Below are 198833 nucleotides of genomic sequence, written 5' to 3'. Positions count from 1 at the left end.
CGTTTCAACTTTTTGTCAAGATTGTTATTGATAGCGTTTTTATCAGGCTGAATAGTTACAATAAATCAATCTATATATGCTGTTTTTTCCGGTTAGAAAGTTATATTTGTTCCTGATACTTATTAGATTCTGTTTTGGTATTTATTATCTGAATCAAAGGTCTTATAAAGGTTTATTATCTGTTTTTGATGTGTATTCTTTCTTTTCCAGTAAGTATCCTTTTATTTAAGAATGCTAATGGGGGAATTGTCTGTCAGTAATAATATAATGGCAGACACCACCCCTACTTGGTGGCACCTTATCCCCCCAACCCCCTAATTACATCCAACCAAGGTGCCACCATCGTACCACCAACCCTTCTCGTTTAAGGGATGCCTGCAATAAGTGCATCTCTTGATCGATACAGGTGATCAAATTAAGTATTTTCATATGGACTCATTCTACTTTTAAGCGGTTGGCAATTTAAGCGTATTCAATTTGCAAGTAGTAATCATTAAGTTCATTACCTGCAACAAGAGCATGCATTTAAATATATGTGGAATATATTAAATGAAAGTAGTGCTTAAGATGCTTTGATCTCTGTTTACTGTCCTTGAATAGGATCTGGTAATTTGTTGCTTGTATTCCCAAAGGTGTGATCATCAATGAAAAAGATGCCTCTGATAATATTGATATTCCTCATGCTGCTAGTTGTTATTTCAGGCATGGTGAATTTTGGTGATGTGCAACAATATCCTGATGAAAGACATGAACGGTATTCTCAATTGTTTCCTCCTCCTTTTGATATAAAAGAGCCACAAAAAGGAGAAATGGTCCTTATCTACATGTTTCCGTATTCTTTTAATGCGGATGAAAAAAGTATACTCGAAGACAATATTGAGAAGGCAGAGGCGATGGTGGAACGTCTTGATATTGTAATCATACGTCTGAATGAGAAAGGTAATGATGTTCAGGATCTCGACCAGATGGTGGATGAGTATGATGTTCTTGTGTCTGAGTCCAGGGGTTATCTTGTACAGGCTGAAACCTCCTCCGTAAATTCAGATAAAGAGAAATATATAAAATTATCAAAGGAGAGTATCGTTCGTGCAAATTCAGAACTTAAACACATATTCGACAAGATAAAAACATATCTTCCTGGTCCCGTGATATTATCTGGTAATAGTAGTCTGGTAGCTGAAGGTAGCGGTGTTGTAATATTGTCCGGTGACCTTGATACAAGTTTCTTCTTGTCCGAAGGTAAGTTCTCAGTAGTTGATTTTGCAGGAGATATATCAATTGATATGGAAAAAGACTACAAGCAGGAAGTTCTCCAAGAAAAGGACGGAACACCTGATCACAATAAACCATATATTATGATTTCATATGTAGAGGTAGAAGGGAATACATCCTTGTCTGGTTCTGATTTTTCCGTTGCGATAATGGCTGATAGAATGAGTCTTCTTGTAATTGGTACAGGTGAAGTCGAGCTGATTGGCAACGGAACCTATTATTTTGATGATGGTACATCCAGTAGAATAGGAACTGTCTGGGCAAAACCAATATTTGAGAGTGACTGACATAAAAACCAGGTTGTATGACATGAGAGTATTATCCTGCATAGTTTGTATTGCCATGATTTTGCTGTTATCAGGCGTTACTGCAGCTTCAAGTATTGCAACTGTACATGGTGTGGCTTATGAATGGAGCACATTCGAACCTCTTGACAATGCAATAATAGAGGTAAATTCAACTCCTTCGCAGTCGATGGTGGCTAAGTATGGTGTTTACTCCTTTGAATTACCAAACGGTAGTTATCACATCACTGCAAGTTATTACGAAGATGATCAACTTACCTACTCTGCTGAAGATACGATCGTAGTTTCAGACGAGGGGAGTTATGTTTTAGATCTTCTGCTTTTGCCATCATATTCCAGCACTGGTGAGGAAACTGTAAGTAGTGCAGAAACGACATTACGAAACAATTCTATTCTTATTGGGGCTATATTTGTTGTAGTTATTCTTATGTTTATTCTGGTAGTCCAGATCAAACGGAAACCACAAAAGTCTCTTCCATCAAAGAAAGTAAAAATTGAAGAATTTTTACATGTATCGCCAGTGCTTATAGAAACAGCAACTGATAAAAGTGTAGAAGAAGAGCAGGAAGTGGTGCCGGAAGAAGACACTTCCACAACAGCAAGTGAAACAATTGATGAAGTTGTGAATATCCCCTTAGCAGAATCAAAAAAAGAACCTTTTCCCATTCATTCTGATGAACCGGTGCCTGCCGATCTTCAGGAAATCCTTGACATACTCAAGTCCCAGGGTGGCAGGATGACCCAGAAAGATATGCGTAAGCGTTTGAAATATTCAGAAGGCAAGGTCAGTCTCATGCTCCTTGACCTTGAAAAGAGGGGAAAGATACAGAAGTTCAAGAAAGGGCGTGGAAATGTACTTTTCCTGGTAGAATCTGAAGAGTAATTGTCTCTCTGCAAATTACAATATGATTTTTTCATGGTACAGATATTCTATATCAAAATGTCATTATTTAATCTTTTATGTGTTATTATGTATATTACCCGTTCGAATCAATATCAAAATTCTTAATAATTCTTAATAAGCTTTTTATTGTTTTATATGTTCTATAATTTCTATTGTAATCTCTATAAAGCTTTATTTTTTAAATATTGTTCTTTTTTTGCCTTTTTGAAGTAAGTATGCTTTTATTCAAAACTGGTTAATTGATGATTGCCTACCGATTAAAAATCCTGGTGGGTACCACCAAAACTAGGTGCCACCAAACCCCCAACCACATCTGGTCCGGTGTCACCGACATACCAACAACCAACCATCCCTTCGTTTAAGGGATGTCTGCCCCTATCCGGCAGATGTCTCTTATCCGAAATTGGAGGATGAATGAAGAACAATAATAATACACAGCAAAAATTCAATGGATGGAACGCTGATCGTTCAAGCCAGAATTGGACAAATGTTTCTGAACATGTCATTTCCTCTCTGTACAGGAAACTGGATATTGGGCAAATTGATCGTTTGCTGCAAATATCTCCGATAAGGGAAGATTGATTAATATATTCTCTGTGTATTAGTTGCACAGGTATATGTATTAAATACTAATTATATATTTTATATTTAAATTAAAGTGCCACGCATTGAGGTAAATTATGGACGGGAATTTTACGAATGTGAAAAACAAGTCTTCAGACGATTATATTGAGACTGCTAAGAATCTCATTGATAGAGCTAATTTGGAAAACAGGTTTTATGGTGATTATACTGAGACTGTTAAGAATGTCATCGATGAAACGAATGTGGTAAACAAGTCTTCAGGCAACAATCCCGATACTCTCATGCGTCTTACTGATGTCTGGAAAATATACAGGATGGGTGAGGTCGAATTTGCGGCTTTGAAAAATGTTGATCTGGAGATTCTCCATGGTGAATTTGTCGTTATACTCGGCCCCAGTGGAAGCGGGAAAAGTACAATGATGAACCTCCTGGGCTGCCTGGACCTTCCAAGCAAAGGCATTGTGGAATTGAATAACAGGGATATTTCCAGAATGCAAGAATCAGAACTAGCCCAGATCAGAGGTCAGCTTATAGGTTTTATTTTCCAGCAATTCAACCTGATTCCTACATTGAATACAATCGAAAATGTGATGCTTCCTCTTGAATTCCAGGAAGCTGATCCGGATTTGTCCTGGAAAAGGGCGGAAGAGTTGCTTAATGTCGTTAGTCTCTCTGATAAAAAGTACAACCTCCCCTCCCAGTTGTCCGGTGGGCAGAGGCAGAGAGTTGCAATTGCAAGGTCTCTGGCAGTTGATCCCAAGGTCATCCTCGCTGATGAACCAACGGGGAACCTGGATAGCGAAACCGGAAATTACATTCTTGAATTCTTGAGTGATCTCCATCAAAAAGAGGGTAAAACTATCATTATGATTACCCACGACCCGGATCTTACACGGTATGCAGATCGTGTGGTCCACATCAAAGACGGAATGGTAGACAGTATAGAGATAAAAAACCGTGAAGCAATGTGATAAAAATGAAAAAAATTTTGTTATTGACACTAATATTAATCCTCTCATTAAGCACAGCATCAGCAGCCATGTCTGCCAGCGCATCAGGTGTAGAGCTGGATCTGATGACCCAGAGCCCAAACCCGGCAAGACCCGGTGAAACAGTTGAACTTACTTTCAGTGTGAGGAATATAGGAAACGAGGACCTGGCAGATGTGGCAATTGAGATAGAACCTGAGTATCCTTTCTCTCAGCTATCGGGAGAATCCCTGACAAAAACCATATCTTTCCTTGAAGCCCGTCAGGACGAGGAAGATGCAACTCTTGTCAAATTCAAACTGAAGGTTGATGCAGACGTTGCGGAAGACATCTATGAAATAGATGTACTTGTCAGTGACAGTGAAAGTGACTCAACTATGTCTACAACAGTTGATGTGGATATACAGGGTAAGGAGTATGCCCAGATTGTCACTATAAGTGAATCCTATATCGATGTTGCAACCGTTGAACCCATGGAATTCGTTATTACGAACACAGGCAGTTCTCCGCTAAAGAATATGGCTGTTTCATGGGATGAATCTACAGGTACTATTCTGCCCGTATACTCATCCAATACCAAATACATAAGTTACCTTGATGTCGGTGAATCAGTGTCAGTGGAATATTCCTTAATGTCTGATGTGAATGCTGTCCCGGGATTGTATCAGCTTGATATCACTCTTGAATTTGAGGACTATGATTCCAACACCAACACCATAGAAACCAGGGCAGGTTTGTTTGTAGGAGGCAATACGGATTTCGACCTCAGTTATTCTGAGAGCGATGTGGGTGAAGTGTCCCTTTCCCTTGCAAATGTAGGTAACAACGAAGCTTATTCTGTCAAGGTTTCAATACCGGAGCAGGACAATTTCCTGGCTACAGGGAGTACTTCAACAATAGTCGGTAACCTTGAAAAGGGAGACTATACCATCACATCATTCGCCATATCCCAGGCAGGCTCAACGACTTCCGCAGAAAAAGATTCTTCCGGTATCGCACAGGCACGCTCCGACTTTTCAGAGATGACAGATGAGGAGAAGGCAGCGATGAAAGAGGGAATGTCTTCCAGAAACGAACTTCTTGTTCTTATCGAGTATACTGATTCTACAGGCCAGAGACTTTCAGTTGAAAAGTCGGTTCAGGTAGAAGAGCTGACCGGTGGGACCACAGCAGCAGGCGTGGGTCCGGGAAGAAAACAACAATCATCCGGAAACAATTACCTGTTGTATGGTGCTGTGCTTCTGGTAGCCCTGGTTGTGGCTTTCAATTACAGAAAGAGGAAGATGCTCAAAGAAGGTAATTACGAGCCTCTCAGTGTCCAGTTCAGAAACCTGAAAAGGAATGTATTGAAACAGGAGAAGCAATGAGGCGAAGTACCTATCTTAAGCTTGCTACAAATATCCTGGTTCACAGTAAGATCAGAAGCTGGCTCACCATAATAGGTATTGTCATAGGTGTAGGTTCAGTTGTTACTATCATGGCACTTAGTGACAGTATGGAAGCAGATATGGAAGAGAGATTTGCCGATATGGACCTTACATCAATAACGATCACCCCGGGTTACACCAAGGCCCAGTCAGGTTTTGGTAAATTTGGTCCCGGAGGAGGGGGAGGAGGTGGTTCATCTTCTTCCGACGCGGAACTGACCGATAAGGATATCATGGCCATAAAACTGGTCGAGAATGTGGATTACATTTATGGTAAGATATCCGACAGCGGTATGGAAGTCTATTTCATGGGTGAAACTGCGGATCTTTCAGTGACAGGTGTTGATCCCCAGGTATGGCAGTACACTGTGACATATGATCTGGATTCCGGCAGATTGCTGGATACCACTGATAACAATGCAGTGGTCATAGGTTACAGGATAGCCCATGAAATGTTCGATGAGGAAGTCGGTTTGAACCGTGTGCTTACAATCGAAGGCAAATCTTACAGAGTAGTAGGTATACTGGCAGATGGTGAAAGCGATAATTCTATCATCATGCCGATAGATTCGGCTGTGGAGATCATCGAAGATGCGGAGGATGATGTCTATGATTCCATAGTCGTAAAAGCGGATGATGTCGATAATGTAGAGACAGTGGTGGGTGCTGTCGAAGAGAAACTCATGATCTCCAGGCATGTTATTAATGACGATGACAGGGATTTCACGGTATCTGATTCTCTTTCATCGGCCGAATCCGCAAGTGAGATGATGGATTCAATGACCCTTTTCCTGGGAGCCATAGCAGGTGTATCCCTTGTGGTCGGTTCTGTAGGAATTGCAAACACAATGTTTACATCTGTACTGGAAAAGACAAGAGAGATCGGTACCATGAAGGCCATAGGAGCTAAGAACAGGGATATTCTCATGATTTTCCTTGTAAATTCCGCACTTGTGGGCTTTGTGGGAGGTGTTCTCGGTATAATACTGAGTCTCGGATTATCCTCCATGCTGCCGTACCTTGGAATTTCAATGATGCGCTCATCCATGGGTTCCACTATTGCCCCCGAGCTTATGCTGCTGGGTATTTCCATAGCCGTTGGCATAGGAGTTCTTTCGGGTGTGATTCCGGCATACAATGCTTCCAAGATGAAGCCGGTGGATGCACTGAGATACGAGTGAAGTTCCTCTCCACAAAAGAGGATATTGGTTTGGTCTATGTGAGGCTACAACGCTTCATATAGCCAAATTTCATCATAAAATCAGAATTTATTATGGTTTCAGATAAAATTAAATGAAATGAAGTAACATACAGGTAGTATATCATACAGAAATAATGTGATAAAATAGGGCGAAATACTATGGAAAAATCGATACTTTCTATTTTTCTAGTAATGATATTGATGTTTTCGGCCTATACTGTGTCTGATGAGAACGATGATGCAACTACATCTTCTTCTTCTGTTTCTTTTGAAGAAAATGTTTCAGATAATATAAGGTCTGAAGTTCAGAAAATAACCTTTATGAGTAGTTGTCAGTTCCCAGGATTCAACATGCTTCAACTTCTTGGATCTGACTCAAATTCGATGGGTGAGTCAAAAAACATACAAAGTATGCAGAATAGTTCACAAGACCCTAAAAATATTGATTCTTCAACCATTCCTTCTCAAAATATCCGCATAGCTCCGGTTCCATGGATGCTGCCAGAGATGGTTGACAAAGAGGAACTCAGCTCTTTCCTTCAGGCTAATACTCCTGAAACGAGAGGTGTTTCACAGGTCCAGGAATATGTAACTCCATATGCTGATGCTGTTCAAGATTATCTTGGGGATGAGAACCTTGATGATGCAGAGGATATATACGAGGCTGCAGTTTCATGGATATGGGTGTCTGACACTATATTGAATGGACAGCAGGATGCATGGTTGCCTCCTGCAGAGTTTCTGGAAGATACTCCATATTTCGATTCGAATCCCATGCCAGGCGAGATTGTCAGTGACTGTTCAGAACAGGCCAATACTCTGGCATCTTTGCTTATAGGCTCTGGTAAGTATGATGAAAGCACTGTGAGGGTTGCCATAGGTGAAAGGGAGTTCAGTACCAGTACCGGTGGCCATGCATGGGTGGAGGTCTATGAGGATGGGGGATGGTTTCCAGTAGATGCTGTTGTGGGTCCATACTATGATGATGATACTTCAGAAATAGTGTATCCTGATAATTATGAAGATATCGACTTCTATTATTATCTGGATGAAAACTATTCTGCGATAGAGGTATGGTACTATTACAACAATGAATACTTCATTGATGTAGATTCAGGAACGGTAGATGCACCAGACAACTGGAATTCCATTCCTTCCAGTTATTCTTGATTTTTACTGTTGATGTCCTTTTAGTTTCAACGTTACACAATAGTGTTGTTGTTACTTACAATCAAAAGTAGACAATACCTCGTCTTGATATGTTTATTATTGTTTCACGACAATTATTTATATTTTTGAATCCCTGCTTAATATGGGAGGTTATCAGATGCCCGAGAAATCCTGGTTCTTTGCAATGAACGAAAAAGATCTGAGTGAAGGAAAAATAGAGTTTTCCAGAGTAAAGGGAACTCCCGTACTTCTTACAAAGAAGGAAGGAACTATATACTCTCTCTACGGGAAATGTCTTCACAAGGGTTGTCGTCTTTCCAAGGGCACTTTCAGCGATGCATATATCCTGAAATGTGGCTGTCACGGCTGGGAATACGATATAAGGACCGGTAAGCATCTCGGAGATGATAGCACAACTCTCGAAACTTATGAGAACAAGGTCGAAGACGGGGAAATATTTGTCCTGCTTTGAACTGTTCGTTACATAAGGAGGTCTGAAATGACTTCGTGGGTAATAGTCGCAAATGATGTTGAAGTGAAAGAAGGTGAAATGAAACCCATGGATGTTGGGGACAAACAATTACTCCTTATCCGTAAAGGTGGGGAAGTGTTTGCTCTTGAGAACCGATGTCCACATATGAACTGTCATCTTGAGGGTGGTACCCTGCAGGACTATTCCCTAAAATGTCCGTGTCACAGTTGGATATTTGATATTCGCACCGGGGCATACGTAGCATCCGATAAGATAAAAGTGAACGTGTACGATACACAGGTGAAGGATGGCAAGATAGCCGTTCTAACATGATATGCAACAGGAATGTATCTATGAATCAGGAAAGTAAATGGATATTTGCAATAAAGGAAGATGAACTTGCTGATGATGAAAAAAAGGCATTATTACTTGAAGATGATAAAGTGCTCCTTATCAGAAAAGATGGTCTGTTTTTTGCAATATCCAATAAGTGTCCTCATATGGAATGTCCACTGTCAAAAGGTACTCTGGAACAGTATATATTAAAATGTCCCTGCCATGACTGGAGATTTGATATTCGAAGTGGTGAGTTCCTTGATGCAAAAGAGATCAGGGTATCTGTCTATGAAACAAAGCTCATGGATGGCGGTGTTTTTGTAAATATGGGAGGTGCAAGCAAGTGAAGAAAGTGGTACTGTATACTCTTAGTACCTGTCCCTGGTGCATGCGTGCAAAGAAATATTTCAGGGAACGGGATATTCCCTATGAGTACACTGATTACGATAAAGCAGATGATGATACAAAAAAGGCTATCAAGGATGATTGTCTTGCCCATGGTTCTGAAATGTCTTTTCCATTTGTGAAGGTCGATGAGGATGTCGTAGTGGGATACAATCCGGCCAAGTACTCAAAATTACTCAAGTTGTGATCAAAGATGGATACTGAGAAGCGTAAAGAAAAGTTAAGGACAATGTTCCAGAGGGTGATCGATCCTCTGGGTTACAAATATAGTCCTGATGAGGAACTTGTTGATTTCCTTCTGGAACAGGAAGTGATGCTGGAAAAGGAGAAAGGTCATCCATTTTGCCCGTGCCAGGGATTGACAGGTGAGCGGGAACATGACATGCAACTGGTATGCCCTTGCATACCTTTTCACAGGGAACACTTTGATGCAATGAAACGTTGCTGGTGTGGCCTGTATGTTCATAAGGACGTTGAGGACCCGGACAGTCTTATGCAGATATCTCTGCAAGAGTTCCTTGAATCAAAAAAATAGGAGTTGTTCTAATGGGTGTGGAGAAAAATAGCGTAATTGAAAATATAAAGACACGAAGGAGTATCAGTGAATATACTGATAAGGAGGTAAGTGACGAAGACATCAAGAAGATAATTGATGCCGGTGTTCATGCACCTTCCGGTTTCGACAGCCAGCCCTGGTTCTTTGTTGTAATTCAGAACAGGGAAATGATGAAGCGGATGTCCGATTATTGCAAACCGCGCCTTCTTACTCAATTAGGCGAGGCTACAAATGATGCAGCTATAGCGTTCAAGAAAGAACTTGCAAAAGAAGATTTTGACATCTTCTACAATGCTCCTTTGCTTGTAATTGTACTCGGAAGCAATGCAGGTTTCACCACGGATTATGATTGTTCCATGTGCGCACAGAATATGATGCTTGCAGCCCATTCAATGGGTATCGGCAGCTGCTGGGTGGGTACGGCATGTTTCATCCAGGACAATCTTGAATTACTCGAAGAACTGGGGATTACACCTGATTACAGAGTAATTGCACCAATCGTATTTGGTTATCCTCTAGCAGAACCTGGAGAGATCCCTAAAAAAGAACCTGAAATTGTGTGGGTGAACTAAGTATTTTATCTTTTAATTAACCTTTTCATTCATTTTATTTTGAGCCAACAGCAACTATATATTGCATCTGCCACCAACATTATATGGTGATACGGTGGGCATTAATCAATCTATTTTATGCAAGTTACTTATTGTTATCATATTATTAGGAGCTCAGTTTTATCCGGCAGTAGCTGCAAGTAATGAAGATCTGTTTTACAATGAAGATGATTCCTATATTCCTCAGGATACCCTTATGAGCTTATCGATGGTGTCCCAGATAAAAACCCAGACTCCATCTGATAATGGACTGGATGTTTTGGAACTCATAAATCTTACAACTGATCCCAGTGACAGTGATGGAGACGGCTTACCTGATTCCGTAGAACTTGTTCTTGGAACTGATTTTAATAATACTGATTCTGATTTTGACCAACTTGACGATTATAATGAATCAGTGGTTTACCTCTCCGATCCACTGGAGCTGGATTCTAATTATGATGGTCTTGCTGATAACTTTGAGGTGATTGATGTACCATCCCTTGATGTTGATGGAGACGGACTGTCTAACATATGGGATTTCGACAATGATGATGATGGTGTAGAGGACAATGTGGACCCTTCACCTTTTGCACGTTCAATAGATTATGAAACTTTTAATTTTGATCTCAAGACAAACGGTAATCCTGTCTACATGGATTTCCAGCTTCTTCCCGAGGAGCCTGATCATGTAAGACTTGCCTATCAGAAGTGGGACTGGCCTTATGATAATAAAAGCACGATGCAGGATCTTGATAATTCCACAGATGACTTGCATCTGATCCCTCTGCTTGAGCTTACAATGGATTCTGTTCCGAAACAGTCGGAAGTAGAAGACTATGGTATAGGTATTTCCGGAAACAGGGCATATGTTCCGCTTTTCCAGGTCAACGGCATAGGAGGGGAAACTGCCCTTGCAGGAAAGATGTTCTATCCCCAGTCCAACACTACTGATGTTCATGTAAATGCAAGTCTTCTGTGGCTTGTGCAGGCGAAGACAGACAGCCTGGATGAAACCAATGTTACGATAATTACAGATACCACCACTATTGTATCATACAGGGAAAAATTCACCCTGACTGGTTTCAGTGTTGAGGAAAGTTATGGCAGTGATGTTGGTATTTTCTACACCGGTGACCTGAATCAGAGTGTAGCCAGTAATTTCATGCTTGCATATTCATTCCTGAGAAATAACCAGTCCACTGTTCAGGATATGCCACAGGAACTTTCCAGTCACAATATTGCTATTTCATCTAATATAGAGAGTTTTGAGCACCGTGATCTCGGACTACAGGGTCTTACTACCAGAATGACACCCAATGCCCTTGATTCTCTTCCGGATAACCGTGTTCTTCCGATAATCACAGCATTGCAGAATGATTTTGCAAAGAAAGACCTCTCTGAGATTGATTCAGGTTCTCATATAGTTGGTAACGATATTTCAATTGATATCAGCGGTGACCCCATCATTTCCTTAAAAACCCTGAAGACAAACTGGTATAATACGGCGGATAACTCTCCAGCAGATTCTGATTCCATATTAAGTGAATTACAGGATTGGGGTAATGTGGTTAATGTAGATGAGGATGCACTGTCATCTTTAATGACTCTGGCAGTCGTCTGGAGTGCAGGTGAGTCAAAGGTTACAAAGATTGGTGATTCACTGATTAGTTTCAATGACCAGCACGCAATAGACGTTGTCAGTGATGTCCAGTTATGGACCAGTACTGCTTTCCTTGCTACTACTACTTTAATAGATATAATTGCCAATACGGCGGAAGTAACATACAGGGTGTATGTCCTTGCGAATATTATCAGTAAAGGCTGGGATGGAGCTATGAAAATAGCTAATGGTATTACAAAGGGTGCATCCAGTCTGGGTAAAGTCCTTTCTGTAATCGGTGTGGTTATGCTGGTAATAGGATTTGCACTGGAAGTTGGTTTTGCCATATGGGGTTTCTTTAAGATCGCCATGAGCGAGGGCTGGTCGAATACCGGTACTTTCCAGGGTGCGGTCTATGCTGCTATTATGATAACATACGCTGCTGTGATGCTTGCTATTGGTGTCATCCTCCTTGCATGTGGGTTCATACCTTACGTAGGATGGATAATCGCACTGGTAGGAGGCATTATTCTTGGGCTTATAGGCCTTGTTGACTTCATACTCGGCTTCTTCGGGCTAGGTTTCTCTGACTTTGCGGCATGGGTCGTGAGCAAATTCCATCAGACCTATCCTAACACGGAGTATTCCCTGGACATAATTGATACTTCACTTGATATGGAAGATCATGACAGCAACGGATTGAGTGCAGGTGACAGGATCACTTTCAAGAGCCGTATAAACGGGACTATCACAAAGACAGCGGACGGAACCTGGAAGGATGTCCAGGATAGTTATGTTGTTCCGCACTACAATATCAGGCGATGGATGACAGGAGATACACCGGTTTCCTACTGGAAGTCAGATTATGGTGAGTTCACCAACACCGTGGCAACTGTCGAATCATATCCGAATTACAGGAATACCACCTATGAGGTGGGTGCATGGATAGAGCCTGTTGAAGGTACCGTCAACTTCCCTGTCCCGATTGTATTCAATGCTGACTATAAGGTAATATATACTGACCGCAGGATAGAGTGGGACTTCTGGAATGGATATAAATACACAACTATGAATGACACCGGTACTGTGACAAGTGAAATCGATATGCTTTACTTCGATGTCCTTCCTGGTAATGTTGGTGATCTTGCAGATTGGTACCACATTTCTTCAGAAGATCACGATTACGATGGTCTTGATAATGATATTGATCCATATCCATGGGGCTGGGATGCTGATGGAGACGGATTAAGTGATAAGTTTGAGGTAAACACTTTGGGTTCAGATCCTTCCAGTTCAGACAGGGATGGCGACGGTCTCAATGATAAAATGGAACTTATCTACGGCACGAATCTCACAGACCCCGATACCGACGGGGACAACATGTCCGATTTCAAGGAAATCAATGGCTGGGATATCAGTTTCAACTACAGCAATCATACTTTCAATATGACTGTCCACTCCGATCCACTTTTGCCTGACAGCGATGGAGATGGTATTGGTGACCAGATGGAATACTGGAGTTACCTGAATCCAATGTCAAAAGATACGAACGGAGACGGAATCACAGATGAACCCGACCCGCAACATATGACCTATGTGAATTTCGAAACAAAATGGGGTAGTGAAGGTTCCGATGATGGGGAATTCAACAGTCCTGTGGCAGTGACAGTGGATTCTGAAAGATATGTCTACGTTGCAGATTCAGGTAATCATCGCATTCAGAAATTTGATTCAAGCGGGAATTTCATTACCAAATGGACACCAATAACTGGTGAAAATTCCAGTCTGCATATGATTGATATTGCTGTGGATCAGGATGATAATATCTATGCATTTGGAAGTATGTCCGTAGAGAACAACTTTTATTCAGAAATCATACAGAAATTCGATTCAAATGGTAGTTTCCTCTCTTCATGGAATGTAAGCTCGGATCGTGGCTTTGGAATTACCAGTGACGGACACATCTACATCTATAATGGTGTACCATATGTTGGACTCCGTAGCGGATTATTTGATATTTTCAATTCAAGCGGAACATTAGTCGGGAACATGACATTTACAGGTGGAAACAAGGTATTTGAAAGCTTTTCAACAATGGCCGTTTCTCAGGATGGTTATTTCTATCTGACGGACGGGTATGACTGGCATAACAACGGTATATTCAAGTTCGATCCTAACGGAACGTTTGTTAAGAGATGGGGAAGCGAAGGAGGTTCGGATCACAATTTCTCATGGCCTGAAGCACTTGCAGTTGATGAAAAGGGATATGTTTACATTGCTGACACAGGTAATCATCACATTCAGAAATTCAGCTCGGATGGATTTTTCGTTACCAGATGGGGCCAGTTCGGTGTAAACGATAGTGAATTCACTAATCCCACAGGTATCGCAATTGATGCTGATGAGAATGTCTATATCAGCGAAGGATCTCGTTATTGGGGAACTGCTGGAAACCGCATACAGAAATTCTCTCAAATAACGGATATTCCACCACGCAACGTATCCGACACTATAGATACCGACGGTGATGGTCTCTTTGACAATAATGAAACCGCAGGATGGGATGTGACTTTCACCAGTTCAAAAGGTACGTACACTGTTCATGTTGAAAGTGAGCCTCTTGTAAAGGATACGGACTTCGAAGGTCTGAACGATCTGCAGGAATTCAACAGTTCTTCCAACCCGAATGACGTTGATACCGATGATGATGGTCTGAGTGACTATGTAGAATTCACCATTGGAACAAATATTACTCACTACGATACCGATGGTGATGGCCTTAATGACATGACCGAGATTATTTTTGGAAGTGATCCGAAAGTGGTTGATACTGATGGTGATGGTCTCTTTGATGATGAAGAGTTTGACTTTGGCTCCGACCCTACAAAAGAGGATACCGATGAAGATGACCTTACGGATAAGGAAGAAAAAGACTTCGGTTCCAATCCGCGCAATCCTGATACAGATGGAGATTTGATGTTTGATAAGACAGAGGTCAATGAAACTGGCTCTGCTAACAATTCCGACACCGATGGCGACGGCCTACTTGACGGTCTTGAACTGCTGTACAATACCAGTGCAAGGAACAATGACACTGATAAGGATGGCATACCTGATGGTAAGGAAGTCGACAACAGGATGAATCCGAAGAGTAATGATACCGATGGTGACGGACTAACGGATCTGTTCGAGTTCAACAACGGTACCGATCCTACTAACAGGGATACTGACGGAAACGGCCTGAACGATTCCGAAGATCCGTACTCATTCGCGACCAATGCCGAAAGAATATGGGTCAGTTACGATGAGACTGATAATTCTCTGCAGTTGGTCGATGACCTTGAAAGGTACACCAATGTGACAGTTTTCCAGCCTGAAGATATCGGCAATTATAGCGATAAAGAAAATATCCTGTTTGTCGGAAGGCTGGGAACGGACAGCAGCACGGCAGGCAATATCACTATGAACATACTTGCATCCGTTACGCCGGAGAAACTCCTTGAAATGAAGGCATCCGATTACGAAAGGTTTGCTGTCGAGTATGATGTATGGGCCGATAACCAGACTGTTGTTATGCTCTCACATCCGTATCCGAATGATCATTACAGGGTGCTTGAACTGTTCAAGACTGATTCCGGTGAAATGGGATATCCGGATGTTGTAAGTGAGTTCAGGGCAGATGCAATAGATAAGATGGGACTTTATGTTATGGTTGAGCTCAGGAATCCTGTAAAACCTTCTATAGAACTCACACATTACAACAAGGACGAACTTCCTGAAAACATGACATATGGCCTGGCTTCAGGCGGATCAGGTGTGAAGTACCTTGACATCAATGTCAGCGAGAATGTCATAAACGGAACTTTCAACAATATCCAGAGGGCTATGATAGTCATTTATTATACTGCCCGTGACCTTGACAGGACCGGCGATCTTGACGGCAATGATGCAGGGGATATTGATGAATCCTCCCTGTCAATGATCTGGTTCAATGAGACCAGTGGCAACTGGGAAAAGCTTACAACTGACATGGACTGGGTGAGTGGTGTTGGAATAAATACGGACAATGAGATAATCGATGGCGTGGAATACGAGGGCTATATGTGGGCCAATGTATCCCATTTCAGTATGTACGGACTTGCCGGTGCCGAAAGGATTGAAGCTACTGCAGATGGAAAGAAAGATGACGATCATCCCCTCGATTCTGATCGTGATGGCCTCTACGATTTCATTGAGCGCAGGATGGGGACAGACCCATTCAACCAGGACACTGATAATGACGGCATTATTGATTCGGAAGATGATGACCCACTAGTTTCTTACATGTCTGTCGTTGATGAGGATAGAGACCAGTCAGTATCAGATCATATGGAAGACACACAGGATGACACTCAGGCAATGTCAACAGAAGATGGAGGTGCACCTGCTGAAAGTACATCTATGCTGTTCTGGATTCTTGCGTTCATAGTTATTGCATTGCTGGCTGGTTTTGTAGCGTTGCGGAAAAAGGAGTAAGGTAAATTCTTAGAAGTATCAGGAGTAGGCTGATAAATCAGCCTATACTTGTTTATTTTTTCAAAAATACAGCGTGGCATACAGTAACATGCAGCAAATTACTTATACGGGACTTCCTTTTTATATTGAGAAGGTGGCACCATTACCAAAAATATTCTATTTCAGATACTTATAGTTGTAACGCTGTTAGGAGCTCAATTCTACCCTGCTGTCGCAGCCAGCAATGAAGATATATTTAGCAATGAAGACAATCCTTATATTCCACAGGACACGGTCACAGCATTATCGATGTTTTCCCAGATAAAAATGCAAACTCCTGCAGCTAGCGGAGTAAATGTTCTGGAACTTATAGATGTTACAACAGATCCGGTTGATACTGATGGTGACGGATTGCCGGATTCTGTGGAATCTATTCTTGGGACCGATATTAACAATGCTGATTCTGATTTTGACCAACTTGACGATTATAATGAATCAGTGGTTTACCTCTCCGATCCACTGGAGCTGGATTCTAATTATGATGGTCTTGCTGATAACTTTGAGGTGATTGATGTACCATCCCTTGATGTTGATGGAGACGGACTGTCTAACATATGGGATTTCGACAATGATGATGATGGTGTAGAGGACAATGTGGACCCTTCACCTTTTGCACGTTCAATAGATTATGAAACTTTTAATTTTGATCTCAAGACAAACGGTAATCCTGTCTACATGGATTTCCAGCTTCTTCCCGAGGAGCCTGATCATGTAAGACTTGCCTATCAGAAGTGGGACTGGCCTTATGATAATAAAAGCACGATGCAGGATCTTGATAATTCCACAGATGACTTGCATCTGATCCCTCTGCTTGAGCTTACAATGGATTCTGTTCCGAAACAGTCGGAAGTAGAAGACTATGGTATAGGTATTTCCGGGGACAGAGTATATGTTCCACTATTCCAGGTAAATGGTATAGGTGGAGAAACTGCTCTTGCTGGAAAAATGTTCTATCCCCAGTCCAACACTACTGATGTTCATGTAAATGCAAGTCTTCTGTGGCTTGTGCAGGCGAAGACAGACAGCCTGGATGAGAATACTGGAGCAATAAGCACATCCACTACAACCCTTATAACCTACAGGGAAAAATTCACCCTGACTGGTTTCAGTGTTGAGGAAAGTTATGGCAGTGATGTTGGTATTTTCTATACTGACAACATTAACCAGAGCATTGGCAGTAATTTCATGCTTGCATATTCATTCCTGAGAAATAACCAGTCCACTGTTCAGGATATGCCACAGGAACTTTCCAGTCACAATATTGCTATTTCATCTAATATAGAGAGTTTTGAGCACCGTGATCTCGGACTACAGGGTCTTACTACCAGAATGACACCCAATGCCCTTGATTCTCTTCCGGATGGTCACATACTTCCTGTTATTTCTGCAATCCAGAATAATTTCACAATATCTGATCTGTCTGATATGGGCTCAGGTTCTCATATAGTTGGTAACGATATTTCAATTGATATCAGCGGTGACCCCATCATTTCCTTAAAAACCCTGAAGACAAACTGGTACAATACCACAGATAATTCCCGTGTAGATTCTGAATCCATGTTTGGCGAACTCGAGGATTGGGGTAATGCAGTAAATATGAATGCAGACTCTCTCCAATCGGTTATGGCTCTGTCACTTGTATGGGCAGTGGGTGAATCAAAGGTCGTAAAGATTGGTGGAACACTTCTATCCTTTGAATATCCGCTGGAAATGGATATTCTCAATGATATCCAATCATGGGCAGGAAATGTTATTTTTGTAAGCTTTGCATTTATGGATCTTGTTTCAAATGCAACGGAAGTGGCTTACAGGGCGTTCTTTGCCACCAAATATGTTCTGGAAACAGTAAAAGGATTCTTAGGGATTCTTCTGACCACGAGTCAGTCTCTCAACAAAACCCTCGGGGTGGTTGGTAGTATTGCTAAAGGCCTGAATGGGTTTGGTAAGGTACTAGGTGTTATCGGCATAATCACCATGATCGCGGGTTTTGTCTTTGACGTTGGCTTTGCCTTGTGGGGATTCTTTAATATCGCCATGAGCGAGGGCTGGTCAAATACTGGAACTTTCCAGGGTGCTATTTATGCTACGCTAATGGTTGCATATGCGGCTGTGATGCTTAGTATTGGTGTTCTCCTTCTGGTATGTGCAGCAATACCTACAGTAGGATGGATAATTGCGCTTGTGGGTGGTATTATTCTGGGACTTGTTGGTTTGACCGATTTTATCCTGGGAATATTTGGAATAGGTTTCTCAGACTTTGTCTCATGGATTGTTGATAAATTCCATCAAACATATCCGAATACGGAGTGTTCACTGGGTATGATCAATACATCACTTGACATGAGGGATAACGAAAGCAATGGACTGGATTATGGGGACCGGATAATTTTCAGGAGTTATATTAATGGAACGATCACAAAAACATCAGATGGTACCTGGCAGAATGTCCAGGATAGTTATATAGTTCCTCACTACAAGAACAGTCGCTGGGGGGATTCACAAACCCCATGGGCTTACTGGCTAGCAGACTATGGTGATTATACCAATACGGTAGCTATACAAAATTTATATCCTAATCAGCAGAACACTACCTATGAGACCGTTGCATGGATCGAACCAGACTCTCCTAATATTAATTTCCCTCTTAGACTTGAATTCGAAGCAGATTATAAAATAATATATACGGATCGCAAGATCGAATGGGACTTCTGGAATGGTTATAAGTATACTACAGTGGAAGAAATAGATTCAACCCGCAGTTTAATGGACACTCTCTACTTTGATATACTTCCTAATAATTTAGATGGTCTTGTGCGATGGAGCGAGCTCTCCTCACTGGACAATGATCACGATGGTCTTGCCAACGGTGATGATCCATACCCCTGGTCATGGGATGCAGACGGTGATGGCTTGAGTGACACTTTTGAGTTCAATTCCATAAACTCAGATCCTTCAAATTCCGATAAGGACGGAGATGGACTTAATGACAGGATGGAATTCATATATGGCACGAACATGTCAAATAATGACACTGACAACGATAACATGTCTGATTATCTGGAGATAAGTGGATGGCAGATAAGTTTCAACTATTGCAATGAGACTTTTAATATGACTGTCTATTCCGATCCTTTGTCACCGGATAGTGACAGGGATGGTCTTGGAGATGAGGCGGAATATCTGAGTAATCTTAACCCGATGTCACCGACCAACACTACCGATACTGACGGTGAAGGCCTGATGGATGTAATTGAAACTGCCGGATGGGATGTGACGTTTACTAATGGGACAGGAACACATACTGTTCGTGTTGACAGTGAACCTCTTAACAAAGACACTGACTATGATGGTCTGAGCGATTTTGCAGAGTACAGTAATTCATCCAATCCACGGGACACAGATTCGGATGATGACGGCCTGAGTGATCTGATGGAGATCAATCTGGGAACAGATATTCTTGACTGTGATACTGACGGAGATCGTCTGGATGACAACACTGAGATAATATTTGGCTCTGATCCATTAATGGGAGATACCGATGGTGATTTTTTATCCGATATGGATGAATTTAATTATGGTACAGACCCAAACAACAACGATACCGATGGTGACGGGCTCACTGATGAGGAGGAAGAGGAAACTTGTACAAGTATGACAGATGCGGATACAGATGACGACCTGATACCAGATGGCGAGGAAGATTATTGGGGTGATGGTGAAGATTATTGGAGTTGTGATGCATGTAATCCTGATATTGATGGTGATGGATTGCTTGATGGTTATGAAGTGTACTATAATACCAGCATGTACCTCAATGATACTGATGGTGATGGTTTACTCGATGGTCAGGAAATAGATAACATGACCGATCCAAGGAGTAACGATACTGATGGTGACGGATTATCTGATATGTTCGAACTCAATAACGGTACTGATCCGACAAACGGGGACACAGATGGGAACGGCTTGAATGACTCTGTTGATCCATATTCATTCGCATCCAATGTCGAGAGAATCTGGGTGAGCTTCGATGAAAATGAAGATACTCTTCAGCTTATAGAGGAACTTGGAGAATATACCAATGTAACTATTTTCCAGCCGGAAAACATCGGGAATTATTCTGATAAAGAAAATATACTGTTTGTAGGAAGGCCTGGAATTGATAATACCACTACAGGTAATATGACTATGAACATATTGGCTTCCGTGGCACCTGATACCCTGGATTCGATGAAGGCATCCGATTACGAAAGGTTTGCTGTCGAGTATGATGTATGGGCCGATAACCAGACTGTTGTTATGCTCTCACATCCGTATCCGAATGATCATTACAGGGTGCTTGAACTGTTCAAGACTGATTCCGGTGAAATGGGATATCCGGATGTTGTAAGTGAGTTCAGGGCAGATGCAATAGATAAGATGGGACTTTATGTTATGGTTGAGCTTAAAGATCCGGTCAGGCCTTCAATAGAACTGAACCAATACGATGAAGATGAACTTCCTCATAATCTGAGTTTCGGATTATCCTCAGATGATCTTGGTGTCAGGTATGTGGACATCAATGTCAGCGAGAATGTCATAAACGGAACTTTCAACAATATCCAGAGGGCTATGATAGTCATTTATTATACTGCCCGTGACCTTGACAGGACCGGCGATCTTGACGGCAATGATGCAGGGGATATTGATGAATCCTCCCTGTCAATGATCTGGTTCAATGAGACCAGTGGCAACTGGGAAAAGCTTACAACTGACATGGACTGGGTGAGTGGTGTTGGAATAAATACGGACAATGAGATAATCGATGGCGTGGAATACGAGGGCTATATGTGGGCCAATGTATCCCATTTCAGTATGTACGGACTCTCAGGAGGAGCAAGAACTGAAGTTGTTGCATCAGCTGATAGCAGTGATGATGACGGTCCACTAGATTCCGACCGTGATGGATTGTTTGATTTTGTAGAACGAAGAATGGGTACTGATCCATATGATCAGGACACCGATGATGATGGTATCATTGATTCGGAAGATGACACTCCACTGGGATATATGTCAGATGAAGATGATATTGATATTGTGTCATCTGAAGACCCGGTAGATACTCCGGCATATCCTGTTGACGATGAAGGTGTACCTGATGATGGTGATACATCCAATACATTCTGGATGCCTGTTATTGGAATAGTAGCACTGCTGGCTGGTATTGTAGTTCTGCGGAGAAAGGGATAAAGTGGAAGGTGGTAATTTATGTGCAATAAGGTGATCTGATTGTCAACAGCAGAAAAAGGAACTGGTAACAAGCAACTATATGTTGTTCTTGTTATTATTTCCATTTTGATTTTGTCCGGTATCTACTATTACGCGGAGTACAGGGAGATCAATGATCCATACGATCTTGCAGGAAGAGTTATACATGTATCTGAGGATATCACATCCTATCAATTCAACATGAGCAGTGATATTACAGTTCTTGGGGAAACAATCTCTCCTTTAAATGGAAGTGGCTATGTTGGTTATGTTGATCGGGAAATGGATATCACTTTTTTCTCACCTGACAGATCCATTGATATGATGGTAGTTGATGAGAAGGCATACATGAGAGAAAATGCTGGAACGTGGCAATCCAGAAATCTGGATGAGCAAACCTGGGATAGTAATGACCAGTTATCTCAGAACGAATTCCTTCTGGCAGATTCTACCAATCTCAGTATGGAAAGGATTGATTCAGGCATAGTGCTCACAGCAATTCCCGATCAGGCAACATTGATACAGGAAGCTGAAAAAGTTGGTCTGGACCTTCAGGGAGACGAGCAGTTAAGGGATTATTATGTAAGATACCTGATCGATGATGAAACTTATCATATCATTTCCATTGAAACTCATATTGAGTTCCTGATGAAGGTGCAGGGTTTGATGTCGCCGGTTATCATAAACAACAGGGTAGATATTTCCAGCTATGATGAAGAAATCGAGATTGAAGCACCGTTCATAATATAAATTTGAAATCTAAAAAAAGAATTGAATTTGGCATTTCATAATTAGAAAATTGCCAAATTCAAATCAAACGTTTTTAGTATTTTCTTCACGCTTCTGCGGAGTGAAATGAATCCTCGCCGAGCGGAACATAGCTTTCCGGTTCGGACCATTTCGCAGCGAGCTTCTCCTCTTGCGCTTCCAGAATTGTATTCGTGATCCTGTCAAGTATTTCCATTGCGCCGCGATATCCCATAGCAAGTACTCTTTGGGCTCCTACGCGATCATGTATGGGGAAACCAACCCTTACAAGAGGTATTCCCATCTCCTTTGCAATGTACTTGCCATTGGAGTTCCCTATTAGCATTTCAGGTTTTGCCTTTCTTACAGCATCATTGAATGAGTCAAAGTCCACATCCTCAAGTATTGTAACATCGCAGTCCGGCTTAACCTGTTTTACCCTTTCCATTGCATATTCTGCAAATTTTGGAGATTTGCTGGAAGCTACGACCAGTATCGGATGCATACCATTTTCAAGTACAAGGGAAAGCATTCCCAAAATATTGTTCGGATCTCCGTAAATAGCTACCTTGATGCCATAGACGTACTTATGTGAATCCACCATGGCATCTATCAGACGCCCCCTTTCCTTCTGGTAGTCTTCAGGTATGTCCGTTCCTGCTATCTTGGACAGTGCAGCCAGTAACCTGTCAGTGTATTCCAATCCTATGGGTAGTGGCAGATTCCATGAAGGGATATCGAATGTCTGTTCCAGATAACTGACTGCTCTGTTATCGTTAGTGATTCCCAGGCCAATGGTAGCAGCACTGTTCTTCATATCCACTATATCGGCATGGGTAGTTCCTCCGGGGAATATCTTCTGAAGCTCTCCTGTCATGGGTGCGTCAAAAGTTTCCGAGATATCCGGGAGGAAAATGAAGGAATTAGAGCCAATGGTGTCGGATAATATGCCCTTGAGTTTGCGTGTGTCTTCGGGAGAAATATTCTCTGAAAGTACTACATTGAGCTTATTATTGAAAATGTCACTTGCATCTTCTCCGATAGTGAATTCCTTAACAATAGCTTCTACAGCCTTAATATAACCACTATTGTGGCTATCTTCATAGCTGGGTGTTGGTACGGGAATAATTATCAGGTCATTTGAAAGCTCCGTTTCTTCTTCCCTGAACTCGTCGATGATACGTCCGATGTCATCTCCTATGGTTTCGGCAAGACAGGTTGTAGATACGCCTATGACCTTTGGATTGTAACGCAGGATGAGGTTTTTAAGACCCTTCTTAAGGTTCTCGCTGCCCCCGTATACGGCTCCCTTCTCACTCAGAGAACTCGATCCGATATCTACGGGTTCCCTGAAGTGATGTGCAAGATGCAGTCTCATGTAGGTGCTGCATCCCTGTGAACCGTGTAACAGTACCATGGAGTTCTCTATCCCCTTGAATGCCATTACACTGCCTATGGGCTGACACATGATGCAGGGATTAACAGTAGTATGATTTCTCTCAGTCATGCCATTGACCCCTGTAGTGTATTGGTATTGAGATCTTGCATATTATTTCTCTCCCCTACGTCCTTATTTGATTCTGCTGTGTTTTGCTCTGCAGACTTGATAGTATTCTTTGTTTCCGTACTTCCTGAACTTGAATCTCCGAGCTTGCTTCCAACATATTTCCATACAGGACTGTTTATGGAAGCATCCAGCTCTCTTGCAAAGTTCAGAAAACCGTCGTAACCCTCAAACTCAATGACTCTGTCATGATTGAAATCACAGAAAGCTACACCAAGCTTGTAGGCAAGGAACCTTTCCTTGACACCTGCAACCATCAGGTCTGCCTTCTGTTTTACAAGGAGGTCGGCAAGTTCCAACGGATTTGCATCGTCTACGATTACCGTGCCATCCTTTACCTGGTAGCTAATTTGCTTATAGTCATCTCGCTTTCCCGTTTGTGTACCTATTATAACGACTTCCATTCCAAGCTCGCGGAAACCTTTGATAAGTGTTAATGCCTTGGCAGCACCGCCCATGTAAATAGCAGCGGTCTTTCCCTGAAGCCTGTTTCTGATTGCTTCTATCTCAGGCATAATCCTCTTTGTTTCATGCTCGATTAGTTCTTCAGCAGTCTTCATCATCTCTTCAGAATCAAAGAACTCAGCTACTGTCCTGAGGGCAATTGCAAGATCCTCTATTCCAAAGTAGCTTACCTTGCGGAAAGGAATTCCGAATTCCTTCTTCATCCATTTTGCAAGGAATGTCATGGAACCTGAGCACTGTACCAGGTTCAACTGGGCTCCGTGTGCTTTTGAGATACTATCTGCTGTTGCATCTCCTGTCATCGAAGTAATAACCTGTACTCCCATCTTCTCAAAAAGAGGTTTTACCAGCCAGACATCTCCTGCCACATTGTAGTCGCCAAGTATGTTGATCCTGTACTCAGATGTGATTTCAGGTTCTTTTGTTCCGACAAGATGCATGAGTGCATTACATGCTGCTTTGTATCCGTCGGACTTTGTTCCCTTGAATCCTTCTGACTTTACAGGTAATACCGGTATACCAACTCTTTCGGTTGCTTCCTTACAAACCGCTTCAAGATCATCGCCGATTATACCGACAATACAGGTTGAATAGACAAAGATGACCGGAGGATTGTATAGCTCGACAAGTTCGTCGATGCACTTGGAGAGTTTTTTCTCACCACCGAATACTACGTCAAGTTCTTTCATGTCGGTTGAGAAGCTGGTACGGAACGTTTCCTTATTGCTTGACAGGCTACCTCTGATATCCCAGGTGTAGCTTGCACACCCGATGGGACCGTGTACAAGGTGTATTGCATCGGTTACGGGATTTAATGCCACACGTGCTCCTGAATATACACAGGCTCTCTGGCTCATTGAACCGGCGATGGATGTATTATCACAGGCAAGCTGACTGCTCTTCTTTGCCTGCTTCAGGGCGATGTATGGTTGTCTTTCATCCAGCGTGTTTATCACACTTGTAATGTCTGGCATGTTCTCACTCCTAAATTTATGAGGTCGTTACTGTACGACCTCAAGCTCTTCCTCAGGGACTGTCTTGTCCTTAATGTCAAGGAAAGTGTTTCCGATCCACTCAACCATGCGGGCTGCTCCTGCATATCCCATAACAGGGAAGTGGTGGAGATTTGCCCTGTCCATGATCGGGAATCCAACCCTGATCAGTGGTATGTCTTCTGCAAGTGCTATGTGTTTGCCGTAGGTGTTACCTATCAGCATGTCCACAGGTTCGTTCTTGATAATCTGGTGGAGGGTGAACAGGTCTGCTCCGGTAAGGATCTGTGAGTCAGGGTACAATGGGTGTACCATTTCTGACATTTCCTCTTCGAATTTCTTGCTCACAGTACCTGAAAGGACTACTGTTGGTTCCATTCCCATCTCAAGCACCAGGCTTGTCAGCCCCTGGAGTATGTCAGGATCACCGAAGATAGCTACCTTCTTCCCATAGTAGTGTGGATGGGCATCTGTCATCATGTCAACAATCCTTGCTCTTTCCTGTTCCAGTTCCGGTGGGATCGGGACATTTGCCAGCTCAGCCGCCTTCATGATGAATCTGTCAGTGTAGCGTACACCGATTGGTGCAGGTCCTATTTGGACAGGCATCTTGAACTTGTTTCTAAAGATGTTTGCTGCTGCGCCTCCTGCCATGCTGCAAAGTGCTATGGTTCCCATGGAGTTTGCACTGTCTTCCATATCTCCTATTGGCGTTCCGCCCTTTGCATAGAGTGCTCCTTCCCCGGAAAGCCCGGAATCGAATACATCTGTCTGGTCAGGAAATACGATTGCAGGGATATTCATGACAGAGAGTATCCTCTTTATCTCACGAATATCTCCCGGGTCCACAAAACCCGGTATGATGTTGAGCTTTCCATTTGGTTTTGTTTTTGTGGCAAAGGTTGTAACAAATGACTTTACCATGTTGTCGTAACCTGTTACGTGTGAACCTACATAACTCGGAGTTGATGCAGCACAGAGCTTGATTGAAGGATCAATAAGCTCTTCCATCTCAACATCTTCTATTATCTGGTTAACGTCATCACCTATGGTTTCTGCAACACATGTTGTGTGAATTGCAACAACTTCCGGAGTATAAACCGCTTCAATATTGGCAAGCGCCTGCTTGAGGTTTGATGCACCGCCGAAAACTGCTGTTCCTTCATAGAAACTACTGGTAGTACCTACGTTTTGCTCCCTGTAATGTCTTGTAAGGCACATTCTCAGGTATGAGAGGCATCCCTGTGAACCATGACTGTGGGGCATACAGTTGTGTATACCCATTGCAGCATATACTGCGCCAATAGGCTGGCATATCTTGGCAGGGTTGATAACCAGTGCATCTCTTTGAATTGCTTCCTTTGGAGTATAATCTAACATCTTTTCTCCTCCCTTACTCTGCCTTCCACGGGGTTTTCATGAGCTTCCAGGTTGGGTTGTTAACTGCCATGTCTACGTCTCTTGCGAAGTTAAGCACACCAGAGAATCCGGTGTAACGGCCACTGTAATCATAGGAGTGTATCTGCCTGGATGGAACTCCGCATTTCTGTGCCATGTACTTGTCCTTAATACCTGAACAGAACAAATCCGGTTTGAGTTCCTTGATGAGGAATTCTGTCTCGTAGTGGTTCAAGTCGTCTACCACTATTGCGCCGTCAATCATTTCAGGCATCATTCCTTCGTAGTCCATAAGTCCAAGCTTTTCCTTAAGCTCCTTCATGCGTTCTTCACTGATTGCTGGCTCAAATCCTTCTTCCTTTTCATAGTGAAGATCTTCAAGGATTCCACTCGAAGCTTTTTCCTTCATGCCTTCAAGGATTTGTCTGCCTTCGTAGTCATCACGATGAGCAAACTGGTATCCTGCAACAACTACTTTCATTCCAAGATCTTCGAAGAGGTTCTGGTAGTGATGTGACCTGGACCCGCCAGAGTAAATAAAGACTTTCTTGCCTTCGAGTCTGTTTCTGTACTTCTCAAGTTCCGGCTGGATCTTTGCCATTTCTTCTTCTATCACTTCTTCTGTCTTCTTTTTAAGTTCAGGATTATCGAAGAACTGGGCCATCTTTCTGAGTGACTTCTTTGTGCCTTCGACACCAACATAGTTGACTTTTAACCATGGAACGCCGTACTTTTCTTCCATCATACGGTTAGTGTAGTTAACTGATCTGTGACAGAGTAGTATACTGAGCTTTGCATGATGCGCTTTAGCAAGATTGTGATACGATCCGTCTCCTGTGAAACTTGAAACCATGCGGTATCCTATCTTCTCAAAGAGTGGTCTGATCTCCCAGAGATCACCACCGATGTTGTATTCACCAAAGATGTTGATGTCAAATGGTGTTGGGTTCTCCAGTTCTTCTGTGCCGATCAGGTGCTCCATAAGGACATTACTTGCGATGTGGTGTCCAGCTGACTGGCTGACGCCTCTGTAACCTTCGCAGCGAAGGGACATTACTTTTACACCATGTTCAGCTTCTGCTTCTGTTGCGACTGCCTCGATGTCGTCGCCAATGAGTCCTACCGGACATGTTGCACAGACCGATATTGCACCGGGCTTGAAGATTCTCACTGCATCGTCAATGGCTGCTTTTAGCTTTTTTTCACCACCGAAAACAATATCTGTTTCTACCATGTCGGTGCAGAAACTGTATTGTATGAAGTTGTCACCGCCGTCTTCAGCTTTTGCCATGTTACGCCTGGTTCCCCAGGTGTAATATGCACAGCCGATTGGTCCGTGGACAATGTGTACCATATCCTTGATCGGTCCCATGACTACACCCTTACCACCGGCAAAAGCACAACCCCGGTTTGTCATGATACCGGGCACTACCTTGCTGTTGGCTTCGATATGCTGTTCGGAGCAGGAGTTCTTTACAGCAAAATGCTTTCTCCTGTCCTTTGCCACTTTTTCAGGATATATCTTCATCATTTCGTCAATGACTTTTTGAGAGGATTCTATTTCAGAACTCATTGTCCTTCCCTCCCCACAGTGATCTCTCCTTCTTCTCCGGTCCTTATCCTGAATGCTTCAGGTATGTCTGTTACGAAGATTTTCCCATCCCCTGCATGTCCGGTCCTGTTGATGTTAATGATGCGCTGGATTACCTTCTCAGCTGCCCTGTCATCGACAATAATGGTGAACATACGCTTTGGGATAAACGGGATGCAGTTCTTTGCTGTAACACCTTCCTGTTCTGGAAGTGGTGGGTCGAATTCATAGCATAATCCCTTTTGCTTTCCTCTTCCCATCACCTTTTCCACTGTAAAGGAAGGGTATCCGCATTCTGAAAGTGCATCAAGTGTCTTGTGCACCTTGTTCATGCGAATGATTGCTGTAATTTCCTTCATTGAAATCCCCTTCTTATTTACAGTCCGCATTCACCGCTACGTATTGTGTAAGCGCTTTCAACCGGGTTTACGAATATCTTCCCGTCTCCGTATTTTCCAGTATGGGCTGAACTCTTGATAATGTCTACAACCTTTGGCTTGTCTTCGTCTTCCACAACCATCATGAGCATTGTTTTTGGAAGCTCATCGAACTGCACTTCAGCAGTGTGAATGCCTCTTTGCTTTCCTCTTCCGAAGACATCTGTCTTTGTAAGTGATACGAAACCTTCCTTCTCAAGTCCTTCAACAATGTCGCTTACCTTGTTGGGCCTGACTATTGCACGGATCATTTGCATTTGTTTCACCTCACAATTCGATGATACCGAACTCTACCATCATTGCTTCAAGATCGTCCATTTCAAGAGGCTTCGGAATGACGAACTTGTCATTGCTCTGGATGTTCTCAGCCAGTGTCAGGTATTCCTGTGCCTGGTCACAATCTTCATCGAAGTCGATGACAGTCTTCTTGTTGATCTCGGCACGCTGGACAATATTGTCTCTTGGAACAAAGTGGATTAGCTTGCTTCCAAGCCTTTCCGCAAATGCTTCGAGAAGTTCGCGTTCGCCGTCTACCTTTCTGCTGTTACAGATGATCCCTCCAAGACGTGCACCGCCCTTTGCGTACTTCTGGATACCCTTGCAGATGTTGTTTGCTGCGTAGATAGCCATGAGTTCCCCACTGGCTACGATGTAGATCTCCTGTGCCTTTCCTTCTCTGATTGGCATTGCGAAACCTCCGCATACGACATCACCGAGTACGTCATAGAATACGTAGTCCAGTTCATCCTCGTATGCACCAAGATTCTCAAGGAGACCAATTGAAGTTATGATGCCCCTGCCTGCACAACCAACACCGGGCTCAGGCCCGCCGGATTCCACACACTTGATTCCGCCAAATCCCGGTTGAATGAGATTGTCGAGTTCGATGGATTCGTCGCCTTCTGATCTTAATGTATCGAGTACTGTCCTTTGGTTAAGACCTCCAAGAAGCATTCTTGTAGAGTCAGCCTTAGGGTCACATCCTACCAACAGTATCTTTTTTCCCATGGTGGCGAGTGCTGCAGTCAAATTCTGTGTTGTTGTCGACTTTCCGATTCCGCCTTTTCCGTATATTGCTACTTGTCGCATGGTCTTTTCCTTCTGTACTTTGTAAATTTTTATGTTGTACTGTTTTGGAGCTGACGTGCTTTATAGTACAACGGAATCCTATGTTCTATGTTATATTATAAAAAACTTTGTGTTACTTGATTCTGTTAAGTTAAGGAGTATGAAAATATGAACGAAAATCAAAATTTTAATATACACCCTGATAATTTAATTAAGTTAATGTCAAATGAAAAATATGATAAATCTATTCATGAAAATTTCACACTTAAATATAATGGGGGTGCGGTAGAATCACATGAAATGAATGCAAATGATCTTGCTAAATCATTAATGGCTTTATCAAATGTACTTGAACGAGTTACATACATTACAAACGGATCAAATTCTAATATATTTGTCAAAGTAAAAGGTTCATTTAAACCGGGGTCATTTGATGTTGATCTTGTAACTCTTTTGACGTGTGCTGGTGTACAAACAGTTGTAAATTCGGTTGCTATTATAGGATTTATAAAAGATAATTTTAAATCATTGATATGGTTTTTCAAAAAAACGAAAGGAGAAAAAATTGAATCAATAAACCATCTTGATAGTAACAATATTGAATTGATTTTGAATAACTGTGAGAAAATCACAGTTAATAACTATGTGTTAGCCGCATATCAAGATAAAGTTGTAAGAAAGGAAATTGAAAATTTTGTATCTCCATTAGAAGATATGGACATGTCAGATATTACATTATTACATAATGGCATTGAACAAACAAAAATCACACGTGATGAACGAAAATATTTTTACGCACCTGGTGAAGATGTGATTGTTAATAAAAGTACTGATTATTTGTAACTATTCAGCCTGACTGTTTTAATGATGCAAAAAACAATATACTATGGCTTCATTCTATGTGTTAAAAAATATTCAGTAAAATATCATAAAAAACGTCTATCAATCTGAGGGGATTTGTATAGACCGCGAAGAAATACTTGCAGTTTATGAAGCTGGTCCAGAAGCAGTAGTAGAACTTGTAACTCGATTACTTGGGATAATTGAACATCAATCTCTCCAAATTGCACAACTTGAAGAGCGTGTCAGGCATTTGGAAGAAATGCTTGAAAAGAATAGTCGCAACAGTAGCAAACCACCTTCTACTGATTCTTATGCACGGAATAAACCAACCGTTAAAAGTCAAAGAAAAAAGACCAATAAGCATGTAGGTGGTCAAAACGGTCATCCTGGTACTACATTAAGAATAAATGATGATCCGGATGAAGTTATTGTTCATCCTGTTAATCAATGCGTCAATTGTGGGAGATCGTTAGCTTCTGTTCCCTCTGACTATGAAAGAAGACAGGTCTTTGACATTCCTCCTATAACTATCAATTGCATTGAACATCGTTGCGAGATTAAAACATGTCCCAAATGTTCTCATGTAAACAAAGCTCTTTTTCCAGATGGTGTAACTCAGCCGACTCAATACGGTCATCGAGTTAAGTCATTTGCAGTTTATTTGCACACTTACCAATTACTTCCTTATCAGCGTGTTACCAAGTTGTTCTCTGATATTTTGGGATGCAAGATAAGTCCTGCTACTTTGGTGAACACGGAACGTAGTTGTTTTGAGAAGCTTGGAGCTTTTGAAAATACAGTGAAACATCTCCTGAAAGAATCTCCTGTCATCAATCTGGATGAAACAGGAATGAGAATAAATGCAGTTCGTAATTGGCTTCATGTGGCAGGTACAGACAAACTGACCTATTATTTTGCACATCGCAAAAGGGGCTCAGAAGCAATGGATGCTATGGGCATATTACCAGGTTACACTGGTGTTGCAACACATGATTTTTGGAAACCGTACAACAAATATGAATGTCAACATTCATTATGTAATGCACATTTATTACGAGAGTTAACTGGAGCTTCCGAAAACAGGGATCAACAGTGGCCAAAGATAATGAGTGATCTCTTGATATGCATTAAACATCATGTTGATAATGATCTTTTAGATACTGAGCTAATTCAAAGGTTCAGTGAGGATTATGATCACATAACTTGTTTAGGAGTGAATGAAAATCCTCCTGATCCGGAATCAAATGTGCGGTCTAAAAAACGAGGACGTAAGAAGCAGACCACGGTAAAGAATTTGCTGGATAGGTTTATTGGCCATAAAGAGGATATCTTGCGATTTATGTACGACCAAAACGTTCCGTTTGATAACAATCAGGCTGAAAGAGATATCAGAATGACGAAAGTACAGCAGAAGATATCAGGTACTTTCCGCAGTGAACAGGGTGCAAAAAATTTCTGCCGTATAAGAGGATACGTGTCTACTGTTAATAAGAATTCTGAATCTGTTATCGATGCAATTAGTGCAATATTTTATGGCAATTCATTTGTTCCAAAGTTGCAGAATTGATCGTGGATGAAGAAATCAGCTTGGTGGAAGTGAGCTAGGCTGAATAGTTACCATTTTACAATACTAAAAAGGTGAACAACTATGGAATATGATGAAAGAGACACAATATATTCTCGATTACAATTAAAGAAAGGTTCTAAGGAATCTGATGATTATTATTCCCTAAATCCTGACAACAAAGAATCAGATATGAAACTTAAGATGAAACTTTGTAACTATTCAGCCTGATAAAAACACTATCAATAGCAATCTTGACAAAAAGTTGAGACCTACATTTTATTAGGATCATTAATTTTGATTGTTGCCATTGATTGCTTTTTTGATTCTTAGGTTGTTAGTGAGCAAACATCTCCGTTTTGATTAAATCAGTATCAATAGGCTAATTGTGGTAGGCTGAATAGTTACGAAACTTTTTAGTAAAAAATCAATTGGAAAGGGAATGCCAGATAAAGATAAATCGGAAGGGAAACCTTCGAATCCATTTATGGGAATGGGAGAAGATGTATCTGATCATGAATATGCTAGTATTCAATTAATGCAGGAATACCAAAGAATTGCAGCCGAAATAGATGACCAGGCTTACAATATGCCAGTAAATTCCAAAAAAAGGAAAATTCCTGCTAAAACGATGTCAATCCTGCTAAAAGAATTTGTGAAATTATCAGGTATAGATGTAGTTGGTATTACTAAGGTGGAACCTGGTGATTTATACACACATAGAGGTTCTAATAAAAAATCATATGAGTATGGAGAAAAAGTTGAGCACATATTCGAGTATGCAATCGTATTTGCAGCACCATTAGAATTGGACTACATTAACCGTGGACCCAATAAGGAACTATTAATGTCTACAATGTTGGGATACGCTAAGAGTTCCGAAGTTGCAGCAAGACTTGTTATGTATATCAAAGATATGGGATACGATGCAATAACAGACAGTTCCACTTCTTATGAATCCCCCCTCTCCTTTTTAGGCGAAAAGGCAGGACTCGGTCAAATGGGTAGATGTAATGCAGTTGTAAATCCTAAATATGGAAACCGTACAAAATTTGCTGCCGTCCATACAAATCTTCCTTTAATTGAAGATGAAATGATTGATTTTGGCTTACATGAATTTTGTGAAATATGCAGATGCTGTGAAGACAACTGTCCGTCAAAAGCAATCTCCCATGAAAGTTCTGTGAGCGAAGATGGACGAAAATATTGGAAACATGATGTTTCATCTTGTATGGAAATGTGGGTCAGAATGGGAACTAGTTGCGGAGTATGTATGTCTGCATGCCCTTTTTCACAGGGTGTTGATGAACAACTTGTTTTAAGAATGAAAGGTAATAAAAATGTAATGGAGGAAATTCTTGAAACCCACCGTGAGAAATATGGGAAAAGAAACTATGAAAAACAACCTCTTGCTTTCATGCCTACAAAATAATTTTAGGTTTTGTAGAATTCCTCATTTAGATAACAAATATTGACAAATATTATGAATCCGAATTCACACAATGCTAAGTGGAAGACTTGGTTCGAAGCGTTCCAGCTATTTTTGTATGGCAAGACGCTTCAATCGTGTCTACCAGTGGCACTTATTGTCGGCTTACTTTTGTCAACTATCAATCAAAGTGATGTTATTTTAAATGGAGCTGCAACCACCATTACATGGCTAAAAGTCGGAATGAACTTTGTTATACCATTTTGTGTTTCCAGCTATGGAATACTTAAAGGGTGTCGTTTAGAATCCCCAATAGTCATTTGATGTGCATCTTTTCTTAATTCAAAGCTATAATTCAAGTTTTTATTTCTGGGCTTTCTTTAATGTGAACCAGAAAATACTTCCTTTTCCTTCCGGATTATCGTTCACTCCTACACTTTCGCCATGCAAGTCCGTGATTCTTTTTACAATAGCAAGCCCGATTCCATTTCCTTTTATATTATCTTTATGCAATCTATTAAAACGATCGAAAACAGCTGCTTTGTCTTTATCTGGTATGCCATCTCCCTGATCGGTAATATTCACCTTCCATTTGTCACCAACATCATCAACTTTTATTCGAATAATTGTACTGTCAGGGCTGTATTTTATTGCGTTTGAAAGCAGGTTAGAAAAAACACCTTGTATCATTGGATTGGCCAGTACAGGATAAGAAATACCTGATAACATGTCCACTTTAATCCCTTTATGCTCGATTTCCGGTGTAAAACTTTCAATTGTATCTCGTATTATTGGTCCAAGCTCTGTTCTTACAAAAACCATCTCTTCCATTGATTCCAGTTTTGCAAGATGTGCTGCATCCTCGATAAGTTCAATAAGTTTTAAATTTGATTTCTTGATATTATCGATTATACGTTTTTGTTCATCACTGGGGTTTTTTTCTTCAAGTATCTCAGTAAATGACTTTATTAGTCCTGCAGGATTTAGCAGATCGTGGCGTAATACATCGGTGAAAAGATCCTTCAGATCATTGGAATGCTTGAGCTTGTTTGCATATTCCATCAACTTGATCTCGTCTTTTCTTTTCTCTGTGATGTCTTCTCCTGATATCAGGATGCTTGTAATGTTATGTTCTTCATCAGTCCGGACTGAATCATACCACCTGAACAGTCTTTCTTTTCTGGTGAGGGTCATTATGGGATATTCATGGTATTCAGGGCTATTGGATTTTCCTTTTTTCAGAAGTTTGTCATATTTGCTTTTTACATGCTCTACATAAGTTTCTGCAACAAAAAGGTCCAACCAGTCTCTATTAATGATATTCTCTCGTTTATAACCAAGAATATCAGCACCTTTTTTGTTTATGTGGATAAGTTTGTAATTTTTGTCAAGAACAGCTATCAATACTCCGACACAATCTAGGTATTCGTATGCTTTGTTGCGGTCAGTGAGTAGTGAATCATGCTGCTCTTTGATGCGCAAAAGGGCTCTTATCTTTTCGTTAAGTTCAAATTTATCAGCAGGTTTTTTCAGGAAGTCATCCGCACCAACTTCAATTCCTTTCTGATGATCATTCCTGGATGTCAAGGCAGTGAGCATTATAATGGGTATAAAATCAAGTTTGTAGTCCTGCTTGATTATTTTGCATACTTCAAACCCGTCCATTCCGGGCATAACTACATCAAGCAGTATGAGGTCTGGACTTTCTGTTTTCACGATTTTAAGCGCGTCCTCACCATTTGAGGCTGCAATTATATCGTAAGTCTCAGAAAGATATGATGTAATAAGTGCTACGTTGATCCTCTCATCATCAACGATCAATATTTTATTTTGGTGCTTCAAGTATATCGTGTATATTTATATTAAATATACTATATTAAGTGTGTGCTATTTTGTGTTGGGACGAATGTCTTTGTAATATGCCTGATCGCTGCTTGCGTTCCCATTCACAATGTCCATTACTTCCCTGAAACTCTCAAGTGAGGCTTCGATGTTCTCTATTATCTCGTTTGCAAGAACATCAGGGTCAGGAAGATTGTCAAGGTCTGCAAGGCTTTTGTCCTTGAGCCAGAAGATATCAAGGTTTGTCTTATCCCTGGCTATGATATCATCGTAGCTAAATCTGCGGAAATACCCTTCTGGATTTCCTCGCTCCAGTTCTCTTTGCGATTGTGACGGTCTTTCGGGTTGTAGCACTGGATGAATTCTTCAAAATTTCTTTTTTCAGACAAGATTCAAATAAGAATCCACAAGTAACCAGAAAAGCCATCAATTCAAAATAGAAAAGCACAATGTAAAAGTGAATTAGGGAAGAGCCCCAGAAAACTATGGAAATACTATACATTGTGACAACTGGACTTGCAGAATCCTGTGGAATAGGTATATTGAATTCCCGGGGCTCACTGTGATTGTTCTGTAATGTAAGTAAGTATGTTTTTAAAAATAAAAGAAGAAGAAGAAAGCGCTTAAAGCGCATCTCCGTCGGTTTCGCCTGTACGAATTCTGAGTATCTTCTCCACCGGATAGATGAAAATCTTACCATCGCCGATTGAACCGGTTGCAGCGTTCTTCATGATGATATCGACAACTTTGTCCATGTCATCGTCGCTGACAACCACTTCCATCTTGATTTTTGGAAGCAGGTCTACGCAGTATTTCCTGCCTCTCCACTGCTGCATGATGCCCTTCTGCTTTCCGCGTCCCTTTACGTCGGTTACGGTCACACTTTCAAAGCCTGCATCTTCCAGTGCGTCCTTTACTTCGTGAATCTTCGTAGGCCTTATGATTGCTTCTATTTTCCTCATTTAAATCACTCCTTTGCGATAAGGAATTCCGGATATGCAGTGATACCGTGTTCAACAACATCCAGTCCTGCAATTTCATGTTCTTCTGATACACGGAGTCCTATTACCAGATCGATCAGCTTGAAGACTATGAGTGAAATACCAAATGCCCATACTATGCTGAGTACTATTCCAACTATTTGAATAAGGAATTGTTCGTAGCCACCATAGATAAGTCCCACTCCTTCTGCAGCATACACTGCATCTGCAAGTATTCCATTGCCCATTCCTATTGAAAAGATACCTACTGAAAGAAGCCCCCAGCTGCCAGCATAACCATGTACTGCAATAGCACCTACGGGATCATCTACCTTGAGTACGTTTTCGTTGAACATTACACCCATGTAAACTATAATTCCACCTACAAGGCCTATGACAATTGCTGCCCAGTTAGCAACTGAACCACATGGCGCCGTGATTGCCACAAGACCTGCAAGAAGTCCGTTTGCGGTAAGGGATGGATCAGGCTTCCCTGTTTTTATCCAGGTGATGATCATGACTATGATTGCCCCTGCACCTGCTGCAAGGAATGTGTTGACAATTACAAGATTTGCGTATGGGTCGTTTGCATCGAGTGTACTGCCGCCGTTGAATCCTACCCATCCGAATGCCAAAATAAGTGTACCGAGGAATGCAAGTGGAAGGCTGTGACCTGGAATTGCCATTGGCTTTCCGTTCTTGAACTTTCCGATTCTTGCGCCTACCAGCAGTACGCCTGCAAGAGCTGAGTATCCACCGATTGAGTGCACTACTCCTGATCCTGCAAAGTCGTGGATTGGAACACCAATTGCGTCAACGATGAAACCAGTTGTGAGTATTCCCGAACCACTCCATACCCAGTGTCCGTATACAGGGTAAATAAGTGCTACCATAAGTATTGTGTAAATGAGATATGCCCTGAAATCAGTCCTCTCAGCCATCGCACCGGAAACGATTGTTGCACCGGTTGCTGCAAAGACCATCTGGAACCACCAGCTGTTCCATAGTCCGTTGTCTGCACCCATAAGGAAGAACTGGTCAATACCAATCAGTCCTGCAAAATCAGCCCCGTACATTATTCCCCAGCCTACTGCCCAGTATACGATGATGCCAAGGGAGATTGTCATAAAATTTTTCATGAGAATGTTAGCAGTATTCTTTGTCCTGGTAAGACCTATCTCTACCAGGGAAAAGCCCGCATGCATCAGGAAGACAATTGCGCCGGCTAGCAGGAGCCACATGAAAGTAAGTGCAATCTGAAGGTTTTCGATTGCTACGCTGTTCTCTTCTATTGAACCGGCAGATGCCGGGACAATAAATGCCATAAATATTACGCTGACCAGCAGCAGGAACTGCCAGATCTTCTTTGAATTATATTTCTTTGATGTTTCGTTCATAAATGCACACCTTTATTTGTCAAAACTATCGGAATACGGATGCTATGTGTAGACTTTATTATATTTAAAAATTTTGGTTTGCGCACATTACTTAATATTTTTATTTTGTTCATTACTTAATTTTAATGGAATGTTGTGCACATTTAGAGCCCAAACTGAGCAAAAAATCATAAATCCCACACATTAGATATTTTTCATTTCAAGCAATATAATAGAAGTCCCTTTTTTTCACACATATTCTTCATATTCTTGTGGTGTGCTGGGGTAAGAGCTTAATATCAGTTGAATTATGAAAAAAGTTTACAAGCAATAAATTGGTTTTTATATGTGTATTATTTTTGTGGGGAGTATGTCTGCTGTTTTTACAAAAATTATGATTGGACAGTTCAAAATTGAAAGGTCAATAGAGAAAATCCTCGCTCTTGGTACAATAGGGATTAAAAAAGCAATTTTCAGATACTATACCTATGAAAAGTTCAGGGTCAATGGACTTGATTTCATATAGTATCTTCTTCATTGAATTTGGAAGGGGCATTATCAATGCTAAGTAAATAAATACGGTAAAAAATAATACGTATCTGGTTGAAGGTATTGAGCAATCCCATCAAAGTCTCTTCATCTTGCTATATTCCATAACAGTTGACACCGGATGTGTATCTACATTGATCCCGGCTTCTTCAACAGCAGCAACAGAATTTATTCCTACCATTACGGGGATGCCGACCTTCCCTCTTTCTATAGGTGCATAAAAAACATCTTCTCCTTGGTCACCTATTGTAATATGGCCGCTGATGTCATCTTTTTTTGCCATTTCCATAATCTCTGCTGCCCTCTGGGCTGCAGATGCAGGTATCTGGCGCACGTTTGCAAGCATCTTTCCATTGCCTGTATCAATGGCTTCAAGTATGGACGTTGATTTACGCCTGAGGAATATCTTAATTGGGTCAATGGATGTACCGCTATATGATATGAGGTCCAGAAAACCAGTTGGATTATAGTCTTCCATTTGCATAAGACCGCCATAAATGGGGACTACAGGGACACCGTTATTCAAAAGTAAGCCGTCAAAAGTGATACTACACACAGTGGCGATGGCAACTTTTCCATCAGGCACATAGATATCAAGGTCTGTATCCTCTTCAATAATTCCTACTCTTGGGCTGATGGTTGCACCATGATCCATTGCATATCTTATAATGTCTGTGGCATTATCGTAATCATTTTTGTCAATGTTTGTTATATTGACAATAACATTGCCTTTGCCGGATTCCATGTCATAGTTTGCTTTATACATCAGCTCTTCGATCTTGGTAATAACAAAACCAAACCTGTCACTTATAAGCGCATCACTGAGTTCCTTCTTGCCACGTTCGGTTATAGTGCGTCCGATGTATCCGTGTTTCTTAGTGAATCCTCTTTCATCCAGTATGCGTAAATGATATCTTACGGCTCTTTCTCCTATCGCATAACCACGATTGTGGAGCTCGTCAGCTATAAGGCGCGCACCTACTGGCTTGTCACTTTCACTGATAATGCGCATAATTTCGACAAGCTTTCTCTCAACGTTTGGGTCAGTCATTTTTTCACCGAAGATGGTTGTTGATGGCTATTGTCAACGAAGTCGAAGTATTAGTTATATTCTATGTCTATTTAAGATGTACTGTTAAATTCATATCCTTCCTGTTCGAAGAATATACACTACCAACCACATTCCCAAAAATCCTGCCATCAAAAACCCGATGACCCCAAGCAGTGGAACTCCCCAGATATGTGGCGCCATTCCTGTTTGAATTACCAGGGATGATCCTACGATTATGGCTGAAATGATAAGACTAAAGGCAAGACGATTGCTTGCCGCATCGATCTCAGCAACTACCCTGTCAAAACCCTGGGGTTCAAAGCGCAGTTTGAGGTAACCCCGCTCAGCGATATCCAGTACATGGGATATCTTCATAGGTGCCCGGTGAAGAACACGGGACCAGTTGCTAATGTCCCTATAAGCGCTGCCTGCAATATTAGTAAGCCGAATACGGTCCTTAATTGCCTTCTTTGCAAAAGGTTCTGCTACAATTGTCAGATTTATCTGCGGGTCCATTATGCTACTAAAACCTTCTATGGTCATAGCACCCTTTGATAGCAGTGCAACATTGGCAGGAACTCTGACCTGGTATTTTCTCAGGACATTTATCATTTCTTCCAGTATCAGTGCAGTATTAAGCTGGCTTAAGGACCTTCCATAGTATTTGTACAACAGGTTATCAATGTCGATCTTAAGCAATGCTATATCCACTTTATCTCCTATGGAACCAAGATCCCTTAAAAGTTCAATGTATAATGCTGTGTCTCCTTTGGTGATTGCAATAAGTTCGTCAATGAGTAGATTGCGCATATCATGAGAAAGAAAACCAGCCATTCCAAAATCAAGGAGAGCTATCCTGCCATCGCTCATTATGAACACGTTTCCTGAGTGCAGGTCCGCATGGAAGAAACCGTCCTCATAGACCTGCTTCATAAAGGCTTCGATAACAATATTAGCTATCTGTTTTCTATCGAGTCCCGATTCGGCAAAGTCATCGAACAAAGTGCTTTTTGTACCATCAATGTACTCCAGTGTCAGGACTTTCATACTGGTGTAGTCCCAGTAGACTTCAGGAATGTATATGTGCGGATCATCCTTGAAATTGTGCGCAAACCGCTCAGCGTTCCTGCCTTCCTGTGTGTAGTCCATCTCATTATGGATGGAATGCTCAAACTCTTCTACGATTTCAAGAGGTTTGTAAAGCCGGGCTTCAGGAATATGCTCTTCTGCAAAGCCGGCGATACTGTACATTATGTCCAGGTCTGCATCGATGGTTTTCTTGATTCCCGGACGCTGGACCTTTACAACTACATCGTCACCGCCTTTTAGTTTTGCACGATGGACCTGGCCGATAGAAGCAGCAGCAATAGGTTCTTTTTCAAAAGACTCATAAAGGTCCTTGATATCAGAGCCCAATTCTTCTCTGATGAGCCTTTCAACTTTTTCAATTCCAAAGGGCTGTATGTCATCCTGAAGTTTGGAAAACTCCTTTATGTAGTCAGGAGGTATAAGGTCATGACGCATGCTGAGTATCTGGCCAAGCTTTACATATGTGGGTCCGAGTTCTTCCAGCATCAATCTGGCATTTTTGGGTCTGGAATCGGTGTCTTTTATTACCTTTTCCTGTTTTTTGATCCTTGATCTTAAAGGTCTGATATTACCTATTCCCATCCTGTCAGCGATGTGCCCGAACTCGTATTTTATCAGCGTATCAACGATCTTTCCATATCTTTTTATCATTGAATACCTGTGTAATTTGCGGTTTCTCATTATCTTCCTTTGACTTCGATTTTTTTGTTTGGGTGTATTATTATTTATGGTAGGCTTTATTATTAAATTATCGTCGATACCTGTGTTTTAAAATTTAGAGGGACAGTTATATAATTCCTTCTTCCAAGTTAATATTGTCAGAAATTATCTGGCGATTTGTTCTAAAAGAAATAATAAGGAGTGGTAAGATGTTATTTTTAGATATAAGTACATGGGAACCTGAAAACAGTGAAAAGATAATTGAGCATTTCAAGCAGTTAAGACCACCGGCCGGCGTGAACATAATCAATCAGTGGGTAGATATTTCCGGTGGCAGGTATTTCATATTATATGAAGCGGATGATGCAAAAGCATTTGCTGAATTCAACCTTCCATGGTCTGACATATGCTTTATTGAGAGCTGTCCGGTGATGGAGTCTACGGAATTCATAAAATTAATGGCTGCAAAGGGAGTATAATCTCCTCTTTTTTATTTTTTGTCTTTAATTAGCAGGCATCAACGTGATTATTTTTTCACTGTCTCCTATCTTCACAGTGAATTCTCCATCAGGCAGTGCACTGGTGTCATATTTATGACTAAAGTTGCCTGCAATATCAGCTTTGATAGTCTGGGTGGCTACAAAATCTATCTTTACTTCCTTTTCGCCATCCATTGCGTTTCCTTCTACGGCAATTTCATAGTTCCCGGCTGGCACATTCTTTTCAAAGAATTCAGCAATTCCGTTCTCAGCATCAAAGCTACGTTTAAAATCTACGAACATATGGACGATAAAATTCAAGTCCGCTACTTTTTGTGACCTTACTTGAAAACTGTTACTACCGCCAGGAATTCTAATATTCTCAAATACATATCTATATTCATTGTCAATGACCGGAGTGTATATCGTGAATGAAACTGTCATTCCTATGTTTTCTCCAGGGCTTGTTTTTCCTACTATGTCCAGTATATCTCCGGTGTAGGGTTTGGTGGGAGAAATGCTCCATTCATCTAATGGTGCATTCGGGTTCTCCTCCGTTTGGTCATAGATCAAAGAATAAAGTATCTTTGAAAAAATTAAAAAGAGGTTATCGCTTTTGCTAAAGATTACTCCTCCTTTTTAATGTTAAACATCCTTCTCTTCGTCGTCTGAACCTGTGAGCTTGTCAAGTTTTGCATCAAGTTTTTGAATGATATCTTTGAGTTCCCTGACTTCATCTTTTGTTGCAATGTCAGCCTTGTTCATGGTTTCCTGAACCTTGGATGATATTTTGTTTTCCATCTCTTCTTTTTGTTTTTTGTGCTCATCTTTGAGATCGCGTATGAACTTCTTTCCTTCTTCTTTCTTCATCTCGCCGTTTTCTATGAGCTCATCGGTAATGTCCTGGAATTTTTCTTCAGTTAGCGCCCACATTCCAATTCCTAAAAGGCCAGCCTTTTTCCAGATATCTGTTATTTCTGAAAAGTCTTTCATTTAAAACCTCCACTAATTAATTATCGTGTGTTACAATAAAAATCTTATTCTGAAAGCTATTAGTATTGATACAGGGTTTAACCTGGATGTTATATTTCAAATCCTTGTAAGTAAAAATAAAAGACAAAAAAAGAAAATAGAACCTTCAGTTCTTCATCAATTCACTGATGTCATGCTCAAGGTAGCTCGCATTGCTCATTTCGATGAGTCTGCTACATACTTCTTCAGGTTTGCTATCCATTATTATCTTGCCATTGTCGACGAGTACTGCCCTATGTGCAACTTCTTTTACAAAATCCATGTGATGACTTACAAGGATCACAGTAGTTCCAAAAGTGTCATTGATTCTTTTCAGGGAATTGGTGACATCCCTGAGAGTTACCGGATCAAGGTCCCCGAAAGGCTCGTCAAGAATCAGTATTTCCGGGTTTGTTGCAAGGGCGAGTGCGATGTATGCACGCACATGCTCCCCTCCACTTATCTGGTAAGGTGTCTTGTCAAGGACTGAAAGTGGAAGATCAAGAGCTTCGAATACGCCTACTGCATGTTTGTCAACATCTTCTTTTGTGACCAGGGGGAAAAGTTTGGAGTATATGTCGATAGACATATTCAGTTCCCTAAGAACCTTGTCTTTCTCGTCTTCATTGACTTCAGTGATTCTGTAAAGCATGTCAAGAGCTTCATCTGATATGCCTAGCTCTGCAGCTCTCTTTCGGGCATATAAAAGTGATCTTTCACCTTTAAGACGCAGTTTGAAAGCCATCTGTTCCCTGACAGTTGAGTGAGGTGAAAGTGTGAATTCCTGGTGCATTATGCTGATCTTCTTGCGCAGATCCAGGCGCTGTCTTGTGAATTCAAGGATGTTCAGCCATTCCCCTTCATGAAGGTAGCTGATGTTTCCTTCTTTCGGAGTTCTCAACCCTTCTATCATTTTCAGGATTGTTGTTTTACCTGCACCTGACTGGCCTATAAGTGCTGTTATCTCTCCACGGTTTATATCAAGGGAGATATCTTCAAATTTAAGCACTTCTCCGACTCTTAAAATAAAAAAACGGTTTGATAGTCCTGTTACTTTTATTATTGGGCCTTCATCATCTCTTTTTGGTAGTGGGACTTGCTCTTCAATATCCTTGAGGAAATGCTTCAAAACCTTTTCAGTTTCTCCTATCTCCAGAAGTTTTCCATCTTCCAGATATGCTACCCTGTCCGAAAGGTAAAGGTGTACTTCCGGAAGGTGAGAAACAACAACAATAGGGATGTTTAGCCTGCCTTTCATATTCTTTATGACATCTAGTATCTCCTGTTTCGTACCAGGTCCTGTCATGGTTACCGGTTCGTCAAGAAGTAGCATTTTTGGTTTTGCGGCGAGCTGGCGGGCTATAATAAGCCTCTGTTTTTCCCCGCCACTCAGGAGATTTGAAGAATGCAATGCCTTATCATCAAGACCAACGAGCCTCATGTATTCCATGGCTTCTTTTTGTACCTCATCATAGTTGTGCGCATCAAGTTCAGGTACGCCTTCGTGTCCTTCTGTAAGAGCATTCAGTCTGCGAATAATATTTTCAATGGCAGGTCCGTTCCATAGCCCGAAATTACGTTGAAGGTGTATTGCGCTGTTATTTGTAAGGAATTTAAGTTTTTGTTTGTCTGCATTTGGCTCGATCCTTTGTTCATCGAGTTCAAAATAACCTGAATCAAAATCTTCTGTCCCACGGAGTATCTTCAAAAGGGTAGTTTTTCCGCTTCCGCTCTTGCCTGTTACTCCAAGTATCTCCCCGTCGGCAACGCTGAAACTTATGTTGTCCAGAACACGCTTTTTATCGTTTTTGAAGTCATACTCTTTTGAGATATTGCATACTTCAAGCATCGTTAAAACTCCTTGGATGGTTCAGGTCTGAAAAATATATAAGAAAAAGGAAAGCCCTTTAATTAGTTTTTGATAGCTGATACTAGTTCTTCAATCTTGGCAGTAACATTGGAGTTCTTCTCTACAACGGTACCTGTGACTATCATGTCAGCTCCGGCAAGAGCGCATTTCTTTGCGGAAGCTCCGTCACGTATACCTCCGCCGACTATCAGTTTATTGTCGCCGAGGACGTGTTTGACAGCACCTATCATCTCCGGCCTTACAGGTTCATCAGCCCCTGATCCGGCTTCCAGATAGGTATAGTGCATTCCAAGGTACTTGCCTGCAAGTGCATAGGCAACTGCAATATCAGCCTTATTTTTTGGGATGAGCTTTGCATCCCCTACCCAACCAACAGTGCCTCCTGGCTCGACTATAAGGTATGCCATGGAGATGGGTTCTATGCCACTCCTGTATACCACCGGGGCACCCATTGCCTGGTTGGTTGTTATGAAACTAATGTCCCGGGAGTTTAGCAGGCTCATGAAAAAGATAGCGTCAGCATAACGGCTGACTCCTGCTGCATTTCCGGGAAAAAGAACTGTAGGTTTGTCAGTCTGTTCTTTTATTTTAAGAAGTGTCTGGTCAAGCAGTACACCTCCGGCTCCTGTGGAACCACCGACCATAATAGCATCCGTGCCACCCTGGGCAGCGGCAAAAGCAATTTCTGCAGCTTCATCGGGAGACTGGGATGCAGGGTCGATAAGTGTCAAGTGAACTGTACCTTCGCTTTCTGCGATATCATTGAGGTACTTTTCCACTTGCATGAAAAGATCAGCCGCCTCTGGATTCCTTGGATTTTGGACGCAGGCTTTTGTTGTTGCATTTTCTACATCTTGTTGCACGAATAGCATTGCGTGCATTGCATTTCATACAGATCTTCTTATTGAGTATTCTATCTTCAGCTTCTGGAAATCTTCCCATGATTTTCACCTGATCATTGTAATGTGATTAATTAGAATAATGATAGGCTGCTTACATGAAGTTCAAAACATATAATTGTTTTGGCAAATCCATGTTCTATTTCGTATCCTATTGAGTTATTCTGTCACTGTCTTCTATGGTATAAATACTCATGCTAATTATCGTTTCTACAGGACAAACTATTTAATAAGTATCATCATTAATAATTAACGATTGATATGACAAATGATGATCTGGAGCAAAGAAGACAGGAATGGTATGATAGGATGAAGAAAGAGGGTAAGCTCAATAAGAGTCCTACTGATGATCATAATGCAAAACTGAAGACCCTGCAGAACCCGGTTCGAAGAGATATCATCAAACACCTGAATGATAAGAAGATGACCTTCGATGAACTAAAGGCCGAGTTCAAGCTGCAGGATATGCCGATGAAACTGCATCTGAACATGCTGGAAGCTAACCTTTACATTGAAAAAGAGGATGAAACAACCTACGTCATCACACCACGCGCAGAGGTCTATCTTGAGAGTATTGAACCAACAGATGACCTAAAACAAAGAAGTGATGAATGGTACGAGAAAGCAAAAAAAGAGGGAAAGCTCAAGGCAAATCCTACCGAAGACCATAAGGCGGGATTGAATGCACTTCAGCATCCTGTACGCAGGCACATTGTTGAAAGTCTGGGTGAAGGGAAAATGAGCTTTGATGAGGTCAAGGCCAAGTTTGACCTTAATAATGTACAGGCAAAGCTGAATCTTGATATGCTTGAAGATACTCTCTATATTGAAAAAGAGGATGATACGACTTACGTTATCACACCACGTGGTGAGGCATTCCTTGAGAACGTTGAACCAAAGCACCTGTAATAATTAACAAATTAAAAAAGAAATAGATATGGGGTTTCAGCCCCATCTTATTCATTCAGTTTTGCAATGAGTTTTTCTCTTGCTTCACGGGCATCTGCACGCCCTTTTGTCTTCTGCATGACTTTGCCTACGATGAAGTTCAGGGATTTTTCCTTACCTGCGAGGTAATCAGCTACAGCTTCTGGATTTTCGGTAACTGCTTCTTCCACAGCTTTTGCCACGATATCGTCCTCAACCTTGAGCAGGCCTTTTTCTTCTACAATATCCTGTGGCTTTCCACCCTGGTCAAGGATAGTGCGTATAATCTCAACACCGCTTTGCTCTGTGATCTTGTTATTTATTACAAGTTCTATTACTTCGACAATGTCCTCCACAGTGAAAGCATCTATTCCAAGGTCACGGTAATTGAGCTCTCCTTTGAGGATATCGGCAACCCAGACTGCTGCATCTTTGGGATCAACTTTTGCTGCAACCTCTTCGTAGAAGTTGGCGACCTTTATCTGTGAGGTCAGTGCCTTTGCATGCATGTTGGACATCTCGTACTGCTTCAGGAAACGCTCGCGTTTCGCATCCGGCAATTCCGGCAGTGTCTCCAGGATTGCAGGTACCCTGTCGGCAACTCTCATAGGCACAAGGTCAGGTTCCGGGAAGTAGCGGTAGTCGTGTTCCTCTTCTTTGGTACGCATGGACAGCGTGACACCTCTTGCCTCATCGAAGTGCCTTGTTTCCATAACAATCTCTCCACCACGGCGGACTTGGTTTTTCTGTCTCATTATTTCGTAGAGCAGTGCCCTTTCGGCTCCCTTGAAGGATGAGATGTTCTTGACCTCAACACGTTCTCCCCAGAATACGGAAACGTTTGCATCAACTCTCATGGCACCCTCCAGGTCACCATCGAAAACATCAAGGTAATCAAGGATGCTCCTGAGCTTGTCCAGATATCGCCTTGCCTCCTTCGGGCTTCTCATGTCAGGCTCGCTGACGATCTCGATAAGTGTCATTCCGGAACGATTGTAATTGATGAGTGTTCCTTTGGACTTCTCGATGGTTCCTATGTGCTGGAGTCTTCCCGGGTCTTCTTCCATGTGGGCACGGGTGATGCCGACAACGTGTTCTCCATCTTCTCCTTCGATGACAATTTTTCCATTGCCTGCAATAGGGAAATCATACTGGGTTGTCTGGAAGCCCTTTGGAAGGTCCGGATAATAGTAGTTTTTCCTGTGGAACTGGGTCTGCCCTACGATTTCGCAGTTAAGTGCGAGCCCTATTTTGATGGCAAATTCAACTGCCTTTTCATTGATAACAGGTAGTGATCCCGGAAGTCCCAGGCATACGGGACAGACATGGGTGTTTGGCTCGTCGTTGTGGTAGTCGGTGGAACAGCCACAGAACAGCTTTGTGTTGAGCTTGTTCAGCTGGACGTGGACCTCAAGTCCTATCCTGACACCGTCGGGGTTTTCGTAAACCATTATGCCACCTCCCCTGGTCTCTTTGTATGATGATCTGTATTCTGCTCGAAGCTGTAAGCAGCCCTGAGGATATTATTCTCATCAAAGTGCTTTCCTATTATCTGTAATCCTACAGGCATTCCATCTGAGAATCCGCATGGAACGGATATGGATGGTACGCCTGCAAGGTTGATTGGAACGGTGTTGACATCAGCAAGGTATAATGAAAGTGGGTCATCGATCTTCTCACCGATCTTGAAAGCAGGTGTTGGCATGGTTGGTGCCATGAGTACATCAACTTCAGATAGTGCTTTATCAAAGTCCTGTTTCACAAGGGTTCTGACCTTGAGGGCTTTGAGATAGTATTTGTCATGATAACCTGCTGATAATGCATAGGTTCCCAGAAGTATTCTGCGCTTGACCTCGTCACCGAATCCTTCAGCACGGGTTTTTGAGGCCATCACATGCCAGTTGTCACCATCTGCACGGAATCCATATCTTGTGCCGTCAAAACGTGCAAGGTTGGATGATGCTTCGCTCATAGCTATAATATAGTAAGATGCAAGTGCGTACTTGGTATGTGGCATTGATACTTTTTCCCAGGATGCTCCCATGTCTTCGTATTTTGCAATGGCATCCCAGACTGCCTTTTCTACACCTTCGTCAATTCCTTCTCCGAAATACTCATCAGGAACACCGATCTTCAGCCCGTTGACATCATCTTTCAGTGCTTCACTGTAGTTGTTCTCCCTGTTGATTGATGTGCTGTCCCTGTTATCATAGCCTGCAACAATGTCCATGAGTGTTGCAATGTCAGTCACATTGGTTGCAAGAGGCCCTATTTGCTCCAAGGAGTTTGCATAAGAAATAAGTCCGTACCTTGAGATGCATCCGTATGTTGGTTTCAGTCCGACTACACCACAGAAGGCTGCAGGACATCTTACTGAGCCGCCAGTGTCCGAACCCAGGGAAATTGGTGCCTCGCCTGCTGCAACGACTGCTGCACTTCCGCCTGATGAGCCTCCGGGGACCCTGTCGTTATCCCAGGGGTTGAGGGTTGCTCCGTAGTAGCTGGACTCTGTGGATGTGCCCATGGCGAATTCGTCCATATTGGTCTTGCCGAGTATCACAGCACCGGCAGCCTTGAGTTTCTCAATTACATGTGCATCGTAAGGAGGAACATATCCCTGCAGTATCTTAGATGAACATGTGGTTGAAAGTCCTGTTGTGGAAATATTATCCTTGATGGCAATAGGCACACCTGCAAGTGGTCCCTCGTGGCCGTTTGAGTCTATTTCACGAGCAACATTTATTGCCTCGTCCCATACAGTTGTGAATCCATTTATCTTACTCTTGCCGATGGCCTCGATGTAGGTTGCTGTAACCTCTTCTGCGGAACTTTCCGCAATTTTCTGTTTTATTCCAGAGATGTCTGTCCATGCTGCCATACTTCTCACCTCATATAATCTTGGGGACCTTGAAGTTGCCTTCCTTCTTGTTCTCGGTGTTGGAGAGAACTTCATCCTGTGGCATGGATTCTGTCACTTCGTCTTCTCTGAATACGTTTACAACGTCCATAACGTGATATGTGGGAGCTACATCTTCGGTATCAACTTCGTCAAGCTGTCCGAAATAGTCCAGTACGGAGTTGAGCTTCTCTGCATAGGCATCGGATTCACTCTCTGCAATCTCAATGCGTGCGAGCCAGCCTACGTGTTCTACTTCTTCTTTAGTGATCATCGTAAGTTCCTCGAATGTGAAAGGATATAATATGTAGATATTTAAGTGTTAGAAAAGCAAACGATAATATTAAAAATGTTGGTTTAAGAAACTGATTTTAGATTTCTTTAACCTGTCAATGCACGTAACTATTGAAACCATGAAATGGTTAATATTCATGCACAATCCTGACAGGTATATTAGATTATATATTTTAATTGTTTGAGTAGTTCTACAGAACGGATTTTTGTTAAGTTGATGTTTTTCTTATTTCACCGTCAGCTATACAAAGATGGTTGTATCTACAACTATTGTAAGTTGCACATACAACTATTAGAGTTTAAAAAATCTATTAAAGGGGAGCATAAGACTGTGTATACTAAATTCGTTGGAAAACACATTTCATATCTCCACAGATATGCTCGTAGATATTATGACAAAGAATTGGAGCCCTACGGTTTTGGAGGTGCACAACTCCGTATTTTGATGCCCCTCTACAAAATGGATGGTATTAATCAGGGATCACTTGCTCAGATAATAAAGGTAGATAAGACCACAATTGCAAGAACTATAAAAAAATTAATTGATGGTGGTTATATTTTAAGGCAGGTCGACGAAAATGATAGACGCTCATATCGTATTTTTCTGACGGAGAAAGGAAAATCAATAGAACCTGAAATGATGAAGATATTCACGAAATGGGAGGAGAATCTCTTATTCAAATTTGACGTTGATCAAAGAAAAGAGATTCTAAAATTAATTGAAATTATGCATATGAATGCATCCGATATTGTGGATGATGCTAGTTGAATTTTAACTTTAAAAATACATATCATATAAATTTAAAAGGTGACGGATATGCCTCATGTAATGGAACTTTTAGGAAAGACGAGAGTTGTTGTAAAAGATGGTAAAGTGGTAGAAGTAGGGGAACCTATGGTCGATTGGTGTCCTTTATTTGATAAAATGCGTGGAATAAAAAAAATCACTAAAGATGCGGTCAGGGAAAATATGGAATTCCGCATAAAGGATTTCGGCATGTTCACAGATGATAGGATACTGGAGCATGAGGTCTTTGTTGGATTTGGGGCATCAGAAGTTATGATGACCGGTCTTCGAAGAGACTTTCTTGATACGACAGTAACCGTTTGTGAGGGTGCAGGAACCGTTATCACCAATAACCCAACCCTTGTTCAGGGAATGAGTGCCAGGATGTCAGGACTTGTCGAAACAGAGCCTATTGATGGTATCATCAATGGAATCGGAGAGATGGGAGGAGTTATCCTTGATCCATCTTCTGCAATTATCGACCCGGTAGCTGGTGTGGAGAAGGCAGCACAACTTGGTTATAAGAGAATTGCAGTTTCTGCCGTTGACCCAAATACTGCAAAGAAACTTCGTGAAGTTGAAGCTGAACTTGATCTGGAGCTTATAATAATCGGTGCACATACCACAGGTCTTAGCAGGGAGGATGCACTTGAACTCATTAATTATGTTGATATCATCACAGGTTGTGCATCAAAGGCTATAAGGGATGTTATCAAGCCTCTTGCACAGGTTGGAACCGCTGTTCCCTTGTTTGCAGTAACTCAAAAAGGCAAAGAACTTCTGCTTGAACGTGCAAAGGAAGTAGAGAGTCCAATTCTTATTAATACAATGGCATTACCTGCACTTCCTGAGCACAAACAACCAAGAGGAATGATTTGACCATTTCTTCATTTTATTTTTCATTTTTCTCTGTGGTTCCTTCATAATTGCTTACTGGAAGGCAGAAACCTGATGGCAGAAATAGATATTTCGGTCTGTTTTTTTTTTTTTTCGTAACTATTCAGCCTACCACAATTAGCCTATTGATACTGATTTAATCAAAACGGAGATGTTTGCTCACTAACAACCTAAGAATCAAAAAAGCAATCAATGGCAACAATCAAAATTAATGATCCTAATAAAATGTAGGTCTCAACTTTTTGTCAAGATTGCTATTGATAGTGTTTTTATCAGGCTGAATAGTTACTTTTTTTCTTTCATTATTTTATTTGGTTTTTCTGGCATCAGGATTTACTTATAAGGTCATATATACCGTCTTTCATACCAGTTTTGGTTCCAAACATTTCCTATTTCTAATTTTATTTGCCTTTTTATCAGCATAGTAACAAATAGTCAATAATCCATTCTGCAAGCAAGCATGCATTATTTGATCTCTAAATAACATTATTCTTGCTAATGGTTTGAGTTTCCGGAAGCTCTCATTATTTATTTTAATAAATACTACTTGCTGCAATTACTCAAGTATATATCTTGTTAGTATTGTCTTACTAACAGTTATCATGTCTGCAAAAATAATATTTGAAAAAATAGGGGCTTTTATAGAAAAATGGCCCAAGGGTATAATTCTCGTAGCTATACTCCTGATGTTCGTATCATTGCAGGGTGCAGGCCTGATAGAGCATAAGAGTGGAACTGACACTTTTGTTGAAAAAGATTCAGAGCTCTACCAGAATTATGATCACATCTATAAGACTAATTTTGGAAGCGAAGTTGTAATGGTACTTGTAGATTCTGATGATGTAAGAGAATCTGAAGTTCTGGAAGCAATTGATGATTTTGACGGTATTATCGAGCAGGATAAGGGCGTTGAGAATGTTGTCAGCCTTGCCTCACTGGTCAAAGATACAGCTTATTACGTGACCGGGCGTACTGAAATACCAAACAACGATGACAAAATACTGACAATTATCGATCAATTACCATCTGCTTACGTTGACCAGTTCATGCCTGACACAACACATACCATTATCATGGTTCAGATGCCTGGAAATATTGATGAGAGCAATAAACAAAGAGTTCTTTCTCAGGTTGAAAGAGCAATTGAAGTAGTTGATTTCCCGTCAGGTACTACTGCTGTTGCCACAGGTGATCCGGCATTCATGATAGCAATGTCAGAGGAAATGAGCTCAAGCCTCCAGATCATGTTACTCCTTGCTTTCATTCTGATGATATTTGCTCTGCTGGTGGTGTTCCGGCACGTCAGATGGTGTCTGATGCCAATTCCTGTGGTTCTGGTAGGTCTTGTATGGACCTTTGGAGCAATGGGTTATCTCAATATACCTATGACAATGGCATCCATGGCAGTATTCCCTATCCTTATAGGTCTTGGTGCAGACTATGCGATCCAGTTCCATAACCGTGTGGAAGAAGAACTTGCAAAAGGTGAATGTGTCGAAGACGCCATAATCGACACAATAAAACACACCGGTCCTGCAGTGGGTGTTGCTGTTGTAGCTACGTGCCTGGGTTTCATTGCTCTTCTCATATCCTCTGTTCCGATGATACAGGACTTTGGAAAAATGAGCCTTGTAGGGGTAATCCTTTGTTATCTTGCTGCTATGTTCGTTCTTGTTTCTGTATTGTACATACTTGACAGACGGGCTGAAAAAAAGCAGAACAGCTGCTCGGTCAAATCTACTCCTGTAAAGCAGGTAGAACCAACAGAGACTGTAATTGGAAGAACGATCTCAAGTGTTGCGATGTTCACGGCAAAACGACCTTTGATCATCATTGCCCTGGCATCTATCCTTGCAGTTGCAGGACTGTATGCTGATGAGCACGTAGGGGTACAGACCGAGACTAAGGATTTTGTACCGCAGGATATGCAGGCCTTGCAGGACCTGAACAAACTGACCAGTGTTATGAATGGTATAGATAATATTAACATCATTGTCAAAGCCAATAATGTTCTGGACCCGGATGTGTTGCAATGGATGGTAGATTTTTCGGAACGGGAAGAAGAGGGCAATAGTCATATTACAGGATCAAGTAGTATCGGTTCTTTGATCGATTCAAGTTATGGTTCAATACCTTCTGATAAGGATACGATCACTTCAGTTACTGATAGTATATCCACAGTTGTCACTGATCAGTACCTGGAAGGTAGAAATCTTGCCGTAATGAACCTCCAGCTTGAGAGTGACCTTACTACAGAGCAGCTTACAACCACAATTGATCTGGTCGAGAATGACCTTGAGTGGTACACTCCACCGGCAGGGGTTTCAGTCACAATCACCGGTTCAAAGGTGATGTCAACTTCCATTATAGATGCTCTTACATCAGGAAGGACTCAGATGGGTTATCTTGGAATGGCTATCATTTTCCTTGGTATGCTTGTCATCTACAGGGACTGGTTGAAAGCCGTATCCACAATATTACCAATTGTAATGGTCACAGGATGGATAGGCGGTGTGATGTATCTCCTTGATATGGCATATAATCCCCTGACTGCTACGCTTGGGGCTCTTGCAATAGGTATTGGAGCCGAATTTACAATACTTATGCTTGAACGTTACTTCGAGGAACGTGATCGAGGAATGGAACCATATGATGCTATGGAAAGAGCTGCATCCTCAGTAGGACCGGCAATTATTGCATCAGGTTCTACCGTAATATTCGGTTTTTCAGCCCTCATAGTATCTTCGTTCCCAATGTTAAGCGATTTTGGAAAAGTTACGGTGATAGCTGTGGCTTTTTCATTGTTCAGTACAGTCGTTGTCCTGCCACCTATCATGGTGAATCTGGATTTGTGGAGATCAGGACGTAAAGTATCAGATAAATATTCAGATAAAAATGTAGAAATTAACAAGGTGAGTATATGATTTCACTTAAAAATGCAAAGTTGCTTACGATTGCACTCCTGTTACTTAGCTGTATGCAGGTTGTGTCTGCAAGCATAGATGAGGATGTTGTTTCAGAAATTGCAAGCGATTATTATGATGTTTACGGTTCTCCTCATTTGAAAGCTAACCTCGCCTGCGATGAAGTATTTGAGAGAGGAGAAGAAGCAGTTCTGTATGTGAACCTGATGAATGATGGTCAGGTCACAGGATACGAGGCCGACGATGATGAGATAGAAGATGATTTCAGGGATGGTCAGATCGGTGAGGCTCTCACCAGATCGTTCATGGCAAGCGAACTTGCTTCCGACAGGGCGATTACAAAGGCTGAATCCATAACTGCAACACTTTCACTTGTTGACCAGGACACTCCTATAGATATTCAGTTAGACACATTGCTCCTGGGTTCTATAAGTTCAGGAAAATCACTTGAAGAACCTGCTGGGTTTCCAATAGAAGTATATGACAGCGCAAAGGCTGGAACCTATACTTTGAAGCTGGATGTCTCTTACAGATACCAAAAGGATTCTGCTGTCACTCCTCCATACGGTGACACATACTACTGGTACGAGGAAATGAACCAGACAATGTACATTGATGTTGTCGTTGAGGATGAACCTTATTTCAAGGTTATAAAGACCGAGTCCGATCTCCAGGCAGGTGACAAGGAAACCATTAACATTACATATGCCAACACAGGAGACGATATCGCATATGATTGTATCGCAAGGGTAAGTGTTGTCGATCCGTTCACTACCACAGATGATGAAGCATATCTTGGTGACATGTATCCGGGGGATTCAAAGACTGCAACTTTCGAGGTAAATGTGGCAGAGGATGCTACTATTAAGCCCTACGCTATAAGCACGGAAGTAAAATATACGGATAAGCACGATGAGAGCCAGTATTCAGAAGGCCTAAAGGCAACAGTGAACGTTGGTGCTTCCGAATCAAAGTTGAATGGAACCACTATGTTCGGTGGTGTTGTTGTTCTTGGTCTTGTCAGTACACCTCTGTATATGAGGTCTAAGAAAAAGAACAAGAAAGAAGAAAATGACAAATAAAATGTAATTACGCAATTAGTATTATGAATTCACTAATAGAATCTCTCCAGCAACTGGGTCTGACATCCTATGAGGCAAAGGTTTTGGTCACACTTACGCAGTACGGGAGCAGGAATGCAGCGGATATCCATGCTCTTTCGGGTATCCCACGCTCTGCTGTGTATGGCGTTATAGACCGGCTTAAGGACAGGGGATTGGTTAAAGTCCAGAATACCAAACCAATGCGATATAGGGCATATGCTCCTGATGTTATCATTGACAAATTAAAGGCGAGTTATGAGGACGCTGTGAAGTTCTCTAATGAGCAGCTTGAGACTATCTATCAGGCACAGGAAGGTAGTGTGGAAGAGGATTCTGTGTGGAATATAAGTGGTGTGAAGAATGTCAATGATAAGATTCTCCAGATGATGGAATCCGCCGATGAAGAAATCATATTTGCGTCCTCATATTCTTCTCTGAAAAAGGTGATAGAGGTCTATCCTATCATGGATTCCATAAGACAGATGATTCAGGTGAAGCTCGGTGAAGGAGTTAAGATAAAGATAACCGGCAGGGACAAGGCCCACGTTATAGATATTGCAAAGGAGTTTTCCGGTGCTGAAATAAGGGTATATAAGGAAAAAAGCAACGTAAACCCTTTAAAGGGTGGTATACTTGTTATTGATAATGAGGAACTCCTTGTAATAACTATTAAGGATGATATAGCTCCGTTGACGCTTAATGCCACATGGTACAATGGGAAAGAGCATGTTTGCATCTTCAGACATTTCATTGAGGCTGAATGGGATACATCGCGTCCTGTTGACGTTTGATGTGTAATTTTGTTCAGTGCGCATAACACGGATCATGTGACTATATTTTCTGAGGTTTATCCGATGGGTATAGTAAAAATAGCTCTTAAAGCTTTGTTGAAGGAAAAGTTCTACAAGGTGCAGCTACACACAAAAACACTCTCCCTTGCAAGCAAAAGGCCAGATCTGCCTCTGTACACAAGGGTGCTTGCAGGTGGTGTTGCCATTTATGTTCTAAGCCCTATCGATCTGATTCCTGATTTTATTCCTGTCATAGGAACTATTGATGATATAATCCTGATTCCTCTAGGGTTCCTATTGGTCAGGAAACTGATTCCTGAGTCTGTTATGATGGAATGCAGGTGTGAGGCCGAGCGGACTCTGGGTCATAAGAACATGTCAACCAGTACTTCGGAAAACTGACTTTCGTCATTAAGCTATTGATAATAATCTATATCTCATAACGGATAGTATCTTTTCTGAAGCAAGTTTCAAGGAGTTTTGAGAAAGAATGGGCGAGCAAACAAATCCGTGGGAATGTATTAATGGCAAAAACATCCCGACAACAATTGAGCTTGACCCGATAATCTACAAATACACATCTCCTGCCTGCCGTATTCTTGATATCGGTTGTGGCAGTGGAAAAGCGAGTAATCTTCTGGCATCTCTTGGTTTTTCAGTAACAGGTGTTGACATTAACACCGAAGCACTGAGAATGGCTAAATCTTCTTCAGAATCACAGAACTGCTTGCAGATTCCTTTATTTATTCGGACCGATGCCAGGGCTCTACCTTTCCCCGATGCCGCCTTCAACGTAGTCATCATGCAGGCTTTCCTGACAACTATAGTTTCAAAGGATGACCGTGCCAGAATAATCAGGGAAGCATGCAGGGTGCTGGAGCCTGGTGGTTATCTCTACCTTGCGGATTTCGGACAGACCTGGCATTCGAAGGTCTATCGCGAACGTTACATCAATGACCTGCCGGTGACAAAGGAGGAGGGCTCGATTGTTGCTTATGATGAGGGGACCGAGGAGATTGCTTATGTTGCTCATCATTTTACAGAAAAAGAACTGGTTTTTTTATTAATTGATAACGGTTTTGAGATCGAGTTCTTCAAGAGGGATGAGTTTGTAACGAGGACGGGGAATCGGGTGAATGGGTTTATTATAGTAGCCACAAAATTATGAGCTTCTTGTTATCTTTACTATTTCCTCCCCACACCTTTAAAAAACATGTAATTGAATGTCCCGTATTCTCCAGCAGTCCTGTGGATATCCTCAATCCCACGGTCAAAGGTCTCTGCATCGATAATTCCCATCTCAACTGCATTCTCACGCACACCTTTCACCATTGGGATAATGGTTTTTCTCACAAAGCCTTCCTCCATATGTGGAAGGCTTGAATCGCTGTAAACCATGCGAGGTGAAGCTACAATATCAGAAAAACCTGCCTGTTTCAGAAGTGGGTAGACCTGTCTGCCGATGAGCGAATCGCCACCAAGTCTTGCCTGCACTTCAATCAGGCTGTTCCAGGCTTTAACTCCTGCTTCGGTCTCGGGGTGGAAGAAGCATGAGCCGTGGTCGCCTTCGATAACTGTGATTGTGCCACCTTTTTTTAACACTCTGCGCAGGCTTGCCAATGCTTTTACCGGTTCCTTGAGATGCTCGAGAACGAAGCAGACAAAAATGTGGTCGAAACTCTCATCTTCAAAAGACAGGTTGAAAATGTTTTCCAAACTGAACTCTACATTGGTAACTCCCTCTTTCCTAGCACATTCTTTTGCCAGATTCAGGGAGTCTTCTGATATGTCTATGGACGTGATCTGCGCTTGCGGGCTATTCTTTGAGAGTATCACTGTCTGTGCGCCGATACCGCACCCGGCCTCAAGCACGATACTATCCGGTGGGTACTTTGTATCGCTGTGCAGGAGTTCTTCCAGTGTATTTGCCTGGTCGCTGAGGCGGACAGATTCCCTTTCGGAGTAACCGTGGACGTAATCATGAGAGGTCATGGTGGAATATTGGATGTTGATGCTTAAAAAAGTAGGTTTTTTGTGTCACTACTCTCAGATATTTCCCTTCAGCATCCCTGTCAGAAATACAATTACAAGGCAGGTAAAAGTAACTGTAAGTGCCAGAATTGTTCTATCTTTATTCTTTTTATCAAGCACAGGGGTAATGATAAAATTAATGTAACTATTCAGCCTGATAAAAACGCTATCAATAACAATCTTGACAAAAAGTTGAAACGTAAATTTCATTAGAATCATTTATTTTGATTGTTGCTATTGATTGCTTTTTTGATTGTTAGATTGTTAGTGAGCAGACATCTCTATTTCGATGAAATCAGTACCAATAGGCAAATCGTGCCAGGCTGAATAGTTACAAATTAATGTTCTATTTTGAAAAGAAGGAATCTACGAAACTGCTATCTCATTCGTACAGCAGTATTTTACAATTAATAAAAATAGATTGGCAGTATCAGGACTGCCATAAAAGCTCAAATATTCTGCCTGCGGTTAAGTGAATACATCTGTATCTTCTTCATCTTCGCAAGGTTAAGAGCACCCTTTATCTCTTTTTCCTCAAGCAGTTTTGAGTCTATATAACCGTTATCAACAGCTTCATTATACAATTCATATCCCAGACCTGAGCGGGCAATGACCGTGGTCCGTCCCTGTGGTGTACCGACACCGCCAAAAGATATATCGGCATTCTCAGCTGCCATATCCGTACAGAATTTGCATGAGCTGCTCCTGTACACGTCCAGTTCATGTAGAGGATAGACCTTTAGCTCTTCAGGGGTGTGGAATTCAAACTGACCCTTACGAATCTTCATGGATTCGATATCTTCCAGACGTATGTTCTTGCTTTCCACGAATTCCTTAATTCCTTCGTAATAGAAAGTATCCATACAGAACAGTCCCATTTTCAGTATATTCGCTCTCATGAATAGATTCAAAAATCCGTATGGGCTTTTTTGCATCTTGGTGACAGCATCGATATTACAACTCGGACCTACAAAAGCGATACTTCTCCAGCCCTGTTTTATGGCACTCATCAATGCATTCATTGTCATGCTGTGACTGTACATACTGCCGGAAGAGTCCAACAATTCTTCGCATGTCCGTGCGATCATGGGTACGGGTTTCCACGGTTCCTCTTCTGATCTTTTGGTGACGATGGCACAGTCGATGAGTCCTTCATCAAGTGCATATGCAAGCATTGCAGTCACAACTCCACCATCCTGTCCCTTGATATCGGGAAGTGCTGAACGTGCACTGTAAGCATTGCGTAGCTTTCCGATGAGTCCCTCTTCAGTTGTTATGGTTCGAGGACACTGATTGTAGCAAACACCACATGCAGTGCATTTGCTCACAAGTGTGGGCTGATCGTTTTTGATAGCTATGGATTCACATGCTGCTGAGCAGGCTCCGCACAAGGTGCAGATTCCCGGCTTGATTATATCCTTCCTTAGTTTCCCAAAAGATATGCGCTCTTTTTCAGGGATGGATCTCTTCATTCGTATAACGCTTTTTTCGAGGTGCTCGAATTTAACCTGGCACCAGTCGGAACAAAAATGGTACGTTTTTCCTCCGTATTCTGTATTACACGGAGACCCCTCAGGGACAATTTTTTTACATATAGGATCGATCGGCATCTTAATCTCCCAGGATCACGGATGTCCTTTTAGGATGCGTTATATTGTTCTTATTGTATAAAACAAAATTTGAATTATATAATCATTAAGGTTCGCAGCATCATGATTATTAGTGATATTTCCTGTGTTTGAGGGATGTTCCAAAATGTTTTTATGCCAGCTATTTATTACTAAACCAGTTATCTATTCCTTCACTATTAACAGGTGTTTCAAATAACTTCCATATAAATGGAACAGAAAGTGACCTAAATGGTAAAAAGAAATTCAGACAAAGACCTGCTAAAGGAAAAAGGTTTTCTTTCCCAAAGGCAGGATGATTACTTCTCCATGCGCTTGCACGCTGCAGGTGGCAAACTGACATCCGATTATCTCAGGGCAGCAGCTGATGCTGCCGACAGGTACGGTAAGGGCTATGTACATGTGACCTCCCGTCAGGGCATGGAGATACCGTTCGTTCATCTTAACAATACAGATGATGCCAGTGAGCAAATGATTTCAGCGGGAATTGGTCCGGGAGCCACCGGAAAAAAGATAAGAGCTGTCGTGGCATGCCAGGGAGACAGTGTTTGCAAACGTGGTCTTATTGACTGTCAGGGAATATGCGAAAAAATAGATGGGTTATACTTTGCAAAACCAGTTCCTTACAAGTTCAAGATAGCAGTAACTGGCTGCCCCGCATCCTGCCTGAAAGTTCAGGAAAACGATTTCGGTATCATGGGTTTTGAAGAACCTGTTTTTATTGAAGACAATTGTGTCATGTGCAGGCAATGCGAAAAAGCCTGTGGTATGTTGGCCATAAATATTGAGAGTAGCAGCCTTTACCTTGATATGCATAAATGTGTATCCTGTGGTTTGTGCATTGCAGCATGCCGTAAAGATGCCATGCAAACAAAGGCACAAGGGTTTGCTATCTTCGTTGGTGGTAAAGTCGGTAAAAGACCACGCATGGGCGACCAGTTGCTCAGGACGAACAAAGAGGAAGTTGTGTTTGATATCCTCGAAAAGACCATTGAATATTATCGTCAGAATGCTTTTGAAGGAGAACGGCTGGGCGATGTCATTGACCGGAATGGTATGGATCATTTTGGGGAAACAATAAAGTATCCCAGGCAAAAATAGGTTATGTAACTATACTACTAAAAAAGGTCATATTTTCGCGAACGGAGAATTCATGAAAGCAGAAACCAAAACACAACTCATTTCGGTAGGCTCCGTGAATATGGACCCTTCCCTTATCCATTGGCTAACTATCCCCACAGCAGGTCCGGGCGCAGGAAATGTTGCCTTCTTTTTCAGTTCTGGAGGTCATCGTGTTCGTCTTGCCGTTAAAAAGGAATCTCCTTTGCAGGCAGAAATGGAAAATGGAGAGCTTGTAATAAGAAAAGACGGTGTTGAGATCGCAAGGGGGGACATTGAAGAGGAACTCATCCATTGTCCTGAACAGGCTTTCATAACCATGTGCGAGAAATGCGTCTTCGACTGCAAGTTCTGTCCGGTTCCCAAACTTGAAGGCAAGATTAAGACAATGGATGAGATGCTTGGGATGATAGGGAAGGCCAATGAAACAGGAAAGATGCATGCCATTTCCATAACATCGGGGGTTGAGATATCTCCGGAATCCGAAGTTGACAGGGCCGAGGAACTAATCCGCAGGCTTAGGAACATATATAATGTTCCAATCGGTGTTTCCGTATACCCGACTGAAGGCAGCACACGCAGGCTTAAGGACGCCGGTGCTGACGAACTCAAATACAACGTTGAGACCATGGACAGGGATATCTACGCGGTTGTCTGTCCCGATCAGGACCTTGAGCACTTACTTGATGCATTAAGAGAAGGTGTTGAGATATTCGGAAGGAATAAGGTCTGCTCCAATTTCATAATCGGTCTTGGTGAATCTGACAAGTCCGCAAAAGAAGGTATTGAAGAACTGGTTTCTATTGGTGTTGTTCCAATCCTCAGGGCTGCTGCAAAACATCCTTTACGAGAAGGGGAGCTCACTGTCGAACGTCCGTCAGCCGAAAGGCTGCTGATGCTTAACCGTTTCCTCCGGGAAAAACTGGACGAATACGGTCTGCGCGCGGATATTTTCAAGACCATGTGTCTTCCGTGTACTGGATGTGACATTAATCCGCATTCTGATCTTTAAGCGATTTTTCTCACGTAGCTCTTATCAGCTATTTTATAATACTCGATAGAACATTGTAATGTGATTAAAAAATTTCAACAGCACATTTCTCAATGCTGTTCAAAAAAGAAAAATGGAAAGGGTAATTAATCTTTATCAGATCAATTACTTCCTTCTCATAAACACAAATGCTAGGCCCATTATTGCAGCCATTGGCAGTATAACCGTTGGGAATTCTGGTATATCTGCAGCTGGTGATGATTCACCAGGCACTGTGATTTTAACATCCTGTGAAGCCAGAATAGCTCCGTCTGCTACAAGGTGTATCTTAAAATTGTACTCTCCAGAGGCAGTTCCAGCAGGTACTGTAATTGTCACGTCGAACTGCTTTGTTTCGCTTCCTTTGACATCAGTGTATGACTCTGGGGTCCATGATACCCAGCTCTCATAACCTGGTTCTACTTCAAGGGTAAGCGCATCGATGTTTGATACTACATCACTTACAAGAGAAAGAATAGCATTCTTTACTTCAGCTGAGTCGTCGATTTGATAAACATTTCCACCGGTAATACCTGTCCAGTGAGTCCAGTACTCCAACTTGCTTGAACTACTTTGTACTTCCAGAAGGGTAATGTCGTTGTTCTTCATTTCCTGCAGGACAGTTTGAAGGTCGAGGTCATCATTTCCTACGCCGATCTTGCTGGAGTCTGATGTTTCATCCATTACTCCATTCCTTCCTGGGTTTCCACCGGTAGTATAAATCCCGGTTTTACCAGGTACGTCTTCGTTCAGGTTGTTGTCATGAGGGATATCATCAGCGAAATTGATGAATATCTTCTTTGCTCCCGTGCGATAGCCTATTGTTGTATCAGCATAGCTTTCATAGAATACACGAGTATATCCTTCAGGTCCATCGCTTCCGTAGCCAAGTGATAGGCCGTTTATTGCACTGGATATTGCCGCCTTATTATTTGTTATTGCATTGTCCATGTTGTATGGGTAATCGCCGCGTGAAGCTACGCCGTATGTGTTAGAATAGCCAAATGAATTGTATTGATCTACATCATCCATGTATGATACCACACCGAACTGTGCATCAGGAACCTCGGAATCTACCGCAGTCATAATGTCAACAGCATTGGATTTTGCTGTACTGAGGACATCGCCCATACTTCCGGTAAGATCAAAGCTGAAAACTATATCAGCTCTTCCTATGGGGGTCGCGTCAGTTATCACTGTTTTCGTTTCCTCTACGGATTCCCCTGGATTCAGAGTGGTCTCTATAGAGACTGGCGTAAAGACTGTTGCTCAGGCTGTTGAAAATAACAGCAGGGTCGCAACAATCATTATTGTAATTATATTAATTTTTCTCATTTTTCGTACCAACATTTCTATCGTAAAGTGATAGTAATTCCAATTCCGTGAATAGTTATGGGTGTATTTATCTTTTTCGAAAAAATGTGTAGTTGCCATCTACTTAGATTTATTCATATATCCTTCCCTATGATAGATGAAATAGTTTAAAATACGAGATCAATTGACATGTTTTTATTTTCATGTTCAATGACGCTGATTCGAAGTGCTTAAATATATTTGAACTAGATATTTGATTCGGGAACTACATATTCTTACTCAAACTCATGTTTAAGGATTGATATATGCAACCATCTTCACAATATTGTTTTTAATAATACTGATTAAGAATGTTCCCATGTCTAAAACTGACACTCTTAAGAACGTTTCTTGAGCCAATTTTCTTGACAAATGACTATGCATAGATCTCGATGATATCAAATTTATCAAACAGGTATTGTAGCATACATCGGATAGTCGTTGTCAATCTTCTTTTTTCTCAATGATCGCCGGCCAGACAGAAGCTGAGACTATCATGCTGAGTACGAAAACAAAAACCATACCTGCAATGATATCCACCTGGCTGTAAAGTGGCACGGTTCTGGAACCATTGACCAAAAAGGAAAGCCCTGCAAAAATGATGACAAGCAAAAGTCAAGAAACTACGCTTGCTATAAGTGCGTATTTTCCTGCATTCTTGTCTGATACTTTATCCATTTGGACGCCTCCTTACTTTATACTCTTCCTTTTCATCAAAAGAGAGTTTGTCGTAACCGATATGGAGCTCATTGCCATGAAGGCTGCAGCAAGTGCGGGTGTTATTAGTATGGTACTGACGAAGGGGTAAAGTATACCGGCTGCAAGCGGGATGCCTATGCTGTTATAGCCGAAGGCCCAGAAGAGATTCTGTTTTATCTTGCTCATGGTCAGCCTGCTCAGCCTGATAGCTGCAAGCACATCTCTCAGGTCATTCTTAATAAGCACTATCTGTGCAGATTCCATAGCAATGTCAGTCCCTGCTCCCATGGCAATGCCGATATCCGCCTGTGTAAGTGCCGGTGCATCGTTTATTCCGTCACCGACCATTGCAACTATGCGTCCTTCATCCTGAAGTTTTGTTATTTCGACAGCCTTGTCTTCGGGAAGTACCTCGGAAAGCACCTTTTTTATGCCGATGCTGCCGGCAATTGCATCTGCTGTTCTGCAGTTGTCACCTGTGATCATCACAACTTCAATACCCATGTTGCGTATCTTCTCCACAGCCTCTTCGGAGTTTTCCTTCAGGGTATCTGCGACCGCAACAATTCCAATCGTTTGTCCTTCTTTTGCAACTATCATTGCAGTCTTGCCTTCAGCTTCAAGGCTTTCCATGTTCTCAGTGAGCGATGAGGTGTCAATATCATTGTCTTCCATGAGCTTGCGGGTTCCAAGTAGCACCATGTTGCCATCGATAGTGGCTTCAACACCATGTCCTGCGATAGAGCTGAACTGCTCCACAGTCCTTATATCCAGTTTCTTTTCCTCGGCAGCCCGAACAATGGCTTCTCCAAGGGGATGCTCGGAGCCTTTCTCTGCACTTGCTGCAAGTGTAAGAATCTCATCTTTATCATGGCCAGCAGTCAGCACAATATCAGTAAGTTCAGGCTCACCTTTTGTCAGTGTCCCCGTCTTGTCGAAAACAATCGTATTTATTTCCAGGGTTTTCTCAAGTGCTTCCCCACCTTTGATAAGTATTCCATTCTCAGCACCTTTGCCCGTACCTACCATGATGGCTGCAGGGGTTGCAAGACCCACAGCACAGGGACAGGATATTACCAGTACGGTGATGGATATGAGCAGTGCGAACAGGAATGGACTGAGTATTTCGGAATTAATCGGAACATTATATCTCTCGAATCCGATGAAATACCAGAAGAAGAAGGCAAGCAGTGCCAGTACGTGCACGACAAGGATAAACTGGCCAGCTACTACGTCGGCAATCCTCTGTATAGGCGCCTTGGAGTTCTGGGCGTTTTCCACAAGCTCGATTATCCTTGCAAGTGCGGTATCCGCACCAACGTTGGTGGCCTTGAATTTCAGTGCACCTGATTTATTGAGCGTGGAGCCGATAACCATGTCATCAACGTTCTTTTCCACAGGGATACTCTCGCCTGTGATCATTGACTCGTCCATGGCAGACGAACCCTCTACAATAACCCCATCAACAGGTGCTTTTTCTCCGGGTCTAACAAAGACGATGTCATCTACCTGTACATCTTCCACAGGTATTTCTTTCTCTTCACCGGCAACGATGATACGCGCAGTCTTTGCCTGCAGGCCAATGAGCTTTTTGATGGATTCCGATGTTCTGCCTTTTGCACGGGCTTCCAGGTATCTCCCCAGTGTTATGAAAGTAATAAGCATTACAGCGGTATCGTAATAGAGGTGCTCGTAACCGGGTCCAAGGTCAAGGTAGCTGGATGCGACACTGATAATATAAGCTGCTCCCGTTCCGGTTGCAATGAGCAGGTTCATGTCTGTAACGCCGTGCTTGAGTCCCCGGTAAGTTCCAACGAAGAATTGTCTGCCGGGGAAAACAATGACAATTGTTGTCAGCAGGAACAGCAGATTCCTGTCAGAGAGTAGGGCTGGCACAAAACCAAAAGGACCCGGAAACATCATTTTCATATTCCCAAGCATTATTGGAATTAAAATTGCAACGGAAATAAGCAGGTTGTTCCTCTGCTGTCTGATTTCATGTTTCCTTTCCTTTCTTTCCCTGTCTTCTGATTCCTTTCTATCGGCCGGAAGGGAAGCTGAATATCCTATACCATCCACGGCTTTCTTTATTTCATCTATCGAGACAAGGGATGAATTATATTCTACCTGTGCTCTTCCTGTGGTAATATTCACACTTGCAGAACTAACGCCTTGCAGTCTCTTGAGGACTTTTTCAACGTTCTGGGAACAGGCCGCACATTTCATTCCGCCTACTTCAAGCACGATCCTGTCTTTAACAACATGATAACCTATATCCTCAATTGCATTTTCCATCTCCTCCGGGGAGATGAGTGCAGGATCATAACTGATAGATGCTCTTTCCATTGGCAAATTCACAGAAGCAGATATCACAGCATCCCGTTTATTCAGGGCCTTTTCGATGTTCTGTGCGCATGCAGAGCATTGCATACCTGAGACCTTGAAGGCAATTTCCTTAACAGTTCCTGGCTCCGCTTTGCTTTCTTCCGGCTCTTCATCATCAATTATTATTGGACACGCTGCCTCTTCTTCATCGGGAACCTGACAGGCATCTTCACCAACTTCATAGCCTGCGTCAGTAACGGCTTTTTTAATATCCTCAAGGGCAATGGTCTCTGTATCGAAATCAACAGATGCCATCTCGTTTTCAAGGCTGACCTCAACAGAATTCACACCTTCGAGATTTGATATTGCATCATTCACACGCTTGTGGCAATGCATGCATGTCATGCCGTATACTTTGATATCTGCTTTCATATTGCTGGAAAAAGTAATAAAATTAGTTTATTTTTGATACTTCAGACTACAATAGTATAACCTGCGTCTGCTACTGCTGCCTTAATGGCATCAAGGTTTGCAACAGAATCATCAAAGGTAACTGTTGCCTTTTTTGTTGTAAGGTCGACTTTTACTTCACTGACCCCGGCAATTGCACCAATGGACTTTTCCACGTTTGCCTGGCAGTGTCCGCACATCATACCTTCGATCTTAATTGTTTCTGTAACCATTGTTTTCTCTCTCCTGGTTAGTAGTCATTTGATGTATCAGTTATATAGGTTTCACGCTTGTGAAGTATTGTTAGAAATTCAATATGTTCTGACGCATTGTTCTATCATTTCTTTCCATTTCCCAGGTTCATTAACATCAAAATAATGTTTTACTACAACACCGGAATCTTCCAACACAAGCAACTGGTCTTTTTTGAGGAAACCACTTTTTAGTTCAACGCCAACGATTTTCTTGTTGGAAATCTCCTTCTGTCTCTCCCCGGAAATCTCGGAAACAATTAGACGTTTGTTTGTGAGTATTATTAGTTGTGTTCCATTTCTTGATGAGAGCTTCAGGTGTTCGCCCCTCAGGTATTCCGGGCGAAGGGTTTCGAATATATTTGCTAGCTCAGGAAGTTTTCTGGAGGTAATAGGATACATTTTGAGTTTTTTATTTCCTGTTATTATTACGGATCTGTTTGGTTCGTTATGCAATCCTAAAATGTCCTTTATTTCGATGCGTTCTTCAATGTTTGAACTTTTTGAAAAGAAGCTGGAACTTTCCTTTTTGAGGAACACATTCTTATTTGTCAGGATGATGGTGAACTTTTCATTTCCCATCGTTACTACTTCATTTGCAAGAACTTTCTCTCCTCTTTTCAGAATAGCTCCATTGCCTATTTTCTCTGGCAGTTTATCAGTATTTTTCCCAGAATTGTTCGCAATTTCTGAGTACTGGTTAGGTAAATAGTGGTTGAGCATTTCCACAAGCAGATTTCCATCTATGAGTTTGAGGTTATGCTCTGCTGCTTCTTCCATTGCTTCTTTAGTGAACGAAGAGGTTGCAGCAATTATCACGCCATCAACATGGTCACGATATCTGAGACTGCTATATTCTCTTACTTCCTTTACACCTACGGATTCTGAATATCTCTTCGCCTGGACCAGCCATTTGTGCGTGAGTCCGAAGTTCTCTATCATAATAACAATGTCAATTCCTCTGTCTCTGGAGTATTGGGTAAGTTCTGTCTTGTATCCTATACTCGAAAAAAGTCTTGAGAGAAGTACTTCAAACTCCTGCGGGTCGATTCTAAGTATATTCTCAAGTGTCCATTTTGCCATTTTTATCCCTGTTAGTCTATTGTTTTGATGTTTATTCCTTTTTCCCAGATTTTCCCGGAGGGCATGGTATTGCGTAGTAATTGCACAACCATACAAACAATTAAATGTGTTAATAACAGATACTAAAGAGAAATCCAACGTCTATATCAAATCATGTTCACAGTTAAATATCTGTAAACAATAATACTTATCAAAAAGGTGTATTTCATGGATGAATTAGAATCTATCAGGCAAAAAAGGATGCAGGACTTACAAAGATCTCTGGAGAAAAACCAGTATCCTTCAGGTCCGGTGACAATTGCAGATGCAACATTTGATGAATTCGTATCAAAGTATCCTTTGGTACTGGTGGATTGCTGGGCGCCGTGGTGCGGTCCTTGCCGTACGATATCTCCTGTTCTCGATGAATTGGCAACCGAAATGCAGGGAAAATTAGTCATTGGCAAGTTGAACGTAGATGAGGACAAAATGACAGCTGTAAAATTTGGAATAACTAGTATTCCTGCTATGCTTATCTTCAAAGAAGGAAAATATGTTGATAAGTTAATTGGTGCTGTACCTAAACAGAATATCACCCAGAAACTTCAACCCTATATGTGAGGGAAACAAATGGCATATAAACCCAGAATTGTAGAAAGTCCTTCCGTACGCCTGATAGATCTTAAGTCCAAGGCTTATTTTATAGTAGCTTCAGTGGAAGTGGGCAATACAACTACCAAATGCATTCTGACCGCTACAAACCTTGAGGATGGTAAAACAAGACTTGTAACAAAAACAGTTAGTATGACAAGGGATGTCCGACCCCCAAAGGCAGATGAAGAAGTATTTGGCAGGACACTTACAGGTGTGGAGCTTACAAGACAGTCAGTGGGAGAACTCGTTCGGGATACATTGGTCGGTGCTGTGAAAAAAGCGAACCTCGATATCAAGGAAGACATACACTTTGTTGTGAGGTCCACAGGAGTTGTTGCAGGTTTCGATACGCCTGATGAAGTAGGAGAGTTCATAAAAGCCCTGGCAGATGGATGTCTTATGGCAGGTGTTCCGCCAAACCGTATGACTCCTCCGATGGCCTTATCCAATATTCCTGAAAAATTCCGTAAACACAGTAAGCTCGAACAGGTTGTCTTTGACGGTGCAGTGGCAAGTGTAACACCACCTACAGGTGCAACAGGTGTGGAAATCGTTGCCAACGAGATGGAAGGTGAACTGGCAACTGCAGGTATCAAGGAAGGTGCCAAGTGGGTTGATGTTGATTTCCGTAATCCCTGCATCTCCATAGACTTTGGTACAACCCTTGACGGCAGGATAATCAGTCCTGATCTTCCTTATGCAAAGACCATCGGAAATTTCTGTGGTTATGCCGGAGCCATCCCCGATGCCATTATTCAGGGAACCAGCCTGGTCGACTCAAAAAAGGGTACTGCTCTTGATGTTTCTGATAACGTATCACTAGGTAGGCTTGCTCATAAGCTCAAGGAGAAGGCTATAAAGGGATATGCAGAACGGATAAATGAATATATAATTATCGAAAAGGTTCCCAGTGGTCGTAAAAGATATGGCAGTGTGCCAGTAAACTCTGAGGCTGCAGATGAGATTGGAGTTGTTCTCATAGGTTGTGATGTAGGACACAATGGCACTGATATGGAAAAACTTTCAGAGATTGGGGCTGAGGTCTATGAAAAACATGATCTTAAGGTGCTCTTTGCAGTGATTGACGAGGTCATGGCACGAGTAGTACAGCGTCTTGTGAAAGTAGCACAGGAAGAAGGTCTTGTGTTCGAGGACACAGCCATCGGTGTCACCGGCAGGGCCGGAATTACTGGAGATAAACCAAAGCTGATATTGAAATACCTGCAAGAACTTGGTATCAATAACAAGATTGAAGAAAATGTTATTTTTGTAGATGACGGCCTTGCACGCGGCGCTGCTGTCATGGCAAGATGCATGAATTCCCTTGGCACCACATTCAATCCACTGGGTGGTCACAGGGGTGGAAAATGCATACTGGGACAACGTATGAAGTTGCAGAACAAATAATAATAGGAATTGGCAGGATAATCCTGCCAGTTAATATTTTCATTAAAGCGTAACCCAAAAAAGCTATATTATCATGTTCTTCTTTTTTGCTGCCTTTTCATCTCTTTCTGAAACTCGATTTCATGTTTTTTCACGGATCTGTCATGCCTGTTAGCTTTCATATTTTTCAAAATAGCACCTCATAATTTTCCATTTATGATGTGTTTAACTACCAGCTAAGCGTAAATGCCTACAAACTGTATTACACTGTTGATTCTTCAGTAATTCTACTCCTTTCTTGTATTTATCAAAATTAAATTTACAGAAGAGGAATTTATATTTTTTGTTTTTTTCCTGAAAGGAAGCAACAAGAATATCAATTATTTCCTTATGGTGCAATATATCTATAATATTAAGTTTTGGAATCTTATTTTATTATCATTTTTTTGGAATGCCAAGTCTGACGCACAGTTGCTTCAGGCTCATGGTATTGATAACATCTTCCTGTTCTATCCATCCCCTTCTTGCAACATCTATCCCAAATGATATATTGTCAAAATGGTCAATTGCATGTGTGTCTGTGTTGATGGCAATCTTAACACCATATTCCTTTGCTTTTCTTGCATTGGTGTCATTCAGGTCAAGTCTCCATGGCGAAGAATTGATTTCCAAGGCTTTGTCGTTGTCTTTTGCCACGGTTAGTATTTTATCCATATCCACGTCATATGCAGGTCGTTTGCCGAATTTTCTGCCGGTGGGATGAGCAAGTATATCCACATGTTCATTCTCAAGGGCTGCAAATATCCTCCTGGTCATCTTGTTCATGTCCTGTTCAAGTCCAGCATGTACCGCCACAATTACAATGTCCAGTTTCTCAAGGATGTCATTACTGTAATCCAGCTTTCCGTCTGCTTTAATATCGCATTCTGTACCTGAAAGTATCCTTATGTCGTCGAATTTCTCATTGAGAACCTCTATCTCTTCGATATGCTCAAGCAACCTTTTTTCAGATAATCCGTTGGCAATACCTGTGGAATGTGAGTGGTCTGTGATTGCAATGTACTCATATCCGCGCTGAATGGCCGCCTGTGCAAGTTCTTCTATTGTGTTTACACCGTCACTCCAATTGGAATGGACATGAAGATCGCCTTTAATATCTTCTTTCTCAATCAGGTGAGGAAGCTTTCCTGTGAGGCTTGCTTCTATCTCTCCCCGGTTCTCTCTGAGTTCGGGGGTCAGGTATTCCAGTCCCAGAAATTCATACAGGTCTTTTTCCTTGCTGCATGGTGTGAGTTTGCCACTGCTTTCATTTGTAATGCCATACTCGTTCAGGCTGTAACCTTTTGAGAGTGCAATTTTTCGAAGGTGAATATTATGTTCTTTTGAACCCGTGAAATGCTGCAACATTGAACCAAATGAAATCTTTTCAACAACTCTCAGGTCCACACGCAGGTTTCCAGGATACATGACAGCACTTTTAGAAGTTCCTGATTCCAGTACCTCTTCAACCTTACTCAGATTTACAAAGGTTCGAAGTGTCTTTTCCGGATCATCTGAAACTGCTATAAGGTCAATATCTCCCACAGTATCCTTCTTTCTTCGCAAGCTGCCTGCTATGACTACCTTTTCGATATATGGGCTGGAGGACAACTCCTCAGTTATCTCTTTTGCGATGTATGTGGCAAGAGCTATTTGGTGTCTTCCCTGATCCTTGTCCTGTTGAAGTCGGATAATCGACCTGAGGATCTTATCTTCCTGTTTCTCACCCATTCTTGGAAGTCTCCGTATCCTGTGCTCCCTGGCAGCCTTGCTTAGTTCATCAATAGATGTGATACCAAGTTTTTCGTAGAATTGCCTTGCCATTTTCGGACCGATGCCGGGAATATTCATTATATCCATGATGCCATGTGGTACTTCTTTCACTGTCTTCTCATAGGCGTTGAATGAACCGGTTTCCAGCATTTCTACTATTTTGCCTTTAAGTGCTTCACCGACTCCTGGTAAGGTGTCGATTTTTCCATTCTTGTATAATAACACCAGTTCTTCATCAAGTCCTTTTATCGTCTTTGCGGCAGTTGTATATGCTCTGGTCTTGAACGGATTCTCTCCCTTGAATTCCAGAAGTTTTGCTATCTGGTTGAACCTTTCAGCTATCTGGATATTGTCCATATTTCCCCATTTATAAGCTCAGTCTTCTTTTTTCTTCTGAATCGCATCTTCGACGGCTTTTTTATGAATCTCCCCGGATTCATGGATGCCGCCCATATTTCCCCTGATGGCCCTGCATGGATATTGTTGTATGAGCAGTCCGGCTCTGGCAGGTGCTTCTTCTACCTTCATTCCTACAAGTTCCTTTGCCATGTGCCACGTGCTTCCACATGGTGCCCCACATAATACTTCTACGGATTCTATTATACCTTTATCGACATCAATATCAAGGACAGGGCTTGATAGGTGCGAACAAAGTTCTTTTGTTTCCGGCTTTTCCTGAAGGGTGCAGCATATATCCTCAACTTCAATGAGCATGTCATACTGTTTTGCTATATCTTCAAGTTCCACAACAGGTGCTTTTGATGCTCCTCCAGGTACTATCAGGGCTTTTACACCGGCTTTTCCTGCCATATGGGCTATTGCCGCGGTAAGGTCCGGATGAAGTGAATAGGTGATAACAATGTCCGAATCGAACACGGAGTTGTCTATATTGAGTCCTTCCAGGAATTCATTTGGCTCATCGATGAAGTCAGGCAGCATCTGCGGCACGGAAGTCTGAACTACTTCCATTTCAGTTTTTGAGCTAATGGTATCTATCAGGCGGTTCCCATACTTTCCCCTGGTAATTACTCCAATTGTTGTCATTTAGTATCCTTTTCAGGGTTCTTTTCCTTTGCATATAGTTTTGCCGGATGCATATACGTTATATTTATACAACCGATTACTATATTTATCATTGTGAGTCATATTTATTTGAGGAATAATTATGGACAACTATGACCCTAATAAAGTATACTTCAGATGCAATACATGTGAATTCGTTTTTATGGAAAATCCTGATATGTTTCCGGTGAAATGCCCACAGTGCGTCAGTGAAGACGTCTTAAGGACATAAAAGGGAATCAGAGTTTTTGTGGAACAAATACTCTAAATAGTATTCCTTTGCTTTCATTGTTGATGCTCATGAAAGGTAAACTCATCACTCTGGAAGGTATAGATGGTTCTGGTAAATCGACGATAACAAGTCTGTTGAATTCAAATTCCAGATTCTCAGAGTTTGTTTTCACAAGAGAACCCACAACTGGTTGGATAGGTGAGGCTGTGAACCGTGCCATCCATTCTGATACGGATAACCTTGCAGAGCTTTTGCTTTTCACCGCAGACCATGCAGAGCATATCTCTAAGCTCCTGCTCCCTGCTCTGGAAGGTGGAAAGAATGTGATTTCAGATCGTTATTCAGGAAGCCGTTATGCTTACCAGGGTATGACATTAAAAAGCCGGTTCGCTGATCCTGTGAAATGGATCCAGGACATTCACAGGGGCTGGACTGTGGACCCCGATCTGACAATCCTCTTTGACATAGAACCGGACATTGCTGTGGAGCGATGCGGCAATCGCGGGGACAAAACCAAATTTGAGAAGATAAGTTTCCTTGAAGGTGTGAGAGAGAACTACCTGCGGCTTGCCAGGGAAAACCCAGAAAGATTTGTGATAATTGATACTGACCGTAGTATCGGCGAGATTGAATCTGAAGTTCTGGATGCAATTTTTTCATTTTTACGATAAGGATTGTATCACATTGATTTTTATGTCATGCTAATATTTCATTTATCAATTTTATACAATTGGTAAAATGAATCATCATGTTTAATATATTGATATATAGCTAGAGGTCATACTTTACTTATGTAGTATTTATGTTCACAATTATTCTGCAAAAATCAGGTCTGGTTAGACAATGCTTGATTCGATAATTGTTCGGAACGCACCAATTGGAATATGTGCTTTTGACAGAAATGATGACTTCATTCTTTTTAATAATGCAATGGAATCTATTCTGGGTGTGTCTGCAGAGGATGTGATTGGAAAGAACCTCTTTCGTGATATTCCTAATCACACGCTCGATGGCAATCCAGGTTTAAGGCAATTGTATATTAATACTAAGAGTTCCCTTAAGGAATCCTTCAAGCAGCGGATGCATGTAATCACTCCCTTGGGTAAACATATTTTTCTTTCCGTACGTATGGTGCCTTTTTTCAGTGAAAGTGGGGATTATGAAGGCATTGTTATCTATTTGGAAGAAGTGAGTGAGAATTACTACAAGGAAAAGGTTCTCATCGATGAGATATATAATGTCAGGAACCTTGAATCGATCTATAAATGTATACCTATCATTACTTTTAGCTGGTCATGCCAAGAGGGGTGGCCTGTCAAATATGTGTCCGATAACATTTCTCAGCTTGGATATAGTAAAGAGGATTTTGAGTCGGGTGGCATGAGGTACATTGATATTGTTCATCCTGATGATATTGAAAAACTGGCATCAGATGTGGCTGCATTTGAGAGTACCGATCAGGTATACCTTTCTGAAGATTATCGCCTGGTAAGTAAAGCAGGTGATGTCATTTGGGTAAATGAAATATCCCTGCTCAGTGAGAATGGCGGTGACCATCCTTTCCGCTATAATGGTATAATTATTGATATCACTGAGAGAAAAATGAAGGAAAAGGAACTTAAGCAAAGTAAGGCACGTATTGAGAGTATATTCAGGGCAGTACCTACCGGAATAGGCGTTGTGTCTGACAGGGCATTTGTAGAGGTTAATGATAATTTATGTGAAATGCTTGGTTATTCAAGGGGAGAATTCGTTGGCCAAAATTCCAGAATGATATATCCTGATGATGAAACATATGAACATGTGGGTCTGGAGAAATATTCCCTGATAAATGAGAGGGGGACAGGAATAGTAGAGACTAGGATGGCTCGCAAAGATGGTGTGATAATCGATGTTATTCTGAGTTCATGTCCTATTTACCCTGAATCATTTTCAAAAGGTGTTACTTTTGCAGTACTTGACATAACTAATATGAAAAATGCAGAAAGAGAACTGCAAAAACACACTAAAGAGCTTGAACAACTAAATCATTTGAAAGATCTTTTTTCTGACATCATACGTCATGACCTGCTTAGTCCTGCCAGTACTATAAGTGGTTATACGGAAACTCTTGAGGAACTTGAAGTAGATGAGAAAAAGCTTCGCTTCTTACGTATGATCTCAGAAAGTAACAAAAAACTGATAAACCTGCTTGAAAGTGCTTGCAGATATGAGAAACTCAATTCCATCGAAGAAATAGACTATCATAAATATAGATATTGCCGGCGTTTTCAAAAATATAATATTCGACTTTTCTCGACAGATCAAAAACAAAGGAATCATTTTAAAATTATCTTCCGATAATCCCTGTTATTCCAGTGTGAATCCTCTTGTAAGTGAAGTTTTTATGAATCTGTTATCCAATGCTATAAAATACGGACCTGAAAACAATGTCATCAGCATTGATTTCATTGATGAAGGTAAATTCTGGAAAGTCACGGTCACTGACCGTGGGGATGGAATTCCAGATTCATATAAGCCTTTTTTATTCGACCGTTTCAAACGTGCTGATAAAAAAGGTGTTAGGGGCACAGGCCTTGGACTTGCCATTGTCAAACGTATCATGGAGCTACATGATGGCTACTATGGCGTAGAGGACAATCTGGAAGGAAAAGGCAGTGTTTTCTGGGTAACCTTCAAAAAAGTAAGTTAGTGACCCCACAGGTCACTCAAGTCCGTTCTCATCAGCGAATTTGATAAGAGCTTCTCCAAGTGTGCGAGTGTATTTAGGATTCAGGTTAAAACGTGCTTTCTTCTGTCCGCTTCTTTCCTTTGCGATCTCTATGTATTCGTTTTCGAATCTTTCACTTGATGCGAGGGTAATGGTCAGGAACCAGCCGGCTCCCATCTTAATTTCTCCATAGTTCTCGCCTATTTCTACATTGTCTTCCTTGTCTGCCATGATTACACCGATAAATGATAATTTTGTTATATAATGTTACTTCTGAATTTCATGAAGGGGGATGGAACCGTTGTGTAGTGCGGTTGCAACAAGTGCGCCCTTTATTCCTATCTCTTCCAATGCCTTAATGTCTTCCACGTTGCGGACACCGCCGCCAAGAAGTACATTATGTTCAGAGATAGAGACAATCTTACTTAAAAATTGTGAATCCACGCCACTTGATGTTCCAACTCTGTCAAGGTCCAGGATTATTATGTTATCCAGATCATAGTCATTCAGTAGTTCTACTATTCTGAACGGGTCATCAGGCATAGATGGGTCGCTTGTGAGTATCTTACCATTCTTTTTGTCAATGCTGACATTAACTCTTCCAGGATATAGTGAAATAACCGTCTTTATTGTATCAAGGGATGCGGTCTCGGTTCCCAGTATAATGGATTGTACTATTTCCATAACATCCTCTGTTTCAGAAACGGATGTGATTCCAGGATCCAGCATTACCTTTGTATTCTCAGATATGGCTTTTATGATATCAAAGTTCTTTTCCCTCTTGCCAATCTTCTCAAGCAGGTTGAGGTCTGCTATGTATACTTCTGCTGGTTTTACGGCATCGACTATCTTAACGGCATTGGATGTGTTGCATATGCAGCTGGAGAAATGTATGGGTTTATATTCACTACGATTCCCGCCCTGCGCATGGACTACGGTCCGGTTGAATATATCAAGAACGAAAATGATACGAAACATATATAATTGATACACCTGTCATGCTATAAAAAAAGAGGTTATAATATGAAATTACTAATAAGTCCTATCAATCCTGAAGAGGCAATCGCATCACACGAAGGCGGTGCTGACATTGTTGACGTAAAGAATCCAAAAGAAGGTTCACTTGGCGCAAATTTCCCATGGATCATAAGTTCGGTAAAGGAAGCGATCAAGTCTGAAAAGCCAATCAGCGCAACAATCGGCGACTTTAATTTCAAACCGGGCACAGCATCTCTTGCAGCACTTGGTGCCGCAGTTGCAGGTGCAGATTACATCAAAGTCGGTCTTTATGATGTGCAAACCGAGGGTCAAGCTCTCGAAATGCTTACCAACATCACAAAAGCTGTAAAGGACTTTGACCCTGAGAAAAAGGTAGTTGCATCAGGTTATTCTGACTATGAGCGTATCAATTCCATCAATCCACAACTGCTTCCTGCCGTCGGCGCAAAAGCAGGTGTTGATGTGGTAATGGTAGATACAGGTATCAAGGACGGTCGCTCCACATTCGAATTCATGGATGAGGAAGCACTCACTGTTTTCACAGCTGCTATTCGTGAAGTAGGTCTGCTCTCAGCTATTGCCGGTTCACTCATTTTCGACGATATCCCGGTGCTCAAGCGCATTCAGCCTGACATAATAGGTGTTCGTGGCATGGTATGTGGCGGAGACCGTGATGACTGTATCAGGGCTGAGCTTGTTGAGAAATTGAAGAATGAGATGTAACTTCGGTTACATCTTCTATTTTTGACAGCTTTTTACGATTCAGCCTTGCTATTGTTCTTGGACAAGTGGTTGATGGGTTGTAATTGCATGGACTGCAATTTATGGCTGAAGCATAACAGGGGCGTTTTACAAATGTCCAGCAAATCTTTCCGAGTAACTATTCAGCCTGGCACGATTTGCCTATTGGTACTGATTTCATCGAAATAGAGATGTCTGCTCACTAACAATCTAACAATCAAAAAAGCAATCAATAGCAACAATCAAAATAAATGATCCTAATGAAATTTACGTTTCAACTTTTTGTCAAGATTGTTATTGATAGCGTTTTTATCAGGCTGAATAGTTACAAATCAGTATCAATAGGCTAATTGTGGTAGGCTGAATAGTTACTATTTTTTAACACATAGAATGAAGCCATAGTATATTGTTTTTTGCATCATTAAAACAGTCAGGCTGAATAGTTACAATTATTATACGTGGGGCAAACTTTCGATGGAAATGTTAACCTTACAAAAAGAAATACTTGATAAATATGCATCATGGTATGGAAATAGTAAACCATTAATAGAAAAATATAATCCCGGCTGGCGTAACACTTTCAAGGTACACAATAAAATAATCAATCGCCACATAAATTTATCTGACCAAACAGTCGAGGTCAATCATGAAAAAATGTACCAAGTATTCATGGAGTCTTTTAGATATCAAAAGAGTATGGTTGATCCCATAGCAAACATAATTGAAAGCCAATACATTTTTTTTATAAACAAACACAAAATAAACCAAGCATTTAGAATAGCTTCTAATGTAGCTAAAAAGCAATGGCAATACATTCTTGCTTTATTAGCTTTTATTGTTTTACTCGCAGGTGCTATTAATGGTTGGCCTGTAATAACTGAATTTATTAACACAACTTTAACTTAGACCCCCTACTCCTCATATTCCTATTCTTAAAAATTAAATCTTCTTCCTTTATTATGGGCTATAAATCGGGATATAACCTGCCTTTAAAAATGTTCATTTCCTTTGACCTGATACATTTTCAGAAAATCCCGGATTATTGAACTCCTGCAAATTTCAAATCATCCCCACCCAACACCCCAAACCCCAGAAGCGTTAAATCATAGTTCTACTGAATATATTATTAATGACGACCATCGATACCGTATTTAAGACTGGACTTGTGGTGATAGGTTTTGACCGAAGAGATTACCGTAAGTGTGGGGCAGGCATACCCCCGTGATGTCGGAAGAGGCATTGCACGGCTTGATAAGGACCTGATGCAAAAAATAGGGGTTATCAGCGGTGATATCGTTGAGATTGGGAACCGTGAAAAATGTTACGCGATAGTCTGGCCCGGATACCTGGACGATGCTGGCAAGGACATCATCAGGATTGATGGGAATCTCAGGAGTAATGCCAAGGTCAGCATAGATGATAGGGTCACTGTCCGAAAGGTCGCTGTAACGGAGGCCGAAAGAGTTGTTCTTGCACCGACAAAGGAGACCCGTCTTGTGGGTGGTGCACGTTTCATACTAAGGATACTGGAAGGCCGGCCAATTTCAAAAGGACAGAACATCCGGGTCGAAACAGTTAACAATCCTATCTCTTTTGTGGTACTTTCCAGCAAGCCATCGGGGCCTGTGGTTGTGACAAGGAGTACCCAGATACAACTCAGGGAGAAGGCCGCAATTGCAGAGAGCACAACCGGTCAGGTGACATATGAGGACATCGGAGGTCTCCAGAGGGAACTGGGACTTGTGCGTGAGATGATAGAGCTTCCACTCAAGCATCCGGAATTGTTCAACAAACTGGGTATCGACCCCTCCAAAGGGTGTTCTGCTTTTCGGCCCACCCGGAACCGGGAAGACCATGATAGCAAGAGCGGTTGCAAGTGAGACTGACGCCAATTTCACCTCAGTGAGTGGTCCTGAGATCGTGTCAAAGTACTACGGGGAAAGCGAGCAGAAATTGCGTGAGATATTTGAGGAAGCAGAAAAGAATTCTCCTTCCATTGTTTTTATTGATGAGATTGATTCCATAGCCCCAAAACGTGACGAAGTTGTAGGAGAGATGGAACGCAGGGTAGTAGCACAATTGCTGTCCCTTATGGACGGTCTTGCTTCAAGGGGCAAGGTTATTGTTATAGCTGCAACCAATCGTCCTAATTCAATTGATGAGGCCCTGCGACGCGGAGGACGTTTCGACAGGGAGATCGAGGTAGGTATTCCCGATGCTGAAGGCAGGTTACAGATTCTTTTTGTTCACACCCGTGGAATGCCGCTTGAGGAAGGTCTGAACCTTGAAGAAATTGCCGGAGTTACGCATGGCTTTGTGGGTGCGGACATTTCATCTTTGTGCAAGGAGGCCGCAATGCATGCTCTCAGGCGGATGCTGCCTGAGCTGAAAATGGATGATGTGGAGGATGAAATTCCTCCGGAATTCATGGAAAAGCTCATAGTTACCAGAAAGGACTTCGATGATGCACTGAAGAATATTGAACCATCCGCCATGCGTGAAGTATTCGTAGAAGTTCCATCGGTGAAATGGGACGATATTGGGGGGCTGGATAATGCAAAGCAGGAACTGGCTGAGGCTGTGGAATGGCCTTTGAAGTTCCCGGAGCTTTTCGATGTCGTAGGCACAAGACCTCCAAGGGGTATTATGCTCTTTGGACCTCCCGGCACTGGCAAGACTTTGCTTGCAAAAGCCGTTGCCACGGAAAGTGAGGCAAATTTTATCAGTATCAAGGGTCCTGAGCTGTTAAGTAAGTATATCGGTGAATCCGAACGTGCGGTGCGCGAGACTTTCCGTAAAGCAAAGCAGGCTGCTCCCACTGTTATATTCTTTGATGAGATTGACTCAATGGCTTCAGAGCGCGGTTCGAGCACTGATGCCCACGAAAGTGAACGTGTGGTGAGTCAGATTCTCACCGAGATCGATGGTGTGGAAGAATTAAAGGATGTTGTCATAGTTGCAGCTACCAACAGGCCGGATATCGTGGACCCTGCCCTGTTGCGTCCCGGTCGCTTTGATAGGCTCATCTACGTGCGTCCTCCTGATAAAAAAAGCAGGGAAAAAATATTCAGTATACATCTGAACAATAAGCCTCTCTCGGACGATGTGGATGTCCATGAACTTTCAGAGATGACAGAAGGCTATGTAGGTTCTGATATTGAGGCTATCTGCCGTGAAGCTTCAATGCTGGCTCTGCGTGAGGTGGTCACGCCTGGTATCACAAGGCAGGATGCTATTGAAAAGGCTGCGGGTATTAAAGTAAAATCCGATCATTTCCGCAAGGCTATACGTAGAGTAAAGCCGACAACTTCACGCAGTGCCATGAGTTTCTATGAACAGGCTGCGGAGACTTTTGCAAGGTATGCTGCAAATGAAGAAGAGAAAAGTACAGGTGAAGACGAAAGGGCGTATCAGTGAATATGTGATGCTCTACTTATCCATCATTTAATTGGATAAGCAGCATCAACAAAATGGATTCAACCTGATTTTAATTCAAAAAAGAAAACAAGAAAAAGTAAAGGGACTATTATAGCCCCTTTCCCTTAACTTAATTATCCTTGTTCTTTTGTTTACTATTGCTATCTAAAAACTATTTTTATTCAGAAAGTGGCATTTGTTTGAAAAGCAGGGCTCTAAAATATGTTTTTGCAATTATCAATATAGGCTCAAAATGACAATAATCCCAATGAATGGCATACATAATATTCAGAAACGAGTGCACTCTTAATTGAAAATGGAGTCACTATTAAAATATGAGGTAAGTACAGGAAACTACATCCATCTATTTTGGACTACCAAAAATACTTTAAGCCAACTCTACCCATCTATATATGCAGGGCAGGTAATCGAATCTGCCTCTACAGGAAGATAATCACATGCTAAGACAGCGTTTTGTTCTTGATACCACTGCATTGACAGATCTGCATGCCAGACAGAAGATGGGCATCGAAGACATGTGTGACGGGATGAGCAGAATTCTGGAGCTGATAGCTTCCTCAAGGCTGCAGCTTGGAATCAGTTGCTATGTACCTTTTCCTTCGGTGTACAATGAGCTGCGGGAGTTTGCACAGAATAACGGATGTGATCAGGATGCAATTGCAAAGATTGACACATGGCTTGTTAAGAAGGCTCCTGACAGGTATAATGTGCAAATACCTTCCAAGGTATTTCATGAGTATGTTTCTTACATGCGAGAGCGCATAAATAAAGGGATGGGAATTGCAGAAGAGACAATATGGGATTCTTCTACCGACTGTCTTTTTATCACTACCAAGGCCAGTGACAAGAAAGATATTGATGCTGATATTGAGAGGAGAGTTATAGGTGGATATATCGGCAAATTCAGGAATAAGTATCGCTCAGCAATGCGTTATGGAATACTTGATAGTGCTCCTGATATTGATGTACTCATACTTGCAAAGGAGCTGGATGCCGCGGTAGTTGCAAGTGATTTCGGGATACAGAAGTGGGCTGAAGAGCTGGGAGTGCGTTTTGTTCCTGCGAGTACGTTCCCTATGATACTGCAGGAATATCTGGAACATGTAGAATCATCTGGAATAATTCCTTCTGAAAATGAGTAGTTATTAATTCAATGCCATTCTAATTAAAATTACATATACTAACTGCCGATAGTGGTCAGTAATCTTTGGGAGGGGTTAAACTGAGAAACATAACAGTAGAAGAATTCAGAGCATCCTGTGCGACAGCACAGCAGCTTGAGATTGTTGAAAGAAAAGGACTGGGGCATCCTGACAGTATCTGCGATGCAATAATGGATCAGATATCTGTAAATCTATGTAATGAATACCTTGAGAAGTTCGATACGATCTTACATCATAATACGGATAAATGCCTGCTTGTCGCCGGGGAAACTGCTGGAATCTTTGGTGGGGGTATTGTAGTTGAACCCATGCGTCTTGTTATTGGTGACCGTGCAACTTTCAAGGTAGAAGACACAGAGATCGATGTTGCCAATATAGCGGTGGATACTGCAAAAAGGTGGTTCGATGAGAAGCTACGTTTTGTGCAGCCGGACTTTATGGAATACCAAGTGGAGCTTAAGCCGGGTTCTGCGGAACTGACCGACATCTTCAGAAGAAAAGGGGAGGTCTTAGGTGCCAATGATACGTCTGCTGCAGTGGGATATGCTCCTCTGTCTTTCACTGAACAGGCAGTACTGGATATGGAAAAGCACCTGAACTCTGCCCAGTTCAAAGAAGAATATCCGGAATCAGGTGAAGATGTCAAGGTCATGGGCATAAGGCGGGATACAAAATTAGACATAACAGTTGCAATGCCACTGATCGACTCTTTTGTTGATTCCGAGCAACATTATTTCAATATGAAGAATGACCTTTTTGGAGCTATGAACGGATATCTGGTGTCTTACATGGAAGAGAAAGGTGTGCAGATGAACACATCTGTCTCGTTCAACAATCTTGACATGCCGGGTCGTGGAATGAAAGGAATATACACCACTGTCACAGGCACTTCGGCTGAAGATGCGGATTGTGGGCAGGTTGGTCGTGGAAACAGGGTAAACGGCATAATCCCGCTGAACCGGCCTGTAAGTAGTGAGGCTGCTGCCGGGAAAAATCCTGTGAGTCATGTGGGGAAGATATACAACATACTCTCGCACCGGATAGCTGACAGGATATATGCCAATGTGCCTGATGTGGAAGAGGCATATGTGTGGCTTCTGAGCGATATCGGTGCCCCGATTGATCAACCAAAGGTGGCTGCGGCACAACTCGTAATGAAAAAGGGATCAGTGGATTCAGTGGCAAAAGAAATAGAAGGTGTAATTGATTTCGAACTCGAACATATCCAGGATTTTTGTATGCAGCTTGCCAGGGGTATGATAACCGTTTATTGATATCAGACACCGGCTATGAAAGATATGAGTGCGAAGGCCATTGCCATCTTAAACATTTTTGATGACTTTGCCGGATCATTCTTCCCGAGTATCTGATAAACAGCAACGATAAAGAGCATGTCAGCTAAAGCAACTATGAACAGGTAGCGTATACCCATGAGTGATTGCAGATAAGGCAATGGGCTTGCAAGCACGGCAATAAGACCTATAGCAGATGCAAGATAGGCAGCCTTCTTTGGCCCGATGACTATGGGAAGGGTACGAGCACCGTCTTTAGTATCACCTTCGATGTCCTCTATGTCCTTTACGATTTCTCTGGCAACAGTTGCAAGAGTGGCAAGCAGGAATAGTACGAAAACGCTTTCAAGTCCACCTTTATCATAGAAAACGGCTCCTCCGAAGAGAAATGTAGAGCCTGTGAGATAGCCTACAGCAATATTTCCTAAGAGAGGCGTGCGTTTCAGGCTACTTGCATAATATATGAGTAAAAGAGAGTTGACAAGGGCAATAAAACCACATATCAGGTTTATAGATGCTGCTATAAGAGTGCCAATTGCAAAGAGTGCCAGTGAGAAATATAAGGCGGTCTTAAGACCTATCTTTCCGGAAGGTATGGGTCTGTCTGGTTTGTTGACACGATCTATCTCCACATCAAAATAATCATTGATGGCATTCCCTGCTCCGGTTACCATAAAAACAGTCAGGAATACCTTTGTTGCATCAAATATCGGAAACTGGGTGGAAAGCGGATTATTAGCTGCAACGATGTTGTAGGCTATAAACACTCCAATTATTGCGGCAATGGCTGCCATAAGGCAATTGCCCGAACGCATCAGTTTTAGGTACGCTTGCATACTATAGATTACCTGTTTCGTTTCACTTCAAGCATCCTGTCCAGTGTGTATTTTGCTTTCACTCTTACATCTTCGGGAACAGATATTATATGTTGCATCTTCTCAAGTGAGAGCAACAGGGCATTAAGGTCAATAGCCTTCATCTCGGGACAGATTGCGAACTCAGATGCATAGTAGAATTTCTTTTCGGGATTTTCCTTCTCCAGCCTGTGCAGGATACCTTTCTCGGTAGCTATGATAAATTCCTCTGTGGTGGATTTTTTGGCATAATCCAGCATCCCTGTGGTACTGAATATTCTGTCGGAGATGTCCAGAACATCCCTGCGACACTCGGGATGAGCAAGTACTTCGGCATCAGGATATTTTTCTCTCACACGTACGATATCACTGGCCAGTATCTGGTTGTGAGTAGGACAGTAACCTTCCCAGGGAATGATTTTCTTCGTGCTGTTTTGGGCCACATAGTCGGCAAGATTCTTGTCAGGTACAAAGAGTATTTCTTCTTCCTCGAGAGAGTTGACAACTTCAACGGCATTTGCAGAAGTACAGCAGATATCACTCTCTGCTTTGACCTCTGCAGTCGAGTTCACATAACAGACGACAGCTGCTTCCGGGTATTTTTTCTTTTCAGCCCTCAATGCTTCTGCTGTGACCATTGATGCCATGGGGCAACCGGCATGTATCTCAGGCAACAGCACTGTTTTCTGAGGACTCAGTATGGCTGCACTCTCCGCCATGAAATGTACTCCGCAGAATACTATTATATCTGCATCCTGCTGAACAGCCTGCTGGCTGAGTCCCAGGGAATCGCCGGTAAAATCAGCTATGTCCTGTATCTCTCCCCGTTCATAGTTATGAGCCAGAATCACAGCATTACGTTCTTTTTTTAACTCCTGTATCTTTTCAATGATATGTTGAGTGTCTTGCATTAGATCATAACCTTTTGTAAGTGACAATTCTGTCCATAAATCAATTTTATGAATATGTTGGAGATAGATTACTGTAATTTCCAGTTCATGTCCCAGTCTGGAACGGATTGGATATCTTTTTAAGGGTAGCTATGGCAGAAAGGGATGCAAGATAGCTGCTCTTTGGATTTGTAGGCGACGGAACATTCTCGACCCGTGTTGTAAACTCTCCGAATGCACCTTCAACGGATATTTCATGAATGTTACGTGTCAGTGCAGGATTTGCAACTATCCGTACTTTAGTTTTCTCAAAACCAAGACCTGCAAGGCTTAACGTTGCTGCAACGTTCACGTTGGCCGGGAAAGCTTTGACTGCTTCGCTTGCAGATCCTTCAAACAGGATGGTCTTGCTGGTAATTTTGTCAAGTTCGATTTTGTTCCTGATAATAAAAGGTGCACCTGCAAGTCCCCTGGGAGGTTTTTGTGTTGTCAGTGTAACTGAATATATATCCTCAACTGATGCCGACTTGATCCCGTCAAGACCCACAATTGCACCGGATGGCAGGTATACCTTGCAGTTGTTATCTATTGCCAGGTTCTCTATGGTCTTGCGAAGTTTTTCATCCGCAAAAGCCCCGACACTCATGACCATTACATCACAATGTGCCAGAAGTGCAGCGGGTATCACTTCATAGACTGCTTTCTGAGAGGCACACTCTACCAGGAGGTCTATTTGCTTGATCATTGTAGCAGGTTCTATTATCTGAGGGTTGGAGATTTTGAGGGTGGATAACAGTCTATCCACATCATCCTTATTCCTGTCATAGATGGCGACCAGTTCTGCCTTGATGATCCCGTCATCTATAGCTTTGCATATGCTTGTTCCAATAGTTCCGCAGCCGATTACTCCTATCCTAAGCATTCTGTTCTCCCGGAATTGCACAATCGATTGTCATTTTCATTACTGCTTATATTGATTGCTTAAGTAGATTTTCCTTAATACATTAAAAGCATATAAATCTCTTTACTGCACATACCCATAGGTAATATGATGTTCACACATGAAATAGAGAGTTTCCTTGAAGAGGATCTGGGATATAATGATATTTCCTGCAAGCTTGTTCCAGAAAGGCACGTAGAGGCTGTTATTTTCACGAAAGAGGACTGCACATTGGCAGGACTTGATGTTGCACGATCGTTCTTCGATTATTTAGGGGTAGTTTATACCACAAACTATCTGGATGGTGACAGTCTCTCAAAAAGTGATACAATATTTTCCTTAAGTGGGAGTTCTCTTTCTATTCTTAGGGCAGAAAGACTTGTCCTTAACTTCCTTGGTCATCTTTGTGGAGTAGCAACGAACACAAGAAGATGCGTAGACATAGCACGTAAATATTCGGATGTAAAGATAGCATGCACAAGGAAGACGACACCGGGACTTCGCAAATATGAGAAAATGGCAGTGATTGCAGGTGGTGGTGACTCTCACAGATTCAACCTTTCAGATACTATAATGATAAAGGACAACCACGTGAAAATGATGGGTGTGGAAGGTGCTCTGTTATCTGCTAAGGAAAAGGCAGGTTTCACACAGAAAATAGAGGTTGAGGTTGAATCTGCTGCAGATGCCCTGACGGCTGCAAGAGCAGGTGCTGATATTATCATGCTTGACAATATGGGTCCGGGTGCGGTCATTGACACTGTGGAAACGTTGAAAAGATCATCGATACCTGAGCACATTATAATAGAGGTCTCTGGTGGTATCAATACAGATAATCTGGAAGAATACGCAAAGACCGGGGTCGATGTAATATCCATGGGTTCTCTTGTTCATCAGGCTCGATGGATAGATGTCAGTCTTGAACTAATTATATGACCGATTTGCGAAACATATATCGATAAATGTTTGTTCTCACACAAATTTTAAAAACGATTATAATCATAAGATTTATATCAAAAACAGCGTATTTTACTGAAAAACAAAATCAAATTCTGATTACCTGAGGAAAATATGGTTCAACCCACTCGATTCTTTGTCATTTCTCTGTGTATGGTTATTTTCTGTCTGGCAACGGCTGGAAATGCCTCCGCAGCGGTAGAGTTGTACAATGGTACCATTACAATGGGTGATGGGTACCAGATAAACAATTTTGTCATCGATGTTACAGACGCCTTTCCCAGTGCAGAGTCCGCCTCATTCTATGTGTATAACAATGGAAATAAGGTTGATGATTTTCTTGTAAATGAGGATAGTTCTTATGAATTTGATTTTGAAGATGATGCTACAATAGATATCACTCTCATATCAGTTAGTAGCGGAACTCTTCCTGTGGTCAGGGTTTCCATAGTCCTTAACAACTATAATGTTGGCGATGTCTATGAAAGTGGAACTATTGATGGTGGTTATAAGTATGCTATATATTCAGGTACTCCTGAACTTAAGATCACAAAGACAGTTGATACATCTCAACTCAATGTAGGTGATCTTGTACGTGTAACCGTAAATGTTGAAAATATTGGTGACGATGAGGCAACAGACGTTATCTTCCAGGATCCTCAGCAGGCAAAATTCTTGTTATATGAATCTTTTGTAAGCCAGACCGGAATCACGTCAGTTGAAGTGGGCGAATCCAAAACTATATTTGTTTATCAATTGAAAGCAACTGAATCAGGCACTTATACTCTTGCACCCACAACTGCCAGTTTTTCGAACACTGCCGGATTGGATTTCCCGCAGGCTTCATCAAATTCCCCTGTGATCACAGTGGGGGCAACTGAGGATATTGTGAATGCTGAGCTTGAATTCACAACAACCCTCGATAAATACACAGTTAATAGGAATGATGGCATCCATGGCACCATCAAGATCAAAAATACAGGGGATACTTCGGCAACAGGTGTGACAGTGAATATTCAGGTTCCTGAAGGTCTGGAACTTGAAGGTGGTCCTGGAATAGAAACTATCTCAGGTGTGCCAACAGTATATATGGAATCTTTCGGTGTTCAGCAGGAAAAAGAATTCTCTTTTACTTTAAAGGCTGCAGAAGTAGGCACCTATACTATCACTACCCAGAACAGTTACCTTTTCAGCAATGGTGTTGATGCTCAACTGCAGCAGGTCAGTTCGGACTCAGTGACAAACAAGATATTTGTTACAAAGGGAGAGTACGATCATCTTTTCGAGCAGCCTATCTATGTTTACCTGATTCCTTTGATTATAATCGGAGCCATAGCGGGTTGGATCTATCATAGGCACAAACAATATAAGTTCTAATCTATAGATTTATAACTAAAGGAAGCTATCATAAGATTTATCTGATTATAATTATATTATCATTTGGAGGACTTAGTTGCTCAACGTACTTATCATCGGAAACGGGCAGTGTGGAAACCGTATACTTGATGCTATCAACAGGGATGCTTTTGGAAAACAAAGCCGGTTTGCCAAGTTCTATTCCCAACAAAAATACAAAAGCAATGTTCAGACCATTGCTATAAACACTGCTATTAACGACCTTAAAGAAATGAAATTTACAAAGGCGAAGGATAGGATCCATATCCCGCACCTGCATGGTGTAGGTGCCAACAGGAATGTGGGAAAACATGTTTTTGAGGATAACAAAGCTCACATCATGAAGCAGATTGAGGAAAGAGGGAATTTTGATATTGCCTTCATTCTTACTTCTGCATCAGGTGGAACCGGCTCATCCTTCACCCCTATGCTTGTGAAAGAGTTAAAACAGAGGTTCGATTTCCCTGTTTATTCCCTGGTAGTTCTGCCTTTCAGGGAAGAAGGAACTCTTTATCTCCAGAATGCCGCTTTCTGTCTCAGGGACATACGCGAAAGTGGTGCGGACGGTATTATCCTTGCCGATAACCAATTCCTTAAACAGATGGGAGGAAATGTCGAATCCGCCTATAATGGTATTAATGACATGATTGCAAAGCGTCTTCTTTTCCTGCTGGATGCTCTTGACAGTGAAATGATGATGGTCACCGATCTTGGTGATTTCAAGACTGTCATGAGTGGTGGTGCAGGACTTGCAACAATAGGCTTCTTTGAAGCGGATTCCGATATGCCTATCCGGAGTGCTATAAGACAATCACTTTCTCCTTCCGGCCTGCTGTTCTCAACGGACGTTTATGAGGAAGCAAGCAGATCTATGGTCATCATTAAAGGTGACAGAAAATACCTGAGCATTGACGATATCTCATCCGAGGTTGAAAAGTTATCCAGTTCCGTAGGTCATGTTTTCAAGGGTATTATCGTGAGAAATGAGGAACTTCCCCAGGTGCTCACTGTGCTGACACTTGAATCTGCATCGGAGCTTGAGAACCTGTATTCCATAGCAGTGGATGCTATAAACTATGAGAAACAGAAAAAGGAACGTGTAAACAACGACAAGGAAGTTGACCGTGCATTTTCACAGATAGATGGCATGGATCCTTCTTATTGAAGTCCCCTTTCCGTTATTTTTTTTATTGTGATACATTTCTGTTTTTGATTATTCGTGCAGTTGTTGCGGCTTGTATGCCTTTACCACTCGCTATGAAATCAAATACATTGAAATAGTCTAAACCTCAATAAAGGTATCAGAGGTTTTTATTTTGGCTGATGATAACAGGTCAGATATTATTCAGATACGTGGACTTTCCAAGGTATACATGAATGGAGTTGAAGTTCATGCTCTTGATGACGTAGATCTTGATATCAAAAGAGGTGAGTTCCTTTCTATTATTGGTCCATCAGGGTCTGGAAAAAGTACTCTTTTGCACATGATAGGTATTCTTGATACGCCGACTTCCGGTATGATTTCCATAGATGGGAGGGTAATTACCGAGATGTCAGAAAAAGAGAGATCCAAAGTGCGCAACGAAGTATTGGGTTTTATTTTCCAGTATCATCATCTTATGCCTGATTTCAATGCTCTTGAGAATGTTATGATGCCTCTTTTGATAGGTGGTATGAAAAACAAAGATGCAAAAAGGAAAGCTTCTGCTTTACTTGAAGAGGTTGGCTTGAGTGATCGTATGGAACACCTTCCTAGTCAGCTATCAGGTGGCCAGGCCCAGAGAGTTGCCATTGCCCGGGCTCTTGCCAATGATCCGGGTATAGTTATAGGTGATGAGCCCACAGGCAATCTCGATACGAAGGCAAGCGACATGATCTATGACCTGCTGCGAAAACTTAATCGTGATAGGGGACAGACCTTTATTCTTGTTACTCATGATGAGGAAATGTCCAAAAAGACCGATCGCATCATCAGGATCGTTGATGGTCGGATATCAGGAGATTCAATAGAAGGGTGAATTCATGGAATATTCAAAAGGAAATATCGGAAGGGTATTTACAGTTCGTCTGGACCAGGGAGATGATATTCTCTCAGAACTTGAAGGTCTGGCTGTCACAGAAGATATCAGGTCTGCGATGTTCATGATGCTCGGAGCTGTAAAAGAAGCAAGTCTTGTTGTAGGTCCGAAGACAAATGATGTTCCTCCTGATCCACAATGGGCAAAATTCAGCGATGCTCATGAGCTTATAGGTATTGGCAATATATTCCGGGAGGATGGTAAGCCAAAGATACACCTTCATGTAGCTGCAGGAAGGGGTGAATCTGTTAAAACAGGTTGCTTGCGCAGAGAAAGTGAGGTATTCATGGTTGTAGAGATATTTATCATGGAAATATCAGGAATCTCAGCTAATAGGGTATTTGATCCGAAAAGAGGTTTTGCCCCTGTAACATTTTCGGATTAAGAATAAACCCAATTAACCATTATTACTAAGTCCCTTGAGTTGCTCAAGGGCATCAACCATTTCCAGATTCTTCTTTAGGGCTTTAGACTCGAATGTCTTCACAATCTCTTCAAAAGGAACTATAAGCTTGTAATATTTTAAAGGCCTGCCTTTATCACTGTTCTTTTTCTCATTGCGTTCCTCTATCCACTTCCTGTCTCTGAGTGGACGCATCGCAATGCTAACCTCAGGTTGCCTGAGACCCGATGTTTTTTCTATATCCTGTGACGTTAATTCTTCTCCGCAGACCAGACAGGCTATGCATATGGATTCTGTTCGGGGTACGTTCAGTCCCTGTAGTAATTCCACGATTTCGTATCCTTTGCCGTCTAAAATATTAAGTTCCGGAGTTTTCATTTAACTACTATAATACTTTTAAGTTTATATAATTTGTGTGAATATAAATGGCATATTTTACTCAATACTATGCTCGGGTAGGAACGGTAACAATATATACGGTAATTGCAAAGTAGGTGTATAAATTAAAAAGGTGGATCAGGATGGCGTATATCAGCGAAGATTCTAAATATAAAATTCAAAAGATTCGTGCAAGGGAAATCTTGGACTCAAGAGGCAATCCGACGGTAGAAGTGGATGTTTATACACCGAGTGGTTTTGGCAGGGCAAGTGTTCCTTCCGGTGCTTCAACCGGGAGTAATGAAGCTCTTGAGTTGCGCGACAAGGAAGACCGCTACGGCGGAAAAGGTGTACTCGACGCAGTCGACAATGTAACCACAACCATTGAGAGTGAACTGCTGGGCATGGATGTCAGAAACCAGCGTGAGATCGATGGGCTGATGATTGCTCTTGATGGGACTGAAAACAAGATGGAGCTTGGTGCCAATGCAATACTCGGAGTTTCGATGGCTGTTGCAAAAGCGGCAGCTGATTCCCTGAATCTGCCTCTTTACAGGTACCTTGGCAGTGTTAATTCTTACACACTCCCTGTTCCAACGATGAATGTGCTCAATGGTGGTAAGCACGCAGGTAATGCGTTGTCCATTCAGGAATTCATGATACAGCCAAAAGGTGCTGATTCTTTTTCCGAAGCCCTGCGCATAGGTACTGAAACCTACCATGCCCTTGGCAAGGTCCTGGAATCCAAGTACGGTGCATCAGCCACGAATGTGGGTTATGAAGGCGGATATGCTCCTCCAATTGAAATGACCCATGATGCCCTTGATTCTCTTATTACCGCAATAGAAGAAGCAGGATATAGTGAGTCTGAGATATCTTTGGGTCTTGATGCTGCAGCATCAGAGTTCTTTGACGGCCAGAACTATTCCATAGATGGAAAAATGCTTCAGCCTGCTGAACTTATTGATTACTACCTGGATCTTATAGAGACATATCCTATAATCCTCATTGAAGATCCGTTCCATGAGGAATCTTTCGAGGACTTTGCAGCCCTCACGGCTGAGGCATGGGAAACTATCATCGTAGGTGATGATCTGTTCGTGACCAATGTTACACGCCTTGCAAAGGGTATAGAAATGTGTTCAGGCAATGCCCTTCTTCTTAAGGTCAATCAGATTGGTTCTATTTCCGAAGCTCTTGATGCAGCTCAAATGGCAATGCGTAATAGCTACAGTGTGGTTGTAAGCCACCGCTCGGCAGAAACGGAAGATTCTACCATCGCCGACATATCCGTAGCCATTGCTGCTGATCTTATCAAGACCGGAGCACCTGCAAGAGGTGAAAGAACTGCAAAGTACAACCAACTCCTCAGGATCGAAGAAGATCTTGGGGAAGTTGCACGTTACATGCAGCTCTAATTTCTTTTTTTATCTTTTTATTTTATTCCAGAAGAGGGACTGTCAGGCTACCCTGTGGCAGAATTACTGCATAGGGTTCTTTTCCCTGGCTTTTTATTTCCTCAACGGCCCTGTCAAAGGTTTCCTGTATGTTTTTGTAGGGTTCAAGCTTTGCTCTTCTGAGAGTATCTTCATCAAGGTCCGAAACTGCCCACATTTCGGCATAGATACCTATCTGTGCCATTTTAGCAGCTTTGTGATATCCAAGCTTGTAGCCTTCTTCTATCCTGCTCATTACATCTTTGCAGGTATTTGAGGAACAGAGCAGGTCGAGGAATGCATCGTCACCCACACCTTCCCTGCATTTGGATACCAGGATAATTATTCCTCCTTCTTCCAGTGCCAGCTTCCCGTTTTCAAGTGCCTTCTGGGACTGGTAAAGGTCAATGTCCATAGGATATGGCGCTGCTGTCAGTACAATATTTCCCTTTCTTTTGCACTTGGCACCAAACACTTCGTTAGCTTTCTCAACTGCAATATCAAAAGTCCTGAATAGGTCACCTGCGACCATTGCATACAGTCCGTGGTCTGCTGTCAGGACTGTCTGAATAGAGAAAATGTGCAAATCCTTCAGCACTTCCATAGCATCATCCATATCTTCGGCAACAGGATTATCTTTGATGGCCAGTGGCTTTGCAGCATCTGACAGTGCATGCTTGTGGTTCATCTCTATGGTCTTATACGCAGCAACCCCGGGAAGGAAAGATTTTCTTCCTCCGGTATAACCTGCGAAATAGTGAGGCTCCACACTACTGATGGCAATGATATTTTTACTTTCGTTTACCATCTTGTTGATATACATCTCCGTTCCATTGCTGGAGATTCCAAGATATTCCATGTCCTCGTCCCTGCGAGCATCATGGACGAATATTTTGTCCTTGAATTCCTCGTACATTTCCCCGAAAATATACATGAATTCATCTTCTGTCGGTCCCCTGTGTGCGCCCGTGGCCACCAGGAACCTGACATCATTGTGGTCCCTGAGGGCATCACGCATCTCAGCAAGCACCTTTGCTGTGGGTGTCGGTCTGGTTGCATCGTTAACCAGTATCAGTATCTTGTCACTTTTCTTTACAAAATCCCCAAGAGACTTCATTCCAACAGGATTGTTCAAAGACTCAGTGATAATGTCAGATTCATCTCCAACTTCTACATGGTTAGGTGCAATGACCTCATGAGGAATTTCCACATCAAGGTCTACGAATTCTTTTCCATAAGGTATCTGTATTTTGATAAAAACTCCTCCGCGGATATTGTTGTATCTGGATAGTTCATAATAGGAAGATTTATTTATAGAATTCTGTCTTCATATATGCAGGCATCAGAAATTTAATGTTCTATTCCTGATTTCCCGGAAATAGGTGAGTAATTGATAGAACCCACACAGCTCCTGTACTTTCTTGCAGCATCAATAGCTCTGACTTTGTTACCTGGTCCTGATATCATCTTTGTTCTCACAATGAGCATATCTCAGGGAAAGGCAGCCGGCATTGCAACGGCATCAGGCTTGTGTACAGGACTACTGTTCCACACTACAGCTGCAGCACTGGGTGTATCTGCCATTCTCTATAATTCAGCCCTGGCTTTCAGCATTCTGAAATATGCAGGAGCAATCTATCTTCTTTATCTTGCTTACAAAGCAATTCGCGAAGAAGGCGGTTTTGCATCCATGGAGAGCGTAAAAAAGACCGATCATTCCCTCCTTTACAGGAGAGGCATCTTCATGAATCTGCTGAATCCCAAAGTTTCTCTTTTCTTCCTTGCGTTCCTGCCTCAATTCGTAAATACAAATGCCGGAAGTGTTCCAACACAGATGATCTTCCTTGGGGCTGTATTCCTTGTCCAGGCTTTAGTTGTCTTTTTCATTGTATCTTTCTTTGCAGGTTTTATTGGCATCAAAATTATGGAAAGGCCGAATATGGGTAAACATATCAACAGGGCTAAAGCAGGAATATACTCATTCATCGCTGTGGAGCTTGCGCTTTCAAATCAGTAAATGAAATTCGGGTTATTCTTTTGTATATTCACGGAATAGTTATATTGTAACAGTCAAATCTCTTCCTAGGTAGCTGGTCCATGTATGAGTTGAGAATAGCCCTCAGGCACATAAGTGCACGCAAAAGACTCACATTCTTTGCTGTTTTTGCTGTAGCTCTGGCCATAGGGGTCATTGTTGTCCTGATGTCCATGATGTCTGGGTTCACTGAAGAGCTGATCTCCACCACAGTGGAGAATTCTCCGCATATTGTTGTGAGCTCAGCAGATCAGAAAGAGGATTATGTTCATTTCTACAATTATTACTCTGGGCAGATAGCTGCTATGGATGGAGTCGAGGCTGTGTCTCCTGTATTCATTGGGCAGGCGGCTATAAGCCATAAGGATAATGCAGAGGGCATTAATCTCAATGGAATTGACCCAATTGCAGAAGATGCTGTTATGCGCATATCTGATGACATTGTTTCAGGTGATCTCTTTGCTCTTGGTAGGAGTAATAACGGTATAGTGATTGGTGACAGGCTTGCAGAAGATCTTGATGTTGTCACAGGACAAAATGTTGACATTGTCATGCCGGGGTTTGGAGCTTCATCCTACAAAATAATAGGCATATTCAGCAGCGGAACTCCGAACGATGAAAGCATTGCTTACATTCGGTTTGACTCTGCCCTGGATTTCTTTGATGAGAATGGTGTTGCAAGCAAGATCAATATAAGGGTTGTCGATCCTTTCCAGGCTGATACAATTGCAAGTTCTATAGAATCGGAGACTGGTCTTGATGCGGTAAGCTGGATCGAGGCTAACAGTGAGATACTCGAACTGCTTAATACTCAGCAGGTGATCGTATGGCTGTTCTACGGGCTTATCTATGCGATAGCTGGTTTTGGGGTTGCCAATACTCTTATCACCGTGGTAATGGACAAGAAAATGGAAATTGGAATGCTAATGGCGATGGGTGCTTCGAAAAAGCATATAACCAGAATCTTCCTGCTGGAATCGCTGATAATGGGGACTATGGGTGTTTTAGTTGGTTGTGTTCTCGGTTATTTAGGTTCAACTGCGCTGTCCTCATATCAAATAGACCTTCCTCAGGAGATGTACTTCGGTCTGACAACTCTTCCGCTTAAAACTGATATCATGAACTATGCTTATGCAATCATCTTCTCATTCCTGATTAATATCGTTGCAGCCGTCTATCCTGCAAGGCGTGCTTCAAGACTTGATCCTGTTGAAGCGATTGAAAGTGCATGATCGTTCTTGTCTTTCTAACTAAAGCATAAAAGTTTGTTCGTATATGGACGAAAGGTATATATATACAAAAGACGTTTGTGTAATTGCGAACGGGTTTATTTTTAGGTCTATTTATTAGTACCTCTCCAATACACTCCAACCACCATACCTGTACATTCAACCCCCCCTTTGCCCGTTCGCATCCCTATGTTTTTTTATAAAGCGTACCAATAACGTTTCATGAAGATTGTGATCGAGACGCCGAAATACAGTTTTTTTAAATATAATAAAAAAGGATCACAGTTCGTCAAAGAATTCCTGTCACCTATACCGACAATATTCAATTATGGTTTTATTGAAGGGAGCATTGCCGATGATGGCATGGAAAAAGATGTGATGGTGATAGGTCCCCGAATGCCACAAGGTGCAGTTTTCGAAGTGATGAAAACAGATGGTCTTGTCCGTTTCATTGATGATTCTCTTGTGGATAACAAAGAGATAGTCTATTTAGAAGGTTCCTTCTCAAAACCAGTCTTTTACTTTTACTTTCATCTCTATGCAACATTCAAGATAATGTACTATCTTATTCTCAAAAAAAAGATGTCAGTTTGCAGATTCGAGGGAATTGTCTGGTACAACGGGGAGCCGGAAAAATAACATTAAGCTGGGACAGTGTTTGTTCTATTTATCTTGTAGATATAGCTTCAACCGGGTCAAGACTGGCCGCCCTTTGTGCAGGATAAATGCCTGCGATGAGGTTCAGTAAAAATACAATTGTGATTATTGTCAGTACATCTTTGATCCTTACAACCACCGGTATGGAGTCCAGGCCGTATACGCCTTCAGGAAGCGGGTAACTTCCGATCGATAGTGCCAGTGCAACTCCTGCCAGTGTTCCAAAAACTGCACCTGCAAGGCCAAGTATTCCGCTTTCAATCAGGAATATGAATCTGATATTTGATTTCGTGGCACCCATTGCCAGCAGTATTCCAATCTCTTTCACTTTTCCCATTACTACCATATTCAGTGTGCTTACAACCCCGAAGGAGGCTATAAGGAGAATGAATCCAAGTGTCACATTGTTCGATACGGTCTCAATGGCAATGGTTCTCAATATTTCCGGGTTGTTCACAGTCCATCCTGCAGCATTGTAACCATTATCTTCGATTATCTGTGCTATCTCCCTGTCCCGGTTGAAATCCTCTAACCTCAGGGATATGCCGTTTATGACATCCTGAATATCGTAAAAATCCTGTGCTGCTTTAAGTGAAATATATGTCAGGCTTTCATCCAGTGACGTTCCGGTATCGTAGATTGCTATAACTCTCAGTGAAACCGGGTTTGAATTGGGGAATGATACTTCCACGCTGTCTCCAATGTCCAGCTCCATATCCTCTGCAAAGGTGTCTCCTATAACGATACTCGTATCGGAATATGTAAGTTCATCGAAGTTCCCTTTTATAATATCTTTTTTTGTATGGGCAACCGCATCTTCCTGCGATGGAATTATTCCCTTCATGGCAGCGTTTTTGGTATTGTCCTTGAATTTGAAAGAAGCCTCACCTATGAGGTAGGGTGATGAGGCAACAACACCATCGATACCATTGATCTTTTCGACAATGTTCTTGTAGAGATGGATGTAGTCTTCTCCATCCTGGGGTGAAACCACAACGTGGGGAAGGTTATTAACAGTCTTACTGTAAAGTTCCTGTGTAAATCCTGCCATGAATGACTGGGATACCATCAGGATCATAACAGCTATTCCGATGGCTGCAACTGAGAGAATTGTCTGTCTTTTTCTTGCTTTTATATGGCGCAGCGCAATGAATAATTCATATCGCATCGGTCACAACCTTCGATGTTATTCTCGCCTGAATACTGCTGCAGTAATTACAATGATGGCCAGGGTGGCAGGAATCATGAACCCGGGAGATTGCTCTGCATCTTCAGTAGTTGTGTTAGTCGGTTCAGCTGAAGGTTCATAGTCCGATTCGATGATGCTTTCTTCAACATCAAGTGTGTCCCCGTCATTGCCGATAACTTCAATCACAAGTGCATATACCCCGCTGGTGAGACGCTCGTCCCATATTGTTTCAACAGTTTCATCGTCTCCATTGAGAAGGACGGGTGACTTCTTTATAACGGATTCAATTACAGTTTCACTATTGTCTTCCTGCTTTGATACTGTAAATCTAACTGTGCCAGTAAAAGGGACCTGCGATATACCGTCAATGGTTGCACTGGCTCCAATATCATCTTCATATGTGTCACTGATAAAGACATCATCTGTTGCCATGAAATCCTCGGTAAGGGCAATATAATTCACAGAAGGTGAGTACATTTTGACTTTGACCCTTCCGATGTACTCCTTATTGTTCTCAAGCAGCACGTTCCAGTCCTTACTTACTTCCATTGGCTGCGTGTGTACAGATATCTTTTTCTCAGTACCCGAATAGATCACATCAGAACCGTCCATAAGCATGTATTCTACATCAACGAGCACAGCTTTCTGCGGTGTTATCATTACACTGAAACCCTGCGAGTTGGGTACCAGATCATCAACTGTGATCCTTGGTATGGTCTGCCTTCCGTTAACAAAATGATGTATATTCTCATGGATGGTGCATCCATCTTTTGAGATAATGCTCTTTACAGTGTATTTTCCATCACCTTTGTTGTCGGTGTTCCACTCAAATGCTTTAATTATATCTGAGCCGGGTGAGATACTGTCTATGGTAAAAGATTTCCTGTCCAGCATGCTGCCTTCATGTTCAATGTAGACCTCAAGTTCCATCCCGCTGACCTGTTCAGAGCTGTGCAATGTTATGTCACATGTCTCAAGATCCGAGTAGATGTCGATGATGCCAATATCGTAGGTATCTGATGCACAATCTATTGCAAAAGAAGGGCTTGTAAGGGTTATTATCAGTAGGATAGCTGTCAGGGACAAAAAAGCAGATCTCATATCATGGCTCCTGTATTTAAATAAAGTTATTTTTGATACTATTTATAGCAATCTGTGAACTCAATTGATATCTTTTTCGAACTTGCTTTTTTGAGGCTGGAAAATGACAGTATTATCAGGACGTGAAATGATGAATGCACACCTGCATATGTGCATCATTCATATCTCAATGCGTCCAGTGGCTTCATTCTTGAAGCCTTCAATGCAGGGTACATGCCGCCTACAAGGCTTGTTGCAATACCGAAGAAGAAACCTTCCATTACGTATAGCATGCTGGAAAATGTGAACAGGTATGAAGTGTCCTTCACTACCAGTAGCATTACCAGATAGCTGCCGCCAACTGTGAGCATTGCTCCTGCTGTGCTGGCGATTACTCCAAGGAACAGTGCTTCCAGAAGGAACATCTTGAGTATGTCTTTCCTGGATGCACCCACTGCTTTCATGACTCCTATCTCTTTGGTACGCTCCATGGTTGACATGAGCATCACGTTGAGGATACTTACGCCTGCCACCAGCAGGGATATTGAGCCGATTCCCATGAGAAAGAGGGAGATTGCATCAAAAACACCATCAATACTTTCTGTTATCATATTGGTGGCAAAGATCATGATAAGTTCATCTTTCTTATTTATCCTGTCTTCAATTTCATCTGAAACAGCATCGATCTCGTCTATATCTTTTACAATTACAATGGCCTGATCATAACCTTCATCGGCATTAGGATATAATTTATCATACATCGCCGAGGAAGTGAATATACCGCTGTCCGTATCGATATCAAATCCAAGTCCTCTTTCCTTGAGTATTCCGACAACTCTTAACTTCGAGTCGTCTATCTCTATTTTCTGCCCGGGGCTAAGTTCCAGGTTACTGGCCACACTTGAGCCGACAACACAATCTGTTGACCCTGATTTGAAATAACGTCCTTCTTCCAGCTCAACAAGTTTTTCAAGATCATCTCTTTCAATATTGTAAACTGCAACGAACGACTGTACAGTGCTTCCACCGTTTCTATACTCGACCAGCTCTCCACTGGATGCCACGGGGATTATACTTTCAATGTTCCCTACCTTTTGCATCTGGTCGATCTGCTTGTCAGTGATAGAATCCTCTCCCGGAGCAGGGGAAACTACGAGTTTGTCTCCGATATCTGCAAATGAATCAGTGACCGAGAGTTTCAGGCTGTTACCAAGGATTCCCATTGAAGATATTGCAATAACCCCTATTATGATGCCGATAGCTGCGAGTATTGTACGTACTGACTGCCGTTTGAGGTTCCTTTTTGCCAGTTCGGCATACATGTTGTTTTTGAGCACGTTGGGATGCTTTATTTTCATTCCAAAACCTCCCCATCCTGTATATTTATGGTTGTGTGGGAATATTCTTCCAGTTTAGGGTCGTGCGTGACTACGATAACAGTCGTTCCTGTACCATTGAGTTCCTTTAACAATTCCATTATGTTGTGTCCGGTCTTAGTATCCAGGTTTCCTGTAGGCTCGTCTGCAAGCAGTATTGGTGGGTCGTTTGCCAGTGCCCTTGCAATTGCGACCCTCTGCTGTTGTCCACCGGACATCTCATTTGGTTTGTGATCTGCAAATTCCAGTGGAAGATCTGCTTTTTTTAGTGCCTCAAGAGCTTTTTTCCTTCTTTTCTCAGTGGATGCTCCATTGAATATCATAGGAATCTCAACATTCTCCAAGGCTGTAAGGGTCGGTATGAGGTTGAATTGCTGGAAAATAAAACCTATATTGTTTCTACGGATGGCTGTAAGGCCATCATCATCCAGTTTAGACAGGTCTACATTATTGACCTTCACTTTACCGGATGTGGGAAGATCAAGGCAGCCGATCATATTCAAAAGAGTACTTTTACCAGAGCCGGATGATCCCATAATTGTGACAAAGTCACCTTTTTCAATTGAAAAGCTGACTCCGTTAAGGGCATATATCTTGTTCTTTCCGAGAGTGTATATGCGGGCTACATCTTGCAGTTGTACTATGGGATGTTGCATGTAAGCACCGCTTATTCAAGGGAGGAATCCTCGTCGGGAATTTCGTTGTTTTCTTCCCCATCCTCTTCTTCATTTTCTTCATCCCTGCGTTTTTTCCATGAGTATCCTATAACAGCTACAATACCAATAGCAATTAGTCCTGCAATTAACCAGGTCCCCAGTGAGCTTCCTTCATCCTCGCTGTTTGAATAGGTGTTTCCTGCTTCCATTGATATTTCCTGGGAAATAGCAGTGTAAGCATTGTCCGGGTCACGGAATTCGATGAGTACTGGTATAGCAGAAATGTTCCCTGACGTTACCTGAGCACTGAGGTCAAAGCTGCTGAAGTCATCTGCTTCCAGAGTACCGATGAAATAATTGGCATAGGGCTGCATGGGTTCCACACCATCGACATCATCTATTGATACCATCACATTCTTTGCATCCGTAATGCCAAAGTTGTTCAGGTCACCTGAGATGGTGTATTTGTTACCTGCCTTTTCGATCTCAATACCGGTGAACACAAGTGGTGATTGTTTTATTATTCTTACATCCTTAGCTGCCGTATCGGAGTTATGTAGATTGTCCCCGTTGAAATAGGAGGCTGAGAATGAGACTTCACTGTATCCTTCTTCGCTGGTCATTGTGTTCAGGGTGAATGTGGCAGTTGACTTGTTTCCTTCCCGGATGCTGCCAACAAAATAATCTGACGGACTGAATGTCATACCTTCTGCATATGGTGTTACAATGACACTTGTGATGTCGTTTGGTCTTCTGTTAACTACATCAACGCTTACTGTGGAAACCTCGTTCATCAGGGTTGAAGGGAAATTGGACAATATTACCTTGACATTCCTGTCGTCCACTTTTACAGGTATGCGGTAGTTAAGGTCATACATGTTGCTGCCACCAACTATTATAAGGTCCATGAAATGCACACCGTTTGTAGCATTCTCCTTGACTTTGATATTGAATGTGAGTTTCAGAGTATCTCCCGGACCAAGTAGTCCGACATCGGTATAACTCTTATCAAGTATCTCCAGACCACTGTTGCCATCAAGACTTGCACTGGCAATATATGCATTCATATCCAGTGTCTCTTCATCCTCTTCAACATATATCTCTCCGGTTGCCATGTTCTCAAGGGTGACTGTGATAGTTCCCATGTCACCAGGCATGAATACCTCAGGTTCGATATCGTAATCAAGGGTTAGTGTAGGTCTGATCTCTGTAGTTGCAGACCCGCTAAATGAAAAAGTGGCCAGAAGTATCATAGCCAGAACGAATATTTTGATCATATTTTTCACTATCATACACCAAGGAGTTTTAGGTTTAACAATGTGTAAACTACATATATTAATACCGGAATTCCCACGGTCATTGCTGCATTCTTAAGGCTGAGATTTCTTGAGTACAGGAGTCCGAATACCCAGATATTAGCACTCCATAGCAAAAAGATGACTCCGAGTATCCCCGCAATTCTCATGGAGGGGTCTGATAATATCGCTTCCTGCAACAACTCAGGGTCTGTCATACTAAAATCAATATTTGAAAAGACCTTGTTCGTGAAATAGAGGTTTATTATGCCACCAGCTATACTTGGAATCAGTCCATAGGAAACGAATTCCATCACTCTTTTGAAATCACCTTCACCGTGGAAGATCAACGAGACAATATAGAACACTGCACTGTATAATATCCATGTGATGATAGTACCAATTATGGCTCCTATTACTGCAACTACCGCTCCAATACCTGCAAAAGCTGCCGCTTCATTCGGGAGGAATTCCATTACTTTCATCACTGCTACATAAGCACTAATGGCTCCTACCACTGCCAATAAGCCTACTATAATTAGTGGATTCTTCCACTCGATATCCTGATTGATCTTTCTATTGAAAAACCTGTTTGGGTTAGTTAATACTTCCAACATCCTTTCCACATCCTATGAAGTCGTAAATCTGCAAGTCGTTTTGTAAATAATCGAATCTGTCGATATTTAGTCAAGTACATTATGCATTCTGGAATATTTATAGTTTATTCTAATTGATTTTATTCAGCACATTCCAGGCGTGTTTGTAAGATATGTCCATCTTCGCACAGGCTTTTCGAAGTGCAACCTTGTCTTCGTCGATGATAGGTTTCCCATCTTCTGCAAGCCATATTTTTGTTTTTGCTTCCATCATTGTCTCCCGCTTACTCAAGATCCGATTCGTCAAAGATGAACAACTCATCAATTGTTGTTTCAAGGACTTCTGAAACCTTATATGCCAGTTTTAGTGAGGGATTGTATTTCCCTTTTTCCAGAAAACCAATGGTTTCGCGCCTGACACCAACTTTGTTAGCAAGGTCCTCCTGGGTCAGGTCATATCTGGCTCTGAGTTCCTTGATCCTCGTTTTCATTCAATCAGCCCTGCATATTGTTATTTATTCAATGTATCCTTTCCTGAAGAGGTACCACTGGATGCCCTTTGCGGTGACAATCATTGTGAACATAAGTATTGCCAGTATCTGCTTGACCGTCATTTGGGCTATCCCAAATTCCTCTACCCAGAAAAGCAGAGTTATTAAAATAAATGTTATCAACCATGAGTATGACAGTCCGTAAGCTCCGATTTTGATTGTTCTTTCATCTTTTACAGGTCCATTACGATATCGTTTTGCTCCAATGAACGTGACAAAGAGGATGATAGCTCCGATATTTATCAGGCTGATACCACCCTGCTGGTAGTCCGCAAACATTGCAACTAGTATGATTCCGGCCATGATGAGTACAAAGGCTAGTGTGTAACTGAGTTTGATGTATTTTTCCATAAAATCACTCCAAATTTAATTCTAACATTATATTAGATATTAAGCTTATTATGTGATGTATATCTAACATCAAGTATTTAAAATTATGTTTCATCCGGACAACTGGGAAATTATTTAGTCTGTAGTTTCCTCATATAACAGGTTGTTAGTTTTCTCAGCATAGACATTCAAACAAGTGGGGATTATGAAAATAAATGTTATTTTTTACAGTTTGTAAGGTCACAACTACAAGATGGCTAAAGCAGTGTTTGAAGTTGCAAGGGAAGTGGACGGTGCAGATGTAGGCTTATACCAAATACAGGAAACCTTTACTTCTGACGTCCTTGAAAAGATGGGAGCAACAGAATCCAAAAAGAGTTTTGAGCATATTCCTGTTGCAACTGTCGAGAATCTCAGCGAAGCAGATGCCATTATTTTTGGCACACCAACAAGGTTCGGAATGATGGCTGCACAAATGCGTGCTTTTCTTGACAGGGCCGGAGGCATCTGGTCAAAGAGCGAAGTTGCAGTGGATGGTGTTTTCTTTGCAGGTGGGGTGGTGAATCATTTTATAAAAAACAAACATTTCTGAATTAAGAACCCGGCAAATGTAATGAAAACATCAGTCTGTAAATAACCTTTTTATAAGTTCAGCCTAAAGTTAGTTTGAATTGATAAATCCGCTATTGCTATCAATATTATGTGCTGGTTGTTTAAGAACGCTTAAACTCGGGGAATGAATTATGGTTGGGAATAATGACAATAGTCCACCGATACGGGATGCTGTCCCCGTAATTGAACTCGTTGATCTTTGTAAGAGTTATCTTCTTGGGGAAATAGAAGTTCCCATTCTCCACGGGATAGACCTCAATGTGAAAAAGGGGGAATTTGTTGCCATCATGGGCCCTTCCGGTTCAGGCAAAAGTACCTTGATGAACATGATAGGCTGCCTTGACAGACCGACCAGTGGCAGTGTCCGGCTGATGGGAAAAGACACCGCTACCATATCCGATAATGAACTTGCGGAACTTCGTGGTTTTGAGATAGGTTTTGTTTTCCAGAATTTCAACCTTGTTCCACGACTTACAACTCTCCAGAATGTCGAACTTCCAACTTACGCTAACAAAAAAGCAGGCATTGATGCCAGAAAAAAGGCAAAGGAGCTTGTTGAACTAGTAGGGCTTACTGATCGCATTAACTATAAACCATCTGAAATGTCCGGTGGACAACAGCAGAGGATTGCAATAGCAAGGGCATTAATAAATGCTCCTTCTCTCATTCTTGCGGATGAGCCTACAGGTAACCTGGATTCAAAGACCAGTGAAGATATCATGGGAATTTTCTCGGAACTCCATGGAAAGGGCAGTACAATAGTAATGATTACCCATGATCCTGACCTGGCAGAATATGCAGACAGGGTCGTCTATCTGAAAGACGGAGTTATTGGTAATAATTGAGGAAAACGGAGGATAGGTTATGTTTGGGAAAAAGAAACCGCTTTTAATTATGTTAATATTATTAATTGTATCATTTATGATGCCATTGAATGCATCTGCCGCAGATGGTGCAGACCTTAGAGTGAGCATTCTTAAGTACGACCCGATTCCTGCAGAGATTGGGGAATATGTGAGTGTATGGGTCAAAGTGGAGAACTTGGGATATGCAAAAGCCGAAGGTCTCTCCGTAAGAATGGTTCCTGATTATCCGTTTTCCATAGACAGTAGCACAAATTCACAGGTCAATATAGGGATACTGACTCCTGACAATGCTGCTGTTGAAGAATTCAGGCTCTTTACTGACACAGCAGCAAAACAGGGCATCGGTACTTTTGAAGTATGGTATCAGGAAGATAACAGTGGTACCTGGTTCAAGAAGGAATTTGAGATAAGGGTCGGTTCTGACAGTTTCGACAGTAAGGGTACCATACAGCTATCAGGAGATCCTGTGAAAGAACCTGAGGTTTTCATGCCTGGTGATACCGGTACAATTTCATTCACACTTCAGAACAGTGCCACTGATTACTCCATAACTATTGACGGAGAGCAGTATGACACCAATGCAAGAATACAATCTGCATCTCTTGATGGTGTTGAAGGAATCAAAGTTACTACAAGTACTTATTATGGAAATGGTGTCATCGGTCCGGGTGAATCAGTGGACCTGACATACAACGTGGAAGTCGATGAAGGCACTCCGGATGGAACGTACTATCTCGATTTTTCCATTGTAGGCAGTTCCCATTCATACAATAACAACTGGAGAATTCCCGTAAAGGTCGATTCGTCATCTGTCAGGGTCATCCCTTCAAAGCCACTGGTACTTGAGAATGGTGAAGGAGTACTCGAATTCGATGTTGCTAACATCCATCCGAATATGCTCTCATCTGTGAGTGTTCAACTGGAAGCGGAAGGTATTGAATTTTCTCCGGCAGAGTATTTTATTGGTTCCATGGACCCTGATGAACTCTTTACTATTGAGCTCAACGCAAAAGCTGTGGCAGAAGACTTGTCGTTCCCTGCTGACCTTGTCATTTATGCAGAGTTCAGGAATGGTCTGAATGAACATACTCAACAGATCGATACTCGGCAATTGAAACACAACGTAGTTGAAAACGACAGTGGTTCCGGTATCTACATAGTAGTGCTCCTACTGATCGTTGTGGGCGCAGGTGCTTACATCCTTTACAAGCGCAGGATGAAAAAAGAGTAACTGGATGCACTTTATATGTTAAGTCTGGCTCAGGCTATAAGGATATCTCTTGGAAGCATTGGCAGTTCTAAGTTAAGGTCAGGTCTCACGACTCTTGGTATAATCATAGGGGTTGCTGCAGTAATTGCTAATGTGTCTCTCGGAGCCAGTTTCAACCAGTTCTTCAATGATGAAATAGGAGCAGTTGGCTCCAACTTTATTGTCATATATAGCCAGAATGACAATGTATTCTTTGATAGCCAGCTTGAACTTATACGTAATACGCCGGGTGTTGTCGGTGTGTCTCCGATAAACCAGCAAATGGCCCAGGTGACATATCTTTCAACTTCACGGCAGATTGATATCCAAGGGGTTAATTCGGATTATGCCGAAGTTGCCAATTTCAAAATGGATTCGGGAAGTTTCCTTGATGACAATGATCAGTATGTGGCAGTGCTCGGCTCAGAAGTAGCCTATGAAAAGTTTGACAAGAAAATATCCCTAAAAAATCCTATCGAGATAACTTTCAGGCTCGAGGATGGCGGGGTTGTGACCCAGAAGTTTATTGTTAAAGGTATAGTGCAGGATCCAAACACAACCTTTGCCCAGACCGGAGTTGAACCGGAGGTCCGTATATTCATTCCAATAGATACAATGAACGAGATTCTTGGGATAGACTACTACGGTGGTTTTTTCATAAAAGCCGAAAGTCTTGAAGCAGTTGGTCCAACCGGGGAAGAGATTGACAAGCGACTTGCACGCAGCCTGGGGGTTCCGAACAGGGACCTTGAGAATCCTGATGCAAAACCCTATGTTCTCTTCGACCAGATTGAGATTCTCGAACAGACTAACCAACTCTCAGCTGCGCTTACGGCTTTGCTGACATCGGTTGCATTAATTTCACTGATCGTCGGCTCCATTGGTATTATGAATATTATGCTGGTGACAGTTGCGGAAAGGACGCGGGAGATTGGCCTGTTGAAATCTCTTGGATTCAGTGAAAAGGATGTTCTTTCTCTCTTTATAATTGAATCAATGATAGTAGGTCTCATAGGTGGAATCTTCGGTACTGCTCTTGGGATGGGTACAGCTACGATAGCAAATAGTTTTCTTGACCTTCCAAACATATTTCCTCTAAGTCTTATATTCCTTGGTTTTTTTGTTTCTCTTCTCGTAGGACTCGTAGCAGGTGTTTATCCTGCGAGGAAGGCTGCACGTATGGATCCGGTTGAAGCTTTGAGGAAGGAGTGATCATGATCGATCTAAGGCATGCATTCACAATTGCTCTTGGCAGTATAAGCAGTGCGAAACTGCGTTCAACCCTTACAGCCCTTGGTATCATAATAGGTGTCGCTGCAGTTGTGGCTAATGTTTCCCTTGGTGCAAGTTTCAACCAGTATTTTACAGATGAGCTGGGTTCTCTTGGTTCTAATTTTATAATCATATACAGTCAGGATGTTAATATTTTCTATGATAGTGAACTGGAACTTATCCGAAATACTCCTGGAATAGATGGAGTTTCTCCATTCAACCAACAAACAGCAGCCGTTACATACCGATCAGCTACGAGGCAGGTTGATGTACAGGGTGTGTCTGAGGATGCACAGTATATATCCAATCTGCTGGTGGAAGAGGGTAATTTCTTCACAGATAAAGACAAATTTGTAGCGATTCTTGGCAAAGATGTTGCAGAGGATAAATTTGAAAAGGATATCTCCATCAAAAATTATGTGGATATAACTATCAAACGGCAGGATGGAACAAGTGTGACCCGCAAATTCCGGGTAAAAGGCATACTTGAAAGTGAGGATAATACCTTTGTAACGGGTGGTCCTGATCGTGATGCCACTATATTCATCCCTATAGCTACATTGAACGAAATGCTCAATGTCACTGATTATGGTGGTTTTTCTGCGAATACAGGAAGTGCCGAATCTGTGAGGGAAGTCTCTGATGAGGTTGACAAGCGTCTGGCAAGATCATTGGGTGTATCTTCCAGAGATCTGGATAACGATGATGCAAAACCCTACCGCATTTTCAACCAGGCGGAGATAATTGAGCAACTGGATACTCTTTCAGATTCGCTGACCATATTGATTACACTTGTAGCGGTTGTAGCTCTTATTGTAGGGTCTATAGGCATAATGAACATCATGCTTGTTACTGTTACTGAAAGAACCCGGGAGATCGGTCTGCTGAAATCACTGGGATTTACAAGGTCCGGTATTCTTATGCTTTTCATTGTAGAGTCAATTATAGTCGGGGTGATCGGGGGTATACTTGGAACACTTCTGGGCCTGGTCGGATCTTATGTTGTGGAAGTGTCTTTGAATATTCCTCCAGTATTCCCGTTCTATCTTATATTCCTGGGTTTCTTTGTATCTGTGCTTGTTGGACTGGTGGCTGGTGTGTATCCTGCTAACAAAGCTGCAAACCTAGATCCTGTGGAAGCTCTTCGGCACGGATGAATCGTGTGCTGAATTTTCCGATATCTTTTTTAGTTGTTTATAGTCAGTAAACATTTTTGATATACAAACCAGACTATATATCGAAAGGTTTAAGTATTTGCTTCGCATTGTCTGACTTGACGATAAATAGTCAAGTTGGTACAATTAGAGGTGAGCTCAAGTGGTTGATTACAATAATGGTTCAGATGAGGTTAATGTCATTAATATCTCTGATCTGAAAAAGAGTTATCAGGTAGGTGATATGGAAGTCCCTATACTGAAAAGTATAGACCTTTCCGTGAAAAAAGGTGAATTCGTTGCAATCATGGGTCCTTCAGGCTCAGGTAAAAGCACCCTTATGAACATGATAGGTTGCCTTGACAAGCCCAACTGCGGGCAGGTTATCATTATGGGGAAAGAAATCAACAAGCTTTCAGAGGTCGAACTTGCAAGGTTGCGTGGTTTTGAGATTGGTTTTGTTTTCCAGACCTTTAATCTGATACCACGTTTGAGTGCATATGAAAACGTACTCCTTCCCACTTATTCCAATTCAAAGAATGGAGTGGATACAGTCCAGCGGGGCAAAGACCTGCTAAAACTCGTAGGTCTTGATGATCGTATGGGCCACCGACCGCCGGAATTGTCTGGAGGGCAAAGGCAGAGGGTTGCAATTGCAAGGGCTCTTATAAATGATCCATCCCTGATCCTCGCCGATGAACCAACTGGTAACCTGGATTCAAAAACCGGTATTGAGATTATGAATATTTTCACCGATCTCCATAAAAAAGGGAGAACGATAATCATGATCACTCACGATCCCGATTTGACAGAGTATGCGGACCGGGTGGTGTACATCAAAGATGGCTATATCGGGAATAATTGAGGGTGGTTTTGAATGAAAATTAATAGTGTTGTCCAGAAAAATTTTTACATTTTACTTTGTGTTGCTATGTTGAGTACTTCTTTCATAGCACCTGTTTCAGCAGCATCTGCTGCTACAATGAAGGTTAATATAATTGAGTACGATCCATTCCCGGCACAGATCGGTGAATATGTTGATGTGAGCGTGAAAATAGAGAATGTCGGCTATGGTCGTGCAGATGCAGTTTCCTTAAAGATGGAGCCTGAATACCCATTTTCACTTGATTCGCAGAACAATGCAGTGGAATTTATAGGTATACTCTCTCCTGAGGATGCAGCAGTCCATGAATATCGCCTGTATGTGGATGAGAATTCAAAGGTAGGCACCGGTACGGTTGATGTCTATTATCAGATATACACAGGAGGCTCATGGTACAAGTCCTCCTTTGATCTGAAAGTAGGTTCAAATACATTTGACAGTAAAGGAACTATAGAGCTTAGAGGGATATCCTGTGATCCGGTTGTGTTTATGCCGGGGGATGTTGGCACTGTAAGCTTCACTCTCGCAAACACGGCAACTGAAAGTTCGGTGACCATTGATGATGTGGACTATGATACCAACGCACGTGTTCAGTCCGGTGTTCTCAAAGGTGTCGAAGGTATCGATGTAACAAGTGACAGTTATGTAGGCTCTGGTGTGATCGGTCCGGGTGATTCCATATCCCTGAGTTACAATGTGGATATCAGCGACGATATTGAGGATGGTACTTATTATCTGGAACTTTCTATGGTAGGAAATTCACATGCATATAATAGTAACTGGAGAATTCCTGTAAAGGTCGATTCCTCAGCAATAAAGGTCATTCCTTCAAAACCACTAATACTTACCAATGGTGAGGGTACCTTTGAGTTTGATGTGGCTAACATGCACCCGAACACTCTAAGTTCCGTGAGTGTCAGGCTAGTTTCTGATGAACTTGATTTCTCTCCTGAGGAATACTTTGTCGGTTCAATGGATTCTGATGAACTCTTTACCATAGAGGTGGATGCAAAATCTGACATTCAGGAATCATCAGTTCCGGTAACCATCACGGTCGATTACAGGAATGGTATAAATGAGCACAATACCGAAGTTGCTGTCCGTGAATTGAAACTCGTAAATGAAGCAGAGGGAAATAGTGGAAACCTTGCAACGGTAGGTATCGGACTTGCAGTATTGCTTGGAATTCCTGCAGTTATATTCATGAAGCGCAGGAAGCAGAACAACTAAGGTGAACATTATGCTGAGTCTGAAACATTCCTTCAGGATGGCAATAGCAAGCATTAGCAGCTCAAAAATGAGATCTGCATTGACAACACTTGGTATTGTCATAGGTGTGGCTGCGGTCATTGCCAATGTATCACTGGGTGCCAGTTTCAACCAGTACTTTACCGAAGAGATAGGTTCAGTAGGAAACAATTTCATTATAGTCGAAGGCAAGACCTCTAATTTATTTCATGATGACGAAATGGAGCTTGTGAAAAATACACCGGGTATCGTGGGTGTATCTCCTTTGAGTCAGGAAGTAGCCCAGGTAAAGTATATTTCCACCATGCGGCAAATTACTATCCAGGGTGTTTCAGAGGATTATGAGGAAGTAGGCAATATCCAGATGGAAAGTGGAACATTCATCGACGATAAGGACAAGTATGTGGCAGTTATCGGTCATGATGTTGCTTATGACAAGTTCGACCGCAAGATATCTAACAAGAATACTATTGAACTTACATTTACAAGACCGGATGGCGAGACCATTACAAAGCAGTTCAAAGTGAAGGGTATCGTGGACAGTCCGGAAACATCGTTCGTTCAGAGTGGAATTGAATCTGATGAAAGAATATTCATTCCCATCTCGACTATGAACGAGATAATAGGTGAGGACTACTACTGGGGATTCTTTGCAGCGGCAACAAGTATGGAATCCATAGACGATGTTACTGATGAGCTTGACAAAAGGCTTGCAAGACATCTTGGAGTTCCTTTCAGGGATATTGACAATGAGGATGCAAAGCCCTATGCTCTTATGAATCAGGCTGAAATATTGAAAGAAGTTGATCAGTTGTCGGCTGCTCTTGGATCACTGCTGACTTCCGTTGCATTAATCTCCCTGATCGTTGGCTCCATTGGAATCATGAACATAATGCTGGTTACGGTCACGGAAAGGACCAATGAGATAGGTATCATGAAGTCTCTGGGTTATAAGAATCACGAGGTATTGTCACTTTTCATAGTAGAATCAATGGTAGTGGGTCTTATTGGTGGCATACTTGGAATTGGCCTTGGTGTGGCTGGTGCCTATCTTGCAGACAATGCAATGGGTCTTCCTTATGTATTTCCGGTGGATATGATCCTGATAGGTATGCTGGTGTCGTTGGTGGTTGGTTTGCTTGCAGGTGTATATCCTGCCAATAAAGCTGCAAAGATGAATCCAGTGGATGCACTAAGACATGAATAATTAAAGAGGTATTGGAATAATCAATAGGAATAACAGGATAATGGAGGATAAAATAAGATGTTTGATGAATTTGTATTTGTGATAATTCCATTTTTGATGGTCTTCCTTTTCTTTGGTGTTGGCATAATAGGGACATTGTTCTGGATCTGGATGCTTCTGGATACGGCAATGAAGGAGCCTTCGGAGGGCAATGATAAACTGATATGGATTATCATTATTGTCTTCACTCATCTGTTAGGTGCACTTGTCTACTTCTTTGTAAGAAGGCCAAAACGAATAGAAGAATATGGCAGGTAAATCTCAGTATGCAGTACACATCAGATAATATCAAAGCACTTCAGGGCATATAAGGTATCTACCTATGATAAAAACGAGGCAAACAAATGGCTGAAATAGAGACCGCTCTTAGGGATTTTGTAAGTGTTGCTTTCAGGAAGCAGACATATATGAATATCCTGTATCTTTTGTTCACATTCCCTCTTGGAACTGCTTATTTTGTATTCCTCGTAAGCGGCCTATCACTTGGCTTCAGTCTTATGACTATATGGGTGGGAATTCCCATACTAATTCTGATTTTCCTTGCCTGGTGGGAAATAGCATCCTTTGAGCGCCAGCTTGCAATATGGCTTCTGGGTGTGTATATACCTCCCATGTCGCTGAAACCTGTTAATGAAAAAAGTATTCTTGGCAGAGCTTTATACAGGGTAAAGAGTCCGGTTACCTGGAAGGCTCTCTTATTTCTGTTAGTAAAGTTCCCATTGGGGATATTCTCGCTTGTAGTTATGGCATTTTTGGTATCTTTGACATTAGGGATGTTAATTAATCCAATTCTTTATCTTGTGGGTGAGAGCTTTGCCAGTAGCTTACAGGAAGCCATTCTTGTTTCTATTTCCGGGATATTTGTGGGGCTGGCATCCATGCATGTGCTGAATCTGCTGGCGCATATCTCAGGAAGCTTTGCTAAAAGGATGTTAAGTGGCTATGAAAAACAGGCAGACGTTAGTTTGGTCGAAGAAATGAACTCTTAATCTTTTATCTTGTTGAGTTTTGTATAGAAGTTAAGTATAAGTTGTGTTTTTTTGTTATCAAGATTGAGCCGGAATGTGCGTATTTGTTTTCCAAGAGGTTTTTCTATAACAATACCGCTTTTAATGAGAGGAGAGATCACCCTTGCCACACTGGAATGGGAAAGGCCGGTTTCCTCTGCAATACCCGAAAGATATGTTGACTCGCTCTGATGCAAAATAAGGTTTTTCAGAACTGTCATCTGGGCTGTCTTTCCAAAAATCTCTTCCAGCGCATCCATTTTAATCTTATCTAAGATATTCGGTTATGGATTATAAGGTTTTCTTTTATTTGGATAGTTGGTCTACTCAATATACAAGCTCTTTGATATTTGGAAAGGTTTTAATAATATAATTCTTCTATATTTTATGAGCTTGTTTCAGGTAGAATTATCATGCATTCAGAAAACATTAACGAGAAGATTCTTTCACTTCTGGAAGAGATCCCTGGGATAACTACCGGGGAAATCTCAGACCAATTGTCAGTTTCCATGTCGCTTGTTGAGGATACGTTAAGAACCATGTCGGATATACGGCAAAAGATCCTCATCGTGGATGATGAGATGGATGCACTGTTGGCTCTGAAAGTAGCATTAGAAGCCGAAGGATATAACATTGTAGAGGCAAAAGACGGGTATGAGGCTATAGAGAAGGTACATTCTGAAATACCTGATGTTATATTGCTTGATCTTATGATTCCTGGAATTGATGGTTTTGAAGTCTGCAGACAACTGAAATCCGATGCAACATATAATCACATTCCTGTCATAATGCTCACAGCACGTGGAGAGGTCGATGACAAGGTTGAAGGAATTGAACTTGGTGCAGATGACTATGTGACCAAGCCATTCAACCTTAAAGAATTGAAAGCACGCATAAAAATGATCCTGAGAAGAAATCAGGATATATAATTATTTTTAATTGATCTATGTGGAACGGAAAAAGCAGATGGAATCTAATTCTCTTTGCTGTAGTAGTCTTGCTTTTGATAAGTTCCATAGTCTTCCTCTGGATGAAGACCAATCTGGAGGTAAGATCAGTTGTTGAGGAACAACACCAGAACCAGCAACTGTTGTTAACCCAGCAGATATCTGACAATATAGAAAGATCCCTCAATGAGAAGGTTTTGTTACTAGAGGTTATTGCAAAAAAGGACACTGGTGTGCCGCCTGATAATTTTGCATCAGATCTTAAAAGTGTCTATGATGTTGCAGGAATGTTCTACGTGGTGGAATATGTCTCAGAGAACGGGACAATCGTTTCAGGTTATCCTGAAGAACATGTACCCATTGGTTTCAATCTTTACGAGGATGACCAGGCTCGTGCCTTTGAACGCATAAAGGAAAGCAAAGAGGTCTATATTACAGTCCCCTTAAAGCTTATGGAAGGCAATTATGGTTCTTTTATATGGGTCCCTATTTATGAAGGAGATGATTTCAGAGGAGCTTTCATTGCTATTATACGGGAATCTGACCTTAAGGACCAGTATGTGGTAGAGTCCAATTCATCAAGTTATGCATATCTTCTTGATGACCGGGGAAGGTTGCTCTATGATGAGTCAGGGAAACATGAAAGAGGTACCATCTATGCTGAAATTTTAGGTTCGGATTCTTCGGGATTACTTGATATTATTTCAGAACAGGTGAATGGGACGGATGGAAGTGGTAAGTATCTTGTTTTCGATAATCATAGTGTAGTTGAGGAACGGCTTGTATCCTATTCTCCCATAAACTGGTATAATCAGAAATGGTCACTGGCGCTTACCAGTCCCTCTTCTGAAGTAGACCGGCTAATTGTATCGGTTTACCTGAAATTGTTCATTGTGGTTGCTGTTTCAGTTTTTTTTATCATCTTTGTTAGCTCATTCGTTGTTATCATTTTATTCAACTGGAGTAAGAGTCTTGAAAAGGAGGTTGATGACAAGACCCAGGAACTCAAGGAGTCAAATGATTCACTACGTGGAGCAAACAAAAAGCTCAAGGAGCTTGACAGGTTAAAGACTGAATTCCTATCAATTGTTTCTCATGAGCTTAAAACTCCGCTGACTGCAATGCGAACATCAAGTGAATTCCTGCGAGAGGACGATGTATGTGATGTTTCTCTAAGGCGTCAAATGCTTGATATTATCATAAGGAACATCGATCGTCAATCCCGGATGGTTGATGACCTTCTTGATGTTTCCCGAATTGAATCCAACCGCATGAAATTTCTCAGGGAACCGGTTGATATTGAGGATGCTATAAACGTTTCTCTTGAGGTGCTTGACACTATCATCAGGGAGAAAGACATGAGTATCATAGTAAATGTTCCTGATAATCTTTCTCTAATCAATACTGATAAAGACAAACTTGTTCAGGTATTTGTGAATCTTTTGAACAACGCTGTAAAATTCAGTAATAATAATAGTATAGTCACAATTGATGTTGATGATGCTGATGACGGTGTAAAAATAACCGTAAGTGACAACGGCATTGGAATGGGTCCTGAGGAGCTTGAAAGGATATTCGATAAATTTTACCAGATAGACAGTACGTCCACTCGTAAGGTTGGAGGAACTGGCCTTGGCCTGTCAATTGTCAAAGGAATTATAGAAGGCCAAGGTGGAACGATAACGGTACAGAGTGAATTAGGTAAAGGAAGTGTTTTTGTTTTCACATTGAAAAAACAATAATAATGGTACATGAATAATCGTAGCAACAACCGATTGTATCGGTAAAAAAGAACTTGAGATTATCGATGTGGTGTTCGGTAACACTACACATTCTAAATATATCATAAGTAGGATTGCAACTGGCCTGTAAAAATCGTTGGTGGGGAGTTTAAAGCTTATTCTGCCATGCTCGCAGGCAAGAAAAGAGGCATTTGATCGCGTGATAAAGAACGCAAAGAAAATGGTGCTGATGTAGTTGTCAATGTGAGGTTCACAACTTCCCAGAATAGCCGGTGCAGCTGAGTTACTTGCTTACGGAACTGCAGTTAAGTTCAAGGTTATTTGACCAAAGGATATTTACTGTTCTCCCGGGAACATCGGGATCATTAAAGTAAAATTACTTCCATTGTTAATCTCGCTTTCAACCTGAATGCTTCCACCATGCATTTCCACGAATTCTTTCACAATTATGAGTCCAAGACCCGCTCCTTCAAATTTCCGGGTGAGTGAGGAATCAATTTGTGAGAATGGCTGGAACAATTTATCCATATCATATCTTTCCATGCCAATACCTGTGTCTTTAATAGACGCTTTTAACATTTGCTTATCCTTTGACACACTGACTTTGATATCTCCGGATTCGGGGGTAAACTTTATTGCGTTGCTTATAAGGTTATAAAGAACTGTTTTTATTTTATTTTCATCAGCATTTATGGTCTTTATATCTTCTTCAAGCTTGAATTCCAGGTTTATTTTCTTCTTTTTTGCCATTGGCAATGTTGAGTTCTTTACATCTTCGATTATCGCAGGAATAGAAAACTCTTTTACTTCAAGTTCCTTGTTTCCTTCTTCAACAGCAGATAGCTCTATCATGGAGTTGACTAGAAGGAGTAAGCGGTTACCGCTTTGTTTGATAACATCGATGTATTGTTTCTGCCCTTCATTTGTGGGCCCGGCATACTCTTCGTAAAGAAGGTCAGAATATCCGATTATAAGGTTCAGGGGTGTCCTTAGTTCATGGCTGACATTGGCAAGGAATTGTCTTTTAGTACGATATGCGTTGTCGGATATCAATTTAGCAAAAACAAGTGCTTCTTCGGCATTTCTTCGATCAGTGATGTCTTCCCCAGATGCCAGTACTCCTGCAATGTTCCCATCTTCATCTTTTAGCAGGATGTTATGCCATGCAAAGATTTTCGTTTGGTTTTTGATGTAGCTGGGAGCCTCAAAATAAGGGCGAAGTTTTATTTTTCCGTCCATCATTTTTGAATAGTCACTTTTAGCTTTTTCCTGAAGCTTTTCAGGAACTGACATCTCAAACCAGTTCTTCGAAATAAGATCTAATTCGGAACATCCAAACAGTTCCCCGCCCTTTTTGTTAACTAGTTTGATCTTACCTTCTCTATCCATGGCAAAAATGATAACTCCCACAATGTCAAGATATTTTTGCGCCCTGTCTCTCTCTTCTTTGAGTTTGAATTCTATTTGTTTCAATCTGGCTATATCGACCATAAGTCCGTTAATGCCTATGAACTCTCCATTTTTGATTATGGGGCGGGATGTTGTATGTACGTAACTTATTGAGCCATCTTTTTTGACTATCCTGAACATATAAGGTTTATGCTCTCCAGAAACTGTTTTTTCAATATCTTCAAGCAGTCCGCGGATATCGTCAGGATGAACATGTTTTGTAAAATGAGTCCCAAGGACATCTTCTATTTCATAGCCGGTTATATTTTTGATTACAGGGTTAATATATGTGAAATAGCCATCTGTATCCACAGAAAAAAGTACGTCATTAAGGTTATTGAGTCTTTCAGTGTAAAACTCTTCTATTTCTTTTGCTTTAGATTCGGCTGTTTCTAATCTGGCACATAGCTCTTTTGTTTTTTCTTTAAGTTCCCTTATTTCCTTCTGACATTCGTCATTATAAGGTTCTTTTTTTGAGCTATGGTCTTCTGCTTTCATTTTTTGACTAACCGCCACGCATTATTATATTTATGTGTTATATTATATTCCGTACCTTTGCTTTATTGTTAATGAGATTTGTGGTCGGAATGGTCTAAACAGCGACCAAATATGAGGGTAGATGAACTTCCATGTGTTCTTAATCTCCTGCACATAAAGACAATGAATTATAGTTACTAACTTAACATTTTTAACTTATCATCCAGAAATGTCTCAATCCATTTTCTTGCGAAGCTAATCTTTGATGAACAATCAATAAACGCCTCAGCAATCAGATTTTTCATATGATCCAGATCTTTCACAAAATTGCGAGAAATAATTCTTTTGACACTTTTCCAGATGAATTCGATTGGATTCAAGTCGGGTGAATATGGAGGTAAATAGACCAATTCAATATCATTTGCCTGTGCAAATTCCACTGTATATTTTGCTCGATGTGATCTAAAATTGTCGAGAATAATTACGATTCTCTCTCCCATGTTATTGTTTTTAACAGCTGATAAAAACGAACATACATCCTCCTTGGTTGAATGTTCTTTGAAATCAATAACAGAATTACCATTCAATGCATAAAAACCGAAGGAGTTTGCTTTTATCCTGGTTGTGTTTTTGAAGATGGCAGGTTTATTGAAAGACCATAAACGAACCGTATTTGATGTTGTTTGGGGAGATGATTCATCAAGAAATCCGATAACGCAATCATCATCGATTAACGGTAAGTTTTTTTTAAACAATCTTCTGCATTTTGTGGTCTTCGATAATCATGCGCATATGGTTTGGCATGATGCATGCCAAACTTCTTCAAGATCACTAGTATTTGCTTAATGGTGTATTGAACCTTAAATTCATTATAAATGAGTTCCTGAACTTCTTTTGTAGACCAATCATCTCTTTCATGTAACATGTCCCTTAGTTTTTCTTTTTGATCATCAGTGAGTTTGGAAGGACATCCTCCTGAAAACCTAGGCTTTAATCCTTCATATCCGTCTTGATTCCACCGCTCTTGCCATTGATATGCAACGGGTTTTGATATCCCTACAAGTTTAGCTGCTTCATTAACAGAAGCTCCTTCATAACGATGTTTAACAAAATATAAACGTTGTAGAACTCGTGTGTCTTTCTCTAATGACTTAATATGTTTAAGCAATTCTTCTGATGAAAGATGATGCTTTATCGGAATTTGTTCGGGTTTAGCCATACAGTATTGTTATACTCAATTAGTATTAATAGTTTGGTTAATAACTATAAATATGGGGATGTCTGTAGCCCAATGAAACCAGTCTTTAATTTAGTAAAATTCCCCGTTATAATATTTCGGGGGCTGATATATAAATATTTATGCGGCAGTGAATATTCATGTAATATGTATTTGTTTACATATTTTATTGATATTTGAAAAAAACAGTACGCCGAGGTTGGGAGACGAAAATACAAGTATACGCCTATACATTCACTGCAGTATAATATAGGACAGGTTGAATATCAAGTTTCTGATGATTTACTAGTCAAAGATCAGGCCAAAATCGATGTATCTTTTATTCTGAGAGTGTGATTTGTAAACGCAGTCCAATATTTACCTTCTTCAAGAGCTACATTTTCTAGGTTAATTAGGATACTATTTAATGTTTCCCATATCCCTCTAGAAAAGGATGAAAAAGGCACGTGCATCTCTCTTCAGCAAAATGTGGGGTCGGGGGTGAATCCTGGTCGCTACATGGATGTAGTTGCTGTTTTCAGCCCTTCCCCGAAGAAAAGAATCGATGCAACCAAGGCTTGCACTCCGATTATAAAATGTAACCCGAATTGCAGTTCGTTTCCTGATAGTTTTGTAGAATATCATGCAGCTATTGCAAACTGGGCAATAGCCAGCATCAGGAACATTAACTCCGCAGTCTTGTTATTATTCATCATGCTGCCGTATTCTTCTCTTTTTGAGTAATTTCTTCATGTTCAGATTCTTTTTCTTAATACATATGCAGCTCCTAATCCAGTCATTAAGATCAGTATGGATACTGCCAGATAGAACCATATCGATTCTTTTTCAGGGTTTGTATCTGTTTCTGTTGCCATAGAGGTATTTGGAACACTGGTTTTCGGGTTTTGGAGAGGGGACTGAACTTCTTCATCCGTGATTATCGGGATTCTGCGATGCCCGTCCGGGGGTGTAGGATCGAGCACATGCTGCGTTATTTCATTGCCAGAAAGCCCGTACATGCTGAGATGGGATACATTTGCCCAGATGTATCCCTCGTATTCCTTGTCGTAAATGACATCATTTGTGGTATTTACTCCAACATCGTTTACCCAGTCCACATCATTTGACAGTTTCTCCCATATTCCGGACAATTCATTGAACCAGTAAACACCTATGGATTTTTCATCGATATCTCCGGGATCATTCGCATCACCATCACCGGTTCTGTCAAGGTCTTCAACAGTATAGTAAATAACGATCGTTGCCCAGTCTATATTGTTTACCGTAGCGTTCAGGACATTTTCAGTTACATTTATGTCCAGATATTTCCCAACATCCTTTTCATTCACCTGGGTCAATACGTGAGGAACATCTGTTGAGTTATAGGTAGCCAGTCCGATAGTGGGTTTTCCAGGTTTTCCAAGTTCGATCCAGATAAACACGTCCATCTCTTTGATAGCATCAACAGTTATCGAACTTACAAGTGTCTGATATTCTATAGTCTGATTAAGGGTCTTGAAAGAATCCAATACCGCGTAGTGGTCGAAAACATAGGGATGGGATAGCATCACAACTGTCTGGGGTGAAGTCCAGATATCATAAGCGGTATAGAACCTGTCATAGTCCGATTCCTGCATCTTTGCCAGATCATCCGGTGAGGAGCTATTCAGGATGCCGTAGCTTATATTGCCTGCAGTATTGTTCTCAAGACCTGGTCTTCCAACGATCAGGATGTACGGTTTGCTTGAATAATTGGCTAGTTCTTCAGGCTGGAAAATTGTGACATTGCTGTATTTATTAAGATTTTCTATGAACTTCTCGGTATCTTCATCCGTGTCATAGGTCATCCAGATCTCTTCCACGTTGGGAGCCAGTGAATAGGGGTCTTTTGAATCGTTGATACCATTACCCCTCGTATCGCCGAATACCGGGTTCGTACCGTTCAGAAGTTCGGAATAATCATCGAGACCGTCGCCATCCGTGTCGTTGTTCAGGGGGTCCATCCAGTTTTCAATTTCCTCATTGTCACCAACACCGTCACCATCTGTATCATTAAGCAGCAAATTGGTATTATACAGGCTCTCATTGCCATCGTCCAAGCCGTCCCCGTCGGTATCAGGATTTCGGGGGTCGCTACTCTGGTTATATTCCTCCCCGTCAGGCAGCATATCCCCGTCAGAATCCGGATTAAGCATGCTCGAGTTAAATGCAAGCTCTTCGGAGTCATTGAGCCCGTCGCCATCCGTGTCGTCATCTCTTGGATTGGAGTAATTCAGGTACTCATAATAATCCGAGACTCCATCTCCATCGGTATCATATAGCCAGGGGTCGGTTCCAAATATCATTTCAAGGTTATCATCCAGACCATCGACATCACTATCATAACCTTTAATGTTCGTCCCGAGCACCCATTCAACGTAATCTGTCAGCCCATCATCGTCTGTATCCACATCTCTGGGATTTGTAAAGAAGTTGAACTCCTGATAATCAGTGAGTCCATCATAATCGGTGTCATTGATCAAAGGCTCACTCGTCACGTTTACATAGAAGACACCGGTTGAATTTACAAAGGACACAGCCCAGCCGTTCATCTCCTCAATATTCCTCAGACCTTCCCCATCTGTGTCACTATCGGGATCAAATATATCCGGAGGGTAGTAGACCTGTGTTTCATTGAACTTCTGGATGATATTATTCTCCTCATCTGCAACATAGACACAACCATCCGGACTGACACCAATTCCCCACGGCCTTTCAAATTGCCCATCGGATGAACCTTCACTACCCCATGCCAATTCATGCAAACCATTGGTGTCAAATCTTAAAATCCGATGATTATCACGGTCCGATACAAAAACATTTCCTTCAGAATCCGCATTCATTCCATATGGGGTGGAAAAAGTCCATGGGGGATATCCGGGGATGGACCTGATAAAAGTACCACTGCCACTGAACTTCTGAATGCGATTGTTACCCATGTCGGCAACATATACATATCCATTGGAATCTGTTGCAATCCCACTCGGATGATCGAATTTTCCAGCCACGGTTCCCAAACCTCCCCATTGTGTGCCAGTGTAGACACAGTTAATATTGTACTTTTTCACTAAATGGTTCACACTATCAGTGAGATATAAATAGCCATTTTGATCGGTTGCAACGTCGTATATTGGAGTAGCAAAACTAGCAGTGTTCGATAGTTGGTTACCATTCAGATCGTACACAATAACTCCGTTATATGCGCCATACGGGTCGGCCATGGCAACAGCAACGACGTTATAGATATCATCTGCAATTCCATACCCATAATAAGGTATTGACCAGCTTGTTATAAAGGTTCCACCGGAATCGAATTTTTGAACACGATTTCTGTCAAGGACATACACGTTTCCGTTTTGGTCAACTCCAACGTCACGGCAGTAATCAAATTCTCCATTCCCTGTTCCTTCACTGCCCCATTTTGTAACAAACTCCATGGCAGGAACAAGTTTTGGATTTGCCACATCGTTATTTCCATCACCGTTAGTATCCTTTGACCGTGGGTTTAGATTGCTGTAGTATTCCGTCTGGTCATCCAGGCCATCGCCGTCCGTATCGTTCAAAAGTGGATTTGAGCGCACCGGTATGTTTATCGTCTTGCCATCAAAGTTGAAGGTGATCGCCCATCCGGTTTGTTCCATGTAGTCTGACAGTCCATCGTCATCGGAATCCCAGTTCAAGGTATTGGTGCCGTAGAAAAGCTCCATTTTGTCATTCAATCCGTCCTGGTCAGCATCCCAATTATTTGGATCTGTCCCGATGTCCAGTTCGTATTTATCGCTCAACCCGTCCCCGTCGGTATCCCATTTCATCATGTTGGTGACCGTTTCTTCCGAGTCGTTCAACCCGTCGCCATCACTATCCACAGGATACGGGTTGGGAGGCATATCCATGGTAAAACACCAGTCTTCATTACCAAGTATACAGACCTTATAGATCATATGAGCCCAGTCCTTGAAATCTTCAATATTTTCGGGCAACACGTCAAAATAAACAGTAGGGATATTAAGGATCTGGAAACCTGTTTTTTCCCTGTCGTATGTATGCCATCTCATATCCCATTCTATTTTTTCTTCGATGTAATAGTATTTGTAGTCAACTTTAAAGAAGGCTCCCTGCCCGAAATTGATGGTCGGTCTAACAGGCTCCAGCCATGCCTTGGCAGCGTAGGTTGTATTTGTTGAGTTCGGATACTTCGAATCGTATGCGACAATATCAGTAGACTCATTGTATGAAGCGAAATACGAATTCTTCCACAGTAACGTGTATGACGGGATAACATAACTCTTCTCAACGTGTCTGTACCAGTCGCCATATTCTGTTTTTGTTACCGTGGAATTCACGAGGCTTTCAAATTCCACACGATCCCCCACGTCCAGCCCGTTATCGTCATAATCCAGAATGTTTATTGAGTTCTCCAATATTTGCATATCGACTGTAGTTGCCTGATGTACTTCCATGAACTGCCCCACAAGCCAACCTATCAGATCTGCAAAACCAGATCCAAATATGCTGGCTATAGCATCAGCTATCATTATTATGGCAGCAATTACCTCTCCTATGGGTCCTGATAGCAAAAGAAGTGCAAGGATCACAAGATAGATGGTCATTGCAGTAAGATATACGGTTGCCTGTAAGGTTGAACCACTATCCAGAAATATTATGAAACCAACAACAGCAAAAGCGGCTTCAAGTGCAATTGCTGCAAAAGTAATGACCTTTCCTGCAACTTTCAGGACTTTTATTGCTTTAGTGGCTGCCTGTGCGGCTGCTTTTACACTAATTCCAATTGTAACTTTGATAGCACCCCATAGAGCTTTTCCAAATCCGACCAACTTGATCGAGGTGAACAAATATACGCCAAAAATGGCGAGTTTTATCGTGGGTGTAAGATACCTGAATCCATCTGCTTTAATTTGAGCTTTCACATCCATTGCATTCTGGAAACTAGTGTATACCCCGTTTAGTCTGGTCACCGCTGATTCACCGAAATTCCATAAAAGCGCCATGCTCATCATGGAATTAATTGTGTTTTCATCAAGCCCGTTGATCTGTCCCCAATTATCCACTTCAGTTAAAAAGGACTCCACATCAACACTTTCGTCTGTGGTTGTGTCATACCAGCTCATCTTGATGGTTTTCATGACAATGGCAGGAGATGGGGAGGTAGTCAGGTCGAAATCAAATGCATTTCCGTTGACGCACACGTCGCCAGAAACAAGATCATCGATGCCCTCACTGGTAAAGCTGAATTGATATGCGGCAATTAGTGGAAGTATCTTGTTTTCAGGCAATGATCCGAGTGCTTGCTCTTTCATTTCGGACGTTGTGTTAAACACTGCCATATCCCGATGCGAGACCGATCCGATCTCAGAATTGATGGTCAAATTCGCATCTATAAGCTCGTCAGGCATATCATATAATGTCGTCTGGTTATCCCTGAGATACGAAAAGGCCATTAAAAAACCTGCCAGCAATGTCTGGTTCACACTGTCACCGTAGAACATGCCAACATCAGTACCATAGTTCTCTTCAACGTCAAATCCAGTGAGCATGAACCCTTCTTTATATTTGGCAAGAGTGACGATTTCAGATTCTATTTCCCCGGCGTTCTCATTATCGGTCTTTCCTTGCACCAACCAGACCAGACTTGTGTTAATAGAAATATCCAAAGGACTTGATGCTGGGAAGAACATCCTGCCCCCAAAAGCAACGTTGGTACCATAATCCTTCACGACAGTCAGGGGAATGTACAGCCTGTCAGAGGAAACCACAATACCATATTCCAGCAGGTCAGACTGGTCAGGGATCACGTTTGATTTTAATTCGAGCATGGGAATGAGCTTGATATCATCAGTTGAATTATCTAGGTCCTTCATCTGGCCCTTTTCGTCATACGGCCAATCCCAATTCTGCAATGCTAACCTCAAATTGTCAGGATTCTGAGGCTTTATCTGGAATGTGAGATATGTCGGGTTTCCATTTGTTCTTATATCAAAAAGGAAGTTGTCATTAAGACTGGAATGTGAGTAGGGGGACAGGTCTATTGAATCCATCACTCCATCATCATCGTTGTCAAGGTCCCATATATTTGGAAAACCGTCACCATCAGCATCAAGGGACTCGATGTCTGTCACTTCAAAGTAATCCGACAGCCCGTCATGATTTGAATCCGGTTCAAGCGGGTCCGACTTATAGAAAATCGATTCATTATAGTCGTCCAGCATGTCAAAATCAGAATCTGTGTTATTAAAATCAGTTCCAAGAACCGCCTCAACAGAATCGGGCAGTCCGTCGCTATCCGTATCCGTTATGTTTGTTGAAGCGTCTATAAGTCCGACCACGTCCATATTGGTGTTGATCTGGTTCTGAGAACTGAGTTGAGACATCATTTCCAGAGCAGCAGCAGTACCTGTTGAAATGTAAGAAGGTTCTTGAAGTGATTCCTGTCTGCTTGATGCAGCTGCTGGGTAGAACTGGGCAGCTAATAAGATAACAATAATCATCAACTTACAAGTTCCACTAATTTGCAAAACTATACCACCGAACTCTAATAAATTAGAAAATGTTAATGTATAATAAAGTTGTCATTTGTTCGTAACAAAGTTGTTTTAGAAATCAATATTCTGCGAAGTTTTACACCCTTTGCTCACTGGTGCTGGATTAGAAAATGGCTCAGGACATCGATGAATGAGTACAAGGATATTTATATAAATATCTATGGAAGTCCACATTCATCCCTGCATATATTTTATCAAATAAATTACATTCTAAGTTATCACCATGTGGCATCTAAATTTTGAATGAATGATTCATAAACATGTATGTTTTCCCAAAAAAAAGCGCAGGACTGCCAATCGGTCATAGATGAATAATCTTCAATAAAAACGCTGGAATTTGTATCCATTTTGACTCTCACTATAGTATGCAGACTTTAGTTAACTCTTAACATAAGTTGGATATGCAACTACTAAGTTATAGTATAAATAAAATACTTTTTAATCCCAAATGAAAATTACTTTCACCCTACTCACAATCTCTTTAATACTCAAAAAAGTCAATAAGTCCAAAGTACGTACAATGGGAGATGCGTGCACGGTTTGGAACAAGCACCTAGGATGACGAATCCAGGATGTGAGAAAATCGTACCAAAAGTATGTGTTACAGCACATACTACCGCACCTCATGTCGTTCTTAATCAATATACTATTTAATCTTTCGCTTATTTACAGATTTATCGTGATCAAGTAGAAATTCTTATATAGTATTTGCAATATACAACAAATTTAGCTATGTTACAGCATGGCTAAAAAATAAATGGAACAAGTATCATGACGAGTAAAAGCGACGACAGGATAGCTTCGGCTATTTCCAGAAGCGACCTTGCAATAGTCAAGGTAGCCAGTAAAGACCATGAAAAGATATCTAACGTACTCAACGAGCTGCAATCTGTTTTTATGCAAAAATGTAACTCTTTAGGAGTACCTATAAAACGAGGCAGGTCTAACAACCTGCCCACCATCTCACATGCCGTGAATTTCCTCATAGGTCACGCAAGTTTCAATCCCACAGACGTTGAAGCTTACACCGAGACCCTGGCAAAGGAGGCAACAGCATGACCGAGGTCTCCCTGCAATCCCGACAGAAAGCCCGTGAGATCTACGAGGAGCACAAAGAGCTCATAGAAGCCGACATAGCCTTTGGTGCCCCCCTTCACATGAGAATAGCCCGTACAGTCAAAGAAGTCGCAGGACTCTAAAGGGTGATCTCATTGAATCACAAAATTATCAGCGACAGTTCTAACTCTGCTCAACAGCAGTCTCATCCCATTTCTAAGAACGGACGCTGTCCTTCATACATCCTCTCATCAGATGATGAGTTTACAGCTACAATTGCAGAAATCAATCTGCAGGCTGTAAACCTGAATGCATACTTTTCTATCCTTCAATCTCGCTTAGATGCAGTACTTCACAATGAAACGGCGGACCCTTCTTTAATAACCCCCACTCGTACCACAATCACCACGGGGTCCGCTCTTATACCTCCTCTGATTACTCGTGGAGAGGTCGAGGATTTCAAAAGAACAGAACTTGCAAAACTCGGCCTTGATTACATCCCTCGGGTATTGGCAGAGTTTCAGGAGGGAGAGTAAATGAAACTCACTCCTGACGTGCGTGTTCGCTGGGTAATTGCAGACCCAGACAATGAGACTGGTTCTAATATTATCCCAGGTTTACATCCTGACCAGATATCCAACGCCAACCTTCGCACAGATGATGACTGTGTACATGTTTCCTGGCTGGAGATTGTTCCCGGGTGGAAAGCAGAATTATATGGCTATTCAAAGGCTGCTGTCCGTGGTGGGATAATTATTTTATCTATTTTGTACTTTTGGACATTTGGTGCAGTTGTATTTCAATCACTAGGAGTGATCTGAATGACCTCTGATCAACCCTGTCCTGATTGTGCTGAGATCTTCCCTGATCTTACTCCTGTAATCACAATGGAAGCACGCATTGTAAGCAAGCTTACAGGCATACCTGCAGAGAAGCTGCAGGAGATCAAGGATGCACCAAAGCCAAAAGATGGGCCACTCACTTCTGAGATTGTTAACTATCGTGAAGCTTATCATTTTTTGATTGGTGCTGTTTCCGGATCAGTTCTCGCAATAGGATATGTGTTCTATTTTCCCTTTGGTATGGCCATGCAGATCTACACAGGATTCATGCTGCTGCTCCTATTATTTGCATTGCTGGCAGGATGGAAGGCCACACGTGCCAGGTACATAGAACACTACAGCACATATCTTGCTCCAGAACACTCTGAGGGAGGTGATGAGTAATGTGCTGCTGGCAGAGATTCATAGAGATCTATTCACGTGAGAATTTCAAGGATCCAGATAATAGCCAGGATAAAGAAGCAGACGAGGCGGTGTACTGATGTCTGGCTTCGAGCTTACTCAACAAGAGATGATCAACTGGAAAAGGTTCCAGAAGATCACAAAAAGAAAACCTGCAGAACCACTCAAAAATATACCTGTTAAGCGCAGAGAGGAGGCTGTGGATCTGTACCTTGAAAGCAAGTCTTTAGGACATGTGTGTAGCCAGTTGAAGATGGCCAGAGGAACACTGACCAAAATACTAGACCTTTATGAGGTGGTGTACTGATGGCAGCTCCTAATATTCCTATCTGTGCTCGTTGTGGCTTCACTACAAAGAACGCACGTATGACTGACGAGGGTCTGCTTTGCTCTCGTTGTTATTCTTCTTATTGCGAAGAGCGGGCAGAATACTTAGCATATGATGTGTGGTGTTACTAATGTCTGACATACTAAATCCTGCAGACATTGGGATGAACGTTAAAGAAGACCAATCTTTACACCAAGCTGCTAAAGCTCACCGTAGGAAGATCAGAAGGGTCAAGCATCGAGGATTTAAGAGTCACATTCAAGCCTGTTCTACCTGTGGTCACTACATCTGCAGATGCCAGGATATCAAACGAAGAGAAGAGATCAAGGGGGTGATGCAATGACAGGACCGCTAAAAGGATCACATCCTGCAACAGGTCTCTGCAGGAAAGTAAAATGCAAACATCTTCTACCTGAAGATATTGACACCGTAAGAGGTCCTCGTATCAGCTGGTACTGTGGCCTTACCGATAAAATCCCTGGAAACATGGTAGAATGTCCTTTGGATGCTCCGGAGGAAGTCATGAAGGTCCTTGCAGTACGTCAACCATGGGCTTCCCTTATTGCCATGGGAATTAAGGTATTGGATATCCGGTCCACAAACTGCTACTATAGAGGACCAGTGGCAATCTATGCAACCCGGGGAAATGTTCGAAGGAAGGATCGCAAATACTTCGAAGAAGTCCTGGGAAGGAAGATCTCCACACTTCCCCATGGAAAGATTCTGTGTGTGGTGGATATATCCGGAACGATTCCTTTTAAGAACCCGGAGAAGTTTGCTGCATATTCAGAGTGTCACTATCTAAGTCCATTCTTTTTTGAGAAGGATATGCGTGTATATGGCTGGATCTTCCAGAACGTAAGGCCTGTTAAGCCAGTTGTGGGCTTCAAGATGCCAAAGGGCTGTATAAACTGGTCGAAGATAAGGGCCAATGTGATTGAGTCATATCTGCCTATAGTCCAGGAAGTGACAGCATGATAGTCTTGGATATTTTTTATGATTATTTCCAGAAAGATCTCCTAGGTTTCCACTGGAATGCTTCAACTAAGATAGGAGTGTGATTTTCGAGAATTTGAATACGAATACGTACCCATACGTACGCCAAAAATCTCCGGACCTCTAACACGTATCGCTATGCTGCGGTGTAGCCTAAGAGGTAACTGAGCCGGGGCTCTGTTGCCTTGGCATGCGTACGTACCCATACGTACGTATGCGGCTCTCGGTTTTTTCCGGGTATTAATCAATTTGAAAATCGACACGAAATGTAGGAGGTGGCATTATATGAAAATCAAAACTACAACTTCTATTGATCCTTATTTAAAATCATCATTTGAATCAACTCAATCACTCCATAACAAAAGCTTCTCGGAAGTTTTGGAAGCAGGAATCCAGCAGGTACTGAAAGATGTATCTCCGCTAGAATATGTACAGCTTACTATTTCCCAGAGGGAGCAGGAATTATCTGAGCTCAGATCAAAGCTTGCTGAGCTTGAAGTTCTGGATAGGCAGAGGAAGACAAGCAAAAAACCGGAATCCACATATAATCCACAAGTCCAGGAATATCTCGAAGAGTTTCGGCAGGAAAAATTTGAGAAAACAAAGGCAAGTAATATTCGTTTATGGAAGATGGGCCAGGTTAACTGGAAGAATGTTATTAGTAGCTATCAGTTTACTGATAAGAAAGAAGCTCAGGAATGGTTTGCTCAAAGGATTGCTCAAGAGAAATATGCAGTTTCAGTTTGACATTTTAAAATTCATAGAACCTTATATGAGCTAAGAACAACCAGGTCAATCTAGCACATCCTTAACCAAAGGAATAAACAAAATAAGAACAGTAATCGCTTTTAAAGCTCTAATATCTATAATTGTGGAGGTAAATTATCATGTTTTTAAAAAACAAATGATAATTTTAGTGCATTTTAATAGAGATATTTCTCATATTTGTTCATATTTGGATTATTTTAGGAAGGTACAAATATTATTTGGTGGTAGTTTTATTCATGCGATGTAAGGTAAGCATACAAAAAATAACAAATGTTTCAATTCATTATGATTACCAGTACGGTCTTGCTTCTATGTTGTACAAGCGCCTCGCCAATGCAAACATTACCCTTGCAAATGAGCTGCACAGCCATCAGGGATTTAAATTCTATACATTTTCCAACCTTATAATCGAAGACTGGATACCGGATAAACATGGGTTGAACTTTACAAAGGCCCACTTTTTCATATCTTCACCTGATTCTGAGTTTATCCGTAGTTTCACAGAAGGATTGCTTCTTCAACCAGAGTTTTTCCTTGGAAGAGAGAAAAAAGTAAATTTCATAATTGAAAGTATCGAAATACTGCCACAAACTGAGTTTACAGATACCTGTACATTCACGACGCTCTCACCATTATATGTGAAGACAATGAGAAAAAAAGATGAAAAACTTGTTGAGATTGACCTGTATCCGAAGGATGCTAAATTCTATGAGAATCTCCATACGAACCTCACAGCCAGATATGAGGAATATCACGGACACAAGATTGAGCACGATTTTTTTGATATACTGGATGTGAATAACTTTAAACCAAAACGAGTGTCTATAGGTAACAGTTTCAGACGATGTAGTTTGCTGACGATGACACTTGAAGCTAGTCCAGAATTTGTGAAGTTTGCCTATGATGCAGGATTCGGAGAGAAGAATGCAATGGGATTCGGGTGTTTGGGCGTGGTGGAGTGAATAGTTTTATTGTGGATGGCTCGTTAGAGGGTTCTTTAGAAAACAATGGCAAATTTGAGCTCAATTTCAAGGATACAGGAAATTATTGGTTAGACTCTGGTATTGTTGCACTATTCAATGCATTTGACAAGCATAAGAAATTAGCAACAAATCTTGGAGTTACGGTCAAAGGGCGTAGATTTGCAGTAGAAGGTCCAGATCAGCAAACAGTTGTTCAATTTATCAGTCAGGTAATTGATAATCTTGTTAATATGAATTATATCACGCCTACACAAAACAAGGATATCTGGTACGATGAAGCTGATGGAGAGTTCAAACTTTATCAGAAGACAAATTTCACTCCATTTCATTCTGCTCTTATCTCGGGAGTTGTTCCTTCCATAAATAATAAGTTGCTAATAAAAGATATGAATGCAGACCTAAATGAGAAGTTTGAAGCAGCGTTGGATTCTTTTAATGAAGGTACAGAGCAGAAGGCGAAGATTGGACCAAAGCAGGCAAGTAATGTCGACAAGGCATATGTGCCAATGGATGTCCCTAAGCTCTCTCTAAAGACTGCTCTGGACTTTGAAACAGGGAAAAACAACTGTTCTTTCTGTGGTCATTCAATCAAAAAAGGAGCAAATCCGACCGGTGTGAACTATCCATGGCTTACATCTAGTAATAAACTTAAAAATTTTAATCCCATGCATAAAGGAAAACTTGTCATGTGTGGATATTGTGAAGCAGCGTCAATTGCAGTTTATGATCTCTTGCGCTATCACATCAATGGTGATCGCCTATTTGTAGCTCTTCCACATGCTGAAAGCCTCGATGAACTCAGAAGTGTTTGGAATGACATTAAATCATATGCTCCAACAGAAGGAAATGAAAGCGTTTACTGTAACTTCACTGAACAGAAGATTCCTACTTTTCATCTGAGTGAGAACTTCGTGTATCTTGCAATAGCCATGTATCAGTCAATAAAGGATTACATATCTCTAGGTGACAGAGAGGACAAAGATGCATGGCAGCGTTTCACTTCAAAGAGATGGTATGCCACTTTAGGTGTCAAGACACAAAGTTTGCAGTTCAGGAGAAACTTTGAATTTGCAAGATTCGGAGATATGTTTCTATTTTTTGATCAAGTGACTGAAGGAGAGGATGGAGTAGATTTGTTCCAGTTATTCAGTGATCTGTTCGTTGAAAAGAAACGTGGTATCAGCATTGCTAATGTGATTCATCGAGAAAAGATCTGTGAAAAAATGCTCAGTTTTGATGACATCTCGAGTGAGGTGGAGAGATTCACTTTTGAAAAAGGCAGGCCAGTAAGAGGCCTCCATCATTTTGTGAAAATATACATGATAATAAGTGTAAAGGAGGGTTCCCGTGTGGATGAGAATATAGTAGAGATATGTGAAAGTATCGGTGACAGAATTGGAAAATATAGTTACTTTACCAAAGATAAAGGTGTTCTTTTTGGACTGAGAAATTCCAAGAACCTGACCGAATTCTTGGAGAATCTTAATAGTGCACAATTCAAAATGCCAAATGAGAAGTATTCAGGTCGTCTTAGAATACCAAAAGAGTTACTATTAAGTATCAATGAAAAGAACTGGAGGCAATATAAATCATTGATAACTATTTTTGCTAAGAATCCTCCATTGAAGAAAGAGGAGAAAATTGAGGGTGAAGAAGTTCCGGACGAGACTGGAGAAGTCAAGGAGGAATGAAGATGGAATCAAATTGCTTAAACATCAGTTATCTGTTCAAAATGAGTATAGGAAATGCAAACAGTGGATTTAACGAAGATAATGTTTCTACGCTTAAAAAGATTACACTACCAGATGGTTCAACACTACCATATATATCAGGTCAGTCGATTCGTCGCAATATAAGGAACAAGTTTATGGAGTTGGGGTGCGATGTTTCCCCATTACAGGATCCTCGTAGTGATGAAGAGAAGACAAGTGAATCGAAAACCAAAAGTCCTGACTTTACAGAATGTGACCCTGTAAGCTATATTGACGATGATCTTTTTGGTTTCATGAGAGCAGTAACTGGTGATACCCGAAAACGTACCTCTCCTGTGCGGGTAAGTTCTGCAATTGGAATGTACTCCTTCCAGAATGACCGTGATCTTGGAACAAGAAGTAGTGAACAGACACGTGGGAAGGCCGATGCTGGCGGATCAATGTTCGAAACTGAAATCACGCACAATTATTTTGCAGTCAACATACTCATCGAACTTGATCGCATAGGAAAGTTTAGTGGAATGGAACTCAACAAGGACGAAGGCTTCGAAATTGATGCAGAAGCAAAAGTTGAAAGACTGAACTCACTGATTACAGCAATAGAATACCTATGGGGAGGTGGAAAACAGAGTAGGCTCCTTTCGGACATGTCGCCGAAGTTTGTAGTCTACACACGTCAATCTTCAAAACTACCTCTCTTCATTGAAACTTTGCGCACGAACCCCGATGATATTGGTTCTGTGGATGTGAACTTATTGAACAGTACACTTGTAGCGAGTAAAAGCATAATACAAAATGAATGTATTGGATATCTACCAGGTTTTTTCAGAAATGATAATGAAATCAAAGAAACATTCAAGATTGTCAACCTCAATGAATGTTTTGACCAGATACGAGATGATATAAAGAACGTTTACATCGGGTGAGATTGTGGATGCTATCCGACTTCATGTGCGAGGACTTCTAAACTCTTTCAGAGACCCGAATACACATAAAATCCATCGCACATTTCCTTTTCCTCCACGTACAACATTGATAGGACTTGCCGGAGCTGCACTTGGACTTCCTGAAGACACTATATGGCAGGAGTGCAATGACCTTAAAGTTGCAGTTGTAGACATATCCAAGAAGTCTGATATTGGTGGAATGGGAAAGGCTGAAGATCTTATAAAGTACAAGAAGTATAAGGACAGTAACATCGAAACAAGTATTTTTGTGCGTGAACTGCTTTATAAACCCGAATATCTGATATATTATACATCTGATGATGAAAATCATATAGATGAGCTTTATGGTTCTTTTCTGAATCCTGCATATGCCTTAAGTTTAGGGCGTGATGATGAAATAATCTCAATAAAGTCTGTTGAGAAAATAGATTTAAGCCCCGTAGATTCAGGTGAGTTTGGGGAAACGATCCTGCCTTTCAATCCAAAGGATGAGGGGTTTAAAATTGACATAACTAATCAAAAATACTTTGAACCATATAGTCTGGCAACGTTACCTTCTACATTTATTGTTAAGAATAATGTCAGACAACCTTCGGAGTTTAAGGTTTATGCATTTCTCAAGAACTTGAAAATACATCTTAGTAAACAAGGAGGGTTTACGGATGGCAGATATAACTTCTTCCTACTCTGATCTTAAAAATAATGAAGTGCTTGCCAAACTGAACCCTCAGCAATCTCTTCAGGAACATATTTCGGACTGTCTTTGTATCTTTAACAGATTCATAGCACATCGAAAGGAGGATGGTATAGAACTTGCAAAAAAAGCCCAGATAAGTGAAGAGCGACTTCTTAAAGGCTTATTTTATTGCGTTGCGTATCATGACCATGGGAAAGCAACACTACCTTTTCAGATGAAAATCAGGGGTAACAGTAATTCAAATTGTTCCCATTCTCTTGATTCTTTACCATTCATTGAATCACAGGTTAAAAATAATCCATTGTATGAAGAGATCCCCAAACTTCAACTGGAAACTTTGGTAGTAGCAAGTCATCATTCTCGTTTACATCCAGATAAGTTTTCTAAATGGCGTGCTAAAATGCCACCAAAGTATTATGATGACTGCTTGTCTGGTGTAGAAGGGTTCATCTGTGAGTCTTATTCTGCCACCTTTAATGAAGAAAAAACTGCAATTTTCTATCCTAAGCTCGATAAACCGAATTATTATATAGTAAATAAACAATTTTCACTTTTCAAAGATTTATTCCCTGATGATGGTGTGGTCCGTGATATCTTTTCATTTCTGAAAGCGGGAATGCATTACTGTGATTGGTGGGGCTCTGGCGTTCATCTCGATAAGAAATTCTATATTGATAATATCAAAGATCCTTTAAAGCAATCAACGCTTAAGAGGGTTCAGGACAAAGATAGTAAAAGTGGTTTTCTTCCTCGAAAGCAAATAATTTGGCATAATTTTCAAAAAAAATCTGGTTGTTTGAAAGGGGATGCATTTTTGGTAGCTCCTACTGGTTCAGGCAAAACAGAAGCAAGTTTATTGTGGGCACAAAATAATCTTGAAAATCACAGGCTTTTGTATCTACTTCCTACCATGACCACAACAAACAAAATGTGGGAGCGAATGGTCAACATTTTTGGATATGATAATGTTGCTCTTGTTCATGGAACTTCCAGATTCCTTTTGCATGGAGAACTGGATGATGATTACATAAACTTCAACTATAAAATGAAAGAGATGAGCTCTTTTCTTTATCCTGTCAATGTTTCCACGGTTGATCAGATGCTGTTCAGTCTATTCCATTCAAGCCAGTGGGAAACGAGGAATGATGCACTTCAAAACAGCCTGACCATCCTAGACGAAATCCATGCTTATGATCCCTATACTTTGGGATTGATAATAGAAGCCATGAAAAGAGCAGGACAAAGAAGCAAGTTTTGTGTAATCAGTGCAACACTTCCTGATATTATAAGGGAAACAATAGAAGTCGAAACTGGGAGAAAATTCTCTCATGTAGAGGATAAGCAATACAATAACAGAGTTAAGCTCTCCATTAACATTGAAGATGCAAAGATAGATGATTGTATTGAACAGGTCCTGTCCTCATTTAACAACGGGAAAAAGGTACTTGTTATTGCAAATACTGTTTCAAAAAGTAGTGCCATTTATAATAAGATTGTTGAAATGCTTGACGAATCACCTTTGTTTGTTGGGGAAAAAGAAACTCTTGATCAGGTACTTCTTTTTCATTCTCAGTTCATCTTCAATCATAGAAGAATCAGAGAAAACAAGTTAGAAAATCTGCCTGATGGTTCATTCATTGCAGTTACAACCCAGGTTGTCGAAGTAAGTCTTGACATTGATTTCGATGAGCTACATACCGAAGCTGCACCAATTGATTCACTAATTCAAAGGTTTGGTCGTGTTAATCGTAATAGACCAGAAGGCGTAATCTGTCCTGCGTATGTTTATGAAGTTGATTCTCCAAGGCCTTATACTGATATTGACATAATAAAGTTCAGTCTTGCGTTACTTGAAAGTGCAGGTCAGGAACCAAGTGAAGTGGTTTTAAGGGATTTAGTTAATCAATTGTATGACGATAGTTATTATTCAAAGATTGAGATGGGCTTACAGAAGGCAGAGTCTAAAGTCTACGATGTAATTTCTCAAAGACGTTATCTTTATACAGGTAAACTGTTTGATGACGATATTGCTGCTTACACGAGAGAATCCGATTACCCAACAGAAACGTGCATTCCCATTGAGTATCAAAAAGAAGTCGAGGAACTTGTTCCCCTTGAACGCATCGGATACCACATTCGTATTCCGAAATGGATGTATGATAAGAATAAGTATGAAACGAATGGTGAAATTCGATATATTTCTTTGCACTATGATTCATTAAAAGGTATTACACACAATACGCCTTTCTTATGTATTTAATTTACAAATTTCAGTAAACTCACTATAATAATTTTAAATATTAATCTCAAAAGCTCTGCACTCATGACAAACAACAATCCCACCACACCAAATACTACAAAAGCACCCAAAGATGAATATTCAACAACAGATCACCCTCTTTCCCCCACCATGAAAATAACCGGTGTCAAGATCAACTACTACCACATCTGCCACACCAAGCTCTGGCTTTTTTCCCACAATATCACTCTTGAACATGAACACGAAAATGTCAATATCGGCAAGGTGCTCCATGAAGAAAGATACAGCAAAAACAAAAAGGACGTTACTATTGACAACACGATCAGCATCGATTTTGTGAAGCAGCGTAATGGCATCATAGAATTACATGAGGTGAAAAAGACAAAAAAGATGGAGGATGCCCATCTACGGCAGATGCTCTACTACCTTTATTACCTCAAACGGAGAGGAATTGATGCGCAGGGTGTCATGAATTATCCTTTGCTGAACCAGACCAAAGAAGTGATATTGACATCGGATGCAGAGAAGAATATTGAAGAGGACATCAGGGGCATTGAAAGGATAGTCACTGGTAGAATGCCACATCCTAAACGCATACGAATATGCCAGAAATGTGCCTATTCCGAGTTCTGCTTTTGTGGTGATGGCGATTGATAAGATTTTGTCATTAAGATAATGGAGAAGATGGACACTATGCGAGCCGATTATTATATCCTGCAGGATGGTATTTTAAAGCGAAAGGAAAACACAGTTTACTTTGAAAACAAAGGCGAGAGACGCGTTTTACCTATAAACAAGATATATTCCATTTATGCATACGGAAAATTATCATTTTCATCGGGTGTTGTGTCATATCTTTCAAAGAACGGAATCCCCATACATTTTTTCAATTACTATGGTTTCTACGAAGGCAGCATGTATCCACGGGAGACGCTAATTAGTGGTGATCTTGTGATACAACAGGCAGCTCAGTATCTTGATGACGATAAGCGGATGCAGCTTGCAGGAAAGTTCATCGAAGGTGCATGTGGAAATATTCTTAAAAACTTGAAATATTATTCAAGGAGCAGAGAGGATATTCAGAAAAACATAGATTCATACATAAGTTCGATTGAATCGGAGATTCTTCGCCTTCCAGATGCCCATTCAATAGCAGGCATGATGAATGTAGAAGGACGAATACGCAATATATATTACAGTGCCCTGGATGAGATATTTCCTGAAGAATACAGGATTGTAACACGGACACGTCGCCCGCCAGGAAATAAGATGAATACGCTTATCAGTTTTGGCAATTCCCTGATGTATACAACAGTTCTTTCTGAAATCTACAATACTCAGCTTAATCCAACCATTTCATATCTACATGAACCTTTTGAGCGTCGTTTTTCACTTGCACTTGATGTTAGTGAGATCTTCAAACCTATCATCATTGACAGGATTATATTAAAACTTGTGAATAAAAATATGCTGGATGACAACTGCTTTAGAGGAGAGATTGGGGATATGCTGCTGAGTGATAAAGGGAAGAAGATATTTTTAAAAGAGTACAATGACAAATTAGGCACTACTATCAAGCATAAAGGTTTGAAGCGTAATGTATCGTATAAGCGTCTCATTAGGCTGGAGCTTTACAAGTTATCAAAGCATGTGCTTGGTGATGAAGTGTATAAGCCACTTGTGATGTGGTGGTGAAATGTATGTAATTGTTGTCTATGATATCGGTGTGGAGCGTTTAAACAAAGTGCGAACTTTTCTAAAACAGTATCTAAACTGGGTTCAGAATAGTGTTCTTGAAGGTGAATTAACAAAAGCAGAGTACATGAAAGTCTATTCTTATCTGAAACAGATAATCAACGAAGATGAAGATAGCATTTTCTTTTACCGTGTGAGAGATAAAATGTATCTAGGTTTTGACGAACTAGGTAGTCGGCCAGCAGAAATTGATACCATAATATGAGATCATTCGTGGATATATATAAAGGGAGGGACAGATAAACGAACCACGAAAATATGTGTGATTAATTTAGTTGTAGTAAATGGTTTTTAATAGTAGCTAGTTAATTGTTAGTTATTAAAAACACCATCAATATAGATGCAAGTTGATTTTCAATAGACAGTAACTGGTGGTTGAAATATGGACAAATCGGCTTGGTTAAAATCAGACCTTAGAGGGATTGAAACGAAGACAACACCACTTATTATTTGGGATATACAAATGGTTAAAATCAGACCTTAGAGGGATTGAAACTTGGAATGCGCAGGGACATCACCACAAAGCCGTTCGTTAAAATCAGACCTTAGAGGGATTGAAACGATTTTGATACGGAAAGGATCACATTCCATCTTGAGTTAAAATCAGACCTTAGAGGGATTGAAACGAAGATAGCAGCAGATAAAAAGAACTTGCTTGATATGTTAAAATCAGACCTTAGAGGGATTGAAACATTTACAGGGACCATTGCAGACATTCACATTGACACCGTTAAAATCAGACCTTAGAGGGATTGAAACCGACGATTGGATATATAGTCAGATGTCCGCAGCAGGGTTAAAATCAGACCTTAGAGGGATTGAAACCCTGTTATGTTGGAGCCACCGACACCCACCTTGAAACGGTTAAAATCAGACCTTAGAGGGATTGAAACACCGTTCAGGAAGAGGAAGAAGAAACAGATACAGAAGGTTAAAATCAGACCTTAGAGGGATTGAAACGACAATCTCCGGCTAGGCTCAGATTCGCGCTGTAATGTTAAAATCAGACCTTAGAGGGATTGAAACACTTCTACATTTATTGTATATGGGGCTACTGAAATATCGTTAAAATCAGACCTTAGAGGGATTGAAACTTATCAATTATAATATAATTTTCAAACCGGATATCAGTTAAAATCAGACCTTAGAGGGATTGAAACATTATTCTAGTATTATCAGCAAAATCAACAGTGCCATGTTAAAATCAGACCTTAGAGGGATTGAAACTAGAATCAGCAATGGCACTCGGTGGAACGATGCTTCGTTAAAATCAGACCTTAGAGGGATTGAAACTACTCATCAGCATGGTAGACATCATTAATCCACAATGTTAAAATCAGACCTTAGAGGGATTGAAACATTCGTGTGAAGTGTACCGTCGGCGGTGCTTGCAATATGTTAAAATCAGACCTTAGAGGGATTGAAACATTGAATTATTAATATACCCTTCTTTGCTTGCATGGGTTAAAATCAGACCTTAGAGGGATTGAAACCACGGATGCCCGGGTCCATTTGCTTAAGGTCGTTCAGGTTAAAATCAGACCTTAGAGGGATTGAAACGATTGAACACAAAGATATTGATTATCCTGGTCTTATGGTTAAAATCAGACCTTAGAGGGATTGAAACTATCTAACAACTTCCTGGTTGGCGGTGTCATTAATGGTTAAAATCAGACCTTAGAGGGATTGAAACTTTTATAAAATTAATAATGTGTTCTCCGTTCGTCTGTTAAAATCAGACCTTAGAGGGATTGAAATGAATAAGATACCACTATAGGATAATTGTAATCCTCAGTTAAAATCAGACCTTAGAGGGATTGAAATGCATACAAATGTCAGTGATGTTCTGATTGAAAACAATGTTAAAATCAGACCTTAGAGGGATTGAAACAACGATGTGCCTTCGTTTTGCCTCCCCTAGATGATATATTATCCTTTGATTCTTTCTCTAGGAATCCAATTGTTCTTACTATTTAAACAACATAAAAAATATCTGTCATTAAAAAAACATACATTTTCCATGCCTAAAAGGAGAAGGAAATCTAAAAAGGATGTGTCACTGGATAGTGTAATGTTTAAGCATTCCATGAGGTCACCAAAGTCTAAAGAAATGGATCTGTCTTTGACCGCTGTAAATACGTTTAGTCCTGATAATGAAGATGGACTAAATAAATGGTATGCACAACCAAACAGATATGATATCATAGGAATTGATGACAATCCTAAAAGAAAGTCCCATCCATCAAAGAAGGCAAAAAAATCTCTGAAACAAAAAGTATCATCTACTATCCATAAATCCACACCATTAAAGAAAAAAGAACCTGGTAATGATTGGAGTGTAGTATCTCCTAACCGTAAATTGCCAAAAGAACTGAATAATGCATCCGATAATTTCAGTCCCTATGAGCACAATATTCTACGAGATAAAGTGACATATGGAGTAGAAACTAAAAGAGGAGCAGCAGGTTTTCACATATATGATGCGCGTACAAATACCAGTCAAATCAGGATTTCAGGTAGATCTTTGCGGGATAAACACGAAGCAAACGATGTTCTAACTCATGAGATGGTCCATGCTCTAAGAGCAATGGATACGCGCAGAAAGGGGATGTTGCAGCGATATCAGTACATAGGGGCAGACATTGATTTAGAGGAAGCAGCAACTCACAGTGAAACGACAGCCAGACTCAAAAAAGATACAATTCCGCTTGTAAAAAATCCAGCTTATTATGCTGCTGTCAGAGATCCAAAATACCCACAAAGCAGAATTGAAGACAAAAAAACATTAACAGGCAATAAACAGCATGTAATTGGAGAACCTGTCTTTAAAGTAATGGACGATAACTTCTGGGACACTCATTTAAGCAAGATGGCTAATCGCTGGCGTGGTCATGGATTTAGAGGCAGAGAAGAGCTTGTAGATCAATACTTTAAAGTCCAGGATAAGAAAACAAAGAGAATACAATATGTCCATGCATATAACCCCGATATGAGTATGTCTGAAAGACAAACAGCTCAAGAAGTTGAGCAATTGGACGGAGTAAAAGGGGATGATACTGTTTGGGCATACAACGATGGTAAAATAAAGAAGGTGATAAAATGAATAGAGTTTGTACTACCTGCAGTCACATTGTTGATCAGGAATGGGTTGAAAAATGCCCCAAATGTGGTGGAATATTAGAACCATACAATCCTGATGTACATGTCAATTATGCTGAAATTGATATAGATCCAGACTATGAAACTGCGAAATCATGGAGATCAGATTAAAATTCATAATTGTACTATCTATTAGTTCCACCCTGCCAATCTTCTCCGGATCTCCATCTTCTCACCATCCGTGAAAGGCAAGCCCTGGTAATGCATCATTGATGTCAAACAATCATGTTCCTAGCGTAGACAGATTACATTAAGTGTGATAATTCCTACAACCCATAATAAAGGAAGAAGTTGAACATAAAAAAGATTTAAATGTAGGCATATATAATATATTATTGCTATGGAAAAGAAGATACGAAAATATAACTACTACCCAATCACCTCAATTGATTATTATTCTAGTTTATCAATATCTTTAACCATAGTTTTGTGGGCATTTTATATTGTTTTTTATTATGTAGAATTTGGACCGCAAGAATTTCTGTGGAGGTGGAGAATGGGCTCAATCTCTGTAAGCATTATTACAATTATCTTTCTGATTTGGAGATGGCATTTCTTCCATGCTCTATGTACACGAAGCGTTGATGTCATTGGATATATTTATTCAGCAAATGCATTCGTGAGTGGTGGTTCAAGAGTTGAGTACAAGTATGAATTTCAGGGTGTGAAGTACTTGAGAGGAAATGCATTAACACAGAAGGTATTTTTTAATCATGAATTTCATGAAGGCGATGAAGTAGTCCTCCGAGTTGATCCAAAGAATCCCAAAAGAGCAGTAATAAAAGAACTCTATTTTTGATTTGTTATTTCAGTACAATTCATAATATGACAGAGTTTCCCAAACCGCCAAGTAAAGGAATAATGTGAATAAACCATAATCAAGAAAAGTGGTCACAACATAACATTATTTAATTTTTTCCCATAAATTAAAATGAGAAACTATTAATATTAGAGTAACTTGTGAGAGAGTGAGGCATGTGAGCTATTTATGTATTTAATACGTACCACTCCCCCAATAACCCCATACTACATGCCTCTAATAACGTCTTTTCTTGTTTTATTATCTAATCAGGAATAAATCATATTAATTTCGGCTTTTCTGTCTATGAAAACACTGTGCAATAAAAAATAAATGGTAACTATTCAGCCTACCACAATTAGCCTATTGATACTGATTTAATCAAAACGGAGATGTTTGCTCACTAACAACCTAAGAATCAAAAAAGCAATCAATGGCAACAATCAAAATTAATGATCCTAATAAAATGTAGGTCTCAACTTTTTGTCAAGATTGCTATTGATAGTGTTTTTATCAGGCTGAATAGTTACAAGAAATGATTATATGCAAGGAGTGTAAACAATTGATATGGGTTAGGGAGTGACTCATCAGGTTTAGAGAAGAGGGATCAATGAGGGTGAGAAATAAGATGTCTCTTCCCTAAACTACTTTTTCTTTTCCGTGTAATGAGTCGTCGCTCAGTCGTGGCTTCATTCTAAGCATGTCAGTCCAAAGGTAACTAGCACTTTGTGAAAAAGCGATTTCACTTCAGGCCGAATTTGCCAAGTAAAGGAAGCTATTTTCCTTGCAATTGAAATTCCTAAACCGCCAAGAATAGGAAGTAAGTGGTGAGGATAAGCATAAACAACATCAGGCGGCACTTACCGTTCACACATATTGAGACAGGTATTGCACTGTAGGTGACAGGTGTTGTTGCCTAATTCCCATAATTAGGGAAACATTTCCATTAGCATTTCAAAAAACGTTTTTTCCTTTTTAAGCACATTCATCCAAAATATTTTATTATCCAGGTTTGTGTTATTGAAAAGATGAGAATATGATAATAGATAAAACATGAATTTAACAAAAAAAGTAAAAAAAGAACCTTGATCTTCACTTAATCTCTTCTGCGTTGGAACATAAATGCCAGTCCGAGTACTGCAATTACTGGAAGTGCAATTGTTGGGAACTCTGGGATATCTCCACCTTCTGGAATCCAAGTTTTGGATACTGTTGTACTACCTATAAGTGCTCCACTTGAATCTGCTACACTTACTAAAATAGTATCTTCTCCAACGGCTGTTCCAGTGTAGCTAAACGCGACTACCTTAGTTGAATCGGCGACTTTAACAGCACCATCTGTGTTTGCACCTTGTACATCAAACGTCACGATGTTGCCCGGATCAACATCCTTCACTGTAATCGTATGCACAGTGTTCACAGGATTTATGTCGCTTAGCGGTTCTACTACAGGAACATACTGTGGTGGTGCAATTGCAGTACCCCCTGCGAACATTAGCATAAATATCAAAAATATTCCAATACAAATTATCGAATTATGTTTACTCATTTAGATTCCCCACAGATTCATACAAAATCTGAGTTTATATATGTGGTTTATATTTGCTTTATAATGCAATATGCTCTTTGTGAAACTATAATTCTAAACATTGCTACTTACAAAGTTGCCACTTTTAGCTATTGCCCATTGAATAAACTACAGATATTCATCTATCATTTTGTATGAAATCCTATTGAAATTAACACCATAATAATGGCTAATTTTTGCTGGGTTTCCAGCTACGCCAATTAAAGGAAATCGTGATTAAAAGGCACTGGTTTTCTTTTATTCTAGACATGGGTGGTCACCTACATTTCCAATTCTTTAAACATGTGGGTGCTTCCTCTGTCCCATAATAAAGGAAGGTGTAAACGATGGAATTTGAAGAAATTAAAACGGATGATATTAAACTGAAAATGACACTCTCATCATCTGAACTGAGAGAAATTCAAAATTGGAGGGATGAGCTTATGGAATCAATTCCTCCTGAAAATAAGTTCGGCGGACTAGTAAATATGCTGACTAATATATTGATTGCAACTGATGCAGAGTGACTAAACCCCATAATAAAGGAAATGTAAGTATGGTAGTTCTGGATCCCAAATCCAAGTGTGGGTATAGATTAACAGAAAGAGATCTCCGCAAATGCTCCACATGTGGTAGGCTGAGATATTGGTATATCACGGTTGATAATTGGGATCCATTCTCCTATCATTATGATAAGTGCATGGAATGTGGATCCCATTACAAAGCTGTAGTAGCACAATCTATGCTTTTGCAGTTTGCCTAGATCCCATAATAAAGGAAGTTGTGAGAAGTGGAAATAATAGAAGAAGCTACATAAAATTGAAATCTTGTTGTGCTTATTGGAATAATTATGATTTAAAAGGGGACAGACACCGATAACCATTGTCGGTGCCTGGTGGTACAGTATCCTAAGCTAGTTAAGAATACATTTAATTCTTTTTTGTTCATGGCTTATAGAATATGCGAAACATTGTTTCTTAGAAATCATTAGAAGTAAAAAGGATAACACCAACTAAAGTGTGGTAGATTGAATAAATAATCCGACTTAGTATGCTACTATTTGCATTTTTGAGTGAGGCTTGTTTTGCTCATATTTCCAAGTTCAATACTTCGTTAAATTTAACTTCATAAGACCACCAAATCAGAAAGAAGAAAATTATGATCTCAGCAGATGGCCTCCAAATACATGATTCATTTCCGAGTAGTTTATTTATATACTATTACGCATATATATATAGCATGTGCATTTTCCACACATTACTAAACAAGGTTTTAAGCCCAACACATTTCCTGTCGGAGTAGTTGTATGGATAATAATATCAATTCACATATAGGCCTATTTGAAGAGGTAATATCGCATAGTCCTTCTGTTCTTTTTTTGTGGAGAGCTGAAGAGGGGTAGCCTATCGAATTTGTTTTGGATAATGTCTCTATGTTTGGATATTCTGCGGATGATTTTCTCACAGGGAATGTGAGATATGCAGATATTATACATCCTGGTGACCTGGAGCGTGTTTCACAAGAGGTTGAACTTAATTCCGAAAAAGGACTGGACAATTTTAACCAAGAATATAGGATAATATCTGATAACGGTGATATCACATGGATAACAATATATCGATAGTGAAGCGAAATACCGATGGCGAAATAACTCATTATCAAGGTATCATTCCGGACATATCTGATAGGAAAAAAATGGAGAAATTATTGAGTGACTCTGAGCAAAGGTATCATTCAATGCTCGAGAACATCAATGATGGTGTAGTGGTTATTCAGGATGGGACCGTTATAATTGTGAATCCTCAGTTTGCAGGAATGATTGGATATAAGGCTGACGAGGTGATTGGAATGTTCTACCTTGATCTGGTCGCTCCTTCCCATATGGAGCTTGTGCGCAGCAGACACAACAAACGTCTGGAAAAAAATACAACGTGTCCTTCCAGTTATAAACTGGTTTTGATAAGTAAACATGGTGATGAAGTACCTGTTGATATAAATGCTTCATATATTGAACATGCGGGCAAGTCTGCTACCATCAGTATAATAAGAGATATTACCCAGAGAAAAAGGGATGAAGAAAAGATAAATCGTAGTCTTGAGATCCAAAAGGCACTTGCTTTGGTCTCATCTACGCTTTTAACCTCATCAGATATTGAAAAGGCAATAAATATCTCTCTTTCCTGCATCGGCAATTTATGTGGTGCAAGTCGAGCATACATTTTTTTATACGATGAAAATGGCAAGCACATGTCAAACACCCATGAATGGTGTGCCGATGGTGTAGTTCCCCATAAGGTCGATCTTCAGGAATTGCCAATGCATACCTTTCCATGGTGGATGCAACAACTTTCCAGCGGGGAAATGATACATATCACCAATGTCGATGATATGCCTCTTGAAGCATCTGCAGAAAAAGAGATCCTTGAAATGCAGAATATCAGTTCTTTATTGGTACTTCCTCTTTTAATTGGCAAAAGAACAAGCGGTTTCATTGGTCTGGACAATATCATAAATGTCGGTTCCTGGAGTCGGGAGGATATAGCTATCATGGGCACTGTTTCCCATTTGTTATCTAATTCCATTGAGAATGATATGAAAGAGGTCCAGCTTGCTGAAAATGCTCGCGAACTATGGAACGCAAATGTGGAGCTAAAGAGGACAGCAAAGGTGAAAGATGCATTTTTAGCTAACATGAGTCATGAACTGAGAACACCTTTAAATTCGATTATAGGTTTTTCAAGTGTACTTCTATCCGGAATTGCCGGAGTGATGAATGATAAAGAGGTTCGCTATCTCAATCATATATCCAATTCTGGCAAACACCTACTTGAGATCATTAATGATATTCTTGACATATCAAAGGTTGAATCTGGAAAAATGGAACTCATTTATGAGAAGGTATTTGTTTCAGACATTATTGGATCGGTAATTAATATTGTATCCCCTATGGCGGATAAAAAACAGATAAATTTAAATTGCGACATCAACCCGATTGGAATATCGGTCGAAGCTGATCATGTTCGTTTTAAGCAGATCGTTTCTAATCTGGTAATCAATGCTATTAAATTTTCCGATGAAAGAAACGATGTATCAATTATTGCGAAAAGGGAAGGAGACCTGCTCAATATTTCGGTAGCTGACACTGGCATCGGAATTACTCAGGAGGACCAGCCTAAACTTTTCAAGCCATTCCAGCAACTGGACTCTTCAAACTCCCGCAAATATGAGGGCACGGGCCTTGGTCTTGCACTTGTTAAGGATCTTGTGGAATCACATGGCGGGCATATATGGGTTGAAAGTGAACCGGGCAAAGGAAGTATCTTCACTTTCAGTATTCCCATAAAGAGGAAGTGTGATGCATAGTAGCTCCTGATATACGTTAGTTTTTGAGCCATTTATATATCAATAGTATTATGATTGCGATAAAAAGAAATCCACTACTCGCTGCCATTACAACTTTAATTATGTAATCTGGATTATTTAGTGCCATGCTTTGCCAAGTCATAATTTGCAGATGGTTGTATACTTTTTTAAGGGAATCGTGTCTTTAACCTAAACTGCCAAGTAAAGGAAATGAGTGTCGTGTGGTGCAAAATCTTAGGCCATAAATGGATTAAGCAACCTAATAATGATGATGCATATTATAGATGTGTAAGATGTGGAAAAGGGATTTTATAGAGCCATGGAAGTCCTGAACTGTTAAGTTATGCAATTAGTAACACTTTTGCGATTTCCAAGGACATACTGCAAAAGTGCTATTTTCCTTTTATACTATCTCGGTTTTTGTGTTATCTGTAAGAGGTGCGGAAAAATATTTCCTATTAGTTTGACTAATCGGAAGGTAACTATTCAGCCTGATAAAAACGCTATCAATAACAATCTTGACAAAAAGTTGAAACGTAAATTTCATTAGGATCATTTATTTTGATTGTTGCTATTGATTGCTTTTTTGATTGTTAGATTGTTAGTGAGCAGACATCTCTATTTCGATGAAATCAGTACCAATAGGCAAATCGTGCCAGGCTGAATAGTTACATCGGAAGCTTAATTCCACCCTGCTAACCGTCTCTTTATTTCCACCTTCTCACCATTCGTGAAAGGTAAGCCCTGGTAATGAAGCATAGATGTCAAACTATCATGTCCCTGACGTAGACAGATTACGTTAATTGGAATCTCTGCAGTGATCATCCAGGACTCTATACTTTTCCTGGTGGTTTTGCTACTCAACCCTAACGAGTTCAGTCCGGATTTATCAGCCCATCTCAAAAGGTTCTCATTCCAGGCAGATCTTGAAGGAGGTTTTTTATTCTTGAAGAAATAGTCCAGGACATTCTCCAGCTGGCCAGGGATGGGATGCACATACCTTTCAAGCTGTTTTCGTTTGGCCTTCTTCTGGGCTTCCTCTGGAAGATGGATTGTCTTGCGGATTTTCCACCACCACTCAGGATGATTGTGCAACCTCTGGACTTCCACGTATCTCATTCCAGACCAGAAGCAGACATCAAAGATAGTTTTAAGATACATCTGAGGGATATTATCCCTTAGTTGATCTATCTCATAAGGTCCTAGGACTCTTACACCATTGACCAGGATAGGTTCTGTTTTTATCATGCTGTTTTATTAAAACAACAAGATTCTATTAATTTTTATGGTTCTAACCGGGGAGATATCTCTGGATCCTGCAGTAAAATCTTGTCGTTATAGGATAAAATAGCAAGGTAAAAGATGATTGTCTGAAGTTTTTAATTCCCATAATAAAGGAAATGGTGCCGTGATTGATTGGGCTAAAGCAAATTATTATGATAAAGATTGTTATCCATATTGTGATAATTTTCCTGTAGAGTCACACCGAAAGTTGCCTAATTTCCACAGTAATAGACAAAAGGCGATGTTTAAAACTGCGCTCTTTCTTCTTCGACAATTTCAGTAGTTCGCTAGTTTTCCCTCCCTATTGCTTTTATCGCAATCATTCTACCTCAAACACTGCACAACTAACTGAATCTTCAACTTTCTTCTAAGCCATTCCTCAACAAACAGGATAAACCTATCAAACCTAAATTTGTCCTCATCAATAGTTATTGGACCTGGTTTTACTATAGTGAAATGCTTTTTCTGAAGGCAGAGCCATGCATTTCTGAGCAGGAACGATATTAACGCAAAGAAGTACCTGAAAGTAACGTTTCTTGTTGACGTTTTTGGTTTTACGATATTTCGCATCCTGTACGATGATTCGATAGCAAACCGTCTTCTGTAGACTGTGCTAACCTTTCTGGGATCCCACTTAATACCATAAACTACAAAACCAAGGTCCTCACATCTATTTTTGCCTCTTTTACCTTTCAGATACTTGACGTCAATAACAATATCTAACCGAACTTTTTTCTTCTGAGCATTCTTCATAACATATTCAGCATATCTCGCCTTTCTCCCGATCAGTAATTGCTTGATCTCTTTTCCCTTTCGTACTACAGGTGTGATATGAGGAATTTCGTTGTTCTGTAAGAATTCAAACACATCAACTGAATAGAACTCTCTATCTAAACAAAGGACTTTGATGTTGAAGTTTAGATACCTGATTATATCTGTGAAATAGGTGAGATAATCGACTTTTGTTTTGTTCTTTTCAACAGGAAGGATAGCGATAGTGTATCTTTCGTTCTTGTTTATGATAGACAGGGAAACATACGAATAAAAAGAGTTTGTTGACTTTTTGGCCTGACTGCGTATCACATAGTTTTCATTGGACGAGTCTATTGTTCCGTAATAAGGATCATTGGTAAAATCAATAGCGAATTCATACTTTTTCTCAGGTCTCAGATTACTTATTGGACCTTGAAGTAGGATACTTTCATTTACCCGGATAAGCTCTTCAAGATTTATTTTTTTAAGATGATGTCTTAAAGATGTTTCACAAGGAATCTCTTGGTAGTGTTTTGATGCGGAATGAACTGAACTATTATCCACTGCCATGCATATGGCAGTGTAAAACAGGTCTTTACGGTCAAGTGAACCATTGATCTTGATGTTGATATGATCAGCAAGAGGTTTTAGAACAGTTTCAATACATTGTTTTGGTCTTAATTCAACTCCAGAATTGGTCCTTGAATTGGATGGTAGAAATGACATAGGGCGGCGTTTTCGCCGCATATAAAACTATCGCAGAGCATTGGTGAGGTTTAGTAGTAAAAATTAGCGAACTACTGAATTTGGCTTCAATCACTATACAAAAGATACTACCTACCGGGATTAAAGTATTGTACTAAAAAGTCATTTTCCAGAAAATATGTAAGAGCCATCACCACAATTCACAAACCCTAATTTTTCCCAGAAACCAATGGCCTTTGGTCTTACTCTGTCAGCAATGATGATGTTAAAATTATTTTTGAATACCTCTATCGTTTTTCTTCCATAGTGATTACCTTCAAACTCCGGAAATATTGTTATTGAGTGAATAGTCAGAACATCATTATTGACACTACCCCGGACCTTTCCCACTCTAATCCCTTTGCGATCGATGTTCAACCAACTGTGTTTAGAGCCTCTAACAGGTGGAAGCAAATTAAATGAAAGGTCATCAGGCATCATTAAACATCCTTTCAATTACTGGCTTCACTGAACTTTGCGATACAATTGTGCGTTAGCAACAACTGGTTCGAAATAGTCCTGAAGCTCAGTTGGTATCTTCTGAGTTTGTTCAGTTGCTAAATAACCCTCATCTAAAGAATCGTAGAACATCTTAAGAACGTCCATCCTCTCCTTTTCGTTGAAATGCAAAAGAACATTCTTACACAAAATAAGATTGAGGCTAGTTCTTATAGGTTTCAGGTCCAGAAGGTCATTTTTGGTGAATTCCACACTTTTTCTGATCTCTTCTGAAATTATGAAATGATCTGGTTCATCTGACGGTGAAAAATATTTGTTGAATAAAGGTTCGGGTATTCTCTGCACCATTTCCCTGGGATATATTCCTTTTTTAATTATATCTCCAAAAAGATTACTATTATCTATATCTGTGGCGTGTATCCTGACATTTCTGAAGATTATACCCATATTCTCTCTCAATATGATTGCCAGGGAATAGGGCTCCGGACCCATGGCACAGCCTGCATCCCATATATGTATGTATCTTCTGCTCCTGAGTTCTGGAATTACATAATCTTTTACCATTTCTAGTGTTTGCATATCCCTGAAAAAGTAAGTAAAAGCCATGATTTCATCTCCTATAAATAAACATAATATATCGGCTCTGTAGAAAACCTAATTAAATCGACATCAATCGAGCAAAAACCTGTCGTTATAGAATAAAATAACACTCCTTTCTTGGAAGCTTTTGTTAAGATTATACGTGTGTGCTTGTTTAGACTGTCTTCAATAATCAACACATGTATCATGATCCCCATTATTATATACCGTTTTTTATAATTCACTCATTCATCACATTTTTGATTCGGAATACTAAATGTAAAAGTACTTCCTTTTCCTTCTTCACTTTCCACCTTAATCTTTCCACCGTGCATTTTCACAAATTCATTTGCAAGTGTGATTCCCACACCTATACCCCTGTATTTTCTTTTATTCGATGCATCAAGCTGTTTAAAAAGAGTAAATATCTCTTCTTGTTTATTTTTAGGAATTCCAATTCCTGTATCTGAAACTGATACTTGAAAAACATTACCAATCTGTTCGGTAACAACTGAGACATTGCCATTATCGGGAGTAAACTTTATGGCATTGCTGAGTAATTTACACATGATTTGTTTGAACTTTGACCTATCAGCAAATATTACCCCATCATGTATCTTTATATTAAGATTAATGTTTTTCTCGATTGCCCGTGGAAACATCAATGTTTGGATTTCATCAAATATTTCCAGAATGAGCAATTCTTCACAGTCAAGTTCCATTTTGCCGGCTTCAACTTGTGATATATCCAAAAGATCATCAATCAGTTTGCAAAGCTGGTTGCCACTTTTGTTGATGTAGTTGACAAATTCAAGCTGCTTTTCGCTCAATCCGTCGGACATCTCCATGCTCAATAAATCTGAAAAACCGATTACGGCTGTAAGAGGAGTATGCAGTTCATGGCTCATATTTGCTAAGAACTCTGATTTAGTGCGAATTGCTTCATCAACAAAGATTTTGGCTTGAACAATAGCCATTTCAGCCTCCCTGCGCTCGGTGATGTTGGTCAAATTCCATATAAGTCCAATAATTTCACCGGAGTGACTCGTGTAAGGAACGGAATTCACTATGCAGGAGATTTCTAATCCATCATCCAATTTTTTATCTATCGTATATTCATATTTGTACTGCGGCTTGCCTTTGATAACCAGAGCCATAGGGCAGTTGGGTGTACGGCAGAAAGGCCCCTTACATATGTCGTAGCACTTCTTGCCTATCAAATTTTCCATTTCCATGTGGATGTAATCACAAAATATGTCGTTAACCATAAGTATGTTGTAATCTTTGTCACACATGCACAATGGCGCAGTAGCATTGAATATCTGCTTGAAATCAGCGCGTGCTTCGCGAAGCGCTTTCTCTAAACTATCCTGCGTGGAAATGTCTCTGAATTCTGCAACCCTTACTTTATTTCCCATGTATGTCATCTGTTTTGCTCCTACTATGAGTGGATGTTCTGTGCCATTTTTGTGAAGTCCATTTACTTTATAAGATTTTTCATAACCGGAGCGTATGTTTTGTATTACTATATTACGGTACTCTTCTGCTATCAGCAACATTACATCCATTCCGATTAATTCTTCAATCGTATACCCCGATATTTTGGAAAGAGCTTGATTGCAGTCCACAATAATTCCCTTGTCGTGAATAACAATTCCGTTCGAAAATGCAATATTGAATGCTTTAAATCGATCATCTTTCTCTTTCAGCATCTTTACCATCTGCTGGCGAAGAATTGTTTCACCAATAGCATCAGCTACAACCCTGAGAAGATCGATATCCTTCTTAAACCATTGCCGAACTTCTACACAATCATCAAACCCTATAAAACCCCAAAGAGATGACCCACAGAAAATTGGCAGGATCATGGTCGAAAGAATACTCTGCTCTGCCAAAATCATTCTATCTTGATCATCGAGCTCCGATGTAGCATGTGCATAATGCTGTCTTGACTGTAAAGTAGGAAGAAGTGTTGTCAATCCGTGACTATAAGGTAGATGTTTCAGAACAGGGTTATCTATTTGCGGCATGATTCCTTCAGTAACGACTTCACATATCTGTGACATGCAAATACCCAATCTATTGTCTTCTTCGTTTTGAAAAATATACGACCTGCTATTCCCCATAGCATGATGCATTATCTCCAGAAGCTCGGGGAAAATTGCATCTATGTTCGTGGACTCAAGTAAAATACGCATACATTGTATTGTCGTTAGCTCATACTCTTCCCTTCTTATTTTAGCACACTGATGATCGGTGGTATTGTGACTAATACTCCCCAATGCAACATGATTCCCAACTTCACCACAAATCGGGTAATTTCTTTGTAGCATATTTATCAACTCATTTTGAATAAGTAAATATGTAAATAGCAAATGATTTTTTGAACAATTTCGATGTCATACCAAGTTTAAATACTAAAAAAAAGGCTCTGTAGAAATCTTCAATATCGGATACTAATTCAATGAAATATACTATGGGATGCGTTATTCAACATTGAAATCTAATCTCAGTTTCAATCTACACATGTTGATTTTGATAAGTCTTCGACATCGTCACAAAAAATAAGATTATGCAGGAACTGATCCCGCATTTTCTAAATGACTAATTTGTACTTTTTGTTCTTCAGTGAATACTTTATTAATGTCAAGCAATATTAACAATCTTTCATCGATTTTGCCAACACCTTCTATGTATTTTTCACTAATCTTCGAGGTGATTATTTCAGGTGCTGACTCGATGTTTCCGACAGGTATTCGTAAAACTTCAGTCACAGCATCTACAATCATCCCGGTGACGATATCTCCAATTTCTACAACTACTACACGAGATTGATTATTGATTTCTTCATGTGAAAGATTGAATCTGGTTGCAAGATTAATTACCGGAAGTACATTACTTCGGAGATTTATGATACCTTCTACATAATCAGGTGCCCGAGGGATTTTGATAATATTTGGTATTCGAATAATTTCCTTGACATTTGATATAGGTATACCATATTCTTCTTTTGAAAGTTGACAAATAACAAGTTGAAGCAGCTCTCCTGTAGAGCTGCCGCCATTTATTGTTGATTCTGACATTTAGAAACCTCATTCAATTATACAAGTAATTTATTCAAATCACCGAAATAAACATCCTCGTTTTCATTACCCTGCTTTCTTTTTATGTCATTTCCTCCTTCTTGATCAAGTTTGAATTTAACAACTACAGATTGCATATCGGCTGCAACACGCGATAATTCTTGCGAAGACGTTGCAAGCTCCTGCATTGCTGCGGTCTGTTCTTCCACTGTTGCTGAAGCCTCCTGAGTTCCTGCTGCCGATTGCTCGGAGATTGAAGATACTTCTTCGACAGATGAAGTAACCTCTTCAATGGAAGCTGACTGCTCTTCAGCTGCCGCAGCAATATCCTGGACCATTTTCACAACCTCACTATTAGCTTCTACAACTTTATTGATTGAATCGACTGCTTCTTCCAAGGATTTAGCACCAATTGCAACATCTCCTGTAGCTTGATCCATGGAAGTAACTGCGTTAGCAGTTCCTGTCTGGATCTGATTTATGAGGTCCGCAATCTGTTTGGCTGCATTGCCCGAATCTTCGGCAAGTTTTCTGACTTCATCCGCAACTACGGCAAATCCACGACCATGTTCACCTGCACGGGCAGCTTCAATTGCAGCATTGAGCGCAAGCAGGTTGGTCTGGTCTGCAATGCTGGTAATAAGATTGACGATTTCACCAATCTGACTAGATTTTTCAGCCAAGTCATTAATATGTTGAGCAGAATCACCAGCTGCATTTTTTATATTATCCATTTTAAGCGTAAGATCCTGAGTAACATCACTCAAGTCTCGAACAACATCATTGGAATTGATTGCGTTTTCTGCAGTTTTTTGTGAATTGGTTGCAACTTCCTGGACCGACAGTGTCATATCAATCATTGCTTTTGAAACCTCTTCCGTCTTGGAAGATTGCATCTGGGCACCTTTAGCGATCTCATTTATAGTAGTAGTTATCTGGTCAGCCGATGATGTTATTTCTTCAGATGAAACTGACATCTCCTCTGCAGTCGCAGCAATATTATCTGCATCATTGCGAACAATTGAAACGATTTCATTCAAAGAATAGCGACAGTTCTCTATACCATCAGTAAGCTCTTTGAACTCACCAACACCTTCAATCTCCACATGACGAGTTAAGTCGTTGTTAGAGAGGGAGGAAAGTACTGCATTTGAATCGGCAATCATTGCCTGTAGTTCTTGACCAAAATTATCAAGAACATTTGAAAGTTTCTTAAAATCACCACGTGTTTCAAAGTTAACTCTGGTATCAAGATGTCCTGAAGCATAAGCTTCAATTATTCTTGATGCTTCTTCAATAGGTGTTACAATAGCATCAAGACAACCATTAATGCCTTCAACTATCCTTCTGAAATCACCAGCATGCTTATTGGCATCTGCTCTTGTGTCAAGTTTCCCATCTATACCAGCTTGGGCGAGTGATAAAGAATCATCAACAAGCGAATTTACTGCATCAATACATTGATTCAGGTTGTTCTTGATTTCGTTGAAATCACCCTTGTATTCATCATTTATCTTTTCAGGAACATCACCTTTGGAGATGCGATCAATGTATTCGGCAGCGACATTTAAAGGTCCTATAACTGCATCAAGACAACCATTAACGCCTTCAACTATCCTTCTGAAATCACCAGCATGCTTATTGGCATCTGCTCTTGTGTCAAGTTTCCCATCTATACCAGCTTGGGCGAGTGATAAAGAATCATCAACAAGCGAATTTACTGCATCAATACATTGATTCAGGTTGTTCTTGATTTCGTTGAAATCACCCTTGTATTCATCATTTATCTTTTCAGGAACATCACCTTTGGAGATGCGATCAATGTATTCGGCAGCGACATTTAAAGGTCCTATAACTGCATCAAGACAACCATTAACGCCTTCAACTATCCTTCTGAAATCACCAGCATGCTTATTGGCATCTGCTCTTGTGTCAAGTTTCCCATCTATACCAGCTTGGGCGAGTGATAAAGAATCATCAACAAGCGAATTTACTGCATCAATACATTGATTCAGGTTGTTCTTGATTTCGTTGAAATCACCCTTGTATTCATCATTTATCTTTTCAGGAACATCACCTTTGGAGATGCGATCAATGTATTCGGCAGCGACATTTAAAGGTCCTATAACTGCATCAAGACAACCATTAACGCCTTCAACTATCCTTCTGAAATCACCAGCATGCTTATTGGCATCTGCTCTTGTGTCAAGTTTCCCATCTATACCAGCTTGGGCGAGTGATAAAGAATCATCAACAAGCGAATTTACTGCATCAATACATTGATTCAGGTTGTTCTTGATTTCGTTGAAATCACCCTTGTATTCATCATTTATCTTTTCAGGAACATCACCTTTGGAGATGCGATCAATGTATTCGGCAGCGACATTTAAAGGTCCTATAACTGCATCAAGACAACCATTAACGCCTTCAACTATCCTTCTGAAATCACCAGCATGCTTATTGGCATCTGCTCTTGTGTCAAGTTTCCCATCTATACCAGCTTGGGCGAGTGATAAAGAATCATCAACAAGCGAATTTACTGCATCAATACATTGATTCAGGTTGTTCTTGATTTCGTTGAAATCACCCTTGTATTCATCATTTATCTTTTCAGGAACATCACCTTTGGAGATGCGATCAATGTATTCGGCAGCGACATTTAAAGGTCCTATAACTGCATCAAGTGTATTGTTGATGCCGCCGGTTATCTGACTCCAACCTCCTTCAAATTTAGATGTATCACTGCGACTATCAAGTTTCCCATTTATGGCTGCAGAAGTTAGTTTGGCAGTTTCATCTAATAAATCATGCACAACATCAATACATTGATTAATATTTATTTTTACTTTACTAAATTCCCCGTTATAGTCATCAGTTATTTTTTCTAAATTCCTTCCATGTGCTACATCATCAACGAATTGTACAGTTACATTGAGCGGGGTAACGACAGCATCAAGTAGTTCATTGATTTTCTGAACAAGTTCTTGATCATCACCTGTGAAATTTTCAGGATTTACACGGCTATCAAGTTTGCCATCTATTATCTTTTGTGTTAGGTTGAGTAATTCTGTGTTTATCACAGAACCTTTTAACTCATTTTCTGTATCTGCAAAAATATGATCCAACATCGCATTTATAGCAGTTACAACTTCTTTATTTGTTCCTGTGAACTTGCTACTTACTCTGGAGCTAATACTTCCATTTTTAACAGCATTAGCTACGTTAATTATCTCTTCTTTCAATTTGTTATTACAACTAAACAAACCATTCATTTTATCACTTCTTTATTATTTAGCAATGTATAATCAAATAAACAATACATAGCCACAAATATATATACATATCTAATTATTTTTTTGAAGTAGATATTAATTTTTGTTTGACTGCAAAAATAAAAAAACATGTTACAATATAAAACGAAGTTAAAAGATAATATGAAGTGAAAATACAAACAAAAAGTAATTTATTCTATAAGAATGACATAAAAAAGGTGGCTCTGTAGAAAACCTATTGAAATTAGCATTTGTTGATTCAAGTTGACAAATTATGTCAGTAATAATCAGTACATTTTTATTAATTATGTATTATTGTTTGCCCCATAATTCAGAGGATTTCTACAAAACCTAAAAAATCCAGATTTCAAAACAATAGTGTAGTACTAGAAGATAGGAGTGGTTAATTGCATTTAATTTTGTATGAGGTAGTATGCTTTTCGAAAAGAAGAAGAGATTTGCTTTTACTTCTTAATGAAGGGGAAAAAGATATTGATGAAATAAAGAGAGTTATGGCTGTAACTTCAACTTCAATTTTACCGCAAATTAAAATAATGAAAAAAGCCGGGCTTATAGATCAGCAAGCCGACAAACATTACGTTTTATCAAAGATAGGTACATTAGTTGTTGCAAAGTTAAAATATTTGTGCGATATATGCTCTCTATTTGATACTGATACACAATACTGGATGAAACATGATTTAAGCTTAATTCCGGAAGAGTTACTTTATAACATTGGCGAAATTTGTGAATGTAGTATACTTCAATCAAATCCAATAAGTCCTTTTGAGCCATGTGAGGAATGCATAGATTGTCTAAATAAATCAAAAGTTATAAATTCGGTACTGATGTTTGTTCACCCTACTTATCCATCTATTTTCGCAAAACATGCACAAAATGGGAGGGAAATCACTTTAATAGTTGGCGAGCAGGTTTTTGATTTCTATAAAAAGAATTATAAAGAGGAATTTGATGCCTTGATCGACGGAAAGAATTCACGTCTTTTTTTAGTCAAAGAAAACAGTAAACCGTTTTTATTTATTAATACTGATGCCTTTATGTCACTAAGCCTGCCAGATGAGGGTGGAGTTTATGATCTTAAACCGATTTGCAGTTATAGCCCAAGATCATTAAAATGGGGTGAAGATCTGTTTAATCATTATCTGCAAATATATGATCTGGAATCCATTTTGACTTTGTAGAAATCCTCAATATTCAGGCGGCAATAAAAGTCGTAACTATTCAGCCTGATAAAAACACTATCAATAGCAATCTTGACAAAAAGTTGAGACCTACATTTTATTAGGATCATTAATTTTGATTGTTGCCATTGATTGCTTTTTTGATTCTTAGGTTGTTAGTGAGCAAACATCTCCGTTTTGATTAAATCAGTATCAATAGGCTAATTGTGGTAGGCTGAATAGTTACGAGAATTCTTGCATCAGACAGGCCTTCAGCGTATAATACGTTCACGAATGAAAAAATAGTATCCTTGTTTTTCTGTGAGTAAGTTGCTTCAATTATTCTCTTTTCAGCAGCTGCAATATCCTTTTTATAATTATATAGTCCCATACTCAATACTTCCTCATTTTCGCATATATTTCAAAGGTATGCTTAGTGAAAGTATTAGGCGTAGAACTGTATTTTTTACGCCGAGGTTGGGATTCGAACCCAAGCACTCCTCCCGGAGAAACCGGTCTCGAGCCGGTCGCGTATAGACTCCGTGATAATTTTACCACGGATTAGTCCGCTCTGCCACCTCGGCACATGGCACTTTGAGCTTGAAGGTCTTAATCTCTTAAAAAGGTAACGAGGTAATGTTTAGAAGTCAAAGAGGGAACTCTGATTCTTCTTTTGGGTGGCAGGCTCTTCCTCCTTTATGTTCTGTGGAATTTCTATATGGCCGTACTGGCCACCGCCACCGGGGTGGATTATCAGTTTCTTTTCTCTGAAGGCAAGTATTGCATTTGCCACACGTTTATCCAGAAAATCCATTTCGCTGACCTCTGCTTTCAGGAGAACATTCAATTCATTATCATATCTTTCCATCAGTCCGTTCCAGGCAGTCTGAACTCCCTTGGTATTAATACTTGCATGTCCAAGTGCCATCATTATTATTTCCGAAAGTGGCATCAGATGCAGGTATGGCGGTCTGTGGTCTGGATGCATTGGTTCATCGAAATTCGCAAGCTCATTTACCCTGTCTTTAACACCTTTTTTGACCAGACCATTGCATTTGGTGCATTTCCAGTTGCTTGCCAGACATTCTTCAAAGCTGTAATGTGTGAAGCATTTGATGCAGGCAGACTCATTGTATTTTCCTTCCTGTGGATAGAAGCCGATATTGAGTGTGACCTTGTAATTGTTTTCCCTCAATATTGCTTTTTTCAGTCCTTCAAATGAGATATCAGGAACTTCCATCTGGTTGAATTCACGGGCGAGTTTATTGGAATAAGGGGAATGTGCATCGGAATTTGAAAGGAAAGTGAGTCTGTGAAGTTCACTAATCCTGTCTGCATAATTACTGTCGGCACTCAGGCCCAGTTCAAGAAAAGAAACGTAATCTGTCATATCCCCATAACAGCTTTTTAGGGAATCATGATACGCGTACATTGCTGTCCAGGGGGTGAAAGCATGGCAGGGACCTATCATTGCATTTATGTCCTTTGCTATCTCGGCAATATCGTGTCCATTTAGCCTGACCGTGGGTCTTCCGTCAGCCATAAGGTTGCAGTGTTTGCTTAATCGCTCGGCAAGCTCTTCAGCTTTTGATATAGATGGTAAAATTAGTAAATGGTGTACACGACTGTTGTCTTCCACTTCAGTAGTGATTATAAAATTAGTATTTCCTATGATGATCTTCTCATCATCGATTGCATTGTCCCTGATCTCTTTCATCCATTTTGGATGGATGCAGTCTCCCGTTGCGACCAGGTCAATGCCTTTTTTTGCTGCTTCTTCTGCTATCGTCGGCAGGTCCATCTTTTTGGAACATGCCATCGAATATTTAGAATGTATATGCAGATCAGCATTGATTTTCATTCATCGGACACCTTCAGCCTATATATCGCAGGTCTTCATCCCTGACACTGGCTTCCGGTATTCCCTGTTGCTGCTGCTCTACCTCTTTAAGTCTGGCAACGATTTTCTCCATTTCCTTTGCGCGTTCCTCAAGAGGACCTTCATCGATCTCCACATCAAATATTTTGCATATCACTTTCAGTAGTGATTGTGCACTTTTCGGATCAACAAGATATCCTGATGTAAGTCCCATCAGGCATGCAGCATCAATATTTCTGAACTTGCTCAAACCCAGCATTAGGCCGGAAGCGCCAACAATTCCTCCACCAGGTTCGTTCTCTTTGAAATTCACTCCGTACTCCTTGAGTTCTTCGATCATTTCCGGGTTGTTTACTGCACCGAGTACCTCCTCAGAATAGGTCAGTTGTCCGGTGGGGAATCCTCCAAGTGTGTATATTCTCTGTACTCCGAACTCACGGGCAATGTCAAGGTAAAGTGTACAGAGCTTGTAATGTCCTTCTGTGGAAGAACTCTGGTGATCCCCTATAAGTGCAAGAATGTCATGCTTTTCTGTTTTGCATACATACATTTCATTGTTAACCATATCGATTTCACTATTCTCATCCACCAGAACCTGTGGTGGGAAATGGTGTGAATATATCTCAATGATCTTCTCAGCATCAAGTTCTTCGATCAGGTGCTCTGCAACGAGTTTTCCTACATGTCCAACACCTGGAAGTCCTACAAGAAAAACAGGGTTATTAAGCTGAACTTCCTCTTTTAATCGAATTACTTTAGTCCCCTTCATAGATTATTCTTCCTTTATGGCCAGTCTTCGATATTTTCCGTAAGGGTCTTTCGGGGAGTATTTTGCCGGTCGTGGATCCACTGCCGGAGAATCACACACCGGGCATTTATCTTCAAGTGTGTATTTGCTGCAGTTCTTACACCTGTAGATCTTCAACCCCAAAAGTACATCACGCCTTTACAGAATCATTATGTCTGTGGAATTCGCCTTTTCCACCGAGCTGCTCGATGGTATCAACAGCAATCTCTGCAGATTTCTTCAGTACGGCTTCTGCTTTTTTATAATCAGGAGCAATCACCTTAATTCTGTATCTGGGTGCACCTGTGTAACTGATCTCAACTCTGACTTCTTCTTCATCGTTCTCATTTCCAGCATCTAGTGCTTGCTTAATGATTTCGATTCCATCAGGGAGATAGCAATTGAGGTCGACATAGCCTGCAATATCCACAAAGGGTAATTTGATGTTGTTCTGAGCGACAGTGACAATGCTTGTAACAAGCTTCTTCTCCATCTTTACTTCGTTAAAAGCATCCTCTGCATTGATGGCTACTTCTTCAAATACGGAGTAAAGGCTGCCAAAGCTTTCCAGTAATTTGAGCTTTAATGTATCCATCTCATCTTCACTGGTACCAGTTTCCTCTTCCACGAACTGAAGCCATTTTGATGCCTTCTGTTCGTTCTTCCATTCCTGGATCTTGGCACGCTTTTGATGCTCGTTGACATCTTTAAGTGACAGGTCGATATGTCGCCGGGAAGAATCCACATTTAATACTTTACAGACTATCTTCTGTCCTTCTCTTACGTGGTCCCTGACATACTTGACCCATCCGGCCTTGATCTCGGAGATATGGATGAATCCTTCCTTTCCATCATACTCCTCAAGTGTCGTGTATGCACCGAAGTCAGTTACATCCTTCACGGTACAGACGACAAAATCTCCGCTTTCAGGCCAGTTGTTTCTATCCATTATGAATCACTTTAATCGAGAACTTCAAGGATATGGGTTGTTATTGTTGATTTGCCGCCTGTAGGTTCAGCAAGTGTCCTTCCGCAAACAAGACATGTTACCTTTTGGCTTGCACTTCCGAAAATGACCTGCTCGTTCTCACAGTCATTGCATTTTACACGTAGGAATCTGCTCTTTGGTTTGTTGCTCATTTATATCACTCCGAGAACTCGAACTTCTTTGCTCTGAAACAGGGCCTTTGGTGGGATTTGTTACACTCTGTGCACTTGTATCTCAGCCAGACTCTCTTGGTTGGCTTGTCTCCTCCAGGCACCTTTGAGAATTTTCCACTGTTACCGATTCCTGTTTGGCGTTTCTTCTGCCTTTCGATATGTGTTAATGACGATGCTTTTCCCTTCTTCACTCTTTCAGCAACAACTTCTGTATGCTTCTTGCATGAAGGGCAATATGTTTTGAATCTCTTCGGGATCTTCATTATCTACACCTTGAATAAGTTTAAATTAATTATTAGTAATCATCTGTGCAACGTTGCGTTTGACCAGTCCTTTTGCGTTCAGGGCAGGTAAAACGACAACATCTTCCGCACGTAATGTATAATTGCGATTGTCCATAGCCTTGAAAGTAGGCAGGTTCTCCAGTATTCGCACAACAACGAATTCTTCATTTATATTACTTTTGCCTATTGCCTCTTTATTGCTTCGGTCATTCTTTGGAATTGTAGCGACCAGCTGGCCATCATCATGCAGGTCAGTTTGCACCTCTTCCATTTCCTGTGAATTGATATTATCTCTTTCTGAGCTTGTCTTCACTCTGCTTTTGATTGCCTGAGGGTCGAGTATTGGTTCGATCAGTTCCTTACGTGATGTATTGATGGCTGTAAGCACAGCATCGTATACTTTTCTCTCTTCAGGAAGCAACTTGCTCATATCCTGGGACGGGGATTTGCTGGAAAATGCATTTGTTGTGGCACTGGTTATTATTTTCCTGATGCGGCGGATAAATATAACTTCTATATCTGTGATCGCACTCTGTAATTCAGTGTCAAGCATCTTTGACTCAACGGAACGTGTATTGTTTACATTGTGTATTTCTTCTTCAAGTTCCTTCACGTACTTTTCCACGTCCGGGAAAAAGCTCGGGTGCAGTGACTTAAGTGCTGAACTGCTTTCTTCCCTGAGCACGTTTTTGAGTTCAGTGTGATCCATGTTCCGCAACACCTCTACACATAAGATATACTGCGGCATATTCAGGTACTTCCTGTATGCCTTCCTCAACCATGAGGTCCTTTCCTTTCATTTGCACAGCAAACGGTTTAATCACTTTTATTTTTACCGACTTGTCGCTGAATACAACAGCATCATTTAATGGCTCGAATTCTTCAAGTTCCTCTATCTTAAGAGCTGTGACCTTCATCCCGGATTTTCCGTGCAGTGAACCTGGAAGGCGTATAAGACGCTTAATGTCTGCGGTGACTGGCTCATCAACACATGCGGCCATCTGGAAAACCCCCTGCTTCACAATCGTTTCCAGAATTTCTTTCTTGATTCCTCCAAGTGCATCCATCTTGCCTTTTCGAAGTGACATCACTCGCGATTCATCCTGGAATATCTCTACAAGATTCTCTGCGGTCTTTTTCCCAATGCCTTTGAATCCTGTCAGTATCTTAATAGCATTCTCATCTTTGGCCAGGGATGAAAGATATGATATAAGGTATCGGTTGATCCTTCCTCCCCATCCTCCTTCTTCTTCTGAAGGAAGCACTGCCATTTTAGCAGATTCAGTCCCGGCATCCCCTGTAATCTCTCTTTTGGAGAATATCCTTTCCAGGTTGAGGCCCTTGGAGCTGATATAATCAACAATTTCACGCCTTTCAGGACTTTCAAGCGGGAGCACTGACGGATCACTGATATGGAAGTGGTACCCTCTGCCGCCGGAAAACACGGCATGCACATCATTTTCATCAAAACCGAAATCGTCTATGAGGAAATCCAGCAGCTTCAATGTTTCCCGTTTTCCTTTCTCCAGCATATCTCCATATGAATTTATTTTTCCGGGAAGATGGTCGGAGTCTATGTCGAATATCAGGTCTGCCTTGAGCCAGTTCTTTTCCTTCATCTTCGGAGCTCCGGGGTATTCGTAATAGGCTACTGAATAGTAGGCATGGGCAGGACCGATTCCCTTGAGATAATCGTTCAGTTCTCCCTTTGATCCGAATTCCTTGTGTCTTCGCATGAAAGGATCTCCGGTGCTAAACTCCAGAAATCCCCATTCCCTTGATGTGAACTCCGGCGGAAGTCTAAGTTCCGCTTGCGAATAGTATTCCTGGAATGCAGATACTAAAAATCGTCTTGTACTCTCATTCATCTAATGCCTGTGTCTCCTCGCTGAGAATCATGGTTTGCTATTAAATCTATTTTATTCGACATAAAACTTATAGTCTCCATTTACATTATAATCACCGCATGAAGAAGGAAATGACGAGTGCCGATGTGGCTGCGCTGGTTCTTGAACTTAGCTCAGGTGAGAATTCTATTATAGATGCAAAGATCGGCAAAATATACCAGCCTGCGCCGGAGGAGCTGCGTATTAATATTTTTGTTTACGATAAGGGCCGGGACAACTTTATCATCGAGGCCGGTAAGCGTGCACATCTCAGTGAGCATATTCGCCCGAGTCCCAAGATCCCCCAGGCTTTCCCGATGCTGCTGAGAAAGCACATAATGGGTGGACGTATCACTTATGTCAAGCAGTATGATTTTGACAGGATAATCGAAATTGGCCTGGTTCGTGGTGGAATAGATACCATATTGGTTGCAGAGCTGTTCTCTCCCGGTAACATAGTCCTGCTTGATTCGGAAAGAAAGATCATTTTACCAATGAAACCGGTGACTTTCAAGGGAAGAAGGATTCGTAGCGGTGAGGTTTACCAGTACCCTGAGGCCCAGATAAGCCCGGTTGACGCGGAAGAGCAGGATATAAGGGAAGCATTTGCTTTGTCTGATTCTGATGTTGTGAGGACCATTGCAAGCAGGTTCAATCTCGGAGGTGTCCTGGCTGAAGAGGTATGTGCAAGGTCCGGTATCAACAAGGCTGAAGTTGCAAAGGATATAGGTTCGGATGGCATTAAGGCTATCATTTCTGCATTAAAGGATATGTTCTCTCCTCTTTTGTCCGGAACTTTGAATCCGTGCCTGGTCAAAAAAGAAGTTAAAGGAGAATTGCAGGCATTTGATGTTCTTCCTTTTGAACTGGATATTTACAGGGATTATGAAAAAGAGTTTTTCCCCACATTTAATGCTGCACTTGATGCGTTCTTTGGGAAAATGTCTGCAGAATCCGTGCAGGAGCAGGTAACTGCGGTAAAAAAGGAAAAAGTTGATATTTATGCACGCAGACTCCAGAAACAACAGGATGCTATCAAGAAATTCGGCAAGGATTCTGATAAGCAGACCCAGATAGCAGAAAAGGTCTATGCTTATTATGTCGAAATAGAAGAGGTTGTAGGTATTCTGAAGCAAGCTCGTGCAAATGGTTATTCATGGGCTGATATCAAGTCCATACTCAAAAAAGCAAAGGATACGGTGCCGGCTTCAAAATGGATCTCGAATATCGACTCTGCAGCTGGAAACATCGTCCTTGATCTTGAAGGTACTAATGCCACCATTGACCTGCGCCTGACTATTCCTCAGAATGCCCAGTCATACTATGACAAGGCTAAGAAACTGAATAAGAAGAGGGATGGTGCCCTGAAAGCCATAGAGGACACAAAGCTTGCTATGCAAAAGAGGGAAAGAAAGTATCCAATAGACGGAAGGTCAACACAAAGAAATACTGGTATGAGCGTTTCAGGTGGTTCATGTCCTCGGATGGTTTCCTTGTGATTGCCGGCAGGGATGCAGATAGTAATGAGGAGATTGTAAAGAAGTACATGGAAAAGAGGGACCTCGTGTTCCATACACAGGTTCCGGGTGCTCCTATTACAGTTATCAAGACACAAGGTGAAGATGTGCCGGAGCAAACTTTGAATGAAACTGCAGAGTTTGTTGTATCTTATTCAAGTATCTGGAAATCAGGACAGTTTAGCGGGGATTGTTACTGGGTCAAACCCGAACAGGTCTCAAAGACTCCGGAATCCGGTGAATACTTGAAAAAGGGTTCTTTTGTCATACGTGGGGAACGTAATTATTATCGTGATGTACAGGTTGCTGCAGCAGTAGCACTGGAATTAGGTGCTGAGACCCGGGTTATAGGTGGCCCTCTTTCTGCTGTAAAGGCGCATGGTAAACATGTGGTGGAAATTACTCCGGGAAAGTTCAACCAGAATGATATAGCAAAAAAGATATACAAAATATATGTCGATAAGTTGAAGGAAGTCAACTTTGTCAAGCAGATAGCATCCCCGGATAAGATTGCAATGATGATTCCGCCGGGTGAGTCTGATATCAAGGGTCGCTGAAGAGTTTTAGTTTCCTGGTCTTATTGTGAAATATTGCATTGATGAATGGTACTGGTCGGAGGGCATTATAATGAGGGTCAAAAAAAGATTTTTAAGAGGCAGAGAAGGTGAGATCACACTGGTTCCCGAAACCCTGGATGATCTGTGGCATCTGAAGTATATAATAGAGAAAGGTGACATTGTCTTTGCCCTGACAAAGAGAAAAGCTGATTCTGCAAGCGATAAGCTGAGGCCTGAAAAAATGGAAAAGAAGAATGTCAGGCTTGGTATAAGGGTAGAGGATCTTGAATTTCACAGGTTCTCCAACAGATTGAGGATTCATGGCGTAATCGAGCAGGGAATGGACACAGGCTCCTATCACACACTCAATATAGAAGACGGTACCAATGTTTCCATAGTTAAAACCTGGAAGAAGGACCAGGTAGAGCGAATAGATGAAGCCGAAGCTTCCTCAAAGCGTCCGAAGGTTGTGGTCGTTGCCGTTGAGGAAGGAGATGCGGATATCGGTCTTGTTCGCCATTATGGAATAGAGTTGTACTCGCATATTACCCAGTCTTCGGGAAAAGGTGAAGGCACTCTCAGGGAAGTCTTTTTCCAGGAAATTACTGGGCAGCTTATTCACGCAGCATCGGAGTCTGAGGCAATTGTTGTTGCAGGGCCTGGATTTACAAAAGAGGATTTCATGAAATACATACTGGCAAAAGAGCCGGAACTGGCCTCAAGAGTCATTACCGAAGATATCTCTTCAATAGGGATGTCCGGTTTTCAGGAAGTACTGAAAAGAGGGGCTGTAGACAGGATAATGGAAGAATCAAGGATTGCCAGGGAATCCAAACTCATGGATGAGCTGCTCAAAGAGATATCAACTGATGGGAAAGTCTCATATGGGTTGGAAGAAGTGAAGATGGCTCTGGATTATGGGTCGATTGCAACCCTTCTTGTTGCGGATGAAATGTTAAGGATAGAGCGTGAAAAAGGCGGCATCGACTCATTTTTAAGGAACGTTGAGAACAACCAGGGAAATATAGTAATCTTCAGCACGATATTTGAACCAGGCCAAAAATTACTTTCACTTGGCGGAATTGCTGCACTTCTGCGTTTTAAGATCTGATCGAGTTTTAAAATTAGTTGAGTCTGGTGCCTTATTTATGCTGAATGAAGGCAAAAATATAATCCTCTCCTACTTATAAGCTTTTCGGAATGCGTGTGTGTATATTGTACACAGCACACACAACACCTACCAACTGTGTATATATATTCACATTGTCATAATTTATTAACATCTACTAGGTTTTTTTTAGTGTTTTAACCGTAAATAGTGCTTATTGTGTCTCTATAATATTTTTAAAGCTTTTAAAAAGCATTAAATTGATAATAAAACCGTGATTGATATTATCCTTTTTTGTAATAATCAAAAATGATATATACCTCTTTACTAAAGTCCTTATCAGGAGGTGAAAATGGTAACACTTGATGGAGGTAGCAAGCAGTTACGATATTCATTAAACTTGATGGAAATAACTTTTCTGGCATTTTATTTTAAGGCCAGCAATAAACAATTATAACGATGTTAATATTGTTTAGTACTTATATCTTAATTATATTAGGGAAGTGATTAACTATGGATGGAGAAGTAACAATTAAAGATACAACTGGAAGTCCAGCACCACTGGGTTTCCTTGGTCTCGGTTTTGCAGCCGCATTCGCAGGACTTTTAAACATGGGAATGATACCAGATGCACTTATGGTCATCGCAATGGCAATAATGCTTGGTGGCTTGGCAGAAGTATTAGCAGGTATACAGTTATTTAAGAAAGGTGACACGTTTGGTGCAACAGCATTCACAATATTTGGTTTCTGGTGGCTCGGTTTTGCATACATAAACCTTGCTCCAGCCGGACTCTTCAATGCACCAATGGCAGCAGCAAGTGCCACATCGATGGGATTCTTCACACTCGTATGGGGTATCATTGCAACTTTGCTAACAATAGTGACCCTTAAGATTGGCGTAATGGGAATAACTGTAGTATTTGTTTTGCTTGACCTCACATTCTTCAGCAATGCACTCGTGTTCTTCGGAATACTGCCTCTGGGAATCGCAGGATTAATAACCCTAATCACAGGTCTTGCATCACTTTACCTTGCCACTGCACTGGTCATGAATGCAGTTGGAATGAAAATGCCAATTTAAGTAGTTGGTATTGTAAGATCAAGTAAATGATCGGTATATTCTGCCGGTCTACTTTTTTATTTATCCTTATTTAATTGCTCAACTCAAAAAGCCACAGTCGGTATGTCATATTATTCTATTTTCGTATTTTGTGTTTGAAAAAAGGCATTTAAGGCTACATGGCATCCATATTACTTTGTTATGTCTTTCACCACTATCCTGGAATAGTCCAGGTCATGGATGAAGCAGTTAGCAAGTTGATAATATTCCATGTATTTTAAGTTTAGAATAGGGACAAAGATAAAAGTAAAGACAAAATTCATTGGATCGGCATTCTGGCCGATCACTTCTTTTTTATTTACATGTTTTGTAACTATTCAGCCTAGCTCACTTCCACCAAGCTGATTTCTTCATCCACGATCAATTCTGCAACTTTGGAACAAATGAATTGCCATAAAATATTGCACTAATTGCATCGATAACAGATTCAGAATTCTTATTAACAGTAGACACGTATCCTCTTATACGGCAGAAATTTTTTGCACCCTGTTCACTGCGGAAAGTACCTGATATCTTCTGCTGTACTTTCGTCATTCTGATATCTCTTTCAGCCTGATTGTTATCAAACGGAACGTTTTGGTCGTACATAAATCGCAAGATATCCTCTTTATGGCCAATAAACCTATCCAGCAAATTCTTTACCGTGGTCTGCTTCTTACGTCCTCGTTTTTTAGACCGCACATTTGATTCCGGATCAGGAGGATTTTCATTCACTCCTAAACAAGTTATGTGATCATAATCCTCACTGAACCTTTGAATTAGCTCAGTATCTAAAAGATCATTATCAACATGATGTTTAATGCATATCAAGAGATCACTCATTATCTTTGGCCACTGTTGATCCCTGTTTTCGGAAGCTCCAGTTAACTCTCGTAATAAATGTGCATTACATAATGAATGTTGACATTCATATTTGTTGTACGGTTTCCAAAAATCATGTGTTGCAACACCAGTGTAACCTGGTAATATGCCCATAGCATCCATTGCTTCTGAGCCCCTTTTACGATGTGCAAAATAATAGGTCAGTTTGTCTGTACCTGCCACATGAAGCCAATTACGAACTGCATTTATTCTCATTCCTGTTTCATCCAGATTGATGACAGGAGATTCTTTCAGGAGATGTTTCACTGTATTTTCAAAAGCTCCAAGCTTCTCAAAACAACTACGTTCCGTGTTCACCAAAGTAGCAGGACTTATCTTGCATCCCAAAATATCAGAGAACAACTTGGTAACACGCTGATAAGGAAGTAATTGGTAAGTGTGCAAATAAACTGCAAATGACTTAACTCGATGACCGTATTGAGTCGGCTGAGTTACACCATCTGGAAAAAGAGCTTTGTTTACATGAGAACATTTGGGACATGTTTTAATCTCGCAACGATGTTCAATGCAATTGATAGTTATAGGAGGAATGTCAAAGACCTGTCTTCTTTCATAGTCAGAGGGAACAGAAGCTAACGATCTCCCACAATTGACGCATTGATTAACAGGATGAACAATAACTTCATCCGGATCATCATTTATTCTTAATGTAGTACCAGGATGACCGTTTTGACCACCTACATGCTTATTGGTCTTTTTTCTTTGACTTTTAACGGTTGGTTTATTCCGTGCATAAGAATCAGTAGAAGGTGGTTTGCTACTGTTGCGACTATTCTTTTCAAGCATTTCTTCCAAATGCCTGACACGCTCTTCAAGTTGTGCAATTTGGAGAGATTGATGTTCAATTATCCCAAGTAATCGAGTTACAAGTTCTACTACTGCTTCTGGACCAGCTTCATAAACTGCAAGTATTTCTTCGCGGTCTATACAAATCCCCTCAGATTGATAGACGTTTTTTATGATATTTTACTGAATATTTTTTAACACATAGAATGAAGCCATAGTATATTGTTTTTTGCATCATTAAAACAGTCAGGCTGAATAGTTACCATGTTTTTTAGATCATTGAATGTGAATAGCTCTTTCTGCAGATTCTATATGCAACAACTCTTTCCCATCCATATATATGTGGATCACACCGCCTGATTCTGATACTGTTATGGCGATAGATACTGTATCTCTTGTAATTGCTGCAGCTGATACGTGGCGTCCACCAAGACCTTTTTCAACGGATATATCTCTTGCATCCACATCCAGGTATCTGCCTGCAGCCTCCACCTTTCCGTCTTCCGATATAACAAAAACACCGTCAAGTTGGGCGAATTCTTTAATGGATTCCCAGTTCATCTTATCCAGAACATCTCTATCTTCTTCACTCTGCCCTGTGTATGGATTCAGGATCATTTGATGTGAACGCATCATAACTTCTTCAACATCGCCTACTATAAACGCTGTGCCCACCTGTTTTCCTTCTCGTCCGGTGTTGGATATGTCAAAAGCCACTTTTAATACTGCACGCAATAATTCAGATGATATCCTTTCTTCACATTCTCTGAAAATTTTAACTATATGATTGTCAGCAAGATTATGGACTACGATGGCATATGAATCCTTATTGTCTACTATTCCTATCACAGTACCTTCTTCAATTTCTTCCATCATGAACTCAATAGCTGAAATGTTTTCCACATGTTCTGTTTTTCCGGAAGCCTGCTGGTTGATCTTATCCAAAATTACCTTTGATCGGTCTTCTTTTGTTTTACTGCTTGCCACAAGGTGGTCTATTAGTGTTTTTTGTTTGCGGCTTGCGAAATAAACAGGTATGGATGTCTCTGGTTTTTCTAAATTAATATCTCCGGATATTATAATAGCAGTAGACTTCAGTTCTTCTGCGAGCCTTATAGCAGCGTTGACAACTACTTCTGTACTGTCCAAATTATTCCCTCTGTTTATATCAAAGATATAACTACTAAATCGTAATATATTATATATTCTTACTTTATAAATAGAACCTGTTTGGCAGCGATATTCATTTATGTCTCCAACATAAATGGTAATTGGTGATAGGTTTGGTGAGAACTTTTGTTGCGGTAGATTTCCCTGAAGAGTTGCGCAATAAAATTGCTGATATCCAGTCAAAATTCGATGATTTCAAATTCAAATTTGTAGATTCACACATAGTACATATTACCATGAAATTTTTGGGCGATATTTCTGAGGATAAGATCGCAGAGATTTCAAATGCTCTTGATTTAGTAAAGTGTGAACCCTTTGAAGCACAGGTAAGGGGGGTTGGTGTATTCCCAAAGCCAAATTTCGCCAAGGTCATATGGTTGGGTTGCAACGGGGATTTTGATAAGCTACATGAATTGGTAAACAGCTCACTTTCTTCCTTTGAGTTTGAACATAATCCTCATCTTTTCAGTGCCCACGCAACTCTTGCCAGGGTCAAGTACCTGCCAAAAAAGAAAAAAGCAGAGTTTCTGGAATTACTCGAGGAGTTGGCAGACGTAGATCTTGGGACAATGCAGGTTGATACGGTAAAACTGAAAAAAAGTACGCTGACTCCACATGGTCCCGTATATGAGACCTTGCATAAGGTCAGCCTGAAATAAGTTTTCACTTCTCTAATTATTCTTTAATTGTTCTCATAACTGGAAAAACCACTGGAACGTACGATTCTTTTATCCGTTGTTATGAGCAGGCACTCTATGCCGTCGAGATCTTCGACCATATTTATGCCATCTTTTTCTCCAAGAATGAAAACTGCAGTAGCAAATGCATCCGCATCCATTGCAGAACTGGCTATAACAGTTGCACTTATGAGATTCTGTGATGTATAACCTGTTCGGGGGTCTGCTATATGGGAAACTTTTGCAGTATCATTGAAATAGCGCTCGTAGTTCCCGCTTGTAGCAACAGCCATATCTTTAATATCCATAATCGTCACTGAATCTTCGCTTTTTTCCGGATTCTGCAATCCTACTCTCCACGAACTTTCATCCGGCTTGCTGCCAATATATCTGCCGTCACCACCGGCATTGACAAATCCTGAAATAATACCATCATCAATCAGTGATTCTATTGCCAGGTCTACGGCATATCCCTTTGCAACTCCTCCAAGTGTGATTTTCATACCGTTGCCAAGGGTGATGTTGTTCCCGTCGATTACTATGGCCGAATAATTCACCAATATAAGTGTTTCATTGATCTCCTCAGGTGTTGGATCTTCGTAGGTTCCGCCAGGGCTGTACTTACTTGCCCACAGGTCAAGAACAGGCTGTATGGATATGTCAAAAGCTCCTTTGCTTCTTTGGGAATAGTATTTGGATCTGTCAACGACATAGGCAAGTTCAAGGTCTGCATTATTCACAAATCCTTCTTCATTAAGCATGCTTAGTTCACTATTGTTGTCGTAGTTGTTCATCACCCTGTCAACATAATACATTTTGTTAAAAGCACGTTCGATAACTTCCGAAGCATATGTTTCGTTGGAAGTTAGGATTGATATGGTAACTGTAGTGTCCATCAGGCTTCTGGTTTGCGAATAGCTTTCTTGTTCAATGGTAATATCGGTATCCTCGTCAGCGATATAATTTATCATTAATAATACTGTGAAAACCGCTATCAGGACAACGGCAACAGTTTTATACTTCATGCCGTATGAAAAGAGATAATTGATATTTATGTACGACGGTACAGTAAAGGGAACCAAGTTTCCGCTCTATTTCACTATATCATTTATTTGAAGGAAGTAATATCATGAGCAACCCCAGCATAAAAAAAGGTACGGGAGGTAGTTCAAGTAAGGACAAGTACCTAGTTGTCGCCCTTCATCAGTTAATGGAAGAGTATGGTTGGAGAGGTATAGAGAAGCATTTTGGCTTTGTAAAACATCATATTATTTATGTTAAGCCTGACTCGCCTCTTGATAAGATCGAACTGAAGGCAAATGTTCTTGGTAACCATATGGATGTGGACTTTTTAGGCGTTACTCCGAAAAAAGGGTTGCTTGATAGAGTTTTCGACTTTAACATAAGGGTAGTCCGTAAGTCGTTTGAGATCAGCAAATATGTCTCAAATGATATGAAAATACTTAATGAGCAGCTTTTGAGAAACGACATTATAGTTGTCATCAGACAGCTTGAGGAAGTTGCAGAGGATTGAGGACGAGGCAAGCATGGCTAAATTAAATGTAATTCTTATTGGAATCCTCGTAGTGATGTTCGCTGCATCCGGCGTGTATGCTTTTATTGGCTACAGCGGAAATGGGGCTATGTCTGTTCATTATATGACCGAGCAGAAATGGTCGGACGGTTCGTGCGCAGGTTGTCATTTTGGTATGGATGATCAGGTTGCGGAATCATATCATGTGGATCAGGATCTTAAAAAATGGACTTCTTTTATGGATTATGGTGTTGATGTTGATAGTATTGAAGGCGAAGAGCGAGCTCGTACATTTGGCCAGACTCATCCCGGTGGCAACTACATGGCAGAGTACGGTGTTGAGCTTGACTGTATGATATGCCATGAGCAGGTTGGTGGATATGACTTTGAGGCACGTGCAGAAAGAATAGCTGCAGGTGATTTCGAGAACGCCAACGAAGCCGCAATTGAAGAATCAAGGGCGGAATTGCAGAAAGAACCACTTTATATGGCAGGCTACGTGCTCGATGTACTGACACCGCTTCCTCTTGTAACCGAAATACACGATGAGGTTAATGGTGCTCCAGGCAAGGCACTCTGTGGAAGCAACTGTCACACAGGTGATATCGCAACAACTGCAGTAGCATGGACACTTGAAGATTCTGCTTATTATGATGTTCACGATAATGTCGATTGCCAGGAATGCCACGAAACAGAAGAACACAAGATTGGTAGCCGTGAATACCTGTTTGCTTCGGGACCAACACATATGGAAACAGAAGCAGGTGTAAAGGACTGTGATTCATCAGGCTGTCACGAGGACATATCGCATGGCGGAATGGTTGATGCTCACCTTGATTTCCTAAGCTGTGAGTCATGCCACATCCCGTCACTTCCGGGTAGCGATGTCACAGGTACTCCTGTTATTAAAGAATTCAGCTGGGCAAATGGTGTTCGTGAAGATGTCACATATGATTCAGAGTTCACACCTACACTTGCATGGTCCGAGGGTGTTTACTACGATCTTCTGCCAATAGCACAGGAACGTGAAGAGGACTCTGTCCTAAAACCATTCAATATTATCAATGGTATCTGGTGGGATGAAGGGACTGATGTGGATGTATTCGCAGATCCTGATAATAGTTCTTTAATTGGTACTCCGATAGTTCCTGCAGATGTACTCAGTGCAGACGCAGACAACGATGGTGATGTAACTGAAGATGAGCTTCGGTCATATGATGGTGACATGGATGGTAGTCCGGATTATCCAAATGCAGTTCTCAGGCATGTGGATATGTACTATCAGGTAAGCCATAATATTGTCAGTTCCAGTGTAGGTCTTGCTGAGCCGCTTGAATGTGCAGATTGCCATGGAGCATCAGCTTCAGATACACTTCAGAATGTCCACTTCGGAGATTCTATAAAGGATTGTTCAGAATGCCATGATCTTGTACCTGTGATCAACTGGAAATCATTGGGCTATGATAGCGATCCGGCAGAGACTAATCCACCGACAGATTTCTCCGCTAATACAATTAGTGTGACAATTCCAGGTGCAAAGCCTACTGAAGTAGAAAGGGAGCCTGCATTCTAAGGAGCTGGTACTGTGGAAATCAAAACATTGGATAAATTACCCGAAAAAATAATAATTCCACTCAGACAGCACAGGGGTGCTGTCTGTGAACCCCTTGTGAAGAAAGGCGACAGGGTTCTTATTGGACAGAAGATAGGAGATAGTGAAGAATATTACTCATCTGCAGTTCACTCAAGCGTATGTGGTGAGGTCATTGCTATTGAAGAGGCTGCTCATCCTGATGGTAACAAGTCAATGAGCGTTATTATCCAGCCGGAAGACAGCAATGAGACAGTTGTATTCTCTCCCAGCAAGGATCTTACACCTGAAAAACTTGCAGAACTCATAAAGGAATCAGGTATTGTGGAGCATTACGGAATGCCCACTCATACTGTCCTTAAACCAACTGGCAAGAATATCGATACAGTGCTTATAAATGCGACATCATCCGAATGGATTGGTGGTACATTTGGAACTCCCAAGGAATATGCGTCCCAGGTAATGGATGCTCTCAAGTTGCTCATGAAAGCAGCCGGTGCCAAAAAGGGAGCTATTGTATTGAGGACTGATGATAATGATTCCATTGATGCATTTGAGGGCATTGAGGTCGATAATAAAAAGCTGAGAGTTGCTCCTCTTGTAGGTGGCCGTAAGATAGGGTACTATTTCAACGAGCAGGAATCTGACATTGTTGTCCTATCCCAGGAACGCATCTATGGGAAGAAAATTCTTAATTTCTTTACATATAATGTAACGGGCCGCAAAGTCCGGATAGGCTGTGACCCTACGGATGTAGGTGTTGCTGTATGTGGTGTCAAGTCTGCAAAGGCTCTTTACGATGCTGTTCATGAAGGCAAGCCTTTCTATGACACCGTTGTTTCTCTTGAAGGTGTTTCAAATCACATGGAATATATTCTTGTAAAGATTGGAACCCCATTCAAGGATATTATTGAAGCCTGCGGTTTTACCGGTGATATTGGAAAGATAATTGCCAACGGTGTAAGAACTGGTGTGGCTCAGTACACTGACCAGGTCCCTGTGACAAAAGGAACCACAAGAATATCCCTGCAGAAACCTGAAGAGATCATCCGGGACCAGCCTGTCGCTTGTATTCACTGTGCACGCTGTGTGGATGTGTGCCCCGTATCCCTTGTACCCAGCAGACTTAATGTTATGGCCGACCAGGGTCGTTTTGATGAATGCCGGCAGATGCACATAGGGAATTGTATCGAATGTGGCAGATGTGCTGTTGTTTGCCCTTCAAGAATACATATACTGCAACTTATCAGGTACGCAAAGAATGCAATAGAGAAGGCTTATGCAGATGCTGCTCCCAAGGAGTCATCGAATCTTAAACTTGGTTGTTGCGGAGGTGAGTGATGTGGCTTATACGATTTCAGCTCCACCACATAAAAAAACAAGATTAGATTTCAAGACATTGAATATAAGTAAAATAATCGCTTTGCTTCCGTTATGTTTCGCAGCGATATACTTCTTTGGTATTCCTGCACTCGGGATCATCATTGCGTGTGTATTAGCGGCGGTAGCAACTGAATTTGGTATTCAGACAATATTCAAGCAGAAAGTAACCATTGCAGATGGACATGCAGCTCTTACGGGACTTATGCTTGCATTATTGATGCCACCGGAAGTTCCTTTATGGTTGCCTGTGGTGGGTAGCTTCTTTGCCATAGCCGTTGGTAAACATGCTTTTGGAGGTGCAGGCTCTTACATATTCACTCCTGTACTGGTCTCATGGGTCTTTATCAGGAGTGCCTGGCCACATCTTATGACACCTGCATCTATTCCACATATCAGCCAATTCTCTGATCTTATTCTTGAGACTGGTGCGGGTCTGATGGTGGACGTTTCTCCGATACTGCTTGTAGGTGGTTTATACCTTATTTACAAGAGATATGTTGACTGGAGAGTTCCTTTTGCATTCTTTGTAACAATGATAGCATTACCACAAACAATGTTATTTATTTCAGGTGTAATTGCTCTGGTTCATGAAGGTGTCCTGAATCCACTGATGTATATGTCACAGCTTTTCACTTTCCTTGATATGAGTCCTGAGTTGCCATATTCAATGATAGGGATAGTCTTTTTTGGTATACTTTTCCTTGCAACTGACACACCAACTTCTCCGGTGACCAAAAGTGGACGTGTCATATACGGCATTACATGTGGTGTGCTTGTTTTCATATACGGTTATTTCAGCAACTATGTTGACGGAGTATTATACGGCATCTTCCTTGCAAACTGTGTTGCTTCTTACATAGAGGTCAATACCATGCCTGCATCATTCGGAACAAAGTCACTTCCAGAGAAAGTATACAGGAATGTCATGGATAAGATTCCGGCATCCCTAAAATTCGAGGTGATGAAAAATGAGTGAGTCCAATAATGAAACAATAGTAATTGTAGGGAAAATAGTCCTTATATCGGTTGTGGCAGCTCTCTTGTTGGGTATTACTTATGTTCCTACGAGTGCACAGCTTAAGATCAATGAGGAAACTGCCCGAACAGCTATACTAGGTGAACTTATTCCGGAAGCCAACAATAACTTCGAAGCTGTTGAAGGCGATTTGGTTGATGATGATGGCAACCGTGATGTTCTTTACTATCGTGCAAAGGATTCTTCTGGTAATATCATCGGTTACGCTTTCTTCAAGCAGCAGGCAGGTGCTCAAGGCCCGCTGGTTATAGCAGGTGGTGTTGATGACTCATTTGCAACAGTTCGTGGAATGGATGTTTTGAGTCATGAAGAGACGCCTGGTCTGGGTGCAAAGATAATAGAAGATGACTTCAGGAGCCAGTTCAATGGTATTCCAGTAGCTTCACTGAGTCTTTCCAGTTCAGGTGGAGCAGTTGACTCTATTACCGGTGCAACGATATCCTCCCAGGCTGTCATAGATGCACTGAATTCCAAGATAATTGAGATAGAAGAGGCAGAGGAGTGATACTAATGGACCCATTAAGTGAATATATTCGTGGAATTACCAGGGACAACCCGATCATCGGACTGGTATTAGGTCTCTGTCCTGCGTTGGCAGTGACAACGTCAGTTGAAAATGCGATTGGTATGTCAGCAGGTACGGCCTTCGTACTTGTGTTTGCAAATATTTTCGTTTCGGCACTAAGGAAACAGATACCTTCGGCTGTAAGGCTTCCCATATTCATTATAATCATAGCTACCTTCGTATCTATTGTGGATATGCTCATGGAAGCTTATTTCCCGCCTATGTATGCGGCACTGGGTGTTTTTATCCCCCTTATAGTTGTTAACTGTGTCATCATAGGGCGTGCTGAGGCATATGCAAACAAGAACAATGTGTTCTATTCTTTCATAGATGCACTTGGTATCTCCACAGGTTTCCTGCTAGTATTGATGCTGATAGGTGGAATAAGGGAACTTCTGGGAACCGGACAGATAGTGACATTTGGTTATACATTGGTGTCGCTCCCGGCAAACCCTGACGTGACAACTATGATCCTACCTCCGGGTGCATTCCTGACAATAGGGGCTATCATGGCAGTCGTGAACTATCAGAGAGCAAAGAAAAGGGCAAAAGGTGGTTAAGATGGTAGAAAAAGCTTTATTTGCAATTTTCATGGAAGGTGTCTTCATTAAGAATTTCCTGCTAATTCAGTTCCTTGGGTTGTGTTCCTTCGTAGGAGTGACCAAGGATTTCAAGAGTGCTGCGGGAATGTCCGGTGCGGTTATATTCGTTATGGCGATGGCTGCAACGGTTTCTTATGTGATCTACACTTACGTTTTGGTGCCAACGAATATGGAATTCCTTGACCTGATAAGTTTTATTGTGGTCATAGCGGCACTTGTACAGTTGGTTGAGTTCGTTGTAAGAAAGAATATTCCTTCATTGTATCGATCACTTGGTATCTATCTCCCATTGATCACAACAAACTGTGCCGTACTTGGTGTAGTGTTGCTAAACGTACTTTCCGAATATAGTCTTGTGCAGAGTATTGTGTTCGGCATTGCTGCAGGTGTTGGATATACCATTGTAATGCTGATGATGGCATCTATAAGGGAACGTTCGACCTTCGTTCACATTCCTTCATCGATAAGAGGTCTTCCACAGGCTTTCTTTATCGCAACAATGCTGTCATTGGCTTTCGTTAATTACTTCTGGGTGATACCTATATGACCGAGCTCAGCAGTTTCCTGATACAGTCAATGGCTATTCTGGGAGGTCTTGGTCTTGCAGTCGGTATAATGCTTATCCTTGCATCTAAGAAGTTCAGGGTAGAATCAAACCCTCTTGTAGAAGAGATCATTGAGGTTCTTCCCGGTGCAAACTGTGGAGCATGTGGCTTTGCCGGATGTGCCGACTTCGCAGAACGTGTGGTAAATGAAGATGCTCCGATTGATGGCTGTCCTGTGGGAGGCTTTGATGTTGCAAAAGAGATTGGTGGAATTGTCGGGCAGGAGGTTTCCGAGGGTGAGACTGAGTATCCTATTGTTATATGCAACGGAGGTCTCAACTGTGTCGATCGATTCGAGTATGTCGGTTTTGAAGATTGTAAAGCTGTAATGATGCTTTCTGACGGTGAAAAAGGCTGTAATTACGGCTGTATGGGTCGCGGTACATGTGTAAGAGCATGCCCATTTGATGCTATCACAATAGGGGAGGACCGTCTTCCTCATGTTAATAAGAACCTCTGTACCAGTTGTGGACTTTGTATAGCTTCATGCCCCAACGATATCCTGGTCTTTGCAAAGGAGTCTGAAAAGGTACATGTTCGCTGTGTGTCCAGGGACAAAGGAAAGACTGTAAAGGCAGTTTGTAAAGTGGGCTGCATCGGTTGTAAGATATGTGAAAAGAACTGTCCTGAAGATGCTGTTAAGGTCACGAATTTCATTGCTATCATCGATCAGGACAAGTGTACAGCTTGCGGCATATGTGTAGAGAAATGTCCGCAGAATACCATAGAGGCGAGGTAAGATCATGACATATGATACAAAATTAGGTCTAGATGAGAATATAGTTGCGGCTTTAGGCTATGTTGGTATCTGGATAGCAGGCATTATCCTGTTACTCATCGAGCCGAATAACAAATTTGTCCGGTTCCATGCAATGCAGTCACTGCTTATATTCCTCCCACTTTCATTATTGATATTCATAGTGGGATGGATTCCATATGTTGGCTGGATAATTGCAGATTTCCTTGGATTCGGTGCACTCTTTTTGATATTGATATTTGTAATAATCGCATACAGGGGTATTTTGTTAAAGGTTCCTGTTGTGGGTAGCTACGCTTACAAACTGATCAATCAGTGAGTTAATACAGGAAATGCCTTATCTGGCATTAAATCCTGTATCTTTTTTATTTACGAAAACTTAAAAAACTACATCTTCCTATTATTGCAGGAATGTACATTTTTATGCGGAGGGTTAGACATTAAAGAAGAGATATGGATTGAAAAATACAGGCCCTTTAAGCTTGATGATGTGGTCGGTCAGGTTGAGACTGTCGAAAGATTGAAATCCTATATTAAAACAAGGAACCTGCCTCATCTTTTGTTCTCCGGTCCACCGGGCGTGGGCAAAACAGCCACTGCAGTGTCAATTGCGCGTGAGCTCTTTGCTGACTCATGGCGTGAAAATTTCACAGAACTCAATGCTTCTGATGAGCGTGGAATCGATATTGTCAGGACCAAGATAAAGAACTTCGCGAAAACGTCTCCTATCGGAGGAGCGGATTTCAAGATAATATTCCTTGATGAGGCTGACGCGCTGACATCTGACGCGCAGTCTGCCCTCAGGCGCACAATGGAGCGCTATACCAATAATTGTCGCTTTATTCTTTCCTGTAATTATTCTTCCAAGATAATCGAACCTATTCAGTCAAGATGTGCTGTCTACAGGTTCCGCCCCCTGTCCGATGATGCGGTTGCGGAACGTGTACGTTTTGTAGCTGGCAACGAAGGGCTGGATATTGCCGAGGATGGTGTGGATGCCATTAAATATGTGGCCCAGGGAGATATGAGAAAAGCTATCAATGCGCTCCAGGCTGCCGCATTGATCGCAGATACCATCCACAAGGAGGCTATCTATAAGATCACGGCTACAGCACGTCCTGAGCAGGTCCGTGAGCTTATCGAGACAGCCCTTTCAGGTAATTTTACAGCATCACGAACTCATCTGGACAGCTTTTTGCTGGAACAGGGACTCTCCGGTGAGGATGTCGTCGGCCAGATATACAGGGCAATGTTTGAGGTAGATATCCCTGAAAGAAAAATGGTCGAACTGGTTGATATAATAGCCGAGGTGGATTTCAGGCTGACTGAAGGTGCCAATGAGCGGATTCAGCTTGAATCACTGCTTGCTCACTTTGCATTATCTGGAAAGGAATATCAGTGAGTCTTGAAGCACTGGTACTGGAGTTGCTTTCTTCGGTACCCCACTGGTTTGCAACGGTTATAATCGGTGCCCTGCCTGTATTTGAGTTAAGGGGAGCCATACCTGTTGCAATAGGTATGTACGGAATGGCTCCTGAATATGCATATTTTTTTGCAGTGTTGGGGAACATGATTCCGGTTATTCCTTTGCTTCTTTTCCTTGAACCTGTTTCCTCATACCTGAGACGTTTCAGGGTATTCGATATGTTCTTTTCCTGGCTGTTTGAGAGAACCCGGCGAAACCATACTGAAAAGTTTGAAAAATACGGAACCATGGCGCTTACACTTTTCGTGGCCATTCCTTTGCCTGTTACCGGCGCGTGGACTGGCTGTGTAGCAGCTTTTGTATTCGGGATAGAGTTCAAGCATGCTTTACCGGCAATACTTGTAGGTGTACTTATAGCCGGTATTATAGTCAGTGTTGTTGCCTTGACCGGAATAAGCCTTTTAAGTCTCATATGATGCTTTTTATGATCATAGAAATGTAAAGAAAAAAGTAAATGGGTATTATCTACCCATCATCTCTTTTGCGAGTTTGATATCTTCTGCTTTTACTGTTTTTCTTCCGGCGTGTTCTGCCAGTTTGATCGCTTCCCTTGATATCTCAAGTCCGTAAGACTCAAGCATTTCCGTAAGAGCTACTGCTGCTGATTCACTAACTCTCTGGGCACCAGCGTTCCTTATTACTCTTTCAATGGGTGCAAATGGTATTATTGTCACAAATATCCTCTTATATGTCTTATATTTTAAATTTAATTCAATTACACCAGTCAATTAGCAAAATAAACTATAAATAGTTTATTAATGAATTTTTAATATGGAATCAATCTGATTTATCTTATCAGAGTTATTTTACCTGCTTGCTGACTATTACAATTATTTCTTTTTCATCTTTTTTGCAAGGTCCTTTCCAAGCCTCATACACTCTGTGAGATCTTTTTCATTTGGTACATATTGAATTCTTAGTACCGGATCTATAACGTTCACTCCTGCTTTTCTTAGTTTCTCAGCTATTTGTACGGGAGCTTCTCCGCTCCATCCGTAAGAACCAAATGCAGCACCAATCTTTCCATCGATACCTGTCTCTATGATCTTGTCTATGAATTTGGCAATTGGGTCCAGCATTGTATAATAGAACGTTGACGAACCAATGCAAACGGCATCATATTCGTTTATGTCTGCAGGATCCCATTCATAGAAGTTATCGATGTCTACATCCACATGTTTTTCACGTGCACCTTTTGCAATGGCTTCAGCCATCATTTTTGTGCTTCCCTGTGTGCTAAGGTATACGATTGCAAGTTTTGGCATTTTTCCATACTCCCCATTTATTTGAATTCAGGCATAATTTCGGCTCTTAAAAGCTTCTAACATCATCCCTTTTAAACTATGCTGTTTGATTATTCTTAAACATTTCCAGTATTTGATGACAAACTCCAATGCCTTTGTGATAAGGTTATCTTTATTGCCAATCAGGAAATAGAATATTAATTACTTTGAACAATGGAGACTCCAGATGGACGAGAAAATTGCGCCACACATAGACGAATTAACAATGGCGCTTGGAAATATAAGCAAAGAGGAGATTAGCAAGGAACTGGAAAAACTCCTTAAATATCGTGTTCCTCTTGATGAAGCGAAAAGAATCCTGAAAACCAAATATTTATCTGTTTCTTCCAACTCTGTAAAAGTAAAAGATCTTTCTCCTGGGTTGAATGGAATTGAGATCGCGGGCCGTATTCTTGATATTATTGAAAAAACAGTGTCTATACAGGGGGAGCAGAAAACAATATTTTCAGGAACCCTGGGTGATGGAACTGGTATTTGTTCTTTTACATGTTGGGATAATATGTCTCTACGGTCCGGGGATACTATTATGATCCGGAATGCATACACCCGGCTATGGAATAACCGTCCGGAGCTGTATTTTGGAAAGAGGTCTGCAATCACACATTTGCAGGATAGTGAGCTCCCTGATATTGAGCAGATATCCCATTCCAATCTCAAGAAACTTGGTGAAATAGTTCCTGCAGATGTGCTTGCAAGTTCTGTGGTTCTCATCGTTGAGATGTATCACAGGGAAATAATGCTAAAAGGTCAGGAAGTGACTGTTGTAGAAGGCGTCATTGCAGATGACAGTGCAAAGCTTCCATTTACAGCTTGGGTTTCGCTGGGAACATTTGATATCGGTGACTATATTCGTTTCGAAGGTGCTGCTGTAAGGATATTCAGAGGTTTGCCATCCATCAATTTCAATGAGAATACTTCTATTGAACTGGTGAAGTCTGCAGAAGATCTGTCCTTTACAATGGAATCAGTAAATCAAGCCAATTCGCCCGTGGCTATTCAACAGATCCTTGAAAAAGAAGGTATTTTCGATGTAACTGTCAGTGGCAATCTAATTTCTATCAGGCCCGGTTCTGGTCTTATCGAAAGATGTCCTGTATGCAATCGTGTTACGCAAAAATCGGTCTGTCGTTCCCATGGTGAAGTGGAATGCCTGATGGATATGCGTATTAAGGCAATTCTTGATGATGGTACGGGAGCTGTTCATTTGATGCTTAACCGTGAACTCTCTGAGGCAATTTATGGAAAAAGTATGCCTGATGTGGAAAATATGGCTCAGGGTTCAATTTCCAATGATGCCGTATTCACAGATATGAGAAACGTATTAACCGGTAAATATGTCACAGCACGGGGCAATTCTTCAAAGAACGAATTTGGAGTGTCGCTTGTGGCTAAATCGGTCTGGGCTCATGAGAATGACCTTCAGGAACGTGTAGATCAACTTATGGAAAAGATTGGCAGTGGATGTGATGAGTAATGGTTGAGCGAGAAGTGGCACACAGGATGTTTGCCAAGGAATTCAATGATTCCCGTTTTAATTTGTATTCTAATTCTTCTTCATCTGGAAATCAGGATATTTATTCTCCTAATTTTATCATAAGTCCCACAGGACTGAAAGTGAACAGAATCTTTATGGTGGGTGTGGTCACAGAAGTGGATAGGCTATCAGACCAAGCCGGTAGTGAAAAAGAGTTATGGAGGGCACGTATCTCTGACCCGACCGGTGCTTTTACAGTCTACGCAGGTAGTTACCAGCCTGAAGCTTCATTCTTCCTTTCAAATGTAAACGTGCCTTCGTATGTAATGGTTCTTGGCAAGGTTCGTTCATATGAGCCAGGAGATGGCTCTGTTTATGTTTCCTTGCGACCGGAGGAGATTAATTATGTAGATGAGTCAGTGCGTGACAGGTGGATAGTAGATACTGCAGAAATGACTCTTGACCGTCTGGATGCGTTTGATAGATTTTTCTCTTCAGGTACTGATAATGAAAAAATTACTGACAGGATGTCTGTATGTAATATTCCGCAGACACTTGCAAGTGGAATGTGCCTTTCACTGGATTATTATCACAAGGATAAGGAATACTATAACTCCTTAAAAAGTGTTGTCAAACAAGCCCTGTGCACCATTAGTAAGTCATCTGCTCAGCAGGATGTGGAACCTGATTATGAGCATATTATCCAGTCTGTCCTTGAAAGTATTGATGATGGAAGTGGTTTTGAATATTTCAACTACATTGGGAAAGCAGTTTCTCAAGGTGTCCCTGAGCGAATTGCCGATTCAACATTGAAATCTTTGTTATCAAAGGGGCATATATATGAACCAAAGGCGGGCTTTTTCAAAGTTATACATTAAATATGTTGATTTAGTTTCTAATGTGTTTTTGTATGCGACATACTTAAATATGCAAAAATATTAGACCTGATAAGTAATTCAATACATTAACTGCACATTTTATCAAAGAAGGTTAATTCATGGAACATGATGAGATAATAGAAAATGTAAAAAACAGTATCATCAATATGAAGGGTGTAGGAAATACACTTCTCCTTAATGAAGATGATCGGGAAATTATCAGGGAGCTTGAGAAAAAAGCTGATGAGATGACTCTGATGGGACTTGGCCGGGGTGACAATAAAGGTGTAAAGACCGTTTTGAAGAATGACGTTATTTTTGCTTTTACCACAAGTATGGATTTCAACTGGCCCGAAGGTCCAAATGTCATCCTAATGCACAATGACTGTGTTGTAGGTCAAGACCTCGATGATGAGGCAAAACTTGAGGAAATGAAAACCTGCACAGATAAACTTGTTATTGGTAACATTGTTATATATGACACAAGTGTACTCAAGAAAATGGATGGTAAGAAAGATCCGTTAATTGTTGTATTGCCACCTAAGCCATGTGAAGAAGTAGAGTGTGTGGATGAGGTTTGTAATGCAGTGCTCGCTTCCCCTTCTCCTCCAAGTGATGAGTACCTCAAGGAGAAGATGGGACTCGACAATCTTCACGGAACAGGTACTTTTTTACTGGGATTCGATTTTGATTGTTCCTGTAAGTGATGATCTATCTGGTGTTTGTTCTTGCAAGCACCTGATTTCTTATTTTTAATCTATTCAAGTCTGCCTTTTGCTTCTGATTCTTATTGATCTTTAATCAACAATACATTATTTTTTGACTTTCGGTTAACCTGTCAGATAACTGTGAATTCAATTAAAATCAAAAAAGATAAGTGAAATTAAAAAAGAAAAGGTGCATGGTTAAACCAATGCACCTTTTAAATGCAAATTATTCGCCTTTGTATATCTTGAATGCATCTTCAACAGAAGCATTCTCAATAGTGATGGCATAGATGGCGTTACATAGCCTGAGAGCTTCGTCGAGTGGTCTCTGGTGTATATTCCTTCCTGTTGCGTTACCCTCTGCACCACTAACGTGAATCTGTGTATGGAGTTTCTTAAGGAAGTCTTGTGGGTCATCACTGGAACCTCCTGCACAGACAACCTTTGTCCTGCCGGCAGCCAATACTGCCTCCTTGAATATCTCTTCGGATTTCTTCCCTTCTTTCTTGGGGTAATTTACTTTCACGAAATCCGCATTGAGAGTTGCACCAACACCGGTTGCTCCAGCTATGAGATGTGGATCCTTTTCATCAGCCACTGCTGCTCCTCTTGGATATATCCAGAGCACGGTTACCATTCCGTGTTTGTGTGCATTATATATGAGTTGAGCTGCCTGGTTAAGCATATCAGCTTCGAATTCGCTTCCCAGGTAAATCGTATACCCTATTCCCAGTATTTTAAGACCACTATTTTCGCGGAACTCAACTATTTGTTCCATATCATAAAGCTGATTGCTGAAGGGATCCATTTGTTTTGTTTTTACCAGGTGTGATTTTGAATTTATCTTTACGAGATATGGTACTTCGGGATGGTCCATGCCGTATCTTGCAATAAGTCCAAGCTGAGTAGCAAAAACACCTATCTTCCCCATAGAAGCTATTTTGAAGAGGTGCTCAGGATCATTGTCATCCGCTGGAATTCCCTCTCCGAAAAAATCATCATTCAGATGCTCAACCTTTTGATCACCTGCGAAAAGCATCATTCTTCCTGTTCCCTTTGTGATCTCCATATAATTGTGAAGGTATGTTTCACGAGCTGCCGGAGGGACATCTAAAGGTACCTTTATATCTTCTTCTTTTATTAAGACCATTTTAATCACTCGAGTTCAAAATATTATTCAATAAGCGTTTTGTTTCTTATCTACCCTTAATCATGTTTTTCTATTTTAACTATTGTATAACTGTGGGGGACGTTTAAAGATATACCAAATACTTTTTGACAAATACCCTTTTATTTATGGCAGACTAGTACAGTACTGCTATCTATTACGAGGATTAGATTCATTCCTCGTACTAAGTATTATATATTTATAGTCTCATGGAATAATTAAAATACATAGTGCATATATTAAAATCACATAAGTGGTATTTTGCATATTCAAGGAGCTTAGTTGTGGAGTCGATACATCTTCTGGAAATTGTAGTTTCTGTGCTTTTTATGAGCATGATTGCCCAGACACTTAGCAAACACTTTAAAGTGCCTGTTATTATGTTCCTTCTACTTCAAGGTATATTGGCAGGACCTGAAGGGCTGGCTATTATAAACCCGATGTTGTTCGGAGATGGATTGACTGCAATCGTTTCTTTTTCAGTTGCGATAATAGTTTTCGACGGTGGACTCCATATTGATCTCAAGAGTATCCGTACAATACAGAAAACGGCTCTGAAGCTCACGACAATAGGGGTTCTTATAACTTTTATAGGAGCTACTGCTGTAACATATGCTCTTCTTGATCTGCCGATAGAACTTGCAGCTTTGTTTGGAGCGCTGGTAGCTGCTACTGGTCCCACTGTAATAACACCGCTTGTCAGGCAAATTCATGTAAGTCACAAAATAAGCAAGATACTTGAGATAGAGGGTGTCCTTAACGATGCTGCCAGTGTTATCCTTGCAGCGTTCATGTTTGAATGGATAGTATCCCAGCTAACTGGATTCAGTGCTGTTCTTTTCATTCTCCAGAGGCTTGTTATAGGTATTGTCATAGGTATGGCCAGTGGTCATATCCTGAAACGTTTTCTTTCAAGCGATTCCCTTGTGACTGATCAGACTGCCAGACTGTTTACTTTAACGATGGTAATAACCACTTATGTTGTGTCTGAGTTACTAGGCAATGAATCTGGGATTCTTGCAGTGGCTGTTTTCGGAATAGTGGTTGGTACTTCAAATATTCCCCACAAGCAAGCTCTCAAGGAGTTTAAGTCTGACCTTGTCCTGATAATGTTGTCTCTGATCTTCATATTACTTGCTGCGATGCTCAAATTCGAGGATATTATAGGTATTGGGCTAAACGGGATTATAGTTGTCCTGTTATTGATCGTTTTGGTACGTCCTCTGGCTGTATTTGGTTCAACAGCAAACTCTCGTCTTAGAAGGAATGAGAAATTATTTATTTCTTTTATAGGGCCCAGGGGAGTTGTTCCCGCATCCATTGCAACTTACTTTGCATTAAGACTGGATTCTTTCAATATACTGGGTGGTCAGATGCTGGTTGGACTGGTATTTCTGACCGTTATCATTACAGTCATAACAACCGGCACTTTAGCAAGAAGAGTAGCCAATGTATTAGGAGTGATACCCATGGAAATTCTAATAATAGGTGGAGGAGAAGTCGGAAAGATTCTGGCCGAAAGATTTGAGAAAAGGGGCGAAAATGTTGTTGTTGTCGATAATTCCAATGATAGGTGTAACCGTTTGCTTAAGCAAGGTATAAGAGCAGTTCATGGGGATGCCGAAGACATAAATGTACTCAAGACTGCGGGTATTGAAAAGGCCAAGTATGTCGTTGCGACAACGGATCAGGACAATACAAACCTCCTGGTGTCACAGATAGCTAAAAGCAAGTTCGGCCTGAAGGAAGAACAGATAGTTGCAAGGGTTAACAGTATGGAAAATCTCCATGCTTTCTGGGATCTTGGTATACGTTCCATGAGTCCTCAGATGACCACGGCTCTTGTACTGGATAACATGGTAGGTAAAAGCTCTATGTTCTCCTTATGTGAGGTCGGTGAAGAAGGTGAGATCCTTGAGGTGAGAGTCACAAACTCAAAAGTTATTGGCAAAGCTATCAAAGAGCTCTCTCTCCCCGTAAACAGTTTGCTTCTGATGATTCGCAGGAATGATAAGTCTCATATTGCAAACGGTAATTTCGTACTTGAATATGATGATCTTGTAACTGTTATTGGCGAGGATGATGCGGCAAAGGAAGTTGTAGATCTCCTTCATAAATGAGTTCGATAATTCTCACACATCTTCCTTTTTTATTTATATATTACTTTCACCTTGCTCACAACTCAATTATATATGGTTGAAGCATACAGATAAATTGCCTCTCAAGAAGAACCAAACAAGAGGCTTGAGGATTTAACTATGAAACAATTAGCACAGGAAATTAGTTCCAGGTTCCATGAATTAGGAGTCGAGATTCCTATTGAGGACATTGAAGAAAGACTGGACAAAATGATCAATAAGTTCAAGGTCCCGAAAGAGGAAGCCAGAAGGAGTGTTGTCAACTATTTTTTAAAATCATACAATATTAATAGGGGCGAGTTTTACACCGGCCAGACAGAATCACCCACGGTTAATATTTCTGACATAACGGAAGATGGAAAATGGGTCAATGTCCGGGGAAAGATTGTCCAGCTCTGGGAGAATACTCATGAATCTATATCCCAGGTAGGCTTGATAGGTGATGAGACAGGGACTATCAAATTCACACTTTGGAAAAGTGCTGCAGCACCTACTGTTGAAGAAAGTAAAAGCTACATATTCAGGAACGTAGTTGTAAATGAGTGGAATGGGAAATTCCAATTGAATGTTAATAAGAGCAGTTCTATCGAGTCCCTTGATGAAGATATCGAAGTAGGGACTACTACTGTTGAGTTCAAAGGTGCCATGGTTGATATACAATCCGGTTCCGGACTTATAAAAAGATGTCCTGAATGTAATAGGGCACTGACTAAGGGTGCCTGCATGGAGCATGGCAAGGTTGACGGAATCTATGACCTGAGGATAAAAGCTGTACTGGATGATGGTCTCACGACACAAGATTCTATCATAAAAAGAGAAATTACCGAGGAAATAACAGGTCTGAACCTTGAGAGTGCAATTTCCCTTGCCGCAGATGCCCTTGACCAGGGTGTTGTGCTTGAGCAAATGAAAAAGATACTTGTCGGTAAATACTACATTGTAAGCGGATCCAAAATCGAAAGATATCTTCTTGCAGAGTCCATTACTCCTGTGTTCTCACTGGAGCAGTCTGAATTGGATGAATTAATAGCTGCCGCAGAGGTGGTATAAATGGCAGGTTATACAAGGGAAGTCGCACGAAGAGTCTTCGCCCAGGAGTTCAGGGAATCTGATCTGACCTATAAGGATGGTGATGACCAGTATGCACCGCAGTATCTTCTTACACCTACAGGTGCCAGGGTAAACCGCATGTTCATAGTCGGTACACTTGTTGAAAAAGAAGATATAGGAAGTGATTCCGAATACTGGCGTGGTAGAGTTATAGACCCTACAGGCTCCTTTATGATATATGCGGGACAATACCAGCCAGAAGCTGCTCAGGTTCTTGCGGAGTGTGAAACTCCTGCTTTTGTTGCAATTGTCGGTAAACCAAGTACTTATACTACCGGGGAAGGAGATGTGCTTACATCAGTACGTCCTGAGTCACTCTATATCGTGGATGGCCAGACTCGTGATATGTGGGTATTAGAAACGGCAAAATGTACTCTTGATAGACTCAGTACTCTCGATGGTACATCTGCCAATGCACAGCGGGCAAAAGAATATTATAATCCTGACACCGGGCATTATTCTTCAATGGTTGCCCAGGCGCTGCACTCCTTAAAAGAAAGTTATTGATGCCATTTTTGGGGCATATTTTTGCCCTTTTCTTTTTTGCCTGACCAAAAGTACCATATGTGACCCGAGCGTTGTAAATTCTGTGGGTGTTACATGAAAACTTATCTGTTACTCTGGTTTAACAGCAACGGTTCAATGCCCTCTGAAGTGAACAGGAGTCTTATGTCCCTTGGGTTCAAACAAGTTCAGGGGAATTATGACTATGTTTATGACTGGGGCAACAATGTAGATCTGGATGAGATTCTTTTATTCACTGATAAGGTCCAGATGACATTGAAAGGTACGGGCGTGATGTTTAAAACAGAAACCGTAAACGGTCAGAATTAGCTGGATTACTTGCTTTCCTCGCCAAGTTTGCGGGAAAAGTCAATATATCCACAGGATTGACCTGTTATTGGTATGATCTTTGTTTCTATTGAGCCATTTTTAATTTGCAGTTCGACTGCACATGGGTCAGACATCCTCGGTTTTGTGGGTGATCCCGGGCAAATAATGAGGACATCACTTTTTTCAATAATTGGTCTGTGAAGGTGTCCGAACACAAGAACATCTACTCCCATTTCAAGAGCCATGTATCTTGTTGCAGTGTAATCAACAATAGAAAGTGCAGCTTCATGAATTACTCCTATCTTAATTCCTTCCACTTCAAAGACCAGTTTTTCCGGCAGGAGTTCTTTTACGGAAGGTTCATCAGAATTTCCGTGCACTGCTTTAAGTTTCCCTGTAGCATTGAGTGCTTTGAAAAAAGCTAATGAATCAAAATCGCCGGCATGGACTATCATATTATACTGGTCGAAAACGTCAGATAGATAAGCAGGAATACTTTCTGTTTCCAAATGCGTGTCCGATACCAGTATCATTTTCATATGATCATCTTCATCCGGTCATTGTATACTCAGATCTACGAGTTCGTATTCAAGGTTCTCTGCTTCAAGCCGACTCAGGATAACAGGCACTTCTTCATCGATTGCCAGTACCAGAGAAGATAATCCATGATATGCAGCTTCAATAACGGATTCTTTGGCGCCGAACATTACGTGTGGTTCAAGGCCAATTCTTCTCAGGGATATAAGTGACTCAACCCCCACTGTTGCAATATATGATTTGGATTTAGCAAGGGATCTTAAACGTTCAAGATCGACATTCTTTGATCCTCCACGTTCGATCCTTGGTACCCTGCAGATGGTTATGCTAGCATTTTCAAGATCAATGAGTCCCATGAGATCTGTTACTCCCACATCTTCTCCCTTCTTTGCATTGGAGATCGTAGTACCTGAAGCGCTTGTTACTTCCTGGGTTCCTACATACAGGAGTCCTTTATTCATTCTAAGGTAAACCTTTGTACCTTTGTCAAGATCTTCTTCTGCAATGGCCGTCCAGGTTGAAACATGGCTTATGATATCACTCATCACATAGCGCGCATAACGTTTCATATCATTTGCATTCTCGAGTACCCATTCCACACCCTGTTTGGTAATGCGGTAACGTACCCTTCCTTCGGAATAAATATGTCCCTCTGCAACAAGTTCTTTTATGTATTCAGAAACAGCCTGTGGAGTAACACCTATCTTTTCAGCGATCTCTTTCTGTCTGACATTCGGCTGGTGTGCAGCTACTTCTATCAGTATCTGAAACTTGGTTATGCCACTTTTACTATGAAGGAGTTCTATCATTCTTTTTCCTCATCCATCATCTTTAACCTTTGTCCCATCACAGACAGCTTATCAGAACGTCTGGCAACAGCACGTATATACAAAGGGCTCTTGTTCAATGCCCTGGTAAGGCTACTCATTGAATTATTGCCCTGCTCTACTAAATTTTCAAGTTCTTCGATGATGTCCGTTACCTCTTCATATGGCATGAAGGTCAGCATTATAATGTCACTCATATCCTCAAAAGAGCATTGAAAATTAGTCTGGACTTTAGAATATGATGTACGATATTCCTTCTCAGGTGTTTTTCCCGGTTCAGGCATATGCCACTGACTTTCGATGAGTCCGCTTTTTTTGAGTATACTGATGCTGGGTGTGACATCAGTACCCAATACTTCTTCCAGATCATCCTTAGTCATCCATAGATTTAGTAGTTCATCAAAAACTTTTTTGTGTCTCTTTGATCCAAAAACTTGAAGCAGAGGTACGAGTTCAGAGGGGTCATTAATAATTCTTGTTCGTTTACTCATTTAATTACCTCGTCTATGTCAACGGATCTGGTATTAATAGCCACATTTGAACTTCTTCCCTTGTTCATGTGAGTAGTCACTGACTACCTATTGTCTATTTTAGTACCTATTATATTGAGGTTTAATTTAATAAATGTGTTGTGATTTCATAAAGTTTCGAAATAGATTTCAGCCTTTCTTTCTAGTTGAAAGAAGGAAGTTTATGTGACTGGTCCTTAATGTTCTCATGCAACGCATAGGTTATAATTGGAAGTGCTATGGTAGCACCTACAAATACCTGGATTTCTTGCTTTTTTTGCAATTTTGCCTCAGGAAACAGCTTTATCTAAATTACATCCTGAAATACGCTCATATGTTCATCCCATGCTAACGGGGGACACATTTTTATTTACCAGATTAATATCATGATAAGCCATTAGTGGTATAGTTTCCATCAGACTATGAGGGACTGTAATAACGTCATTATTGCTTTTAAATCTACCTGTATATACTGCGTTTCTTAATTTTCTTTGAAAAGTACCGCTAAATATATCAGGTTTGTTATCAATTATGGTGCAGTTAATATGTCTGATACTATTTATCTCCTCATCAACGAAATTCTTAAGGGCAGACAGCTTTCTATCAGTGGTGTTACACGTGAACTGAAAGACAGGGGAATGGATGAGCACCGTCTCGTAATGACTGGCTACCTGCGGGCTCTGAAGGACCTCAATATATTAAATGAAGTTGAGATTCCTCCTTCCAAGGTTTATAGCATCGTGGAAACCGAGCAAAGTGACAATGAGGATATATATTCTCTCATTGCCGAGCATATAAAACATGTTGAACCTTTTTTGATGATTCCTGTTGCAGCCTATGTTTTATCAAGAACACTTGACAGGCCTGTATTTAAGGAAGAGTTCATCAGAATGGGCTTGAGTGCAAAGAGCCTGAATGATTATCTTGCTTCAGTAAACTGTGCTGTCAGTCCGACGGACAAAAATCCAAAGGAATATGCTGCCGGTATCACAAAAATTAAAATTCCTGTAGGAGAGCCTGCTTATGAAGTTAAAACTGTGACTGCAGATATCGTAAAGAATTCCAATTGCATACTTTTCAAAATATTAAGGAGTTCTGTTGATCTGGGTGGCCTTATTCCTAAAACAAAATCCACTTCCATTACGGATTTTGGATAAGCTATTTTCTTTGATGCTTAATAGTAAATAATAAATTGGTTCATAAAATAGGTTGAAAAGGTTTTGTTTTTTATGAATACTATAAAAGCAGCCTGTATCCAGATGGATATCCTCCATTGCGAAAAAGAAGCAAACATTTCAAAAGCTCTTTTCATGGCACGAGAAGCTAAGGCAAAAGGCGCTGATATTCTGATATTTCCTGAAGTGTTTTCAACAGGCTTTTGTTATGAGGATGTGGATAATTCTGCAGAGCCAGAGAATGGTGAAACTGTGCGAAAAATGTGTGATTTCTCAAGAGAAAATCAATGCGTCCTTATTTTTTCCTTAATAGAAAAAAAAAAGTTGAAAATGGTTTTAATTATTATAATCTAGGTTTGTGCATTGAAGATGGGGAAATCGCAGGAACATATCGTAAAACACATCCTTTCAAAAGTGAAAAACAGTATTTTTCATCAGGAAGTGAGATTCATCCCGTCAGACTGCTTAAACGGGAAATTACAGTTGGTCTTCAGATATGCTATGAACTACGATTTCCTGAAGTTGCCAGGAAACTTGTTCTTGAAGGCTCTGACATCCTTGTTACCATTGCCGAGTTTCCTTCACCGCGAGGGCATATATGGCGGTCACTTGCAATAGCCCGCGCAATTGAGAACCAGATACCTCATATTGCATGTAACAGGGTAGGGGATGGCCCATCATCCTCTTTTTTCGGAGGTTCCATAATAGTCGACGCTCTGGGTGAGGTCAAAGCAGAATCAGGTGATGTGGAGTCTGTGATTTTACACCCCATTGAATTTGAAAAAACTCAGAAAATAAGGGACATGATTCCTGTACTGAAGGACCGTCGTCCAGATCTTTATTGAGGTACTAATTAGCTGTTCTCAATTTTTGCTTTTTTCAGGAGCACATTGAATTTAGTTCCTTTTCCATCCGGTCCATCCTCAATTCCCACGCTTCCTTCATGCAGTTCTATTATACGCTTGACTATGGCAAGTCCAAGACCTGAACCTTTCACATTTACTTTGTGTGCTCTTTTGAACCTGTCAAAGATGTGGGGCTTATCTTTATTGGATATTCCCTCACCTTCATCTGTTATGGATACTTTCCATGCATTTTCAAGATCTTCAATATTTATTGTGATTGTACTTCCTGAAGGACTGTATTTTATGGAATTCCCGATAAGGTTTGAAAAAACATCTTCTATAGTTGTATTAACATCTGCCGGATACTCATCTGCCGGATTGAAAATCACTTTCATAGCCTTATCATCTATCTTTGGTTTGAGATTATCTATTATTTCTTCAATGATCTCTTTCAAATCCATGGTTTCAAAATCGAGCTCATCCATATTCTCGAGTTTGGCTAGATTTGCAGCATTCTCAATAAGATCTATAAGTTTCTTGTTATTTCTTTCAATTGCCTTTAGTGCGTCTTCTTTCTGACTCTCGTTCTCTTCTTCTATGAGGTACTCAACATACCCTTTAATGACAGTGGCAGGGTTTATGAGGTCGTGTCTGAGTATGTCTGTAAAGAGATCTTTGAGTTCGTTTGAGTGTTTCAGTTCAAGGGAATATTGTTTCAATTTTTCCTCTGCTACTTTCCTCTCTCTTATCTCTACTTCAAGTTCCCTGTTCTTTGAATTTAGTTCTGAGGTTTTCTGGTCCACTTTGTTACGCAGGGTCAGGCTCAATATTACAAATAATAAAAGTAATCCACCACCAAAACCAACAGATAATTTAAGCCATGAAGGACTTTCCCATGTGTTCAGGTCCAGGTCGCTTGTTTCCGATGAAGCATAGTATATAATTCCGTCTTCAATTACCATCTGGCGAATATTTTCGTCTATTATCCTGGCAATTTCATTATCTGAATTATTAGTCAATGCAAAAACCATGTCAGTAGGGGATATGACGAAAGGTATTTTTTCCACAGTATACTGTGCTTCATGTTCTTTTGAATAGGATTTTGCGATTATCCCTGCATCAGCTTTTCTACTCTGAACCAGTTCAAAGACTTCCACGTAATCATCGGCCATTACAAATGTGTAGCTGATGTTTGAATTTCTCGGGCTGGCATTGAAATTTTCATAAAAAAGATCATCCTGGTAGGCTATTTTTCTTCCATTAAGGTCACTCATGGAACTAATACCTGAACCGTTATACGCGTAGACAATTCCCCCGTCTGTGAACGCTGCTTCAGTTGTCAATATGTATCGTTCATCCATTTCAGGTGTGTAGGGGATAGCAGGCAGAATGTTTATGCTACCGTTATCCAGTCGTTCAAAGGACTGTTCCAGTGTACCAGGGACAAATTCCAGTTCCCATCCTTCCTTCGAAGCGATGATTTCCAGTATTTCAATATACAGGCCTTCGGCTGTTCCGTCCTTATTTAGAGAAACAAATGGGTCATTCTGATAAACCCCTACTTTTATTTCATCCATCAATGAATTCGCAGATACACCGGAAATCAGTAACGAACTTAATATTGCAGTAATAATAAGGACTTCAAGAGTTTTGTTTATTTGTTTTGTCCTGTTTTTGCCCTGAATTATAATTCATCCATTTATTTGCCATCCAATAGTATACTATATTTATTGGCTTTAAATTTATATTTATTGATTATATTATATAATCTGGACGAGAATCTGTCAACAAAAAAAGTAAAAACTGGCTTTTGGGTGCCAACAACCATTAACTTACTTATTCAAGATATATTGCAGGTCTCAGGGGTGCTGCAAATCTTGACTTATTTTCAGGGTCATATTCCGGTGAATCTGCTGTATATACTTCAATCGGGCAACCGATTTCATTTGAAAGGCATCCGCTATTCTCTCGGAGTATATTCTGTTCATCAAGATTAAAATCAAGCAACATCTCGAACCTTTCTGTTTTCATACTTGTAATGTCCGGGACAAGCTTCTGCACGTACTTCGGTATCTCTTTTCCATGTCTTCGGTTCTCGGGATCAGACATCAATGTCTTTATGAGCTTTCCCGGGTTGAGTTCGTCATTGTTCTTCATTTCTAGCGCCATCTTGAAAGTTTTAACTTTCCACTCAGGTGCAGTGTAAAGAGCTATCATCTTAGGTTTTATCTTTGTAACCTTGATAATCTCCTCAATGTCTGACAGTGTGTTACAGATAAGTTCCTCTGCAAGTTCAGCATCGTTGTCCACATGCTCAGGGGAGAATATCGGATACGGTGCCATTGATACAAAGTCTCTTCCACTGTGCCCCATCGCAGACCAGATTTCTTCACATACATGAGGTGTGAAAGGCGCCATCAGACGTATCCATGTGTCAAGTACGTCATAGAGAACCGCACTTCCACCACGTCTCTGGTACCATTTTACATCATTATAGAGCAGGAAGAAAGAATTCTGCAATGCACCCCTTGTCCTGATAGATGTCATATCGTTATTTGTATCTCTTACGAACTGCTGCAGCCTGCTGAGCATCCAGCGGTCGATGAGTTGCAATTCACCCTCTATTCCTGATTTTGCTCCGGAATCGATTATCTCCTTAGCCAGCTTGTAGAACCTTTCCATCTGTTTTTTAGCACTTTCCACTCCTGTATTTTTCCAGTCAGCATCCTGGGTTTGCTCTGCGCTGGAAAGAATGTACATGCGTGAGACATCAGCACCGTATGTATCTACTGCTTCTTTCATGGTCAGGATGGGCCCCTTTGACTTACTCATCTTCTGGCCCTCCAGCGATACAAAGCCATTTACAGCCATTGCACGTGGCCATTTATCCTCGTCAAATATTGCTACGTGATGGAAGAGGAAGAAAAGCAGGTGGTTTGGCACGAGGTCCTTCCCGGAAGATCTGAGGTCTACAGGATACCAGTAATCGAAGTCCGCTTTCATGTTTGCAATGAGTGTTTCTGAAAGTCCGGTGTCAATTGCTGCTTGTTGTACGGATCCTTTGCCAAGCAGTACATAGTCAAAGAGTGCAGGAG

193 protein-coding genes, 1 tRNA gene, 2 pseudogenes and 1 CRISPR repeat array (1 of these 197 only partly in view) are annotated in these 198833 nt (G+C 41.0%); of the genes and pseudogenes, 117 read left to right on the top strand and 79 right to left on the bottom strand.

What is annotated here, in order from left to right:
• Window positions 1-644: 644 nt before the first annotated feature.
• The 16 genes from V7O67_RS15095 to V7O67_RS15020 all read left to right on the top strand — a co-directional run bounded on the left by V7O67_RS15095 (window position 645) and on the right by V7O67_RS15020 (window position 22366).
• The gene (locus V7O67_RS15095; RefSeq protein ID WP_342304054.1) at window positions 645-1559 is read left to right on the top strand and encodes a hypothetical protein; all 915 of its coding nucleotides are present in this window, start codon (window positions 645-647) and stop codon (window positions 1557-1559) included.
• Complete coding sequence (locus tag V7O67_RS15090; protein ID WP_406670422.1) at window positions 1552-2460, top strand: helix-turn-helix transcriptional regulator; 909 nt, start codon at window positions 1552-1554, stop codon at window positions 2458-2460. The genes V7O67_RS15095 and V7O67_RS15090 overlap by 8 nt, the downstream gene beginning before the upstream one ends.
• Before the next feature lie 435 nt (window positions 2461-2895).
• The gene (locus V7O67_RS15085) at window positions 2896-3063 is read left to right on the top strand and encodes a hypothetical protein (RefSeq protein ID WP_342304056.1); all 168 of its coding nucleotides are present in this window, start codon (window positions 2896-2898) and stop codon (window positions 3061-3063) included.
• A gap of 98 nt (window positions 3064-3161) precedes the next feature.
• Window positions 3162-4037, top strand: a complete 876-nt coding sequence (locus tag V7O67_RS15080; RefSeq protein WP_406670421.1) for an ABC transporter ATP-binding protein — start codon at window positions 3162-3164, stop codon at window positions 4035-4037.
• Window positions 4038-4042: 5 nt separating this feature from the next.
• A complete protein-coding gene (locus V7O67_RS15075; protein WP_406655567.1) occupies window positions 4043-5422 on the top strand; it encodes a COG1361 S-layer family protein in 1380 nt (459 codons plus the stop codon).
• Window positions 5419-6663, top strand: coding sequence for an ABC transporter permease (locus tag V7O67_RS15070; RefSeq protein ID WP_406655566.1), 1245 nt, complete (start codon window positions 5419-5421; stop codon window positions 6661-6663). Before V7O67_RS15075 ends, V7O67_RS15070 begins: the two co-directional genes overlap by 4 nt.
• A 221-nt stretch (window positions 6664-6884) precedes the next feature.
• The gene (locus V7O67_RS15065) at window positions 6885-7853 is read left to right on the top strand and encodes a transglutaminase-like domain-containing protein (protein ID WP_406670420.1); all 969 of its coding nucleotides are present in this window, start codon (window positions 6885-6887) and stop codon (window positions 7851-7853) included.
• 157 nt (window positions 7854-8010) lie between these two features.
• A complete protein-coding gene (locus V7O67_RS15060; protein ID WP_406655564.1) occupies window positions 8011-8325 on the top strand; it encodes a Rieske (2Fe-2S) protein in 315 nt (104 codons plus the stop codon).
• Between the two features lie 27 nt (window positions 8326-8352).
• A complete protein-coding gene (locus tag V7O67_RS15055; protein ID WP_342304061.1) occupies window positions 8353-8658 on the top strand; it encodes a Rieske (2Fe-2S) protein in 306 nt (101 codons plus the stop codon).
• Between the two features lie 20 nt (window positions 8659-8678).
• Window positions 8679-9008 (top strand): Rieske (2Fe-2S) protein, encoded by a 330-nt coding sequence (locus V7O67_RS15050; protein WP_342304062.1) that lies wholly within the window; start codon window positions 8679-8681, stop codon window positions 9006-9008.
• On the top strand, window positions 9005-9253 hold the full coding sequence (locus V7O67_RS15045; protein WP_406670418.1) for a glutaredoxin family protein: 249 nt from the start codon (window positions 9005-9007) through the stop codon (window positions 9251-9253). The genes V7O67_RS15050 and V7O67_RS15045 overlap by 4 nt, the downstream gene beginning before the upstream one ends.
• 6 nt (window positions 9254-9259) lie before the next feature.
• On the top strand, window positions 9260-9601 hold the full coding sequence (locus V7O67_RS15040; protein WP_406670417.1) for a ferredoxin-thioredoxin reductase catalytic domain-containing protein: 342 nt from the start codon (window positions 9260-9262) through the stop codon (window positions 9599-9601).
• Window positions 9602-9612: 11 nt separating this feature from the next.
• Window positions 9613-10194: a nitroreductase family protein gene (locus V7O67_RS15035; RefSeq protein WP_406670415.1), complete on the top strand. Its 582-nt coding sequence runs from the start codon at window positions 9613-9615 to the stop codon at window positions 10192-10194.
• 94 nt (window positions 10195-10288) lie between these two features.
• The gene (locus V7O67_RS15030) at window positions 10289-16330 is read left to right on the top strand and encodes a hypothetical protein (protein WP_406670413.1); all 6042 of its coding nucleotides are present in this window, start codon (window positions 10289-10291) and stop codon (window positions 16328-16330) included.
• A gap of 306 nt (window positions 16331-16636) precedes the next feature.
• Window positions 16637-21598 (top strand): hypothetical protein, encoded by a 4962-nt coding sequence (locus V7O67_RS15025; protein ID WP_406670412.1) that lies wholly within the window; start codon window positions 16637-16639, stop codon window positions 21596-21598.
• Between the two features lie 39 nt (window positions 21599-21637).
• A complete protein-coding gene (locus V7O67_RS15020) occupies window positions 21638-22366 on the top strand; it encodes a hypothetical protein (protein WP_406670411.1) in 729 nt (242 codons plus the stop codon).
• Window positions 22367-22451: 85 nt separating this feature from the next.
• Here the strand turns inward: V7O67_RS15020 and V7O67_RS15015 are convergent, their stop codons facing one another.
• The 7 genes from V7O67_RS15015 to nifH are packed head-to-tail and all read right to left on the bottom strand — an operon-like array spanning window position 22452 to window position 29899.
• Entirely contained in the window at window positions 22452-23870 is a 1419-nt protein-coding gene (locus tag V7O67_RS15015) for a nitrogenase component 1 (RefSeq protein ID WP_406655556.1), read from the bottom strand.
• Window positions 23867-25366 carry a nitrogenase iron-molybdenum cofactor biosynthesis protein NifE gene (nifE, locus tag V7O67_RS15010; RefSeq protein ID WP_406670409.1) on the bottom strand — a complete coding sequence of 500 codons (1500 nt, stop codon included), beginning with the start codon at window positions 25364-25366 and terminating at the stop codon, window positions 23867-23869. The genes V7O67_RS15015 and nifE overlap by 4 nt, the downstream gene beginning before the upstream one ends.
• A gap of 27 nt (window positions 25367-25393) precedes the next feature.
• Window positions 25394-26764 carry a nitrogenase molybdenum-iron protein subunit beta gene (gene nifK / locus V7O67_RS15005; protein WP_406655553.1) on the bottom strand — a complete coding sequence of 457 codons (1371 nt, stop codon included), beginning with the start codon at window positions 26762-26764 and terminating at the stop codon, window positions 25394-25396.
• A 13-nt stretch (window positions 26765-26777) separates the two neighbouring features.
• Window positions 26778-28355, bottom strand: coding sequence for a nitrogenase molybdenum-iron protein alpha chain (gene nifD / locus V7O67_RS15000; protein WP_406655552.1), 1578 nt, complete (start codon window positions 28353-28355; stop codon window positions 26778-26780).
• Window positions 28352-28732 (bottom strand): P-II family nitrogen regulator, encoded by a 381-nt coding sequence (locus V7O67_RS14995; RefSeq protein WP_406655551.1) that lies wholly within the window; start codon window positions 28730-28732, stop codon window positions 28352-28354. The genes nifD and V7O67_RS14995 overlap by 4 nt, the downstream gene beginning before the upstream one ends.
• Before the next feature lie 17 nt (window positions 28733-28749).
• Window positions 28750-29067, bottom strand: coding sequence for a P-II family nitrogen regulator (locus V7O67_RS14990; protein ID WP_406655550.1), 318 nt, complete (start codon window positions 29065-29067; stop codon window positions 28750-28752).
• A gap of 10 nt (window positions 29068-29077) precedes the next feature.
• Complete coding sequence (gene nifH / locus V7O67_RS14985; RefSeq protein ID WP_406655548.1) at window positions 29078-29899, bottom strand: nitrogenase iron protein; 822 nt, start codon at window positions 29897-29899, stop codon at window positions 29078-29080.
• Between the two features lie 147 nt (window positions 29900-30046).
• Here nifH and V7O67_RS14980 point away from each other — a divergent pair, with 147 nt between their 5' ends.
• The 5 genes from V7O67_RS14980 to nrtS all read left to right on the top strand — a co-directional run bounded on the left by V7O67_RS14980 (window position 30047) and on the right by nrtS (window position 34038).
• Window positions 30047-30721 carry a hypothetical protein gene (locus tag V7O67_RS14980; RefSeq protein ID WP_342304076.1) on the top strand — a complete coding sequence of 225 codons (675 nt, stop codon included), beginning with the start codon at window positions 30047-30049 and terminating at the stop codon, window positions 30719-30721.
• Window positions 30722-30839: 118 nt separating this feature from the next.
• Entirely contained in the window at window positions 30840-32288 is a 1449-nt protein-coding gene (tnpC, locus tag V7O67_RS14975; RefSeq protein ID WP_406671410.1) for an IS66 family transposase, read from the top strand.
• An 81-nt stretch (window positions 32289-32369) separates the two neighbouring features.
• Entirely contained in the window at window positions 32370-32516 is a 147-nt protein-coding gene (locus V7O67_RS14970) for a hypothetical protein (protein WP_342304077.1), read from the top strand.
• A gap of 211 nt (window positions 32517-32727) precedes the next feature.
• Entirely contained in the window at window positions 32728-33717 is a 990-nt protein-coding gene (locus V7O67_RS14965) for a 4Fe-4S dicluster domain-containing protein (RefSeq protein ID WP_342304078.1), read from the top strand.
• Window positions 33718-33768: 51 nt separating this feature from the next.
• The gene (gene nrtS, locus V7O67_RS14960; RefSeq protein WP_406670406.1) at window positions 33769-34038 is read left to right on the top strand and encodes a nitrate/nitrite transporter NrtS; all 270 of its coding nucleotides are present in this window, start codon (window positions 33769-33771) and stop codon (window positions 34036-34038) included.
• A 39-nt stretch (window positions 34039-34077) separates the two neighbouring features.
• On the opposite strand, the gene V7O67_RS14955 is transcribed toward nrtS, so the two are convergent.
• From V7O67_RS14955 to V7O67_RS14940, 4 genes are all read right to left on the bottom strand, one after another.
• Window positions 34078-35556 carry a response regulator gene (locus V7O67_RS14955; RefSeq protein ID WP_406670405.1) on the bottom strand — a complete coding sequence of 493 codons (1479 nt, stop codon included), beginning with the start codon at window positions 35554-35556 and terminating at the stop codon, window positions 34078-34080.
• A gap of 45 nt (window positions 35557-35601) precedes the next feature.
• Window positions 35602-35910: a hypothetical protein gene (locus V7O67_RS14950; RefSeq protein WP_342304080.1), complete on the bottom strand. Its 309-nt coding sequence runs from the start codon at window positions 35908-35910 to the stop codon at window positions 35602-35604.
• A gap of 269 nt (window positions 35911-36179) precedes the next feature.
• Window positions 36180-36518, bottom strand: coding sequence for a P-II family nitrogen regulator (locus V7O67_RS14945; protein WP_406655546.1), 339 nt, complete (start codon window positions 36516-36518; stop codon window positions 36180-36182).
• Between the two features lie 5 nt (window positions 36519-36523).
• On the bottom strand, window positions 36524-37861 hold the full coding sequence (locus V7O67_RS14940) for an ammonium transporter (protein ID WP_406658264.1): 1338 nt from the start codon (window positions 37859-37861) through the stop codon (window positions 36524-36526).
• 421 nt (window positions 37862-38282) lie between these two features.
• Between V7O67_RS14940 and V7O67_RS14935 the strand changes: the two genes are divergently transcribed.
• On the top strand, window positions 38283-38438 hold the full coding sequence (locus V7O67_RS14935; RefSeq protein WP_406670403.1) for a hypothetical protein: 156 nt from the start codon (window positions 38283-38285) through the stop codon (window positions 38436-38438).
• Between the two features lie 99 nt (window positions 38439-38537).
• Here the strand turns inward: V7O67_RS14935 and V7O67_RS14930 are convergent, their stop codons facing one another.
• Entirely contained in the window at window positions 38538-39512 is a 975-nt protein-coding gene (locus V7O67_RS14930; protein WP_342304084.1) for a DUF128 domain-containing protein, read from the bottom strand.
• Window positions 39513-39602: 90 nt separating this feature from the next.
• Window positions 39603-41252 carry an ABC1 kinase family protein gene (locus tag V7O67_RS14925; RefSeq protein WP_406670401.1) on the bottom strand — a complete coding sequence of 550 codons (1650 nt, stop codon included), beginning with the start codon at window positions 41250-41252 and terminating at the stop codon, window positions 39603-39605.
• Window positions 41253-41470: 218 nt separating this feature from the next.
• Here V7O67_RS14925 and V7O67_RS14920 point away from each other — a divergent pair, with 218 nt between their 5' ends.
• Window positions 41471-41740, top strand: coding sequence for a DUF3303 domain-containing protein (locus V7O67_RS14920; RefSeq protein ID WP_406655543.1), 270 nt, complete (start codon window positions 41471-41473; stop codon window positions 41738-41740).
• A 24-nt stretch (window positions 41741-41764) separates the two neighbouring features.
• On the opposite strand, the gene V7O67_RS14915 is transcribed toward V7O67_RS14920, so the two are convergent.
• The 5 genes from V7O67_RS14915 to V7O67_RS14895 form a co-directional block, all read right to left on the bottom strand.
• The gene (locus tag V7O67_RS14915) at window positions 41765-42313 is read right to left on the bottom strand and encodes a hypothetical protein (protein ID WP_342304087.1); all 549 of its coding nucleotides are present in this window, start codon (window positions 42311-42313) and stop codon (window positions 41765-41767) included.
• 72 nt (window positions 42314-42385) lie between these two features.
• On the bottom strand, window positions 42386-42733 hold the full coding sequence (locus tag V7O67_RS14910) for a phasin family protein (RefSeq protein WP_406670399.1): 348 nt from the start codon (window positions 42731-42733) through the stop codon (window positions 42386-42388).
• Between the two features lie 145 nt (window positions 42734-42878).
• On the bottom strand, window positions 42879-44600 hold the full coding sequence (locus V7O67_RS14905; RefSeq protein WP_406670397.1) for an ABC transporter ATP-binding protein: 1722 nt from the start codon (window positions 44598-44600) through the stop codon (window positions 42879-42881).
• Window positions 44601-44662: 62 nt separating this feature from the next.
• Complete coding sequence (locus tag V7O67_RS14900; RefSeq protein ID WP_406655539.1) at window positions 44663-45406, bottom strand: geranylgeranylglyceryl/heptaprenylglyceryl phosphate synthase; 744 nt, start codon at window positions 45404-45406, stop codon at window positions 44663-44665.
• Window positions 45407-45413: 7 nt separating this feature from the next.
• Window positions 45414-45563, bottom strand: a complete 150-nt coding sequence (locus V7O67_RS14895) for a 50S ribosomal protein L40e (RefSeq protein WP_406655538.1) — start codon at window positions 45561-45563, stop codon at window positions 45414-45416.
• A 218-nt stretch (window positions 45564-45781) separates the two neighbouring features.
• Here V7O67_RS14895 and V7O67_RS14890 point away from each other — a divergent pair, with 218 nt between their 5' ends.
• Window positions 45782-46429, top strand: coding sequence for a hypothetical protein (locus tag V7O67_RS14890; RefSeq protein WP_406670396.1), 648 nt, complete (start codon window positions 45782-45784; stop codon window positions 46427-46429).
• Between the two features lie 47 nt (window positions 46430-46476).
• On the opposite strand, the gene gatB is transcribed toward V7O67_RS14890, so the two are convergent.
• From gatB to gatC, 3 genes are read right to left on the bottom strand one after another with little or no spacing between them, the layout of a single operon-like run.
• A complete protein-coding gene (gatB, locus tag V7O67_RS14885) occupies window positions 46477-47898 on the bottom strand; it encodes an Asp-tRNA(Asn)/Glu-tRNA(Gln) amidotransferase subunit GatB (protein ID WP_406670395.1) in 1422 nt (473 codons plus the stop codon).
• A complete protein-coding gene (gene gatA, locus V7O67_RS14880) occupies window positions 47898-49325 on the bottom strand; it encodes an Asp-tRNA(Asn)/Glu-tRNA(Gln) amidotransferase subunit GatA (protein WP_406670394.1) in 1428 nt (475 codons plus the stop codon). Before gatA ends, gatB begins: the two co-directional genes overlap by 1 nt.
• Before the next feature lie 10 nt (window positions 49326-49335).
• The gene (gatC, locus tag V7O67_RS14875; protein WP_406655529.1) at window positions 49336-49617 is read right to left on the bottom strand and encodes an Asp-tRNA(Asn)/Glu-tRNA(Gln) amidotransferase subunit GatC; all 282 of its coding nucleotides are present in this window, start codon (window positions 49615-49617) and stop codon (window positions 49336-49338) included.
• 351 nt (window positions 49618-49968) lie between these two features.
• Here gatC and V7O67_RS14870 point away from each other — a divergent pair, with 351 nt between their 5' ends.
• The 7 genes from V7O67_RS14870 to V7O67_RS14840 all read left to right on the top strand — a co-directional run bounded on the left by V7O67_RS14870 (window position 49969) and on the right by V7O67_RS14840 (window position 57307).
• Entirely contained in the window at window positions 49969-50406 is a 438-nt protein-coding gene (locus tag V7O67_RS14870; RefSeq protein WP_342304096.1) for a MarR family transcriptional regulator, read from the top strand.
• A gap of 48 nt (window positions 50407-50454) precedes the next feature.
• Entirely contained in the window at window positions 50455-51303 is an 849-nt protein-coding gene (locus tag V7O67_RS14865) for a methanogenesis marker 8 protein (RefSeq protein ID WP_342304097.1), read from the top strand.
• A 620-nt stretch (window positions 51304-51923) separates the two neighbouring features.
• Complete coding sequence (locus V7O67_RS14860) at window positions 51924-54245, top strand: RND family transporter (protein WP_342304098.1); 2322 nt, start codon at window positions 51924-51926, stop codon at window positions 54243-54245.
• Complete coding sequence (locus tag V7O67_RS14855; RefSeq protein ID WP_342304100.1) at window positions 54242-55327, top strand: hypothetical protein; 1086 nt, start codon at window positions 54242-54244, stop codon at window positions 55325-55327. The genes V7O67_RS14860 and V7O67_RS14855 overlap by 4 nt, the downstream gene beginning before the upstream one ends.
• 23 nt (window positions 55328-55350) lie before the next feature.
• Window positions 55351-56139 (top strand): helix-turn-helix domain-containing protein, encoded by a 789-nt coding sequence (locus V7O67_RS14850; protein WP_342304101.1) that lies wholly within the window; start codon window positions 55351-55353, stop codon window positions 56137-56139.
• 63 nt (window positions 56140-56202) lie between these two features.
• The gene (locus V7O67_RS14845; RefSeq protein WP_406670393.1) at window positions 56203-56541 is read left to right on the top strand and encodes a YkvA family protein; all 339 of its coding nucleotides are present in this window, start codon (window positions 56203-56205) and stop codon (window positions 56539-56541) included.
• A gap of 88 nt (window positions 56542-56629) precedes the next feature.
• Window positions 56630-57307, top strand: a complete 678-nt coding sequence (locus tag V7O67_RS14840; RefSeq protein ID WP_406670392.1) for a class I SAM-dependent methyltransferase — start codon at window positions 56630-56632, stop codon at window positions 57305-57307.
• A 17-nt stretch (window positions 57308-57324) separates the two neighbouring features.
• Here the strand turns inward: V7O67_RS14840 and V7O67_RS14835 are convergent, their stop codons facing one another.
• Window positions 57325-58131 (bottom strand): methyltransferase domain-containing protein, encoded by an 807-nt coding sequence (locus tag V7O67_RS14835; RefSeq protein ID WP_406655518.1) that lies wholly within the window; start codon window positions 58129-58131, stop codon window positions 57325-57327.
• 488 nt (window positions 58132-58619) lie between these two features.
• A complete protein-coding gene (locus V7O67_RS14830) occupies window positions 58620-59780 on the bottom strand; it encodes a Coenzyme F420 hydrogenase/dehydrogenase, beta subunit C-terminal domain (protein ID WP_342304104.1) in 1161 nt (386 codons plus the stop codon).
• A 249-nt stretch (window positions 59781-60029) separates the two neighbouring features.
• On the opposite strand from V7O67_RS14830, the gene V7O67_RS14825 reads away from it, so the two are divergent.
• Together V7O67_RS14825 and V7O67_RS14820 are read left to right on the top strand one after the other, a co-directional pair.
• Window positions 60030-60899, top strand: a complete 870-nt coding sequence (locus V7O67_RS14825) for a 4Fe-4S binding protein (RefSeq protein WP_342304105.1) — start codon at window positions 60030-60032, stop codon at window positions 60897-60899.
• A gap of 52 nt (window positions 60900-60951) precedes the next feature.
• Window positions 60952-61929, top strand: a complete 978-nt coding sequence (locus V7O67_RS14820; RefSeq protein ID WP_406670390.1) for a radical SAM protein — start codon at window positions 60952-60954, stop codon at window positions 61927-61929.
• Between the two features lie 144 nt (window positions 61930-62073).
• On the opposite strand, the gene V7O67_RS14815 is transcribed toward V7O67_RS14820, so the two are convergent.
• From V7O67_RS14815 to V7O67_RS14795, 5 genes are all read right to left on the bottom strand, one after another.
• Window positions 62074-63144: a PEF-CTERM sorting domain-containing protein gene (locus tag V7O67_RS14815; RefSeq protein ID WP_342304107.1), complete on the bottom strand. Its 1071-nt coding sequence runs from the start codon at window positions 63142-63144 to the stop codon at window positions 62074-62076.
• Between the two features lie 600 nt (window positions 63145-63744).
• On the bottom strand, window positions 63745-63912 hold the full coding sequence (locus tag V7O67_RS14810) for a hypothetical protein (protein WP_406670389.1): 168 nt from the start codon (window positions 63910-63912) through the stop codon (window positions 63745-63747).
• A 78-nt stretch (window positions 63913-63990) separates the two neighbouring features.
• Window positions 63991-66756 carry a heavy metal translocating P-type ATPase gene (locus tag V7O67_RS14805; RefSeq protein WP_406670388.1) on the bottom strand — a complete coding sequence of 922 codons (2766 nt, stop codon included), beginning with the start codon at window positions 66754-66756 and terminating at the stop codon, window positions 63991-63993.
• Between the two features lie 41 nt (window positions 66757-66797).
• Entirely contained in the window at window positions 66798-67007 is a 210-nt protein-coding gene (locus tag V7O67_RS14800) for a copper ion binding protein (RefSeq protein ID WP_342304110.1), read from the bottom strand.
• A 78-nt stretch (window positions 67008-67085) separates the two neighbouring features.
• The gene (locus tag V7O67_RS14795; RefSeq protein WP_342304111.1) at window positions 67086-68108 is read right to left on the bottom strand and encodes a restriction endonuclease; all 1023 of its coding nucleotides are present in this window, start codon (window positions 68106-68108) and stop codon (window positions 67086-67088) included.
• A 207-nt stretch (window positions 68109-68315) separates the two neighbouring features.
• Between V7O67_RS14795 and trxA the strand changes: the two genes are divergently transcribed.
• Both trxA and V7O67_RS14785 read left to right on the top strand, forming a co-directional pair.
• Window positions 68316-68708, top strand: coding sequence for a thioredoxin (trxA, locus tag V7O67_RS14790; protein WP_342304112.1), 393 nt, complete (start codon window positions 68316-68318; stop codon window positions 68706-68708).
• A 9-nt stretch (window positions 68709-68717) separates the two neighbouring features.
• A complete protein-coding gene (locus V7O67_RS14785; RefSeq protein ID WP_406670386.1) occupies window positions 68718-70148 on the top strand; it encodes a methanogenesis marker 14 protein in 1431 nt (476 codons plus the stop codon).
• 417 nt (window positions 70149-70565) lie between these two features.
• On the opposite strand, the gene polX is transcribed toward V7O67_RS14785, so the two are convergent.
• On the bottom strand, window positions 70566-72296 hold the full coding sequence (gene polX, locus V7O67_RS14780; protein WP_342304114.1) for a DNA polymerase/3'-5' exonuclease PolX: 1731 nt from the start codon (window positions 72294-72296) through the stop codon (window positions 70566-70568).
• An 18-nt stretch (window positions 72297-72314) separates the two neighbouring features.
• Complete coding sequence (locus V7O67_RS14775) at window positions 72315-72983, bottom strand: DUF166 domain-containing protein (RefSeq protein WP_342304115.1); 669 nt, start codon at window positions 72981-72983, stop codon at window positions 72315-72317.
• Between the two features lie 318 nt (window positions 72984-73301).
• Here V7O67_RS14775 and tmk point away from each other — a divergent pair, with 318 nt between their 5' ends.
• The 3 genes from tmk to V7O67_RS14760 all read left to right on the top strand — a co-directional run bounded on the left by tmk (window position 73302) and on the right by V7O67_RS14760 (window position 75925).
• A complete protein-coding gene (tmk, locus tag V7O67_RS14770) occupies window positions 73302-73904 on the top strand; it encodes a dTMP kinase (RefSeq protein WP_342304116.1) in 603 nt (200 codons plus the stop codon).
• Window positions 73905-74076: 172 nt separating this feature from the next.
• Window positions 74077-75576, top strand: coding sequence for a PAS domain S-box protein (locus tag V7O67_RS14765; RefSeq protein ID WP_342304117.1), 1500 nt, complete (start codon window positions 74077-74079; stop codon window positions 75574-75576).
• A gap of 16 nt (window positions 75577-75592) precedes the next feature.
• Entirely contained in the window at window positions 75593-75925 is a 333-nt protein-coding gene (locus V7O67_RS14760; RefSeq protein ID WP_342304118.1) for a sensor histidine kinase, read from the top strand.
• 12 nt (window positions 75926-75937) lie between these two features.
• Here V7O67_RS14760 and V7O67_RS14755 read toward each other — a convergent pair whose 3' ends face one another.
• Window positions 75938-76174 carry a hypothetical protein gene (locus V7O67_RS14755; protein ID WP_342304119.1) on the bottom strand — a complete coding sequence of 79 codons (237 nt, stop codon included), beginning with the start codon at window positions 76172-76174 and terminating at the stop codon, window positions 75938-75940.
• 36 nt (window positions 76175-76210) lie between these two features.
• Window positions 76211-76921 carry a HisA/HisF-related TIM barrel protein gene (locus tag V7O67_RS14750; protein ID WP_342304120.1) on the bottom strand — a complete coding sequence of 237 codons (711 nt, stop codon included), beginning with the start codon at window positions 76919-76921 and terminating at the stop codon, window positions 76211-76213.
• A 45-nt stretch (window positions 76922-76966) separates the two neighbouring features.
• Here V7O67_RS14750 and V7O67_RS14745 point away from each other — a divergent pair, with 45 nt between their 5' ends.
• The 5 genes and pseudogenes from V7O67_RS14745 (at window position 76967) to V7O67_RS14725 (ending at window position 83558) form a co-directional block, all read left to right on the top strand.
• Window positions 76967-77665, top strand: coding sequence for a (5-formylfuran-3-yl)methyl phosphate synthase (locus tag V7O67_RS14745; protein WP_342304121.1), 699 nt, complete (start codon window positions 76967-76969; stop codon window positions 77663-77665).
• 492 nt (window positions 77666-78157) lie between these two features.
• Window positions 78158-78589, top strand: a complete 432-nt coding sequence (locus V7O67_RS14740; RefSeq protein ID WP_342304122.1) for a hypothetical protein — start codon at window positions 78158-78160, stop codon at window positions 78587-78589.
• A gap of 272 nt (window positions 78590-78861) precedes the next feature.
• Window positions 78862-81100 (top strand): annotated as a pseudogene (locus tag V7O67_RS14735) (CDC48 family AAA ATPase).
• Window positions 81101-81558: 458 nt separating this feature from the next.
• Entirely contained in the window at window positions 81559-82263 is a 705-nt protein-coding gene (locus V7O67_RS14730) for an RNA ligase partner protein (RefSeq protein WP_406670383.1), read from the top strand.
• Between the two features lie 80 nt (window positions 82264-82343).
• Entirely contained in the window at window positions 82344-83558 is a 1215-nt protein-coding gene (locus tag V7O67_RS14725; RefSeq protein WP_406671498.1) for a methionine adenosyltransferase, read from the top strand.
• A gap of 2 nt (window positions 83559-83560) precedes the next feature.
• Here V7O67_RS14725 and V7O67_RS14720 read toward each other — a convergent pair whose 3' ends face one another.
• The 3 genes from V7O67_RS14720 to V7O67_RS14710 all read right to left on the bottom strand — a co-directional run bounded on the left by V7O67_RS14720 (window position 83561) and on the right by V7O67_RS14710 (window position 86242).
• Window positions 83561-84412 (bottom strand): geranylgeranylglycerol-phosphate geranylgeranyltransferase, encoded by an 852-nt coding sequence (locus V7O67_RS14720; protein ID WP_406670382.1) that lies wholly within the window; start codon window positions 84410-84412, stop codon window positions 83561-83563.
• 8 nt (window positions 84413-84420) lie between these two features.
• Entirely contained in the window at window positions 84421-85341 is a 921-nt protein-coding gene (nadA, locus tag V7O67_RS14715) for a quinolinate synthase NadA (RefSeq protein WP_406670381.1), read from the bottom strand.
• 85 nt (window positions 85342-85426) lie between these two features.
• The gene (locus tag V7O67_RS14710; RefSeq protein ID WP_406670380.1) at window positions 85427-86242 is read right to left on the bottom strand and encodes an aspartate dehydrogenase; all 816 of its coding nucleotides are present in this window, start codon (window positions 86240-86242) and stop codon (window positions 85427-85429) included.
• 129 nt (window positions 86243-86371) lie between these two features.
• Here V7O67_RS14710 and nadC point away from each other — a divergent pair, with 129 nt between their 5' ends.
• The 5 genes from nadC to V7O67_RS14685 all read left to right on the top strand — a co-directional run bounded on the left by nadC (window position 86372) and on the right by V7O67_RS14685 (window position 91075).
• Window positions 86372-87196, top strand: a complete 825-nt coding sequence (nadC, locus tag V7O67_RS14705; RefSeq protein WP_342306455.1) for a carboxylating nicotinate-nucleotide diphosphorylase — start codon at window positions 86372-86374, stop codon at window positions 87194-87196.
• A gap of 135 nt (window positions 87197-87331) precedes the next feature.
• On the top strand, window positions 87332-88594 hold the full coding sequence (locus V7O67_RS14700; protein WP_406670379.1) for a BatD family protein: 1263 nt from the start codon (window positions 87332-87334) through the stop codon (window positions 88592-88594).
• A 76-nt stretch (window positions 88595-88670) separates the two neighbouring features.
• Window positions 88671-89777, top strand: a complete 1107-nt coding sequence (locus V7O67_RS14695) for a cell division protein FtsZ (protein ID WP_406658247.1) — start codon at window positions 88671-88673, stop codon at window positions 89775-89777.
• A gap of 208 nt (window positions 89778-89985) precedes the next feature.
• Complete coding sequence (locus tag V7O67_RS14690; protein ID WP_342306456.1) at window positions 89986-90630, top strand: ABC transporter ATP-binding protein; 645 nt, start codon at window positions 89986-89988, stop codon at window positions 90628-90630.
• 4 nt (window positions 90631-90634) lie between these two features.
• Complete coding sequence (locus V7O67_RS14685) at window positions 90635-91075, top strand: PPC domain-containing DNA-binding protein (RefSeq protein WP_342304131.1); 441 nt, start codon at window positions 90635-90637, stop codon at window positions 91073-91075.
• Window positions 91076-91087: 12 nt separating this feature from the next.
• Here V7O67_RS14685 and V7O67_RS14680 read toward each other — a convergent pair whose 3' ends face one another.
• Complete coding sequence (locus V7O67_RS14680) at window positions 91088-91471, bottom strand: transcriptional regulator (RefSeq protein ID WP_406670378.1); 384 nt, start codon at window positions 91469-91471, stop codon at window positions 91088-91090.
• A 143-nt stretch (window positions 91472-91614) separates the two neighbouring features.
• On the opposite strand from V7O67_RS14680, the gene eno reads away from it, so the two are divergent.
• Window positions 91615-92889, top strand: a complete 1275-nt coding sequence (eno, locus tag V7O67_RS14675) for a phosphopyruvate hydratase (protein WP_406658242.1) — start codon at window positions 91615-91617, stop codon at window positions 92887-92889.
• 22 nt (window positions 92890-92911) lie between these two features.
• Here the strand turns inward: eno and larA are convergent, their stop codons facing one another.
• Window positions 92912-94150: a nickel-dependent lactate racemase gene (gene larA, locus V7O67_RS14670; RefSeq protein WP_406671495.1), complete on the bottom strand. Its 1239-nt coding sequence runs from the start codon at window positions 94148-94150 to the stop codon at window positions 92912-92914.
• 147 nt (window positions 94151-94297) lie between these two features.
• Between larA and V7O67_RS14665 the strand changes: the two genes are divergently transcribed.
• From V7O67_RS14665 to V7O67_RS14655, 3 genes are all read left to right on the top strand, one after another.
• The gene (locus V7O67_RS14665; protein WP_406670377.1) at window positions 94298-94924 is read left to right on the top strand and encodes a LysE family translocator; all 627 of its coding nucleotides are present in this window, start codon (window positions 94298-94300) and stop codon (window positions 94922-94924) included.
• Between the two features lie 80 nt (window positions 94925-95004).
• Window positions 95005-96174, top strand: coding sequence for an ABC transporter permease (locus V7O67_RS14660; RefSeq protein ID WP_406670376.1), 1170 nt, complete (start codon window positions 95005-95007; stop codon window positions 96172-96174).
• Between the two features lie 219 nt (window positions 96175-96393).
• Window positions 96394-96810: an inorganic diphosphatase gene (locus tag V7O67_RS14655; protein ID WP_342304137.1), complete on the top strand. Its 417-nt coding sequence runs from the start codon at window positions 96394-96396 to the stop codon at window positions 96808-96810.
• Window positions 96811-96838: 28 nt separating this feature from the next.
• Here the strand turns inward: V7O67_RS14655 and V7O67_RS14650 are convergent, their stop codons facing one another.
• From V7O67_RS14650 to V7O67_RS14610, 9 genes are all read right to left on the bottom strand, one after another.
• A complete protein-coding gene (locus V7O67_RS14650) occupies window positions 96839-97996 on the bottom strand; it encodes an ABC transporter permease (protein WP_342304139.1) in 1158 nt (385 codons plus the stop codon).
• 18 nt (window positions 97997-98014) lie between these two features.
• Window positions 98015-99118 (bottom strand): hypothetical protein, encoded by a 1104-nt coding sequence (locus tag V7O67_RS14645; RefSeq protein ID WP_342304140.1) that lies wholly within the window; start codon window positions 99116-99118, stop codon window positions 98015-98017.
• A 155-nt stretch (window positions 99119-99273) separates the two neighbouring features.
• The gene (locus tag V7O67_RS14640) at window positions 99274-100455 is read right to left on the bottom strand and encodes an ABC transporter permease (protein WP_406670375.1); all 1182 of its coding nucleotides are present in this window, start codon (window positions 100453-100455) and stop codon (window positions 99274-99276) included.
• Window positions 100452-101129: an ABC transporter ATP-binding protein gene (locus V7O67_RS14635; RefSeq protein WP_342304142.1), complete on the bottom strand. Its 678-nt coding sequence runs from the start codon at window positions 101127-101129 to the stop codon at window positions 100452-100454. The genes V7O67_RS14640 and V7O67_RS14635 overlap by 4 nt, the downstream gene beginning before the upstream one ends.
• Before the next feature lie 11 nt (window positions 101130-101140).
• On the bottom strand, window positions 101141-102421 hold the full coding sequence (locus V7O67_RS14630) for a hypothetical protein (RefSeq protein WP_342304143.1): 1281 nt from the start codon (window positions 102419-102421) through the stop codon (window positions 101141-101143).
• Entirely contained in the window at window positions 102418-103041 is a 624-nt protein-coding gene (locus V7O67_RS14625; protein WP_342304144.1) for a Yip1 family protein, read from the bottom strand. Before V7O67_RS14625 ends, V7O67_RS14630 begins: the two co-directional genes overlap by 4 nt.
• A gap of 109 nt (window positions 103042-103150) precedes the next feature.
• A complete protein-coding gene (locus tag V7O67_RS14620) occupies window positions 103151-103291 on the bottom strand; it encodes a winged helix-turn-helix domain-containing protein (protein ID WP_406670373.1) in 141 nt (46 codons plus the stop codon).
• Window positions 103292-103304: 13 nt separating this feature from the next.
• The gene (locus V7O67_RS14615) at window positions 103305-103511 is read right to left on the bottom strand and encodes a helix-turn-helix transcriptional regulator (RefSeq protein WP_342304146.1); all 207 of its coding nucleotides are present in this window, start codon (window positions 103509-103511) and stop codon (window positions 103305-103307) included.
• A gap of 24 nt (window positions 103512-103535) precedes the next feature.
• Window positions 103536-103922, bottom strand: a complete 387-nt coding sequence (locus V7O67_RS14610; RefSeq protein ID WP_342304147.1) for a hypothetical protein — start codon at window positions 103920-103922, stop codon at window positions 103536-103538.
• A gap of 232 nt (window positions 103923-104154) precedes the next feature.
• Here V7O67_RS14610 and V7O67_RS14605 point away from each other — a divergent pair, with 232 nt between their 5' ends.
• The 10 genes from V7O67_RS14605 (at window position 104155) to V7O67_RS14560 (ending at window position 113420) form a co-directional block, all read left to right on the top strand.
• Entirely contained in the window at window positions 104155-104493 is a 339-nt protein-coding gene (locus tag V7O67_RS14605; RefSeq protein WP_406670372.1) for an NAD(P)H-dependent oxidoreductase, read from the top strand.
• Window positions 104494-104644: 151 nt separating this feature from the next.
• Window positions 104645-105358 carry an ABC transporter ATP-binding protein gene (locus tag V7O67_RS14600; RefSeq protein WP_406670371.1) on the top strand — a complete coding sequence of 238 codons (714 nt, stop codon included), beginning with the start codon at window positions 104645-104647 and terminating at the stop codon, window positions 105356-105358.
• A gap of 19 nt (window positions 105359-105377) precedes the next feature.
• The gene (locus V7O67_RS14595) at window positions 105378-106610 is read left to right on the top strand and encodes a COG1361 S-layer family protein (RefSeq protein WP_342304149.1); all 1233 of its coding nucleotides are present in this window, start codon (window positions 105378-105380) and stop codon (window positions 106608-106610) included.
• 15 nt (window positions 106611-106625) lie between these two features.
• Window positions 106626-107840, top strand: coding sequence for an ABC transporter permease (locus V7O67_RS14590; RefSeq protein WP_406670370.1), 1215 nt, complete (start codon window positions 106626-106628; stop codon window positions 107838-107840).
• A 2-nt stretch (window positions 107841-107842) separates the two neighbouring features.
• A complete protein-coding gene (locus V7O67_RS14585; RefSeq protein WP_342304151.1) occupies window positions 107843-109057 on the top strand; it encodes an ABC transporter permease in 1215 nt (404 codons plus the stop codon).
• A 160-nt stretch (window positions 109058-109217) separates the two neighbouring features.
• Window positions 109218-109919, top strand: coding sequence for an ABC transporter ATP-binding protein (locus tag V7O67_RS14580; RefSeq protein ID WP_406670369.1), 702 nt, complete (start codon window positions 109218-109220; stop codon window positions 109917-109919).
• 12 nt (window positions 109920-109931) lie between these two features.
• The gene (locus V7O67_RS14575; protein WP_406670368.1) at window positions 109932-111167 is read left to right on the top strand and encodes a COG1361 S-layer family protein; all 1236 of its coding nucleotides are present in this window, start codon (window positions 109932-109934) and stop codon (window positions 111165-111167) included.
• Between the two features lie 10 nt (window positions 111168-111177).
• Complete coding sequence (locus V7O67_RS14570) at window positions 111178-112392, top strand: ABC transporter permease (protein ID WP_406670367.1); 1215 nt, start codon at window positions 111178-111180, stop codon at window positions 112390-112392.
• 57 nt (window positions 112393-112449) lie between these two features.
• Window positions 112450-112689 (top strand): PLDc N-terminal domain-containing protein, encoded by a 240-nt coding sequence (locus tag V7O67_RS14565; RefSeq protein ID WP_406670366.1) that lies wholly within the window; start codon window positions 112450-112452, stop codon window positions 112687-112689.
• Between the two features lie 86 nt (window positions 112690-112775).
• The gene (locus tag V7O67_RS14560) at window positions 112776-113420 is read left to right on the top strand and encodes a sensor domain-containing protein (RefSeq protein ID WP_406670365.1); all 645 of its coding nucleotides are present in this window, start codon (window positions 112776-112778) and stop codon (window positions 113418-113420) included.
• On the opposite strand, the gene V7O67_RS14555 is transcribed toward V7O67_RS14560, so the two are convergent.
• Window positions 113417-113698 (bottom strand): MarR family transcriptional regulator, encoded by a 282-nt coding sequence (locus V7O67_RS14555; RefSeq protein WP_406670364.1) that lies wholly within the window; start codon window positions 113696-113698, stop codon window positions 113417-113419. The genes V7O67_RS14560 and V7O67_RS14555 overlap by 4 nt on opposite strands.
• A 153-nt stretch (window positions 113699-113851) precedes the next feature.
• Here V7O67_RS14555 and V7O67_RS14550 point away from each other — a divergent pair, with 153 nt between their 5' ends.
• Entirely contained in the window at window positions 113852-114367 is a 516-nt protein-coding gene (locus tag V7O67_RS14550) for a response regulator (RefSeq protein ID WP_342304158.1), read from the top strand.
• 17 nt (window positions 114368-114384) lie between these two features.
• Complete coding sequence (locus V7O67_RS14545; RefSeq protein ID WP_342304159.1) at window positions 114385-116127, top strand: sensor histidine kinase; 1743 nt, start codon at window positions 114385-114387, stop codon at window positions 116125-116127.
• Between the two features lie 336 nt (window positions 116128-116463).
• Here V7O67_RS14545 and V7O67_RS14540 read toward each other — a convergent pair whose 3' ends face one another.
• Both V7O67_RS14540 and V7O67_RS14535 read right to left on the bottom strand, forming a co-directional pair.
• Window positions 116464-118074 carry a PAS domain-containing sensor histidine kinase gene (locus V7O67_RS14540; protein WP_342304160.1) on the bottom strand — a complete coding sequence of 537 codons (1611 nt, stop codon included), beginning with the start codon at window positions 118072-118074 and terminating at the stop codon, window positions 116464-116466.
• Window positions 118075-118250: 176 nt separating this feature from the next.
• A pseudogene (locus tag V7O67_RS14535) lies at window positions 118251-119272 on the bottom strand (IS630 family transposase).
• A gap of 498 nt (window positions 119273-119770) precedes the next feature.
• Here V7O67_RS14535 and V7O67_RS14530 point away from each other — a divergent pair.
• Window positions 119771-120013, top strand: a complete 243-nt coding sequence (locus V7O67_RS14530) for a hypothetical protein (protein ID WP_342304161.1) — start codon at window positions 119771-119773, stop codon at window positions 120011-120013.
• A gap of 11 nt (window positions 120014-120024) precedes the next feature.
• On the opposite strand, the gene V7O67_RS14525 is transcribed toward V7O67_RS14530, so the two are convergent.
• On the bottom strand, window positions 120025-125841 hold the full coding sequence (locus tag V7O67_RS14525; protein WP_406670363.1) for a hypothetical protein: 5817 nt from the start codon (window positions 125839-125841) through the stop codon (window positions 120025-120027).
• A gap of 798 nt (window positions 125842-126639) precedes the next feature.
• Here V7O67_RS14525 and V7O67_RS14520 point away from each other — a divergent pair.
• The 21 genes from V7O67_RS14520 to V7O67_RS14420 all read left to right on the top strand — a co-directional run bounded on the left by V7O67_RS14520 (window position 126640) and on the right by V7O67_RS14420 (window position 142572).
• The gene (locus V7O67_RS14520) at window positions 126640-126927 is read left to right on the top strand and encodes a hypothetical protein (protein WP_342304163.1); all 288 of its coding nucleotides are present in this window, start codon (window positions 126640-126642) and stop codon (window positions 126925-126927) included.
• Window positions 126924-127067, top strand: a complete 144-nt coding sequence (locus V7O67_RS14515; protein ID WP_342304164.1) for a hypothetical protein — start codon at window positions 126924-126926, stop codon at window positions 127065-127067. The genes V7O67_RS14520 and V7O67_RS14515 overlap by 4 nt, the downstream gene beginning before the upstream one ends.
• 12 nt (window positions 127068-127079) lie before the next feature.
• A complete protein-coding gene (locus V7O67_RS14510) occupies window positions 127080-127460 on the top strand; it encodes a hypothetical protein (protein ID WP_342304165.1) in 381 nt (126 codons plus the stop codon).
• On the top strand, window positions 127461-127745 hold the full coding sequence (locus V7O67_RS14505; RefSeq protein WP_342304166.1) for a hypothetical protein: 285 nt from the start codon (window positions 127461-127463) through the stop codon (window positions 127743-127745).
• A complete protein-coding gene (locus V7O67_RS14500; RefSeq protein WP_342304167.1) occupies window positions 127746-128150 on the top strand; it encodes a hypothetical protein in 405 nt (134 codons plus the stop codon). It begins immediately after the preceding gene.
• A 97-nt stretch (window positions 128151-128247) separates the two neighbouring features.
• A complete protein-coding gene (locus tag V7O67_RS14495) occupies window positions 128248-128475 on the top strand; it encodes a hypothetical protein (RefSeq protein WP_342304168.1) in 228 nt (75 codons plus the stop codon).
• Window positions 128475-128627 carry a hypothetical protein gene (locus V7O67_RS14490; protein WP_342304170.1) on the top strand — a complete coding sequence of 51 codons (153 nt, stop codon included), beginning with the start codon at window positions 128475-128477 and terminating at the stop codon, window positions 128625-128627. Before V7O67_RS14495 ends, V7O67_RS14490 begins: the two co-directional genes overlap by 1 nt.
• On the top strand, window positions 128627-128839 hold the full coding sequence (locus tag V7O67_RS14485; RefSeq protein WP_342304171.1) for a hypothetical protein: 213 nt from the start codon (window positions 128627-128629) through the stop codon (window positions 128837-128839). The genes V7O67_RS14490 and V7O67_RS14485 overlap by 1 nt, the downstream gene beginning before the upstream one ends.
• Window positions 128836-129474, top strand: coding sequence for a hypothetical protein (locus V7O67_RS14480; RefSeq protein WP_342304172.1), 639 nt, complete (start codon window positions 128836-128838; stop codon window positions 129472-129474). Before V7O67_RS14485 ends, V7O67_RS14480 begins: the two co-directional genes overlap by 4 nt.
• Window positions 129475-129777: 303 nt before the next feature.
• Window positions 129778-130239 carry a hypothetical protein gene (locus tag V7O67_RS14475; RefSeq protein WP_342304173.1) on the top strand — a complete coding sequence of 154 codons (462 nt, stop codon included), beginning with the start codon at window positions 129778-129780 and terminating at the stop codon, window positions 130237-130239.
• Window positions 130240-130496: 257 nt separating this feature from the next.
• The gene (gene cas6, locus V7O67_RS14470; protein ID WP_342304174.1) at window positions 130497-131222 is read left to right on the top strand and encodes a CRISPR-associated endoribonuclease Cas6; all 726 of its coding nucleotides are present in this window, start codon (window positions 130497-130499) and stop codon (window positions 131220-131222) included.
• Entirely contained in the window at window positions 131219-132934 is a 1716-nt protein-coding gene (locus V7O67_RS14465; protein ID WP_406670362.1) for a hypothetical protein, read from the top strand. Before cas6 ends, V7O67_RS14465 begins: the two co-directional genes overlap by 4 nt.
• A gap of 2 nt (window positions 132935-132936) precedes the next feature.
• Window positions 132937-133881 (top strand): type I-B CRISPR-associated protein Cas7/Cst2/DevR, encoded by a 945-nt coding sequence (gene cas7i / locus V7O67_RS14460; protein WP_342304176.1) that lies wholly within the window; start codon window positions 132937-132939, stop codon window positions 133879-133881.
• Between the two features lie 4 nt (window positions 133882-133885).
• A complete protein-coding gene (gene cas5 / locus V7O67_RS14455; protein WP_342304177.1) occupies window positions 133886-134593 on the top strand; it encodes a CRISPR-associated protein Cas5 in 708 nt (235 codons plus the stop codon).
• A complete protein-coding gene (cas3, locus tag V7O67_RS14450) occupies window positions 134565-136859 on the top strand; it encodes a CRISPR-associated helicase Cas3' (protein ID WP_342304178.1) in 2295 nt (764 codons plus the stop codon). Before cas5 ends, cas3 begins: the two co-directional genes overlap by 29 nt.
• 63 nt (window positions 136860-136922) lie before the next feature.
• Window positions 136923-137513, top strand: coding sequence for a CRISPR-associated protein Cas4 (gene cas4, locus V7O67_RS14445; protein WP_342304179.1), 591 nt, complete (start codon window positions 136923-136925; stop codon window positions 137511-137513).
• Between the two features lie 30 nt (window positions 137514-137543).
• Window positions 137544-138554 carry a type I-B CRISPR-associated endonuclease Cas1b gene (gene cas1b / locus V7O67_RS14440; RefSeq protein ID WP_342304180.1) on the top strand — a complete coding sequence of 337 codons (1011 nt, stop codon included), beginning with the start codon at window positions 137544-137546 and terminating at the stop codon, window positions 138552-138554.
• Window position 138555: 1 nt separating this feature from the next.
• A complete protein-coding gene (gene cas2, locus V7O67_RS14435) occupies window positions 138556-138819 on the top strand; it encodes a CRISPR-associated endonuclease Cas2 (protein WP_342304181.1) in 264 nt (87 codons plus the stop codon).
• Window positions 138820-139013: 194 nt separating this feature from the next.
• Window positions 139014-140505: direct repeats of the CRISPR family, unit length 30 nt; unit sequence GTTAAAATCAGACCTTAGAGGGATTGAAAC.
• Window positions 140506-140634: 129 nt separating this feature from the next.
• Window positions 140635-141717, top strand: coding sequence for a hypothetical protein (locus V7O67_RS14430; RefSeq protein ID WP_342304182.1), 1083 nt, complete (start codon window positions 140635-140637; stop codon window positions 141715-141717).
• Entirely contained in the window at window positions 141714-141884 is a 171-nt protein-coding gene (locus tag V7O67_RS14425) for a hypothetical protein (RefSeq protein WP_342304183.1), read from the top strand. The genes V7O67_RS14430 and V7O67_RS14425 overlap by 4 nt, the downstream gene beginning before the upstream one ends.
• A gap of 229 nt (window positions 141885-142113) precedes the next feature.
• On the top strand, window positions 142114-142572 hold the full coding sequence (locus V7O67_RS14420) for a hypothetical protein (protein ID WP_406670361.1): 459 nt from the start codon (window positions 142114-142116) through the stop codon (window positions 142570-142572).
• Between the two features lie 1096 nt (window positions 142573-143668).
• On the opposite strand, the gene V7O67_RS14415 is transcribed toward V7O67_RS14420, so the two are convergent.
• Complete coding sequence (locus tag V7O67_RS14415) at window positions 143669-144067, bottom strand: PEF-CTERM sorting domain-containing protein (RefSeq protein ID WP_406670360.1); 399 nt, start codon at window positions 144065-144067, stop codon at window positions 143669-143671.
• 419 nt (window positions 144068-144486) lie between these two features.
• Here V7O67_RS14415 and V7O67_RS14410 point away from each other — a divergent pair, with 419 nt between their 5' ends.
• The 4 genes from V7O67_RS14410 (at window position 144487) to V7O67_RS14395 (ending at window position 147817) form a co-directional block, all read left to right on the top strand.
• Window positions 144487-144666: a hypothetical protein gene (locus V7O67_RS14410; RefSeq protein ID WP_342304186.1), complete on the top strand. Its 180-nt coding sequence runs from the start codon at window positions 144487-144489 to the stop codon at window positions 144664-144666.
• A 905-nt stretch (window positions 144667-145571) separates the two neighbouring features.
• Window positions 145572-145763 (top strand): PAS domain-containing protein, encoded by a 192-nt coding sequence (locus V7O67_RS14405; protein WP_342304187.1) that lies wholly within the window; start codon window positions 145572-145574, stop codon window positions 145761-145763.
• Window positions 145742-147502: an ATP-binding protein gene (locus V7O67_RS14400; protein WP_342304188.1), complete on the top strand. Its 1761-nt coding sequence runs from the start codon at window positions 145742-145744 to the stop codon at window positions 147500-147502. Before V7O67_RS14405 ends, V7O67_RS14400 begins: the two co-directional genes overlap by 22 nt.
• 210 nt (window positions 147503-147712) lie before the next feature.
• Window positions 147713-147817, top strand: coding sequence for a DUF1660 family phage protein (locus V7O67_RS14395; protein WP_406670359.1), 105 nt, complete (start codon window positions 147713-147715; stop codon window positions 147815-147817).
• A gap of 366 nt (window positions 147818-148183) precedes the next feature.
• On the opposite strand, the gene V7O67_RS14390 is transcribed toward V7O67_RS14395, so the two are convergent.
• The 7 genes from V7O67_RS14390 to V7O67_RS14360 form a co-directional block, all read right to left on the bottom strand.
• Window positions 148184-148750: a tyrosine-type recombinase/integrase gene (locus tag V7O67_RS14390; protein WP_342304189.1), complete on the bottom strand. Its 567-nt coding sequence runs from the start codon at window positions 148748-148750 to the stop codon at window positions 148184-148186.
• Window positions 148751-149110: 360 nt separating this feature from the next.
• Window positions 149111-150265 carry an ISH3 family transposase gene (locus tag V7O67_RS14385; RefSeq protein WP_342304190.1) on the bottom strand — a complete coding sequence of 385 codons (1155 nt, stop codon included), beginning with the start codon at window positions 150263-150265 and terminating at the stop codon, window positions 149111-149113.
• Between the two features lie 141 nt (window positions 150266-150406).
• Window positions 150407-150739: a hypothetical protein gene (locus tag V7O67_RS14380; protein ID WP_342304191.1), complete on the bottom strand. Its 333-nt coding sequence runs from the start codon at window positions 150737-150739 to the stop codon at window positions 150407-150409.
• Between the two features lie 9 nt (window positions 150740-150748).
• Entirely contained in the window at window positions 150749-151348 is a 600-nt protein-coding gene (locus tag V7O67_RS14375) for a CheR family methyltransferase (protein ID WP_342304192.1), read from the bottom strand.
• A gap of 218 nt (window positions 151349-151566) precedes the next feature.
• Window positions 151567-153654, bottom strand: coding sequence for an ATP-binding protein (locus tag V7O67_RS14370; protein ID WP_342304193.1), 2088 nt, complete (start codon window positions 153652-153654; stop codon window positions 151567-151569).
• Between the two features lie 237 nt (window positions 153655-153891).
• Entirely contained in the window at window positions 153892-154404 is a 513-nt protein-coding gene (locus V7O67_RS14365; RefSeq protein ID WP_406670358.1) for a chemotaxis protein CheW, read from the bottom strand.
• 17 nt (window positions 154405-154421) lie between these two features.
• Window positions 154422-157646, bottom strand: a complete 3225-nt coding sequence (locus V7O67_RS14360) for a methyl-accepting chemotaxis protein (protein ID WP_406670356.1) — start codon at window positions 157644-157646, stop codon at window positions 154422-154424.
• Between the two features lie 488 nt (window positions 157647-158134).
• Between V7O67_RS14360 and V7O67_RS14355 the strand changes: the two genes are divergently transcribed.
• Window positions 158135-158878, top strand: a complete 744-nt coding sequence (locus V7O67_RS14355; protein ID WP_342304196.1) for a winged helix-turn-helix domain-containing protein — start codon at window positions 158135-158137, stop codon at window positions 158876-158878.
• Window positions 158879-159059: 181 nt separating this feature from the next.
• Here the strand turns inward: V7O67_RS14355 and V7O67_RS14350 are convergent, their stop codons facing one another.
• From V7O67_RS14350 to priS, 10 genes are all read right to left on the bottom strand, one after another.
• Window positions 159060-159254, bottom strand: a complete 195-nt coding sequence (locus V7O67_RS14350; RefSeq protein ID WP_406670355.1) for a hypothetical protein — start codon at window positions 159252-159254, stop codon at window positions 159060-159062.
• Between the two features lie 72 nt (window positions 159255-159326).
• Window positions 159327-159441: transfer RNA gene (locus V7O67_RS14345), tRNA-Ser, on the bottom strand.
• A 56-nt stretch (window positions 159442-159497) separates the two neighbouring features.
• Window positions 159498-160718: a TIGR00375 family protein gene (locus V7O67_RS14340; RefSeq protein ID WP_406670354.1), complete on the bottom strand. Its 1221-nt coding sequence runs from the start codon at window positions 160716-160718 to the stop codon at window positions 159498-159500.
• Window positions 160719-160731: 13 nt separating this feature from the next.
• On the bottom strand, window positions 160732-161505 hold the full coding sequence (locus tag V7O67_RS14335; protein WP_406670353.1) for a proteasome assembly chaperone family protein: 774 nt from the start codon (window positions 161503-161505) through the stop codon (window positions 160732-160734).
• A 3-nt stretch (window positions 161506-161508) separates the two neighbouring features.
• Window positions 161509-161661, bottom strand: a complete 153-nt coding sequence (locus V7O67_RS14330) for an RNA-protein complex protein Nop10 (protein ID WP_406670352.1) — start codon at window positions 161659-161661, stop codon at window positions 161509-161511.
• 13 nt (window positions 161662-161674) lie between these two features.
• The gene (locus V7O67_RS14325) at window positions 161675-162472 is read right to left on the bottom strand and encodes a translation initiation factor IF-2 subunit alpha (RefSeq protein WP_406670351.1); all 798 of its coding nucleotides are present in this window, start codon (window positions 162470-162472) and stop codon (window positions 161675-161677) included.
• 11 nt (window positions 162473-162483) lie between these two features.
• Window positions 162484-162663: a 30S ribosomal protein S27e gene (locus tag V7O67_RS14320; RefSeq protein ID WP_406658207.1), complete on the bottom strand. Its 180-nt coding sequence runs from the start codon at window positions 162661-162663 to the stop codon at window positions 162484-162486.
• 5 nt (window positions 162664-162668) lie between these two features.
• A complete protein-coding gene (locus V7O67_RS14315) occupies window positions 162669-162947 on the bottom strand; it encodes a 50S ribosomal protein L44e (protein ID WP_406658206.1) in 279 nt (92 codons plus the stop codon).
• Between the two features lie 25 nt (window positions 162948-162972).
• Window positions 162973-163677 carry a hypothetical protein gene (locus tag V7O67_RS14310; protein ID WP_406670349.1) on the bottom strand — a complete coding sequence of 235 codons (705 nt, stop codon included), beginning with the start codon at window positions 163675-163677 and terminating at the stop codon, window positions 162973-162975.
• Window positions 163664-164836 (bottom strand): DNA primase catalytic subunit PriS, encoded by a 1173-nt coding sequence (gene priS, locus V7O67_RS14305; RefSeq protein ID WP_406670347.1) that lies wholly within the window; start codon window positions 164834-164836, stop codon window positions 163664-163666. The genes V7O67_RS14310 and priS overlap by 14 nt, the downstream gene beginning before the upstream one ends.
• A gap of 98 nt (window positions 164837-164934) precedes the next feature.
• Between priS and rqcH the strand changes: the two genes are divergently transcribed.
• From rqcH to V7O67_RS14285, 4 genes are all read left to right on the top strand, one after another.
• A complete protein-coding gene (gene rqcH, locus V7O67_RS14300; protein ID WP_406670346.1) occupies window positions 164935-166353 on the top strand; it encodes a ribosome rescue protein RqcH in 1419 nt (472 codons plus the stop codon).
• Complete coding sequence (locus V7O67_RS14295; RefSeq protein ID WP_406670343.1) at window positions 166329-166928, top strand: NFACT RNA binding domain-containing protein; 600 nt, start codon at window positions 166329-166331, stop codon at window positions 166926-166928. The genes rqcH and V7O67_RS14295 overlap by 25 nt, the downstream gene beginning before the upstream one ends.
• Before the next feature lie 70 nt (window positions 166929-166998).
• Window positions 166999-168039: an mRNA surveillance protein pelota gene (locus V7O67_RS14290; RefSeq protein ID WP_406670342.1), complete on the top strand. Its 1041-nt coding sequence runs from the start codon at window positions 166999-167001 to the stop codon at window positions 168037-168039.
• A 510-nt stretch (window positions 168040-168549) separates the two neighbouring features.
• Complete coding sequence (locus V7O67_RS14285) at window positions 168550-169119, top strand: acetate uptake transporter (RefSeq protein WP_406670340.1); 570 nt, start codon at window positions 168550-168552, stop codon at window positions 169117-169119.
• Between the two features lie 399 nt (window positions 169120-169518).
• On the opposite strand, the gene tnpC (V7O67_RS14280) is transcribed toward V7O67_RS14285, so the two are convergent.
• Both tnpC (V7O67_RS14280) and V7O67_RS14275 read right to left on the bottom strand, forming a co-directional pair.
• Window positions 169519-170967 carry an IS66 family transposase gene (tnpC, locus tag V7O67_RS14280; RefSeq protein ID WP_406671410.1) on the bottom strand — a complete coding sequence of 483 codons (1449 nt, stop codon included), beginning with the start codon at window positions 170965-170967 and terminating at the stop codon, window positions 169519-169521.
• Between the two features lie 135 nt (window positions 170968-171102).
• Complete coding sequence (locus tag V7O67_RS14275) at window positions 171103-171975, bottom strand: diadenylate cyclase (RefSeq protein WP_342304210.1); 873 nt, start codon at window positions 171973-171975, stop codon at window positions 171103-171105.
• Window positions 171976-172112: 137 nt separating this feature from the next.
• Between V7O67_RS14275 and thpR the strand changes: the two genes are divergently transcribed.
• Window positions 172113-172655 (top strand): RNA 2',3'-cyclic phosphodiesterase, encoded by a 543-nt coding sequence (gene thpR, locus V7O67_RS14270; protein ID WP_342304211.1) that lies wholly within the window; start codon window positions 172113-172115, stop codon window positions 172653-172655.
• Window positions 172656-172678: 23 nt separating this feature from the next.
• Here thpR and V7O67_RS14265 read toward each other — a convergent pair whose 3' ends face one another.
• Window positions 172679-173698 (bottom strand): FAD:protein FMN transferase, encoded by a 1020-nt coding sequence (locus V7O67_RS14265; RefSeq protein WP_406670338.1) that lies wholly within the window; start codon window positions 173696-173698, stop codon window positions 172679-172681.
• Between the two features lie 104 nt (window positions 173699-173802).
• Here V7O67_RS14265 and V7O67_RS14260 point away from each other — a divergent pair, with 104 nt between their 5' ends.
• The 11 genes from V7O67_RS14260 to V7O67_RS14210 all read left to right on the top strand — a co-directional run bounded on the left by V7O67_RS14260 (window position 173803) and on the right by V7O67_RS14210 (window position 182648).
• Window positions 173803-174207, top strand: a complete 405-nt coding sequence (locus V7O67_RS14260; protein WP_406670337.1) for a hypothetical protein — start codon at window positions 173803-173805, stop codon at window positions 174205-174207.
• The gene (mmcA, locus tag V7O67_RS14255) at window positions 174170-175780 is read left to right on the top strand and encodes a methanogenesis multiheme c-type cytochrome (protein ID WP_406670336.1); all 1611 of its coding nucleotides are present in this window, start codon (window positions 174170-174172) and stop codon (window positions 175778-175780) included. The genes V7O67_RS14260 and mmcA overlap by 38 nt, the downstream gene beginning before the upstream one ends.
• A 12-nt stretch (window positions 175781-175792) precedes the next feature.
• Window positions 175793-177139, top strand: coding sequence for an Rnf electron transport complex subunit RnfC (gene rnfC, locus V7O67_RS14250; RefSeq protein ID WP_406670335.1), 1347 nt, complete (start codon window positions 175793-175795; stop codon window positions 177137-177139).
• Between the two features lies 1 nt (window position 177140).
• Window positions 177141-178157, top strand: a complete 1017-nt coding sequence (rnfD, locus tag V7O67_RS14245; RefSeq protein ID WP_406670334.1) for an Rnf electron transport complex subunit RnfD — start codon at window positions 177141-177143, stop codon at window positions 178155-178157.
• The gene (gene rnfG, locus V7O67_RS14240; RefSeq protein ID WP_342304219.1) at window positions 178150-178722 is read left to right on the top strand and encodes an Rnf electron transport complex subunit RnfG; all 573 of its coding nucleotides are present in this window, start codon (window positions 178150-178152) and stop codon (window positions 178720-178722) included. Before rnfD ends, rnfG begins: the two co-directional genes overlap by 8 nt.
• Window positions 178723-178727: 5 nt before the next feature.
• Window positions 178728-179342: an Rnf electron transport complex subunit RnfE gene (rnfE, locus tag V7O67_RS14235; RefSeq protein WP_406658192.1), complete on the top strand. Its 615-nt coding sequence runs from the start codon at window positions 178728-178730 to the stop codon at window positions 179340-179342.
• A gap of 1 nt (window position 179343) precedes the next feature.
• The gene (gene rnfA, locus V7O67_RS14230) at window positions 179344-179931 is read left to right on the top strand and encodes an Rnf electron transport complex subunit RnfA (protein ID WP_406658191.1); all 588 of its coding nucleotides are present in this window, start codon (window positions 179344-179346) and stop codon (window positions 179929-179931) included.
• Window positions 179928-180728, top strand: coding sequence for an Rnf electron transport complex subunit RnfB (rnfB, locus tag V7O67_RS14225; protein WP_406658190.1), 801 nt, complete (start codon window positions 179928-179930; stop codon window positions 180726-180728). The genes rnfA and rnfB overlap by 4 nt, the downstream gene beginning before the upstream one ends.
• A 4-nt stretch (window positions 180729-180732) precedes the next feature.
• Window positions 180733-181065 carry a DUF4870 domain-containing protein gene (locus V7O67_RS14220; RefSeq protein ID WP_406670333.1) on the top strand — a complete coding sequence of 111 codons (333 nt, stop codon included), beginning with the start codon at window positions 180733-180735 and terminating at the stop codon, window positions 181063-181065.
• 120 nt (window positions 181066-181185) lie between these two features.
• The gene (locus V7O67_RS14215) at window positions 181186-182148 is read left to right on the top strand and encodes a replication factor C small subunit (RefSeq protein ID WP_406671493.1); all 963 of its coding nucleotides are present in this window, start codon (window positions 181186-181188) and stop codon (window positions 182146-182148) included.
• Window positions 182145-182648 carry a COG2426 family protein gene (locus V7O67_RS14210; protein ID WP_406670331.1) on the top strand — a complete coding sequence of 168 codons (504 nt, stop codon included), beginning with the start codon at window positions 182145-182147 and terminating at the stop codon, window positions 182646-182648. Before V7O67_RS14215 ends, V7O67_RS14210 begins: the two co-directional genes overlap by 4 nt.
• 45 nt (window positions 182649-182693) lie before the next feature.
• Here V7O67_RS14210 and V7O67_RS14205 read toward each other — a convergent pair whose 3' ends face one another.
• Window positions 182694-182906 (bottom strand): histone family protein, encoded by a 213-nt coding sequence (locus V7O67_RS14205; RefSeq protein WP_406670330.1) that lies wholly within the window; start codon window positions 182904-182906, stop codon window positions 182694-182696.
• Window positions 182907-183062: 156 nt separating this feature from the next.
• A complete protein-coding gene (locus V7O67_RS14200) occupies window positions 183063-183497 on the bottom strand; it encodes a flavodoxin domain-containing protein (RefSeq protein ID WP_342304226.1) in 435 nt (144 codons plus the stop codon).
• Between the two features lie 205 nt (window positions 183498-183702).
• On the opposite strand from V7O67_RS14200, the gene V7O67_RS14195 reads away from it, so the two are divergent.
• From V7O67_RS14195 to V7O67_RS14185, 3 genes are all read left to right on the top strand, one after another.
• A complete protein-coding gene (locus V7O67_RS14195) occupies window positions 183703-185010 on the top strand; it encodes a Single-stranded DNA binding protein (protein ID WP_342304227.1) in 1308 nt (435 codons plus the stop codon).
• Complete coding sequence (locus V7O67_RS14190; RefSeq protein WP_342304228.1) at window positions 185010-185888, top strand: DNA-binding protein; 879 nt, start codon at window positions 185010-185012, stop codon at window positions 185886-185888. Before V7O67_RS14195 ends, V7O67_RS14190 begins: the two co-directional genes overlap by 1 nt.
• Before the next feature lie 119 nt (window positions 185889-186007).
• Window positions 186008-186595 carry a hypothetical protein gene (locus tag V7O67_RS14185; protein WP_342304229.1) on the top strand — a complete coding sequence of 196 codons (588 nt, stop codon included), beginning with the start codon at window positions 186008-186010 and terminating at the stop codon, window positions 186593-186595.
• A gap of 226 nt (window positions 186596-186821) precedes the next feature.
• Here the strand turns inward: V7O67_RS14185 and V7O67_RS14180 are convergent, their stop codons facing one another.
• Window positions 186822-187745 (bottom strand): aldolase, encoded by a 924-nt coding sequence (locus tag V7O67_RS14180; RefSeq protein WP_406670329.1) that lies wholly within the window; start codon window positions 187743-187745, stop codon window positions 186822-186824.
• Between the two features lie 302 nt (window positions 187746-188047).
• Here V7O67_RS14180 and V7O67_RS14175 point away from each other — a divergent pair, with 302 nt between their 5' ends.
• The 4 genes from V7O67_RS14175 (at window position 188048) to V7O67_RS14160 (ending at window position 191845) form a co-directional block, all read left to right on the top strand.
• A complete protein-coding gene (locus tag V7O67_RS14175) occupies window positions 188048-189883 on the top strand; it encodes a cation:proton antiporter (protein WP_406670328.1) in 1836 nt (611 codons plus the stop codon).
• Window positions 189884-190021: 138 nt separating this feature from the next.
• Window positions 190022-190951, top strand: coding sequence for a replication factor A (locus V7O67_RS14170; RefSeq protein WP_406670327.1), 930 nt, complete (start codon window positions 190022-190024; stop codon window positions 190949-190951).
• Window positions 190952-191518 carry an RPA family protein gene (locus V7O67_RS14165; RefSeq protein ID WP_406670325.1) on the top strand — a complete coding sequence of 189 codons (567 nt, stop codon included), beginning with the start codon at window positions 190952-190954 and terminating at the stop codon, window positions 191516-191518.
• Between the two features lie 93 nt (window positions 191519-191611).
• Window positions 191612-191845 carry a hypothetical protein gene (locus V7O67_RS14160; RefSeq protein WP_342304234.1) on the top strand — a complete coding sequence of 78 codons (234 nt, stop codon included), beginning with the start codon at window positions 191612-191614 and terminating at the stop codon, window positions 191843-191845.
• A gap of 5 nt (window positions 191846-191850) precedes the next feature.
• On the opposite strand, the gene V7O67_RS14155 is transcribed toward V7O67_RS14160, so the two are convergent.
• The 3 genes from V7O67_RS14155 to V7O67_RS14145 are packed head-to-tail and all read right to left on the bottom strand — an operon-like array spanning window position 191851 to window position 193700.
• A complete protein-coding gene (locus tag V7O67_RS14155; protein WP_342304235.1) occupies window positions 191851-192384 on the bottom strand; it encodes a metallophosphoesterase in 534 nt (177 codons plus the stop codon).
• An 18-nt stretch (window positions 192385-192402) separates the two neighbouring features.
• Window positions 192403-193191 carry a MarR family transcriptional regulator gene (locus tag V7O67_RS14150; protein WP_406670323.1) on the bottom strand — a complete coding sequence of 263 codons (789 nt, stop codon included), beginning with the start codon at window positions 193189-193191 and terminating at the stop codon, window positions 192403-192405.
• Window positions 193188-193700 (bottom strand): ArsR family transcriptional regulator, encoded by a 513-nt coding sequence (locus tag V7O67_RS14145; protein WP_406658176.1) that lies wholly within the window; start codon window positions 193698-193700, stop codon window positions 193188-193190. The genes V7O67_RS14150 and V7O67_RS14145 overlap by 4 nt, the downstream gene beginning before the upstream one ends.
• A gap of 563 nt (window positions 193701-194263) precedes the next feature.
• On the opposite strand from V7O67_RS14145, the gene V7O67_RS14140 reads away from it, so the two are divergent.
• From V7O67_RS14140 to V7O67_RS14130, 3 genes are all read left to right on the top strand, one after another.
• A complete protein-coding gene (locus V7O67_RS14140) occupies window positions 194264-194875 on the top strand; it encodes a hypothetical protein (protein ID WP_342304238.1) in 612 nt (203 codons plus the stop codon).
• 72 nt (window positions 194876-194947) lie between these two features.
• Window positions 194948-195247: a nitrilase-related carbon-nitrogen hydrolase gene (locus V7O67_RS14135; RefSeq protein WP_342304239.1), complete on the top strand. Its 300-nt coding sequence runs from the start codon at window positions 194948-194950 to the stop codon at window positions 195245-195247.
• A 2-nt stretch (window positions 195248-195249) separates the two neighbouring features.
• Window positions 195250-195738, top strand: a complete 489-nt coding sequence (locus V7O67_RS14130; protein ID WP_342304240.1) for a nitrilase-related carbon-nitrogen hydrolase — start codon at window positions 195250-195252, stop codon at window positions 195736-195738.
• 8 nt (window positions 195739-195746) lie between these two features.
• Here the strand turns inward: V7O67_RS14130 and V7O67_RS14125 are convergent, their stop codons facing one another.
• Window positions 195747-197315, bottom strand: coding sequence for an ATP-binding protein (locus tag V7O67_RS14125; protein WP_342304241.1), 1569 nt, complete (start codon window positions 197313-197315; stop codon window positions 195747-195749).
• A gap of 259 nt (window positions 197316-197574) precedes the next feature.
• Window positions 197575-198833, bottom strand: partial view of a leucine--tRNA ligase gene (gene leuS, locus V7O67_RS14120; protein WP_406671492.1) — the 3' portion only. 1630 nt of this gene lie beyond the right edge of the window; 1259 of the gene's 2889 nt are visible here — the last part of the coding sequence; its start codon lies beyond the right edge, outside the window; its stop codon occupies window positions 197575-197577.

It is taken from the genome of Methanolobus sp. ZRKC4 (assembly GCF_045291305.1).
In the GTDB taxonomy this organism is placed as follows: domain Archaea; phylum Halobacteriota; class Methanosarcinia; order Methanosarcinales; family Methanosarcinaceae; genus Methanolobus.
The sequence above is the reverse complement of the archived record's forward strand: the minus strand, read 5'-3'. Positions and strand labels throughout refer to the sequence as shown.

Excerpts from the sequence above, each read along its gene's own strand:
- V7O67_RS14195 (WP_342304227.1), top strand. The coding sequence starts at position 183,703 with ATGGACGAGAAAATTGCGCCACACATAGACGAATTAACAATGGCGCTT.
- V7O67_RS15070 (WP_406655566.1), top strand. The coding sequence starts at position 5,419 with ATGAGGCGAAGTACCTATCTTAAGCTTGCTACAAATATCCTGGTTCAC.
- V7O67_RS14390 (WP_342304189.1), bottom strand. The coding sequence starts at position 148,750 with ATGATAAAAACAGAACCTATCCTGGTCAATGGTGTAAGAGTCCTAGGA.
- cas7i (WP_342304176.1), top strand. The coding sequence starts at position 132,937 with ATGGAATCAAATTGCTTAAACATCAGTTATCTGTTCAAAATGAGTATA.
- rnfE (WP_406658192.1), top strand. The coding sequence starts at position 178,728 with ATGGACCCATTAAGTGAATATATTCGTGGAATTACCAGGGACAACCCG.
- V7O67_RS14570 (WP_406670367.1), top strand. The coding sequence starts at position 111,178 with ATGCTGAGTCTGAAACATTCCTTCAGGATGGCAATAGCAAGCATTAGC.
- V7O67_RS14750 (WP_342304120.1), bottom strand. The coding sequence starts at position 76,921 with ATGTTTCGTATCATTTTCGTTCTTGATATATTCAACCGGACCGTAGTC.
- nrtS (WP_406670406.1), top strand. The coding sequence starts at position 33,769 with ATGAATCCGAATTCACACAATGCTAAGTGGAAGACTTGGTTCGAAGCG.
- V7O67_RS15080 (WP_406670421.1), top strand. The coding sequence starts at position 3,162 with ATGGACGGGAATTTTACGAATGTGAAAAACAAGTCTTCAGACGATTAT.
- V7O67_RS14945 (WP_406655546.1), bottom strand. The coding sequence starts at position 36,518 with ATGAGGAAAATAGAAGCAATCATAAGGCCTACGAAGATTCACGAAGTA.
- V7O67_RS14965 (WP_342304078.1), top strand. The coding sequence starts at position 32,728 with ATGCCAGATAAAGATAAATCGGAAGGGAAACCTTCGAATCCATTTATG.
- V7O67_RS14655 (WP_342304137.1), top strand. The coding sequence starts at position 96,394 with ATGAAGATTGTGATCGAGACGCCGAAATACAGTTTTTTTAAATATAAT.
- V7O67_RS14935 (WP_406670403.1), top strand. The coding sequence starts at position 38,283 with ATGTCTGCTGTTTTTACAAAAATTATGATTGGACAGTTCAAAATTGAA.
- V7O67_RS14400 (WP_342304188.1), top strand. The coding sequence starts at position 145,742 with ATGGATAACAATATATCGATAGTGAAGCGAAATACCGATGGCGAAATA.
- V7O67_RS14410 (WP_342304186.1), top strand. The coding sequence starts at position 144,487 with ATGGAATTTGAAGAAATTAAAACGGATGATATTAAACTGAAAATGACA.
- V7O67_RS14480 (WP_342304172.1), top strand. The coding sequence starts at position 128,836 with ATGACAGGACCGCTAAAAGGATCACATCCTGCAACAGGTCTCTGCAGG.
- V7O67_RS14995 (WP_406655551.1), bottom strand. The coding sequence starts at position 28,732 with ATGAAGGAAATTACAGCAATCATTCGCATGAACAAGGTGCACAAGACA.
- V7O67_RS14150 (WP_406670323.1), bottom strand. The coding sequence starts at position 193,191 with ATGATAGAACTCCTTCATAGTAAAAGTGGCATAACCAAGTTTCAGATA.
- V7O67_RS14585 (WP_342304151.1), top strand. The coding sequence starts at position 107,843 with ATGATCGATCTAAGGCATGCATTCACAATTGCTCTTGGCAGTATAAGC.
- V7O67_RS14865 (WP_342304097.1), top strand. The coding sequence starts at position 50,455 with ATGCCTCATGTAATGGAACTTTTAGGAAAGACGAGAGTTGTTGTAAAA.
- V7O67_RS15050 (WP_342304062.1), top strand. The coding sequence starts at position 8,679 with ATGAATCAGGAAAGTAAATGGATATTTGCAATAAAGGAAGATGAACTT.
- V7O67_RS14180 (WP_406670329.1), bottom strand. The coding sequence starts at position 187,745 with ATGGTCTTAATAAAAGAAGAAGATATAAAGGTACCTTTAGATGTCCCT.
- cas1b (WP_342304180.1), top strand. The coding sequence starts at position 137,544 with ATGGACACTATGCGAGCCGATTATTATATCCTGCAGGATGGTATTTTA.
- V7O67_RS14895 (WP_406655538.1), bottom strand. The coding sequence starts at position 45,563 with ATGGGAAGATTTCCAGAAGCTGAAGATAGAATACTCAATAAGAAGATC.
- V7O67_RS14185 (WP_342304229.1), top strand. The coding sequence starts at position 186,008 with ATGGAACATGATGAGATAATAGAAAATGTAAAAAACAGTATCATCAAT.
- V7O67_RS14295 (WP_406670343.1), top strand. The coding sequence starts at position 166,329 with ATGTCCTCGGATGGTTTCCTTGTGATTGCCGGCAGGGATGCAGATAGT.
- V7O67_RS14925 (WP_406670401.1), bottom strand. The coding sequence starts at position 41,252 with ATGATAAAAAGATATGGAAAGATCGTTGATACGCTGATAAAATACGAG.
- V7O67_RS14630 (WP_342304143.1), bottom strand. The coding sequence starts at position 102,421 with ATGATAGTGAAAAATATGATCAAAATATTCGTTCTGGCTATGATACTT.
- V7O67_RS14200 (WP_342304226.1), bottom strand. The coding sequence starts at position 183,497 with ATGCCAAAACTTGCAATCGTATACCTTAGCACACAGGGAAGCACAAAA.
- V7O67_RS14425 (WP_342304183.1), top strand. The coding sequence starts at position 141,714 with ATGAATAGAGTTTGTACTACCTGCAGTCACATTGTTGATCAGGAATGG.
- V7O67_RS14540 (WP_342304160.1), bottom strand. The coding sequence starts at position 118,074 with ATGAAAGCAGAAGACCATAGCTCAAAAAAAGAACCTTATAATGACGAA.
- V7O67_RS14190 (WP_342304228.1), top strand. The coding sequence starts at position 185,010 with ATGGTTGAGCGAGAAGTGGCACACAGGATGTTTGCCAAGGAATTCAAT.
- cas2 (WP_342304181.1), top strand. The coding sequence starts at position 138,556 with ATGTATGTAATTGTTGTCTATGATATCGGTGTGGAGCGTTTAAACAAA.
- V7O67_RS14290 (WP_406670342.1), top strand. The coding sequence starts at position 166,999 with ATGAGGGTCAAAAAAAGATTTTTAAGAGGCAGAGAAGGTGAGATCACA.
- cas6 (WP_342304174.1), top strand. The coding sequence starts at position 130,497 with ATGCGATGTAAGGTAAGCATACAAAAAATAACAAATGTTTCAATTCAT.
- V7O67_RS14610 (WP_342304147.1), bottom strand. The coding sequence starts at position 103,922 with ATGGAAAAATACATCAAACTCAGTTACACACTAGCCTTTGTACTCATC.
- V7O67_RS14605 (WP_406670372.1), top strand. The coding sequence starts at position 104,155 with ATGGCTAAAGCAGTGTTTGAAGTTGCAAGGGAAGTGGACGGTGCAGAT.
- V7O67_RS15035 (WP_406670415.1), top strand. The coding sequence starts at position 9,613 with ATGGGTGTGGAGAAAAATAGCGTAATTGAAAATATAAAGACACGAAGG.
- V7O67_RS14775 (WP_342304115.1), bottom strand. The coding sequence starts at position 72,983 with ATGACAACAATTGGAGTAATTACCAGGGGAAAGTATGGGAACCGCCTG.
- V7O67_RS15065 (WP_406670420.1), top strand. The coding sequence starts at position 6,885 with ATGTTTTCGGCCTATACTGTGTCTGATGAGAACGATGATGCAACTACA.
- nifK (WP_406655553.1), bottom strand. The coding sequence starts at position 26,764 with ATGTTAGATTATACTCCAAAGGAAGCAATTCAAAGAGATGCACTGGTT.
- V7O67_RS14860 (WP_342304098.1), top strand. The coding sequence starts at position 51,924 with ATGTCTGCAAAAATAATATTTGAAAAAATAGGGGCTTTTATAGAAAAA.
- V7O67_RS14385 (WP_342304190.1), bottom strand. The coding sequence starts at position 150,265 with ATGTCATTTCTACCATCCAATTCAAGGACCAATTCTGGAGTTGAATTA.
- V7O67_RS14625 (WP_342304144.1), bottom strand. The coding sequence starts at position 103,041 with ATGTTGGAAGTATTAACTAACCCAAACAGGTTTTTCAATAGAAAGATC.
- V7O67_RS15055 (WP_342304061.1), top strand. The coding sequence starts at position 8,353 with ATGACTTCGTGGGTAATAGTCGCAAATGATGTTGAAGTGAAAGAAGGT.
- V7O67_RS14855 (WP_342304100.1), top strand. The coding sequence starts at position 54,242 with ATGATTTCACTTAAAAATGCAAAGTTGCTTACGATTGCACTCCTGTTA.
- V7O67_RS14990 (WP_406655550.1), bottom strand. The coding sequence starts at position 29,067 with ATGCAAATGATCCGTGCAATAGTCAGGCCCAACAAGGTAAGCGACATT.
- V7O67_RS14660 (WP_406670376.1), top strand. The coding sequence starts at position 95,005 with ATGTATGAGTTGAGAATAGCCCTCAGGCACATAAGTGCACGCAAAAGA.
- V7O67_RS14265 (WP_406670338.1), bottom strand. The coding sequence starts at position 173,698 with ATGAAGTATAAAACTGTTGCCGTTGTCCTGATAGCGGTTTTCACAGTA.
- V7O67_RS14140 (WP_342304238.1), top strand. The coding sequence starts at position 194,264 with ATGTCTGATACTATTTATCTCCTCATCAACGAAATTCTTAAGGGCAGA.
- V7O67_RS14575 (WP_406670368.1), top strand. The coding sequence starts at position 109,932 with ATGAAAATTAATAGTGTTGTCCAGAAAAATTTTTACATTTTACTTTGT.
- V7O67_RS14745 (WP_342304121.1), top strand. The coding sequence starts at position 76,967 with ATGAAATTACTAATAAGTCCTATCAATCCTGAAGAGGCAATCGCATCA.
- V7O67_RS14710 (WP_406670380.1), bottom strand. The coding sequence starts at position 86,242 with ATGCTTAGGATAGGAGTAATCGGCTGCGGAACTATTGGAACAAGCATA.
- V7O67_RS14505 (WP_342304166.1), top strand. The coding sequence starts at position 127,461 with ATGAAACTCACTCCTGACGTGCGTGTTCGCTGGGTAATTGCAGACCCA.
- cas3 (WP_342304178.1), top strand. The coding sequence starts at position 134,565 with ATGGCAGATATAACTTCTTCCTACTCTGATCTTAAAAATAATGAAGTG.
- V7O67_RS15015 (WP_406655556.1), bottom strand. The coding sequence starts at position 23,870 with ATGACTGAGAGAAATCATACTACTGTTAATCCCTGCATCATGTGTCAG.
- V7O67_RS14135 (WP_342304239.1), top strand. The coding sequence starts at position 194,948 with ATGAATACTATAAAAGCAGCCTGTATCCAGATGGATATCCTCCATTGC.
- V7O67_RS14165 (WP_406670325.1), top strand. The coding sequence starts at position 190,952 with ATGGCAGGTTATACAAGGGAAGTCGCACGAAGAGTCTTCGCCCAGGAG.
- gatC (WP_406655529.1), bottom strand. The coding sequence starts at position 49,617 with ATGATCACTAAAGAAGAAGTAGAACACGTAGGCTGGCTCGCACGCATT.
- V7O67_RS15025 (WP_406670412.1), top strand. The coding sequence starts at position 16,637 with ATGCAAACTCCTGCAGCTAGCGGAGTAAATGTTCTGGAACTTATAGAT.
- V7O67_RS14785 (WP_406670386.1), top strand. The coding sequence starts at position 68,718 with ATGGCATATAAACCCAGAATTGTAGAAAGTCCTTCCGTACGCCTGATA.
- V7O67_RS14500 (WP_342304167.1), top strand. The coding sequence starts at position 127,746 with ATGACCTCTGATCAACCCTGTCCTGATTGTGCTGAGATCTTCCCTGAT.
- eno (WP_406658242.1), top strand. The coding sequence starts at position 91,615 with ATGGCGTATATCAGCGAAGATTCTAAATATAAAATTCAAAAGATTCGT.
- V7O67_RS14365 (WP_406670358.1), bottom strand. The coding sequence starts at position 154,404 with ATGTCAGAATCAACAATAAATGGCGGCAGCTCTACAGGAGAGCTGCTT.
- V7O67_RS14125 (WP_342304241.1), bottom strand. The coding sequence starts at position 197,315 with ATGGATGAAATAAAAGTAGGGGTTTATCAGAATGACCCATTTGTTTCT.
- V7O67_RS14740 (WP_342304122.1), top strand. The coding sequence starts at position 78,158 with ATGGAAATGTTAACCTTACAAAAAGAAATACTTGATAAATATGCATCA.
- V7O67_RS14635 (WP_342304142.1), bottom strand. The coding sequence starts at position 101,129 with ATGCAACATCCCATAGTACAACTGCAAGATGTAGCCCGCATATACACT.
- V7O67_RS14565 (WP_406670366.1), top strand. The coding sequence starts at position 112,450 with ATGTTTGATGAATTTGTATTTGTGATAATTCCATTTTTGATGGTCTTC.
- V7O67_RS14840 (WP_406670392.1), top strand. The coding sequence starts at position 56,630 with ATGGGCGAGCAAACAAATCCGTGGGAATGTATTAATGGCAAAAACATC.
- V7O67_RS15095 (WP_342304054.1), top strand. The coding sequence starts at position 645 with ATGAAAAAGATGCCTCTGATAATATTGATATTCCTCATGCTGCTAGTT.
- V7O67_RS14590 (WP_406670370.1), top strand. The coding sequence starts at position 106,626 with ATGTTAAGTCTGGCTCAGGCTATAAGGATATCTCTTGGAAGCATTGGC.
- V7O67_RS14970 (WP_342304077.1), top strand. The coding sequence starts at position 32,370 with ATGGAATATGATGAAAGAGACACAATATATTCTCGATTACAATTAAAG.
- V7O67_RS14800 (WP_342304110.1), bottom strand. The coding sequence starts at position 67,007 with ATGGTTACAGAAACAATTAAGATCGAAGGTATGATGTGCGGACACTGC.
- V7O67_RS14555 (WP_406670364.1), bottom strand. The coding sequence starts at position 113,698 with ATGGATGCGCTGGAAGAGATTTTTGGAAAGACAGCCCAGATGACAGTT.
- V7O67_RS14545 (WP_342304159.1), top strand. The coding sequence starts at position 114,385 with ATGTGGAACGGAAAAAGCAGATGGAATCTAATTCTCTTTGCTGTAGTA.
- gatA (WP_406670394.1), bottom strand. The coding sequence starts at position 49,325 with ATGGCAGCATGGACAGACATCTCTGGAATAAAACAGAAAATTGCGGAA.
- V7O67_RS14145 (WP_406658176.1), bottom strand. The coding sequence starts at position 193,700 with ATGAGTAAACGAACAAGAATTATTAATGACCCCTCTGAACTCGTACCT.
- V7O67_RS15085 (WP_342304056.1), top strand. The coding sequence starts at position 2,896 with ATGAAGAACAATAATAATACACAGCAAAAATTCAATGGATGGAACGCT.
- V7O67_RS14680 (WP_406670378.1), bottom strand. The coding sequence starts at position 91,471 with ATGAAAACTCCGGAACTTAATATTTTAGACGGCAAAGGATACGAAATC.
- nifH (WP_406655548.1), bottom strand. The coding sequence starts at position 29,899 with ATGCGACAAGTAGCAATATACGGAAAAGGCGGAATCGGAAAGTCGACA.
- tmk (WP_342304116.1), top strand. The coding sequence starts at position 73,302 with ATGAAAGGTAAACTCATCACTCTGGAAGGTATAGATGGTTCTGGTAAA.
- V7O67_RS14315 (WP_406658206.1), bottom strand. The coding sequence starts at position 162,947 with ATGAAGATCCCGAAGAGATTCAAAACATATTGCCCTTCATGCAAGAAG.
- V7O67_RS14690 (WP_342306456.1), top strand. The coding sequence starts at position 89,986 with ATGAATGGAGTTGAAGTTCATGCTCTTGATGACGTAGATCTTGATATC.
- V7O67_RS14730 (WP_406670383.1), top strand. The coding sequence starts at position 81,559 with ATGCTAAGACAGCGTTTTGTTCTTGATACCACTGCATTGACAGATCTG.
- V7O67_RS14520 (WP_342304163.1), top strand. The coding sequence starts at position 126,640 with ATGACGAGTAAAAGCGACGACAGGATAGCTTCGGCTATTTCCAGAAGC.
- V7O67_RS14835 (WP_406655518.1), bottom strand. The coding sequence starts at position 58,131 with ATGACCTCTCATGATTACGTCCACGGTTACTCCGAAAGGGAATCTGTC.
- V7O67_RS14490 (WP_342304170.1), top strand. The coding sequence starts at position 128,475 with ATGGCAGCTCCTAATATTCCTATCTGTGCTCGTTGTGGCTTCACTACA.
- V7O67_RS14600 (WP_406670371.1), top strand. The coding sequence starts at position 104,645 with ATGGTTGGGAATAATGACAATAGTCCACCGATACGGGATGCTGTCCCC.
- V7O67_RS14905 (WP_406670397.1), bottom strand. The coding sequence starts at position 44,600 with ATGCTTGAAGTATGCAATATCTCAAAAGAGTATGACTTCAAAAACGAT.
- V7O67_RS14325 (WP_406670351.1), bottom strand. The coding sequence starts at position 162,472 with ATGGATAGAAACAACTGGCCTGAAAGCGGAGATTTTGTCGTCTGTACC.
- V7O67_RS14650 (WP_342304139.1), bottom strand. The coding sequence starts at position 97,996 with ATGCGATATGAATTATTCATTGCGCTGCGCCATATAAAAGCAAGAAAA.
- V7O67_RS14220 (WP_406670333.1), top strand. The coding sequence starts at position 180,733 with ATGACATATGATACAAAATTAGGTCTAGATGAGAATATAGTTGCGGCT.
- V7O67_RS15060 (WP_406655564.1), top strand. The coding sequence starts at position 8,011 with ATGCCCGAGAAATCCTGGTTCTTTGCAATGAACGAAAAAGATCTGAGT.
- V7O67_RS14620 (WP_406670373.1), bottom strand. The coding sequence starts at position 103,291 with ATGGAAGCAAAAACAAAAATATGGCTTGCAGAAGATGGGAAACCTATC.
- V7O67_RS14550 (WP_342304158.1), top strand. The coding sequence starts at position 113,852 with ATGCATTCAGAAAACATTAACGAGAAGATTCTTTCACTTCTGGAAGAG.
- V7O67_RS14515 (WP_342304164.1), top strand. The coding sequence starts at position 126,924 with ATGACCGAGGTCTCCCTGCAATCCCGACAGAAAGCCCGTGAGATCTAC.
- V7O67_RS14160 (WP_342304234.1), top strand. The coding sequence starts at position 191,612 with ATGAAAACTTATCTGTTACTCTGGTTTAACAGCAACGGTTCAATGCCC.
- V7O67_RS14430 (WP_342304182.1), top strand. The coding sequence starts at position 140,635 with ATGCCTAAAAGGAGAAGGAAATCTAAAAAGGATGTGTCACTGGATAGT.
- rqcH (WP_406670346.1), top strand. The coding sequence starts at position 164,935 with ATGAAGAAGGAAATGACGAGTGCCGATGTGGCTGCGCTGGTTCTTGAA.
- V7O67_RS14320 (WP_406658207.1), bottom strand. The coding sequence starts at position 162,663 with ATGAGCAACAAACCAAAGAGCAGATTCCTACGTGTAAAATGCAATGAC.
- V7O67_RS14260 (WP_406670337.1), top strand. The coding sequence starts at position 173,803 with ATGAGCAACCCCAGCATAAAAAAAGGTACGGGAGGTAGTTCAAGTAAG.
- V7O67_RS14335 (WP_406670353.1), bottom strand. The coding sequence starts at position 161,505 with ATGAAGGGGACTAAAGTAATTCGATTAAAAGAGGAAGTTCAGCTTAAT.
- trxA (WP_342304112.1), top strand. The coding sequence starts at position 68,316 with ATGGATGAATTAGAATCTATCAGGCAAAAAAGGATGCAGGACTTACAA.
- nifE (WP_406670409.1), bottom strand. The coding sequence starts at position 25,366 with ATGCCAGACATTACAAGTGTGATAAACACGCTGGATGAAAGACAACCA.
- V7O67_RS14830 (WP_342304104.1), bottom strand. The coding sequence starts at position 59,780 with ATGCCGATCGATCCTATATGTAAAAAAATTGTCCCTGAGGGGTCTCCG.
- V7O67_RS14825 (WP_342304105.1), top strand. The coding sequence starts at position 60,030 with ATGGTAAAAAGAAATTCAGACAAAGACCTGCTAAAGGAAAAAGGTTTT.
- V7O67_RS14795 (WP_342304111.1), bottom strand. The coding sequence starts at position 68,108 with ATGGCAAAATGGACACTTGAGAATATACTTAGAATCGACCCGCAGGAG.
- priS (WP_406670347.1), bottom strand. The coding sequence starts at position 164,836 with ATGAATGAGAGTACAAGACGATTTTTAGTATCTGCATTCCAGGAATAC.
- V7O67_RS14310 (WP_406670349.1), bottom strand. The coding sequence starts at position 163,677 with ATGGATCACACTGAACTCAAAAACGTGCTCAGGGAAGAAAGCAGTTCA.
- V7O67_RS14595 (WP_342304149.1), top strand. The coding sequence starts at position 105,378 with ATGTTTGGGAAAAAGAAACCGCTTTTAATTATGTTAATATTATTAATT.
- rnfA (WP_406658191.1), top strand. The coding sequence starts at position 179,344 with ATGGTAGAAAAAGCTTTATTTGCAATTTTCATGGAAGGTGTCTTCATT.
- V7O67_RS14980 (WP_342304076.1), top strand. The coding sequence starts at position 30,047 with ATGAACGAAAATCAAAATTTTAATATACACCCTGATAATTTAATTAAG.
- V7O67_RS14475 (WP_342304173.1), top strand. The coding sequence starts at position 129,778 with ATGAAAATCAAAACTACAACTTCTATTGATCCTTATTTAAAATCATCA.
- nadC (WP_342306455.1), top strand. The coding sequence starts at position 86,372 with ATGTTCACACATGAAATAGAGAGTTTCCTTGAAGAGGATCTGGGATAT.
- rnfG (WP_342304219.1), top strand. The coding sequence starts at position 178,150 with ATGAGTGAGTCCAATAATGAAACAATAGTAATTGTAGGGAAAATAGTC.
- V7O67_RS14285 (WP_406670340.1), top strand. The coding sequence starts at position 168,550 with ATGGATGGAGAAGTAACAATTAAAGATACAACTGGAAGTCCAGCACCA.
- rnfB (WP_406658190.1), top strand. The coding sequence starts at position 179,928 with ATGACCGAGCTCAGCAGTTTCCTGATACAGTCAATGGCTATTCTGGGA.
- V7O67_RS14615 (WP_342304146.1), bottom strand. The coding sequence starts at position 103,511 with ATGAAAACGAGGATCAAGGAACTCAGAGCCAGATATGACCTGACCCAG.
- nadA (WP_406670381.1), bottom strand. The coding sequence starts at position 85,341 with ATGCAAGACACTCAACATATCATTGAAAAGATACAGGAGTTAAAAAAA.
- V7O67_RS14930 (WP_342304084.1), bottom strand. The coding sequence starts at position 39,512 with ATGACTGACCCAAACGTTGAGAGAAAGCTTGTCGAAATTATGCGCATT.
- V7O67_RS14370 (WP_342304193.1), bottom strand. The coding sequence starts at position 153,654 with ATGCTACAAAGAAATTACCCGATTTGTGGTGAAGTTGGGAATCATGTT.
- V7O67_RS14755 (WP_342304119.1), bottom strand. The coding sequence starts at position 76,174 with ATGGCAGACAAGGAAGACAATGTAGAAATAGGCGAGAACTATGGAGAA.
- V7O67_RS14805 (WP_406670388.1), bottom strand. The coding sequence starts at position 66,756 with ATGAAAGCAGATATCAAAGTATACGGCATGACATGCATGCATTGCCAC.
- V7O67_RS14720 (WP_406670382.1), bottom strand. The coding sequence starts at position 84,412 with ATGCAAGCGTACCTAAAACTGATGCGTTCGGGCAATTGCCTTATGGCA.
- V7O67_RS15075 (WP_406655567.1), top strand. The coding sequence starts at position 4,043 with ATGAAAAAAATTTTGTTATTGACACTAATATTAATCCTCTCATTAAGC.
- V7O67_RS14645 (WP_342304140.1), bottom strand. The coding sequence starts at position 99,118 with ATGAGATCTGCTTTTTTGTCCCTGACAGCTATCCTACTGATAATAACC.
- V7O67_RS14900 (WP_406655539.1), bottom strand. The coding sequence starts at position 45,406 with ATGCAAGTGGAAAAGTACCTCAATGATATCGCAGAAAGCGAAGGTACA.
- V7O67_RS14685 (WP_342304131.1), top strand. The coding sequence starts at position 90,635 with ATGGAATATTCAAAAGGAAATATCGGAAGGGTATTTACAGTTCGTCTG.
- V7O67_RS14415 (WP_406670360.1), bottom strand. The coding sequence starts at position 144,067 with ATGTTCGCAGGGGGTACTGCAATTGCACCACCACAGTATGTTCCTGTA.
- V7O67_RS14420 (WP_406670361.1), top strand. The coding sequence starts at position 142,114 with ATGGAAAAGAAGATACGAAAATATAACTACTACCCAATCACCTCAATT.
- V7O67_RS14340 (WP_406670354.1), bottom strand. The coding sequence starts at position 160,718 with ATGAAAATCAATGCTGATCTGCATATACATTCTAAATATTCGATGGCA.
- V7O67_RS14170 (WP_406670327.1), top strand. The coding sequence starts at position 190,022 with ATGAAACAATTAGCACAGGAAATTAGTTCCAGGTTCCATGAATTAGGA.
- V7O67_RS14890 (WP_406670396.1), top strand. The coding sequence starts at position 45,782 with ATGACAAATGATGATCTGGAGCAAAGAAGACAGGAATGGTATGATAGG.
- V7O67_RS14640 (WP_406670375.1), bottom strand. The coding sequence starts at position 100,455 with ATGAAAATAAAGCATCCCAACGTGCTCAAAAACAACATGTATGCCGAA.
- polX (WP_342304114.1), bottom strand. The coding sequence starts at position 72,296 with ATGGACAATATCCAGATAGCTGAAAGGTTCAACCAGATAGCAAAACTT.
- V7O67_RS14820 (WP_406670390.1), top strand. The coding sequence starts at position 60,952 with ATGAAAGCAGAAACCAAAACACAACTCATTTCGGTAGGCTCCGTGAAT.
- V7O67_RS14700 (WP_406670379.1), top strand. The coding sequence starts at position 87,332 with ATGGTTCAACCCACTCGATTCTTTGTCATTTCTCTGTGTATGGTTATT.
- V7O67_RS14560 (WP_406670365.1), top strand. The coding sequence starts at position 112,776 with ATGGCTGAAATAGAGACCGCTCTTAGGGATTTTGTAAGTGTTGCTTTC.
- V7O67_RS14765 (WP_342304117.1), top strand. The coding sequence starts at position 74,077 with ATGCTTGATTCGATAATTGTTCGGAACGCACCAATTGGAATATGTGCT.
- V7O67_RS14845 (WP_406670393.1), top strand. The coding sequence starts at position 56,203 with ATGGGTATAGTAAAAATAGCTCTTAAAGCTTTGTTGAAGGAAAAGTTC.
- V7O67_RS14395 (WP_406670359.1), top strand. The coding sequence starts at position 147,713 with ATGAGTGTCGTGTGGTGCAAAATCTTAGGCCATAAATGGATTAAGCAA.
- V7O67_RS14910 (WP_406670399.1), bottom strand. The coding sequence starts at position 42,733 with ATGAAAGACTTTTCAGAAATAACAGATATCTGGAAAAAGGCTGGCCTT.
- V7O67_RS14375 (WP_342304192.1), bottom strand. The coding sequence starts at position 151,348 with ATGGCTTTTACTTACTTTTTCAGGGATATGCAAACACTAGAAATGGTA.
- V7O67_RS15040 (WP_406670417.1), top strand. The coding sequence starts at position 9,260 with ATGGATACTGAGAAGCGTAAAGAAAAGTTAAGGACAATGTTCCAGAGG.
- cas4 (WP_342304179.1), top strand. The coding sequence starts at position 136,923 with ATGACAAACAACAATCCCACCACACCAAATACTACAAAAGCACCCAAA.
- gatB (WP_406670395.1), bottom strand. The coding sequence starts at position 47,898 with ATGGTTTACGAAAACCCCGACGGTGTCAGGATAGGACTTGAGGTCCAC.
- V7O67_RS14940 (WP_406658264.1), bottom strand. The coding sequence starts at position 37,861 with ATGGCATTTATTGTCCCGGCATCTGCCGGTTCAATAGAAGAGAACAGC.
- V7O67_RS14485 (WP_342304171.1), top strand. The coding sequence starts at position 128,627 with ATGTCTGACATACTAAATCCTGCAGACATTGGGATGAACGTTAAAGAA.
- nifD (WP_406655552.1), bottom strand. The coding sequence starts at position 28,355 with ATGAGTTCTGAAATAGAATCCTCTCAAAAAGTCATTGACGAAATGATG.
- V7O67_RS14155 (WP_342304235.1), bottom strand. The coding sequence starts at position 192,384 with ATGAAAATGATACTGGTATCGGACACGCATTTGGAAACAGAAAGTATT.
- V7O67_RS14920 (WP_406655543.1), top strand. The coding sequence starts at position 41,471 with ATGTTATTTTTAGATATAAGTACATGGGAACCTGAAAACAGTGAAAAG.
- V7O67_RS14405 (WP_342304187.1), top strand. The coding sequence starts at position 145,572 with ATGTTTGGATATTCTGCGGATGATTTTCTCACAGGGAATGTGAGATAT.
- V7O67_RS14495 (WP_342304168.1), top strand. The coding sequence starts at position 128,248 with ATGTCTGGCTTCGAGCTTACTCAACAAGAGATGATCAACTGGAAAAGG.
- V7O67_RS14850 (WP_342304101.1), top strand. The coding sequence starts at position 55,351 with ATGAATTCACTAATAGAATCTCTCCAGCAACTGGGTCTGACATCCTAT.